Source organism: Escherichia sp. TC-EC600-tetX4 (assembly GCF_019356055.1).
Taxonomy (GTDB): Bacteria; Pseudomonadota; Gammaproteobacteria; order Enterobacterales; family Enterobacteriaceae.
Genome location: NZ_CP079924.1, coordinates 2,586,825 through 2,817,510 on the forward strand (window position 1 = coordinate 2,586,825; position 230,686 = coordinate 2,817,510).

Sequence of the window (230,686 nt, forward strand, 5' to 3'; positions counted from 1 at the left end):
ACCTGGTGTTCGCCGGTATTTAACGTCGCATTCAGACCCGCAGAAACCAGAATGAGATTTTTCAGTTCGCGATGATAATAGCCAACTAATAGCGGAAACTGCCCCGGCAGATTGGCCTGACGAAGTAAATGGTTTACCTGCTTCAATAACGCGCCCAACTCTGGCAACCGTTGATTTTGGTGTGCAAGCTGTTCCTGTAATAATCCGTTAAACAATGCGCGGTGATGCTGCCAACTTACTGATTTAGTGTATGATGGTGTTTTTGAGGTGCTCCAGTGGCTTCTGTTTCTATCAGCTGTCCCTCCTGTTCAGCTACTGACGGGGTGGTGCGTAACGGCAAAAGCACCGCCGGACATCAGCGCTATCTCTGCTCTCACTGCCGTAAAACATGGCAACTGCAGTTCACTTACACCGCTTCTCAACCCGGTACGCACCAGAAAATCATTGATATGGCCATGAATGGCGTTGGATGCCGGGCAACAGCCCGCATTATGGGCGTTGGCCTCAACACGATTTTACGTCACTTAAAAAACTCAGGCCGCAGTCGGTAACCTCGCGCATACAGCCGGGCAGTGACGTCATCGTCTGCGCGGAAATGGACGAACAGTGGGGCTATGTCGGGGCTAAATCGCGCCAGCGCTGGCTGTTTTACGCGTATGACAGTCTCCGGAAGACGGTTGTTGCGCACGTATTCGGTGAACGCACTATGGCGACGCTGGGGCGTCTTATGAGCCTGCTGTCACCCTTTGACGTGGTGATATGGATGACGGATGGCTGGCCGCTGTATGAATCCCGCCTGAAGGGAAAGCTGCACGTAATCAGCAAGCGATATACGCAGCGAATTGAGCGGCATAACCTGAATCTGAGGCAGCACCTGGCACGGCTGGGACGGAAGTCGCTGTCGTTCTCAAAATCGGTGGAGCTGCATGACAAAGTCATCGGGCATTATCTGAACATAAAACACTATCAATAAGTTGGAGTCATTACCACAATGCGCGTAATAACAAGGCAGCAAGTACGCCATTATGTCCAGCTCGGGTGACATCAAGGCAATAAAATGCCAGATCGTTTTCCGAAAGTGCGGCAATATCAAGCACCAGGCCGGGTTTGTCCGCGGCAACCAATTGACGATAATTAACCCGGCAATGGGAAATCACCTGCTGAACCGGCGGTTGTAGTTCCTGTAATAATTTCGCCGCTGCGGCAGGGTTATCAACCATTGCATCCCAGTCGCGAAAAAGCCTTTCCTCTTCCTCAACGCGCGAATTAAACATGCTGGGATAGAGACAGGCAAAAACCATCTCGCGCAAGCGATTCAGATCTTTAACTGGTTTCAGCAAAACATCTTCAACGCCCAGACGTAACGCTTTGGCAATATCTGCCATATTTTCAGTGGCAGATATCACCAGAACTGGGGTCTGGTCGCCTCTGTTACGTATATGCTCCAGCAGTTTAAGCCCGTTCATTCGTGGCATCGCGATATCACATATCATCAGGTCTGGAGTGAAACCTCCCAGCAACTCAAGGGCATCCACCCCATCAGCCGCCAGTACCGTTGTCGCTCCCAATGAGGAAAACCATGAATCCAGAAGCGAGCGAAATACCTGCTCATCTTCAACAATGAGAATCTGTTTTCCGACCAATGGCTGCGTCATGTTCTCTCCCCTGACTGGCTTTACTCAATAGTGGCATGCTATTGCCACCTGCGCCTGTCAGAATTAACTTAAGTGTAGATAAAAATTCTGGTCAAATGTTGGTGCGTACCAACGGCAAAAGTTCGTCCATTTTCCTTTCCACTGCCAGCTGTCCGGCCGCAATGGCAGCGTGCGCGCGATGGAAATCAAGCGTAGATATTTGCGGGCAAACAGGTTGAATCAGAATATCGGGCGGATCACCTGCCATGCGGTTCCTTTTAAGGCGGTTCTCCAGCACCTGGATAGAAGTGGTCATAATCTCTGTTGCCGTTGGCGCTGTCACCGCCCGACGTGTCGTTATGCTGCCTAACCTTTCTTTCAGACGCGCATGCCACGGCAGAGAATCACCATTCTCGCTATTTTCTTCACTGACATTAAAGGAGAGCAAATCTTGTTGCATCAAATGAGCATCGTGCTGCAGGTCAACCGCTATCACAATATCAGCCCCCAATGCACGCGTGAGGGAAATAGGAATTGGGTTAACGACTGCTCCATCAACCAGCCAGTAGCCGTTATGTGCAACAGGTGCCATGAGTCCTGGAATACTGCATGATGCGCGAATAGCAAGATGGAGATCGCCTTCAGTAAACCATAATTCACGTCCCGTACTTAAATTGGTGGCAACAGCCGCAAAGCGACGGGAACAATTTTCGATCTCTGTTTCCGGCATTATTTCGCGGTATTGATTGAAGACACGCTCGCCGCGCAGTAACCCACCGCGCTGCCAGGAGAGATCCATCAGGCGTAAAACATCCCAATAACTGAAAGAGGTCACCCAATCTTCCAGCGCAGATAATCGATCGCATGCATAGGCAGCGCCCACCAGCGAACCAATTGAACATCCTGCAACGATATCAATTTCAATACCCACTTTTTTTAGCGCATTAATAACGCCAATATGCGACCAACCTCTCGCCGCGCCAGATCCCAGCGCCAGCCCTATTTTTATCTTTCTCATTATTCCCGCAAGATTCCCCTGGAATGCAATCGTAGCCACATCGCTACTGCTCGGTTAACATAGTGCTACTCAGGCGGTTAATACGCCGTTATTGTTTCCAGGGAGATTATTTGTGTCTCAGCTTTGTCCCTGTGGTAGTGCTGTCGAGTATAGCCTATGTTGCCACCCTTATGTGTCTGGTGAAAAGGTTGCACCTGATCCAGAACATCTCATGCGTTCGCGTTACTGCGCTTTTGTGATGCAAGACGCAGATTATTTAATAAAGACCTGGCATCCCTCTTGTGGAGCAGCGGCGTTACGTGCCGAATTGATGGCCGGATTTGCGCATACTGAATGGTTGGGATTGACCGTATTTGAACATTGTTGGCAGGACGCCGACAATATCGGATTTGTCAGTTTTGTTGCTCGATTTACCGAAGGTGGTAAAACAGGTGCAATAATTGAACGTTCGCGATTTTTGAAAGAAAACGGTCAATGGTACTATATTGACGGTACACGTCCGCAGTTTGGTCGCAACGATCCCTGCCCTTGTGGTTCAGGTAAAAAATTTAAAAAGTGCTGCGGCCAATAATGGTTGACGGTACGGTTTAGCAAACACTCTCAACAAGGTTTTTCCAGCAATGCATTCACTCCAACGTAAAGTTCTGCGTACTATTTGTCCGGACCAAAAAGGTCTGATCGCACGTATTACCAATATTTGCTACAAGCACGAGTTAAATATCGTACAGAACAATGAATTTGTTGATCACCGTACCGGGCGCTTTTTTATGCGCACGGAACTGGAAGGGATTTTTAATGATTCCACCCTGCTGGCGGATCTCGATAGCGCATTGCCAGAAGGCTCCGTGCGTGAGCTGAATCCTGCCGGTCGTCGCCGGATAGTGATTCTGGTCACTAAAGAAGCGCATTGCCTTGGCGATTTGTTGATGAAAGCCAATTACGGCGGCCTGGATGTCGAAATCGCGGCAGTTATTGGTAACCACGATACTTTACGTTCTCTGGTTGAGCGTTTTGATATTCCGTTTGAGCTGGTAAGCCATGAAGGGTTAACCCGCAACGAGCACGATCAAAAGATGGCGGATGCCATTGATGCTTATCAACCTGACTACGTGGTGCTGGCGAAGTATATGCGGGTATTAACGCCGGAATTTGTGGCACGCTTCCCGAATAAGATCATCAATATTCACCATTCATTCCTGCCAGCGTTTATTGGCGCACGTCCTTATCACCAGGCCTATGAACGTGGTGTGAAGATTATTGGCGCAACCGCTCACTATGTGAATGACAATCTGGACGAAGGCCCAATCATCATGCAGGACGTTATTCATGTCGATCATACCTACACAGCTGAAGATATGATGCGCGCAGGTCGTGACGTCGAGAAAAACGTCTTAAGTCGTGCACTATACAAAGTACTGGCACAGCGCGTCTTTGTTTACGGTAATCGAACGATTATTCTTTAATCGCCAGCAAAAATAACTGGTTACCTTTAATCCGTTACGGATGAAAATTACGCAACCAGTTCATTTTTCTCAACGTAACACTTTACAGCGGCGCGTCATTTGATATGATGCGCCCCGCTTCCCGATAAGGGAGCAGGCCAGTAAAAAGCATTACCCCGTGGTGGGGTTCCCGAGCGGCCAAAGGGAGCAGACTGTAAATCTGCCGTCATCGACTTCGAAGGTTCGAATCCTTCCCCCACCACCATAATTCACCACAGCGATGTGGTAACTTCGGTGAGATTGTGAAAGTTTGCACTCATCGGGGAAGGGTGAGAACCTTCGACTAAGGTTCGATTCGAGCGAAAGCGAGAGAACGTTGCCACAGGCAACGGCCCGAAGGGTGAGGAGCGAAGCGACGAATAATCCTTCCCCCACCACCATCTCAAGCATTACCTCAAAATTTGAATTACCCCTGGTGGGGTTCCCGAGCGGCCAAAGGGAGCAGACTGTAAATCTGCCGTCATCGACTTCGAAGGTTCGAATCCTTCCCCCACCACCATCACTTTCAAAAGTCCCTGAACTTCCCAACGAATCCGCAATTAAATATTCTGCCCATGCGGGGAAGGATGAGAAGCTTCGACCAAGGTTCGACTCGAGCGCCAGCGAGAGAGCGTTGCCGCAGGCAACGACCCGAAGGGCGAAGCGCGCAGCGCTGAGTAATCCTTCCCCCACCACCATCACTTTCAAAAGTCCCTGAACTCTTAAGCGAATCCGCAATCAAATATTCTGCCCATGCGGGGAAGGATGAGAAGCTTCGACTAAGGTTCGGCTCGAGCGTCAGCGAGAGAGCGTTGCCGCAGGCAACGACCCGAAGGGCGAAGCGCGCAGCGCTGAGTAATCCTTCCCCCACCACCATCACTTTCAAAAGCCCCGGAATTCTCAAACGAATCCGCAATCAAATATTCTGCCCAAGCGGGGAAGGATGAGAAGCTTCGACCAAGGTTCGACTTGAGCGCCAGCGAGAGAGCGTTGCCGCAGGCAACGACCCGAAGGGCGAAGCGCGCAGCGCTGAGTAATCCTTCCCCCACCACCATCGCTTCCTTAAATAATCAAAACCTGTTACTCCGAGCTAATTTTGCCCGATGGCACCACGTTTACCGGGCCTACAATATCCTCCCCTGTAGGTCGGATAAGCGAAGCGCATCCGACAACTCACCCCGCACCGTGCCCATAAAAAAACCCCGCCGAAGCAGGGTCTATGTGAACTAAAATTCGCTTAGTGACGAGCGCGCACCAGCTGGTACTTACGTGTCAGATACTCCACCGGTACGCTCCAGATGTGTATCAGACGCGAGAACGGGAACAGCAGGAATAACGTCATCCCCAGCACCAGGTGCAGACGGAAGATAAACGCCACACCATCGAGGTGTTGAGAAGCGCCACCGTGGAAGGTCACCACCGACTGCGCCCAGCCAACCAGTTTCATCATCTCGCTACCGTCCATATGCTGAGCGGAGAACGGAATGGTCAACAGGCCCAGCGCGCACTGGATAACGAGCAGCGACAGGATCAGGATATCCGCTCCGGTAGTGGTTGCACGCACGCGTGGGCTGAACAGACGACGTTTCAGCAACAGCACGCCGCCAATCAGACACAGCACGCCGCTGGCACCACCAGCAAACATTGCCATTTTCTGTTTCACTTCAATCGGCAGCCAGGCTTCATACATCCAGTGCGGCGTCAGCATACCGAAGAAGTGACCGACAAAAATCCCCAGAATCCCGATATGGAACAGGTTCGACGCCAGGTTCATCCCTTTGCGATCCAGCATCTGGCTGGACGCCGCGCGCCAGGTGTACTGCCCGTAGTCATAACGCAGCCAGCTACCAATCAGGAAGACCGCCCCGGCTATGTACGGGTAGATATCAAAGAAGAACATATTCAGGAATTGCATTAGTGCTGTCCTCCGGTGGTGATATTCAGATATTGCGGCGCGACGGCACCGGCAAAGCGACGCTGATGCGCAGTGATTGCTGAATCACCGCAGCCTTTGTCAGCAAAGAATTTAACCTGCTCTTCTTCCCAGACAGCATCCAGCGCCTGCGGCGTATCATCGCGCGCTTCGTCGGCAATTTTTTCCGCCACTTTGTCGCTGTCGATAGCGGTATTCGCCAGTTTCAGCAGCAGATCAAACAGCACGGCATAACGGCTTTCACGCTGTTGCAGACGCGCGCTCAGCAATGCCAGAATCGGCGCGATATCTTTCAAACCTTCCACGGCTTCGCTTTGCGGCAGCTGCGCCAGGTACTCCAGATACAGCGGCAGATGGTCCGGCAATTCGCGGCTGTTTAACTGCAAGCCGTGCTGCTCGTACTGCGCCAGCAGGTCCACCATCGCCTGGCCGCGGTCGCGGGATTCGCCGTGCACATGTTCAAACAGCAACAGTGACGTGGCGCGGCCACGGTCGAACAGTTCGCTGTACTGCGCCTGGGCATCGAGCGGATCCATCGTCGTTAAATCGCGCAGGAAAATGCCCAGCGCATGGGCATCCTCTTTTGGCAGATTTTTCGACGCGGCAATCGCCTCAAACATCTCTTGTTGATGCTGCCATAAGGCAGCATCCGGATATTCAAGGAGACGCGATACAATCACGAGTTCGATCATGGATGCGGCTCCGTTTTGCTGGTCACATCGATGGCATCGATACGACGGCTGTTGAACAGATTGAATTTGGTATCTGAACCGTGGCAGCCATCACCAAAGGTAAAGCCGCAGCCATTTTTCTCCGGGAAGGCTTCCCGTGCCAGTTCACGATGACTACTCGGCACCACAAAGCGATCTTCGTAGTTAGCAATCGCCAGATAACGGTACATCTCCTGTGCCTGGGCTTCGGTCAGACCGACCTCTTCCAGCGCACGGGTATCAACTTTACCGTCAACGGTTTCAGCACGTTTGTAATGACGCATCGCCAGCATACGTTTCAGTGCGCGCAGTACCGGTTTGGTATCACCGGCGGTCAGCAGATTCGCCAGATACTGTACCGGAATACGCAGGCTTTCGACGTCTGGCAGAATGCCGTTGCTACCCAGCTCACCCGCGTCTGCTGCAGACTGAATCGGAGACAGAGGCGGCACGTACCAGACCATCGGCAGTGTGCGATATTCCGGATGCAGCGGCAGCGCCAGTTTCCATTCCATTGCCATTTTATAAACCGGCGACTGCTGTGCGGCTTCAATAACGCTCAGCGGAATACCGTCTTTAATCGCCTGCTCGATGACTTTCGGATCGTTCGGATCGAGGAACACGTCCAGCTGACGCTGGTAAAGATCTTTCTCGTTCTCGGTGCTGGCTGCACGTTCAATAGCGTCGGCATCGTACAACAGCACGCCAAGATAACGGATACGACCGACACAGGTTTCTGAGCACACGGTCGGCTGACCCGCTTCAATACGCGGATAGCAGAAGATGCACTTCTCAGACTTACCGCTCTTCCAGTTGAAGTAGATTTTTTTGTACGGGCATCCAGTGATGCACATACGCCAGCCACGGCATTTATCCTGGTCGATCAGGACGATGCCATCTTCTTCACGCTTGTAAATCGCACCGCTCGGGCAGGTCGCCACACATGCCGGGTTCAGGCAGTGTTCGCACAGGCGCGGCAAATACATCATGAAGGTGTTTTCGAACTGGCTATACATCGCCTTCTGGATGTTGTCGAAGTTCTTGTCTTTCGCCAGTTTGTCAAACTCACCGCCCAGGTCATCTTCCCAGTTCGGCCCTTTTTCGATTTTCGCCATCCGTTCCCCGGTAATCAGCGAACGCGGACGGGCAATCGGCTGCGATTTGCTGCCTTCCGGCGCGGTATGCAGGTTCTGATAGTCAAAATCGAACGGCTCGTAATAATCGTCGATCCCCGGCAGATGCGGGTTAGCGAAGATTTTACCCAGCAGCATGGCACGGTTACCCATGCGCGGCTGCAGTTTGCCGTTGATTTTACGGATCCAGCCGCCTTTGTATTTTTCCTGGTTTTCCCAGTCAGTCGGGAAGCCCTGGCCCGGCTTGGTTTCCACGTTGTTGAACCACGCATATTCCACGCCTTCACGGCTGGTCCAGACGTTTTTACAGGTAACTGAACAGGTGTGGCAGCCGATGCACTTATCGAGATTCAGCACCATGCCGACTTGTGAACGAATTTTCATTTTACGCTCTCCTGTACCTGGTCATTGCCTTCGCCATCTAACCAGTCAATGTTCTTCATCTTACGCACTACAACAAACTCATCGCGGTTAGAACCTACGGTGCCATAGTAGTTAAAGCCGTATGCCAGATGGGCATAGCCGCCGATCATATGCGTCGGTTTCGGCGTGATACGGGTGACCGAGTTATGGATACCACCACGCTGTTGGGTAATTTCCGAACCAGGCAGGTTAACGATACGTTCCTGCGCGTGGTACATCATGGTCATCCCTGCCGGAACACGCTGGCTGACAACCGCACGGGCAGTCAGAGCACCGTTGCTGTTGAAGACTTCAATCCAGTCGTTATCGGCGATACCCAGATCTTTGGCATCGGCTTCACTCAACCAGACCACCGGACCACCGCGACCTAAAGTCAGCATCAGCAGGTTGTCGCTGTAGGTGGAGTGGATACCCCACTTCTGGTGCGGCGTCAGGAAGTTGAGCGCTTTTTCCTGGTTGCCGTTGGATTTCTGGCCTATCACTTCTTTCACCGAACGGGTGTCGATCGGCGGACGATAAACCAGCAGGCTTTCACCGAAATCACGCATCCACTGGTGATCCTGATACAGTTGCTGACGACCAGAGAGCGTACGCCATGGGATCAGCTCGTGAACGTTGGTGTAACCGGCGTTGTAAGAAACGTGTTCATCTTCCAGACCAGACCAGGTCGGGCTGGAGATAATTTTGCGCGGCTGTGCCTGAATATCGCGGAAGCGGATCTTCTCGTCTTCTTTATTCAGCGCCAGATGCGTATGGTCACGACCGGTAAATTCGCTCAGGGCAGCCCAGGCTTTCACGGCTACCTGACCGTTGGTTTCCGGTGCCAGTGTCAGGATCATCTCTGCCGCATCAATTGCGGTGTTCAGCATCGGCTGGCCTTTCGCCGGACCTTCCGCTTTGGTGTAGTTGAGCTTACGCAGCAGATCCATCTCGCTCTGGGTGTTCCAGGCAATCCCTTTACCGCCATTACCGATTTTCTCCATCAGCGGGCCGATAGAGGTAAAGCGTTCGTAAGTCGCCGGATAATCGCGCTCTACGACCATAATGTGTGGCGCGGTTTTACCTGGGATCAGGTCGCACTCGCCTTTTTTCCAGTCTTTCACATCCAGCGGCTGCGCCAGTTCAGCGGCAGAGTCATGCTGGATAGGCAGCGTGACGATGTCGGTTTCTTTACCCAGATGGCCGACGCACACTTCGGAGAATTTCTTCGCGATGGCTTTGTAGATTTCCCAGTCGCTTTTCGCTTCCCAGGCCGGATCGACCGCCGCAGACAGCGGGTGAATAAACGGATGCATATCCGAAGTATTCATGTCGTCTTTTTCGTACCAGGTCGCCGTCGGCAAAATGATGTCGGAATAGAGACAGGTGCTCGACAGACGGAAGTCCAGCGTAACCACCAGATCCAGCTTGCCTTCCAGACCATTGTCCTGCCAGTCCACTTCTTCCGGCTTCACGCCGCCCTGTTGCCCCAGATCTTTACCCTGGATACCGTGCTCCGTCCCCAGCAGGTACTTGAGCATAAACTCATGACCTTTACCGGAAGAACCGAGCAGGTTAGAACGCCAGATGAACAGGTTGCGCGGGTGGTTTTTACCGTTTTCTGGTTGTTCTGCCGCAAAACGGATGGAACCCTCTTTCAGGGATTTCACCGTATAGTCCACCGGATTCATCCCGGCTTTTTCCGCTTCGCCAGCGATAGTCAGCGGGTTAGTGCCTAACTGCGGTGCAGACGGCAGCCAGCCCATGCGTTCCGCACGGACGTTAAAGTCGATCAAGTGTCCGGTATAGCGGGATTTGTCCGCCATCGGTGACAGCAACTCTTCCGCCGTGACGGTTTCATAACGCCACTGGCTGGAGTGGTTATAGAAATAAGAAGTGCTGTTCATGTGACGCGCCGGACGCTGCCAGTCAAGGGCAAACGCCAGCGGCTGCCAGCCGGTTTGCGGACGCAGTTTTTCCTGACCTACATAGTGCGCCCAGCCGCCCCCGCTCTGACCGACACAGCCGCAGAAAATCAGCATGTTGATCAGACCACGATAGTTCATATCGAGGTGATACCAGTGGTTCAGCCCCGCACCGACGATAATCATCGAACGACCGTGCGTTTTATCAGCGTTATCGGCAAATTCACGGGCGATGCGAATAATCTGGCTGCGAGAAACGCCGGTAATCTGCTCGGCCCAGGCCGGGGTATAAGCTTTCACATCGTCATAGCTGGTTGCACAGTTAACGTCGTTCAGGCCACGTTCCAGACCGTAGTTTGCCAGCGTCAGATCATAAACGGTGGTCACCAGGGCGGTGCTGCCATCAGCCAGTTGCAGGCGTTTCACCGGCAGTTTGTGCAGCAGCACGTTTTCCAGTTCCACTTTGTTGAAGTGTTCCGTGCCGTCGCCACCAAAGTACGGGAAGCCTACCTCAGCGATCTCATCCTGGCTACCCAGCAGGCTCAGTTGCAGCTCGGTTTCTTCGCCAGTTTTGCCGTCGCGCTGCTCAAGATTCCATTTGCCCTTCTCGCCCCAGCGGAAGCCAATAGAACCGTTCGGCGCAACCATTTCGCCATTGGTATTAAAGGCGACAGTTTTCCATTCCGGATTGTTTTCCTGGCCCAGCGCATCAACCAGATCAGCAGCGCGCAGCATACGACCTGCAGCGTAGTAACCGTCGCGTTCTTCCAGCATCACCAGCATCGGCATGTCGGTGTAGCGACGCACATAGTCGGTGAAATACTGGCTTGGGTTGTCGAGGTGGAATTCACGCAGCATTACGTGGCCCATCGCCAGCGCCATTGCCGCATCGGTGCCCTGTTTCGGTGCCAGCCACAGATCGCACAGTTTGGCGATTTCAGCGTAGTCTGGTGTGACGGCAACAGTTTTGGTCCCTTTGTAACGCACTTCAGTAAAGAAGTGAGCATCCGGGGTACGCGTCTGCGGCACGTTTGACCCCCAGGCGATGATGTAGCTGGAGTTGTACCAGTCAGCAGATTCCGGTACGTCAGTTTGCTCGCCCCAGGTTTGCGGAGACGCAGGAGGCAAGTCGCAGTACCAGTCGTAGAAGCTTAAGCAAGTACCGCCAATCAGCGAGAGATAGCGTGCACCCGATGCGTAAGAAACCATCGACATTGCCGGAATTGGCGAGAAACCAGCAACACGGTCCGGGCCGTAGTTTTTGATGGTGTAAACGTTAGATGCGGCGATCAGTTCGTTCACCTCCTGCCAGGAAGAACGAACAAATCCACCGCGTCCACGCGCCTGCTTAAAGCTTTTCGCTTTATCGGCGTCTTCAATGATAGAAGCCCATGCCTCAACCGGATCGCTATGCAGCGCCTTCGCTTCACGCCACATTTTCATCAGGCGTTTGCGCATCATCGGGTATTTCAGGCGGTTGGCACTGTAAAGATACCAGGAGTAGCTGGCACCGCGCGGGCAGCCGCGAGGTTCATGGTTTGGCAGATCCGGACGGGTACGCGGATAGTCAGTCTGCTGGGTTTCCCAGGTGACCAGACCGTTTTTGACGTAGATTTTCCAGCTGCAGGAGCCGGTGCAGTTTACCCCGTGGGTAGAGCGGACGATTTTGTCATGCTGCCAACGCTGGCGATATCCATCCTCCCAGTCACGGTTGGTATTGAGAAGCTGGCCATGCCCATCGGCAAAGGTTTCACCCTTCTGTTTGAAGTAGCGAAACCGGTCCAGGAATTTACTCATCGGTTTTCTCCTGTGGGAGCCTGTCGGCCCTCTGATAAATCGACATTGCTAATGTTTAAGGGCAAGGTAACGCTCTGAAACAGCGTGGGAATTGATAACGATCAAGAGTGATGGGGATGAAAAATAAAGTAAATTCCTAAGATACCCCTTTAGGATAATTAACAGCCACCACATAACAGACTGTAAATTAAGACGTTTTATACCTGTAGTTATTTAAACTATTAAGATTTTTATGCAGATGGGTATTAAGGAGTATTCCCCATGGGTAACATATTAATGGCTCTTAATGAAATCCGGCGAAATAAACCATATAACATTAGTATGTTGTAACTAAATGACGCATAAAAAAAGCGCGACATCATGCCGCGCAAAGGATAATCAAATATTTTACTCTATATAATTCGGTTTACAGGAAGGCGGCAAGTGAATGAATCCCAGGAGCTTACTAAAGTAAGTGACTGGGGTGAATGAACGCAGCCGCAGCACATGTAACCCGAAGTATGACGAGTAACGGTTTATTTTTTAGAATGCCGACCATATACCGCCCAGGTAATCACTACGCAGGCGATATAGAAAATCAAAAATACCTTCATTGCGCCGACTGGCGAACCCGTTAATGCCAGCGAGCTACCAAACGCTTTCGGGATAAAGAAGCCACCAATCGCGCCAATCGCAGAGATGAAACCCAGCGCCGCCGCCGTGTCGGTTGCCGCTTCACGCATCGCACGTTCGTCAGAACCCCCTTCTGCTTTCACGCGATCCATTGTCAGTTTACGGAAGATCACTGAAATCATCTGGAAAGTGGAACCACTACCCAGCCCAGCTGTCAGGAACAGCGCCAGGAAGACCGCGAAGAACGCCATGAAGCTTCCGCCCTGCCCGTCAGTCGGTAAGGTCAGGAACAGCAGGCCGCTGAAAATCGCCATCAGAATAAAGTTCACCAGCGTGACACGAGTTCCGCCCAGACGGTCAGATAATGCACCACCTGCAGAACGCGCCAGCGCACCAATAAACGGCCCGAAGAAAGCGTATTGCAGAATCTGAACATCCGGGAACTGCGTTTTTGACAGCATTGCAAAGCCCGCGGAGAAGCCGATGAAGGAGCCGAAGGTTGCCAGATACAGCAGGCTCATAATCCACAGATGACCCCGTTTGAGTACCGGCAACTGCTCCTTGATGGAGGCTTTCGAGGTAGCAAGATCGTTCATGCCAAACCACGCCGCAATGGTGAAGATGGCAAGGAACGGCACCCATATCCAGGACGCATTCGCCAGATACAGCTCAGTCCCATCCGGCTGTTTGACGCCCTGGCTACCAAATACTGCGAAAATCGACAGTGATACCACCAGCGGAGCAACCAACTGCATGACGCTGACGCCCATGTTTCCCAGACCACCATTCAGACCCAGCGCGCCACCCTGCTTCTGTTTCGGAAAGAAGAAGCTGATGTTTGCCATACTGGATGCGAAGTTCGCGCCAGCAAAGCCGCATAGCAGAGAGATGATGATGAAGACGCTATAAGGCGTGGAGGTATCCTGCACGGCAAAACCCAGCCAGACGCAAGGAATAATCAGAATACCGGTGCTGAACGCCGTCCAGCGACGACCACCGAAGATAGGAACCATAAAGGAGTATGGAACACGTAATAACGCGCCAGAAACCGAAGGCAGCGCAGTCAACATAAATAGCTGATCGGTCGTAAAATTAAAGCCGACTTTCGGTAGGTTCACCGCAACAGCGCTGAACAACATCCATACGCAAAACGCCAGCAGCAGACAGGGAACGGAAATCCACAGGTTGCGGCTGGCAATACGTTGACCGCGTTGTTGCCAGAACGCAGGATCTTCCGGTCGCCAATCTGTAATGACAGCTCCAGTAGCCCTTTCGGGGGCGGATGAGTGACTCATAGACACCTCTGATACTCGTTTCGATGTCTGCCACCTTAGTGTCTGTAGCTAAAGGCAATTTGATGTAAATCAAACGATAAGATAACTTTATCTATCATTGATATTTATCATTACCCATAGTGAGTACAGTGACTTCATAAAAATTATGAGATTTTTCACGGTGCTGTAAAATCCCTACCCTTACCGATGTAAAGCGACTAACCACACGGCAAATAAGGAGTAACTCTTTCCGGGTATGGGTATACTTCAGCCAATAGCCGAGAATACTGCCATTCCAGAATGTATCGTCACATTCATTAAGGTTATTGCTCATTTAAAGCCTGAAGGAAGAGGTTTACATGCTTAAACGTTGTCTCTCTCCGCTCACCCTGGTTAATCAGGTTGCGCTTATTGTGTTGCTTTCTACTGCTATTGGACTGGCAGGGATGGCGGTTTCTGGCTGGCTGGTGCAAGGCGTTCAGGGCAGCGCCCATGCGATCAACAAAGCGGGATCGCTGCGCATGCAAAGTTACCGTCTGTTGGCGGCAGTGCCATTAAGCGAGAAAGACAAGCCCTTAATTAAAGAGATGGAACAAACGGCATTTAGCGCCGAGTTGACTCGAGCAGCAGAACGAGACGGACAACTGGCGCAATTACAGGGTTTACAAGATTACTGGCGTAATGAACTGATCCCTGCGCTGATGCGTGCACAAAACCGAGAAACGGTGTCAGCGGATGTCAGCCAGTTTGTTGCCGGGCTTGATCAACTGGTATCTGGTTTTGACCGCACCACGGAAATGCGCATCGAGACAGTGGTACTGGTCCATCGGGTAATGGCGGTATTTATGGCACTTTTACTGGTGTTCACTATTATCTGGTTGCGGGCGCGACTGCTACAACCGTGGCGGCAACTGCTGGCAATGGCGAGTGCCGTCAGTCATCGCGATTTTACCCAACGCGCAAACATCAGCGGGCGCAACGAAATGGCGATGCTTGGAACTGCGTTGAACAATATGTCTGCAGAACTGGCCGAAAGTTATGCCGTACTTGAGCAGCGGGTTCAGGAGAAAACCGCCGGGCTGGAGCATAAAAATCAGATCCTCTCTTTTTTATGGCAGGCTAACCGCCGTTTGCATTCCCGCGCCCCGCTGTGTGAACGCCTGTCACCTGTACTCAACGGCTTACAGAATTTAACCCTGCTACGTGATATCGAATTGCGGGTGTATGACACTGATGATGAAGAGAATCATCAGGAGTTTACCTGCCAGCCAGATATGACTTGTGATGATAAAGGCTGCCAGCTCTGCCCGCGCGGCGTATTACCCGTTGGTGATCGCGGCACGACCCTGAAGTGGCGGCTGGCTGACTCTCATACGCAGTACGGTATTTTGCTGGCGACCCTGCCGCAGGGGCGTCATCTTAGCCATGATCAACAACAACTGGTGGATACCCTGGTTGAACAACTCACCGCCACGCTGGCGCTGGATCGCCATCAGGAACGTCAGCAACAGTTGATCGTGATGGAAGAGCGTGCCACCATTGCGCGCGAACTGCATGATTCTATTGCCCAATCTCTCTCTTGCATGAAGATGCAGGTGAGTTGTTTACAGATGCAGGGCGATGCGCTGCCAGAAAGCAGCCGCGAACTGTTAAGTCAGATCCGTAACGAACTGAATGCATCCTGGGCGCAGTTGCGTGAATTGCTCACCACATTCCGCTTGCAGCTCACCGAGCCTGGATTACGTCCGGCGCTGGAGGCGAGTTGCGAAGAGTACAGCGCCAAATTTGGCTTCCCGGTGAAGCTGGATTATCAATTGCCGCCTCGCCTGGTGCCTTCGCATCAGGCAATCCACTTGTTGCAAATTGCCCGTGAGGCATTAAGTAACGCCCTCAAACATTCGCAAGCGAGTGAAGTCGTGGTGACGGTGGCGCAAAACGATAATCAGGTCAAACTGACCGTCCAGGATAACGGCTGCGGCGTGCCTGAAAATGCCATCCGCAGCAATCACTACGGCATGATAATAATGCGCGATCGTGCGCAAAGTTTACGAGGCGATTGCCGCGTCCGCCGTCGTGAATCAGGTGGCACCGAAGTGGTGGTCACCTTTATTCCCGAAAAAACTTTCACAGACGTCCAAGGAGATACCCATGAGTAATCAGGAACCGGCTACTATCCTGCTGATTGACGATCACCCGATGCTGCGAACTGGCGTAAAACAGCTTATCAGTATGGCACCAGATATCACCGTGGTTGGCGAAGCGAGTAATGGCGAACAGGGTATTGAACTGGCGGAGTCTCTTGATCCCGATCTGATCCTGTTAGATCTCAATATGCCCGGCATGAACGGTCTGGAAACGCTGGATAAACTGCGCGAAAAGTCCCTCTCAGGGCGCATTGTGGTATTCAGCGTCTCTAACCATGAAGAAGATGTGGTCACCGCACTGAAACGCGGCGCGGATGGCTATCTGTTAAAAGATATGGAACCGGAAGATCTGCTGAAAGCATTGCATCAGGCAGCTGCTGGCGAAATGGTATTAAGCGAAGCATTAACGCCTGTTCTGGCCGCCAGCTTGCGCGCTAACCGTGCCACTACTGAGCGCGATGTTAACCAGTTAACCCCACGCGAGCGCGATATTCTCAAGCTGATTGCCCAGGGTTTGCCGAACAAGATGATTGCCCGCCGCCTGGATATCACCGAAAGCACAGTAAAAGTGCACGTCAAGCACATGCTGAAGAAAATGAAGCTCAAGTCTCGCGTGGAAGCAGCGGTATGGGTGCATCAGGAGCGCATTTTCTGATTACGGTTCCCAGCGCAGTTCGTCGTTTGACAATGCATCGAACGGTTCGACAAGCGTTAGCGTGATCTCATTGGAGGAGACACGCTGCCCCTGGTTATCTTCCACCACCACAGACAATCGCCAGTGATTGCTTGCCCCTTCCCCGTTCTGCCAGTCAGGCATGATCAGCGTCCAGCCCTCCGCGCTGTTGGCTTGTGCGCCCGGCGTCAAACTTAATATCTGCGTATCGCCCTGCCAAATCAGTTGCCGAATACCGTAACGACTGCGGATTTGTAATTTCAGCGGCACTGTTTCGCCAGGTTTTAGATCCCACGGCGGTGTCGCCAGAAACACCGTTAACGTTTTTCGCTGTCGGTACTCAAGAGTCGGTAGATTATTTCGCTGCGGATTGTCATAGCGACTACCACGTAACGACTGACTTTCGGCAACCTCGCCCGCAGAAAGTTGTTTTTTGAGCGGTACACCAAAGCGGTAATTAAGATTCAGCCCGAGGTTATTTTGATTTTCGCCACTTTCACCCTGTTTATGCTGGGCCGTCACAGTGACTAATGGCACAGGGGTGTAATTTAATCCCAGACTCAACGCGACGGGATTGTGATAACCCGTACCAGAGTTAAACAAATCAACACGATCACCAAAATACTGTTCTAGGCTGACACTGGTATTGAGGTGTTGATAGAACGGCATGCGCATCCGAGCTGTCAGGTCGTACCCGCGCGCCATCCGTTGTTCCTGCGTGGCTGTCTGTTCATGCCATGCAGCAAACGGCTGATAAAAGTTTGCCGATAATCGCAAATATTCGCCCCACGCTTCGGCACCAAAGCCCGCTCGCTGAAGATTTTCGTCCAGCAAGTTGTCATAAAAAGTGTTATAACCCACCAGCCAGTTGCCGCGCGCCCAGCGTTGCCCAACGCCCACATTGCTCACCAACCCATTATCCTGCTGAGTAAGACCAAGCTGGCTCCAGGTGAGATAACGATCATTATCTTGTAACGGCACAAACCAGCTTCCACGACTGCCGGTGAAATGTCCTTCGTTATCCACTTTGACGTCAACACTGGCATTTCCCCACGGTGATAGCCAGGACTCTACGTGCTGATTAACCTGTTGACTAAGCGCGTCGCGGACTTTTCCCAATGCGAAAGCTTTTGCCTGCTCGCCAGTATCCAGCCCGTTATCATTCATACTGGTTTCGCCGAAATCTTTCACAATTTCAGCAAAGTGTTTTTCCCCATCATGATTTTCGGGAGCCATGCCTAAATCCGGCAGACCATCATTGTTATTATCAAAGGGATTTGCCGCTTTTTGCTCGAAGGTAGATTGTGCGTTAGCTGTACCGCCTGCTACAAGCAAGAGTAAATAAAACGGGATAATGCGAGGAACGAAACGGCTCAAAACGTCGGTAACTTCCGGTAATAATGAAAAACCATAGCCTTAAAGAATAACGATTACTGGCAACTTTTGTCGTATTTTCTCGCGCTTTCAGGAAAATCCTTAAAAATGTGACCGATTGGTCAGACGCTGCAGAAGCAGTAAGATAGAAGATGAGTGTCTAATTCCCTGAATACAGGAGTAAATAATGCAAAAAATCGTGATCGTTGCCAATGGCGCACCTTACGGGAGCGAATCCTTGTTTAACAGCTTGCGGCTGGCCATTGCGTTACGAGAGCAGGAGAGCAATCTGGATCTGCGTCTGTTCCTCATGTCTGATGCGGTCACAGCCGGGTTGCGCGGGCAAAAACCAGGGGAAGGCTACAACATTCAGCAAATGCTGGAGATCCTTACCGCTCAGAATGTACCGGTGAAATTGTGCAAAACCTGTACCGACGGGCGCGGGATTAGTACACTTCCTCTGATTGATGGGGTGGAAATCGGTACTCTTGTGGAACTGGCGCAATGGACGCTGTCAGCCGATAAAGTGCTCACATTTTAATGTTTGAGGGGGCGTCTGACGCCCCACTATGCGGGAAGTTTACTCAGGCGAATCCCGGACGTAACACACCATCCGGAAAATTCTCCGCCAGCAGTTTTTTTACCGATACCAGCAAATCATTCAGCCCATCGTCCTGCATTCCCAGTTTGATAAGCTCCTGTTCCAGTGAAAACAGGTATTGTGCGTTGGTTCCCAGCGGACCGCTCGCCGCCGCAATCAACGGCGCGATGACCTGAGCGCGAGTATCAGATTCATATTCTGGATGTCGCGGGTCCATAATAAACACAATGGCGTTTACTGTGCGTCCATCATCAAGATCAAGCTGACACCAGGTTGGCAGATAACAGCCGGTAATCATCTCTCGCTTCCACAACAGGGTTAGTTCCTGCTCCAGCGTCTCTTCTGGCAGTCGATAGGCGACGCCTGTGGTGCGTCCGCCCTCTTTCAGTGCAAGCATCCGTCCCGGCTGGTGCGCAGTCCCGCGCCCGGCGGTCAGGCGCAGGCAAAATGCGCGATGCCATCCAACCAGTGTACCGGTGCACGATTCGGTAAACTCCAGTGCCGGATTCCACATCAACGATCCATAGCCGAAGATCCACACCGGTCCCTCATCAGGTCGACAAGCCAGCGTCGCCGCCAGCGAAGCCGCCCGTTGTTCTGCTGACCATAAGAGTGATTCTTCAATGGCACCAAATGCCGTTTTACAATCGGCATTCATCAAGAAATCACGCGTTATCACCTTACACTTCCGCCACTGCATACTTCCCTGCGACAACTTTTTGGTGTCTTCCGGACATTTTTACTGCTCATTTTGAAACCACTAACGGGACAATATGCAATCCACGGACCACTTGCAAGGCAACACCGCACGAATAGCTTTAACTAAGCGACCGGTTTTACGATTTTTTATGCCATTTATCATCATCCCCTTTGGCATATTCATGCTTCACAGCAGCCCAGGCCACTTTATGCGCGGTTTCTTCGCGACTGGCGTCATCACGCCGATCTTCTTTATCTTTATATTGATCCCATGCGCTGTTGAACGCTTCTTTATAGATATCCTGGGCATGAGACGGTAGAACGTGCTTTACGCTTTCCGGCAGATCGCTTTTCGTTTTATACGGCATCGTTGACTCCTTTTACAAAGTTGAACATTAAGTGTGGTCAACAATATCTACTCTTGCCAAAACATAAGAATTTTCAGGTCAGACTCTTCTTAAGAGACGCTAAAACAAACATTGTCTAAACGTAATACTTATTTTTATGCCCCAATGAGTAAAAAATCGACAGCGGGGTAAAAATTCGTAAAATGTTACCGATATCCAGACACTTTCTGTTATTTTTCCTACCTATTTTTTACATTTTCGATAAATTCATCTGCAAAGGGATAACCATAATGTCAAATGCTCAAGAGGCGGTAAAAACCCGCCACAAGGAGACTTCGCTTATTTTCCCGGTTCTGGCGCTGGTAGTGCTGTTCCTGTGGGGAAGCAGCCAGACACTACCAGTGGTCATTGCCATCAATCTTCTTGCGCTTATTGGTATTTTAAGTAGCGCCTTTAGTGTTGTCCGTCATGCGGACGTATTAGCCCATCGCCTGGGAGAACCTTACGGTTCGCTTATTCTTAGCCTTTCAGTGGTTATTCTTGAAGTCAGTTTGATTTCAGCTTTAATGGCAACCGGCGACGCCGCGCCAACGCTAATGCGTGATACGCTCTATTCAATCATTATGATTGTTACCGGTGGGCTGGTTGGCTTTTCATTATTGTTGGGCGGTCGTAAGTTTGCCACCCAATATATGAATCTGTTTGGTATCAAGCAGTATTTAATTGCGCTGTTCCCCCTGGCGATAATCGTACTGGTATTTCCAATGGCTCTGCCTGCGGCGAATTTTTCAACCGGTCAGGCGTTACTGGTAGCATTAATTTCTGCGGCAATGTATGGCGTATTTTTGCTGATCCAGACCAAAACGCATCAAAGTTTGTTTGTCTACGAGCACGAAGATGACAGTGATGATGACGACCCGCATCACGGTAAACCGTCTGCCCATAGCAGCCTGTGGCATGCTATCTGGTTGATTATCCATCTGATTGCCGTTATTGCGGTGACCAAAATGAACGCCAGCTCGCTGGAGACATTGCTCGACAGCATGAATGCCCCTGTCGCCTTTACTGGCTTCCTGGTGGCACTGTTGATTCTGTCGCCGGAAGGTTTAGGTGCATTAAAAGCAGTGTTGAACAACCAGGTTCAGCGCGCGATGAATCTGTTCTTTGGTTCAGTGTTAGCAACCATTTCGCTTACCGTACCTGTCGTCACGCTAATTGCCTTTATGACGGGTAACGAATTGCAGTTTGCACTTGGTGCGCCAGAAATGGTGGTGATGGTGGCCTCTTTAGTGCTGTGCCATATCTCCTTCTCCACCGGACGTACTAACGTGCTCAATGGCGCAGCGCATCTGGCACTGTTTGCCGCCTATTTGATGACGATATTTGCCTGACAGTTATATCTCCTCCGATGACGGTAATCGGGGGAGATAATATAAATTCCTGCTTATTGTATTTCTTCATACTACCTGGACAGGTCGTTAATCAGAATTGCGAGCCTGTACCACACCCTGCACGAAACCACTGCAACAGCTGTTGAAAAGCCGGAATGTACTCTTCATTGCAAACATTTCAGGGATGAAGTGAAGATGAATTGCGACGTAGTATCCACACCAAGCCGGCGTTATCCGGTGAGGCGCAATGTTGCGGGGCTTTATCCCTGGTGGCATTGGTTGCTGGAAAGAGAAAACCCCCGCACGTTGAGAGGTAAAACCTGACAACAAAACGGGGGCTAATCTTGAAACCAGACACTTCAAGAATAGCCGCAAAATGTTGTCATTACAACAAGGCGGCTATATGACGCTCGCGCAGTTTGCCATGATTTTCTGGCACGACCTGGCAGCACCGATCCTGGCGGGAATTATTACCGCAGCGATTGTCAGCTGGTGGCGTAACCGGAAGTAAGGTGAAAACGGGCGTCAGGCTGCCGTGATGGCAATATGCGCCCGAAACCGGCCGCAGGGGTAACAGCCTGCGGCCATTTTTGTCTTTATCTCTTCCACAAGTAAATATTGGCAACCCGAGCTGGAAGCATCATCCAGAGCACTCATGAAACGACTGCAACAGCTGTTGAAAAGCCGGAATGTACTCTTTATTGCAAACATTTCAGGGATGAAGTGAAGATGAATTGAGACGTAGTATCCACACCAAGCCGGAATTATCCGGTGAGGCGCAATGTTGCGGGGGCTTTATCCCTGGTGGCATTGGTTGCTGGAAAGAGAAAACCCCCGCACGTTGAGAGGTAAAACCTGACAACAGAACGGGGGCTAATCTTGAAACCAGACACTTCAAGAATAGCCGCAAAATGTTGTCATTACAACAAGGCGGCTATATGACGCTCGCGCAGTTTGCCATGACTTTCTGGCACGACCTGGCGGCACCGATCCTGGCGGGAATTATTACCGCAGCGATTGTCGGCTGGTGGCGTAACCGGAAGTAAGGTGAAAACGGGCGTCAGGCTGCCGTGATGGCAATATGCGCCCGAAACCGGCCGCAGGGGTAACAGCCTGCGGCCATTTTTGTCTTTATCACTTCCACAAGTAAATATTGGCAACCCGAGCTGGAAGCCTCATCCAGAGCACTCATGAAATGACTGTAACAGCTGTTGAAAAACCGGAATGCACTCTTCATTGCAAACATTTCAGGGATGAAGTGAAGATGAATTGAGTCGTAGTATCCACACCAAGCCGGCGTTATCCGGTGAGGCGCAATGTTGCGGGGGCTTTATCCCTGGTGGCATTGGTTGCTGGAAAGAGAAAACCCCCGCACGTTGAGAGGTACAACCTGACAACAGAACGGGGGCTAATCTTGAACCAGAACAATTCAAGAATAGCCGCAAAATGTTGTCATTACAACAAGGCGGCTATATGACGCTCGCGCAGTTTGCCATGATTTTCTGGCACGACCTGGCAGCACCGATCCTGGCGGGAATTATTACCGCAGCGATTGTCAGCTGGTGGCGTAACCGGAAGTAAGGTGAAAACGGGCGTCAGGCTGCCGTGATGGCAATATGCGCCCGAAACCGGCCGCAGGGGTAACAGCCTGCGGCCTTTTTTGTATCCGGCACCCATGAAAAAAGTCTTAACGCAGAACGCTAATACTTTATTTTTCAAGCAAAAAAGATTACTTGCTGGTATCCAGTTCTTCGAAACCTTTCACCAGATCATCAATCGCTTTCATCTGCTTGAGGAACGGTTCCAGTTTAGCCAGCGGCAGCGCGGATGGACCATCACATTTCGCATGTTCCGGATCCGGATGCGCTTCAATAAACAGCCCCGCCAGACCTACCGCCATACCGGCTCGTGCCAGCTCAGCCACCTGAGCACGACGACCACCGGAAGCTGCGCCAAACGGATCGCGGCATTGCAGTGCGTGGGTCACGTCGAAAATCACCGGCGAGTTACCAGACACTTTCTTCATAATGCTGAAGCCCAGCATATCGACAACCAGGTTGTCATAGCCGAAGTTAGCACCGCGATCGCAAAGAATCACTTTTTCGTTGCCGCCTTCTTTGAATTTATCAACGATATTACCCATCTGTCCCGGGCTGACAAACTGTGGTTTCTTGACGTTAATTACCGCACCGGTTTTCGCCATGGCTTCAACCAGGTCAGTCTGGCGAGCAAGAAACGCCGGCAACTGAATCACATCCACGACATCAGCAACGGGCTGTGCCTGACTTGGTTCGTGAACGTCGGTGATAATTTTCACGCCAAAAGTCTGCTTCAACTCCTGGAAGATTTTCATCCCTTCTTCCAGGCCCGGTCCACGATAAGAGTGGATGGAGGAGCGGTTGGCTTTGTCAAAAGAGGCTTTGAACACGTAAGGGATACCCAGTTTCTGGGTCACAGTTACGTAGTGCTCGCAAATGCGCATCGCCAGATCGCGAGATTCCAACACGTTCATACCGCCAAACAGTACGAACGGCAGGTCATTTGCTACGTTGATGTCGCCAATGCTAACCACTTTTTGTTTCATAGGATCGCCTTAATCTTGAGTAAAATGTCGATTAATTAATGCAGCACAATATGTTTATGCGCGATGTTATTTATTTGCGCACGGATCATTTCGCTGATCGGGTCTTCCGGACACTGTTCAACGAAATAACTTAAATCGTTCAACGCAACGTGTTCGCAATCCAGTTGCGCATAAATCAACCCGCGATCGCGAATTTCATAGGGATCTTCAGGGTTGAATTGTAATAAAGCTTCGCTGGTGCGTAACGCCAGCTCCATCTGATTTTCTTCCATCAACGAGGCTTTGAGTGTATCCAGCAATTTGCGGATTACCTCAATGTTATCAGCTTCATCAAGGTCTTCATAAAACAGTTCCGCCGACGGGCTGATATTTCCCTTTAACCATACGTCCAGCATATGTTCGCTTAACGATTCACCGTTAAAAGGATTAATCAGCCAAATTTCGCCATCCGGACATTCAATGCGCAATATCAGCTGCGTAGGGAAAATCACCGGCAGCAGCGGCAAATCGAGACGATTCGCGACCCATAATAAAACCGCACCTAATGATACCGCACTGCCCTGTCGATTCTTTAACACCTGGTCCAGCCATAATGCATCGGAAAGACGATAAACACCGCGTGAGGCTTTAAATCCCCAGTCGCCGTAAAACAGCGCGATCAGTTTTTCCAACTGCTCTTCTAAAGGCAGAAGCTGGCTGATTTCTTCCTTCGCCAGACTAACGAGACGCTCCAGTTCGTCGTAAACATCTTGCGAGGGAAAATCGCGGCGGATTGCTTCGCAAGCCAGGATCATGCCTTCGCACAATGGCGCTTTATTAAATTCGAAATCAGCTAACGATCTCATGACTTACCCCAGTAACGGTACTTTTGTGGTGGCGAGTTTAATGATGATGTACAGCACCACCAACGCCAGCGGGAAGGCAATAATGCGCGCCTGCTGACTGTGCATACGACGATAATCGAGTGCAATAAAACCCAAAACGATATAAATGATAACTCCAAACAGCTTTTCAGTCAGCCACTGTGCCTGCCCGGAAAATGGCAGGATGTGCGCTTTAGCCATCAACGCAATGCCGCTTAACAGTAACAGCGTATCGACAACCGGCGGCACAATGCGCGTCCAGCGAGCAAATGCCTGTGGATGCTTCTGATAACGTAGCCAGAAACGTAAGGTTAATAGCCCAACAGAAAGCGCGATACTAATAAGATGAACACTAAGCAGTGTAGAAAAACTTGTCATTGATAATAGCGGCCGAGCGTTACGCGCTCGTTATCACCATAGTCACGGCAGGTTTCGACGTCATGATACCCCGCGAGGATAAATGCTTGTCGCACCGCTTCGCCCTGCTGCCAGCCATGTTCCAGAAGCAGAAAGCCGCCGGATACCAGCGCGTTACGCGACTGTTCGATGATATGCACGATGTCTGCCATTCCACTGTCTGCCGCAACCAGCGCAGTGAGCGGCTCAAAGCGGACATCGCCTTGTTGAAGATGAGGGTCCTGCTCGTCAATATACGGCGGATTGCTGACAATCATCGCAAACTGCTGCCCGGCTAGCGCGCTAAACCAGTCGCTTTGCAGAATGTGGATATTTTTGATCGCCAGATGCTGGGCATTACGTTGTGCCAGGGAGACAGCATCAGGCATACGATCTACAGCGATAATTTCGCAGTCCGGGCGCTCGCTAGCCAGCGCAAGCGCAATCGCCCCGGTACCCGTCCCGAGATCGAGAATACGGCAAGGTTGTTCAGGCAACCGCGCCAGTGCCTGCTCCACCAGACACTCCGTATCCGGGCGCGGAATTAAGGTCGCTGGCGAAACAAATAACGGCAACGACCAGAATTCTCGCACCCCGGTTAAATGAGCAATGGGTTCACCATCGCGACGACGTGTCAGTAGCGCATCAAGTTGCTGACATTGTTCGTCAGTCAGCTGCGTTTCACCAAAGGCGAGAATAAAAGTACGCCCTCTGCCGGTAACATGCTCCAGCAGGATTTCAGCATCACGCCGCGGGCTTTCGCTCGCCTGAAGTTGGCTTATTGCTTCACGTAACCAGTGTTGATATTCCATTATTCCTGCTCGGACAACGCCGCCAGTTGGTCGGCCTGATGTTCCTGGATAATCGGTTCAATCAGCATATCCAGCTTACCTTCCATCACTTCATCCAGGCGGTAGAGCGTCAGGTTGATGCGGTGATCGGTAACGCGCCCCTGCGGGAAGTTGTAAGTACGGTTACGGTCGCTGCGATCGCCACTCCCCAGCAGGTTACGACGGGTAGACGCTTCGGCCTGTTGGCGTTTTGCCATTTCAGCAGCGTGGATGCGAGCACCGAGAACAGAAAGTGCTTTAGCTTTGTTTTTATGTTGTGAACGTTCGTCCTGACATTCAACAACAATCCCGGTCGGCAAGTGAGTAATACGAATTGCCGAATCGGTGGTGTTAACGTGCTGACCACCCGCCCCTGACGAGCGGAAAGTATCAATGCGTAAATCTGCTGGGTTGATGTCCGGCAGTTCTGCGTCAGGCAGTTCTGGCATTACCGCAACGGTACAAGCAGAAGTATGAATACGACCCTGCGATTCCGTAGCAGGAACACGTTGCACGCGATGACCGCCGGATTCAAATTTCAGACGACCATACACACCATCACCGCTAATTTTGGCGATGATCTCTTTATAACCACCATGTTCACCCTCGCTGGCGCTCATGATTTCTACCCGCCAGCGGCGGGCTTCGGCATAACGGCTGTACATACGGAACAGATCGCCCGCGAACAGCGCCGCTTCGTCGCCGCCGGTTCCGGCTCGGACTTCGAGGAAGGCGTTACGTTCGTCATCAGGATCTTTTGGCAGTAACAGAACCTGTAATTGCTGTTCCAGTTGCTCGCTTTTTTCTTTAGCTTCGCGCAGTTCATCCTGCGCCATCTCACGCATTTCAGGATCATCGAGCATCATCTGTGCGGTTTCGATATCTTCCTGAACCTGTTGCCAGTCGGTAAAACAGCGCGAAACATCACTTAACTGCGCATATTCGCGTGATAATGCGCGAAAACGTTCCTGGTCGGCGATAGTTTGCGCGTCACCCAGCAACGCCTGAACTTCTTCATGGCGTTCATGCAGGGCTTCCAGTTTGGCAACGATAGAAGGCTTCATAGGCGTAAATGCACCCTGTAAAAAAAGAAAATGATGTACTGCTACTCCAGCCCGAGGCTGTCGCGCAGAATATTCAGGCGTTCGTTATCCCCGTCACGGGCGGCCTGTTGAAGTGATTTCGTTGGCGCATGGATCAAGCGGTTAGTCAGTTTCCATGCCAGATCCTGCATAATGGCTTGCGCGTCGCCGCCCTGCTCAAGGGCCGCTAACGCTTTGGCGGTTAACTCATCGCGAACTTGCTCTGCCTGGCTGCGATACTCGCGAATGGTTTCGCTGGCGCTTTGTGCTCGCAGCCACGCCATAAATTCGCTGGTTTCCTGAGCGACAATAGTTTCCGCCTCAACCGCTGCGGCTTTACGCTGCGCCAGGTTGTGCGAAATGATGCTTTGCAGATCATCAACGCTATAAAGATAAGCATTCGCCAGTTTGCCAACTTCCGGCTCAACATCGCGCGGAACGGCAATATCCACCAACAGCATTGGTTGGTTGCGACGGCTTTTTAATGCGCGCTCCACCATGCCTTTCCCGATAATCGGTAACGGGCTGGCGGTGGAACTGATGATGATATCGGCTTCGCGCAGACGTTCGTCGATATCACTCAGGGCAATCACTTCCGCGCCGACTTCATCTGCCAGAATTTGGGCACGTTCGCGAGTGCGGTTGGCGATAATCATCTTCTGTACTTTGTGTTCGCGCAGATGACGCGCCACCAGCTCGATAGTTTCGCCCGCGCCTACCAGCAACACTGTGACCGTAGAGAGCGATTCAAAGATCTGCCGCGCCAGCGTACAAGCCGCAAAAGCGACAGACACAGCGCTGGCACCGATATCTGTTTCAGTGCGAACGCGTTTCGCGACAGAGAAAGATTTCTGGAACATGCGTTCCAGTTCGCTGGCCTTCATATGACCTTTTTGCGAATCGGCAAACGCTTTTTTAACCTGACCGAGGATCTGCGGCTCCCCCAGAACCAGTGAATCCAGGCCGCTGGCAACACGCATTAAATGGCTAACCGCGTCGTTATCCTGATGCCAGTAGAGGCTTTTACGCAGATCTTCTTCATTAAGATTGTGATAATCGCAAAGCCAGCGGATTAACGCCTCTTGCAGGTTGTCCTGCTCTTCAACGCTAAGATAAAGTTCCGTGCGGTTGCACGTCGACAGCACCACGCCGCCCTGCACCATCGGCTGCGCAAGCAGGCTGTCAAGCGCCTGATCGAGCTTATCCGGCGAAAACGATACACGTTCTCGCAGCGATACAGGTGCCGTTTTATGGTTGATACCGAGTGCTAAAAGGGTCATGTCTGCGGGAAATAATACCAACGTTGATAGGGTTAGTCTGCTTGCATCATACAGGATGCGTAAGATCAATAAAAGAGAGCGCCCCCTTTTGGAGTAATTGCCGAAAGCCGTTAGATTCTGGCAATTAAGACAACTTGAACATAGACGATAGCGGACGGTAACGCTAGCATTAAGGGTTATAACTGCAACGTATCTCAAGGACTTGTCATCACTATGCCCCTGCCCGATTTTCGTCTTATCCGCCTGCTACCGCTGGCTGCTCTTGTGCTCACTGCCTGTTCCGTTACCACGCCCAAAGGTCCTGGCAAAAGCCCGGATTCGCCACAATGGCGTCAGCATCAGCAAGACGTGCGCAATCTTAATCAGTATCAGACTCGCGGCGCGTTCGCTTATATTTCTGACCAACAAAAAGTGTACGCCCGCTTTTTCTGGCAGCAAACCGGCCAGGATCGCTACCGTCTGCTGCTCACTAACCCATTGGGCAGCACGGAACTGGAGCTGAATGCTCAACCGGGTAACGTGCAGTTAGTCGACAATAAAGGTCAGCGTTATACCGCCGATGACGCCGAAGAGATGATTGGCAAATTGACCGGAATGCCAATTCCGCTCAACAGCTTGCGCCAGTGGATTTTAGGTTTACCGGGTGATGCAACCGACTACAAACTGGACGACCAGTACCGCCTGAGCGAAATTACCTACAGCCAGAATGGCAAAAACTGGAAGGTTGTTTATGGTGGTTATGACACCAAAACGCAACCTGCGATGCCAGCCAATATGGAACTCACCGACGGTGGTCAACGCATCAAGTTAAAAATGGATAACTGGATAGTGAAATAATGCGGACACAGTGGCCCTCTCCGGCAAAACTTAATCTGTTTTTATACATTACCGGTCAGCGTGCGGATGGTTACCACACGCTGCAAACGCTGTTTCAGTTTCTTGATTACGGCGACACCATCAGCATTGAGCTTCGTGACGATGGGGATATTCGTCTGTTAACGCCCGTTGAAGGCGTGGAACATGAAGATAACCTGATCGTTCGCGCAGCGCGATTGTTGATGAAAACTGCGGCAGACAGCGGGCGTCTTCCGACGGGAAGCGGTGCGAATATCAGCATTGACAAGCGTTTGCCGATGGGCGGCGGTCTCGGCGGTGGTTCATCCAATGCCGCGACGGTCCTGGTGGCATTAAATCATCTCTGGCAATGCGGGCTAAGCATGGATGAGCTGGCGGAAATGGGGCTGACGCTGGGCGCAGATGTTCCTGTCTTTGTTCGGGGGCATGCCGCGTTTGCCGAAGGCGTTGGTGAAATACTAACGCCGGTGGATCCGCCAGAGAAGTGGTATCTGGTGGCGCACCCTGGTGTAAGTATTCCGACTCCGGTGATTTTTAAAGATCCTGAACTCCCGCGCAATACGCCAAAAAGGTCAATAGAAACGTTGCTAAAATGTGAATTCAGCAATGATTGCGAGGTTATCGCAAGAAAACGTTTTCGCGAGGTTGATGCGGTGCTTTCCTGGCTGTTAGAATACGCCCCGTCGCGCCTGACTGGGACAGGGGCCTGTGTCTTTGCTGAATTTGATACAGAGTCTGAAGCCCGCCAGGTGCTAGAGCAAGCCCCGGAATGGCTCAATGGCTTTGTGGCGAAAGGCGCTAATCTTTCCCCATTGCACAGAGCCATGCTTTAAGCCGGGCAAGCTGAGTTTCGGTGACAACGTCACCTTGTTCCAGACGTTGCATCGCGCTCTTTAATACACCGCCTGGAAAGGATCATGCCTGGCCCGCACAGTTTTCGGCAGATTCTTTCCACCAATGGACGCATGCCTGAGGTTCTTCTCGTGCCTGATATGAAGCTTTTTGCTGGTAACGCCACCCCGGAACTAGCACAACGTATTGCCAACCGCCTGTACACTTCACTCGGCGACGCCGCTGTAGGTCGCTTTAGCGATGGCGAAGTCAGCGTACAAATTAATGAAAATGTACGCGGTGGTGATATTTTCATCATCCAGTCCACTTGTGCCCCTACTAACGACAACCTGATGGAATTAGTCGTTATGGTTGATGCCCTGCGTCGTGCTTCCGCAGGTCGTATCACCGCTGTTATCCCCTACTTTGGCTATGCGCGCCAGGACCGTCGCGTCCGTTCCGCTCGTGTACCAATCACTGCGAAAGTGGTTGCAGACTTCCTCTCCAGCGTCGGTGTTGACCGTGTGCTGACAGTGGATCTGCACGCTGAACAGATTCAGGGTTTCTTCGACGTTCCGGTTGATAACGTATTTGGTAGCCCGATCCTGCTGGAAGACATGCTGCAGCTGAATCTGGATAACCCAATTGTGGTTTCTCCGGACATCGGCGGCGTTGTGCGTGCCCGCGCTATCGCTAAGCTGCTGAACGATACCGATATGGCAATCATCGACAAACGTCGTCCGCGTGCGAACGTTTCACAGGTGATGCATATCATCGGTGACGTTGCAGGTCGTGACTGCGTACTGGTCGATGATATGATCGACACTGGCGGTACGCTGTGTAAAGCTGCTGAAGCTCTGAAAGAACGTGGTGCTAAACGTGTATTTGCGTACGCGACTCACCCGATCTTCTCTGGCAACGCGGCGAACAACCTGCGTAACTCTGTAATTGATGAAGTCGTTGTCTGCGATACCATTCCGCTGAGCGATGAAATCAAATCACTGCCGAACGTGCGTACTCTGACCCTGTCAGGTATGCTGGCCGAAGCGATTCGTCGTATCAGCAACGAAGAATCGATCTCTGCCATGTTCGAACACTAATCGAACCCGGCTCAAAGACCCGCTGCGGCGGGTTTTTTTGTCTGTAATATCCATTTGTATGACCTATGCCTCCTTCACCTGCCATTTAGTTGACAGATGATGCGCTCACGGATGAAACATTATTGTGAACAAAATATTTTCCTCACATGTGATGCCTTTCCGCGCTCTGATCGACGCTTGCTGGAAAGAAAAATATACTGCCGCACGGTTTACCCGTGACCTGATTGCCGGGATAACCGTCGGGATTATTGCTATCCCGCTGGCGATGGCGTTGGCTATTGGTAGTGGTGTGGCACCCCAGTACGGTTTATATACCGCAGCTGTTGCGGGGATTGTCATTGCTCTGACGGGTGGGTCACGCTTTAGCGTTTCCGGTCCGACTGCGGCATTTGTGGTAATTCTCTATCCCGTGTCGCAACAGTTTGGACTGGCAGGACTGCTGGTTGCGACCTTGCTGTCGGGGATCTTTTTGATTCTGATGGGTCTGGCACGCTTTGGTCGCCTGATTGAGTATATTCCGGTTTCCGTCACCTTAGGTTTCACCTCGGGTATCGGGATCACCATCGGTACCATGCAGATTAAAGATTTTCTCGGTCTGCAAATGGCCCATGTCCCGGAACATTATCTACAAAAAGTCGGCGCATTATTTATGGCGCTGCCGACCATTAATGTGGGTGATGCTGCCATTGGCATTGTGACGCTAGGTATTCTTGTTTTTTGGCCGCGTCTGGGCATTCGTTTACCCGGTCACCTTCCGGCCTTGCTGGCTGGTTGCGCGGTGATGGGGATTGTTAACCTGCTCGGCGGACATGTTGCTACCATCGGTTCGCAATTCCACTACGTCCTGGCCGATGGTTCTCAGGGTAACGGTATTCCGCAACTGCTGCCGCAACTGGTGCTGCCGTGGGATCTGCCTAATTCAGAATTCACGCTAACCTGGGATTCTATTCGCACACTGCTGCCTGCGGCATTCTCAATGGCAATGCTCGGCGCAATCGAATCTCTGCTCTGCGCCGTGGTGCTGGATGGTATGACCGGGACGAAACACAAGGCGAACAGCGAACTGGTTGGACAGGGACTGGGGAATATTATCGCTCCGTTCTTTGGTGGTATTACCGCTACAGCTGCCATCGCGCGTTCTGCCGCTAACGTCCGTGCCGGGGCAACGTCCCCTATCTCGGCGGTGATCCACTCTATTCTGGTTATTCTTGCCCTGCTGGTACTGGCACCGCTGCTCTCCTGGCTGCCGCTTTCCGCCATGGCAGCCCTGCTGTTGATGGTGGCGTGGAACATGAGTGAAGCGCACAAAGTGGTCGACTTGCTGCGTCATGCGCCGAAAGATGACATCATCGTCATGCTGCTGTGCATGTCGCTGACCGTGTTGTTTGATATGGTTATTGCCATCAGCGTGGGGATCGTGCTGGCATCGCTGCTGTTTATGCGTCGTATCGCACGTATGACTCGCCTGGCACCGGTAGTCGTAGATGTTCCAGACGATGTCCTGGTTCTGCGCGTTATTGGCCCGCTGTTTTTTGCTGCTGCTGAAGGCTTATTCACGGACCTGGAGTCACGTCTTGAAGGCAAACGGATTGTGATTCTGAAGTGGGATGCCGTTCCGGTACTTGATGCTGGTGGTCTTGATGCGTTCCAGCGTTTTGTGAAGCGTCTGCCCGAGGGATGTGAACTGCGCGTGTGCAACGTGGAATTCCAGCCACTGCGCACTATGGCTCGCGCTGGCATTCAACCGATCCCGGGACGCCTGGCGTTCTTCCCGAATCGTCGCGCGGCGATGGCGGATTTATAAGTACGAGATTGACCAGTCAGCGCAAACTGACTGGTCAGCAAACTGCATTATTTGTTAGCTATGACGGCGATTATCGCTACGGCGGCAACGTTTGTCATAGTGGCGAACCCACCAGTAACGGTCGCACACCTGTTCATGCCCGCCAACACGGGCACCCGCCAGCCAGAGAATGGCACCGACGAAAATACTTAGCACTGCACCATGTGCGAAATACTGGGGCATATTAAACTGTGGTAACTGGTTGAGGATTGAATACCCCACGCCGACCACCATTACCACCAGACCCAACCCCATGAGCACGTTACCGAGTAACGAAGCGTTTTTGCGTTTCATATGTCACCTCCGGAACTTTCTGGGTTGTAACAGGGAATACCCCTCTTCCTTATGTGTAAAGTATAGACAACACCCAGTGGGTTATGTGCGGGCGTGATCACAATTACAACCCTTATTTCAACAAAACTTTACAAATAAACGCCTGAACACCTTGACTTTCTAATAGTCCACTCAGGCAATTATTACGTTATCTGCATTTGATACGCAGTTTTTTGTCAAGCGGGGCCGCAACCAGTAAACTACGCGCCAGTTATGTACACACTCAGGACAAAAAAACGTGACGATTAAATTGATTGTCGGCCTGGCGAACCCCGGTGCTGAATACGCCGCAACGCGACATAATGCTGGTGCCTGGTTCGTTGACTTACTGGCAGAGCGTTTGCGCGCTCCGCTGCGCGAAGAGGCTAAATTCTTTGGTTATACTTCGCGAGTCACTCTTGGAGGCGAAGATGTCCGCCTGTTAGTCCCGACTACATTTATGAATCTCAGCGGCAAAGCCGTTGCGGCGATGGCCAGTTTTTTCCGCATTAATCCGGACGAAATTCTGGTGGCCCACGACGAACTGGATCTGCCTCCTGGCGTCGCCAAATTTAAATTGGGCGGTGGCCATGGTGGTCACAATGGACTGAAAGACATCATCAGTAAATTGGGTAATAACCCTAACTTTCACCGTTTACGCATCGGAATCGGTCATCCGGGCGATAAAAATAAAGTTGTCGGTTTTGTGTTAGGCAAACCGCCTGTTAGTGAACAGAAGTTAATTGATGAAGCCATTGACGAAGCGGCGCGTTGTACTGAAATGTGGTTTACAGATGGCTTGACCAAAGCAACGAACCGATTGCACGCCTTTAAAGCGCAATAAGTCGTTGTCTGCGGCATTTTTGCCGAGTGCCGTGTATAATAGGCAAAGTTATTTCCATTTCTGCAATCTGTTAGCAATAACAGGTTGATTATTAAGATATTAAGGTGATTTAAATCATGGGATTCAAATGCGGTATCGTCGGTTTGCCCAACGTCGGGAAATCTACCCTGTTCAACGCGCTGACCAAAGCCGGTATTGAAGCGGCCAACTTTCCATTCTGCACCATTGAGCCGAACACAGGCGTCGTACCAATGCCTGATCCTCGCCTGGATCAACTGGCTGAAATCGTAAAACCGCAGCGTACGCTTCCCACGACCATGGAATTTGTCGATATCGCCGGTCTGGTAAAAGGCGCATCGAAAGGCGAAGGTCTGGGTAACCAGTTCCTGACCAACATCCGTGAAACCGAAGCGATCGGTCACGTTGTTCGCTGCTTTGAAAATGACAACATCATTCACGTTTCCGGCAAAGTTAACCCGGCTGACGATATTGAAGTTATCAACACCGAACTGGCGCTGGCAGACCTCGACACCTGCGAACGTGCGATTCATCGCGTACAGAAGAAAGCCAAAGGTGGCGATAAAGACGCGAAAGCTGAGCTGGCGGTCCTGGAAAAATGCCTGCCCCAGTTGGAAAATGCAGGTATGCTGCGCGCGCTGGATTTAAGCGCTGAAGAGAAAGCGGCTATTCGTTACCTGAGCTTCCTGACGCTGAAACCAACAATGTACATCGCCAACGTCAACGAAGACGGTTTTGAAAACAACCCATATCTTGACCAGGTGCGTGAAATCGCGGCGAAAGAAGGTTCTGTTGTGGTTCCGGTTTGTGCTGCTGTTGAAGCAGACATTGCCGAACTGGACGACGAAGAACGTGACGAGTTTATGCAGGAGCTTGGGCTGGAAGAGCCGGGCCTGAACCGTGTGATCCGTGCCGGTTATAAACTGCTGAACCTGCAAACTTACTTCACCGCTGGGGTGAAAGAAGTGCGTGCATGGACCATTCCGGTTGGAGCAACCGCGCCGCAGGCAGCGGGCAAAATCCATACTGATTTTGAAAAAGGCTTTATCCGTGCACAAACCATCTCGTTTGAAGATTTCATCACTTACAAAGGTGAACAAGGCGCGAAAGAAGCAGGCAAAATGCGTGCAGAAGGTAAAGATTACATCGTGAAAGATGGCGATGTGATGAACTTCCTTTTCAACGTCTAATTAATTTATTGTCTCATGAGGTTTCGCTAAATCTCATGAAGAGCGCAAAAGTATATAAAATCCACGCAATTGCGTGGATTTTTCATTTCACCGAGTCCTAATCATTCTTGTAACATCCTACACTTTTGTGCTTATTGCCTATAGTGAACCACGAGAATAATTAAAGACATAAGTGTTCAGATGCCGGATATCTCATTAGCAGTGATATAACGTAAGTTTTTGTATCACTACACATCAGCCCCCTTCACAGCTGATCAAAATTGATCACGCTCCAATATGCTGGCAAGATGAAAATGATAACCAGTAGCACAATAACAACGATAGGCCAGAAAACCCATTGACCAAAAATGAATATCGATGTTTTTTGCTTTTTCTTATTAGTAATGCAAAAATGGCGCATATTGTTTTTGTTATGCAGATACATCAAGCGAAATTCCCATAACTAATTAGGATTATTACAAAAAATCTTCACCAAATTTTTTAACCGCTGTTTGTTGTAATATTTTTGCCATATTTATAGTAACGAATTGGAATAAGTAACGACAACTTAGGGAATAACTCGATATAAACTCACCTTTGTAAGGGGGATGTTAAATATATATTAATTCCTGTGTTCCTGATTTTGCCCGGTAATAGAGAATTATTCTCTGAGAAGCTCATCATGATTGCACCATACAAATATCATGATGATAAGAGGATATTATTCATTGATTTAAACAAAATGACAAAATCCATAGACCCATAGTCTGGGTACTATATAGGAGTGGTATGGGCATCAAACAACACAATGGGAATACCAAAGCAGATCGTCTCGCTGAATTAAAAATCCGTTCGCCCTCAATTCAACTGATAAAATTTGGCGCTATTGGTTTGAATGCAATTATCTTTTCCCCCCTGCTGATAGCTGCTGATACAGGAAGTCAATATGGCACCAATATTACTATTAATGATGGTGACAGAATTACAGGAGATACCGCCGATCCATCAGGAAACCTCTATGGTGTAATGACCCCAGCAGGAAACACGCCTGGCAATATCAACCTGGGTAATGATGTCACCGTCAATGTCAACGACGCCTCTGGATATGCAAAAGGAATCATTATTCAGGGCAAAAACAGCTCCCTGACAGCTAACCGACTCACAGTAGATGTTGTTGGTCAAACCTCTGCCATCGGCATTAACTTAATTGGTGACTATACCCATGCTGACTTAGGCACAGGCAGCACCATTAAGAGTAACGATGACGGCATCATTATTGGGCATAGCTCAACACTAACAGCCACTCAATTCACCATTGAAAACTCGAACGGTATAGGCCTAACCATCAATGACTATGGCACCAGTGTCGATCTTGGAAGCGGAAGTAAAATCACGACCGATGGAAGTACAGGTGTTTATATCGGTGGTCTCAACGGCAATAACGCCAATGGTGCTGCGCGTTTTACGGCTACAGACCTGACAATCGATGTTCAGGGCTACAGCGCCATGGGGATAAACGTACAGAAAAACTCTGTTGTCGATCTCGGAACAAACAGTACCATTAAAACCAATGGCGATAATGCTCACGGCCTCTGGAGCTTTGGCCAGGTTAGCGCGAATGCACTCACTGTTGATGTAACTGGAGCCGCGGCCAATGGCGTCGAAGTTCGTGGTGGTACAACCACTATCGGTGCAGATAGCCATATTTCTTCCGCGCAGGGCGGTGGCCTCGTCACCAGTGGTTCAGACGCGATAATCAATTTTACTGGCACGGCAGCGCAACGAAACAGCATCTTTTCCGGCGGTTCTTATGGTGCCTCGGCCCAGACGGCAACGGCTGTTGTCAACATGCAAAATACCGATATTACAGTTGATCGTAATGGCAGTCTGGCGCTGGGTTTGTGGGCTCTCAGCGGCGGTAGAATAACCGGAGACAGTTTGGCTATCACCGGCGCGGCAGGAGCCAGGGGAATTTATGCCATGACCAACAGCCAGATCGACCTCACGAGCGATCTGGTCATTGATATGAGTACACCCGACCAGATGGCCATCGCAACGCAACATGACGATGGTTATGCCGCCAGCCGCATCAACGCCTCGGGTCGTATGCTTATCAACGGTAGCGTTCTTTCCAAAGGTGGGCTAATCAATCTGGATATGCACCCTGGGTCGGTTTGGACAGGTTCCTCCCTCAGCGATAATGTCAATGGCGGAAAACTGGACGTTGCAATGAATAACAGCGTCTGGAACGTAACAAGTAATTCTAATCTCGACACGCTGGCGCTGAGCCATTCAACTGTCGATTTTGCCAGCCACGGGTCAACTGCCGGCACATTTGCCACATTAAACGTAGAGAACCTGAGCGGTAACAGTACCTTTATTATGCGTGCTGATGTTGTTGGCGAGGGTAATGGCGTTAATAATAAAGGGGATTTATTGAATATCAGCGGGAGTAGTGCTGGTAATCACGTATTGGCTATCCGCAACCAGGGCAGCGAGGCCACAACGGGAAATGAAGTTCTGACAGTGGTAAAAACCACTGACGGCGCGGCCTCGTTCAGCGCGTCTTCTCAGGTTGAGTTGGGGGGATATCTGTACGATGTGCGTAAAAATGGCACTAACTGGGAGCTTTACGCTTCCGGGACAGTTCCGGAACCGACTCCTAATCCTGAACCCACACCAGCTCCCGCTCAGCCTCCCATAGTCAACCCCGATCCTACGCCTGAACCCGCTCCCACGCCTAAACCCACCACGACCGCAGATGCTGGCGGCAATTATCTCAATGTCGGTTACTTATTGAACTATGTTGAAAACCGTACGCTGATGCAACGGATGGGTGACCTGCGAAATCAGAGTAAAGACGGTAATATCTGGTTGCGCAGTTATGGGGGAAGCCTGGACTCCTTTGCCAGTGGCAAACTGAGCGGCTTTGACATGGGTTACAGCGGTATCCAGTTTGGTGGGGATAAACGTCTCTCTGATGTAATGCCGTTGTATGTCGGTCTGTATATTGGCTCAACACATGCATCGCCGGACTATAGCGGAGGCGACGGTACCGCACGTTCAGACTACATGGGAATGTACGCCAGTTACATGGCACAAAACGGTTTTTACAGCGATCTCGTTATAAAAGCATCGCGCCAGAAAAATAGTTTCCACGTACTGGACAGTCAGAACAACGGCGTTAACGCCAACGGCACTGCGAATGGAATGAGCATCTCCCTGGAAGCCGGGCAGAGGTTCAACCTGTCCCCTACTGGTTATGGGTTCTATATAGAGCCGCAAACCCAGCTTACATACAGCCACCAGAATGAGATGACTATGAAGGCGAGTAATGGCCTCAATATACATCTGAATCACTACGAATCGCTGCTGGGGCGTGCCAGCATGATACTGGGGTATGACATCACCGCAGGCAACAGCCAGCTGAATGTCTATGTGAAGACTGGCGCTATCCGCGAGTTTTCAGGGGATACCGAATATCTGTTGAACAACTCCCGGGAGAAGTACAGTTTCAAAGGTAATGGCTGGAATAACGGCGTGGGAGTCAGTGCACAGTATAACAAACAGCACACATTCTATCTCGAAGCGGATTACACGCAGGGTAACCTCTTTGATCAGAAGCAAGTCAACGGAGGATATCGCTTCAGCTTTTAAGTGCGGGATAGACAAGCCCTTAAACGATGCTGAAAATTGTTAGCGTGCGCCGGAATGAAATACAGATCACTCTGATGTATCAGAAATCGTTTCTGTCTTTCATACCCGGCGCTTAAACTGCCCTGCATCAATGCCATGTTGCTTCATTTTCCGCCACAGCGTAGTGCGGCCGATCCCAAGTAAAGCCGACATTTCCTGAATGCGACCGCCTGTGACCTGGGCTGCGTTAATAATTGCCTCTTTTTCAACTTCCGCAAATGACAGACTGGTGGAAAGGCGGGTGGCGCTGACATCATCTGTCGCCTGCTCGGTAAACAGATGTTCCGGCAAATCACTGACGCGAATGCGCCCGTTATCACTACTCAGAGCAAGATTCTCGATGACGCTGTAAAGTTCAAAATCGTTGCCTGGCCATGCACAAGAAACCAGGCGAGCGAGGGCATCGTCATCAATTTTCAGCCGCGTAGAGAAGCGTTTTTCAAGACTGCGTAATTTGTTATTCACCAGCGCCGGAATGCTGCCACGCCGCATACGCAGAGGCGGGATGGTAATTTCAAATGCATGCAGCGCGTAATACAGCTGGCGACTAAAACGATTTTGTTCCACCAGCATTGCGAGGTCCGCGGTCGTTGTTGCAATCACTTTGACATCAATTGGTATTAAACGCCGCGCATCCAGTCGCGTGATAACCCCCTGCTTGATAACCTGAAGCAAAGCAGACTGTAACTCCACCGCCAGATATTCAATCTTTTCAAGAAACAGCGTGCCGCCGTGTGCCAGTTCCAGCCGACTCAGACGGCCATTTTCATTGTCCGTGCGATCGCCACCAATAAATTCTTCCGCCAGCGCAGCATCACCATATAACTCACAATTGACGGCGATATAAGGACCTGCAGCACGCTCGCTTTCATTATGAATTGCCTGACTTAGCAGTGCCTTGCCCACGCCCTCTTCTCCACAAAGCAGGACAGGAAAGCTACTGCGCGCCGCCTGGCGACCAAAATGAATCAAGCGGCGGGTTTGCGGATCGTCCTGTGGCATATGAGCGAAGGTATGGCTGACTTTTCCTAATTGACTGGTCATCAACTGCCGCATCTGTTCCACAGGATGGAGCAACAAAATAAAGCTGGTTCCCTGCGTTTCTATTATCGGTTTAAGGGTTATCACCGCATCAATAAACTGGTGCTGGCTTTCAAAGGTTGCTTCTACGTGTTTGAGCGGATGTGCCTGTTTTATTGCTTGTTGCAATACGGCGGGTAACGTTAAGAGTTCAGTGATTGCCCGTCCCTGACTTGCCGTCGCGTCAAGGCGCAAGACCCGCGCCGCCTGGGCATTAATAAATTGCAAATTACCCTGCTCGTCCCAGCTAATCACGCCATCATCCATACTTTCTAACAGGGCATTAAGTTGATTTAAATGACGGTTAGTTTCAGCGAGCAAACTGTCCGTCAGCAGTAAATTTCCGACCTCGCGGGCGATTGCCAACGTCAACGGCAAATCAGCTGCGGTAGTTTGCTCAACCGGACACGCCAGCGCTATTGTTCCCGTCAATCGGCCCTTGCTGTCAAACAACGGCGTTGCACAAAAGGCCCAGTTCCAGAGTACCTGTTTGAAATGTTGATCGGCCATCGTTTTCACGGCCTGACCAGAGATAGCCGCTAACGATAGCGCACAAGTACCAATAATTCCCTCGGCGCAATACGTGCCGTCATTGAATCCCAGTGCACTTAGCTGCTGCAAGGTTTGCGGATCGCCATTACGGCTGAGAATGCAGGCGGTTTCATCGAGGATAAACAGCGCACACTCTCGCGGTGCCATATATTCCCAGGCATCTTCCAGCGCAGCCTGCCCGAGCGTCAGCATCGCTTTCTTACGCCGATAAATAGAAGCAAATGTCACGCCCTGGGCCTGATGTGGTACGTTCCATGTCTCCCGTTTCATCAGCTTATTGCATCGCTCCCAGGAGGTTGCAATTAAGGGAGATATGCCCCGACCATCGTTGTTAAAAGCGCCACTCATATCCCGCATCCCTTATGACAAAAGGTGTTCCGGCTCGCAATTTTAAGTATTAATACACGTAAAAGTTTCAATATGGAACATTCATTAAAGCATATGTTTCACTATGAAACATAATTTGGGCTAATTTTCTTTTCCCTTGCCTGATGCACAATGGATTCATCGGCAGTCAGTGGTCGCCGTGTCGTTGAACATCATCCATGCCCTACCGTAATTGCTGGAGCAAAATAATGAAAAAATTGATCAATGATGTGCAAGACGTACTGGACGAACAACTGGCAGGACTGGCGAAAGCGCATCCATCGCTGACACTGCATCAGGATCCGGTGTATGTCACCCGAGCTGATGCCCCTGTTGCAGGAAAAGTCGCCCTGCTGTCGGGTGGCGGCAGCGGACACGAGCCGATGCACTGTGGTTATATCGGTCAGGGGATGCTTTCGGGGGCCTGTCCGGGCGAAATTTTCACCTCACCGACGCCCGATAAAATCTTTGAATGCGCCATGCAAGTTGATGGCGGCGAAGGTGTACTGTTGATTATCAAAAATTACACCGGCGATATTCTTAACTTTGAAACAGCGACCGAGTTACTGCACGATAGCGGCGTAAAAGTGACCACTGTGGTCATTGATGACGACGTTGCGGTAAAAGACAGTCTTTATACTGCCGGGCGACGCGGCGTTGCCAACACCGTATTAATTGAAAAACTCGTAGGCGCAGCGGCGGAGCGTGGCGACTCACTGGACGCCTGTGCGGAACTGGGGCGTAAGCTGAATAATCAAGGCCACTCAATAGGTATCGCTCTCGGTGCCTGTACCGTTCCTGCCGCGGGCAAACCTTCTTTTACCCTGGCGGATAATGAGATGGAGTTTGGCGTCGGCATTCATGGTGAGCCGGGTATTGACCGCCGCCCCTTCTCTTCCCTTGATCAAACCGTCGATGAAATGTTCGACACCCTGCTGGTAAATGGCTCATACCATCGCACTTTGCGTTTCTGGGATTATCAACAAGGCAGTTGGCAGGAAGAACAACAAACCAAACAACCGCTCCAGTCTGGCGATCGGGTGATTGCGCTGGTTAACAATCTTGGCGCAACTCCGCTTTCTGAGCTGTACGGCGTCTATAACCGCCTGACCACACGTTGCCAGCAAGCGGGATTGACTATCGAACGTAATTTAATTGGCGCGTACTGCACCTCACTGGATATGACCGGTTTCTCAATCACCTTACTGAAAGTTGATGACGAAACGCTGGCACTCTGGGACGCCCCGGTCCACACCCCGGCCCTTAACTGGGGTAAATAAGGAGAAAGCAATGTCACTGAGCAGAACTCAAATTGTTAACTGGCTCACTCGTTGTGGCGATATTTTCAGCACCGAGAGCGAGTATCTTACCGGACTGGATCGCGAAATTGGCGATGCTGACCACGGGCTAAATATGAACCGAGGCTTTAGCAAAGTGGTGGAAAAACTCCCTGCTATCGCAGATAAAGATATCGGTTTCATTCTCAAGAATACCGGTATGACGCTGCTTTCCAGCGTCGGTGGTGCCAGTGGTCCGCTGTTCGGTACCTTCTTTATCCGCGCCGCACAGGCGACCCAGGCACGGCAAAGCCTGACACTGGAAGAGCTTTATCAGATGTTCCGCGATGGCGCGGACGGCGTAATCAGTCGCGGGAAAGCCGAACCTGGCGATAAAACCATGTGTGATGTGTGGGTGCCGGTGGTGGAATCGTTACGTCAGTCCAGCGAGCAAAATCTCTCTGTTCCGGTGGCGCTCGAAGCTGCCAGTAGCATCGCCGAATCCGCTGCACAAAGTACGATTACGATGCAAGCCCGCAAAGGCCGCGCCAGTTATCTCGGTGAACGCAGTATTGGTCACCAGGATCCCGGCGCGACCTCGGTGATGTTTATGATGCAAATGTTGGCGTTAGCCGCAAAAGAGTAAGGAATTGGTGATGGTAAACCTGGTCATAGTTTCACATAGCAGCCGACTGGGAGAAGGTGTCGGTGAATTAGCCCGTCAGATGTTAATGAGTGATAGTTGTAAAATCGCCATTGCCGCGGGAATTGACGATCCACAAAATCCCATTGGTACCGATGCCGTCAAAGTGATGGAGGCCATCGAATCTGTTGCTGATGCCGACCATGTGCTGGTCATGATGGATATGGGTAGCGCATTATTGAGTGCTGAAACTGCGCTGGAATTGCTGGCTCCCGAGATCGCCGCAAAAGTACGTTTGTGTGCTGCGCCGTTGGTCGAAGGTACACTGGCAGCAACGGTCAGCGCGGCCTCGGGGGCGGATATCGACAAAGTTATCTTTGACGCCATGCATGCGCTGGAAGCCAAACGTGAACAACTGGGTTTACCGTCCTCCGACACTGAAATCTCTGACACATGTCCTGCGTACGATGAAGAAGCCCGTTCTCTGGCGGTGGTCATAAAAAACCGTAACGGCCTGCATGTACGTCCGGCCTCCCGGCTGGTTTATACCTTATCGACATTTAATGCCGATATGTTGCTGGAAAAAAACGGCAAATGCGTCACACCAGAGAGTATTAACCAGATTGCGTTACTACAAGTTCGCTATAACGATACGCTGCGCCTGATTGCGAAAGGGCCAGAAGCTGAAGAGGCACTGATCGCTTTCCGTCAGCTGGCTGAAGATAACTTTGGTGAAACGGAGGAAGTCGCTCCACCTACTCTGCGTCCCGTTCCGCCTGTTTCGGGTAAAGCCTTTTATTATCAACCAGTTTTATGTACGGTACAGGCAAAATCAACCCTGACCGTGGAAGAAGAACAAGATCGATTACGCCAGGCTATTGACTTCACGTTATTAGATCTGATGACGTTAACAGCGAAAGCAGAAGCCAGCGGGCTTGACGATATTGCCGCAATCTTTTCTGGTCACCATACACTGTTAGATGATCCGGAACTGCTGGCGGCGGCAAGCGAACTCCTTCAGCATGAACATTGCACGGCAGAATATGCCTGGCAGCAAGTTCTTAAAGAACTTAGCCAGCAATACCAGCAACTGGATGATGAATATCTACAAGCTCGCTATATTGATGTGGACGATCTTCTGCATCGCACCCTGGTCCACCTGACCCAAACGAAAGAAGAACTCCCGCAGTTTAACTCGCCAACTATTCTACTGGCGGAGAACATTTATCCTTCCACAGTACTGCAACTGGATCCGGCGGTTGTAAAAGGTATCTGCCTTAGCGCCGGAAGTCCGGTATCCCACAGCGCCCTAATCGCCCGTGAACTGGGGATTGGCTGGATTTGCCAGCAGGGTGAGAAACTGTATGCGATACAACCAGAAGAAACGCTAACGCTGGACGTTAAAACGCAACGTTTCAACCGTCAGGGTTAAGCCACTGTTCGGATGGCATCGTTCTGATGTCATCCGGCAATTTACTCAGCACTAATGGTTTTTAACTACCTGTTATATTTTTCACCAATTTATGATGATTTTTCTTCGCTAATCACGAACCCAACGCCGCTGGCTGGCTAATAAACAGACGTTATTTGATCACTCTATTTCGCCGTTATTTATCCCTTTAATTCCCTTTTCTAAAATGCCTGACAGTTCGCAGAATGAGATTTCGATCATGCAGCTAGTGCGATCCTGAACTAAGGTTTTCTGATACTTGAATACCGTTTTATTCGGTTTCGCCAAAGGAGAATGATTGATGAAATCCCCCGCACCTTCTCGCCCGCAAAAAATGGCGTTAATTCCAGCCTGTATCTTTTTGTGTTTCGCTGCGCTATCGGTGCAGGCAGAAGAAACACCGGTAACACCACAGCCGCCTGATATTTTATTAGGGCCGCTGTTTAATGATGTGCAAAACGCCAAACTTTTTCCGGACCAAAAAACCTTTGCCGATGCCGTGCCGAACAGCGATCCGCTGATGATCCTTGCTGATTATCGGATGCAGCAAAACCAGAGCGGATTTGATCTGCGCCATTTCGTTAACGTCAATTTCACCCTGCCGAAAGAAGGCGAGAAATATGTTCCGCCAGAGGGGCAGTCACTGCGCGAACATATTGACGGACTTTGGCCGGTATTAACGCGTTCTACCGAAAACACCGAAAAATGGGATTCTCTGTTACCGCTGCCGGAACCTTATGTCGTGCCGGGCGGACGCTTTCGCGAGGTATATTACTGGGACAGTTACTTCACCATGTTAGGACTTGCCGAAAGCGGTCACTGGGATAAAGTCGCGGATATGGTGGCCAATTTTGCTCATGAAATAGACACTTACGGTCATATTCCCAACGGCAACCGCAGTTACTATTTAAGCCGCTCGCAACCGCCCTTCTTTGCCCTGATGGTAGAGTTACTGGCGCAGCATGAAGGCGATGCCGCGTTGAAGCAATACCTGCCGCAAATGCAAAAAGAATATGCTTACTGGATGGACGGTGTTGAAAACCTGCAAGCCGGACAACAGGAAAAACGCGTTGTCAAACTTCAGGATGGTACCCTTCTCAACCGCTACTGGGACGATCGCGATACGCCACGACCAGAGTCATGGGTGGAAGATATTGCCACCGCCAAAAGCAATCCGAATCGACCTGCCACTGAAATTTACCGCGACCTGCGCTCTGCCGCTGCGTCTGGCTGGGATTTCAGCTCGCGCTGGATGGACAACCCGCAGCAGTTAAATACCTTACGCACCACCAGCATCGTACCGGTCGATCTGAACAGCCTGATGTTTAAAATGGAAAAAATCCTCGCCCGCGCCAGCAAAGCTGCCGGAGATAACGCGATGGCAAACCAGTACGAAACGCTGGCAAATGCCCGTCAAAAAGGGATCGAAAAATACCTGTGGAACGATCAACAAGGCTGGTATGCCGATTACGACCTGAAAAGTCATAAAGTGCGCAATCAGTTAACCGCGGCCGCCCTGTTCCCGCTGTACGTCAATGCGGCAGCGAAAGATCGCGCCAACAAAATGGCGACGGCGACGAAAACACATCTGCTGCAACCCGGCGGCCTGAACACCACGTCGGTGAAAAGTGGGCAACAATGGGATGCGCCAAATGGCTGGGCACCGTTACAGTGGGTCGCGACAGAAGGATTACAAAACTACGGGCAAAAAGAGGTGGCGATGGACATTAGCTGGCACTTCCTGACCAATGTTCAGCACACCTATGACCGGGAGAAAAAGCTGGTGGAAAAATATGATGTCAGCACCACCGGAACGGGGGGCGGCGGTGGCGAATATCCATTACAGGATGGCTTTGGCTGGACCAATGGCGTGACGCTGAAAATGCTGGATTTGATCTGCCCGAAAGAGCAACCGTGTGACAATGTTCCGGCGACGCGTCCGACCGTTAAGTCAGCAACGACGCAACCCTCAACCAAAGAGGCACAACCCACACCTTAACCAGCGCTTACTCCGACAACGTCATTCGGCTTCTCCGGATGGCGTTGTCGGCAGATAACACCATAGCTATGGTTTTTTCTACACAGACGGTTTTTCAAGTCCTGGCGGGAAGTATTGCGCAAATGTTTGCCATACGTGGTTGCCGAAGATAGCGTCATTTCTACGGGTAAGTGTTTCACTTTCATCACCCGGCGATTTACGCCGACGTTGGCTATATAAAGCATCAATTGCTACCTGAATATTGTTACGGTGTTCACTCATCAACGTTTTTTTGCTTTCTGGAGTTAAATTAATAATCACATAATCCAGACACTCCAGAGAATTTAGCAACCAAAAAAAGAATTCAGACCATTCCTCTTCGCGTAACTGAAGCATTGCCGAACGGGTATTTTGGCTTAATCTGCCAGAAGGATTGATCAATTCTAAATGTTCAATAAGCGCAGCCAAAACCGCCTCACTATCCGCCCCATTTTTAACGCCTGACTGGCTACTGTCTAAAATATTTATTTTCTGAATCACACCAAAAACAACGAAACAATAATTAAAAAAGGATTCTGTTGTTGTTACCGGGAACCGACTTTATCGGATATCGAAGTGCTATATTGATTTTTTTCACCCGTAAAGCAGGTGTCGAGTATACGTTCTGATGTGAAAGCGGATAGCGGCATCTGTATCGCTATCCGCCTTATGAAAATCTTATTCTCTTCGCAGGAGGCGGAATATGCCCAGAACGAGAATAGCTCCCACCACCGCCACCAGGAAGCTGTGCAGATTAAAACCACTGATGGAGCCGCCAATGCCAAACATGGTCGCCAGCCAGCCGCCGACCACCGCACCGACTATCCCGAGAATACAGGTCAGGAAAAATCCACCACCATCACGCCCCGGCATGATTAGCTTGGCGATAATGCCGGCTATCAGGTCAAAAATAATCCAGGCAATAATTCCCATGTTCAGGCCCTCGTTTCGATGAATCGGACGCAAGAAATGCTTACATCAACGCTCTAAGTATAGGCAAGGGCGGGATCGATGCTGGGCGTATGTCGGCTGATTTAAGAACAACATGTAAAAAATATTCACGCATTTGTATTAAGTTTTGTTAACTGTGACCGATAAACCAAAGACAGTTTGTCAGTCAGGAGTTTTTCCGCGTGAGTCATTACCATGAGCAGTTCCTGAAACAAAATCCGTTAGCCGTCCTGGGCGTGTTACGCGATTTGCACAAAGCCGCAATTCCTTTGCGTCTCAGTTGGAATGGCGGGCAGCTGATCAGCAAATTACTGGCAATAACCCCGGATAAACTGGTGCTGGATTTCGGCAGTCAAGCCGAAGACAACATCGCCGTGCTAAAGGCACAGCACATTACCATTACCGCCGAAACTCAGGGTGCGAAAGTCGAGTTTACTGTTGAACAACTACAGCAGAGTGAATACTTGCAGCTTCCGGCATTTATTACCGTACCGCCTCCCACCTTATGGTTTGTACAACGACGCCGATATTTCCGCATCTCCGCCCCACTCCATCCGCCTTATTTTTGCCAGACCAAACTGGCGGATAACAGTACGTTACGTTTCCGCCTGTATGATTTGTCGTTAGGCGGCATGGGCGCATTACTGGAAACAGCAAAGCCTGCCGAATTACAAGAAGGCATGCGCTTCGCTCAGATTGAAGTCAACATGGGGCAATGGGGTGTTTTTCACTTTGACGCCCAGTTAATCTCCATCAGCGAGCGCAAAGTGATTGATGGCAAGAATGAAACCATCACCACTCCCCGTCTGAGCTTCCGTTTTCTTAACGTCAGCCCGACGGTGGAGCGGCAATTACAGCGGATTATTTTCTCTCTCGAGCGAGAAGCCCGGGAAAAAGCGGACAAAGTGCGCGACTGATTTACATCGCGTCCAGTGCCTGCTCAAGTTTGTAGATATAGCGCGGAGCCTGCGGCGCAGGGTGATTTCGCGCTACGTGTTCGAGGAACTCGTCAGCATCCAAATCGTTGATTTTGCTGATCGCCTTTTTCCGATCTGACGAGAAAGTCCGTAGCAGCGCACCTGCCCCGTTAGCGTATGACACCACCAGCGCATATTGCAGTACCTTCGGATCTTCAATGCCTGCCAGCGGGCCGGTTTCCAGAATATTCAGGTAAGCCGCCCCCATTGAAATATTACGCTCTGGATTTTTCAGCTCGCTGGTCGTCGGCTCACCACTCCAGCCCATACGGCGATAAACATCACGTCCGGAGGTTGAAGCTTTTAACTGCATCAAACCAATGGCATTCGATTTACTCACCGCGTTCGGATTACCACCCGATTCGATAGCGATAATCGCCGTGATCAATTGTGGATCGACGCCCCAGGCTGCACCGGCTTTCTGGCTTATTGGCATCCACTGCATCGCACGTTGCACCGGAACTTTCGCGTTCCACGGCGGGTTCGTATAGTCATGCTTTGATGAACAACCCGCTAATAACACAATCAAAAAGGCAAACCATCTCAATTTCACTTCTTCTATCCTTATAGCCTGGAATCGCCGTTGAGGTGACAACGGCACACCTAAGCGGCATGATATACATTTCGTTTCTGTTGTCAGCAAGGAATTGCCATGTCTCTGTTTCACTTAATTGCCCCATCGGGTTACTGCATTAAACAGCACGCCGCGCTGCGTGGTATCCAGCGCCTTACCGACGCGGGGCATCAAGTCAATAACGTCGAGGTTATTGCCCGTCGTTGTGAGCGTTTTGCGGGTACGGAAACAGAGCGTCTGGAAGATCTCAATTCCCTTGCCAGACTGACTACCCCCAACACCATCGTGCTGGCTGTACGCGGCGGTTACGGTGCCAGTCGTTTACTGGCAGATATTGACTGGCAGGCACTGGTGGCTCGCCAACAACATGACCCGTTGCTCATTTGCGGACATAGCGATTTTACCGCCATTCAGTGCGGTCTTCTGGCGCATGGCAATGTCATCACCTTTAGCGGCCCCATGCTGGTAGCAAACTTTGGCGCGGATGAACTGAACGCCTTTACCGAGCACCATTTCTGGCTGGCGTTACGCAATGAAACCTTCACCATTGAATGGCAAGGGGAAGGCCCGACATGTCGGGCCGAAGGCACGTTGTGGGGAGGCAATCTTGCGATGCTGATTTCACTGATCGGTACACCGTGGATGCCAAAAATTGAGAACGGTATTCTGGTGCTGGAAGATATTAACGAGCACCCTTTCCGGGTCGAACGTATGCTGTTGCAGCTCTATCATGCGGGAATTTTGCCACGTCAGAAGGCGATTATTCTCGGTAGCTTTAGCGGCAGCACGCCCAATGATTATGACGCAGGTTACAACCTGGAGTCAGTGTACGCGTTTTTGCGTTCCCGCCTGTCGATTCCACTCATTACCGGCCTCGATTTTGGTCATGAACAACGCACGGTTACGCTGCCGTTGGGCGCACATGCCATTCTGAATAACACCCGGGAAGGCACTCAGTTGACGATTAGCGGTCATCCTGTTCTTAAAATGTAAAAAAATCACGCTTCAGGGCTAAGTAAAACGCTGTCTCTGCCGCTAATATGGTAGGGTTTATATAAGAGACAGCGTAATCAGGAGTAACCGACCGTTGGATGCCACAACAATAATTAGCCTTTTCATCTTAGGATCCATCCTTGTCACCAGCAGTATATTACTTAGTTCATTTTCTTCCCGTCTTGGCATTCCTATTCTGGTTATTTTTCTGGCGATCGGCATGCTGGCAGGAGTCGATGGCGTCGGCGGTATCCCGTTTGATAATTACCCCTTCGCCTACATGGTAAGTAACCTGGCACTGGCGATTATTTTGCTCGACGGCGGGATGCGCACTCAGGCCAGTTCCTTTCGTGTGGCGTTAGGACCGGCACTGTCGCTGGCGACGCTGGGCGTGCTTATCACCTCTGGTTTAACCGGCATGATGGCGGCGTGGCTGTTTAATCTTGATTTGATTGAAGGCTTATTAATCGGCGCTATCGTCGGCTCTACCGATGCTGCAGCGGTCTTTTCTCTGCTGGGTGGTAAGGGGCTTAACGAACGTGTTGGCTCGACGCTGGAAATTGAATCCGGCAGTAATGATCCAATGGCGGTCTTTCTGACGATTACCCTAATTGCGATGATCCAGCATCATGAGAGCAATATTAGCTGGATGTTCATTGTCGATATTCTGCAACAATTTGGTCTGGGCATTGTAATAGGTCTTGGCGGCGGTTATTTACTACTGCAAATGATCAACCGCATCGCCCTGCCCGCCGGATTATATCCATTGCTGGCATTAAGTGGCGGTATTCTGATTTTCTCATTAACTACTGCGCTGGAAGGTAGCGGTATTCTGGCGGTGTATCTGTGCGGTTTTCTGCTGGGTAATCGCCCTATTCGCAACCGCTACGGCATCCTGCAAAATTTCGACGGCCTCGCCTGGCTGGCGCAAATCGCCATGTTCCTGGTGCTGGGGCTGTTGGTTAACCCAAGCGATCTGCTGCCTATTGCCATTCCGGCGCTCATTTTGTCCGCATGGATGATATTCTTCGCCCGTCCCCTTTCGGTATTTGCTGGATTGCTCCCCTTCCGCGGTTTCAATCTGCGTGAGCGCGTGTTTATCAGCTGGGTAGGATTACGCGGCGCGGTGCCAATCATCCTGGCCGTGTTCCCGATGATGGCGGGGCTGGAGAATGCACGTCTGTTCTTTAATGTCGCCTTCTTTGTGGTTCTGGTTTCACTGCTCTTGCAGGGAACATCACTCTCGTGGGCGGCTAAAAAAGCCAAAGTGGTGGTTCCGCCAGTGGGACGTCCGGTGTCACGCGTTGGCCTGGATATTCATCCGGAAAATCCGTGGGAGCAGTTTGTTTATCAATTGAGTGCCGATAAATGGTGCGTGGGCGCGGCACTGCGCGATTTGCATATGCCAAAAGAGACGCGTATTGCGGCACTGTTTCGTGATAACCAGTTGCTTCATCCTACCGGCAGCACCCGACTGCGCGAAGGCGATGTGTTGTGTGTAATTGGTCGGGAACGCGATCTTCCGGCGCTCGGTAAACTGTTCAGCCAGTCGCCGCCGGTCGCGCTGGATCAACGCTTCTTTGGTGACTTCATTCTCGAAGCCAGCGCCAAATATGCTGATGTTGCGCTGATATATGGCCTGGAAGACGGGCGAGAATATCGTGATAAGCAGCAAACGCTGGGTGAAATTGTCCAGCAGTTGTTAGGCGCGGCACCGGTTGTCGGTGACCAGGTAGAGTTTGCCGGGATGATCTGGACGGTGGCCGAGAAAGAAGATAATGAAGTGTTGAAGATTGGCGTACGGGTGGCTGAAGAGGAAGCTGAATCTTAAATTTAATGAAGCATCTATCGCCGGTTGCGATGCTTTGCTGAACGCAGCCTGAGCCTGCAATTGTTTGTCGTCCATAATTTAACCTTCATTTGATGTTGAATTGAACATATCAAAATCAGGCAATTACACAAATCTATGTACAGGCTCCATCAAGGGTAAAGCGTGATTTATCTGAAGTCGAGTTCGAGTCAACAATGAAGCGTAAGCGTTTTATGTAGAACGCCTGTGCGGTGAGTTCAGGTTCCGGGGAAATAGTGTCCATCCTTTTAATGGACACTATCATGGGCAATGGCTCTGTCACATTAACAACTACAGTTGCTGACCAGCCGGATGGATGATTTTTTTGCACCCAGAAGACGTTGCCTCCGATCCGGCTTACAACAAGTTACACCGTCACAACCGGGACGCGTAGCGCCAGCGCGCACATCAACTCATAGCCCACCGTTCCGGCAGCGGCGGCGACATCATCAATTTTGATCTCCTTGCCCCACAGCTCAACCGGCGTACCAATACCCGCCTGCGGGCAAGGCGTTAAATCGACCGCTAGCATATCCATCGAGACGGTCCCCACCGTCATGGTGCGCACGCCGTCCACTAAAACAGGGGTACCGGTAGGCGCGTGGCGCGGATAACCGTCGGCGTACCCTGCGGCGACAATGCCGATTCGCTGTTCATCGCGCGCAGTATAGCGACCGCCGTAGCCCACACGCTCGCCCGCTTTTAGCGTCTGGACACCAATAATCTCACTGCTTAGCGTCATCACCGGACGTAATCCGGTATTGGCGATATCACGCCACTGACCGGACGGCGAAGCGCCATACAAAATAATGCCAGGCCGAACCCAGTCAAAATGCGCTTCCGGGTGCCACAGAGTCGCCGCCGAATTGGACAACGAACGCCGACACTCCAGCCCCTCCGCCGCCTGCTCAATACGCGCCATCGCGCCGGAAATTCCATCAGGATGTTCCGCTTCGGCAAAATGCGACATCAGGGTCATTTCGCCAACATTCGCCATTGCCCGCAACTGCTGCCAGACGGTAAGCACGCGATCGGGCTGGAAGCCCAACCGATTCATCCCACTGTTCACTTTAAGATAAATATCCAACGGTGCTTTTAGCCGCGCATTTTGCAGTGCTTTGAGCTGCCAGTTGCTGTGTACGCAGGTGGTCAGGCGGTGCTGGTCATAAATCTCCAGATCCTGAGCATGGAAAAATCCTTCCAGCATCAGGATCGGTCCTTTCCAGCCGCGCTCACGTAACGTTATTGCCTCTTCCAGGTTAAGCAATGCAAAGCCATCGGTGGCCCCGATCGCGCTCCAGATACGCTCAATACCATGCCCGTAAGCGTTCGCTTTTACCACCGACCAGACGCGCGCGTGCGTCGCGGCCTGGCGGACAATGGACAGATTCTGTTTTAATGCCTGCAGATCGAGGCTGGCCTGTATCGGACGGGTCATCTCGTTTCCTTAGCTGTGTGCGCCATGTAAATGGCCCGGACGTGATGGCGTAAATCCACGGCTGTAGCGCGCTACGCTTAGATCCTCATATGGGATCGCTGGCGTGCGACCAGAGAGCAGATCGCTTAACAACTGACCGGAACCGCAAGCCATCGTCCAGCCGAGCGTGCCGTGACCGGTATTCAGCCACAGATTTTTAAAGCGTGTACGCCCGACAACCGGCGTGCCGTCTGGCGTCATCGGGCGCAGACCAGTCCAGAAAGTCGCCTGCTCGACATGACCGCCGCGTGGATAGAGATCGCGAACCACCATCTCCAGCGTTTCACGACGCGGTTGCAACAGCTCGGTATTAAAACCAACAATCTCCGCCATTCCGCCAACACGAATGCGGTTATCGAAACGGGTAATGGCGATTTTGTAGGTTTCATCAAGAATGGTGGATACCGGCGCACCATCTTCCTGCGCAATTGGAATGGTCAGCGAGTAGCCTTTCAGCGGATACACCGGAATATCAACAATGCCTTTGAGCATCGCCGTCGAGTAAGAACCAAACGCCATCACATACGCATCGGCCTTAATCACTTCATCGCCACACTTCACGCCGTAGATTTGCTCGCCGTCGCAAAGCAGTTGGTCAACGGGCGTATTAAAGCGGAATTTAACCCCCGCCTGCTCCGCCATCCGCGCCAGATTCTGGGTAAATAGCTGACAGTCTCCGGTTTCATCATTGGGTAACTGCAGGCCGCCCGTCAGTTTGTGCGCCACTTCTGCCAGCGCGGGCTCCACTTCCGCCAGGCGGCTGGATTCCAGCAGCTGATACGGTACGCCGGCATCTTCCAGCACGGCGATATCGCGGGTCGCATTTTCATACTGTTGTTCGGTACGGAACAGTTGCAGCGTCCCACCCTGACGCCCTTCATACTGAATATTGGTTTCGGCGCGCAATGCTTTCAGGCAATCACGGCTGTATTCCGCCAGACGCACCATCCGCCCTTTGTTTTCCATGTAGTGGCTGGTGTCGCAGTTACGTAACATTTGCCACATCCATTTCAACTGGAACTGCGTACCGTCGAGACGAACCGCCAGCGGCGCATGGCGCTGGAACATCCATTTAATCGCTTTTAAAGGCACACCTGGTGCCGCCCACGGTGCAGCATATCCGGGGGAGATTTGCCCGGCATTCGCGGCACTGGTTTCCAGGGCGGCCCCCGGCTCCCGATCAATGACGGTGACCTCATGTCCTGCCTGATTTAAGTACCAGGCGCTGGCAACGCCTACCACACCACTTCCCAGTATGACAACTCGCATAGCCACTCCGATAACGGTAGATACAGTAAAAGAATAATAATCTAATCACATCTTGATAACTCAGTTGAAAATATTATTCAACATGCGGCTTTTTTATGGTGAGCTGGCTCACATCTCCCTGACTCTGCGGCAATATGGCGTCTTTAGTATCTCCTGCTGAACGCCCTTTTTATCCAGCATAAAATTCCGTTCAGAAGCGGATTAGTGGCACTCTGATAATAAGAAATCGCAAAGAAAAAAATTCTCCGGCGACGCGGTTTTTAACAGGTGTTCTATGCTTGAAATGAGGTGCTCCACACAGAGAGCGCCGACAACAATGAGGTGCGCGTATGGCGACGATCGATTCTATGAATAAGGACACCACACGTTTGAGCGATGGACCCGACTGGACGTTCGACCTGCTGGATGTTTATCTGGCAGAGATAGACCGGGTGGCGAAACTCTACCGGCTGGATACCTACCCGCACCAGATTGAAGTGATAACCTCAGAACAGATGATGGATGCCTACTCCAGCGTCGGCATGCCAATTAACTATCCGCACTGGTCATTCGGTAAAAAGTTTATCGAGACTGAACGGCTGTATAAGCACGGTCAGCAAGGACTGGCCTATGAAATCGTCATTAACTCTAACCCGTGTATCGCTTACCTGATGGAAGAGAACACCATTACCATGCAAGCGCTGGTGATGGCTCATGCCTGCTATGGGCATAACTCTTTCTTCAAAAACAATTACTTATTCCGTAGCTGGACCGACGCCAGTTCGATTGTCGATTATCTGATTTTTGCCCGTAAATATATTACCGAGTGCGAAGAGCGTTATGGCGTTGATGAAGTAGAACGGCTTCTGGACTCGTGCCACGCGCTGATGAACTACGGCGTGGACCGGTACAAACGCCCGCAAAAAATCTCGCTGCAAGAAGAGAAAGCCCGGCAGAAAAGTCGCGAAGAGTATCTGCAAAGTCAGGTCAATATGCTCTGGCGTACCCTGCCGAAGCGCGAGGAAGAGAAAACGGTTGCTGAAGCGCGCCGCTATCCGTCCGAACCACAAGAAAACCTGCTCTATTTTATGGAGAAAAATGCGCCACTGCTGGAATCATGGCAGCGTGAAATCCTGCGTATTGTGCGTAAGGTGAGCCAGTATTTTTATCCGCAAAAACAGACTCAGGTGATGAACGAAGGCTGGGCGACCTTCTGGCACTACACCATCCTTAACCATCTGTATGATGAAGGGAAAGTAACGGAACGTTTTATGCTGGAGTTTTTGCACAGCCACACCAATGTGGTCTTCCAGCCCCCCTATAACAGCCCGTGGTACAGCGGCATCAACCCGTATGCCCTCGGGTTCGCCATGTTCCAGGATATTAAACGGATTTGTCAGTCGCCAACGGAAGAAGACAAATACTGGTTCCCGGATATCGCCGGTTCCGACTGGCTGGAAACGCTGCATTTCGCGATGCGTGATTTCAAAGATGAGAGTTTTATCAGCCAGTTCCTGTCACCGAAAGTGATGCGTGATTTCCGCTTCTTCACCGTGCTGGATGACGATCGGCATAATTATCTGGAGATTTCCGCTATTCATAATGAAGAAGGTTATCGGGAGATCCGTAACCGGTTATCGTCGCAATATAACTTAAGTAATCTGGAGCCGAATATTCAGATCTGGAACGTGGATTTGCGCGGCGACCGTTCGCTGACGCTGCGTTATATTCCACATAATCGCGCACCGCTGGATCGGGGGCGCAAAGAAGTCCTGAAGCATGTGCATCGCCTGTGGGGATTTGATGTGATGCTCGAACAGCAAAACGAAGACGGCAGCATCGAGTTGCTGGAACGTTGCCCGCCAAGAATGGGAAATCTGTAAAAACAACAAAAAACCCCTCGTTTGAGGGGTTTGCTCTTTAAACGGAAGGGATTATCGCCCCTGAATGGCTAAATCACCCGGCAGATTTTTCTGCATCCGGTGCCAAATCTCGCCACTCTCATGCCCATAGCGACGCACTGTTTCGTACACCTGATCGTGCGCGCCTTCACTGCACAACGCCGACAGTTTGTGGTAGAAGCCCAGCGCCAGACTGCGCGCTTCCGGATTGGCGAAATAGTGACGACCAATACGCGTATACAGCCCTTTCATCCCGTTAAGAATCAGACCGTAAATCGGGTTGCCGGAAGCAAACGCCAGGCCGCGGAATATGTTGTAATCCAGCTCGGCAAAGGCATCGGCGTGATCGGCCACTTCATTAGCGGTAGCCAGCACTTCCTGCGCTTTATCGGGATGCTGACGAAACGCGGTGCGAATAAAAATAGTGGAAATATTGGTACGCACCGACAGCAAATTATCAATAAGCTGCGGCACACTTTCGTGATCCAGTCGCGCCAGTGTTTCAAGGATATTTAAACCGGAAGTTTCCCAGAAATTATTCACCTTCGTCGGCTTGCCATGTTGAATGGTCAACCAGCCATCTCGTGCCAGACGCTGTAACACTTCACGTAACGTAGTACGCGTTACGCCAATTAATTCTGAAAGTTCACGTTCTGCGGGCAAAATAGTCCCGGGAGGGAAGCGGTTATTCCAGATACTTTCAATAATGTACTCTTCCGCGAAACCCGCCGGGCTTTGCGCCTTAATGACCATAGTGAGATTTCCATAACACAGCAAAACAAAGTTGGACTCATCATACCAGAGGGCTAACTACGCTGATAGCAGACAAAAAGAAGAAAAAGGGATCAAGGCTTCATTTTCCGCATCTCTTTCCCCTTGACTATCAAGACTTGCCTCACTCCTGCCTGACCGTTAAGCTTTGCGTTTAAACATAAAAACATCATTGATTATTTGTAAGGTAAGGGAAACCATCATGGAGATCTCCTGGGGCCGCGCGCTATGGCGCAATTTTTTGGGCCAGTCCCCCGACTGGTACAAACTCGCCCTCATCATTTTCTTAATCGTAAACCCGTTAATTTTCCTCATCAGCCCTTTCGTCGCGGGCTGGTTGCTGGTAGCGGAATTTATTTTCACTCTGGCGATGGCCCTGAAATGCTACCCGCTGCTCCCCGGTGGTCTGTTGGCTATCGAAGCGGTATTCATCGGCATGACCAGCGCGGAACACGTCCGTGAAGAGGTGGCGGCAAATCTTGAAGTCTTGCTGTTACTGATGTTTATGGTGGCGGGTATCTATTTTATGAAACAGCTGTTGCTGTTCATATTTACCCGTTTGCTGTTAAGCATTCGCTCCAAAATGCTGCTGTCGCTCTCTTTTTGCGTGGCGGCTGCGTTCCTCTCCGCGTTCCTCGATGCCTTAACCGTCGTGGCGGTGGTGATCAGCGTTGCAGTCGGTTTTTATGGTATTTATCACCGCGTAGCCTCTTCCCGTACCGAAGACACCGACCTGCAAGACGATAGTCATATCGACAAGCATTACAAAGTGGTTCTGGAACAGTTCCGTGGCTTTCTGCGTAGCCTGATGATGCATGCCGGTGTCGGCACCGCATTAGGCGGCGTAATGACCATGGTGGGCGAACCACAGAACCTGATCATCGCTAAAGCGGCTGGCTGGCATTTTGGCGATTTCTTCCTGCGCATGTCGCCGGTGACCGTTCCGGTTCTGATTTGTGGCCTGTTAACCTGCCTGCTGGTAGAGAAGCTGCGTTGGTTTGGCTACGGTGAAACGCTGCCGGAGAAAGTCCGCGAAGTGTTGCAACAGTTTGACGATCAAAGCCGCCACCAGCGTACCCGTCAGGATAAAATCCGTCTGATTGTCCAGGCGATTATTGGCGTCTGGCTGGTGACTGCGCTGGCGTTGCATCTGGCGGAAGTTGGCTTGATTGGTTTGTCAGTCATTATTCTGGCAACATCATTGACCGGTGTCACCGATGAGCATGCTATCGGTAAAGCCTTCACCGAATCTCTGCCATTCACCGCACTGTTGACGGTGTTTTTCTCGGTAGTCGCGGTGATTATCGACCAACAACTGTTTTCGCCAATTATTCAGTTTGTGTTGCAGGCATCGGAACATGCTCAGCTGTCGCTGTTCTATATTTTCAACGGTCTGCTGTCATCCATTTCGGATAACGTCTTCGTGGGGACGATTTATATCAACGAAGCGAAAGCGGCAATGGAAAGTGGCGCTATCACGTTGAAGCAATACGAGCTGCTGGCGGTCGCCATTAATACCGGTACCAATCTGCCCTCCGTCGCTACGCCGAACGGTCAGGCTGCGTTCCTGTTCCTGCTGACCTCTGCACTCGCGCCATTGATTCGCCTCTCTTATGGCCGCATGGTGTGGATGGCCCTGCCTTACACCCTCGTCCTGACACTCGTCGGCTTGCTCTGCGTCGAGTTTACGCTTGCCCCTGTAACCGAATGGTTTATGCAAATGGGCTGGATAGCAACGCTTTGATAACAACTTACCGGGCATATAAATGCCCGGTTTGCCTTTTCGCCCGATAATTGTCCAATTGCGTCCTATTTTTGCTGCCTCCTGGTGGCGCAGCGAATGAATTGGTTTAAACTGCGCACTCTATGCATATTGCAGGGAAATGATTATGTTGCGATTTTTGAACCAATGTTCACAAGGCCGGGGCGCGTGGCTGTTGATGGCGTTTACTGCTCTGGCACTGGAACTGACGGCGCTGTGGTTCCAGCATGTGATGTTACTGAAACCTTGCGTGCTCTGTATTTATGAACGCTGCGCGTTATTCGGCGTTCTGGGTGCTGCGCTGATTGGCGCGATCGCCCCGAAAACTCCGCTGCGTTATGTAGCGATGGTTATCTGGTTGTATAGTGCGTTCCGCGGTGTGCAGTTAACTTACGAGCACACCATGCTTCAGCTCTATCCTTCGCCGTTTGCCACCTGTGATTTTATGGTTCGTTTCCCGGAATGGCTGCCGCTGGATAAGTGGGTGCCGCAAGTGTTTGTCGCCTCTGGCGATTGCGCCGAGCGTCAGTGGGATTTTTTAGGTCTGGAAATGCCGCAGTGGCTGCTCGGTATTTTTATCGCTTACCTGATTGTCGCAGTGCTGGTGGTGATTTCCCAGCCGTTTAAAGCGAAAAAACGTGATCTGTTCGGTCGCTAATCCATTCGGCGCTCCTGCGGGAGCGCTTTTTTCCTGCCGCTATATTTATTTGACCCTCAGTAAATCAGAACTTCGCGTTGTATAACGTGGTGAAAGCATGGCTCGCTTCATCTGCCATTGTTGCTGGATCCCCTGCCCGGCAAAATAGAGTGTTCCTCTGCCCTCTTTAGCATTCAGTGTATCCATTACCGTCATCAATTGCTCACTCCCGGGGCGCGGTGCGTTGTCATCGAATAAATTGAGCTGCGCGACTCCCTGACTGAAGAAATCCCCCAGCATCACGCCCGCTTTTTGGTAACGATGGCCCGCTTGCCAGATGGCATCCAGAGATCGCGTAGCAGCGTTAATGATATCCCTGCTGTCCTGAGTGGGCGTCAGCAGTTTTACCGACGCGCTATTGCCGTAATAAGGTTCATTGAGCGCAAATGGTGACGTCTTAATAAACGTGGAGATAAACCGACAATATTGATGCTCGCTGCGAAGTTTTTCCGCCGCCCGGGCAGCGTAACTACAAATGGCCTGCCGCATCGACGGATAATCCGTGATGCGTTCACCAAACGAGCGGGAACAGATAATTTCCTGCTTCGTCGGTGCAAACTCTTCCAGTTGCAAACAGGGTTCGCCGCGCAGTTCACGCACCGTTCTTTCGAGCACGACATTAAAATGTTTACGGATAAACCGGATATCTGTATCCGCCAAATCGAGAACGGTTTTGATCCCCATCGCGTCCAGTTTTTTGCTGATCCGCCGTCCAATCCCCCAGACGTCATCCACGGGGAGAGCAGACATTAATTTACGCTGGCGTTCCAGATTTGATAAATCCACCACCCCACCCGTCTGCCGCTGCCATTTTTTTGCCGCATGATTGGCAAGCTTAGCCAGCGTTTTGGTCTGGGCGATCCCCACACCAACAGTAAGATGGGTACGTTGTAGCACCGTTGCGCGAATTTCTCTGCCAAAATCAGTCAGATCGCGACAATTACGCACACCTGTCAGATCGCAGAATGCCTCATCAATACTGTAAATCTCGACGCGGGGCGATAGCTCTTCCAGCGTCGACATCACCCGATTGCTCATGTCTGCGTAAAGCTCATAATTGCTGCTAAAGCAAACCACGCCACAGCGACGAAACAGATCTTTTTGTTTGAACCAGGGATCGCCCATTTTAACGCCAAGCGCCTTTGCCTCAGCGTTTCGGGCGATAACGCAACCGTCATTATTCGATAGCACAACCACCGGTTTACCCCATAAATCAGGGCGAAACACCGTCTCACAGCTGGCATAAAACGCGTTTACATCACAGAGGGCAAACATCAGCGCATCGCCTTAACGACGTGGATCACCACACCAAAGACATCCAGCGTATCTTCACTACTGATGGTAATGGGCGAGTACGCGCTGTTCATGGGAATAAGCTGTACCGTCGGGCGTAGTTGCAATTTTTTCACCGTAAACTCGCCGTCAACAGCAGCGATGACAATATCACCATGGCTGGCGGTAATAGCGCTATCGACAATCAGTAAATCACCGTCACTAATTCCACCATCAATCATAGAATCACCACTTGCTTTGACGAAGTAAGTCGCGCTGGGATGCTGGATCAACAGTTGATTCAGATCGATGCGCTGTTCAACGTAATCTGCTGCCGGTGAAGGAAAGCCACACTGAACAAGATCGCTAAATAGCGGAAAAGTCACAATTTCGCGGAGATCCGCAGGCTTGATAAACAACATAATAATCTGCCTGAAGTTATACTGTTTTTATATACAGTAGTCTGTTCTTGCCAGCAGATCAATACTGATTCAGGCTATCAATATTTGTCGCTGCATAGGCTGCTGATTTTTCGTTCTCTTATCTTGTGCTCACGTGGCCTTCTGGCGACGACGCTCATCCAGCAGAAATGAAAAATATCACCCGGCTAAAAAATAGAATAGAAGCATTCGCCATAATGACATTAAACATTGTTTGATATTTATCATATTAATATAAATAAAGACATTGACGCATCCCGCCCGGCTAACTATGAATTAGATGAAGTAAAATTTATTAATAGTTGTAAAACAGGAGTTTCATTACAATTTATATATTTAAAGAGGCGAATGATTATGACTGAAATCGTTGCAGATAAAACGGTAGAAGTAGTTAAAAACGCAATCGAAACCGCAGATGGAGCATTAGATCTTTATAATAAATATCTCGATCAGGTCATCCCCTGGCAGACCTTTGATGAAACCATAAAAGAGTTAAGTCGCTTTAAACAGGAGTATTCACAGGCAGCCTCCGTTTTAGTCGGCGATATTAAAACCTTACTTATGGATAGCCAGGATAAGTATTTTGAAGCAACCCAAACAGTGTATGAATGGTGTGGTGTTGCGACGCAATTGCTCGCAGCGTATATTTTGCTATTTGATGAGTACAATGAGAAGAAAGCATCCGCCCAGAAAGACATTCTCATTAAGGTACTGGATGACGGCATCACGAAGCTGAATGAAGCGCAAAAATCCCTGCTGGTAAGCTCACAAAGTTTCAACAACGCTTCCGGGAAACTGCTGGCGTTAGATAGCCAGTTAACCAATGATTTTTCAGAAAAAAGCAGCTATTTCCAGTCACAGGTAGATAAAATCAGGAAGGAAGCATATGCCGGTGCCGCAGCCGGTGTCGTCGCCGGTCCATTTGGATTAATCATTTCCTATTCTATTGCTGCGGGCGTAGTTGAAGGAAAACTGATTCCAGAATTGAAGAACAAGTTAAAATCTGTGCAGAATTTCTTTACCACCCTGTCTAACACGGTTAAACAAGCGAATAAAGATATCGATGCCGCCAAATTGAAATTAACCACCGAAATAGCCGCCATCGGTGAGATAAAAACGGAAACTGAAACAACCAGATTCTACGTTGATTATGATGATTTAATGCTTTCTTTGCTAAAAGAAGCGGCCAAAAAAATGATTAACACCTGTAATGAGTATCAGAAAAGACACGGTAAAAAGACACTCTTTGAGGTACCTGAAGTCTGATAAGCGATTATTCTCTCCATGTACTCAAGGTATAAGGTTTATCACATTTAAAAACACAGACGTTTTTTAAAGATTGAGAGTTACCTGTTGATAATAAGGTATCGGGTAACTCTCATTATGACAGAGCGCTTTCAAAAACAGGGCTACGAAATGGCGAGCATCCAGACGTATATTAAGAAAGCCCCCATCAGCATCTATTAAATTTATCACTGCGCCCAGTCAGGTTTATTTAAGATATGATCCTGCCAGTCAATCACTTCTGATTCTTTCACTGCGATATGACGCACAGAGATACGTTCACCATGCATTGCCGCTTTCGAACCAGTAAGTAGCGGATGCCACGCAGGTAAATCTTTACCTTCCGCCAGCAAACGATAAGCGCAGGTCATTGGCAGCCATTCGAATGTTGGCAGATTTTCACGGGTTAATTTAATGCAGTCGGGTTCAAACTCGAAACGACGTTCGTAGTTCCGACATTGACAGGTTTTAATATTGAGCTGGCGACAGGCGACGTTAGTGAAGTAGATTTCGTCGGTGTCTTCATCCATCAGTTTATGCAGGCAACACTGACCGCAACCATCACACAACGACTCCCATTCCGCATCGCTCATTTCGTCCAGGGTTTTACTTTGCCAGAAAGGTACATCGCTCATCAGGTGTTCCGCCATTACGTTAAAACGCACCTTATAACCAGTCTGGCACAGCGATGCAAGTTTTGCCGCCGCTTTCAGGCGGCAAAAAGTATTACAAAACGCGAGTTGTCAAAGAATGCCCATCGAAAGTGACTGTCAGCTCATCACCGCTTTGCAACGGGCCGACGCCATCAGGCGTGCCTGTCAACACAACGTCACCGGCCTTGAGGGTAAAAAACTTGCTCATATAAGCGATCAGCGGAACGATTTTATGGATCATGTCCGCAGTCGTACCTTGCTGGCGTTGTTCGCCGTTTACGCTCAGGCTCAGCGTTGTATTTTGCGGGTCGCCGGTAAATTCCGCCGCGGGAATAAACCCGGAAAGCGGACAAGAGTTATCAAACGCTTTAGCCTTTTCCCACGGCTGCCCGGCTTTCTTCATTTTTCCCTGAACATCACGCAATGTCAGATCGAGCGCCACGCCATAACCGGCAATGGCTTTGCGGACATGCTCTTCCGTAGCCTGACGCAGTGTCGCGCCAATCAACACCGCCAGTTCGACTTCATGATGAACTGAACCGAAATCGGATGGGATCGCCAATGGCTGCCGCAGATCGCACAGTGCCGTTTCTGGTTTAATAAACAGCACTGGCTCTTCGGGCACTGCGCTGCCCATCTCTTTAATATGTTTGGCATAGTTACTGCCAACACAGACTACTTTACTCACCGGATAATCCAGCAGCGCACCTTGCCAGTTGTGATGTTGATACATAACGTTCCCCTCACCTTATCGTGGATATGAAAACCCGCGCCGACAAAGATAATGCCACCGCCGGATATCGGTTATTTGTTAGTGTCGTCTGTTTTCTGCCCCATGACGGAAAGATGTTGCTTCAGCAAATCTTCGGGTGGTGGCGGTAACTGCAAATAGTAACCTTGCTCGGTTAATGCCTGTTTAACCTTTTCAATATCGGCATTGACCAGTTTCTTCCGCCCATCCAGCGGCAGAATCATCGCTAACTGAGGCTGACCAAAACCTTTCATCAGTTCCTCAGGAACACGCGAAAAATCGTCTTTTTTTTCGACATATAAATAGGTCTGGTCACGCTTGCTGCTTCGATAAATCACACAAAACATACTTTTACTCTTTAAGATGCCAGGTTTTGGCATAAGCTAACATCAATGAAACCCGCGCCACAAGCCAGCCAGCTGTAGATTTCTACGGTTTGTTGAGTCCATGCCCCCTTTATAAGTAATCCCCCCGGCAAAAATGCCGCAACGTGATTTTACCGAACGCAGGAAAGCCACTGGAATTCTCCCGTTAGGGATTGTTATATTATAACAGTTCATCGTACTCATTCTGAACAGGAGACTACCAATGAAAATCAAGAGCATCAGGAAGGCTGTATTGCTGCTTGCACTGCTAACCTCCACGAGCTTTGCTGCGGGTAAGAATGTCAATGTTGAGTTCAGAAAAGGCCATAGCAGCGCTCAGTACTCCGGCGAAATAAAGGGATACGATTACGATACATATACCTTCTATGCCAAAAAAGGTCAGAAAGTGCATGTGAGTATCTCTAATGAAGGCGCTGATACTTACCTCTTCGGGCCAGGAATCGATGATTCAGTTGATTTATCCAGATATTCCCCAGAACTCGATAGTCACGGACAATACTCACTCCCTGCTTCTGGCAAATATGAGCTGCGAGTGTTGCAAACCCGAAACGACGCCCGTAAAAACAAAACTAAAAAATATAACGTCGATATTCAAATTAAGTAAATGTCAACCGACGGGGACTCTCCCCGTCATAAACGTTAATGCCCCACTCCTCTCTGTCGCTCAAGAGGTTAATGACGAATAGAACATAATGTAAACAAGACATCACTCACGACACATAAATAACATCTTTGTGGTGGTTTGATTGATTTTTCCACTCCGCTTACCATCCACACCAAAATAACGATCATCACGACATAATTTTTCTTTAACATCGCAAAATACACCGTTAGCGAATGTAAATTCGCTGGGATCGTAGCCTTGTAATGATTGTAAGTTTTCAGCGGCTTTTTCGCCGAGATATTTCCTTGTTAACTCTGGGGAAATGCCATCTGAGTTCACACAAATATACGGGTCGCAAACAACGCCGCACGCCGGAGATTGAAGTCCGCCAGCGTCATTTCCAGACGCCATTGATGAGAACATCATCCCCACACCTGACAATCCGATATAAAAAATACGCATCATATTCATAGCACATCCTGATAATCCAACCGTACAACACTTATGCTCATTTCATCATCAATCCGTAATCAAAACCGCTGACCTGGACGAGTTACGATGACCTGACAGAAGTATCAGACGTCTTCTGCGGTTTCTATGATAGAGCAATTCTGTGGCGGATATTAAGATAACGGGTATCTGTTCTTTAATGATGCCGCAAAAAATGGAAAGTTAAGAAAGCCTGGCGTGGTGAAAAAATACACTTGCCTCAATACTGGATATTTAAACAGGTCTGGAGATGCTGTCACGATTAGGGTGCGGAAAAAGGAAGCGTAAATAAGAACAATCAAAAGTACGACGGCAATGGGTTGATTGACAAGGGTATTTTTTAAGCTATGAATCAGCGCCATTTATCACAGAATAGACTTTTACTCTGAATAAATGGGAGGGTGACTTGCCTCAATATAATCCAGACTATAACATGCCTTATAGTCTTCGGAACATCATCGCGCGCTGGCGATGATTAATAGCTAATTGAGTAAGGCCAGGATGTCAAACACGCCAATCGAGCTTAAAGGCAGTAGCTTCACTTTATCTGTGGTTCATCTGCATGAGGCAGAACCTAAGGTTATCCATCAGGCGCTGGAAGACAAAATCGCTCAGGCCCCCGCATTTTTAAAACATGCCCCCGTTGTACTCAACGTCAGTGCACTGGAAGACCCGGTAAACTGGTCAGCGATGCATAAGGCGGTTTCGGCAACCGGTTTGCGGGTTATTGGCGTAAGTGGCTGCAAAGATGCGCAACTTAAAGCCGAAATTGAAAAGATGGGGCTGCCTATCCTGACGGAAGGAAAGGAAAAAGCGCCACGTCCAGCTCCCACACCGCAGGCTCCAGCGCAAAATACAACGCCGGTCACAAAAACGCGTTTAATAGATACCCCGGTGCGTTCCGGTCAGCGTATTTATGCTCCACAATGTGATCTGATTGTTACAAGCCACGTTAGCGCTGGGGCCGAATTGATTGCCGATGGGAACATTCATGTCTATGGCATGATGCGCGGTCGTGCGCTGGCAGGGGCAAGTGGTGACCGGGAAACGCAAATATTTTGTACGAACCTGATGGCGGAACTGGTGTCCATCGCAGGTGAATACTGGCTGAGTGATCAAATCCCAGCAGAATTTTATGGCAAAGCGGCGCGACTGCAGTTAGTCGAAAACGCTTTGACCGTTCAACCGTTAAATTGATCCCTTTTTAACAAGGAATTTCTATGGCACGCATTATTGTTGTTACTTCGGGCAAAGGGGGTGTTGGTAAGACAACCTCCAGCGCGGCCATCGCCACTGGTTTGGCCCAGAAGGGAAAGAAAACTGTCGTGATAGATTTTGATATCGGCCTGCGTAATCTCGACCTGATTATGGGTTGTGAACGCCGGGTCGTTTACGATTTCGTCAACGTCATTCAGGGCGATGCAACGCTAAATCAGGCGTTAATTAAAGATAAGCGTACTGAAAATCTCTATATTCTGCCGGCATCGCAAACACGCGATAAAGATGCCCTCACCCGTGAAGGGGTCGCCAAAGTTCTTGATGATCTGAAAGCGATGGATTTTGAATTTATCGTTTGTGACTCCCCGGCAGGGATTGAAACCGGTGCGTTAATGGCACTCTATTTTGCAGACGAAGCCATTATTACCACCAACCCGGAAGTCTCCTCAGTACGCGACTCTGACCGTATTTTAGGCATTCTGGCGTCGAAATCACGCCGCGCAGAAAATGGCGAAGAGCCTATTAAAGAGCACCTGCTGTTAACGCGCTATAACCCAGGCCGCGTAAGCAGAGGTGACATGCTGAGCATGGAAGATGTGCTGGAGATCCTGCGCATCAAACTCGTCGGCGTGATCCCAGAGGATCAATCAGTATTGCGCGCCTCTAACCAGGGTGAACCGGTCATTCTCGACATTAACGCCGATGCGGGTAAAGCCTACGCAGATACCGTAGAACGTCTGTTGGGAGAAGAACGTCCTTTCCGCTTCATTGAAGAAGAGAAGAAAGGCTTCCTCAAACGCTTGTTCGGAGGATAAGTTATGGCATTACTCGATTTCTTTCTCTCGCGGAAGAAAAACACAGCCAACATTGCAAAAGAACGGCTGCAGATTATTGTTGCTGAACGCCGTCGCAGCGATGCAGAACCGCATTATCTGCCGCAGTTGCGTAAAGATATTCTTGAGGTCATTTGTAAATACGTACAAATTGATCCTGAGATGGTAACCGTACAGCTTGAGCAAAAAGATGGCGATATTTCTATTCTTGAGCTGAACGTGACCTTACCGGAAGCAGAAGAGCTGAAATAAGCCCGCTGTAAAAGCGCATTTATCTTCAAGGCAGAGTTATCTCTGCCTTGAGTTTTTCATCCCTCTCATCCACGTTGTGGTAAAGCGGCGAGTATTCTTGCTGATACTCCTCATTGCTATTTCCACCTCCCCCTTTACACCTTAAGGCTGTTCCCACGCACAAAACAAAATGTTTATGCCTGGTTGAGTAAATAACCTTATTGTTAGTATGGATATACTGGGAGATGATAACCCCGCAATTTCATTATTCATTGTTCTCCCATAGGATGAGGTTTCCCGCCGTAACTGGCGGGCTTTTTTTGCCCCAGAATTTTCCCTTTCAACATCCTGTAAACGAAAACTGCGCCGAAGCGCAGTTTAATCGTTGATGGTCAGAACGACCAGTTCACACCAGCCACCGCGTTCCACGGGGATTCCACACCGGCACCATGGCTATACCCCACCCCGAGATGTCCGCTAAACGTACTGCTGAATGAGGCTTTAATAGCTGCCTGGTATATTCCACGTCTGCCCGACAAATCATTGACGAAATTACCGTCATTATTCACCTTCACCCGGTTATCATCGACAAATTCTTTGCGCACAGCCGCCTTCAGCCAGGGTTCATTTCCATACCGTTCCCCAGGCGCATGTTGTAACTCAGCGTTGCACCCAGTTCACGATATATACTGCGGGTATCGACTGATTTCGATTCCATGCCATTGGATAAATGATAGTAGCGTCTAAGTGACCTAAGCTCTGCTGCAACATCAGCCCGCAGGCACCAGACCAGGGGATTCATCCTGAAGAGACAGCGCAGGTGTATTGTGTTCACCGCTCACCAAAGACATCATGATGAAATGATGATATCCCGCATAAGAAAGAGGCATTTTTTACACGCAGTGCGCTGAAGTGTAGTTGGATAAAAAATCACTCTTTTCTGATAATACTGTCGTACGCTTATCTTTCGACAATGAGGCCGTCGGCAAAATAAAATGACTAATGTAATCGTTGCTGATGAATATCTTCTGCTCACATAAAAATCACACAATAATATTGATAAATCAGATTATCTTACCTTTACAACATTGCGTTAACAGTCAATGACACTTCTTGAATAAAAATATTGTCAATCAATGAGTTATTCCTCATTTAAGATTATTCTCATTCACGTAAAAAACATAATTCCTATCATCACAGCCACGCTCATTTTGAATTATCTGAATAATAGCGAGCGTTCTTTAGTTAAGCAGATCTTAATTGAAGACGAAATTATTGTGTGTGCAACTTACTTAATACCGGACATCTAAGTTGAAGAAAAAAATACTTGCCTTCGGGCTTATCTCAGCATTGTTCTGCTCCACGCCAGCGATGGCGGATATGAACCGCACCACGAAAGGTGCATTGCTAGGCGCAGGCGTTGGTTTACTTACTGGCAATGGTGTTAATGGCGTACTGAAAGGTGCAGCTGTTGGCGCTGGTGTTGGTGCAGTAACAGAAAAAGGCCGCGACGGTAAAAATGCGCGTAAAGGTGCAAAAGTGGGTGCCGCCGTTGGTGCTGTCACTGGCGTTCTGACCGGCAATGGCCTCGAAGGGGCGATTAAAGGTGCCGTGATTGGCGGTACGGGTGGTGCAATTCTGGGTAAAATGAAATAAGGAATGATGATGAAAAAATTTGCTTTACTGGCGGGCCTGTTTGTTTTCGCACCAATGACCTGGGCGCAGGACTACAATATTAAAAACGGTTTGCCGTCAGAAACCTATATTACTTGCGCAGAAGCCAACGAAATGGCAAAAACTGACAGCGCACAGGTTGCAGAAATTGTTGCGGTAATGGGTAATGCCAGCGTTGCCAGCCGTGATTTAAAAATTGAGCAATCTCCGGAACTGAGCGCCAAAGTGGTAGAAAAACTGAATCAGGTTTGCGCTAAAGACCCGCAAATGCTGTTGATCACGGCAATTGATGACACCATGCGTGCTATCGGCAAAAAATAATATTTCATATGTACCGCGTCGATGAATACGACGCGGTTTTTTAGCTAACGGCGGGATCAGAACTTATATTTCAGGCCCACCATCACTGCGGTGTCATTGTAGCCATTATCACCCAGCTGCACGCCCACATTCCCCAGACGCTGGCCGCTGGATTCAGGTTGCCATTTACGCCAAGTTTAATTTCCCCCAAATTACTCGCCCCATCTTGTTCGACTTTCACACCGTTCATTGAGACAGCAAAATCTTTACTGTTATGGATCCAGTTCATTTCAACAAAAGGTTCAAAGTCGTCACCGTGCGGACCGCTGTTTTTCTCCTGAGTACGAATAAAGGTGCGGAAGCCGAGTCGGGTCTGGATGTTGTTATTTGCGTCATTCTCAATACGTGAGCCATTGGCTTCCGTGTGCGCATTATGATCGACGCCCATCCAGATAGCCTGTGCCTGTGGCTGGAAGATCCACGTATATTTCGCCGCTTCCAGACCAAAGGATTTATTCAGGGCAAAACCGTAACCCGCTTCCAGCGAGACGGTTGCACCTTTCGCGCTATAGGATTCATAGGCTAATTCATCCCCTTTCACCGAGTTTTTAAACCAGCTATATTGCGCCCAGGAGTCAATGTATGCGCCTTTTTTACTGATGTCATCGGCAAACCAGGTGGCATACAGCCCTGCGCTATAGCCTCTGACACTCCCTTTCGAACGATAATCCGACACGCTGGAATGAGTTAAGTTGTAGTCGCGGGCATAACCAGCCATCACTCCCAAACGCCAACTGTCACTATCGGTAAAACCACCGGTTAACAGATCGCCCCCTAACTGCGAGACGTAGCGATGCGAGGTCGTTCTCAACTGTCCGTTGCTGTCACGCCAGGCATTATGCCCGCCAATTTGACGTAGCCAAAGTCGGCTTGAACGCTCCTGTTCAGTTACAGGATCGATGTAGCGCGTTTCACCCGCACGGTCGTTCAGACGCATAACAAAAAGAGTGTTAGCAGCTGCCAGGTTAGCGACGTAACTTCCAGCTTCGGGGCGCAGGACGGGGGTAGGCGTTTCTGTTGATTCTGAATTTCCCTCTGAGCTGTTATCCTCCTCATTCACTGACTGATAACTTGTCAAATACCAGTTTTTGCCTTGTTGTTTTAGTTGATATTCGAAAGCTCCAGCTGCAATCCTTGCATCACCTTATCTGAAGGCATCTGCTGGAGATTCATCGCCATTCACAGTTATGAGTTCGATCCCGTTTAGCGTGGCCGCGCCGCTTCCTCCAGCATTTTTCACATAGACGGTAGTTGAACCCGAAGTATTACCCTCAACAATAAGTCTGTCCGTAGCCGATTTATCATCACCTAATACGGTGCGGATATTAAGCTGACCATTATTACCGACATAATTACCTTTTACGGTTAATGTTTTTCCTTGGGTAAATGTTTGACCATCATCATACGAAAGATTGATAATACTGTCTGAATTAGTCAGATGGGTAACAACGGAGTCATCTTTCATATTCCAGATTGTATTTTCTGAAAGCTTCAGCGTGGTTGTGCCGCTGACGAGTTTAGTCGCTCCATTTAGAATAGAGTCGGACGAAATTATGTTTAAGTCACCTCCAGTATTATTAACCAGAACATTATTACCAGGTGTGATAATACTTCGATTAAGGATACTTACATCCGTTGTAGTTTTGTTAACATCAATACTATCCAAAGCACTTGAAAGTTCAACACTTAATAGTGCTATTTTGGCTTGAGAATCGATATTTGATGCATCAATTGATATTCCTTTATCTTGTTTTGATACCGCGGTGACATTGGAAAAAAATAACTCTCCACCATTGTATATTTTTGCAATGGGGGCTTTAGTGCCTGTTGTTGTAATAGAACTATTTTTTATATCAATGTTACCTTGTCGAATAGCAACTGCATAACTTCCATCAGCCACAGTTTCAAGTGCCACATAATCTAAATTAATATATGCTTTTTTCCCATTAGCATAAGCACCATAGCTATTAATGCCATTAGTTGTTATGGAACCACCATTCATTTTTAAATCAGCACGGCTAATAACTTCGTAACTGTTAGAATCACTAACTTCATCATCTACAGCATCGACACATGTTCGAGACTCTCCAGGACTTGAACATGCAAGAACACCTACTGCATTTTCCCCAGAGGTAACAATGTTCGTTTTATCTGTGGTTTCAAGACGGGTGTTATTTACCATCTTTTCAGAATCATTAACCTGGCTTAAAAGTCCCGCTGAATATGCCCCACCCGACTCGACTGAATTATCACCATTCATAAAGATGGTGCCACCAAATTCACTGACTACTGCGCTGGCTGTTATCCCTCCATTTTCTTTGTCAGATACGCTTCCAGAGGTCTTAATATCGCTATCGCTTATATATAATACTTTGTTTTGACTATCAACAGAAATACCATAAGATCCATCACCACTAGTCATCACACTGGCATTATTTATATATCCAGTTACACCGTCATCCACTTTCACAGCATGGCTTTCGTCTTCAGTGGTTAGATACTCTCCATTACTTATCGGATTATTATCTTTGATTTCAATCGGCGATTCTTCATCAGTCATATAGGAAATTATACTATAATCATCCAACAATTGTGTTGCATATGCATTACCCACCGCCAGAGCAATAAGTCCCAAACTAAACCCGGGGAGTTTTTTCAGTTTCATAGATTAACCATCCATTCATTGGATTAACAAACATTCCTGGTCAAATAACCTATGAGCTCAGATTACCAAAACGGAGGGTAAAGACAAAAACAAAAGCACAAAAAATTTAAATAGATAAACAGCGACAATATATAAATGATAAATAAGTCGGCATTATCATTTTTCACCTTATTTTCATGACATTGATCACTTTGAGGTGACGATTTTGTTTAACAAATAACTCTTCGACATCAAAATTGTTAATAGTTGCGATGAGGATTATTTCGGTGATATATAAAAACAACCGTGATAACACCAGGGTTGACAACTATTTGCGCAATAATGCCTTTCCTTCAATGATCCAGGCGTTCACTGCCAGCAACCCATTCAGCCGCATACTGACAGTGAGAAACTGAAAGATTATTGCTGATCCCTGTGGTTGACGAGTCTTTCTCTTAATCGATTAACCAGATTGATCGCCAGCCAAACAAGGGCATTAAGCAAATTTATCGTCACAAGCACTTCTCCCAGCCCGGTACTGGGTTTTGCAATAAGGATGACCAGGAGGGTGATCAGCATAAATGCAATGGAAAATATGATATAGAGAGTGAAATAATCCAGATTATTACTATTGTTCATGCTACTAATGGCAATCCTGTCAAAACTTTCAAACAATTATAGCAAACAAAATAATGAACAATAGTAACAAGAGGCAACGAGCTAATTAGCTGTCTATAATTACACCGCACTATGGCCTTACTGATCAATTTTCACTCAACCACAACCTTCACCTTCGGTTTAGAAAGGATAATTTTGACCAGGTCGATGTATGTAACAGGTTTATAGAAATAATAACCCTGCTGAAATGTGATATAATTTTGGTTCAGATAGTCAAGTTGTTCTTTCGTTTCGACACCTTCAGCGACGATACTGATCGAAAGTTTACGCGCCAGATCCAATACACAATCCAGAATTCGGGTTGATTCTGGGTCTGCGTTTACGCGGCCAACGAAACTGTGATCAATTTTGATATAATCAATATGCAGGTCATGAAGATAAGAAAGCCCTGAGTAGCCAGTACCGAAATCATCCAGTGCGATGACAAAACCATTTTCATGCAGTATGTTCAACCGCTGAACCAGACTTTCATCAACATTCAATGGCTCACGCTCGGTGACTTCCAGAACAAGGTTTAAATCGCGGCGGGTAAAACTGTCACGGAAATTTAAACACTCGTCGACAAACGTCGGCGAAATAATATGCGAAGCGCTAAAATTAATTCCAATATGAAAACCTTCCGGCAATTTACTCGCGATAGCGTTCATCTGTCTGGCAACCTGATTCATCAGGCTTTGCGTAAGCGGAACGATTAATCCGGATTTTTCAGCAAGTGGAATAAATGCCGCGGGTGATATATATCCACCGTGAGGTTGTTTCCAGCGGGCTAACACCTCAACTCCCCGCAATGTCCCTTCCCGACCATTTACCACAGGTTGGTAAAAAGGGACGATCTCCCCATTATTTATTGCCCGTCGCAGGATCTCTTCAGGCGTTGCGCTTTTATTGAAATATCTATCAAGCAGGAAGGCAGCGGCGCAGGCGATTAACAGAATAAATATTAAAATCCCAAAGCCTTTATCGATAAGTCTGTAGAAGCTAAAGAGTGGCGGCGGGTTAAAGATAATAGTGAAATGATATTTTGTGGAGTGAACCTTCTCGGTATAGGGATAATGTCCATTAAGCGTCATCACATCACCCGTTGGTCCAATAATGTCATCCGCCACGCGTAATACATACCTTACCCCTTTCAAGGGTACATTAAGTGCCCCACGAATATGCTGATCGCTTATCGTAACCAAAATGCGCGTATCTGCAAATTGGTTCTGATAGAGCAGGATAGGTAATCTATTAACGGTGTCGATTGCTGGAGCCAACAGTAAATTACTGTCCGGGAAAACAGGAATACGAGACAACAGGACCCGATTCCCAGGCAGGGATGTACACCAGACTATTCCCTGTTTGAGAATGATGATTGTGCGCAGGTGAGGTTTCAGAGCTGCTTCAGTGCCAAGCTGATATTGCTCCTCGAGGTTGCATTCCTTCCCGGCAATGTTAACCGCTGTTTGAGTCGCTTGTGACGCTTCTTCAAGTATATGATTGATATTGTTGGCGGCATATCTCGCTCCCGCCAGGTACTCTGCTTTTGCGGAATACCAGAGCTGGATGTTCAAAATAGCGACACCGGTAATAAACAAGCATATCGCAACGAGGATGGGTATGAGTGTATTGCGCATTTGCTTGTCCCGGCCAAAGGGTTTAATACATGAAAATGCCATTCATTCGCTCGCGCTGGCATCTACAGAGAGCATGGTAGAGAGCATAAGAAATATCCACGCCGAAGATAAAATTTTCTCCATCTTGATCTAACCCATTAATTATTGAGCATAATGTAGGCAGTACAAAATAAGTTAGGCGGGATATCAGGCGTCAAGAATGGAGAGCGAGAACTCTCCATTCTTGACACCTGATATTGCGGACATAATAAGAAAGCATAACGCCTGAAATGCTCACTTTGCATCAGCATGGTGATACAGCTGATGTTTATTCTAAAACCTTACTCAAGTTCTAAGAGAGCACGGATTCCCTGTCATTAATAATGATATCCGTTAGTGTAGTCTTATGCATTTCAATGTACTGCAATATTTGCAGATAGAGATCAGAAAGAATCACACTGGTTTCATCTTTTAAACGCAAGCGTAAAGCCTGATCAATAATATGACTATCAACATACCCATGCGTCATGAACACCTCCCTCTCGAGATTTTTAAACAAAGCACATTGAAAAATAAATCTCTCTGGGATTGAATTATTCATGTCAGCCTCGTAGAAATATTAACCCAATAAAATTATGCTGTGTATAGTCTAAAGCGACAGACAAAAATAAGATGAATGAGTTTTCTATAAACTTATACTTAATAATTAGAAGTTACATATCATCAGCTGTGTATCGCAACACGATTTCCAGTGTTTTTCTAATCACATCAGCTTTGAGAATATCACTTGTTGTTTCCAAGGAGTGTATCAGACTTAAGATAATATTTTTATTATTAACATTATCGCCTGAAAGCATTAAATTGGTGACAGCCTGCCCTAACACTGCTGATTCTTCTTCTAACAAATTACCCGAACTGCGAAAGTAACTTGCTAACGCTTTATCAGTTATTGCATTATGAATTGTAGTATCTTCAAGCATGGTAACCTCTCATCTTACTTATGAAATTTTAATGTATTCTGTTTATTTTCTTACCATTGAACATACTTTTATTGTCAGCTGTCGCTGTTCTTCGGTTTGGCCCTCCTGAATCACTATTGCTAAAATCACGAATTATGCTGTCAATTAAATCGCGTCGGAAAGCATCTTCCTCAGCCGATTTCATTACGAGTAATTGCTTAATAAGAGTCTGCAATGAAAAATTTATCTTCATGCGCAGTATCTGGAGCACCGCCTGGCCAGTAATTTCATATTTTATACGTTCATTATCAGATGTCTTCATAACGACTTCATAGCTAACCTGTTAAATAATCAGGCTGTTGCATTATTCAAAAAGCAACCCAATTAGTGCATTATAATGTTTCTGTTCCTCTTCCCCAGTCGCGTGTTCCAGTCGGCAAAGAAGTTTGGCACAAAGCGACTTTCGACTCAGATTACGTCCATCTTTCAAAATCTCAGTCACAATTTCCCCGAGAGTTTCCTGCTGAGTATGCAAGTTAGCTTTTGCAAAGTAACGAGTGATTGCTCCCGCAGAATCTAAAGTCACTGAATTTTGATGCATGCTACGCCTCTGTTAAAAATGTTAATCAATGTTAAGTGAAGTAACAATAGCAAACTTGTACGAAATATGTGTACAGAATGATAAATTAATTTTTTGCAATTAGTGCTAATGCATATAAAACAATGTGTTATGATAAAACATATTGCATCATTTAACTGACAATCTATACAAGATTTTTCGCCAACTAGTGTTCAACTTTTTCCATTTTTTATCAATGTAAAGAAACGGTTATGTTTTGGTATTAAAAGAAAGACACAAGAAGATATGTCTGTTACCGTCTTACTCTCGCCTCACCCATTACCCTGGATTGTTAATGCTTACCACCCTTATTTATCGTAGCCATATACGTGACGACGAACCTGTCAAAAAAATCGAAGAAATGGTTTCGATAGCAAATCGCAGGAACATGCAGTCTGACGTAACAGGGATCTTACTGTTTAATGGTTCTCATTTTTTCCAGCTTCTGGAAGGTCCGGAAGAACAGGTTAAAATGATATATCGGGCTATATGCCAGGATCCACGGCACTATAATATTGTTGAGCTGCTGTGCGATTACGCGCCTGCTCGCCGTTTTGGCAAAGCGGGAATGGAATTATTTGATTTGCGCCTGCACGAGCGAGATGACGTTTTACAGGCCGTATTCGACAAAGGCACATCAAAATTTCAGCTAACTTATGATGACAGAGCGCTACAATTTTTTCGTACTTTTGTCCTTGCAACCGAACAATCAACCTATTTCGAGATCCCTGCCGAAGACTCCTGGCTTTTTATCGCTGACGGATCTGATAAAGAACTTGATTCCTGTGCCCTTTCACCAACTATAAACGACCACTTTGCCTTTCATCCTATTGTCGATCCCTTATCGCGGCGGATAATCGCTTTTGAAGCCATTGTGCAAAAAAATGAAGATAGCCCATCAGCCATAGCGGTTGGGCAGCGTAAAGACGGGGAAATCTACACAGCGGATCTCAAAAGTAAGGCGCTTGCATTCACGATGGCACACGCACTTGAGCTCGGTGATAAAATGATTTCAATCAATCTATTACCTATGACCCTGGTTAACGAACCTGACGCAGTCTCTTTTTTACTTAATGAAATAAAGGCCAATGCTCTGGTGCCTGAACAAATCATCGTTGAATTTACTGAAAGTGAAGTCATATCTCGGTTTGATGAGTTTGCCGAAGCGATTAAATCGCTAAAGGCTGCTGGTATCAGTGTAGCAATTGATCATTTTGGCGCAGGTTTTGCTGGTTTGTTACTCCTGTCACGCTTCCAGCCTGACAGAATTAAAATCAGTCAGGAATTGATTACCAATGTTCATAAAAGTGGGCCACGGCAGGCAATTATTCAGGCGATCATAAAATGCTGTACATCACTTGAAATTCAAGTCAGTGCTATGGGCGTGGCAACACCAGAAGAGTGGATGTGGCTTGAATCCGCAGGAATTGAGATGTTTCAGGGAGATCTGTTTGCTAAAGCTAAATTGAATGGTATCCCTTCCATAGCGTGGCCAGAGAAAAAATAATTTTCAGCACATTCTTTCACATGATTTCAGTAAATCATCGTGAAAATGAATACGTTACGTTTAAATTTAATCCACATTAAAAATAATGTTTCATCCAATTTAGCTGAAATCTTATTTATACTTTGTACAATTTTAGCGTATATTGTACAAAGTATTATTGGGTCGTGTACAGGCGACGGAGATTTGTGACCGCAAGGAGGAATTGTGGCTTATTACAGCATTGGTGATGTTGCTGAACGTTGCGGGATTAATCCTGTCACTCTCCGGGCCTGGCAACGCCGCTACGGTTTGTTAAAACCACAGCGCAGTGAAGGCGGACACCGACTCTTTGATGAAGAAGACATACAACGCATCGAAGAGATCAAGCGTTGGATAAGTAATGGCGTCCCTGTAGGCAAAGTTAAAGCATTACTGGAAACCACCAGCCAGGATACGGAAGATGACTGGAGCCGCCTGCAAGAAGAGATGATGTCAATTCTTCGCATGGCTAATCCTGCCAAACTACGCGCGAGAATTATTTCACTGGGTCGAGAGTACCCAGTAGATCAATTGATTAATCATGTTTACCTTCCTGTTCGCCAGCGTCTCGTGCTTGATCACAACACCTCCCGCATTATGAGCAGTATGTTTGACGGCGCATTAATTGAATACGCAGCAACCTCGCTTTTCGAAATGCGCCGTAAGCCCGGTAAAGAAGCCATTCTGATGGCGTGGAATGTTGAAGAGAGAGCACGATTGTGGCTGGAAGCATGGCGTTTATCATTGTCAGGATGGCACATTTCTGTTCTTGCTGATCCCATTGAATCGCCGCGCCCGGAACTGTTCCCGACGCAAACATTGATTGTCTGGACAGGCATGGCACCAACGAGAAGGCAAAACGAACTTTTACAACACTGGGGTGAGCAAGGTTATAAAGTCATCTTTCATGCCCCCTAATTTCACCTTTATCCCGCCCCTTAGACAGAATGTTATAATCTGAACCCACAACAGCGTTTGTACCGGAGCTGGTCCGTTGCAAAATGCTCACCGGGAGAATTCAGATATTCCCTCTATCACACTCTGTACATATCACAGCCAAAGGACAGACCAGATTGAAGTGGTAAAACCGATCGTGCACACTACGCAGTCTCACAACTAACAAGAGGTTATTATCCTGATGGATCAGGTCGTTGTTTTTCAAAAGATGTTTGAGCAAGTGAGAAAAGAGCAAAACTTCTCCTGGTTTTATTCAGAATTAAAACATCACCGTATTGCACATTACATTTATTATCTGGCTACGGATAACATCAGAATTATTACTCACGATGATACGGTTTTGTTATTAAGAGGAACCAGGAACCTGTTAAAAGTTAGTACGACCAAGAACCCTGCTAAAATAAAAGAGGCCGCATTGCTTCATATTTGCGGAAAATCTACATTTCGGGAATACTGTTCAACACTGGCAGGCGCGGGCGTTTTCCGGTGGGTTACTGATGTTAATCATAACAAACGCAGTTACTACGCCATTGATAATACGCTTTTATATATTGAAGATGTAGAAAATAATAAACCATTAATCTAGCTAAAGTTGGATACTTAAGAAATGCTTCATAATTCAGTAAGGCATTAGCATAATGGAAATAAAAGTGCAGAGACTATCTCTATGGATGATTAATACTGTCTTTTTATTGTCACCCATAAATAATCACCAGACTAATACTATCAACTTGATATTTGAAATGTGATCACTTGACTTTTGATACGTTATTTTATAACGGTTAACATATTTATAAAAACAACGGCCGTGCCACACGTCCGTTTCAATACTTAACGCACATGTATTTTGGTTTAGTCATCATCCGGTTATATGTATTTTAGCCAGGAACAGGTTAAATCATTCCTATATAACTCAAAAATTGAAACCTTATTCTCATGTCATGCTTATATTCATTATTATCGTTATATAAAAAGGCAACCATAATGTTTAGCAAATTGGCACAAAGTAGCATAAAGGCTATGTTTTAATTACAGGATGTTCAGTCATTTGAATGTATAACATTATAGCTAAACAAATCTAAAACGAAGTCAATAATTTATTGCTTTCACAAAATCTCATTTTGTTTAACATCCATTGAGATTCCTTGCTTTAAATTTTATTTTATATAAGCCATCATTTTAATTAATTTATTTTTTTGAGGGGGGGGTAATATACTCATATGCAAAATCAAGAAATAAACATCCTAATGAACCATATTAAATACCGTGGGATAAGACATAACAAATGAAGTGGATAGTAATTGACACGGTAATTCAACCTACATGTGGTATATCTTTTTCAGCCATATGGGGTAATATGAAAATGATCATCTGGTATCAATCTACTATATTTCTCCCTCCTGGCAGTATATTTACACCGGTTAAGTCTGGTATTATCCTTAAGGATAAAGAATATCCTATTACTATTTATCACATCGCACCATTCAACAAGGATTTATGGAGTTTACTCAAAAGCAGTCAAGAGTGTCCTCCAGGAGAAAGCAAAATAACAAATAAATGTTTACATAATAGTTGCATTATAAAAATATGCCCATATGGGCTCAAGTAATGGGCTTCATATAAATATGCTCGATATGCTATTAATAATATCCACATAAATAAAACAACGGGCGTGTTATACGCCCGTTTCAATATTTAACACATGGAGAGATTACATGTTTTCGATGATCGCTTCACAAAACTCTGAACATTTCAGCAGCTTAGCGCCTTCCATCAGACGTTCGAAGTCATAAGTTACGGTCTTGGCATTGATTGCGCCTTCCATACCTTTAACAATCAGGTCAGCCGCTTCAGTCCAACCCATATGGCGCAGCATTAGTTAGATGACTAAATCGTAACTATCTGACATAGCAACATAATTTTACTAATTTGCATATAACTCATTAGCCCTTAGCATTTCTATAACTCATTGATTATAAACATGTGTTTTTGAGTTTTGATAACCATTTTTAGCATAAAAATAGCAGTTAACATTTGCAGAAGTTAAGATCAGAGAAAATTTTTACCCTGTAGGGTATTACGTCTTAAATGTGACTTTAATAAATAATTTTATTTCTGTAATCGGTTTATATTAACGTAAAGCATCTCGATTAGTTCTTTTGCATTTTTACTATAGTGCAATTCTCTATGGCAATTCGGACAAAGGGCAACACAGTTATCTGTTGTATCAGCACCACCTGAAGACAGGGGAATTACATGATGTACTTCCAAATATGGGTTTCCATCATTTAAATAAAACGGAGCATTTTTACCACAGTTTTCACATATACCTTTACTTTGCTGTAAAATCCAAGCTTTTACCATCGGGTCTCGGACATAAACTTTTTGTAGTCTTTCTACCTCAACTGGTTTCCTGGAGCCCTCGGGTTGACTCAACGTTTTCTTAATTAATTTACTAACCCTCATATTCAGAAGCGATTCATCATCTGTAGGCTGTGAAAGCTCTGATAGTTCTCCACGTATTATAGACGCCCAAAAACTGTCACTATAAATACCTGGAACATTTATCAATATTCGTTTCGTTCTATTGCCGGAAGGAATTTCCTTTCTCCCCGTACGACTAAAATAAGCCTGATAACCACACATCTTCAAGCGTATATCGCGGGGGCTATTACCAATCAAAGTAAAATATTCACCAGGATGGATTTTTCTTTCATCCAAAGAATGCATATGTTTTCTGACTGATGATGACGCCAGATATACTACGACTTGGGATACACCAGAATCAACCAACCGTTCAATGATATAATCAAGAGCGATATTGTAATCTTTGTTTCTGTCACCCGGCCCCCACGACTCAAGGATTAGACCATAAACACCATCCTCTTCACCTATCGAACACTCAGCTTTCAGTTCAATTCCATTATTATCAAAAACATGCATAATATTAATCTTTAATCAATTTTTCACGACAATACTACTTTTATTGATAAAATTGCAACAAGTTGCTGTTGTTTTACTTTCTTTTGTACACAAAGTGTCTTTAACTTTATTTATCCCCTGCAGGAAACCTCTTATACAAAGTTGACACACCAACATCATAGATAATCGCCACCTTCTGGCGAGGAGTTCCTGCTGCAATTAATCGTCCAGCTTGTGCCCATTGTTCTGGTGTAAGTTTGGGACGACGTCCACCAATTCGTCCCTGTGCACGAGCAGTTTCCAGTCCAGCTTTTGTTCGTTCAACAATCAGTTCACGCTCCATTTCAGCCAGGGCACCCATCACATGAAAGAAAAAGCGTCCCATTGGTGTGCTGGTATCAATTGAATCCGTCAGACTACGAAAGTTGATGCCTCGTTCGCGCAACTCCTCCACCAGCACGACAAGATGCCGCATACTACGCCCCAGCCGATCCAGCTTCCAGACAACCAGAGTGTCACCTGCCGATAATGTCCTGAGCAGTTTTTTCAGTCCCGGCCTTTCGGACTTTGTGCCGCTTATCTTGTCTTCAAAAATCAGCTCGCATCCTGCACAGTTCAGCGCATTACGTTGTAGATCTGTGTTCTGGTCATTTGTTGATACGCGTACATAGCCAATAAGCATGTTAAATCCCCCTGGTAAAAGCAGGAATGATGCCATTTGCTTGTTATTTCTTCATTTTCATAAACGTTGGTTTGGGAGAAGGCTCTGCATTACCTGTTGGTGTCCCGGTTCCGTGGCCTTCAGCCACTCCGCCAACAGGCTGGCTGAAATGCAATGGTGCCGCTTTTTCTGCTGAAGAATACCCGGAACTGGCAAAGGCTTATCCGACAAATAAATTGCCTGATTTACGTGGTGAGTTTATTCGTGGCTGGGATGACGGGCGGGGGATTGATACAGGTCGCTCTATTTTAAGTATTCAGGGGTATGCAACGGAGGATCATGCTCATGGATTACCGTCAAGATCCACGATTGTGACTGATGCAACGATTAATTTCTATTTTGATGAAATATGGGTAAATAGTGGCACTGACATTATCAAAAGAGGAAACACAAACGATGCCGGATTACCAGCCCCGGATTATGGAACCTTTAAAACATATAAACAATCAGTGGATGGTTTAGGTGCCGCAGCCTCAGAAACGCGTCCGCGTAATATTGCATTTAACTATATCGTGAGGGCAGCCTGATGCATAAAGCAATATTAAATAGTGACCTTATTGCAACAAAGGCAGGGGATGTTACCGTTTATAACTACGATGGTGAAACACGGGAATATATTTCCACTTCAAATGAATATCTTGCCGTTGGTGTCGGCATTCCGGCATGTTCCTGTTTAGATGCCCCTGGTACACATAAGGCTGGTTATGCAATCTGCCGTTCTGCAGATTTTAACTCATGGGAATATGTGCCAGACCATCGCGGTGAAACGGTCTATAGCACCAAAACTGGAGAATCAAAAGAAATCAAAGCTCCGGGTGATTACCCTGAAAATACAACCACTATCGCCCCTTTATCTCCATACGATAAATGGGATGGTGAGAAATGGGTGACCGATACTGAAGCACAGCATAGCGCCGCAGTAGACGCGGCAGAAGCACAGCGCCAGTCACTGATTGATGCTGCAATGGCTTCCATTAGTCTGATTCAACTGAAATTGCAGGCCGGACGTAAACTGACGCAGGCAGAAACAACCAGACTTAACGCTGTGCTGGATTACATTGACGCGGTGACGGCAACAGATACCAGCACCGCGCCGGATGTCATCTGGCCTGAACTGCCGGAGGCGTAGGCCATTCAATATCTGGCGCACTGGATGTATCAACCAGTTCCAGTGCTTCCAGATAATCCAGCCACAAATTATATTGTTTCAGCTCATCTTCTTTAAGTCTTCCCAATGCAGCCTTACCCTGCCACTGTCTGCTATTGATAAAATCAGTTGCATCAGAGATAAGCATCTGCTTTTGAAAGTTCGCATCTGCGACTTCATCATCATGAGTACGGATAACCTCTTTAATAGAAGGAGGAAAAACAGAAAAATCGATCACGCCTCCTTCAGCTTGAGATTTTAATAATGACTGCCAGTGTTCTGCCGTTATTTCTTTAGAATCTGGCGGAATGACGCCACAGCCATCCATAAAAAAACCAACGGTATTTAAGCAACAGTATATTTTCATCTTAATACCCAATAGCAATCCAGTTATAGTAATAACTACCCGTTTGAGCTGCGCACCGTAATAAAAACGAAGTGGTTGTATATCCCCCCGTTGCCACTGCATTGATAGGTGCGCTGACATTGTCATAATTTGCAACAACGGCAACACAGGCATTATTAAACGCAACCGGGAATACAACTGTATTTCCATCCCCCCCAGAGGCAGATGCTTTTGCGGCATTCCACCCCCACTGAATGATTACTGATTGCTCAATACCACCAATCATAACCGGTATAGCTATGAAACCGGTGCGTCCTAATGTAGCCGTTGCTGCATTGAGTTTTGCTCCTTCTCCCAAACCAAGGTTTTCGAGAGCCGTTTGCACAGTGCCATCCGATTTGATATCGCCAAACGGATTCTTGCGGCTTAACAGCAGCGCGCGAAGTGCGGTAAGTAACTGGTCGTGCCGCCCCTTCTCCAGGCTGGCACCGGATGCCTCCACCACGCTGCAAAGTTCCTCCTGCAACATGTCAAAGTAGTCATCATCCAGATCGGTGGCAGGCGTGCCGGTCTGGGGGTTACCACGGGTAAAACCGTTCTTACCCGCGCCGAACTTATCCTTCTGCGCGGTTTTCGTGTCTATACGATGCATGGATTACTCCGGATATTTAAAAATTACGTAGGTATGCGACGGGCAGAGTTTGTTAAGCACACACTCGACAACGGTGTCACCCCAGATACGCAGTGCGGAATCACAGGGATCGCCACATGTCATCCAGGTGGAGTTGGTGGTGGCTGGCATGTTGACCTGCCAGTAATACCGCCATTCCGGCGCATTCACCGCGTCAGTACAGGCCGATGAGCAGGTGAAAGTGCTTTTGTCGTATCGCGTGATGGTGGCATCTGGTCTGCCCAGGGCAGCAAGCTGTGCAAGATAAAAATCCTCGTTGATGCCGCCCGCCAGGTTAACCTTCGCATCCAGCCGTTGCTGACGCTGGCGAAGGGTCTGCGTTCCCGCCGGAATACATTCATCCGGCAGACCGCACAGACGCTCCCAGCGGTTTATCAGTTCAGTGGTGGTGCGCGGATCCAGCTCCCGCATCAGGGCATCCGCACGCTGATGAACACGGGTTAATGACGGTGCCGCACCGGCAATCGCCGGATCGCTGGCTGACCACACCGGACCGGGCGGCAACAGTGCCGATAACAGGCGGATGTAATCATCGTTTGTCACGTCCATGAAATCGTCCCCAGTACCGCCAGTTCGTTTTTCGCAATGGAGATATTGTCCACCGGTGCAAGCAACTGATGGCTGTATTCCCCGTTCGCACCGGAAATCGCCTCACTGATACGCGATACCTTGAGTTCTCCCTGCGGATAACCATCACGCAGCAGGAACGAACGCAACTCCGCGGTAATGGCAGCCCGTATTTCTGGTGTGTCCGGCGTCACGCGGATATGAAAATCCACCGTATGTGCCACCGGCCTGAACACATACAAATCAGAGCCTGCCACCGGGGCCAGTGGCCCGATATGTTGTCTTGCCGCCGTTTCCGTTGATTCTTCCGGAATGGGATTAATCAGGTCACTGCTGGCAATCATCACACCGACAGTTCCCGTTCCCATCAAGTGACGGTATGTCCATGCGCGGGTAATGCCGGGCACTTCTTTAGCCCAGACGACATAGTCCCCGTCAGCCCCGCCCTGCGGCGTCCAGTAATACCGCTCAATGACGCGGGCGCGCCACGTTTCCAGCTCTTCAGTATCAAATCCGCCTGTCAGGGTGTCAGCCACACCGGAAGACGGCAGACCATTCACCGGCGTGACCAGGATTAATGCCGTACCGTCGTCAGCGTTACCGACCGCACCTGCACTTGAGCAGGCGATCGGCACGCGCAGGACACCACCGGAGCTGGTTGCATCGTCAGTTGTCGTGTACTGCACCAGGTCATCGCGCTGAATAACACTCCCGGCGGTCACCTTCAGGCCATCGCTGACACCTTCCCAGCGCATATACCACACAGCCGGGATCGACGGGCAGCAGTTCAGCCACTTCGCCAAATGCTTTCACTTTGTAGGCGTAAAAGTTTCCCCTCAGGCACAGACAGGTGACCACCAGCTCCCAGAACTCCTGCGGCGTCATATAGCCATTGGGATGCGTGGAGATCAGTTTATGCAGACGTTCGCCGGTGGCTCTCTGCTTCAGGCTGCCGTTCAGGTGATACAGATTGCAGGGCAACATCCCGACCGACTCTGCCAGCACTCTGACGCAGGAAAAAACCGCCGTCAGTCGCATAGCCCGCTGACTGCTGATCTGCTTTCCGGTATAGGTGTCATACGACAGCCCGATGGCATCCGCCAGCTCTGCTGGCGTGGTCACCGGTGCGTCACTTTTTCGTTGAAATAATCCCGAAAAGAACACTATTTACCTCCGCCGACAGACGACTGTGTACGGTCGAGATATCGCGCCACCAGCCACGACCAGAACAGGCACAGCGCCCCGGCAACAACAAAACCCGCCGGGGGATAAATCAGCCAGGCACCATACGCCAGCAAAAGCGCACCCAGCACGCCCACCAGAGGCGCGAGAATCAGCATGATCATAATTACCTCAGTTAAAGCGAGCGGATCCCGTAGGACTCAATGTGATCAGACAGCGTGTCTTCTTTCTCGTACAGCATGGCTCTGCCAACCGCCATAATCAGCGCAACTGCACCATCGATTTTGTTTTCCGCCTGCTCCTTGACGGGCTTCACCACATCATCGTTACCCGGAATGGTTTTGCCGACCACGTTGCCGATACACCAGGTCATGATGGGATTGCCGTCATGATGAAAGCGCCCCGATTCAATCGCCGCTTCCAGCTCTTTCATCGGATCGGACATGTTGGTGTAGTTCTGAATGATGGTGACGGGGTTCAGGTCTTCATCAGCAAGGTCATGTGACAGCCCGGTCGCCCCGAAGGGGTCGATGGGTGACTCACTGACCGGGCTGATTTTGTTCGCCGCTTTGGCCTCTTCGAGGATGTAGCGATAATCCACCTCCGCACCATCGGTAACGGTCAGAACGCCCATTTCCACCCATTTCTGAAAGCGTTCGGCTGTCCGGCGATCTTCATTTTTCTCGACGCTGTACACCGTGTCATACGGTACCCAGAAACGCGGGGCCACACTGTAGTAATGCGTTTTACCGTCAATCTCGCGGGTATAAAGTCGCGCCATGCTGTTCATATCCAGCTTACGCGCCAGGTCAAAGGCCAGAATGCACGGCTGCCCCTCGAACTGCTCAAGGGTCAGTGATTTATCCTCGCAGCTCTGCCAGCTCACCAGGTTGAAATACGCCGAACGCGCCGACGCCCAGATATTGAGGTGTTTTGTTTTAAAGACGTTTGCCAGACGGGCGTTATTTTTCGCACGCTGCTGCTGACTTAACAAAAATTCGCGATAAACCGACACGCCAATATTTGGATTGGCTTTTTCCAGCACCTGCGGGTCGGTCCAGTCGTCACCTTCATCAACGGTATAGATGATCCCGAACAGTTCATCGTTTGGCACCGAGCCGTTGAGCATCTCGATGACTTCCCGCCGTTTGTCGTAGCACGGCCCCTCAATGTTGTACCCGGCGGTGGTAATGGCCCACATCAGTGGCTGGCGTCGCGCCCCCATCCCGGTAAGCATCGTGGTGTAAAGCGCATCTGTGGCGTGCTCGTGATATTCATCCACCACGGCACAGTGGGGTGATGAACCATCACCCTGGCGACGCGCCTTACGCGTTAACCAGCCTTCTGCTTCCAGCCGTGCGATAGCCGTTCTGACGGTACTCATCCCCGCGCCAATCTGACGGGCAATGGTTTCAATTGATGGCCAGCACACACCTTCGTCATTACTGAAATCAGCCAGGCGGGCCATAATTGCCACGCTGGATAACTTCATGCCTGATGCAGCGCAACCATCCCATACATAGCCGGTTAATTTAGTGCTCATGACCGACCTCTATTTCCCTGAATTTACGACGAAACTGTTCGAGCGGGCTGAAGCATTCATGCTCATAACCTTCGCGGAGGTAGATAACCCGTTGTGTTTCCGGCTCCCAACGAATGACTCTGACGGGCACTCCGTAGTGATCTTTGAACCAGCGGTTAACTTGTCGCAAAGGACTGTCTCCTTCTGCCGGTTGAAATCACCCACAGCCCACTCTGCAAAGCTGTGGGTTACAATTTCCCTGTCACCTGGTACATTCACTGCATAGCAATATTCCACCTTCGCTTTTCCACCCGGTACAGGAAGCGCAATCAGTTGCGAGCGACGGTAGTGTGTTGTTAAACTGTTCATGCGTTAGTTTCTCCACAACCAGAAGCAATCGACGCCACGACGCCCGGAGCTGCACACTCGCGGGCGTCATTACTTTCTGAAATGCAAAAAATTTTGTAGACAAGTGCTGCATGCTCCTGCAGCTTCGAAATTGAGAGATACAGCTCGTCGTTAATTGCTGTCTTCTCATGCGGTTCCACTACACCGTCTTCGATTGCTGAACGAATCTGTTTTGAATAACTGCCGATCTGTTCAATGACTTCCAGCAGACGCTGGTTAATATCGGCGTTGTCCACATCCTCGACGTCAGGAAGAGACACAAAGACGCCATTTGCAGACTGCGCCACAGCATCAGCAATGAAGTGAGTGCCACCAGCACGCTGTAAAACCATTGCCCATCCCAGCGGGAAAATCTGATCGCCATCTGCACGAAGGCGGTTGAATAAAGCGTTTTCTGTTACATCGAGCCAGTCAGCCGCTTCAGCGTAACCACTCGGCAACGCCGCGATAGTTTTTCTGACAGCTTTCACGTACCACTCAGGCTGTTTTTCTATTTTCCAGTGATGCTTACCCACGATTAGCCTCATCGTTCTGTGGTTAAAAATTGAAAGTGTTCTGCTAATCTTTCGGATAGATATCCGGTCTTAAGTCAGATTTCGTAATTGCACCTGATGTGTATTGCTCAAGTTTTTTAGCCAGCACAAAACTGGCTTTTTTATAGCCATTGAAAACCAGCCGTAAGTAGCCAGGTGTTGAGCCAACTTTTCCGGCCAACTCGCCCTGCTGTTCTTTGGTTAAAGAGTCCCAATACGCTTTCATACAATATGTACCTCCGGTGTACATATTACATGATTGAAATGAACCTTCAAGATACTTGTACCTTAACGGTACAAGGGTTTTAATTTCGTTATGAAAACAATCCATGACATCCGGCGGTCTAACGCCAGAAAACTGAGAGATGGTGTTGGCGGGAATTCTTCCTTTGCCACTATGATTGATCGCGAGCCAACCCAGACCAGCAGGTTTATGGGAGATGGTGCTACTAAAAATATCGGTGACAGCATGGCACGACACATCGAAAAATGTTTCGACCTGCCTGTAGGATGGCTCGATCAAGAACACCAGACAACGAACATCACAAAAAAACCTGATGTTTCAATCACTAATAAACAAATCACATTAGTCCCTGTCATATCATGGGTACAGGCCGGAGCATGGAAAGAAGTTGGATATTCTGAGGTTGATTTGAGCACAGCAGAAACGTATCCCTGCCCTGTACCCTGTGGGGAAATGACTTATATCTTGCGGGTAATAGGTGATTCAATGATTGATGAGTACCGCCCGGGAGACATGATTTTTGTCGATCCTGAAGTACCTGCCTGCCACGGTGACGACGTTATTGCATTGATGCACGATACAGGTGAAACCACCTTCAAAAGGTTGATAGAAGATGGGACACAGCGTTATCTCAAAGCGTTAAACCCAAACTGGCCTGAGCCTTACATTAAGATCAACGGTAATTGCTCTATAATTGGTACTGTGATTTTCTCAGGAAAACCAAGAAGATACAAAATCAAAGCCTAATCAATGTTTATGAACCTGCTTCGGCAGGTTTTTTTATACTTGACAATGTACCTTTGAGATACATAATGTACCCAAGAGAAACAACAAACAGGCAGGACGCCCACGAAGTAGCCCGCCCGGTACGTACGAAGACCGGGATGATTCGTTAGCGGATGATTTCAGTGGAGAGAATAGATGAATGAGCAGAATTTGAAGCATGTGATCGCATTGTTGCTGGAAGACGCTAAACGTTTGCAGCAGATAGAGCCAAATGCAGGCACTGAGGCCCGCATTTTGTTAGCAAAACAGGCATTAAAGACTTGCGGGGCGCAAGCCCCTGGTCGAACCGAGTTCATGAATTTCATGGCTAACACACTCACCCCTCTGCCATGCAATGGAGAGAAGGTGAGCCGTGTTTATCACGACACAATGGTTAAGGCTTTAAGAATCGAGCTTGATGGGCTTAGGCGTAAGATCGTAATGAACGAAATCGTTACCAACTAAGGAAGCAGACGGAAGTAAGCATGCGCTTTGTTCAAATTTACAGACAAATATATTTGCGTCAACACCGGCACTGTTAGCAATTGAAAATGTTTGATCAAGGATTTGTTGGCAGTTCATTGTACTTTTGAGGATATATCCCTCTGGAATCAGTCTGCAGCAGCTATCGTCAGACTCTTTAACTGTTTTCTGGTACAGAAAGTTAAGCATTAATTCTTCAAATTTTTTGGTCTGTTCGGCTGTGTCTTCAAATAGACGAACGTGAACATAAAACTGGTTCATTAAGTTTCCTTGCTTGCTGGCTGTGTGAGAACTCCAGCATACCACCGAGCCTGAAGTGGTGAAAAGACAGGCACATAACAGCTAAGTATTTTCAACCAGAGAGAATCCTTAGCGTTGTGGTGAATGCGGCTCAGCGCACGCGGGTTAAGGTTGAGGCTGACAATCGACCTTCTGTGGATACCCACCCGCCTGGTGTGCAACCTTCGCCAGGCACCGGGGGCACCCGACACCACAACTTTATGCTGTGTGTAGTCTTGGCGGTACCAGTTTTTTCCTTAGTCCTTTCTGGTACCGCCCTTTTTACAAAACAGAGAAGAGTATCCCCGGATGACGGGTTAATAACCCGACCCATCCTGATAGCTGTGGCCACAGGTGCTCTTCTCTGTTTTGTGGAGAAACTAACCGACCGTGCAGGGTCGATATGCTGAGACTAAGCAGTTAGTGTAGTAATAAGGTGATCGCATATGCTTCAAATGTTAACTCTTGAAGAATGGGCTGCTGAAAAATACAGAAGTAATCCTCCAAGTGTGTCCACATTGCGTCGTTATGCTAAGCAGAATTTATTTTGTCCACCGGCCATGAAACAAGGCCGGTTATGGCGAGTGCGTGAGGACGCCGAGTTAGTTGGGGAGTTGGTAACACCTGTAATCAAGAAAAATGACTCATTACTTTTGCAACGGATTTTGAGTAATGGCAGCCAGACCGCGTAAGAATAATGTTTCAGTCCCTAACTTATATCCGCTTTATAGTAGGAAGGTAAATAAAGTCTATTGGCGGTATAAGCATCCAGTGACAGGAAAATTCCATGCTTTGGGAACAAACGAAGCTGAAGCTATCGCTATTGCCACTGAGGCCAACACTCGCCTGGCTGAACAAAGAACCCGGCAGATTCTGGCTATCAGTGACAGGATCGCAACCAGCAAAGGAAAGGCTATCACAACGTCAACCTGGTTAGATCGCTATCAAGCGATCCAGGATGACAGGCTTAAAAGTGGTGATATAAGACTCAACACCTATAAACAAAAAGCTAAACCAGTATCCTTGCTCAGAGAACGAGCAGGAATGAAGTTGATCTCAGCCGTTGATGTCAGAGATATAGCACAATTGCTTGATGAGTATATCGCCGCTGGGCGGCCAAGAATGGCACAAGTAGTTCGCTCCGTCCTGATTGATGTTTTCAAAGAGGCGCAGCACTACGGAGAAGTACCTCCTGGCTATAACCCAGCATTAGCCACTAAACAACCAAGAAGAAAAATTACCCGACAACGGCTGAGCCTTGAAGAATGGAAAAAAATCTTCGATATCGCAGACGCTACTCATCGTTACATGGGAAATGCCATGCTGTTAGCGCTGGTTACTGGTCAGCGGTTAGGTGATATTTCGCGTATGAAATTTAGCGATATTTGGGATGATCATCTTCATGTCATTCAGGAAAAGACCGGGAGCAAAATCGCAATTCCTCTTTCTCTTCGCCTCAATGCGATTAACTGGAGTTTACGCGATGTAGTAGCCCGCTGCCGTGACTATGCAGTCAGTGCATACTTAGTGCATTTTTTTCGTTCAACTTCACAAGCAGAGCGCGGAGCGCAGGTTAAAGCCAATACATTGACGATGAATTTTAGTAAAGCGAGAGATTTAGCAAGAATTGACTGGGGAGAGGGTTCACCTGCGACATTCCATGAGCAAAGGTCTTTATCTGAACGTCTGTATAAAGAACAGGGGTTAGACACACAAAAACTACTTGGTCATAAAACACAACAACAAACCGATCGTTATCATGATGATCGAGGTAAAGGATGGAGCAAAGTAGCGTTGTGAACCTTTAAGCATCTCAACGCCACATTGAATTTCTCACCGCACATGATAAAAACTAAAAAGTCCACTTTAAGCGAGCGGCGGACAGCCATATCAGTTACTGGTAAGACGTGAAATATCACAGAGAAGATCACCTAAAATCGATGAAAAGGACTCCCCATCTAGATTCACATTGATATTTTTGCCATGGAAAAGATATTGAAGCATCACTGTACATAGAGCTTCAATCAACTCTTCATTTCCGACAGGGTAGCATGAAATATTCGAATATATACGCTCATATGCAGCTGGGTGTGTATTTTGTAAACAGAAGTAATTTTCAACTTCTAAGCTTTGTATACAAAGCACTGCCGTAGCAATGCCAAGTGCACGTTTCTTTAATTCAGGAGCGGATTCATACAGGTTGCCTAATATCCATTTTGTAGCATGTGAATCTGCTTCACGCTCCTCTTGAGTGGAGAATGCTGTAGTGACCAATGGATGCTGTAAAACAACATGACTTATTTCATGATGAAGAATCCAAGCAATAGCACAAAGAAATATCTCGCTAGCAACTTGTGAGTCTTCGCTTCCTTGTAAATATGCTTCTGGCTTGGGACATTTTTTAGGCCATGATTCGCAACCTGTTGTTTGCAAGTTTTTCCTTGCCCATTTAAGAAGTTCATCAGACTTTTTAAGCCTATTTTTTCCTGTTAAATCAAAGTGCTCATCATTATTTTTCTGAGATTTGGAGTACTCTTGCGTAAAAACCCAAAAGAAATTGGAAAATGCCCAAATATATTCAAGTGAAGCTACTGTTAGAACTATTTCATGTGAATTATTACTCTCATTCTTCCTGACTCGGATATTAAAACCAGGTTCACTCACAACTGAAATTATAATTTTTTTGTCGTCAACTATCGTTTTAAGATCTTGCTCCTTCTCTGGTGCAATCTTAAATGGTGATGAATTAATTGCTGAGAAAAGATGACAAATTGGTGAGCGCATTTTTCGTTAACCTCTACATTGTTGGGCTAGGTAGTATATACAAAATAAGATGAATCTTCAGTTTTTTCTATGTTCGATACTATATGCGTAATGAATTATCGACATGTTTAGAATATCTGCTATAGGCACACTGGGAACGATTAAGGTAAGCATGTCGTAAGACACCATCCGTGCCCACTGGACACTCTGTCATCATTTCATCATTTCATCATTTCATCATTTCATCATTTCATCATTTCATTATTTCATTATTTCATTTCTATCAATTTCAGATTCTCACCCAGCGTCAAATTTGTAGCGCTACTCCTCCTCGATACGTGCTACTGATCACAATATTGTCTGTCAGCGAAGCTAGGTCAGCCTGAACAGATACAAAAAATTGTAACTAACCTACTGAAAAGTATATAATGACACTTAATTAAATATTACCATTACACTATCCTAAAGCGTGACTCAGGTGAATAATATGTTCGAACCCCCCAAAAATTATAATGAAATGTTGCCTAAACTTCATAAAGCAACTTTCTTAAATACGCTAATATATTGCATACTTCTAGTTATTTACGAATACATCCCTTTAATAACATTACCAACCAAGTATGTCCCACCTATTAAAGATCATGAGAGCTTTATTAATTGGGCACTATCTTTTGGTATATTACCTTGTGCTTTTGCGATTTTTGCATATTTAATTAGCGGTGCGTTAGACCTACATAACAATGCAGCCAAACTACTTCGGGTGCGATATCTTTGGGATAAGCATCTAATTATAAAACCGTTATCACGGAGAGCTGGAGTCAACAGAAAATTAAATAAAGATGAAGCTCACAATGTAATGAGCAATCTATATTACCCTGAAGTAAGAAAAATTGAAGACAAACATTATATTGAACTCTTCTGGAATAAAGTATACTATTTTTGGATATTTTTTGAATTTTCGATAATTGCATTAATTTCCTTCCTAATAATCTTTTTTTGCAAACAAATGGATATTTTTCATGTTGAAGGTTCTTTGCTGTCTTTATTCTTTTTTGTAATTTTATCATTCTCAGTGAGTGGTATTATCTTTGCTTTGACAGTTAAGCCCAGAACTGAAAGTCAAGTCGGAAAAATCCCGGACGATAAAATAAAAGAATTTTTCACTAAAAATAACATTAATTGAATGGTACTTGCTTTGAACTATAATATGCACGGAGTTAATATTCGCTCAGAGAATGCAGCAAAACCTCATACGATGCCCTCTAGATATCTTTGCGAGTATATTAGAAGCATTGAGAAAAATGGCCACGCCCTTGATTTTGGCTGCGGAAAACTTAGATATTCTGATGAATTAATCAGTAAATTTGATGAAGTTACTTTTCTAGACTCGAAAAGGCAACTTGAAAGAGAGCAAATTATTAGAGGAATTAAAACTAAAATTATTGACTATGTCCCACGATATTATAAAAATGCAAATACAGTTGCTTTCGAGGATGTCGACAAAATAATTGGGGGTTACGATTTCATCCTTTGCTCTAATGTTCTCTCTGCCGTTCCTTGTCGGGATACAATCGACAAAATAGTTCTTAGCATCAAGAGATTACTAAAATCAGGAGGTGAGACTCTTATTGTAAATCAATATAAAAGCTCATACTTCAAAAAATACGAAACAGGAAGAAAACATCTTTACGGATACATTTACAAAAATTCAAAAAGTGTTTCTTACTATGGATTACTCGATGAACTCGCAGTGCAAGAAATATGTTCTTCACATGGCCTTGAAATATTAAAGTCGTGGAGTAAAGCAGGAAGTTCATATGTCACTGTTGGGAGTTGTAATGCAATATAATACGATAATAATTCCCTAGGTTAAACAGTCTCAGTACTAAAGATGTATGTGAAGGGGCCGCGCTCGCGGCCTTTTTTACATTCCGCATGTACCTGAACGCTAAGGTGATTGCACCCAATGCCTGTTGGCTGTCCCCTGGCGAGTCCCGGGTGAGTAGTTGATACAAAACCGGCAATTTAACAATATTTGAGCGGGTGTAAGGAGTGGTAATTCATAATTGTCCTAATAACAGTGAATACATAACTAACTTTGGGGATGTCTTAATCAATGAAGACCTTAAATATTAACGAGCGTCCGCCAGCAATAATAAAAAGCTAAGGAATATCTATGTGGGAGACTAGTAGTAGAACTACCACCTGACCGGCCAGCCTACCCCAAAACTACCGAGGGGTTTTGATAACTTTTTTTGATAAAATTTTGATAACCGTTAGCAGCCTAACAAAAAACAACGGGAGCGTTACGCTCCCGTTAATAAATTTAACAAACTACGGCATTACATGTTTTCGATGATCGCGTCACCAAACTCTGAACATTTCAGCAGTTTAGCGCCATCCATCAGACGCTCGAAGTCATAGGTTACGGTTTTCGCGTTGATTGCGCCTTCCATACCTTTAACAATTAAGTCAGCCGCTTCGGTCCAACCCATGTGGCGCAGCATCATCTCAGCGGAGAGAATAATAGAGCCAGGATTTACTTTGTCCTGACCGGCATATTTCGGCGCAGTACCGTGGGTGGCTTCAAACAGGGCGCATTCGTCACCGATGTTTGCACCAGGGGCGATACCGATACCGCCAACCTGCGCTGCCAGGGCGTCAGAAATGTAGTCACCGTTCAGGTTCATACAGGCGATAACATCATATTCAGCCGGACGCAGCAGGATCTGTTGCAGGAATGCATCAGCAATCACGTCTTTAATGACGATCTCTTTGCCAGTGTTCGGGTTTTTAACTTTCAGCCACGGGCCACCGTCGATCAGTTCACCGCCAAACTCTTCACGCGCCAGCTGGTAGCCCCAGTCTTTAAACGCTCCTTCGGTGAACTTCATGATGTTGCCTTTGTGCACCAGAGTCACAGAGTCACGATCGTTAGCAATTGCGTATTCGATCGCTGCACGAACCAGACGTTTGGTGCCTTCTTCCGAACACGGCTTAATACCGATACCACAATGTTCCGGGAAGCGAATTTTCTTCACCCCCATCTCTTCACGCAGGAATTTAATCACTTTCTCGGCGTCGGCAGAGTCTGCTTTCCATTCGATACCCGCATAAATGTCTTCCGAGTTTTCACGGAAGATAACCATATCGGTCAGTTCAGGGTGTTTAACCGGGCTTGGAGTGCCCTGATAGTAACGTACCGGACGCAGGCAGATGTAGAGATCCAGTTCCTGGCGCAGGGCAACGTTCAGAGAGCGAATACCGCCACCAACCGGAGTGGTCAGCGGACCTTTAATGGCAACGCGATATTCACGAATCAGATCAAGAGTTTCAGCAGGCAGCCAGACGTCCTGACCATAAACCTGTGTGGATTTTTCACCGGTGTAAATTTCCATCCAGGAGATTTTACGCTCGCCTTTATAGGCTTTCTCGACTGCAGCGTCGACCACTTTCAGCATGGCTGGGGTTACATCTACACCGATTCCATCACCTTCAATGTAAGGGATAATCGGATTTTCAGGAACGTTGAGTTTGCCGTTTTGCAGGGTGATCTTCTTGCCTTGTGCCGGAACAACTACTTTACTTTCCATTCACCTCTCCTTCGAGCGCTACTGGTTTGCTCGTCTGCCACCACGTTGCATATGCGTTTGCGTCCTGCGATACGGATGCTTTAGAGCAATTTTTTGTTAATGATTTGTAATTGGCTTGTCAATACTACCCTATTGTTTGCCGTCATGAAAGATGCGCGTTATTAGGCTATAATGCGGCAATTCATAATCTCTGAAAATACCATGCAAAAAACTTCTTTTAGAAATCACCAGGTTAAGCGATTCAGCTCGCAACGTTCTACCAGGCGTAAACCTGAAAACCAGCCCACGCGTGTGATCCTGTTCAATAAACCCTACGATGTTCTTCCGCAGTTCACCGATGAAGCCGGACGCAAAACATTAAAAGAATTCATCCCGGTTCAGGGTGTTTATGCAGCAGGTCGCCTTGACCGCGATAGCGAAGGGTTGCTGGTGCTGACCAATAACGGCGCGTTGCAGGCGCGTTTAACCCAGCCGGGTAAACGCACCGGAAAAATCTATTATGTGCAGGTGGAAGGTATTCCCACACAAGACGCACTTGAAGCCTTGCGCAATGGCGTAACCTTAAATGATGGCCCTACCCTGCCCGCCGGCGCGGAGCTGGTTGACGAACCCGCGTGGTTATGGCCGCGGAATCCACCAATTCGTGAACGCAAAAGTATTCCCACCAGCTGGCTGAAGATCACCTTATATGAAGGACGTAATCGCCAGGTGCGCCGCATGACCGCCCATGTTGGCTTCCCCACGCTGCGACTGATTCGCTATGCGATGGGTGATTACTCTTTGGATAATCTTGCCAATGGTGAATGGCGAGAAGTGACAGATTAAGGATGCAAAATGTTTAAACCGCACGTTACCGTTGCTTGCGTGGTGCACGCAGAAGGCAAATTTTTAGTCGTTGAAGAGACGATTAATGGTAAAGCGTTATGGAACCAACCTGCCGGGCATCTGGAAGCCGATGAAACCTTAGTGGAAGCCGCCGCCCGTGAACTGTGGGAAGAAACCGGCATCAGCGCGCAGCCGCAACACTTTATTCGTATGCATCAGTGGATTGCGCCAGATAAAACGCCGTTTTTGCGTTTCCTCTTTGCCATTGAGCTTGAGCAAATATGCCCGACCCAGCCTCATGACAGCGATATCGACTGCTGCCGTTGGGTCAGCGCCGAAGAAATTTTACAGGCGTCAAATCTTCGTTCGCCGCTGGTGGCGGAAAGTATTCGTTGTTATCAAAGCGGGCAACGTTATCCGCTGGAGATGATTGGCGATTTTAACTGGCCTTTTACAAAGGGTGTCATCTAAAAGGCTGCGTGATAGAATACGCCGCCTTGAAGTTCAATGTCGTGAGTGATCCAATGTCTGAAACCGCAAAAAAAGTAATCGTCGGCATGTCCGGCGGTGTCGATTCCTCCGTTTCTGCCTGGCTGTTGCAACAACAGGGATATCAGGTCGAAGGCCTGTTTATGAAGAACTGGGAAGAAGACGACGGTGAGGAATATTGCACAGCGGCAGCGGATCTGGCTGATGCCCAGGCTGTCTGCGACAAGCTCGGCATTGAACTGCACACCGTTAACTTTGCTGCCGAGTACTGGGACAACGTCTTCGAACTGTTCCTTGCCGAATATAAAGCCGGTCGCACGCCGAATCCGGATATTCTGTGCAACAAAGAGATCAAATTTAAAGCCTTCCTCGAATTTGCCGCCGAAGATTTAGGTGCCGATTATATCGCTACCGGTCATTACGTACGTCGGGCCGATGTCGATGGCAAGAGCCGCCTGCTGCGTGGTCTGGACAGCAATAAAGACCAGAGCTACTTCCTTTATACGCTCAGCCATGAGCAGATTGCGCAAAGCCTGTTCCCGGTCGGCGAACTGGAAAAACCGCAGGTGCGTAAGATTGCTGAAGATCTTGGTCTGGTCACCGCGAAGAAAAAAGACTCTACCGGCATTTGCTTCATTGGCGAACGTAAATTCCGCGAGTTCCTGGGCCGTTATCTCCCGGCGCAACCGGGCAAAATCATTACCGTCGATGGCGATGAAATTGGTGAGCACCAGGGGCTGATGTATCACACTCTCGGTCAGCGTAAAGGTCTGGGTATCGGTGGCACCAAAGAAGGTACCGAAGAACCGTGGTATGTGGTGGACAAAGACGTCGAAAACAACATTCTGGTTGTCGCTCAGGGCCATGAACACCCGCGGCTGATGTCTGTCGGGTTGATTGCCCAGCAGTTGCACTGGGTCGATCGCGAACCATTCACCGGCACTATGCGTTGCACGGTAAAAACCCGCTATCGCCAGACCGATATCCCTTGCACCGTCAAGGCGCTGGACGATGATCGCATTGAAGTGATTTTCGATGAACCGGTTGCCGCCGTGACGCCGGGCCAGTCTGCCGTCTTCTATAACGGTGAAGTGTGCCTCGGTGGCGGTATTATTGAGCAGCGTCTGCCGCTGCCGGTCTGATTATTATCTTTACTTAAAACAAGGAAGCAGTGAACGTGGCAAAGAATTACTATGACATCACCCTCGCCCTGGCCGGTATTTGTCAGTCGGCACGCCTGGTGCAACAACTCGCTCACCAGGGGCATTGTGATGCCGATGCGCTACACGTCTCACTCAACAGTATTATTGATATGAACCCCAGCTCGACGCTGGCGGTTTTTGGCGGTAGCGAAGCCAACCTGCGCGTCGGGCTGGAAACCCTGCTCGGCGTGCTCAATGCCAGCAGTCGCCAGGGCTTAAACGCCGAATTAACCCGCTACACACTCAGCTTGATGGTGCTTGAGCGCAAACTCTCCTCAGCGAAAGGCGCGCTCGACACTCTGGGCAACCGGATCAACGGCCTGCAACGCCAGCTCGAACACTTCGATTTACAGTCCGAAACGCTGATGAGCGCGATGGCTGCTATCTATGTTGATGTGATTAGCCCGCTTGGCCCGCGCATTCAGGTCACCGGTTCCCCTGCTGTACTGCAAAGCCCACAAGTGCAGGCGAAAGTTCGCGCAACCCTGCTGGCAGGCATTCGCGCCGCCGTGCTCTGGCACCAGGTCGGCGGCGGACGTCTGCAACTGATGTTTTCTCGTAATCGCCTGACCACTCAGGCAAAACAAATTCTTGCTCATTTAACCCCGGAGTTGTGATCTATGGAATTATCCTCACTGACCGCCGTTTCCCCTGTCGATGGACGCTACGGCGATAAAGTCAGCGCGCTGCGCGGGATTTTCAGCGAATATGGTTTGCTGAAATTCCGTGTACAAGTTGAAGTACGTTGGCTGCAAAAACTGGCCGCGCACGCAGCGATCAAGGAAGTTCCTGCTTTTGCTGCCGACGCAATCGGTTACCTTGATGCAATCGTCGCCAGTTTCAGCGAAGAAGATGCGGCGCGCATCAAAACTATCGAGCGTACCACTAACCACGACGTTAAAGCGGTTGAGTATTTCCTGAAAGAAAAAGTGGCGGAGATCCCGGAACTGCACGCGGTTTCTGAATTCATCCACTTTGCCTGTACTTCGGAAGATATCAATAACCTCTCCCACGCATTAATGCTGAAAACCGCGCGTGATGAAGTGATCCTGCCATACTGGCGTCAACTGATTGATGGCATTAAAGATCTCGCCGTTCAGTATCGCGATATCCCGCTGCTGTCTCGTACCCACGGTCAGCCAGCCACGCCGTCAACCATCGGTAAAGAGATGGCAAACGTCGCCTACCGTATGGAGCGCCAGTACCGCCAGCTTAACCAGGTGGAGATCCTCGGCAAAATCAACGGCGCGGTCGGTAACTATAACGCCCACATCGCCGCTTACCCGGAAGTTGACTGGCATCAGTTCAGCGAAGAGTTCGTCACCTCGCTGGGTATTCAGTGGAACCCGTACACCACCCAGATCGAACCGCACGACTACATTGCCGAACTGTTTGATTGCGTTGCGCGCTTCAACACTATTCTGATCGACTTTGACCGTGACGTCTGGGGTTATATCGCCCTTAACCACTTCAAACAGAAAACCATTGCTGGTGAGATTGGTTCTTCCACCATGCCGCATAAAGTTAACCCGATCGACTTCGAAAACTCCGAAGGGAATCTGGGCCTTTCCAACGCGGTATTGCAGCATCTGGCAAGCAAACTGCCGGTTTCCCGCTGGCAGCGTGACCTGACCGACTCTACCGTGCTGCGTAACCTCGGCGTGGGTATCGGTTATGCCTTGATTGCATATCAATCCACCCTGAAAGGCGTGAGCAAACTGGAAGTGAACCGTGACCATCTGCTGGATGAACTGGATCACAACTGGGAAGTGCTGGCTGAACCAATCCAGACAGTTATGCGTCGCTATGGCATCGAAAAACCGTACGAGAAGCTGAAAGAGCTGACTCGCGGTAAGCGCGTTGACGCCGAAGGCATGAAGCAGTTTATCGATGGTCTGGCGTTGCCAGAAGAAGAGAAAGCCCGCCTGAAAGCGATGACGCCGGCTAACTATATTGGTCGAGCTATCACGATGGTTGATGAGCTGAAATAAACCTCGTATCAGTGCCGGATGGCGATGCTGTCCGGCCTGCTTATTAAGATTATCCGCTTTTTATTTTTTCACTTTACCTCCCCTCCCCGCTGGTTTATTTAATGTTTACCCCCATAACCACATAATCGCGTTACACTATTTTAATAATTAAGACAGGGAGAAATAAAAATGCGCGTACTGGTTGTTGAAGACAATGCGTTGTTACGTCACCACCTTAAAGTTCAGATTCAGGATGCTGGTCATCAGGTCGATGACGCAGAAGATGCCAAAGAAGCCGATTATTATCTCAATGAACATATACCGGATATTGCGATTGTCGATCTCGGATTGCCAGACGAGGACGGTCTGTCACTGATTCGCCGCTGGCGTAGCAACGATGTTTCACTGCCGATTCTGGTATTAACCGCCCGTGAAAGCTGGCAGGACAAAGTCGAAGTATTAAGTGCCGGTGCTGATGATTATGTGACTAAACCGTTTCATATTGAAGAGGTGATGGCGCGAATGCAGGCATTAATGCGGCGTAATAGCGGTCTGGCTTCACAGGTCATTTCGCTCCCCCCGTTTCAGGTTGATCTCTCTCGCCGTGAATTATCTATTAATGACGAAGTGATCAAACTGACCGCGTTCGAATACACCATTATGGAAACGTTGATACGCAATAATGGCAAAGTGGTCAGCAAAGATTCGTTAATGCTCCAACTCTATCCGGATGCGGAGCTGCGGGAAAGCCATACCATTGATGTACTGATGGGACGTCTGCGCAAAAAAATTCAGGCACAATATCCCCAAGAAGTGATTACCACCGTTCGCGGCCAGGGCTATCTGTTCGAATTGCGCTGATGAAAAAATTACTGCGTCTTTTTTTCCCGCTCTCGCTGCGGGTACGTTTTCTGTTGGCAACGGCAGCGGTAGTACTGGTGCTTTCGCTTGCCTACGGAATGGTCGCGCTGATCGGTTATAGCGTCAGTTTCGATAAAACTACGTTTCGGCTGTTACGTGGCGAGAGCAATCTGTTCTATACCCTTGCGAAGTGGGAAAACAATAAGTTGCATGTCGAGTTACCCGAAAATATCGACAAGCAAAGCCCCACCATGACGCTAATTTATGATGAGAACGGGCAGCTTTTATGGGCGCAACGTGACGTGCCCTGGCTGATGAAGATGATCCAGCCTGACTGGCTGAAATCGAATGGTTTTCATGAAATTGAAGCGGATGTTAACGATACCAGCCTCTTGCTGAGTGGAGATCATTCGATACAGCAACAGTTGCAGGAAGTGCGGGAAGATGATGACGACGCGGAGATGACCCACTCGGTGGCAGTAAACGTCTACCCGGCAACATCGCGGATGCCAAAATTAACCATTGTGGTGGTGGATACCATTCCGGTGGAGCTAAAAAGTTCCTATATGGTCTGGAGCTGGTTTATCTATGTGCTCTCAGCCAATCTGCTGTTAGTGATCCCGCTGCTGTGGGTCGCCGCCTGGTGGAGTTTACGCCCCATCGAAGCCCTGGCAAAAGAAGTCCGCGAACTGGAAGAACATAACCGCGAATTGCTCAATCCAGCCACAACGCGAGAACTGACCAGTCTGGTACGAAACCTGAACCGATTGTTAAAAAGTGAACGCGAACGTTACGACAAATACCGTACGACGCTCACCGACCTGACCCATAGTCTGAAAACGCCACTGGCGGTGCTGCAAAGTACGCTGCGTTCTCTGCGTAGTGAAAAGATGAGCGTCAGTGATGCTGAGCCGGTAATGCTGGAGCAAATCAGCCGCATTTCACAGCAAATTGGCTACTACCTGCATCGTGCCAGTATGCGCGGCGGGACATTGCTCAGCCGCGAGCTGCATCCGGTCGCCCCACTGCTGGACAATCTCACCTCAGCGCTGAACAAAGTGTATCAACGCAAAGGGGTCAATATCTCTCTCGATATTTCGCCAGAGATCAGCTTTGTCGGTGAGCAGAACGATTTTGTCGAGGTGATGGGCAACGTGCTGGATAATGCCTGTAAATATTGCCTCGAGTTTGTCGAAATTTCTGCAAGGCAAACCGACGAGCATCTCTATATTGTGGTCGAGGATGATGGCCCCGGTATTCCATTAAGCAAGCGAGAGGTCATTTTCGACCGTGGTCAACGGGTTGATACTTTACGCCCTGGGCAAGGTGTAGGGCTGGCGGTAGCCCGCGAAATCACCGAGCAATATGAGGGTAAAATCGTCGCCGGAGAGAGCATGCTGGGCGGTGCGCGGATGGAGGTGATTTTTGGTCGCCAGCATTCTGCGCCGAAAGATGAATAAATATGCCCATACTTCACGCATTACGTTAAGCATCCGTTATAATCGGTTGCAGATACCAGCCTGTGGATGCTTAACATGGAATACCAACTCACTCTTAACTGGCCCGATTTTCTTGAACGTCACTGGCAGAAACGCCCGGTGGTGTTAAAACGCGGCTTTAATAATTTTATTGACCCGATCTCTCCAGACGAGTTGGCGGGTCTGGCGATGGAAAGCGAAGTTGACAGTCGACTGGTCAGTCACCAGGATGGCAAATGGCAGGTCAGCCACGGCCCGTTCGAAAGCTACGATCATCTCGGTGAAACCAACTGGTCATTACTGGTACAGGCAGTGAACCACTGGCATGAGCCGACCGCCGCGCTGATGCGACCGTTCCGTGAACTACCGGACTGGCGTATTGATGATCTGATGATTTCTTTTTCTGTACCCGGCGGCGGCGTCGGCCCGCATCTCGATCAGTACGACGTGTTTATCATTCAGGGTACCGGACGTCGTCGCTGGCGAGTGGGCGAAAAGCTGCAAATGAAACAGCACTGCCCACATCCGGATCTGTTACAGGTCGATCCGTTCGAAGCCATCATCGATGAAGAGCTGGAGCCTGGTGATATTCTTTATATTCCGCCAGGATTCCCGCATGAAGGCTACGCGCTGGAAAATGCGATGAACTATTCCGTGGGCTTTCGCGCGCCAAATACGCGGGAACTGATTAGTGGATTTGCCGATTATGTGCTGCAACGTGAACTGGGCGGCAACTACTACAGCGATCCGGATGTTCCACCTCGCGCTCATCCTGCGGATGTTCTGCCGCAAGAGATGGATAAACTGCGTGAGATGATGCTCGAATTGATCAACCAGCCGGAACACTTTAAGCAATGGTTTGGCGAGTTTATATCCCAGTCACGTCATGAACTGGATATCGCGCCGCCAGAGCCGCCTTATCAGCCGGATGAAATCTACGATGCGCTGAAACAAGGTGAAGTGCTGGTGCGCCTGGGTGGTCTGCGCGTATTGCGCATTGGCGACGACGTGTATGCCAATGGTGAGAAGATCGATTCCCCGCACCGTCCGGCACTGGATGCACTCGCCAGCAACATTGCGCTGACTGCGGAGAATTTTGGCGATGCGCTGGAAGATCCGTCATTCCTCGCGATGCTCGCGGCGCTGGTCAATAGCGGGTATTGGTTCTTCGAAGGGTAAGTTTGGATTTAAGCCGGATGCGGCATCACATGCCGCATCCCTTTTCGCTTACTTCCGTTGCGCCGTTAACTCGGCAATACGGACGATCACCTGCACCGCTTTTTCCATACCTTCCAGAGTCACAAACTCATGCTTACCATGATAGTTGTAACCGCCAGTGAACAGGTTCGGGCACGGTAATCCCATAAACGACAACTGCGCGCCGTCGGTACCACCGCGGATCGGTTTCAGTTCCGGTTCAATATCGCAATCGCGCATCGCCTGCTGGGCGATATCGAGAATATGCGGATGCTCAACCACTTTCTCGCGCATATTGTAGTAACTGTCTTCAATCACCAGTTCAATGTAGCAATCAGGATGTAACCCTTTGCCCACTTTTTTGGCGATCTCCATCATTTTACGTTTACGCGCTTCAAACTGTTTACGGTCGAAATCACGGATGATGTAGTGCATATCGGCCCGTTCAACGGTGCCTTTCATGCTCGCCAGATGATAGAAACCTTCATAGCCTTCTGTCATTTCCGGGCTTTCATCCGCCGGAACTTCCGCATGAATACGTGCCGCCAGCGACAGCGCATTTACCATCACTCCTTTCGCCGTGCCCGGATGAACATTGTTACCGACAATTTTGATATTGACCGACGCGGCGTTGAAGTTTTCAAACTCCAGTTCGCCTACGCCACCACCATCAACAGTGTAAGCCCAGCGGGCATCGAAGGCGTCAACATCAAAATGTTTCGCCCCTTTGCCCACTTCTTCATCCGGGGTAAAGGCGACGCGAATATCACCATGCGGAATTTTTTTCTGTTGCAATACCGCCAGCGCGGTCATGATTTCTGCAATACCTGCTTTGTCATCGGCACCTAACAAGGTTTTACCATCGGTGGTAATCAGCGTCTGACCCAGTAGCTGATGCAGCACCGGGAACATAACCGGTGATAAAACTTCATCGCCGATACCCAGCGCAATATCGCCACCGCGATAGTTTTCAACAATTTGCGGATTCACATTTTTGCCGCTGCAATCCGGTGAGGTATCCACATGAGAAATAAAGCCAATCGCCGGGATATCGCCAGGGACGTTAGCCGGTAACGTCGCCATCAAAGTGCCCTTCTCACTTAAGGTCACATTGATAAGCCCCATCTCTTCGAGCTGCTCTTTCAGCAGATGCAATAACTTCCATTGGCCTTCCGTGCTGGGAACCTGTCTCACCCCTGCTTTTGATTGGGTATCCAGAGACACGTAGTTCAAAAATCGCTCAAGTAGTTTATCCATGTAGTCACCCTCACTTTTTGTGACAACATTATTAAGAAGCAAGAAAAGACAAATATTGCGTCAGGTCACTTTTACCCCTGCAAGCGGGAATATTTATCAGCATTACCTTAATGAATATAAAGCTAAGCCAGTAATTCACAACAAAGATTGGCGATTCAAGCGGTTTGCCGTAGAATTACCGCCCTCATTAAGAGTCACCAAGGTGGTTAACCACAAACCCCGCATCGGTAAGCCATCCGTTGCGTTTACATGGGACAGAGTAAAAAATTGAATAAACAACCGAGTTCGCTTTCACCGCTGGTGCAATTGGCGGGAATTCGCAAATGCTTTGATGGTAAAGAGGTCATTCCCCAGCTGGATCTGACTATCAACAATGGCGAGTTCCTCACGCTGCTTGGCCCTTCTGGCTGCGGTAAAACAACCGTTCTTCGCCTGATTGCAGGTCTGGAAACTGTTGATTCCGGACGCATCATGCTGGATAACGAGGACATCACCCACGTTCCGGCGGAAAACCGCTATGTGAACACTGTTTTCCAAAGCTACGCACTTTTCCCCCACATGACCGTGTTCGAAAATGTGGCCTTTGGGTTGCGCATGCAAAAAACCCCCGCTGCTGAAATTACGCCCCGCGTGATGGAAGCCCTGCGGATGGTGCAGTTGGAAACCTTCGCTCAACGCAAACCGCATCAGCTCTCTGGTGGTCAACAGCAACGCGTCGCCATTGCTCGCGCGGTGGTTAACAAGCCTCGTCTGTTGTTGCTGGATGAGTCGCTCTCAGCGCTGGATTACAAACTGCGTAAGCAAATGCAGAACGAGCTGAAAGCGTTACAGCGTAAGCTTGGCATTACATTCGTCTTTGTGACTCACGACCAGGAAGAAGCACTCACCATGTCAGACAGGATTGTGGTGATGCGCGATGGTCGCATTGAGCAAGACGGCACGCCGCGTGAAATCTACGAAGAGCCGAAAAACCTGTTTGTTGCCGGCTTCATTGGCGAAATCAATATGTTTAACGCCACTGTCATCGAACGTCTAGACGAGCAGCGCGTACGCGCCAACGTTGAAGGCCGCGAATGTAATATCTACGTTAACTTCGCCGTTGAACCGGGGCAAAAACTGCATGTTCTGCTGCGCCCGGAAGACTTACGTGTTGAAGAGATTAACGACGACAACCACGCTGAAGGGCTGATTGGTTACGTTCGCGAGCGTAACTACAAAGGCATGACGCTGGAGTCGGTTGTTGAACTGGAAAATGGCAAGATGGTGATGGTCAGCGAATTCTTCAATGAAGACGATCCTGACTTTGACCACTCTCTCGACCAAAAAATGGCCATTAATTGGGTAGAAAGCTGGGAGGTCGTACTGGCTGATGAAGAACACAAGTAAGTTCCAGAATGTAGTGATTGTCACTATTGTCGGTTGGCTTGTGTTGTTTGTCTTTCTGCCCAACCTGATGATCATTGGCACCAGCTTTTTGACCCGCGACGACGCCAGTTTTGTCAAAATGGTCTTTACGCTGGATAACTACACGCGTCTGCTCGATCCGCTCTATTTTGAAGTGCTATTGCACTCGCTGAATATGGCGCTGATCGCCACCCTCGCCTGCCTGGTGCTGGGCTACCCGTTTGCCTGGTTTCTGGCGAAGTTGCCACACAAGGTGCGTCCGCTGCTGCTGTTTCTGCTGATTGTTCCGTTCTGGACCAACTCATTAATTCGTATCTACGGGCTGAAAATTTTCCTCAGCACCAAAGGCTATCTCAACGAGTTTTTGCTCTGGCTGGGCGTTATCGACACACCAATCCGTATCATGTTCACGCCCAGTGCGGTGATTATCGGTCTGGTTTACATTCTGCTGCCGTTTATGGTGATGCCGCTGTACTCCAGTATCGAAAAACTGGATAAGCCGTTGCTTGAGGCGGCGCGCGATCTCGGTGCCAGCAAGTTACAGACTTTTATCCGTATCATTATTCCACTGACGATGCCGGGAATTATTGCCGGATGTCTGCTGGTGATGCTGCCAGCGATGGGCCTGTTCTATGTATCCGACCTGATGGGCGGTGCGAAAAACCTGCTGATCGGTAACGTCATCAAGGTCCAGTTCCTTAATATTCGTGACTGGCCGTTTGGTGCAGCTACCAGCATTACGCTGACTATCGTAATGGGCCTGATGTTGCTGGTTTACTGGCGCGCTTCTCGTTTGCTGAATAAGAAGGTGGAACTCGAATGATCGGTCGACTGCTTCGCGGCGGTTTTATGACCGCTATCTACGCGTACCTGTATATCCCAATCATTATTTTGATTGTGAACTCCTTTAACAGCTCGCGCTTTGGCATCAACTGGCAGGGCTTTACCACCAAATGGTATAGCCTGCTGATGAACAACGACAGCCTGTTACAGGCAGCGCAGCATTCACTAACAATGGCGGTGTTTTCGGCGACGTTTGCTACGCTTATCGGTTCACTGACGGCAGTTGCGCTGTACCGTTATCGCTTTCGTGGTAAGCCGTTCGTTAGCGGAATGCTGTTTGTGGTGATGATGTCACCAGATATCGTGATGGCGATTTCGCTGCTGGTGCTGTTTATGCTGCTGGGTATTCAGCTTGGCTTCTGGTCGCTGCTGTTCTCGCATATCACCTTCTGCCTGCCATTTGTGGTGGTGACGGTGTATTCGCGCCTGAAAGGTTTTGACGTGCGAATGCTGGAAGCGGCGAAAGATCTCGGTGCCAGCGAATTTACCATTCTGCGAAAAATCATTCTGCCACTGGCAATGCCAGCGGTGGCGGCGGGCTGGGTGTTAAGCTTTACCCTGTCGATGGACGATGTGGTAGTTTCTTCGTTCGTCACCGGACCAAGTTATGAAATTCTGCCGTTAAAAATTTATTCGATGGTCAAAGTCGGCGTATCGCCGGAAGTTAACGCGCTGGCAACCATATTACTGGTGCTGTCGCTGGTGATGGTTATTGCCAGCCAGCTTATTGCTCGTGATAAAACGAAAGGTAACACAGGGGACGTTAAATGAAAAAATGGTCACGCCACCTGCTCGCGGCGGGTGCTCTGGCACTGGGCATGAGCGCCGCTCACGCCGATGACAACAACACGCTGTATTTCTACAACTGGACCGAGTACGTGCCGCCAGGACTGCTTGAACAGTTCACCAAAGAAACCGGTATTAAGGTTATCTATTCGACTTACGAGTCGAACGAAACCATGTACGCCAAGCTGAAAACATACAAAGACGGTGCCTATGATCTGGTGGTTCCTTCAACCTATTACGTTGATAAAATGCGTAAAGAAGGGATGATCCAGAAGATCGACAAGTCGAAGTTAACAAACTTCAGCAATCTCGATCCAGACATGCTCAACAAGCCTTTTGACCCGAATAACGACTACTCCATTCCGTATATCTGGGGTGCGACGGCGATTGGTGTTAACGGTGATGCGGTGGATCCGAAATCTGTCACCAGCTGGGCCGATCTGTGGAAGCCAGAGTACAAAGGCAGCCTGCTGTTGACCGACGATGCCCGTGAAGTGTTCCAGATGGCGCTGCGTAAGCTGGGCTACTCCGGTAACACCACCGATCCGAAAGAGATTGAAGCTGCATATAACGAGCTGAAAAAACTGATGCCAAACGTGGCAGCCTTTAACTCCGATAACCCGGCGAACCCGTACATGGAAGGCGAAGTTAACCTCGGCATGATCTGGAACGGTTCTGCTTTCGTTGCACGCCAGGCGGGTACGCCAATTGACGTGGTGTGGCCGAAAGAAGGCGGCATTTTCTGGATGGACAGCCTGGCGATCCCGGCAAATGCCAAAAACAAAGAAGGCGCGCTGAAATTGATCAACTTCCTGCTGCGCCCGGATGTGGCAAAACAGGTTGCTGAAACTATCGGTTATCCAACGCCAAACCTTGCGGCGCGTAAGCTGTTAAGTCCAGAAGTGGCGAACGATAAAACACTCTACCCGGATGCTGAAACCATTAAAAATGGCGAATGGCAGAATGACGTTGGCGCAGCCAGCAGCATTTATGAAGAGTATTATCAGAAGCTGAAAGCAGGACGTTAATTCAGCAAGCGGGCGGTGGTATTACCGCCCGTTTTTTAGTTAGCAAGGATGTGGCTAATGAGTCAGGACAGTAAAGTTTTCTTTCGTATATTCCTCGGTATCGGTCTGGTACTGATCCTCATTTCTGTTGTTGTCTTTTATAACCAGTTCACCTATAGCAAAGACGCGATTCATACCGAAGGCGTCATTGTTGATACCGTCTGGCACTCCAGTCATTCTCATCGCACGGGTAAAGATGGTTCGTGGTATCCCGTCGTTGCCTTTCGACCGACGCCAGATTACACGCTAATTTTCAATTCGAGTATCGGCAGCGATTTTTATGAAGACAGCGAAGGCGATAAAGTTAATGTTTATTATTCTCCCGGGCATCCTGAAAAGGCTGAGATAAATAACCCGTGGGTTAATTTTTTTAAATGGGGGTTTATCGGCATTATGGGCGTTATTTTTATCGCCGTCGGTTTATTAATAAGTATGCCCTCCTCTAAAAAATCACGCAGGAAACGGAAGTCCCGCCCATGAAAAAATTCATTATACTGCTCAGTTTACTGATACTCCTGCCTCTGACAGCAGCCAGCAAGCCATTAATTCCAATAATGAAGACACTTTTTACGGACGTTACCGGTACTGTACCAGATGCTGAAGAGATCGCGCATAAAGCCGAGCTTTTTCGCCAACAAACGGGAATTGCACCGTTTATTGTGGTTTTACCCGACATTAATAATGAAGCCAGTCTCAGACAAAATGGTAAAGCGATGCTGGCGCATGCGTCATCTTCATTGAGTGATGTAAAAGGAAGTGTTCTGTTACTATTTACTACCCGCGAACCACGGTTAATTATGATCACCAACGGCCAGGTTGAAAGTGGTCTGGACGATAAACATCTCGGCCTTCTGATAGAAAATCACACGCTGGCTTATTTAAATGCAGATCTCTGGTATCAGGGAATCAATAATGCATTGGCTGTTCTACAAGCACAGATATTAAAACAATCGACGCCGCCACTAACGTATTATCCGCATCCAGGACAACAGCATGAAAATGCTCCCCCCGGCAGCACCAACACATTAGGTTTTATCGCCTGGGCTGCGACGTTTATCTTATTTTCCAGGATCTTTTACTACACGACTCGTTTTATTTATGCGTTAAAATTTGCAGTGGCGATGACTATTGCCAATATGGGTTATCAGGCTTTATGTTTGTATATCGATAATAGCTTTGCGATTACCAGAATATCGCCACTCTGGGCAGGGCTAATTGGTGTCTGTACGTTTATTGCCGCATTGTTATTGACGAGTAAACGATAAAAGAGGCCGGAAAAGTGCGCGTGTATTATTCCGGATGGGGCGCGAACGCCTTATCCGGCCCACAAAACCCGCAAATTCAATTAATTGCGTCCCCTTGCAGGCCTGATAAGCGTAGTGCATCAGGCAATGCTTCCCGCTTTTAATCCCTTCAGCAACTTTTCAACAAACTCAGGCACCACCTGGCTTGCCGGGCCGTAATATTTCTCGGCAAATTCATTACCAACCTGACTCGGTTCAAGATTCAGTTCCACGGTGTGCGCGCCATGCAGTTTCGCTTCGTGAACAAACCCAGCCGCCGGATAAACATGCCCGGATGTGCCAATGGCAATGAAAATATCGGCCATCGACAACGCCATATAAATTTCATCCATGCCGAGTGGCATTTCGCCAAACCACACTACGTGCGGGCGCAAGGGTGCCGGAAACTGGCAACAATGGCATTTATCTTCTGGGGTAACGTCTCCTGTCCAGTCGAGAACCTGACCACTTTGTGAACAACGCACTTTCAGCAGTTCCCCATGCATATGAATCACATTGGTATTACCTGCGCGTTCATGCAGGTTGTCGATATTCTGCGTCACCAGCAAAAAGCGATCGCCGAGGGCGTCTTGCAGTTTAGCCAGCGCAAGATGCGCGGCGTTAGGCTGAATTTCTGGCTGCTGCAGCTGTCGACGACGGGCGTTATAAAACGCTTGCACCAGTTCAGGATCGCGATCGAAACCTTCCGGCGTTGCCACATCTTCAACCCGATGTTCTTCCCACAGGCCATCTGCGGCGCGAAAGGTACGAATACCTGATTCCGCAGAAATTCCTGCCCCTGTCAGTACGAGTACTCTTGGTTTTTCCATTGCTTCCGGCACCACTTTATCTCTGAAAAAAATACGCTGACGCAAACGCTCGCGCAGGCGGCGTTTATTTTTACGAAAACGACTTAACCGATGACCCCGACGCGACAGCATAGCAACCTCTGTTGTTTAATCGGTTAGATGTAGGAAGGCCGCACCACGCATTCCTCCCGCATCACCGTGGCGCGCGCGTTCAATGCGCGGAACACGAGCTACAGGTAAGAGATGACGAGGCAGCCTGTCCGCCAGTTGCGTTGTGATTGCCGGGAAATTCGATAAGCCACCACCAATGACGACCAGGTCAGGGTCAACGATGGTCAGGATATTTCCCAGACAAACCGCTAATAAATCCAGATAACGCTCAACGTGCGCCCTTGCCTGCTCATCGCCTTGATCATAAAGCGCAATAATTTCGGGAGCCTGCAACGGTTGATGATAATAGTGTTGATACAGCCACGCAAAACCGCGACCAGACAGATAATTTTCAATGCAGCCATGCTGACCACAGCCGCAGCGGCGTAACGGGAAATCCAACCCCATCATGGTTAACGCATCAACCGGCAGACGCATATGGCCAAACTCGCCGGTAATGTAGCTTTTACCGGTAATCGGTTTGCCGTTGAAAATCAGCCCGCCGCCAACACCGGTGCCGAGAATCAACCCCATCACCAGTGGATATTGAGTAAATTCATCATCCCAGGCTTCTGAAAGGGCAAAACAGTTGGCATCGTTATCAAGGCGTACATCGCGATCAAGACGTGCGCTCAGGTCGGCACGCAGCGGTTTACCGCTGGCAGCGGGGACATTGGCGGCATACAGCGTACCATCTTCTGTTTCCGGCATTCCCGGAATACCGATGCCGACAGAACCTTTACAGCCAAAACGTTGGTCAGCTTCAGCTACCAGCTCACACACTGCATCTAAAAATGCGTCATAGCTGTCACGCGGTGTCGGCACCCGCTTTTCCCACTGCAACTGCCGACCGCTATCAAACACGCCAAGCGCAATTTTTGTTCCACCAATATCAAACCCGTAATACATTGCCGCTCCTTGTTTTAATGTACTGCCTTTACTGGCCGCTAAGGACTCGCGCAGGGTCAATATTACTGGCGCGCCGCGCCGGATACCAACTTGCCAAAAGACTCAGCAACAATGCTGTGACCAGTACGTAGAAGACGTCCAGCCAGTGCAATTCCGATGGCAGGAAATCAATAAAATAGATATCGCTGGAGAGGAACTGATGACCGATCAACTTTTCAATCCACTCAATAATCGGGGTAAGTTGCAGTGAAACCACTACGCCGATAATCACACCACACAGGCTGCCGAACAGCCCTGCCAGCAATCCATACCAGACAAAGATGGCGCGAATTAAACCATCTTTCGCCCCCAGCGTTCTTAATACTGCGATATCGCCACTCTTGTCTTTCACCGCCATCACTAAGGTGGAGACGATGTTGAAACAGGCCACGCCAATCACCAGTACCATCGCCAGATACATAATGGCGCGGATCATTTGGATATCGCGATACATATAGCCGTAAGTACCAATCCAGCTTTTAATATAAACATAGCTGTTGGTCACTTCACCCGCATCGCGTACCAGCTTATTGGCGTTGAAAACATCCGTCATTTTAAGGGCAATACCTGACACGCTGGAACCCATATCAAGATATTGTTGGGCATCCGCCAGCGGGATCATGGCAAAACTGTGATCGAGTTGACCACTCAACTGCAAAATACCGGCAACGTGCAAACGCACACGTTTTGGCTGCATCAGTTTATGCTCGGGATTCGAGTTGGGGATCATAATCGACACCCAATCCCCCTGCTTCACTTTCAGCGCATCCGCCACGCCTTTGCCGATGATAATTTGCTGTTCGCCCGCTTTAAAATTGCGCCACGCATCGCCCTGGACAAACGAGGGTAATGCGCTCAGACGCTGTTCCTGTTGCGGGTTAACGCCCTTCACCTGGATTGCGCGAAGATTCGCGCCACTTTCCACCAGCCCGGTGAAATTGATATACGGCGCGGCAGCGGCAATACCCGGCACTTTTTGCACGTGATCCAGTGCTTCCTGCCAGTTAGTCCACGGCTGATCCACCGCCTCGATTTCACCATGCGGCACCACCGCCAGAATACGGTTGTTCAGTTCGCGTTCAAAGCCGTTCATCGCGCTTAAGCCGACGATCAATACCGCCACGCCGAGGGCAATGCCAATGGTAGAAATAACGGAGATCAGCGACACCATGCCGCCGCGCCGCCGTCCGCGACTAAAACGCAGGCCAATTAATAACGATAAAGGCATCGCCATTACTCCGCCCCCATCAGGCTCAGTTCCGCCGTCAGACGACCATCACGCATTTCTAACTGGCGGCTCATACGTTTCGCCAGTTGCAGGTCGTGAGTAACCACCAGGAAGGCGGTGCCCTGCAAGCGATTCAATTCCCCAAGCAACTGGAAGATGCTGTCGGCGTTACGCGCATCGAGGTTACCGGTAGGTTCATCCGCCAGTACCAGGCGCGGGTTATTCACCAGCGCACGGGCAATCGCCACACGCTGGCGTTCGCCGCCAGAAAGTTCAGATGGGCGGTGATTCGCACGATGATCCAGCCCCACCGCTTTTAACATCTCAAGTGCACGGCTGTTGATTTCAGCGGGCTTTTTCTTGCCAATCAGCAGCGGCATAGCCACGTTTTCCAGGGCGGTAAAATCCGGCAGCAGGTGGTGAAACTGATAAATAAAGCCCAGCTTCTGGTTGCGCAGTTCAGCTTTCGCTGCCGACGACAGTTTGCTCATTGGCTGACCATTAAAAATCACATCGCCGGAGGTTGGCGTATCCAGCCCGCCCAGCAGGTGCAGCAAGGTACTTTTACCGGAACCAGAGCTACCGACGATCGCCATCATTTCACCTTCGCCGACGCTGAAACTGACATTGTGCAGCACATCGGTTTGCACACTGCCTTCCTGATAGCGTTTGCACAGGTTGTCGCATTGCAACAGGATCTTATTCATAACGTAAAGCCTCAGCGGGTTGAGTGGCGGCAGCGCGCCATGAAGGGTAAAGCGTAGACAGCAGCGCGATAGCCATCGCCACCAGCGCAATAACAATGACCTGTAAAGGTTCGATAGCCACCGGCAGCGCCGCGCCATCAAGCAGGACGCCGATTATCGGCATCAGATTATTTAACTGGCTGGCAAGCAGGGCGCCAAGCGCCGCTCCGAGGATCGCACCGATAATCCCGGCGCTGGCCCCTTGCACCATAAAGACCATCATGATTTGTCGCGGAGTTAAGCCTTGCGTTTGCAGGATCGCTACTTCGCCCTGCTTCTCCATTACCATCAGCCCTAGTGAGGTAATAATGTTAAACGCCGCAACGGCGACAATCAGGCTCAGCAGTAAACCCATCATATTTTTTTCCATGCGTACGGCCTGGAACAACTCGCCTTTACGATCACGCCAGTCCTGCCATTTGCTGCCTTCAGGCAGTTTTTGCTGACTTAATGAGTCGACTTTCAGCGGCTCATCCAGCCACAAACGCCAGCCGGTAATATTGCCTGCCGGATAACGCATCAGACGCGAGGCATCCTCAATATTCACCAGCATTTCATAGCCATCGACTTCACTGTTGGCGGCGAAAGTGCCAATCACATTGAACAGGCGCTGGCTTGGAATACGCCCCATCGGCGTGAACTGGCTGGCAGATGGTACCATCACGCGGATTTGATCACCGCGATTAACGCCTAGCTGTGAGGCAAGTTGTTCGCCGAGGATGACATTATATTTCCCCGGCTCGAGGTCAGTTTGTTTCACATTGACCAGATACGGTGTAAGTGGATCTTTTTGCGCCGGGTCGATACCGAGCATCACCCCGACCGCCACGCTGCGCGCGCTTTGCAGTACCACATCACCGGTAGTAATAGGTGCGACGCGATTAACGCCGTCCAGTTTGACTGCCGTTTCTGGGAGTTGCTGCGGGTTAAGAGAGCCATGCTCAGAAGAGAGAATTGCCTGTGGCATCAGGCCAAGGATGTTGTTTTGCAGCTCGCGCTCAAAGCCGTTCATCACTGACAATACTGTGACCAGCGCCATCACCCCGAGGGTAATGCCGATGGTAGAAAGCCAGGAGACGAAACGACCGAAGCGATCCGCTGCACGCCCACGCATGTAACGCAGGCCAATAAATAGAGCGACAGGTTGGTACATGAAATCCGTCTGGTTGCTGTAGCAAAGACACGAGTATATAAGCGAAAGCAAGATGGGTAAACGTCTGAACTGTAAGTGATCGTCAGGGCTAATCTGAAAAGCCCCCGTAAATCAATCGGCTAAATTGCCATGTTTTATCATCAATCTTGCCGCCTGATCTTAATCTGAAAAATCATCCAATACAGACAGATACCCATTACACCTCGGGTCATAACCCGCAGGATCAACCGCATGTAAATTAAAAAAGAGCGTGTTGTCCTGATGAAACAAAAAGAGCTATGGATTAACCAGATCAAAGGGTTATGTATTTGTCTGGTGGTGATTTATCACTCGGTCATTACCTTTTATCCGCATCTGACCACTTTTCAGCATCCGTTATCGGAAGTCCTGAGCAAATGCTGGATCTATTTCAATCTTTACCTTGCCCCCTTTCGTATGCCGGTTTTTTTCTTTATATCCGGCTATTTGATTCGCCGCTATATCGACAGCGTACCGTGGGGAAATTGTCTCGATAAACGGATCTGGAACATCTTCTGGGTGCTGGCGCTTTGGGGCGTGGTGCAGTGGCTGGCGTTAAGTGCGCTGAACCAGTGGCTGGCACCTGAGCGCGATTTAAGCAATGCCTCCAATGCCGCTTATGCCGATTCCACCGGTGAGTTCCTGCACGGGATGATCACCGCCAGCACCAGCTTGTGGTATCTGTATGCGTTAATTGTCTATTTCGTGGTATGTAAAATTTTTAGCCGTCTGGCGCTGCCACTATTCGCCTTGTTTGTACTGCTGAGTGTGGCGGTTAATTTCGTTCCCACGCCGTGGTGGGGAATGAACAGTGTGATCCGCAATTTGCCTTATTACAGCCTTGGCGCATGGTTTGGCGCAACAATAATGACCTGTGTTAAAGAGGTGCCGTTGCGCCGCCATCTGCTGATGGCTTCTTTGCTTACCGTTCTGGCGGTCGGTGCCTGGTTGTTTACTATCTCGCTGCTGTTGTCGCTGGTATCGATTGTGGTGATCATGAAGCTGTTTTATCAATACGAGCAACGATTCGGTATGCGCTCCACCAGCCTGCTGAATGTGATTGGCTCCAACACCATTGCTATCTACACCACCCATCGCATTCTGGTTGAAATATTCAGCTTAACTCTGCTTGCGCAAATGAACGCAGCACGCTGGTCGCCGCAAGTCGAACTGACACTCCTGCTGGTTTATCCCTTTGTCAGTTTGTTCATCTGTACTGTTGCGGGCTTGCTGGTAAGAAAACTTTCACAGCGTGCATTCAGCGATCTGTTGTTCTCCCCGCCTTCACTGCCCGCTGCCGTCAGTTACTCCCGCTAAGCCATCGCCCCAGCCGGGGCGATTCAATTTGCTAAACCATGTCGATTACGGATAATGAACAGCATTGCTTATCAGAGATATGCCCCCATATGTTGAGGCATATCCTAACGAGAATCTGACAACCGTTATGCCTGAACAATATCGTTATACGCTGCCCGTCAAAGCGGGTGAGCAGCGTCTGCTGGGCGAGTTAACCGGCGCAGCCTGTGCAACGCTGGTAGCGGAAATTGCCGAACGTCACGCCGGTCCGGTGGTACTCATTGCACCAGATATGCAAAATGCTCTGCGTTTGCATGATGAAATCAGCCAGTTTACCGATCAAATGGTGATGAATCTGGCGGACTGGGAAACTCTTCCCTACGACAGTTTTTCGCCTCATCAGGACATTATCTCCTCGCGCCTTTCCACCCTTTACCAGCTACCGACGATGCAGCGTGGCGTACTGATTGTTCCGGTGAATACGCTTATGCAGCGCGTTTGCCCACACAGTTTTCTCCACGGTCATGCGCTGGTGATGAAAAAAGGTCAGCGCCTGTCACGAGATGCATTACGAACCCAACTGGACAGCGCCGGTTATCGCCATGTTGACCAGGTGATGGAGCACGGCGAATACGCCACGCGCGGCGCGTTGCTGGATCTCTTCCCGATGGGGAGTGAGCTGCCTTATCGTCTTGATTTCTTTGATGATGAAATCGACAGCCTGCGGGTGTTTGACGTCGACAGCCAGCGCACGCTGGAGGAAGTAGAAGCGATCAATCTGCTGCCCGCGCACGAATTTCCGACCGATAAAGCGGCAATTGAACTGTTCCGCAGCCAGTGGCGCGATACCTTCGAAGTGAAGCGCGATCCAGAACATATTTACCAGCAAGTGAGTAAAGGCACATTACCTGCCGGGATCGAGTACTGGCAGCCATTGTTCTTCAGCGAACCACTGCCGCCGCTGTTCAGTTATTTCCCTGCCAATACCTTGCTCGTGAATACTGGCGATCTGGAAACCAGTGCCGAACGTTTCCAGGCTGACACGCTGGCGCGTTTTGAGAATCGCGGCGTCGATCCGATGCGCCCGCTGTTGCCACCACAATCGCTCTGGCTGCGGGTGGACGAGCTCTTCTCAGAGCTGAAAAACTGGCCCCGGGTGCAGCTAAAAACTGAACATTTACCGACAAAAGCCGCGAATGCCAATTTAGGTTTCCAGAAACTGCCAGACCTGGCCGTTCAGGCACAACAAAAAGCGCCGCTGGATGCGCTGCGTAAGTTCCTCGAGACTTTCGACGGTCCGGTGGTGTTCTCGGTAGAAAGTGAAGGTCGCCGTGAAGCGCTGGGTGAACTGCTCGCACGAATTAAAATTGCTCCGCAACGCATTATGCGTCTTGATGAAGCCAGCGACCGTGGGCGTTATCTGATGATTGGCGCTGCCGAACATGGTTTTGTCGATACGGTGCGTAATCTGGCGCTGATTTGCGAAAGCGATCTGCTCGGTGAACGCGTTGCCCGTCGTCGTCAGGATTCTCGCCGCACCATCAACCCCGATACACTGATCCGTAACCTTGCGGAACTGCATATTGGTCAGCCGGTGGTCCATCTGGAGCACGGCGTCGGTCGTTATGCCGGAATGACCACGCTGGAAGCGGGTGGCATTACTGGCGAGTATCTGATGCTCACCTATGCCAACGACGCCAAACTGTATGTTCCGGTGTCGTCACTGCATCTGATTAGCCGTTACGCAGGTGGCGCGGAAGAAAACGCCCCGCTGCATAAACTTGGCGGCGATGCGTGGTCACGCGCGCGGCAGAAAGCGGCGGAAAAAGTGCGTGATGTGGCGGCGGAATTGCTGGATATCTACGCGCAACGCGCCGCCAAAGAGGGCTTCGCGTTTAAACACGATCGTGAGCAGTATCAGTTGTTCTGCGACAGCTTCCCGTTTGAAACCACGCCGGATCAGGCGCAGGCCATTAATGCGGTACTTAGCGACATGTGTCAGCCGCTGGCAATGGATCGTCTGGTGTGCGGCGATGTTGGCTTTGGTAAAACAGAAGTGGCGATGCGCGCAGCTTTCCTGGCAGTAGATAACCACAAGCAGGTGGCGGTGCTGGTGCCTACCACCCTTCTCGCGCAGCAGCATTACGACAACTTCCGCGACCGTTTCGCCAACTGGCCGGTACGTATCGAAATGATCTCCCGTTTCCGCAGCGCCAAAGAGCAGACGCAAATCCTTGCGGAAGTGGCGGAAGGGAAAATCGATATTCTGATCGGTACGCACAAACTGCTGCAAAGTGACGTCAAGTTTAAAGATTTAGGCCTGCTGATTGTCGATGAAGAACACCGCTTCGGGGTGCGTCATAAAGAGCGCATTAAAGCGATGCGCGCGAACGTGGATATTCTGACGCTTACTGCAACGCCGATCCCACGTACGCTGAATATGGCAATGAGCGGAATGCGTGACCTGTCGATTATCGCCACGCCGCCCGCCCGTCGTCTGGCAGTTAAAACCTTTGTCCGTGAGTATGACAGCATGGTGGTCCGGGAGGCGATCCTGCGTGAAATTTTGCGCGGAGGACAGGTTTATTATCTCTACAATGATGTGGAAAACATTCAGAAAGCCGCCGAACGGCTGGCAGAACTGGTGCCAGAAGCGCGGATCGCCATCGGTCACGGGCAGATGCGCGAGCGCGAACTGGAACGGGTGATGAATGATTTCCATCATCAACGTTTCAACGTGCTGGTTTGTACAACCATTATCGAAACCGGGATCGACATCCCGACAGCCAACACTATTATCATTGAACGCGCGGATCACTTCGGTCTGGCGCAGCTGCACCAGTTACGCGGTCGCGTCGGACGTTCGCATCATCAGGCATATGCATGGTTGCTGACACCGCATCCAAAAGCGATGACTACCGATGCACAAAAACGTCTTGAAGCAATTGCCTCGCTGGAAGATCTCGGGGCAGGTTTTGCGCTGGCAACGCACGATCTGGAGATTCGCGGCGCGGGTGAACTGCTTGGCGAAGAACAAAGCGGCTCAATGGAAACCATCGGTTTCTCGCTGTATATGGAGTTGCTGGAAAACGCCGTCGATGCACTGAAAGCCGGACGCGAGCCGTCGCTGGAAGATCTCACCAGCCAGCAAACAGAAGTCGAGCTGCGGATGCCGTCGCTATTGCCAGATGATTTCATCCCTGACGTGAACACGCGTCTGTCGTTCTACAAACGTATTGCCAGCGCCAAAACGGAAAACGAACTGGAAGAGATCAAAGTCGAGCTTATCGATCGCTTCGGCCTGCTGCCAGATCCGGCGCGTACCCTGCTGGATATTGCCCGTCTGCGCCAGCAAGCGCAGAAACTGGGGATCAGGAAGCTGGAAGGTAATGAGAAAGGCGGGGTGATCGAATTTGCCGAGAAGAATCACGTTAATCCGGCCTGGTTGATTGGTTTGCTGCAAAAACAGCCGCAGCATTACCGCCTTGATGGTCCGACGCGCCTGAAATTTATTCAGGATTTGAGTGAGCGGAAAACGCGTATCGAATGGGTACGCCAGTTTATGCGTGAACTGGAAGAGAACGCGATCGCTTAATGGTAAATCGGGGGCGTTTCTGCGCCCCCATCTGCAACATTTACAAATTCTTTGCACTTCCCTGCACTATCCGACACTGTCACCATCCATAATTCAGGCTTATCTGTTTATTACAATAACCTTATATTTATTATGGATTTTTGGTGATGATCAAAACGCGTTTTTCTCGCTGGCTAACGTTTTTTACGTTCGCCGCTGCCGTGGCGCTGGCGCTACCGGCAAAAGCCAACACCTGGCCGCTGCCGCCAGCGGGCAGTCGTCTGGTTGGCGAAAACAAATTTCATGTGGTGGAAAATGACGGTGGTTCTCTGGAAGCCATCGCCAAAAAATACAACGTCGGCTTTCTCGCTCTGTTACAGGCTAACCCCGGCGTTGATCCTTACGTACCGCGCGCGGGCAGCGTGTTAACGATCCCGTTGCAAACCCTACTTCCAGATGCGCCGCGCGAAGGCATTGTGATCAACATTGCGGAGCTGCGTCTCTATTACTACCCGCCGGGTAAAAATTCGGTAACCGTGTATCCAATAGGTATTGGTCAGTTAGGTGGTGACACGCTGACACCGACAATGGTGACCACCGTTTCAGACAAACGTGCAAACCCAACCTGGACGCCAACGGCAAACATCCGCGCCCGTTATAAAGCACAGGGAATTGAGTTGCCTGCGGTAGTGCCGGCTGGACCGGATAACCCAATGGGCCATCATGCGATTCGTCTGGCGGCCTATGGCGGCGTTTATTTGCTTCATGGTACGAACGCCGATTTCGGCATTGGCATGCGGGTAAGTTCTGGCTGTATTCGTCTGCGGGATGACGATATCAAAACACTCTTTAGCCAGGTCACCCCAGGCACCAAAGTGAATATCATCAACACTCCGATAAAAGTCTCTGCCGAACCAAACGGTGCGCGTCTGGTTGAAGTACATCAGCCGCTGTCAGAGAAGATTGATGACGATCCGCAGCTGCTGCCAATTACGCTGAATAGCGCAATGCAATCATTTAAAGATGCAGCACAAACTGACGCTGAAGTGATGCAACATGTGATGGATGTCCGTTCCGGGATGCCGGTGGATGTCCGCCGTCATCAAGTGAGCCCACAAACGCTGTAAAGCCCGGATAAAAAAATCCCCGCGACACGGCATGTCGCGGGGAAAAAATCAGCAGTAGCAGGCATTAATGAGGGTTAATGCTTATTTATAAATTACTGCTGTTCCATGGAGGGTATTCGGACCGGTTACAGAAGTAATACGGAAAGATTTTGCGCCCATCTCATCCGCTTTTTGCGCCAGCTGCTCTTCCAGCGATCCCAGATTTGTCCCCGCGTTAGCACTGATTGTACCGACTTTTTGTTGGCCTTCTGGCGTTGACTGAACTTCGACAGCCGCAAAGCTGGCAAATGACATGGAGCTTAAAATCGCCGCAGCGATGAGGGTTTTTACGTTTTTCATAATAGTGGCCTTATGCAGATGAATGACGTCGCAAGCAATTACTTAACGATCGATAACTAAATGATAGATGTGATCTGGATCACATACAAGATATTTTTTATAACAATCATTAATTAATTTAAAAATCTTTAAATTTCAGTTAAATAGAAAGCAATTATTTTTATGGGATCTGGACTGGTGAACGGAGGTGATTATTTTTATAATAACCTTTCATTCACAGTCACCAGGTACAACGGCATCATGGCAACTGACTCAACACAATGTGTAAAAAAAAGCCGTGGCCGCCCAAAAGTGTTCGACAGGGATGCCGCGCTTGATAAGGCCATGAAATTGTTCTGGCAACACGGTTATGAAGCGACTTCTCTTGCGGACCTCGTCGAAGCGACCGGAGCCAAAGCGCCCACGCTATACGCGGAATTTACCAACAAAGAGGGGTTATTTCGTGCCGTTCTCGACCGCTATATCGATCGTTTTGCCGCTAAGCATGAAGCACAGCTGTTTTGTGAAGAGAAAAGCGTGGAGTCTGCGCTGGCTGACTATTTTGCTGCCATCGCCAACTGCTTTACCAGCAAAGACACCCCGGCAGGCTGCTTCATGATCAACAACTGCACCACCCTCTCCCCAGATTCAGGAGATATCGCCAATACGTTGAAATCACGCCATGCGATGCAAGAGCGCACTTTGCAGCAGTTTTTATGTCAACGACAAGCGCGCGGGGAAATCCCGCCCCACTGTGACGTGACACATCTGGCAGAATTCCTTAATTGTATTATTCAGGGGATGTCGATCAGCGCACGCGAAGGTGCATCGCTGGAAAAACTGATGCAGATTGCCGGAACGACTTTGCGTTTATGGCCCGAACTGGTGAAATAAGTCGCAAAAAAAGCCCCTCAGCCTGAGCGAATGAGGGGCCAAATTGCAGAGTACAGCCTTGTTATACTTTGTTATTCAAAATCAGTTGCCCGTTGCTATCTAGCGGGATCTGCGTACCCGGATCGCGGTCCATGCGGATTTTGCCCTGCTGATCGCCAATCTTATAGGTCACATCATAACCGAGCATTTTTTCTGACTTGTCATACACCGTTTTACAACGCTGTTGCGTAGTCGTGTAAGTATCGCTTTCCTGGAGAGAGCCCTGGATCTGGTTACCGGCATATCCACCACCCAGCGCCCCCACAACAGTGGCGACATCTTTACCGCGACCACCACCAAACTGATGCCCTATCACGCCGCCAGCAACAGCGCCGAGCACCGACCCGGTAATGCGATTTTCATCCTGCACCGGTCGACGATGGGTCACTGTGACGTTGCGACACTCCTGACGCGGTGTTTTAACCGTTTCCTTGATTGGGGTTGCAGAAACAACCTGAGCGTATTGCGGGCCCCGTTCAAACACGTTCAGACTGGCCACTGCCGCTACGCCCAGCGCAGCTGCGACACCAATCCCGATACCCGCCAACATTGATTTATTCACGGGAACACCTCCTTCTTTGCAGTTATGCCAATCATGCAAGCGAAGGAGAAAAGCAGCTATCAGACAGAAGATGAAAAGCGCGGGAATGGCTGGAAATACTTAAGGATTCGGAGGAGTCTGAAAGGATGCCTGATACAACGCGGCTGCCGATCGCGCTGTTTCTCAAGGGCGGATGAGGCGTTTATGCCACATCCGCCAGTGTACGTCGATTAATGCAACTTCAAACGCGGACGGATAACGCGGTTAATACTCCCCACCAGCATCATTAATCCGGTTTTAAAGTAACCATGCAGCGCAATCTGATGCATTCGGTATAGCGAGATATATACAAAGCGCGCAATTCGTCCTTCAATCATCATTGAGCCGCGCGTCAGGTTACCCATCAGGCTACCGACGGTGGAGAAGTTCGACAGCGATACCAGCGAACCATGATCTTTATACTGATAATTTTTCAGCGGCTTACCGTTCATCTGCGCCAGAATGTTGTTCATTGCGCAAGTCGCCATCTGGTGTGCAGCCTGAGCACGCGGCGGAACAAAGCCCCCTTCCGGACGCGGGCATGACGCGCAGTCGCCAATAGCGTAAATGTCTGGATCGCGGGTGGTTTGCAGCGTCGGTTCCACCACCAGCTGGTTGATACGGTTAGTTTCAAGACCACCGATATCTTTCAGGAAGTCTGGCGCTTTGATCCCGGCTGCCCATACCATCAGATCAGCCTCAATATATTCGCCATCTTTAGTGTGCAGGCCGCCTTCATCAGCACTGGTGACCATGGTTTGCGTCAGCACGCGAACGCCAAGTTTCGTTAGCTCGTTGTGGGCCGCAGCAGAGATACGTGGCGGTAACGCAGGCAAAATACGTTCTCCCGCTTCTACCAGCGTTACGTTCAGGGCTTCGTTGGTCAGGCCTTTGTAACCGTAGCTGTGCAGTTGCTTGACCGCGTTGTGCAATTCAGCGGAGAGTTCTACACCCGTCGCGCCGCCGCCGACAATCGCAATGTTCACTTTGCCATTCGCGCCCAGGTTGGCGGAGTATTTCAGGAACAAATTCAGCATCTCCTGGTGGAAGCGACGCGCCTGGTGCGGGTTATCGAGGAAAATGCAGTTCTCTTTGACACCTGGCGTATTGAAATCGTTAGAGGTGCTACCCAGCGCCATTACCAGGGTGTCATAGGCGATTTTACGTTCCGGAACCAGCAGTTCACCTTTCTCGTCGCGCAGTTCTGCAATAGTGATTGTTTTCGCTTCACGATCAATATCAATGACGGAACCCAGCTGGAACTGGAAACCATGATTGCGCGCATGGGCCAGATAGCTCAACGCATCGACGCCTTCATCAAGCGAGCCAGTCGCCACTTCGTGCAGCAGCGGTTTCCACAGGTGGCTGTGGTTACGATCGACCAGCGTAATTTTGGCTTTTTTCTTGCGTCCCAGCTTATGCCCCAGCTGTGTTGCCATTTCCAGCCCACCAGCACCGCCGCCGACAATCACAATCTTTTTCAATGGCGTAGTCAACGTGACCCCCTTAAATTTATTAACCAATTGTTAATTAATGGTTATTAACATAGCTCTTAATTAACAACAGGTTACAGCAATGAAAATGTTCTTCGCTATTGAGAATAACATGAATGGTGCATTGGTCATACCAAAATTGATGTTAATCAAGTTTTGTTGCTGAAAAGATAGGCGACTTTACCGGGTGAGATCAAAAAACAGAGTTTATTGTTTATTATTTGAGCGAATTTGTGAGAGTGATATAGAGTGAGGGGTGTATGCAGGGCGTTCGGTAGGCCTGATAAGAAGCGCATCAGGCATTGATGCTCGACTGTCGGATGCGGCGTGGACGCCTTATCCGACCCACAGAATTCGGAGCGCATCAGGTACCGGCAAGGTTACCTGATGCGACGAGGGCATTTACCCGAGGGTTTTGAACGCTTTAATGCGCTGTAAATGCGGGGAGATATTCTTGAATTTGTGCGTCTGCTCTTCGTCCCAGACAATCTCGTAATAATGATGCAACTCTTCAGATGTCCGCTGGCTGTTAAGCGCTTCATCATTACGCGACAAAATCACCAGGCAACGATCGCGATTCTTCTCACGGAAGTTGGTCACACACTTAGTGGCAATATCGGCATACTCTTCCGGGCGATCAATCTTGCCTTCCATGTTCTCATAAGGGAACAAATTAGGGTTGAAGATCACCTGGCGGATGTCGCAAAGAAAACCAATCCGTTCCGCCCAGTATCCGCCCAAGCCAACGCCGCAAATTAGCGGACGCTCGTCAACGTTCAGTTGCAACATTTTGTCCACTTCTTTAAGCAGATGCTGCATATCATGTTTCGGATGCCGCGTACTGTAGCTTATCAAGCGTACATCCGGGTCAATAAACTGCAATTGTAAGACTTTCTCGTGGTTACCCGGACTGTTAGAGTCAAAACCGTGTAAATAGATAATCATCGCTTCCTCACATAAGCCAGGGTTAGTGACCTGCTTTCTCTTCCTGCCAGCGTTCATGTAACTGATTCAGACGGGTGCTGATCGCTTTCCAGCGAGCCGAGTCCATCAGTTCCTGTCGCGAAAATGAACCTTTATGATACAAACGTGTAACACGTTCTGCCTTGATCGGTGACAGATTATCTAACACGCTGACGGCCCCTTTACGATTATTGCAGACCAGGATCATATCGCAACCCGCATCCAGTGAAGCCTGCCCGCGTTCGGCATAACTGCCCATAATCGCGGCACCTTCCATCGATAAATCGTCAGAGAAAATCACGCCGTCAAAACCCAGTTCCTGACGCAAAACGGTTTTCAGCCAGTAGGGAGAACCGCTCGCCGGACGCGGATCAACATCACTGTAGATCACATGCGCAGGCATAATGGCGTCGAGTTTATTTTCGCGGATTAAGGAACTGAAGACCGACATATCTTTAGCGCGAATCTCCGCTTGTGGACGTGGATCGCACGGTGTTTCTTTGTGTGAGTCTGCCGTTACTGCACCGTGTCCTGGGAAGTGTTTCCCGGTCGTTTTCATTCCGGCTTCATGCATACCATCAATAAACCGGCTGGCAATTGCCAGGGCTTTTTGTGGATCGGCATGATAAGAACGCTCGCCAATCGCCGCGCTGATATGCCCGACATCCAGCACAGGCGCAAAGCTGATATCAATATCCATAGCGATCATTTCGCTGGCCATCAACCAACCTGCCTCCTGCGCCAGTTTGCCACCCTCTTCCATTCCTGACAGCGCAGCGAATGATTGCGCCGCTGGCAAGCGGGTAAAACCTTCACGAAAACGCTGCACGCGTCCACCTTCCTGATCAACCGCCACCACCAGACGATTGCGCGAAGCTGCGCGGATCTGGCGCACCAGTTCACGTAACTGGGCAGGATCATGATAGTTACGCGTAAAGAGAATCAGCCCTCCCACCAGCGGATGCGCCAGTATTTCACGCTCTTCCGCGTCCAGTTCGTAACCTTCGACATCCAACATTACTGGACCCACACTGCTCTCCTTATTGTTTTATTAATAGCTGCCGCCAGGTGTCATCGGCCAGCCTGATAAATTGTTGATCGCCGGTTTGTCGCCAGCGGTACTCAAACCACCCTGCTTTGAGCATCAGCAGCCAGGGAAACCATCGCCTGACCTGACGCCATAATTGCGCCGGATAAATCTTCGCGCGAGTGGCATAGTCATTGACCAATTGCCGGTGCTGTTCAGTATTTTCCACCCACACCGCCGCCAGTTCCAGCGCGATATCACCATCTCCGGCATACTCCCAGTCGATGAGTTTTAACCCTGACGCGCTATGCACTAAATTTCCGGCGTGGACATCCATATGCAATGGACTTAAGCGTAAAGGCCGTGGTTCCCGCGCTTTGCGCAGACGTTTTAACATTCGCAGCCAACCCACTGTCCGCCGCGCCGGATCGCTTTGCTGCCAGTACAGTTCCAGTAACGGCAACAGCGTTATTCGCCAGCCAAAACGTGGTTGTTGATGTAGATAATACAGCAAGCCTGCCAGTTCGTTGGTATCCGGCAAATACGTTTTTACCGCGCCGGGCAGATAGTCGACTACCATCCAGTCACGGAGATATAAATGCGGCTTCGGTGCAATGCATGCGGGTAGTTGTGATAAAGCCCGATACTGGCGCAAGAACGCGGACTGCGGCGCATCAGGATCGTGCGGCTGACGCACAACAAAACGCTGGCCCTGATGTTCAATGAGAAAACTCCCGCCACTAAGCCCACTATTAAACGTCGTGACGGGATGATACTGCGGGAAAAAGCGCGACAGCAATTCGTCGCGCGTGATGGGATTATTGCTGCGAAACGGCACCTTTACCTGACCAGATAATTTCGCCCGTCTGCACCAGCATCAGCTGCATTTGTAGGGTCGGAGCGTTAACGTTGCCAGAGGCGCTGGAGTACAGCACGTAATGAGCGCCGACATTGCGGGCAATGCCTATGGCTTTACTACGGGTGCCTAAACTGTCCTGCGGCGACAAACCTAACTGTTGCTTCGCCATCGACAGTTGCTGGGCGGAAACCAGGGTAAATTTCCCGTTATTAGCCAGCGCATTTCGCAGCGTTTCGGTCGCTTCTGCGGCATTCAGCGAACCGTTAGTACGGTTGTTAACGCTATCAACCAGCAGGACGCTACCCGCAGTCACCCCGTCAGCCCCAAGCATCTTACTGACCATCGGCTGCATTGCGCCATTCCAGTCATAATGGCGAATATGCGGCGCAGGCGGTGCAGTTTGATCTTCGTGCTCAATTGGGCCTGGCTGCTGCGGGATCGTCGGCACCGAGGGCACTGTGGGGACAGGCTGTTGTGGCTCGGCTGGTTGTTCCGGCGCTGGTTTCACTTCTTCTACCGGTGCAGGTTCACGTTGCCCCACACACCCGGCGAGAAACATCGCCAGCGCGGTAATCAAGGCGTAGCGACTCATTTTTGTCATCAAGATTCACCCCTTACAAATATAGATAAAGTCTGACTTTGTGCGCCCCCAGAAAATTGGCGCTGCCGTACAGCGTTACCGCCGAATGTGCGGGAATGGTAACGCTGCGTGGCCTTTCCAGAGGATGCATCTCCAGCCCTCTGGCGTCATACCAGTAAAAACGATAATGAACGGTAACGGGTTCTTGCCTTTCGTTATAAAGCGTTGAGGATGCTGAAGGTTGAATATCAGACGTCGAAAGGAAGGGCTTTTCTGCACTGATGCCCGCAGCCAATAAAGATGACTCCATCACCAGCGATTGCTCATCATTCACCGGAATTTCCGGATGTGAACGACAGCCCACCAGCAGTAACAACACCAGAGACACCAGCCCAAAGCATCCTTTTCTCATCGTTACAGACCTTTATGCGCCAGCATTGGTCCCAGCGGACGGCCACCCAACAAGTGCATATGGATGTGGTAAACCTCTTGTCCGCCATGGCGGTTGGTATTCATGATCAGACGATAGCCATCTTCGGCAATACCTTCTTGCTCAGCAATTTTTGCCGCTACGGTGATCATGCGTCCCAGCGCCTGCTCATGCTCAGCTGAGACGTCGTTCACAGTCGGAATGAGGATATTCGGAATGATCAGAATATGCGTTGGCGCTTGCGGCGAAATATCGCGAAACGCCGTTACCAGATCATCCTGGTAGACGATATCGGAGGGGATCTCACGACGAATAATTTTGCTGAATATAGTTTCTTCTGCCACGACATTTTCCTTTTTCAAATAGCCATGCGTTGCGCCATGCTACGCCGCGCCACACTGCGAGTATAGAGTATGGTCGAGTTAAACCTGCTCTTTCAACCTTAACTCACGATTTCTTAAGCAAAAAATCGTTTTGCTGCCGTATATATCGCCATTATTCCCATTTCTGCCTGCGAATGCGCTGAAAAGACATTCTCTGTTTGGTTTACATGACAAATATGAATGCGTATATTTCTCATTTGCATTTACAAACAAAATTATTCGCACACTAAATATAATCGCTCATCACCCTCCTCCGGCATGAGCCTGACGACAACATAAACCAAGAGATTTCAAATGCTTTCAACACAATTTAACAGGGATAATCAATATCAAGCCATCACCAAACCGTCACTACTTGCCGGTTGCATAGCACTGGCACTATTACCTTCTGCCGCTTTTGCTGCACCAGCCACTGAAGAAACGGTGATTGTTGAGGGTTCAGCCACAGCTCCAGATGATGGCGAAAATGATTACAGCGTAACGTCTACCTCTGCGGGTACCAAAATGCAGATGACTCAACGTGATATTCCTCAGTCGGTCACTATTGTTAGCCAGCAGCGGATGGAAGATCAGCAGTTACAAACGCTGGGCGAAGTGATGGAAAACACGCTGGGGATCAGCAAAAGTCAGGCGGATTCCGATCGTGCTCTTTATTATTCCCGCGGATTCCAGATCGATAACTATATGGTTGATGGTATCCCCACCTATTTTGAATCGCGCTGGAATCTGGGCGACGCACTTTCTGATATGGCACTCTTTGAACGCGTAGAAGTAGTGCGTGGCGCGACAGGACTCATGACCGGGACGGGTAATCCATCTGCGGCAATTAATATGGTTCGAAAACACGCGACCAGTCGTGAATTTAAAGGCGATGTCTCGGCGGAATACGGTAGCTGGAACAAAGAACGGTATGTGGCGGATTTACAAAGCCCACTCACCGAAGACGGTAAAATCCGCGCGCGAATTGTCGGCGGCTACCAGAATAACGACTCATGGCTGGACCGCTACAACAGTGAAAAGACCTTCTTCTCGGGCATTGTCGATGCTGATTTAGGCGATCTTACGACGCTTTCAGCCGGTTACGAATATCAGCGCATTGATGTTAATAGCCCTACCTGGGGCGGTTTACCGCGCTGGAATACTGATGGCAGCAGCAACAGTTACGATCGCGCACGCAGTACCGCACCTGACTGGGCGTACAACGATAAAGAGATCAACAAGGTCTTTATGACCCTGAAGCAGCAGTTTGCTGATACCTGGCAAGCGACACTGAATGCCACCCACTCTGAAGTCGAATTTGACAGCAAAATGATGTATGTCGATGCCTATGTAAACAAAGCGGATGGTATGCTGGTTGGGCCATACAGTAATTATGGACCTGGCTTTGATTATGTCGGCGGCACCGGTTGGAACAGTGGCAAACGTAAAGTTGATGCGCTGGATTTGTTCGCTGACGGTAGTTATGAATTGTTTGGTCGTCAGCACAATCTAATGTTTGGTGGCAGTTACAGCAAACAAAACAATCGTTACTTCAGTTCATGGGCCAACATCTTCCCGGATGAAATTGGCAGTTTCTACAACTTTAATGGCAATTTCCCACAAACCGACTGGTCACCACAGAGCCTGGCGCAGGACGATACCACACATATGAAATCGTTATATGCTGCCACTCGTGTCACCCTTGCCGATCCGCTGCATCTGATCCTCGGCGCACGTTATACCAACTGGCGGGTTGATACGCTGACTTACAGCATGGAGAAAAACCACACCACGCCTTACGCTGGTCTGGTGTTTGACATCAATGACAACTGGTCGACCTACGCCAGCTATACCTCTATTTTCCAGCCGCAAAATGATCGTGACAGTTCAGGCAAATATCTGGCTCCAATCACCGGTAACAACTACGAGCTGGGTCTGAAATCGGACTGGATGAATAGCCGTCTGACCACCACGTTAGCCATCTTCCGTATTGAGCAGGATAATGTCGCTCAGTCCACCGGTACACCTATCCCCGGCAGCAACGGCGAAACCGCCTATAAAGCGGTGGATGGGACAGTCAGTAAAGGGGTGGAATTTGAACTCAACGGCGCAATTACCGACAACTGGCAGCTGACATTTGGCGCAACGCGCTATATTGCAGAGGATAACGAAGGAAACGCCGTTAATCCTAATCTGCCACGCACCACGGTTAAAATGTTCACCAGCTATCGGTTGCCTGTCATGCCAGAGTTGACGGTCGGCGGTGGTGTTAACTGGCAAAATCGCGTGTATACCGACACCGTGACGCCGTATGGCACCTTCCGCGCCGAGCAAGGTAGCTACGCGCTGGTGGATCTCTTCACCCGCTACCAGGTGACGAAAAACTTCTCGTTACAGGGGAACGTCAATAACCTGTTCGACAAAACCTACGATACCAACGTGGAAGGTTCTATCGTCTACGGCACACCGCGTAATTTCAGCATTACCGGCACGTATCAATTCTGAATAACACCTGTAAAAAAGGCAGCCATCTGGCTGCCTTAGTCTCCCCAACGTCTTACGGATTAGTGGTTACGGATGTACTCATCCATCTCGGTTTTCAGGTTATCGGATTTAGTACCGAAAATCGCCTGAACACCAGAACCAGCAACCACTACGCCCGCTGCGCCCAGTTTCTTCAGGCCGGCCTGATCCACTTTAGACACATCAGCAACGCTGACGCGCAGACGGGTAATACATGCGTCGAGGTTAGTAATGTTTTCTTTACCACCAAATGCAGCAACCAGAGCCGGTGCCATTTCGCTGGTACCTGTCGCTTTTGCATCTTCAGTCGCGTCTTCACGACCCGGCGTTTTCAGATCCAGTGCTTTAATCAGCACGCGGAAGATGGTGTAGTAAACAATCGCATAACCGATACCGACGATCGGGAACAGCCACAGTTTGCTGCTGTTACCAGACAGAACGATGAAGTCGATCAGACCGTGCGAGAACGACGTACCGTCACGCATCCCCAGAAGAATACAGATTGGGAATGCCAGGCCTGCCAGAATCGCGTGGATGATGTACAGGATCGGCGCAACGAACATGAAGGAGAACTCGATCGGCTCGGTGATACCGGTCAGGAACGAGGTCAGCGCCGCGGAGATCATAATACCGCCCACTTTCGCGCGGTTTTCTGGTTTAGCAGAGTGCCAGATAGCAATTGCGGCAGCTGGCAGACCGTACATTTTGAACAGGAAGCCACCAGACAGTTTACCCGCAGTCGGGTCACCCGCCATATAACGCGGAATGTCGCCGTGGAAAACCTGACCTGCTGCGTTGGTGTATTCACCAATCTGCATCTGGAAAGGTACGTTCCAGATGTGGTGCAGACCAAACGGTACCAGGCAACGTTCGATGAAACCGTAAATGCCAAACGCAACTACCGGGTTCTGGTAAGCAGCCCACTGAGAGAAGGTCTGGATTGCAGAACCAATCGGCGGCCAAATGAAGGACAGCACAACGCCAGTAAAGATGGCAGCCAGGCCAGAAATGATCGGCACAAAGCGTTTACCGGCAAAGAAGCCAAGATACTCAGGCAGCTTAATACGGTAGAAACGGTTAAACATGTACGCTGCGATCGCACCGGAGATAATCCCTCCGAGTACGCCAGTATCCGCCAGGTGTTTAGAGGCGATTTCTTCAGCAGGTAAATGCAGTACCAGTGGCGCAACCACGGCCATGGTTTTAACCATGATGCCATAGGCAACAACTGCGGCCAGCGCGGATACGCCATCGTTATTGGTAAAGCCGAGGGCGACACCGATCGCAAAAATCAGTGGCATGTTTGCAAAGACGGAACCGCCTGCTTCTGCCATAACATGCGATACAACGGCGGGCAGCCAGCTGAAATTCGCGGAACCGACGCCCAGCAGAATACCTGCGATAGGCAGTACGGATACCGGCAGCATCAGCGATTTACCGACCTTTTGCAGGTTAGCAAATGCATTCTTAAACATAATTGAGAGTGCTCCTGAGTATGGGTGCTTTTTTTACGTTCTCACGCGTGGCAAGGGGGGAGAGCCTCGCCGTGTACAGGGCATCTAAGCGCCCTTTATTTATTACACAGAGTAAAATAATTCAGTGCCAATTTGTTTGACGGCTATCACGTTTCAACTTCAGATCATTGGAGAAGTTGCACATTTTGACAAAACATATGTCACAATATTTCAAACGTGGTTATTCACCGCCCAATTTTCGGCGGTGAACTTTACTCGTTTTAGCCATTAATTACGAGCTTTAAAAAAACTCATTCAACGGATGGATTGAAGGCGGGAAGCGTCGATGTGAAACAGACGGGCGAAGTTATCGGTGGTTACCTGCGCCAGTTCTTCAACGGCAACACCTTTCAACACAGCCATGTATTCTGCAACGTCACGAACCATCGCAGGTTGATTCTCTTTTCCTCGATGCGGTACCGGCGCAAGGTAAGGTGAGTCAGTTTCCACCAGTAACCGATCCAGGGGGACATAACGCGCAGCATCGCGCAGTTGCTCCGCATTACGGAAGGTCACAATGCCGGAAAAGGAGATGTAAAATCCGAGATCCAGTAATTTACCCGCCGTTTCTCTGTCCTCTGTAAAACAGTGTAGTACGCCACCGCAATCCGTCACTTTTTCTTCGCGCAGAATTGCCAGCGTATCGGCACGGGCGTCACGGGTATGGACGATAACCGGCTTGTTCAGTTCACGACCAATCTGGATATGATGGATGAAGGACTCTTGCTGACGTACTTTAGTTTCCGGCGTGTAATAATAATCCAGCCCGGTTTCACCCAGCGCTACAACACCCTCTTCTGCCGCCAGACGGCGTAAATCTTCTACATCGTAGGGATCATTCTGGTTGAGTGGATGCACGCCACAAGAAAATACGACGTTGTCACGTTCGCCTACCAGATCCCGCATATGTAAATAACCCGGTAATGTTGTGGCGACTGCCAGACAAAATTTCACATCGCGTGCGGCGGCTTTCGCCAGAACGTCATCCACGTCCTTATGCAAAGATTCATAATCCAGACCATCGAGATGGCAGTGTGAGTCGACTAAAAACATGATGTCTCTCTTAAAGATGAGGAACCGGTAGCACAACGCCCGGTTGCAGGTAATGCTCAATACGCAGTAAAAGATCGGTGATGAGAAGCTCGCGGTTGATGCCTGTAACAGACATTAACTGTTCACGAATGTGGCAAACATCCCCCAGTATAGCCTGCAGGCGCGAGGGAGAAAGATGGTTTGCCAGTTCGGCGACCAGGCCCGGCACATCAACATTGGTCACCTGCGCAGCACCATGATGGCGTTTTAGCGCATCCATCAGCAACGTTGCCAGCCAGTGTAAACGCGCCGGAGCTTGTTCATGATTAAGGGCCGCTAGCAGCGAATACCAGTCGCCCGATGGCACGCTATATGCCAACGCCTGACACAATGTTTCACGAGCCTGCCAGTTATCTCCCTGAAACAACGCCAGTGCCGCGCCAGGCGAACCGGCGCTTAAGCGCAATGCGGCAAGTAATGCATCCTGTGACATTGTCACTTCGCGTGAAAGCCAGGTCACGGCGTACTGTTCCGGCGGCGGCGCAAGGTAATGTAACCGACAACGACTACGTAATGTTGCCAGTAAACGTTCAGGCTCGCGGGTAGCCAGGAAAAACCAAGTTTCTGCTGGTGGCTCTTCAAGCGTTTTCAGCAATGCGTTAGCCGCGGCGTCGGTTAGTAAGGCAGCATCGGTTACCCAAACGACTTTCGCACCACCTAAGCGTGCGTGCTCATTCAGCTTTTCGGTGACCTCACGTACCGCATCAACGCCCAGCGTATTTTTTCCTTTTTCGGGAGCCAGGGTGTAGTAATCGGGATGCGTGCCAGCCTGCATCAACTGACATCCACGACAGTGACCGCAACTTTTGTGGCCCTGCGGTTGTTGGCAGAGTAAATAACGGCTCAGGGCGTAGATTAAAGCATCATCGCCCATGCCCGGTAACGCCTGAATGAGTAGCGCATGGTGACCTCTTCCGGCCTGATAGCTGGCTACCAGTTTTTCGAAATCAGGTCGTAACCATGGATACCATCTCATGCGTCCAACTCCTTCACCCAGTGGGTCACGGTAGTGCGGATTGCATCCATCACGGCCTCCAGCGGCTGGGTGGCATCAATGGTATGAATGCTTTTATCTTGTGCTGCCAGTTCCAGATAGCGGGCGCGGGTGCGATTAAAGAAATCGAAAGATTCTTGCTCAATACGATCCAGCTCGCCGCGCGCACGCGCGCGTTTTAAGCCAACTTCCGGGGTAACATCGAGATAGAGCGTTAAGTCGGGGCGAAAATCCCCGAGAACAGCATCACGCAGTGTTGCCAGCATATGTTGGTCAATACCACGTCCGCCGCCCTGATACGCCTGAGTGGAGAGATCGTGGCGATCGCCAATCACCCAGGTGCCGTTAGCCAGAGCTGGTTTGATGACCGTTTCTACCAGTTGAACGCGCGCGGCATAAAACATCAGAACTTCGGCTTTATCGGTAATGACTTCATCGCCTACCGATTTGATATCCAGCACCAGGCTTCTTAACTTTTCGGCAAGTTGCGTACCGCCAGGTTCCCGAGTGAAAACCATGTCGCGGATACCCAGTTGCTCGAGCGTCTCAACCACCACATTACGCGCGGTAGTTTTGCCTGCGCCTTCCAGCCCCTCAATGACGATATACTTACTGCGCATTTTTTTCCTTAAGCACTTTCAGATAATCCTGCACAGACTTGTTATGACTGGCAAGATTGGTATTAAACGTGTGACCACCTTTACCATCGGCCACAAAATAGAGATACGGCGTTTTTGCCGGATGCGCAGCAGCCTTCAGCGAATCCGCCCCCGGCGTCGCTATCGCACCTGGCGGCAGACCGGTAATGGTATAGGTGTTATACGCTGTCGGCGTTTCCAGGTCTGCACGAGAAAGTTTGCCATTATAACGCTCTCCCATCCCGTAAATCACGGTCGGGTCGGTCTGCAGGCGCATACCAATGCGTAAACGGTTGATAAATACTGAGGCAACCTTATCGCGTTCACTGGCAACGGCGGTTTCTTTTTCGATAATTGATGCCATCGTCACCAACTGGTTTTTATCTTTATAAGGCAGACCGTCCGCACGCCCTTCCCAGGCGCTATCGACCGCTTTCACCATTTTCTTGTGCGCTCGCTTGAGTAACGCGACATCGGTGGTATTGGCGGTATACATCCAGGTGTCTGGCCAGAACCAACCTTCAATCCACTCCGGGTTTTCCAGTTCAAGTGCCTGCGCTACGGTGGCGTACTTATCATCGCTCAGCGTATGCTTGATATACGGGGCCTCACGCAATTGCTTGAGGTAATCGCTCAGACGCATCCCTTCTACCAGTCGCAGAGGGAACTGTGCTTCTTTACCGCTTTCCAGCAATTTCAGCATCTCGCGCACGGTCATCTGCGGTGTAAAGCGGTAAGTCCCGGCTTTAAAGTGAGAAAGATCCGGTTCGATACGCAGCAGCCATTGAAAAACCCGTGGACGATTGATGATCTTATCGGCATAAAGCTGTTCACCGAGCGCCAGACGTCCGGTCCCTGGCTTCAGGGTAAATATCGTCTCTTCTTTGATAAGCAATTTGCTGTCGGCAAGATGGCGAACCTTCCAGACGCCCACACCAGCGGCGATACCCAGTACCACCAGCAATAACAAGATTATCAATAACACTTTTTTCATGACTAATTCGGGCGCTCACAAAGTGGGGCTAAATATTCATATAACGTTGCTGACGAAAAGGAGACATCGCCACAGGCACATACGGGCATCACTGGCATTAACGCATTACAAATAACCATCTCATCTGCCTGCAACGACTCTTCCAGAGAGGCTTGCACTTCGACAAGCTGATAAGAGGATTGTGCCAGCAAACGGATACAGAATTGTCGCATAATGCCGTTAACACCTGCCTGATCCAGTCGCGGCGTATAAACTACGTTGCCCTTCCGCCAGAACAAATTAGCCGCACAGCATTCCGTAACCCACCCTTCGCTGTCAAGGACCAGCGCCTCATCAGCGTTTGTCTGCTCAAGATGAGAGCGAATCAATACTTGCTCAAGACGATTGAGATGTTTAATACCTGCAAGATGAGGATTGCGCCCCAGCCGCACCGGGCTTAGCGCCAACGTAATCCCCTCGTTACGCAAACGGTCGTAATGTGCAGGATAAGCCGTAACGGAGAGAATCCGCGTTGCCGGTCCGCTGTTCAATGTGCTGTACCCTCGCCCGCCACTACCGCGACTGATCACGACTTTCAGCACACCATTTTGCTGTTCTGCTGCCAGCGTTTTCATCTCTTGTTCAAGCTGAGGCCAGAAGTCACAGGAAATCATCAACCGCTGACAAGCATCCTGTAGTCGCTGGATATGCGCCGATAACAAACTGACTTTACCGTCGATAACTCTGGCGGTGGTAAAACAACCATCACCAAACTGCGTTGCCCGATCGCTTACTGCCAGCGATTCCTGCTTATGACCGTTAATTAAGAACATACCGGCTCCTTATCAGAGAATTGTTAGTGTGGCAGCATGTTCACTACGGAACAAGTCGGAATAAAAGCTAAGAAAAAAGGCCCGCAAGCGGACCTTTTATAAGGGTGGAAAATGACAACTTAGATCTTTTTAAAGATCAAAGAACCATTAGTGCCACCGAAGCCGAAGGAGTTACACAGAGTGTATTCCATTCCGCTAACCTGACGCGCTTCGTGCGGTACGAAATCCAGATCGCAACCTTCATCCGGGTTATCCAGGTTGATGGTTGGCGGAACAGCCTGATCGCGCAGCGCCAGGATGGAGTAGATAGATTCTACTGCACCCGCCGCACCTAACAGGTGACCGGTCATAGATTTCGTGGAGCTTACCAACACACGGCTTGCAGCTTCACCGAAGATGGTTTTCACCGCCTGCGCTTCAGCTTTATCGCCAGCCGGCGTAGAAGTACCGTGCGCGTTAACGTAGCCAATCTGACTCGCTTCAATGCCTGCATCACGCAGAGCATTTGCCATCGCCAGAGCTGCGCCTGCGCCATTTTCTGGCGGTGACGTCATATGATAAGCATCGCTGCTCATACCAAAGCCGACGAGTTCAGCGTAAATTTTCGCACCGCGTTTTTTCGCGTGTTCGTACTCTTCAAGTACCAGCATACCGGCACCATCGCCCAGTACGAAACCATCACGCTCTTTATCCCACGGGCGGCTCGCCGCTTGCGGGTTATCATTGCGGGTAGATAATGCACGTGCCGCGCCAAAACCACCAACGCCCAGCGGCGTACTGGCTTTCTCTGCGCCACCTGCAACCATCACGTCAGCATCGCCATACGCGATAATACGCGCAGCATGGCCAATGTTGTGCACGCCGGAAGTACAGGCAGTCGCGATAGAGATGCTCGGGCCACGCAGGCCATACATGATAGTCAGATGACCTGCCACCATGTTCACAATCGTTGACGGAACGAAGAATGGGCTGATCTTACGTGGACCACCGTTCATCAGAGATGTGTGGTTTTCTTCGATCAGTCCGAGGCCGCCAATCCCGGAGCCAATTGCGGCACCAATGCGGGTTGCGTTCTCTTCCGTTATTTCAAGGCCAGAATCCTGCATGGCCTGAACGCCAGCGACAATTCCATATTGAATGAAGGCATCCATCTTGCGCTGTTCTTTGCGCGAGATAATGTCCTCACAGTTAAAATCCTTTACTAAGCCAGCAAATTTCGTTGCATAGGCGCTAGTATCGAAATGGTCGATTAGGCTGATGCCACTCTGACCGGCAAGCAGAGCTTTCCAGGTAGACTCTACGGTATTGCCGACAGGAGACAACATGCCCAGTCCGGTCACAACTACACGACGCTTAGACACGTTTGTCCTCCAGGGAGGGAAAAAATGATTCTAGTGGGACAAAAAGATAAAACTCAGGCGGTCGAACGACCGCCTGGAGATGTTCACTTACGCCTGGTGGCCGTTGATGTAATCAATGGCAGCCTGAACGGTGGTGATTTTCTCAGCTTCTTCGTCCGGAATCTCAGTATCAAACTCTTCTTCCAGAGCCATTACCAGCTCAACGGTGTCAAGAGAATCCGCGCCCAGGTCTTCAACGAAAGAAGCATTGTTGGTAACTTCTTCCTGCTTAACGCCCAGCTGTTCGCCGATAATTTTCTTAACGCGTTCTTCGATAGTGCTCATACTCTTAAATTTCCTATCAAAACTCGCTTTCGCGATGGTTTTCGTAGTGTATAAAATGTTGAAAAATTTGCAACTAAATCCCGGCAGGTCTTACCACGATTTTACGTTATTTTGAGGCCTTACCCCCCAATAACGCAAATCATTTTGCACTAATTATTACTCATAACCACGCAGACTGCGCGCAACATGAGCATTTTGTGCAAATCGCGGTCAGACCATGTACATCCCGCCGTTCACATGCAAAGTTTCACCCGTGATGTAAGCTGCTTCGTCGGATGCCAGGAATGCAACCGCGTTGGCGATTTCCTGTGCGCCGCCGAGGCGACCCGCAGGAACCTGCGCCAGGATACCCGCACGCTGGTCATCGCTCAGCGCACGTGTCATGTCCGTTTCAATAAAGCCCGGAGCAACAACGTTTACAGTAATACCGCGTGACGCAACTTCGCGCGCCAGTGATTTACTGAAGCCGATCAAGCCCGCTTTCGCCGCAGCGTAGTTGGCCTGACCGCCATTTCCCATGGTACCAACCACAGAACCGATAGTGATAATACGACCATGACGCTTTTTCATCATAGCGCGCATTACCGCTTTTGACAGACGGAAAACAGATGAAAGGTTGGTTTCGATAATATCGTTCCACTCTTCATCTTTCATTCGCATTAACAGGTTATCACGAGTGATACCGGCATTATTGACCAGGATATCCACTTCACCAAATTCTGCGCGAATTTTTTCCAGAACAGATTCGATAGATGCCGGGTCGGTCACATTCAACATCAGACCTTTGCCGTTGGCACCTAAATAATCACTGATCGCCTGAGCGCCATTTTCACTGGTCGCAGTGCCAATAACTTTCGCGCCACGGGCTGCGAGCGTTTCAGCAATTGCGCGGCCAATTCCGCGGCTTGCACCGGTTACCAGTGCGATTTTTCCTTCAAAATTCATGATTTTCCTCTTTTAAAGCTCGAGCGCCGCTGCCATCGCTGAAGGTTCGTTCAGCGCCGAGGCGGTCAGGGTGTCGACAATGCGTTTCGTCAGGCCAGTAAGCACTTTGCCCGGGCCGACTTCATAGAGATGTTCTACGCCTTGCGCTGCCATGTACTCAACAGACTTCGTCCACTGAACCGGGTTATACAACTGACGTACCAGTGCGTCACGGATGGCATCACCATTGGTTTCGCATTTCACATCAACGTTATTCACAACAGGAACTGTTGGTGCGTTAAAGGTGATTTTCGCTAATTCTACTGCCAGTTTGTCGGCTGCTGGTTTCATCAGCGCACAGTGAGACGGTACGCTCACTGGTAACGGCAGCGCGCGTTTTGCGCCCGCCGCTTTACAGGCAGCGCCAGCACGCTCAACCGCTTCTTTATGACCGGCAATAACCACCTGTCCCGGAGAGTTAAAGTTTACCGGAGAAACGACCTGACCTTCTGCAGCTTCTTCACACGCTTTCGCAATAGACGCATCATCCAGACCGATGATTGCCGCCATAGCGCCCGTGCCTTCCGGTACGGCTTCTTGCATGAACTTGCCGCGCATCTCAACCAGACGCACCGCATCAGCGAAATCAATCACACCAGCGCAAACCAGCGCGGAGTATTCCCCCAGGCTGTGACCGGCCATCATTGCCGGTGCTTTACCGCCCTGCTGCTGCCATACGCGATACAGCGCAACAGATGCAGTCAACAGCGCAGGCTGAGTTTGCCAGGTTTTATTCAGTTCTTCAGCTGGCCCCTGCTGGGTCAGCGCCCACAGGTCGTAGCCCAGCGCCGCAGAAGCTTCAGCAAACGTTTCTTCGACAATTGGATAGCTCGCCGCCATATCAGCCAGCATTCCAACGGTTTGAGAACCCTGTCCAGGGAACACAAATGCAAATTGCGTCATGTTTTAATCCTTATCCTAGAAACGAACCAGCGCGGAGCCCCAGGTGAATCCACCGCCAAAGGCTTCAAGCAGAACCAACTGCCCCGGCTTAATGCGCCCGTCGCGTACAGCTTCATCCAGCGCGCACGGGACAGAGGCCGCAGAGGTATTACCGTGGCGATCCAGCGTCACCACGACATTATCCATAGACATACCGAGTTTTTTCGCCGTTGCACTGATAATACGCAGGTTAGCCTGATGCGGAACCAGCCAGTCCAGTTGAGAACGGTCAAGATTATTCGCCGCCAGCGTCTCATCAACGATGTGCGCCAGTTCCGTTACCGCAACCTTGAAGACTTCGTTGCCCGCCATCGTCAGATGAATTGAATTCTCTGGATTCACGCGGTCGGCGTTTGGCAGCGTCAGCAATTCACCATAACTACCGTCGGCATGCAGATGGGTGGAAATGATTCCCGGCTCTTCAGAGGCAGCCAGCACCGCAGCGCCCGCGCCATCGCCAAAAATAATAATAGTCCCACGATCGGTTGGATCGCAGGTGCGCGCCAGTACATCGGAACCGACGACCAGAGCATACTTCACCGCCCCAGATTTCACGTATTGATCGGCTACGCTTAATGCATAGGTGAAACCTGCGCAGGCTGCTGCAACGTCAAATGCCGGGCAACCTTTAATGCCCAACATGCTTTGAATCTGACAAGCTGCGCTCGGGAAAGCGTGCGTAGCAGAAGTCGTTGCCACAACGATCAGGCCAATCTAGTCTTTCTCAATGCCCGCCATCTCAATTGCGCGTGTCGCCGCTTCAAAGCCCATGGTTGAAACGGTTTCGTTTGGCGCGGCAATGTGGCGTTCGCGGATACCGGTACGAGTGACAATCCACTCGTCAGAGGTGTCCACCATTTTTTCCAAATCGGCGTTTGTCCGCACTTGTTCGGGCAGATAGCTGCCAGTACCAATAATCTTCGTATACATGTACGCTCAGTCACTTTTCGGTTATATACCGTCACTTGCAAACTGCGAGTTCGCTGGCAGCGTCCTGCTACCGCAGAGTTCCGCTTTTGCCACCGTCCAGCAGCTCAAAACCAGCTGGGTATACAGATTCCAGGCGAGCGGCAATTCGCTGAGGAACTTGTCGCTGCACCGCCTGCACTGCCTGTTCAATCGCGACCGCAAAAGCTCGCTGATTGGCTGCACCATGACTTTTTATCACCGTGCCGCGCAATCCTAACAGACAGGCGCCGTTATACTGGTCGGGGTTGAGGTGACTGAATCGCCTCGTCAGGCTCTTTTGTAGCCAACGCTTTAATAACAGTAGCCACCACGACCGTTTTTTCCCTTCACCCTGAGATTTCAGCAGAGAAAGGAACATCCTGACAACACCTTCCATCGTCTTTAATGTGACATTTCCTGTAAAGCCGTCACAAACCAGCACATCTGTCTTGCCAGTTAACAACTCATTGGCTTCAAGATAGCCGATATAATTGATAGAAGGGATTGTTTTAAGCACCGCTGAGGCATCCCGAATACTGTCGAGACCCTTTACTTCTTCTTCACCAATATTGAGCAACGCCACGCGAGGATTGGGAATTTCCACCACCTCTTCAGCCAGAACTGAGCCCATAATGGCAAATTGCACCAGCATTGTGCTGTCACAATCGACGTTGGCCCCTAAGTCAAGGACCACCGTTTTGCCCTTTTGCTGATGTGGTAATACCGTCACCAGCGCCGGACGCTCAATCCCCTCCAGGGGCTTGAGTAATAATTTTGCCAGCCCCATCAGCGCCCCGGTATTACCGGCACTGACACAGGCTTGCGCTCGACCTTCTTTCACCAGCTCCAGGGCCACGCGCATTGAACTCCCACGACTGGCGCGGATAGCTTGCGAAGGCCGGGCATCACTGGCGATAACTGACTGCGCAGGAATAATCTGCAGACGCGAACGTTGTTCAAAGTCAGCTTTAGCAAGTAATGGCGTGATGGCGTCGGAATTGCCGACTAAAAGAAGAGTGAGTTGCGAATTAGAATTCAGTGCCTGCAATGCTGCAGGCACTGTCACGGAAGGGCCAAAATCCCCTCCCATGACATCTAACGCCAGGGTTAGACGTGTCAAGGTATCGTCGCCGCCCGGTTTGGTCTTTCCCCAGTTGCCTGGGGAAAATCCTCACTAAGCTTCATCACGCAGATGCGTGATTACTTAGCGATGACCTTGCGGCCGCGGTAGTAACCGTCGGCAGTGATGTGGTGACGCAGGTGTTTTTCACCAGAAGTTTTGTCTACAGACAGGCTGGTGACTGCGGTCAGCGCGTCATGGGAACGACGCATGCCACGTTTGGAACGGGTTGGTTTATTCTGTTGTACGGCCATGGACCTTACTCCTCAATTACGGTTTATCCCCGATCCAACGGGGAGCACCAATTACTTACGCTTTAAGCTGGCTAATACGGCAAATGGGTTTGGCTTTTGCGCTTCTTCAGGCAGTTCACCAAAGACCATGTCCGCTTCGGACACTTCACAGTGTTCAGAATCATGCACCGGAACTACCGGCAAGGCGAGGATGATTTCATCTTCAACCATTGCAAGCAGATCGATTTCACCGAATTCGTTAACCTCAATCGGTTCATACGCTTCCGGCAGTGCTTCAGCCTGTTCGTCTGAACGCACAGGACTAAAACAATACGTTGTGTAGACCTGATGAGTAAACGGCTTCCCGCAACGCTGACACTCGAGCGTTACCGTCACCTTCGCATCGCCGTTTAACACTGCGAGACGTTGGTTATCGATAGCGAACGACATGGAGCATTCCACATCACTGTCCACACTGACTACGGATTCGGCGACGCGCTCAACCTGATCAGGGGTATAGATACCCTGGTAATCAAGGCGTTTTTGAGCCGTACGAACCGGATCGAGAGTCAGGGGTAATTTTACCTTTTGCATAGGGCGCGCATATTAACTTTGTAACGTCATAGAGTCAAAGAAAAAGGCAGCCTGTGGTTGCCTTTTGCCAATAATTCGCACACATTGCGGGTTACTGCTTTATTTTCGTTCAGTGCTGATAACAAACATCAACCTGCAAAACGAAGCGCATAGTTTAAAATGGCTATCATCAATACGCTATATCTGATGGAAAAAAATATGCCTAAACTTATTTTAGCCTCCACCTCGCCATGGCGTCGCGCTCTTCTGGAAAAACTGCAAATCTCTTTTGAATGTGCAGCACCAGAGGTCGACGAAACCCCACGCAGCGACGAATCACCGCGACAGTTGGTGCTTCGACTGGCACAAGAAAAAGCGCAATCTCTGGCGTCACGTTATCCGGATCATTTAATTATTGGTTCAGACCAGGTATGTGTTCTTGATGGCGAAATCACCGGTAAACCGTTAACGGAAGAAAATGCCCGTCTGCAATTACGCAAAGCCAGCGGCAATATCGTCACCTTCTATACTGGACTGGCGTTGTTTAATTCGGCGAATGGGCATCTGCAAACAGAAGTGGAGCCTTTTGACGTCCATTTCCGTCACCTGAGCGAGGCGGAGATTGATAATTACGTGCGTAAAGAGCATCCCCTGCACTGCGCGGGTAGCTTTAAGAGTGAAGGATTTGGCATTACGCTGTTTGAGCGTTTAGAGGGGCGTGATCCTAACACGCTGGTTGGTTTACCGCTAATCGCGCTGTGTCAGATGTTACGTCGGGAAGGGAAAAACCCGCTGATGGGATAGTTTTTTGCGCCGGATGTGGTTACGTCGCATCCGGCAATCGGTGCTGGCGGCCTGATGCGGCGTAAACGCCTTATCAGGCCAACCGCCCATTATCAGGTTTATATGCTTGTATTAGCGCGCGTTACGCAGCTTTTGCAAACAACGCTTCAAACCTTCATCCATCGGAGCTTCGATACGCATCACCTCACCGGTCCCCGGATGAGTAAACTTCAACGCTGCAGCGTGCAGGAACAGGCGATTTAATCCCGTGCCTGCTTCAGTGAGCTGCCTGTCAAATTCACGGTCACCGTAGCGATCGTCAAAGGCAATCGGATGACCCGCATATTGTGTATGCACACGGATCTGGTGAGTACGCCCTGTTACCGGGCTACAACGCACCAGGGTGGCAAATGCATAGCGTTCTTCCACTTTAAAGCGTGTTTCCGACGGTTTGCCTTCCTGACTCACACGCACGATACGTTCGCCGCTTTGCAGAATATTTTTCAGTAACGGTGCTTGAACGCTCTTCACATGCGACTGCCACTGACCGCGCACCAGCGCCAGGTAATCTTTTTGCATCCCTTTTTCACGTAATTGCTCATGCAGAGAACGCAACGCCGAGCGTTTTTTCGCTACCAGCAAAACACCTGAGGTGTCCCGGTCAAGACGATGAACCAGTTCAAGGAACCGCGCTTCCGGGCGCAACGCCCGCAAACCTTCAATAACGCCGAAGCTTAAACCACTGCCGCCATGTACCGCCGTACCGGAAGGTTTATTCAGCACCAGGATGTGATCATCTTCATATAAGATGACGTCCGCCAGCGCCGCCACCTTTTGCAGATGTGGCGAAACCGCCTCTTCTTCCCGCTCAGCAACGCGAACCGGTGGAATACGCACCTCATCACCCGCTTCGAGTTTATATTCAGGCTTAATACGTTTTTTGTTCACCCGCACTTCGCCTTTACGCAAAATACGGTAAATCATACTTTTTGGTACGCCTTTCAATTGGGTACGCAAAAAGTTATCGATACGTTGCCCCGCTTCGTCAGCGGTGATAGCAACAATTTTTACGGATGGAGTCTCTGTTTTCATGGTTGGCGATTCTAATTAGCCAACAGGATTCGCGCCACTCATTTTTCTATGCTTATATTTACTTTTGCACCTTATTACTTCACTGCGTGATCACTTTATTGATGGTTATTAAACCAATCACCAGCAAGAAGTGAAAAAACTGTGAGTAAGCGGGTGATAAATGGTAAAAGTCATCTTGCTATAACAAGGCTTGCAGTGGAATAATGAGGCCGTTTCCGTGTCCATCCTTGTTAAAACAAGAAATTTTACGGAATAACCCATTTTGCCCGACCGATCATCCACGCAGCAATGGCGTAAGACGTATTGATCTTTCAGGCAGTTAGCGGGCTGCGGGTTGCAGTCCTTACCGGTAGATGGAAATATTTCTGGAGAGTAATACCCAGTCTGTTTCTTTGATAATTGCGCTGTTTTTCCGCATGAAAAACGGGCAACCGACACTCTGCGCCTCTTTGAGCTGACGATAACCGTGAGGTTGGCGACGCGACTAGACACGAGGCCATCGGTTCACACCCGGAAAGGCGTTACTTTGCCCGCAGCTTAGTCGTCAATGTAAGAATAATGAGTAAGTTACGATGAAAAGAATGTTAATCAACGCAACTCAGCAGGAAGAGTTGCGCGTTGCCCTTGTAGATGGGCAGCGTCTGTATGACCTGGATATCGAAAGTCCAGGGCACGAGCAGAAAAAGGCAAACATCTACAAAGGTAAAATCACCCGCATTGAACCGAGTCTGGAAGCTGCTTTTGTTGATTACGGCGCTGAACGTCACGGTTTCCTCCCACTAAAAGAAATTGCCCGCGAATATTTCCCTGCTAACTACAGTGCTCATGGTCGTCCCAACATTAAAGATGTGTTGCGTGAAGGTCAGGAAGTCATTGTTCAGATCGATAAAGAAGAGCGCGGCAACAAAGGCGCGGCATTAACCACCTTTATCAGTCTGGCGGGTAGCTATCTGGTTCTGATGCCGAACAACCCGCGCGCGGGTGGCATTTCTCGCCGTATCGAAGGCGACGACCGTACCGAATTAAAAGAAGCACTGGCAAGCCTTGAACTGCCGGAAGGCATGGGGCTTATCGTGCGCACCGCTGGCGTCGGCAAATCTGCTGAGGCGCTGCAATGGGATTTAAGCTTCCGTCTGAAACACTGGGAAGCCATCAAAAAAGCCGCTGAAAGCCGCCCGGCCCCGTTCCTGATTCATCAGGAGAGCAACGTAATCGTTCGCGCATTCCGCGATTACTTACGTCAGGACATCGGCGAAATCCTTATCGATAACCCGAAAGTGCTCGAACTGGCACGTCAGCATATCGCTGCATTAGGTCGCCCGGATTTCAGCAGCAAAATCAAACTGTACACCGGCGAGATCCCGCTGTTCAGCCACTACCAGATCGAGTCACAGATCGAGTCCGCCTTCCAGCGTGAAGTTCGTCTGCCGTCTGGTGGTTCCATTGTTATCGACAGCACCGAAGCGTTAACGGCCATCGACATCAACTCCGCACGCGCGACCCGCGGCGGCGATATCGAAGAAACCGCGTTTAACACTAACCTCGAAGCTGCCGATGAGATTGCTCGTCAGCTGCGCCTGCGTGACCTCGGCGGCCTGATTGTTATCGACTTCATCGACATGACGCCAGTACGCCACCAGCGTGCGGTAGAAAACCGTCTGCGTGAAGCGGTGCGTCAGGACCGTGCGCGTATTCAAATCAGCCATATTTCTCGCTTTGGCCTGCTGGAAATGTCCCGTCAGCGCCTGAGCCCATCACTGGGTGAATCCAGTCATCACGTTTGTCCGCGTTGTTCTGGTACTGGCACCGTGCGTGACAACGAATCGCTGTCGCTCTCTATTCTGCGTCTGATCGAAGAAGAAGCGCTGAAAGAGAACACCCAGGAAGTTCACGCCATTGTTCCTGTGCCAATCGCTTCTTACCTGCTGAATGAAAAACGTTCTGCGGTAAATGCCATTGAAACTCGTCAGGACGGTGTGCGCTGTGTAATTGTGCCAAACGATCAGATGGAAACCCCGCACTACCACGTGCTGCGCGTGCGTAAAGGGGAAGAAACCCCAACCTTAAGCTACATGCTGCCGAAGCTGCATGAAGAAGCGATGGCGCTGCCGTCTGAAGAAGAGTTCGCTGAACGTAAGCGTCCGGAACAACCTGCGCTGGCAACCTTTGCCATGCCGGATGTGCCGCCTGCGCCAACGCCAGCTGAACCTGCCGCGCCTGTTGTAGCTCCAGCACCGAAAGCTGCACCGGCAACACCAGCAGCTCCTGCACAACCTGGGCTGTTGAGCCGCTTCTTCGGCGCACTGAAAGCGCTGTTCAGCGGTGGTGAAGAAACCAAACCGACCGAGCAACCAGCACCGAAAGCAGAAGCGAAACCGGAACGTCAACAGGATCGTCGCAAGCCTCGTCAGAACAACCGCCGTGACCGTAATGAGCGCCGCGACACCCGTAGTGAACGTACTGAAGGCAGCGATAATCGCGAAGAAAACCGTCGTAATCGTCGCCAGGCACAGCAGCAGACTGCCGAGACGCGTGAGAGCCGTCAGCAGGCTGAGGTAACGGAAAAAGCGCGTACCGCCGACGAGCAGCAAGCGCCGCGTCGTGAACGTAGCCGCCGCCGTAATGATGATAAACGTCAGGCGCAACAAGAAGCGAAGGCGCTGAATGTTGAAGAGCAATCTGTTCAGGAAACCGAACAGGAAGAACGTGTACGTCCGGTTCAGCCGCGTCGTAAACAGCGTCAGCTCAATCAGAAAGTGCGTTACGAGCAAAGCGTAGCCGAAGAAGCGGTAGTCGCACCGGTGGTTGAAGAAACTGTCGCTGCCGAACCAATTGTTCAGGAAGCGCCAGCTCCACGCACAGAACTGGTGAAAGTCCCGCTGCCAGTCGTAGCGCAAACTGCACCAGAACAGCAAGAAGAGAACAATGCTGATAACCGTGACAACGGTGGCATGCCGCGTCGTTCTCGCCGCTCGCCTCGTCACCTGCGCGTAAGTGGTCAGCGTCGTCGTCGCTATCGTGACGAGCGTTATCCAACCCAGTCGCCAATGCCGTTGACCGTAGCGTGCGCGTCTCCGGAACTGGCCTCTGGCAAAGTCTGGATCCGCTATCCAATTGTACGTCCGCAAGATGTACAGGTTGAAGAGCAGCGCGAACAGGAAGAAGTACATGTGCAGCCGATGGTGACTGAGGTCCCTGTCGCCGCCGCTATCGAACCGGTTGTTAGCGCGCCAGTTGTTGAAGAAGTGGCCGGTGTCGTAGAAGCCCCCGTTCAGGTTGCCGAACCGCAACCGGAAGTGGTTGAAACGACGCATCCTGAAGTGATCGCTGCCGCGGTAACTGAACAGCCGCAGGTGATTACCGAGTCTGATGTTGCCGTAGCCCAGGAAGTTGCAGAACAAGCAGAACCGGTGGTTGAACCGCAGGAAGAGACGGCAGATATTGAAGAAGTTGTCGAAACTGCTGAGGTTGTAGTTGCTGAACCTGAAGTTGTTGCTCAACCTGCCGCGCCAGTAGTCGCTGAAGTCGCAGCAGAAGTTGAAACGGTAGCTGCGGTCGAACCTGAGGTCACCGTTGAGCATAACCACGCTACCGCGCCAATGACGCGCGCTCCAGCACCGGAATATGTTCCGGAGGCACCGCGTCACAGTGACTGGCAGCGCCCTACTTTTGCCTTCGAAGGTAAAGGTGCCGCAGGTGGTCATACGGCAACACATCATGCCTCTGCCGCTCCTGCGCGTCCGCAACCTGTTGAGTAATAATTAGCTCAAAGTAATCAAGCCCTGGTAACTGCCAGGGCTTTTTTATTTCATCTTTGAATCAACATATTAAAATTCATCGAATGGCATCCTTGCTAACCAACAATGCAAAATAGGCAAAAAAATGCCCGCCCCAGCGATCCCAGAGCAGGCAGACAAAACATACCCAGTTTCATGATATGTTTTAAAGCGAAATTATTTGCTGAGCTGGAAGAGCGACAATCCCTGCATATCGGTAAATGCTTTATACGATGCCTGCAATGCCGTTTGCTGCATGATGTAAGATGAAATAGTTGCATTCCAGTCCACATCAACCAGATCGCTCATCTGCTGCGTTTGCCCTAAAGCGCGATCGCTACCTAATGAATCCAGCGACTCCAGTTCGTTCAGCTGCGTGCCTAATTCCGCGCGAACAGTCAGCACATTGTTCAGCGAGTTTTTCAGTCCGCGGTTGGTTTTATCTAACGCCGCAGCGGCGGTTTCTTTATCCGCTTCGCTATCCGCGACCGGCGTTTTCAGGGCTGCGATGGCACTATCCAGCATGGCAAAAAGATTGGTTTCAGAAGCGCTACCGTCTGGTTCCGCTACCGCGTTGCTGGTAATACTGTCGAAAATTTTGTCACCCGTGTGCCCTATCACCATCGAACGCGAAGCATCGACCTGTTGTTTAATACTTTCTGCTCCACCGACGTATTTCCCTTTCTCTTCGCTAAACGGCGCAGTCTCTGTTTTATAACCGGCAAAAATGTAGCGCCCGTTACCGTCAGTGGTGTTTGCCAGATTCAGCAACTGGTCACGAAGCCCCTGAATATCCGTAGCCAGCGAGGCCCGGTCATCGTCACTCAAGGTGCCATTGCTGGCGTAGACAATTTTTTCCTGAGCATTCTGGATAGCAGTGGTGACCTGGCTAAGTACACTCTCTTCCAGTGACACTTTTTGAGTGGCGAAAGTACGCGCCAGCGTGTACTGGCTGTTTTGCGCCTGTGCCTGGGAGAGAACTACGGCTTGTGATGCAGCAATGGGATCGTCAGAAGGGTTAACGACTCGCTTACCCGTCGACATCTGTTCGCCGTACTTCATCCATTCTGCCTGAGAATTGGTGATACCACGCATGTTTTGCTGGTACATCATCTGTGTACTGAAACGCATCTTATCTCCCCTTAGCGAATGTTAATCAGCGCATCAAAAATCGCGTTTGCCGTCTGCAGAACCTGCGCATTCGCCAGGTAATACTGCTGAAAACGTTGCAGATTTCCGTACTCCTCATCGAGATTGACACCGGAAATCGACTGCTGCTGATTGGAAAGCTGCGTCACCACATTACCTTGCGTGGCGCTACTGGTTTTCAACGTCGCGGTTTTATTACCGATATCACTCACTAACGAGGCATAAGCGTCGTTAAAGGATTTCGCACCGCCCACCGTTTTACTGTTGCTTTGCAGATCCAGCAGGGCCTGACCGTTGCGGTTATCGCTATCACCCGCATCTTCTTCGCTCGCCATCGCTATTTTCGCTTCGTCGGTGATTAATACATCCATGTTGACGATGGCGTCACTTACTGGTTTCAGCGTGAAGCTGTCGTTAACGGCAGGCGTTCCTGTAAACGTCAACTCCAGACCATCAAATGCCACTTTACCGTTGGCATCCGGCGTCACCGTAAAAGTGGTATTGCTGGCAAGGCGGGTGACCTGCCACTGATTATTATCGAACGAGATTTTGTAATCTGTCGCCAGTACCGCGGAGGCATCAGTTACCGTGGCACCGATCGCAACGTCACCTTTGTTTTTCGTGTTTTGCAGAACCGCGGGCTTACCGATAGCAAAGAAATCTTCACCGGCATCGCCGTTAGCATCAAATCCGGCTTTGTGTTGGGTGTTGAAAGCCTCGGCAAATGCCAGCGCCAGTTGTCCAAGCGTATTACGCGTCTGGTCCAGATCCTGAGAACGGAATGTCAGAATGCCGCCCAGCGACCCGGTATTCAGTAATTTCTCCGGGATCTCAATATTGCCTGCCGTCCCATCAACATAAGCGACAGTCGTACGAGAAGGGTCAGCGCTGGAAGGAACTGCCGCCAGTTGCCGCGCCGTACTTCCCTGAACCAGTGAGTAACCATTGGCCATCGTGATGTTATAAGTGCCGCCATCCTGAACGCTGACTTCTACACCAACAATCTGGTTTAATTCGCTCACCAGTTGATCGCGTTGATCCAGCAGATTGTTAGGTGACGCCCCTGCCCCCACGCCTGTCAGGCGCGAGATTTGATCGTTCAGGCTGGCAATTTGTTTAGCGTAGTTGTTGATCTGATCAACGCTGGCACCTATCGCGATATTGACCTGTTTGTCCTGGTCGCGCAGATATTGATCGGTGGTTTTAAACTGATTCACCAATCCTTCTGATTTCCCAATCAGCGCCTGGCGCGCTGCCGGGTCTTCCGCGTTACTCACCAGCGTTTGCAGGCTGGTGAAGAAATCCTGCATCTGTGTTGCCAGCGAAGAGGTACTGGTGGAGAGCATATTGTCGATTTTCGACATCTGCTCATAGCGGGCAGTCAGACCGCTACTTTGCGTCTGCGCCGCACGTAACTGGTTGGTAATAAACGCATCATACTCACGCTGCACACCAGAAACGTAGACACCATTGCCAACCCAGCCGCCAGCGCCCAACGTGCTATTGGCCTGCGCCATAATAGTGGTTTGGCGGGTATATCCGGCAACGTTATAGCTGGAGATATTATTACTTGCCGTATTTAACGCCGCCTGGGCCGCGTTCAGTCCGCTCATGGCGTTATTAATCAAGCTGGACATGGAGGTTCCTTATAAGCCTTCAATTACAGAGTATTATCGGCAGCGACCCGCCGGACTTGAGTTATTCAGAACAGATTATCAATGTTCATACTGTAGGTTTTGCTCACCTTGTCGCTTATCGATTTCATCTGCTGAATCATGTTGGTGAGTTTGCGGGCATAGTGAGGATCGGTGGCATAGCCCGCGTCCTGTAGGGCCTGCGCCCCCTGTTCCGCACTCGCGGCGGTCGTCACGGCGGCGTAGCGCGGGTTACGCGTTAACAGCCCAACGTAATCCGACAAGGCTTCCAGATACGAGCTGTAGACGCGAAACTTCGCTTTTACTTTCTTCGCTTCGCCGTTTTCATATTCAGTCGTGGTGATTTCAGTAACTGGCCCTTTCCAGTTGCCAGAGGCTTTGACACCAAACAGGTTATAGCTCGGCTCGCCGTTTTCGCGGCGGATTTGCCGTTGCCCCCAACCAGATTCCAGTGCCGCCTGAGCGAGGATCAAATGATGTGGCACACCGCTTTGCTGGCTTGCCAGTTGGGCGGGCAGCGAGAGTTGCGCGAGGAATGCTTTACTGTCACCCGGCAGCGAATCATCGTAGTTACGTGGCACGGCCTTTTGCACCAGCTGCGAAAGCGCCTGATTTTGATAACGCACCACAGTTTCGAGCGGGAATTTCATCGGTGCTGCTGGCGTGGACTCCTCTGGCAATGGTTGTTCTGGCGTCATCTGTTTAACCATCATCTCTGCAAGCCCCAGACCTTTGCCCGCCGTCATCTGTTGGGCAATCTGCTGGTCATACATACTGGTATACAGGCGAGTGTGCTCGCTGCTGAACAGGCCATCTTTTGGTAAAGCGTCGCGCATGCTTTTCAACATCATCTGCACGAACATCCCTTCCACCTGACGGGCCACCGGACGGATATTTGCCGCCGGATCTTCGCCCGCTTTCGCCTTTAGTTCGTTGAGTGATTGCGCATCCCAGGCCGCACTTGCCAGTAGTTTGCTGTCGCTGATCATCAGATGATTTCCAGTTTTGCCCGCAGACATCCCGCACTTTGCATTGATTGCAGTATGGACATCAGATCCATCGGCGTAGCGCCCAGCGCATTGAGCGCGCGCACCACGTTATTGAGGCTGGCGCTGGAACGTACGCTTTGCAGCGAACCGCCGCTCTGGCGTAAATCGATCTGCGTTTGTGGAGTAACCACAGTCTGTCCACCACCAAACGGTGTATCTGGCTGGCTGACATTGGCCTGACGATTAACTGTTACTGAGAGATTCCCCTGCGCTACCGCGCAGCTGTCGAGGGTCACTTCGCGATTCATCACCACCGAACCGGTGCGCGAGTTAATCACTACTTTAGCGTCCTGCGGGGTGACATTAACCTGCATATTCTGAATATCGGCAAGGAAGCGGACCTGGGAACTGTTGCCACTCGGTACGCGCACCTGAATAGTCCGCGCATCTAACGCGGTGGCGCTGCCATATCCACGCACGCGGTTGATGGTGTCAGCGATTTGCTGCGCCATGCTGAAATCTTCGTCGTTAAGTTGCAAATTAAGGGTATTCCCGACGCCAAACTGGCTGGGCAATTCACGTTCAATAACCGCACCATTGGTGATCCGTCCACCGTTCAGTTGGTTAACCTGAACACTGCTACCGCCAGCGGAGGCTCCTGCGCCGCCAACCAGAATATTGCCCTGCGCCAGCGCATACACCTGACTGTCAACGCCCTTAAGCGGTGTCATCAACAACGTACCTCCACGCAAGCTTTTGGCATTTCCCATGGAAGAAACCACCACATCGATGGTTTGCCCCTGACGTCCAAACGGAGGAAGTGACGCTGTCACCATTACCGCAGCGACGTTTTTTAGCTGCATATTGGTGCCCGTCGGAACGGTAATTCCCAGCTGTGAGAGCATGTTATTAAGCGTTTGTGTGGTAAACGGCGTCTGGGTTGTCTGGTCACCGGTGCCATCCAGCCCCACCACCAGACCATAGCCAATCAGTGAGTTTTGCCTTACCCCCTGAACACTGGTGAGATCGCGAATACGCTCAGCCTGAGCCGCCGTCGTGACCAGTAGAAGAATTAATGCAGAGAGAAATTTAATCACCACAGCCTCACTTACATTGGCGACAGGTTAAGGAAGAAACGCTGCAACCAGCCCATATTTTGCGCTTCGTTAATGTAGCCATTGCCTACGTATTCAATGCGCGCATCCGCCACCTGAGTAGACGGTACGGTATTGCTGCCGCTGATAGTGCGTGGATTAACCACGCCAGAGAAGCGAATAAATTCGGTACCCTGATTAATGGCAATCTGTTTTTCACCCACCACATGCAGGTTGCCGTTGACCAGTACCTGGTCAACCGTCACCGTCAACGTGCCGCTAAAGGTATTGCTGGCATTGGCCCCGCCCTTTCCGTTGAACGTGTTACCACCGGAGGCTTCGACATCGGCACGAGCGTTACCAAACAGCCCCTGCAAATAGCGCGGCACAGTATCAAAGCCAAAATTAGTTTTACCGTCACGGCTGGCATTCGCAGAGGAGCTTTTGCTGGCGCTGACGTTCTCCTGCAACACGATGGTCAGCGTATCGCCAATATTGCGTGGTCGACGATCTTCAAACAGCGGTTGATAGCCATAGTTAATCGGCTGAGCAGACTGGAAAATAGAACCGTTGGCGACGGGCGTCGGACCGGGAACCGGTTGTGCACTGGTCGCCCCCTGCACCAGCGGCGTGGAGGGTATCCAGGCGCAGCCGGTTAGTGAAAGCACCAACAAGCTGGAAATGGCATAAGTATGCGCAGCGTTTTTTTGCATGGCTATCATCTTCAAAAATCAGTAAACCGGTGAACCTGCCACCGGTTAAGCCTTAGAGTTGCGTCAGTTTTTGCAGCATCTGATCGGTGGTGGACACCGCTTTACTGTTGATTTCGTAAGCGCGTTGCACCTGAATCATATTGACCAGTTCTTCCGCCACGTTGACGTTAGACGTTTCAACATACCCTTGATACAGCAGTCCCGCGCCGTTCAGGCCCGGCGTGCTTTCGTTCGGTGCACCAGAGGATTGCGTTTCGGTGTAGAGGTTTTCGCCAATGCTCTCCAGCCCGGTGTCATTCATAAAGGTGGTGAGATTGAGCTGCCCAACCTGAACCGGAGCTGCCTGGCCTTGTTGGGTTACGCTGACCACGCCATCACGACCGATGGTGATACTTAACGCATTCGCCGGAATGGTGATCGCTGGCTGCACCTGAAAACCACCAGCCGTCACCAGCTGCCCGTTCTGATCCACCTGGAAAGAGCCGTCACGGGTATAGGCTGATGAACCATCTGGCAACATCACCTGGAAAAAGCCCTGCCCTTTAATCGCGACATCTTTGCTGTTGTTGGTCTGCGACAGGTTTCCCTGGCTGTGTAAGCGTTCAGTGGCGACCGGGCGTACCCCCGTGCCGATTTGTAATCCGGAGGGTAAGGTGGTTTGTTCGGAAGACTGTGCCCCCGGCTGGCGAATGGTTTGATAAAGCAGATCTTCAAACACCGCGCGCTGACGCTTAAAACCGTTAGTACTGACGTTTGCCAGGTTGTTGGCAATGACGTCCATATTGGTTTGCTGGGCGTCAAGGCCCGTTTTGGCGATCCATAATGAACTGATCATAAAATGTCCTGTAGTGGATTAGTGACAAAGTGCATATGTCTTCTTGCCGGATGCGGCGTAAACGCCTTATCCGGCCTACAAGTGCTCGCAAAATCGATAAATTGCGATTGCCCCCATAGACCCGATAAACTTGCGCATCGGGCAACTTATACTTGTCATGTATCCTTTCAATTAACTCATCGACAGCAGTTGGTTGGCACGGCCTGCGTTATCATCGACGCTGCTGATCACCTTCATCTGCATTTCAAAACGCCGCGCGCTGGCAATCATGTCGCTCATTGCCGCAACGGCATTGACGTTACTGCCTTCCAGAACCCCCGACATCACACGCAAGGTTGGATCTGCCTGCAGTACCGGCCCACGCGTGGCCTGGGTTTCTGCGCTTAAACGAAAAATGCCGTCGTCACCGCGCTGCACTTCGCTGCCCGTGGCTTTCACCAGTTTAAGACGCCCTACTGGCGCAACCGTATTTGCCGGATCGCCCGGATTGAGCGCCGAGATTGTGCCATCGGCAGCAATAGTGATTTCCGCCCCTTCCGGCACAGCAATTGGCCCAGCCTCGCCTATCACCGGATGCCCCTGAATTGTCAGTTGCCCGGTGGGATCAACCTGAATGCTGCCATTACGCGTATACCCTTCGCTGCCGTCAGCGGTCTGCACGGCCAGCCAGCCATCCTGCTGCAACGCGACGTCCAGCGGGCGCGAGGTGTAATCCATTTTGCCGGGCGTCATATCTGCGCCCGGCGTTGACGCCGTGACCAACGTGCGCGTGGGCAGAGAAAGCCCTTCCACTGGCACCGCGCGTAAAGCATTCAACTGCGCGCGAAAACCGGGCGTTGAGGCATTGGCCAGATTACTGGCGGTTACCGCCTGTTGATTCAGTGTCTGGCTGGCTGCTCCCATCGCGGTATAAATTGCGTGATCCATTGAGCTATCCCGTCAGCGATTAGCGTAAGTTAACCAGCGTGTTGAGGATCTGGTCCTGGGTTTTGATGGTCTGGGCGTTAGACTGATAGTTACGCTGGGCAACGATCATATTGACCAGTTCTTTACTGAGATCGACGTTGGACGCTTCCAGCGCACCGTTGGTCAGGGTGCCAAAGTTTCCCGTCCCGGCTGTCCCCAACAGCGCCACGCCAGAAGATTGCGTCGCAGACCAGACGTTGTCGCCTTCGGATGCCAGACCTTCGTTGTTGGCAAAGTTCGCCAGTACAATCTGCCCCAGCAGTTGGGTTTGTTCGTTGGAATAGTTGCCGACAACCGTACCGTCATCATTGATTTGATAACTCACCAGATCGCCCGGTTTGTAGCCGTTCTGGGTGGTTGCCACAATATTGTTAGCGCCGGTATTTTGCTGCATGGAGTTGAGGAAGCTCAGACTAAACGTGGCGGGTTCTGCACCGTTAATTGCGCCGGTTGCGATATTATTCGCCATCGCACCATCCACTAATGTGCCATTAGCATTAAATTCCAGTGTTGTCGCTGTCTTCGCAATGCTGTTTGGATCACTGCTATCCTGGGTGTAGACCTGCCAGTTATTATCCCCGGTCTTCACAAAGTAGACGCTCATGTCATGAGCATTACCCTGACTGTCGAAAACAGTCACCGAACCTTTTTTGTTATAGCTATCCGCATTGCTGGCGCTGAATGGCGTAACAGTAGGAAGCGGATCACTGGAATTCAGGTTGATCTGCATCGATGCCGTGGTGGTAGTTTTCGCTGCCATCAGGGTATTCGGGATCGAAATATTGGTCGGATTCGCCCCTTGCTGAATAGTCGGCGGCGTACCGGTTGCCGGGTAACCCGTCAGCTGTAAACCTTGCATATTCACCAGGTTACGGTTTTCATCCAGCTTAAATTGTCCGTTACGGCTGTAGAACACCGAACCGTTGCTGTCTACCAGACGGAAAAAACCGTTCTGGCTGATAGCAACGTCCAGACCTCGCCCGGTGTTGGTGGTCGTGCCATCGGTAAAGTCCTGAGTGATACCGGCAACTTTTACCCCCAGTCCCACTTTCGAACCGGCAAACATATCGGCAAAAGAGGCCGTGCCTGATTTAAAGCCGTAGGTGGCGGAGTTGGCGATATTGTTGCCAATAACATCGAGGTTGGTGGCGGCAGCGTTTAATCCGCTAACCGCTTGAGAAAAGGCCATGACTGACTCCTGAAATGTGAAGGCTTAAATTATCTGCCGTACTTCGTCGAGGGTGGTGGTGCCGTAAGTGCCGAGATCCAGCGTATTACCGCTGTTGCCGCGGATCACACCCTGCACCAGAGCAAACTGCAGCGGCTGGGCAACCAGTTGTGTACCACCGTTACTGGCGCTAATCGCTACATTGTAAGAACCGTTCGGCGCAGTGCTGCCATCAGTCAACGTACCGTCCCAGGTGAAACTGTGAACTCCGGCGGTCAGTTCACCAATATCAATGGTGCGCACAACCGCGCCATTTTTATCGGTGATGGTGGCCGTAACTTTGTCTGCCGCCTGTTGCAGCTCAACACCAAACGGCGTGGTCGTGGTCACAGCCCCTTCTTCACTGCCGGTTCCCGCAAGAACAGTGGTGCCGGGGATCATCACGCCGTGACCGATCAGGTTACTGGCCTGTAACGACTGGCTGTTATCAATCTGTCCGGAAATAGATCCGAGCGTGGTATTGAGTTTTTCAATCCCGCTGACCGTGCTGATTTGTGCCAATTGCGACGTCAGCTCGTTGTTTTCCATTGGATTGGTCGGGTCCTGGTTTTTCAGCTGCGCCACCAGCAAAGTCAGAAAACTGCTTTGTAAATCTGCGGCGTTGCTGCCCGTGAGCGAACTACTGCTGGTGGTACTGACGCCGGTATTTGTCGGATCGGTGGTGGTTACCGCAATGGACATAGCTTTCTCCTTTATTGACCGAGCGTAAGGGTTTTCAGCATCATGCTTTTCACCGTGTTGAGCACTTCAACATTGGCCTGATAGCTGCGTGACGCCGACATGGTGTTAACCATCTCTCCGACAACATCAACGTTCGGCATTTTTACGTAGCCCTTTGCATCTGCCAGCGGATTACCCGGTTCATAAACCAGTTTGTCCGGGGCCTGACTTTCTATAACATCGGCAACCTTTACGCCGCCTGTCGCAGCACCTGGTGCAGCGTTAACCTGGAATACCACCTGTTTTGCCCGATATGGCTGTCCATCGGGACCGGTCACGCTATCAGCATTCGCCAGATTACTGGCCGCCACGTTCAGGCGCTGGGACTGGGCAGTTAACGCCGACCCGGCGATATCAAAAATATTCAGCAGTGCCATCCGTTAATTTCCGCTCTGTAAAACGTTCATCATGCCTTTGATTTGCCCGCTCAACGCGCTAAGGCTCATCTGGTATTGCAGGCTGTTATCGGCAAACTGGGTGCGTTCGCGATCCATATCGACGGTATTACCGTCAAGCGAAGGCTGGTCCGGAATACGGTATTGCAGTTCTGCGGTAGGAGGCGTCAGCGCCTGCGCCGGAATGTGTTGCGTTGAGGTCATCGTCAGTGCAACCACACTGGTTGCATCCCGTCCACGTTGCATGACTTTTTTAAGTTCACTGGCAAAATCGATATCGCGCGCCTGATAACCAGGGGTATCGGCATTGGCGATGTTTGCTGCCAGCACTTCCTGACGCTGGGCGCGCAGATTGAGCGCCTCTTGTTGAAAACGTAAGGCGGCGTCGAGCTTATCGAGCATATCTCCTCCGCAGGTATCAAAATTCTGCCATCAGCTTAAATGCCTTTACGCGCGCGTTATCGGCGGAATAAACGCAAAATGGGTCGCTATTTATGCCGTTGATGGTCATTGCGGACAGGTACAATTCACGTTGTAGAAATGGCTGGGGGCGAAAATGCTGATAATAAAACGTAGCGTGGCGATCATCGCGATACTGTTCAGTCCGTTAAGTACGGCGAGCAATCTCACATCGCAATTGCACAACTTTTTTAGCGCCCAACTCGCGGGGGTAAGTGATGAGGTTCGTGTTTCTATTCGTACAGCGCCCAATCTACTACCGCCATGCGAGCAGCCATTGCTTTCGATGAGCAATAATTCCCGCCTGTGGGGCAATGTGAATGTGTTGGCACGCTGCGGTAACGACAAACGATATTTACAGGTTAATGTACAGGCCACAGGAAATTATGTGGTTGCCGCGATGCCCATTGCGCGGGGAGGAAAGCTGGAAGCTGGCAATGTCAAACTGAAACGCGGACGGCTGGATACCCTGCCACCGCGTACGGTGCTGGATATCAATCAACTTGTTGATGCCATTAGCCTGCGCGATCTATCACCCGATCAACCTATCCAGTTAACCCAGTTTCGCCAGGCATGGCGGGTAAAAGCGGGACAACGCGTCAATGTGATCGCCAGCGGTGATGGGTTTAGCGCCAACGCAGAAGGTCAGGCGCTGAACAATGCAGCCGTCGCACAGAATGCGCGGGTGCGCATGGTATCGGGACAGGTAGTCAGCGGCGTTGTTGATGCAGATGGGAATATTCTTATAAACCTGTAAGCTGTTAAAGATTACCCGTCCCTTGCCGATAAATAAGCAACACATGATAAAAGCGCCCTCAATGAGGAATAAACCATGAGTATTGATCGCACTTCGCCTCTGAAGCCTGTAAGCACCGTTCAACCGCGCGAAACCACTGACGCGCCGGTAACGAACAGCCGGGCGGCAAAAACAACCGCCTCCACCAGCACCAGTGTGACGTTAAGCGACGCGCAAGCAAAACTGATGCAACCCGGCAGCAGTGATATCAATCTTGAACGTGTCGAAGCGTTAAAACTGGCGATTCGTAACGGTGAACTAAAAATGGACACCGGCAAAATTGCCGATGCGCTGATCAACGAAGCGCAGCAAGACTTGCAGAGTAACTGATCGTATGACACGTCTTGCAGAGATCCTCGACCAGATGTCCGCTGTGCTTAACGATCTCAAAACGGTAATGGATCAAGAGCAGCAACATCTCTCTATGGGGCAGATCAACGGCAGCCAGTTGCAATGGATTACAGAACAAAAAAGCTCACTGCTGGCGACGCTGGATTACCTCGAACAGTTACGCAGGAAAGAACCCAATACAGCAAATAGCGTTGATATTAGTCAACGCTGGCAGGAAATTACTGTGAAAACGCAGCAACTACGCCAAATGAATCAACATAACGGCTGGTTACTGGAAGGACAGATTGAGCGCAATCAACAGGCGCTGGAAATGTTGAAACCGCATCAGGAACCGACGCTATATGGGGCGAACGGTCAGACCTCAACAACCCATCGCGGCGGTAAAAAGATTTCGATCTGAAGATTATCTCCGGCCTGCACTGCAGGCCGGAATGCATTGTTACACCGTCCGGCGGGCAAATTCTTTAACTTTGAAGCCCAGTACCGCCAGTGCAGCGAAGTACGCGGCAATCCCCGCCAGCACGACCGCCATTAAACGCAGTAAACGCCAGGGCATGGTACCCAATGACCACTCCGGCATGATATGTAACATACCTAAAAGCACGCCAGACATCACCAGTACCGCCACCACCAGACGCAACAGAAACGCCATCCAGCCGGGTTGCGGGGTAAAGATTTTCTGCTTACGCAACTGCCAGTAAAGCAGCGAAGCATTCAGACACGCCGCCAGACCAATAGAAAGTGACAGCCCGGCATGTTTCAACGGACCAATAAACGCCAGGTTCATCAATTGCGTTAAAATCAGCGTAACGATGGCAATTTTCACTGGCGTTTTAATGTCCTGGCGGGAATAAAAGCCAGGAGCCAACACTTTCACTACAATCAGGCCAATCAAACCCACCGAGTAGGCAATTAACGCCCGCTGGGTCATCAGCGCATCAAACGCGGTAAATTTACCGTACTGGAACAGCGAAACGGTCAACGGACCGGAAAGAATGCCCAACGCAACCGCACTCGGCAGCGCCAACAGGAAACAAAGACGCAACCCCCAGTCCATCAAACGGTTGTATTCATCATGATTGCCACTGGCAAAACTTTTCGACAGCGACGGCAGCAAAATGGTGCCAAGCGCCACGCCCAGCACACCGGACGGAAACTCCATTAAGCGGTCGGCGTAATACATCCAAGACACCGAACCGGAAGCAAGAAACGAGGCAAAAATGGTGTTGATGATTAAGGAGATCTGGCTCACAGAGACGCCAAGGATCGCCGGTCCCATCTGTTTCACCACGCGCATTGCTCCGGCATCGTGGAAGTTAATGCGCGGCAGGACCAGCATGCCGATCTTCTTCAGGTGCGGTAGCTGATACACCAGCTGCAGGACGCCGCCGACCGTAACAGCCCACGCCAGCGCCAGCACCGGTGGGTTAAAGTACGGTGCGGCAAACAGCGCGAAACCAATCATGCTGATGTTAAGCAGTGTTGGAGCAAACGCCGGAATCGAGAAGCGGTTCCACGTATTCAGAATCGCTCCCACCAGCGACGCCAGGGAGATCAGCAAGATATAGGGAAAGGTAATCTTTAGTAGCTGGCTGGTCAGGGCAAATTTGTCAGCTGTGTCAGCGAAGCCTGGCGCGGTCACCATGATCACCCACGGTGCGGCGAGCATGCCAGCGACCGTCACAACCGCCAGCGCAAGTGTCAGCAGGCCAGAAACATAAGAGACAAAGACCCGCGTGGCGTCTTCACCCTGCTTACTTTTATATTCCGCCAGAATCGGTACAAATGCCTGGGAAAATGCCCCTTCGGCAAAGATACGGCGTAACAAGTTAGGAAGTTTAAAAGCGACGAAAAAGGCGTCGGTTGCCATCCCTGCGCCAAAGATTCTGGCGACAATTGCGTCTCGTGCGAAGCCAAGCACACGCGAAAACATGGTCATCGAGCTGACGGCGGCCAGCGATTTTAATAAATTCATCGGTGTTCTAATCCAGACCCACGGGCAAAACGCCTGCAAGGCAGGCGCTGAAAGAGGCGAATAGTCTACCTGGATTATGGTGAATTGCTACCGCCAGATGTTACAGGGTTTATTCACTCATCGCATCGCGCCAGATCTTGTCAACGATACGTTGCGCCAGCACGGCCTGTTCGCCGGCGGTTTGCGGAACTGTCTGGTTTTGCACACATTCAATGAAGTGCCGCGCACAGCCGACAAACCCACGTTGCTCAAGCGTACTCTGCCAACCAGGAATCGGTTTATGCACTACGCCCTGCCCGCGCTCCTCACGCCATTCGCGCATATCCGTAATGTCGATGAGCGCACCGTCAGTCACGGCCTGCACGGTTTCACGCTGACTTCCGGCACGGCGATGCATACAGGTGGTGATCTGCAAAGGACCAGCCGAAAAATGGTGCTCGGCAAACAGCATTTCGCCAGCGTCGTTAGTCAGTAGCGTACCGCCATCCAGAGAGGCTTTGCCGCCCGACAACCACAGCGCGGTATCCACCACATGCAGATAATCATCCAGCAACGTGAAATAAAGATCGTGTGGCCCGACGCTATTGCTACGATGTTTATCCATTCTTAGCGAGGCTGCGGTGGCGAGTTGCGTTTTTAACTCACCGTAGAGTGGTGCGAAACGACGGTTAAAACCGACCATCAACGTCAGTTTTTTCCGCGCCGCCAGTTCCACCAGCCGTTCAGCATCGCGCAGATTTTCTGCCAGCGGTTTATCGACACAGACATGTACCCCCGCATTGAGTAACGTACTGACCACGTCAAAGTGGCTGGCGGTGCTGGAATGCACAAAAACCGCATCGCAACTGGCGGCAAGGCTGGATAACGAATCGGCATAAGGAATGCGCCAGCTTTCACAAATTGGCAGGGCTTTCGCGCGCGTAGGCGACCAGGCTCCTTGTAACGTCCAGTCAGACGCTGCCGCCAGCACCGGTAACCACGCTTTTTGCGCAATGCCACCTAATCCCACTACGCCGATACGTAATTTTTTCACTTTAATCTCCCAGATGGGCCAGCAACGAATCAAGACGCTGTTTCAGTTCTGCCACTTCGATTTCCAGGGCTTCGACGCGGGCCTGTAAATCACCGTCAACCGCGTTCGACATATCCGTCACCGCCGGCTGATCTTCAACCTCACCACTGAAAAGATGCATGTAGCGGTTTTCGCGTTTACCCGGTTCGCGGGCCAGACGCACCACAAAAGGACCATCTTCGCGATTTGCCAGTTGTTCCAGCGTCGACTCCACTTCCGCCATATCGCTGAATTCATACATTCGCGCGGCGCGGCTGCGCAGTTCACCTGGCGTCTGGGCACCACGCAATAACAACGTGGTGATTAACGCCACTTCCGCTGCGCTCAGTTTCAGATCGCCAAATTCTGAATTACAAAAACGTTGCTCATATTTGGTGACCCGATTACCAAAACCGCTCACTGTGCGTAGATAATGACGTTTGACCAGATTATCCAGCTGTTCCTGCACTTCGGATTCACTCAGATTCATGACCGGTTCACGGTTCGTTTTCTGATTACAGGCCGTGACTACACCATTGACTGAGAGCGGGTATTGCTCCGGCGTGGTCACCTGCTTTTCCAGCAAGCAACCAATCACGCGAGCTTCAAGGGCAGTAAGTTGATATTTCATGAGATTCTCCTTAGCGGCCGGGCGTCCAGTCTGGGGTAGTTAATGCCGTCAGTACGTGATCGCGCCATTGTCCATCAATCAACAGATAGTCTTTCGCATAGCCTTCTTTTTCAAAACCCAGTCGCGCCAGTAAATCACCGCTGCGTTTATTGTGCGGCATATAATTAGCCATAATGCGATGAATATGTTGGGTGCGCTGCATATAACGAATGGCTGCGGTCAGGGCTTCAAACATGAGTCCTTTGCCCTGCCATTTTTGCCCAATCGAATAACCGAGATAGCAGGCATGAAAAGAGCCACGAACAACATTGGAAAAATTGGCAACGCCAATAATCTCTTTTTCGTCCGGGTCGAATAAGCCAAAGTAGAAAGCTGAACCTTGTTTATGAAATTCGTTAATCATCCCCAGCCTGGCCTGCCAGCCTGATGGATAACAGTGGCTTTCGTCGCGCACTGGCTCCCAGGGCTTGAGGAAATGGCGATTCTCTGCGTAATAATCCGCAAGACGCCAGGCATCACGATCATGCACCAGACGCACGACCAGTCGGTCTGTGGTTAAGCGCACTTTTGGCACGTTACTGCGATAGCCAAACATTCTATACCTACTCCTTCCCGTAACGTCTTTAATACGCTGTAAGTATTACTATACCTGCGCAACCAGACCCTGTGAAAAGTCCAAAATGCCATTTTCTGCATTATTCACATATTTGATAAAAACTCTCTATCAAAGCGACGTTTTGATAAAAAAATATTGTCCCCGAAGTGATGGGAAAAGTCTTAGCGGCAATGCAGAATAGAAAGTGCTCATCTTTTATTTCCCGGGAGGGGAAATGTCCCGCGTGTCGCAGGCGAGGAACCTGGGTAAATATTTCCTGCTCATCGATAATATGCTGGTCGTGCTGGGGTTCTTTGTTGTCTTCCCGCTGATCTCTATCCGCTTCGTTGATCAAATGGGCTGGGCCGCCGTCATGGTCGGTATTGCTCTCGGTCTACGCCAATTTATTCAGCAAGGTCTGGGTATTTTCGGCGGTGCAATTGCCGACCGCTTTGGTGCCAAACCGATGATTGTTACCGGTATGCTGATGCGCGCCGCCGGATTCGCCACAATGGGTATCGCCCACGAACCGTGGCTATTGTGGTTTTCATGCCTGCTCTCGGGACTCGGTGGCACGTTGTTTGATCCGCCGCGTTCGGCGCTGGTGGTGAAATTAATCCGTCCACAGCAGCGTGGTCGTTTTTTCTCGCTGTTGATGATGCAGGACAGTGCCGGTGCGGTCATTGGCGCATTGTTGGGGAGCTGGCTGTTGCAATACGACTTTCGCCTGGTCTGCGCCACAGGGGCAGTTCTATTTGTGCTATGTGCGGCGTTCAATGCGTGGTTGTTACCAGCATGGAAACTCTCCACCGTACGCACGCCCGTTCGCGAAGGCATGACCCGCGTGATGCGTGACAAGCGTTTTGTCACCTATGTTCTGACGCTGGCGGGTTACTACATGCTGGCTGTACAAGTGATGCTGATGCTGCCAATTATGGTCAACGACGTGGCTGGCGCGCCCTCTGCCGTTAAATGGATGTATGCCATTGAAGCGTGTCTGTCGTTAACGTTGCTCTACCCTATCGCCCGCTGGAGTGAAAAGCATTTTCGTCTGGAACACCGGTTGATGGCTGGGCTGTTGATAATGTCATTAAGCATGATGCCGGTGGGCATGGTCAGCGGCCTGCAACAACTTTTCACCCTGATTTGTCTGTTTTATATCGGGTCGATCATTGCCGAGCCTGCGCGTGAAACCTTAAGTGCTTCGCTGGCGGACGCAAGAGCTCGCGGCAGCTATATGGGGTTTAGCCGTCTGGGTCTGGCGATTGGCGGCGCTATTGGTTATATCGGTGGCGGCTGGCTGTTTGACCTGGGCAAATCGGCGCACCAGCCAGAGCTTCCGTGGATGATGCTGGGCATTATTGGCATCTTCACTTTCCTTGCGCTGGGTTGGCAGTTTAGCCAGAAACGCGCCGCGCGTCGTTTGCTTGAACGCGACGCCTGATTTGATACTCCCCCCTGACTCCTTCATACTGAAAGTGAACTGACAGCCAAATGGAGGAGTCACGTGAAGCTATACATTTACGATCACTGCCCTTACTGCCTCAAAGCCCGCATGATTTTCGGCCTGAAAAATATCCCCGTCGAATTACATGTTCTGCTCAACGACGACGCAGAAACACCCACCCGGATGGTCGGTCAAAAACAGGTTCCCATTCTGCAAAAAGATGACAGCCGCTATATGCCAGAAAGCATGGACATCGTTCACTATGTCGATAAACTCGACGGCAAACCGTTACTGACCGGCAAACGTTCCCCTGCCATTGAAGAGTGGCTGCGCAAGGTCAATGGCTACGCCAACAAACTGCTGTTGCCGCGTTTTGCCAAATCGGCATTTGATGAGTTTTCTACTCCCGCCGCGCGCAAATATTTCGTCGACAAGAAAGAGGCCAGCGCGGGTAATTTTGCCGACCTGCTGGCCCACTCTGACGGTCTGATTAAGAATATCAGCGATGATTTACGTGCGCTGGACAAACTGATCGTCAAACCGAACGCCGTGAATGGCGAACTTTCGGAAGATGATATTCAGCTATTCCCGCTACTGCGTAATCTGACGCTGGTAGCCGGAATTAACTGGCCAAGCCGCGTTGCTGATTACCGCGATAATATGGCGAAACAGACACAAATCAATTTGTTATCATCAATGGCGATTTAATCCTGACCCGCCGCGGCAGCCTGTATTCGCGGGTTGCCGCCGTTTTCAGTTTTTTCTGCTGGCGAGTTTATCGCTGGTGACACATGCTGCGTTGTGTCAGGATATTGACGCAGATTTCATGTCGAGGACTACCATGAACAAGTTTTTATTTGCCGCTGCATTGATCGTCAGTGGCCTGCTCGTTGGCTGTAATCAACTCACCCAATACACCATCACCGAACAAGAAATTAACCAGTCGCTTGCGAAACATAATAATTTCTCAAAAGATATCGGTTTACCCGGCGTGGCTGACGCCCATATTGTTCTGACAAACCTGACCAGCCAAATTGGTCGCGAAGAGCCGAATAAGGTTACCCTAACCGGAGACGCCAATCTGGACATGAACTCCCTGTTCGGTAGTCAGAAAGCGACCATGAAACTGAAGCTGAAAGCGCTGCCCGTGTTTGATAAAGAAAAAGGTGCGATCTTCCTGAAAGAGATGGAAGTGGTCGATGCGACGGTACAACCGGAAAAAATGCAAACGGTGATGCAAACGTTGCTTCCCTATTTGAACCAGGCATTACGCAATTACTTTAACCAGCAACCTGCTTACGTCCTGCGCGAAGATGGCAGCCAGGGCGAAGCAATGGCGAAAAAACTGGCGAAAGGCATTGAAGTGAAGCCAGGCGAAATTGTCATTCCATTTACTGATTAATCACGAGGGCGCATTCGCGCCCTTTATTTTTCGTGCAAAGGAAAACGTTTCCGCTTATCCTTTGTGTCCGGCAAAAACATCCCTTCAGCCGGAGCATAGAGATTAATGACTGCACCATCCCAGGTATTAAAGATCCGCCGCCCAGACGACTGGCACCTTCACCTCCGCGATGGCGACATGTTAAAAACTGTCGTGCCATATACCAGCGAAATTTATGGACGGGCTATCGTAATGCCCAATCTGGCTCCGCCCGTGACCACCGTTGAGGCTGCCGTGGCGTATCGCCAGCGTATTCTTGACGCCGTACCTGCCGGGCACGATTTCACCCCATTGATGACCTGTTATTTAACAGATTCGCTGGATCCTAATGAGCTGGAGCGCGGATTTAACGAAGGCGTGTTCACCGCTGCAAAACTTTACCCGGCAAACGCAACCACTAACTCCAGCCACGGCGTGACGTCAATTGACGCAATCATGCCGGTACTTGAGCGCATGGAAAAAATCGGTATGCCGCTACTGGTGCATGGTGAAGTGACACATGCAGATATCGACATTTTTGATCGTGAAGCGCGCTTTATAGAAAGCGTGATGGAACCTCTGCGCCAGCGCCTGACTGCGCTGAAAGTCGTTTTTGAGCACATCACCACCAAAGATGCTGCCGACTATGTCCGTGACGGAAATGAACGGCTGGCTGCCACCATCACTCCGCAGCATCTGATGTTTAACCGCAACCATATGCTGGTTGGAGGCGTGCGTCCGCACCTGTATTGTCTACCCATCCTCAAACGTAATATTCACCAACAGGCATTGCGTGAACTGGTCGCCAGCGGTTTTAATCGAGTATTCCTCGGTACGGATTCTGCGCCACATGCACGTCATCGCAAAGAGAGCAGTTGCGGCTGCGCGGGCTGCTTCAACGCCCCAACCGCGCTGGGCAGTTACGCTACCGTCTTTGAAGAAATGAATGCTTTGCAGCACTTTGAAGCATTCTGTTCTGTAAACGGCCCGCAGTTCTATGGGTTGCCGGTCAACGACACATTCATCGAACTGGTACGTGAAGAGCAACAGGTTGCTGAAAGCATCGCACTGACTGATGACACGCTGGTGCCATTCCTCGCCGGGGAAACGGTACGCTGGTCCGTTAAACAATAAAAATCGTAGCTTCCTGTTGTCATTAGGTTATTTTACCTGTATAAATAACCAGTATATTCAACAGGGGGCTATTATGCGAATTGAAGTCACCATAGCGAAAACTTCTCCATTGCCAGCTGGGGCTATTGACGCCCTGGCTGGCGAACTTTCCCGCCGTATTCAGTATGCGTTTCCTGATAATGAAGGCCACGTATCGGTACGTTATGCCGCAGCGAATAATTTATCGGTTATTGGCGCGACAAAAGAAGATAAACAGCGCATTAGTGAAATTCTCCAGGAAACGTGGGAAAGCGCCGATGACTGGTTTGTCAGCGAATAATATGCAGTGATTTTTTTTGCCGGGTCGCCCCGGCTTTTTTATTTTACTTACGAATTTTGAGTACAAAATTTCTACACTTCCTCAAAATAATTGCACAATATGCTAAAAAAATATGAATGACATGCTGTTTTATTGTTCATATAAATCTTAAAAGCAGAAATTTATCTGTTTCCCCCTTTAAAAATTCGGTGAATACCCTTACTTATTGGTATACTGAAGTTGCTTCAGATAAAAACGCATTGAACCTCGAATAACGTTGTCTAGTAACACGAATTAGGGGGCCATGATGGAAAAAAATAATGAAGTCATTCAGACTCATCCGCTCGTAGGGTGGGACATCAGCACCGTTGATAGCTATGATGCGCTGATGTTGCGTTTGCACTACCAGACCCCAAATAAGTCCGAGCAGGAAGGGACTGAAGTTGGTCAGACGCTCTGGTTAACCACTGATGTTGCCAGACAATTTATTTCGATATTAGAAGCAGGAATCGCCAAAATTGAATCCGGTGATTTCCAGGTAAACGAGTATCGGCGTCATTAACATGACATGACCATCCACCCAAAAGGCACCTCACCGGTGCCTTTACCATTTCTGGGTTGTATATCTGCATTCAGTTAATTACTCTGCTTAAACCATGAGAGCAGAGAGAAAAAAATGAAATACGATCTCATCATTATTGGCAGCGGTTCCGTAGGCGCTGCCGCCGGGTATTATGCAACCCGCGCCGGTTTAAACGTGCTAATGACCGACGCCCATATGCCACCGCATCAACACGGCAGCCACCACGGCGATACGCGATTAATTCGCCATGCTTATGGTGAAGGCGAAAAGTATGTCCCGCTGGTCCTCCGCGCGCAAACGCTGTGGGATGAACTCTCCCGCCACAACGAAGAAGATCCCATTTTTGTACGCTCTGGCGTCATTAACCTTGGCCCGGCTGATTCCACATTTCTCGCCAACGTCGCCCACAGCGCCGAACAATGGCAACTCAACGTTGAAAAGCTCGATGCGCAAGGGATTATGGCCCGCTGGCCGGAAATACGCGTCCCGGACAACTACATCGGCTTATTTGAAACTGATTCCGGTTTTTTGCGCAGCGAACTGGCGATTAAAACCTGGATCCAACTGGCGAAGGAAGCGGGCTGTGCGCAACTGTTCAACTGCCCGGTCACCGCAATTCGTCATGACGATGATGGCGTAACTATTGAAACGGCTGACGGTGAGTATCAGGCGAAAAAAGCGATTGTCTGCGCGGGAACATGGGTAAAAGACCTGCTCCCGGAGCTGCCTGTCCAGCCCGTACGCAAAGTATTTGCCTGGTATCAGGCCGATGGCCGCTATAGCGTGAAGAATAAATTCCCGGCGTTTACCGGTGAACTGCCCAATGGCGATCAATATTATGGTTTTCCGGCAGAAAACGACGCGTTGAAGATTGGCAAACATAACGGAGGCCAGGTTATCCATTCAGCGGATGAACGTGTTCCGTTTGCGGAAGTGGCCAGTGATGGGTCAGAAGCCTTCCCGTTCTTGCGCAATGTATTGCCGGGTATCGGTTGCTGCCTGTACGGCGCTGCCTGCACCTATGATAATTCGCCTGACGAAGATTTTATTATCGATACCCTACCCGGCCACGATAATACACTGCTCATTACCGGCCTGAGTGGGCACGGTTTTAAATTTGCGTCAGTTTTAGGGGAAATAGCTGCCGATTTTGCGCAAGACAAAAAAAGCGATTTTGATTTGACGCCATTCAGGCTTTCCCGCTTCCAATAATCATCATTACGGCCTCCAGAATGAGGCCGTTTTTACAGGAGTATTTAATGCGTCGGCTGTTGCACTATCTCATCAATAATATTCGCGAGCATCTGATGCTTTATCTTTTTCTCTGGGGATTGTTGGCAATTATGGATCTGATCTATGTGTTTTATTTTTAGTTTTCCGCACTGACATAAACTGACAAATATTTAATCTCCCTTTCATTTAGCGTGAAAAATTGAATGAGATTATTCCTGCTTCTACAGCACTCACCAGACATCTCTGATGCTGAACCCACTAAACTTATGAAGATTCTTTCATTATTAATTCAAAATTATTGAAATAAAAATAAATATCATTCAATTTGTTATTTTTGTGTTGCAATTCATTCTCCGACACGCCATTTTCTTTCTCTCGCAAATTCGTTTTGGATGCACTTATGTCATTCACAAATACCCCTGAACGCTATGGTGTTATATCTGCGGCCTTCCATTGGCTAAGCGCAATTATTGTCTACGGCATGTTTGCTTTAGGTCTGTGGATGGTCACGCTCAGTTATTACGATGGCTGGTATCACAAAGCACCCGAACTGCATAAAAGCATCGGTATTTTGTTAATGATGGGGCTGGTTATTCGCGTTCTGTGGCGTGTCATATCTCCACCGCCGGGTCCGCTGCCGAGTTATTCGCCCATGACTCGTCTTGCCGCAAGAGCTGGACATCTCGCATTGTACCTATTGCTTTTCGCCATCGGCATCAGCGGCTATCTGATCTCAACTGCCGATGGTAAACCGATCAGCGTTTTTGGCTGGTTTGACGTCCCCGCGACCCTTGCCGACGCTGGCGCACAGGCAGACTTTGCCGGTGCCCTGCATTTTTGGCTCGCGTGGAGCGTCGTAGTACTGTCCGTTATGCACGGATTTATGGCCCTGAAGCATCATTTCATCGATAAAGACGACACTCTGAAGCGCATGCTGGGAAAGTCGTCATCTGACTATGGAGTATAAAAAATGAAAAAAAGCCTGCTTGGTTTAACCTTCGCGTCCCTGATGTTCTCTGCCGGTTCAGCGGTTGCCGCCGATTACAAAATTGACAAAGAAGGTCAGCACGCCTTTGTTAATTTCCGCATCCAGCACCTTGGCTATAGCTGGTTATACGGCACCTTTAAAGATTTCGACGGTACTTTTACCTTTGACGAAAAAAATCCGGCTGCCGATAAAGTGAATGTGACAATTAACACCACCAGCGTCGATACTAATCACGCCGAACGCGATAAACATCTTCGCAGTGCAGATTTCCTCAATACCGCAAAATATCCACAGGCAACATTCACCTCCACCAGCGTGAAGAAAGACGGTGACGAACTGGATATTACCGGCGATCTGACGCTGAATGGCGTAACCAAACCCGTCACGCTGGAAGCGAAATTAATTGGTCAGGGCGACGACCCATGGGGTGGTAAACGTGCAGGCTTCGAGGCCGAAGGCAAAATTAAGCTCAAGGACTTCAATATCAAGACAGATTTAGGTCCAGCTTCTCAGGAAGTGGATCTGATTATTTCAGTGGAAGGCGTACAGCAGAAGTAAGCGTGAAATGTTGCCGGATGGCACGCATCCGGCAATGATATTTATTCTGTTGGATCAGGAATGCACAGTGTTGTATTCAGACGTCCACGAGACTTATTAAAGATCTTATTGCCATTTTCACGTCCTGCCCGACGGCGTCGCTGTTCTTCTGGCGGTAACGCGCTTTCTTCGCAGCAAATCTCACTACAACAACCTTTGTATTTTTCCGCGCATACTGGACACTGAATAAACAGCAGGTGGCAGCCATCATTTTTACAGTTGGTATGGCTGTCGCACGGCGCGCCGCACTGGTGGCAATGCGCGATAATCTCATCCGATATACGTTCGCCCATCCGCTCGTCAAAAACAAAATTTTTGCCAATAAAACGCACCGGCAAGCCCTGCTCGCGCGCCTTACGGGCGTATTCAATAATTCCGCCCTCGATATGCCAGACTTTGTTGAATCCGTTATGTTTCATCCAGGCACTGGCCTTTTCACAACGAATGCCGCCGGTGCAGTACATGACGATTTTTTTATCTTTATGTGCCTGCATCATCTCGACTGCTTTTGGCAGCTGCTCACGGAAGGTATCTGCCGGAATTTCGAGCGCGTTTTCAAAGTGCCCCACTTCATACTCATAGTGGTTACGCATGTCGATAAATAGTGCATCGGGATCGTCAAGCATGGCGTTCACTTCCGCCGCTTGCAGATACTCACCAACATTGCTGGCATCAAAGTGAGGATCGTCAATACCGTCGGCAACAATGCGATCGCGTACCTTCATGCGCAGTACCCAGAAGGATTTCCCGTCATCATCCAACGCGATATTCAGGCGTAAACCCTCTAAAGCCGGGTCGAAGGCATAGAGCTGCGCGCGAAATGTTTCAACATTGCTCGCAGGTACGCTGATTTGCGCGTTAATGCCCTCATGCGCCAGATACACTCGCCCAAAAACATTCAGCGCGGTAAACAGCTGATATAAAGCGTCACGGGTCGCCTTAGGATCGGCGATGTGGAAATACTTGTAAAACGAAATGGTGGTTCGCGGTTCGCTCTCAGCCAACATTTTGGCTTTTAGCGCGTCGTTGGAAATGCGGTTGTGTAACACTGGCATGGTGTACGGTTCCTGCGAGATGGGAAAGTAAAAATCCGCGGCATGATATAGCAATTATCGATAATTAACATCCACACATTTTACGCTACATTTGCGCATTAAAAATTATTTGTTATTTACAAGCGCGGCAATTTCGCCCAGTCTTCAGCCACAAATTTTGGTTGCGGGCGAAAAAATGCGACAATACATACAATTGCCCGAATAGGTTGAAAAACAGGATTGATATGACGAATCTACCCAAGTTCTCCACCGCACTGCTTCATCCGCGTTATTGGTTAACCTGGTTGGGTATTGGCGTACTTTGGTTAGTCGTGCAATTGCCCTACCCGGTTATCTACCGCCTCGGTTGTGGATTAGGAAAACTGGCGTTACGTTTTATGAAACGACGCGCAAAAATTGTGCATCGCAACCTGGAACTGTGCTTCCCGGAAATGAGCGAACAAGAACGCCGTAAAATGGTGGTGAAGAATTTCGAATCCGTTGGCATGGGCCTGATGGAAACCGGCATGGCGTGGTTCTGGCCGGACCGCCGAATCGCCCGCTGGACGGAAGTGATCGGCATGGAACACATTCGTGACGTGCAGGCGCAAAAACGCGGCATCCTGTTAGTTGGCATCCATTTTCTGACACTGGAGCTGGGTGCGCGGCAGTTTGGTATGCAGGAACCGGGTATTGGCGTTTATCGCCCGAACGATAATCCACTGATTGACTGGCTACAAACCTGGGGCCGTTTGCGCTCAAATAAATCGATGCTCGACCGCAAAGATTTAAAAGGCATGATTAAAGCCCTGAAAAAAGGCGAAGTGGTCTGGTACGCACCGGATCATGATTACGGCCCGCGCTCAAGCGTTTTCGTCCCGTTGTTTGCCGTTGAGCAGGCTGCGACCACGACCGGAACCTGGATGCTGGCACGGATGTCCGGCGCATGTCTGGTGCCCTTCGTTCCACGCCGTAAGCCAGATGGCAAAGGGTATCAATTGATTATGCTGCCGCCAGAGTGTTCTCCGCCACTGGATGATGCCGAAACTACCGCCGCGTGGATGAACAAAGTGGTCGAAAAATGCATCATGATGGCACCAGAGCAGTATATGTGGTTACACCGTCGCTTTAAAACACGCCCGGAAGGCGTTCCTTCACGCTATTAAATCTCCCATGCCGGATGCTTCAGAATGGCATCCGGCATTACCACAGCAAATCCCCCTGATTTAGCGATAAAAGCTCTCTGGATTGCGCCCCCTGGAAGTCGGGCGCATAATTAGTGTGCTTATCTTTTCTTCTTATGTTCACCGCGCCTGGCGCACCAACAGCGGATTGCTATGTCACCCTGTGAAAATGACACCCCTATAAACTGGAAACGAAACCTGATCGTCGCCTGGCTAGGCTGTTTTCTTACCGGTGCCGCCTTCAGTCTGGTAATGCCCTTCTTACCCCTCTACGTTGAGCAGCTTGGCGTTACCGGTCACTCCGCCCTGAATATGTGGTCCGGTATTGTCTTCAGCATTACATTTTTATTTTCGGCCATCGCCTCACCGTTTTGGGGTGGACTCGCCGACCGTAAAGGCCGAAAACTCATGCTATTACGCTCTGCCCTCGGCATGGGCATCGTGATGGTGTTGATGGGGCTGGCACAAAATATCTGGCAGTTTTTGATCCTGCGGGCGCTTCTTGGGTTACTTGGCGGATTTGTCCCCAACGCTAATGCTCTTATCGCCACACAAGTACCGCGTAATAAAAGCGGCTGGGCGCTGGGTACGCTCTCCACAGGCGGCGTTAGTGGTGCGTTGCTCGGCCCAATGGCTGGCGGCCTGCTCGCCGATAGCTACGGCTTACGTCCGGTATTCTTTATTACCGCCAGTGTGCTCATACTCTGCTTTTTCGTCACCCTGTTTTGCATCAGAGAAAAATTCCAGCCGGTCAGCAAAAAAGAGATGCTGCACATGCGGGAAGTGGTGACATCACTTAAAAACCCGAAACTGGTACTCAGCCTGTTTGTCACTACGTTAATCATCCAGGTGGCGACGGGCTCAATTGCCCCCATTCTGACGCTGTATGTCCGCGAACTGGCGGGTAACGTCAGTAACGTCGCCTTTATCAGTGGCATGATCGCCTCGGTGCCAGGCGTGGCGGCTCTGCTAAGTGCACCACGACTCGGCAAACTTGGCGATCGAATCGGACCCGAAAAGATCCTGATTACAGCGCTGATCTTTTCTGTACTGCTGTTGATCCCAATGTCTTACGTTCAGACGCCATTGCAACTTGGGATTTTACGTTTTTTGCTCGGTGCCGCCGATGGTGCACTACTCCCCGCCGTACAGACACTGTTGGTTTACAACTCGAGCAACCAGATCGCCGGGCGTATCTTCAGCTATAACCAATCGTTTCGTGATATTGGCAACGTTACCGGACCATTGATGGGAGCAGCGATTTCAGCGAACTACGGTTTCAGAGCGGTATTTCTCGTCACCGCTGGCGTAGTGTTATTCAACGCAGTCTATTCATGGAACAGTCTACGTCGTCGTCGAATACCCCAGGTATCGAACTGATTTTTCGCCTTTCATACTTGCAAAAGCGGAGAATCAGCTATCCTTTTCCCTGAAACCTCATCAACTCAAAGGGAGAATCGTGATGACCATGTACGCAACGCTTGAAGAAGCCATTGACGCTGCACGCGAAGAATTTCTTGCAGACAACCCCGGCATCGACGCCGAAGATGCGAATGTGCAACAGTTCAATGCCCAAAAATACGTTTTGCAGGACGGCGACATCATGTGGCAAGTTGAGTTTTTTGCCGACGAAGGGGAAGAAGGTGAATGTTTACCTATGCTTAGCGGTGAAGCCGCGCAAAGTGTTTTTGATGGCGACTATGATGAGATAGAGATACGCCAGGAGTGGCAGGAAGAGAATACATTACATGAATGGGACGAGGGGGAATTTCAGCTTGAGCCACCGCTGGATACCGAGGAAGGACGCGCAGCAGCTGATGAGTGGGATGAACGTTAATCACTCATACGGGCCATGATGAATGTCGATCGGCAGCAGTAAAGTATCAAAAACCAGAGAGAATGGCAGATCAAGGATCGTGACATAACGCCAGGCGGAGTCACGCACATCCCATTGCACACCGGGATAATATTGGTTGCCATGCCCCTGCCCCGGTATAGTGCGACTAATAATGCTGCCACAGCCACTCAGCAAGGTCACCATGATGCTCACCACAATTAAACGCATTTGATACCTCTTTCGTAAAAAAATACCGGCATAACGCCGGTATTTTTATTGGCTCGTTGTTTTTGCCGGATGCGGCGTGAACGCCTTATCCGACCCACAAAGTCTTGCAAAATCAATAAATTGCAGGAACGATGTAGGCCTGATAAGCGTAGCGCATCAGGCAACTACGTTTTTATTGCGAAGCCGCATCCGGTTTACGCAATGCCAGTGGATTGAGCTTTATCCCTTCGTAATAACTCACCCATGAAGAATATCTCTCCGGGGAATTCCAGACACGGAAATGCAGACGGGCCATCGTCACCGGATCGCTTAGCAGCACCAGGCGACGATCGCGATTCAGCTTCTCTGGCGTCTCGTTCAGCGCCTGTTCAACGTGGCGGTCACGGGCGATTTCCAGCACCTTACTGGCGCGGTGACGCGCGGTCGCCATTGCGGTTGCCAGAGCGTTAAATGACGGGTTAAACACTGCGTGCATAAAGCCATCATCAAGGGAGCGTTGACGATTCATCTCAAGGAACCGATCGGTATCAACCAGCACCTGCGGCGGCGAATACTCTTCCGGGATCAGGAACAGTTTCCAGCGTTTGGTGCGCAGACCAACGGTGGCACGGCTGGAAATCACCGAAACAAACGGTGACAGGATCAACGAGAAGACAATCGGTGCCAGCCAGAACAGGAAACGCAGATCCAGCCACGCCATCCCAACAGCCCACACTAACCCTAACAGCAGCTGTGAGCCGTGGCGTTTGAACGCTTCACCCCAGGAAGTGGAGTCATCATCACGCTGCGGTGAATTCCACACCACTTCCCAGCCAAGGAACGCGCTGACAACGAAGACCGTATGGAACAGCATGCGTACCGGAGCCAGCAGCACGGAAAAAAGCACTTCCAGCAGCAACGATAATGTAACGCGCCAGAAGCCGCCGTATTCTTTCGTTCCTTTGCACCAGATAAGCAAAATGCTCAATAACTTCGGCAGGAACAACAGCACCATGGTCGAAGCAAAAAGTGCAATCGCCAGCTCAGGACGCCACTGCGGCCACACTGGGAACAACTGCCGTGGTTGCAGGAAGTATTGCGGTTCGGTCAACGCATGCACTACCTGCAATGCAGTAGAGAGCGCGAGGAACATAAACCACAGCGGAGCGGAGAGATAAGACATCACGCCCGTCAGGAACACCGCACGGTGAACCGGGTGCATACCCTTCACCAGGAACAGACGGAAGTTCATCAGGTTACCGTGGCACCATCGGCGGTCACGTTTTAGCTCATCAAGCAAGTTAGGCGGCAATTCTTCATAAGAACCCGGGAGATCGTAAGCAATCCAGACCCCCCAACCTGCACGGCGCATCAACGCCGCTTCCACGAAGTCATGTGACAGGATTGAACCGGCAAAGGAACCTTCGCCCGGCAGCGGAGCCAGTGCGCAGTGCTCGATAAACGGTTTCACGCGGATAATCGCGTTATGTCCCCAGTAGTGCGACTCGCCAAGTTGCCAGAAGTGCAAACCGGCTGTAAACAGTGGCCCATACACGCGGGTCGCGAACTGCTGACAGCGCGCATACAGCGTATCCATACCGGACGCTTTCGGCGACGACTGAATGATCCCGGCGTTCGGGTTGGCTTCCATCAGGCGCACCAGCCCGCACAAACAATCACCGGTCATTACCGAGTCAGCATCCAGCACCACCATGTAGCTGTACTGGCTGCCCCAGCGACGGCAGAAGTCATCGATATTACCGCTTTTACGCTTCACGCGGCGACGGCGGCGGCGATAGAAAATCTGACCTTCGCCACCGACTTCAGCGATAAGCTCCATCCAGGCTTTTTGCTCTGCGACGCAGATATCCGGGTTATAACTGTCACTAAGAATGTAGACATCAAAGTGTTTGGCATTCCCGGTGGCTTTTACTGATTCCCACGTTGCACGCAGGCCAGCAAAAACACGGTTCACGTCTTCGTTACAGATAGGCATGATCAACGCCGTGCGATGCTCCGGGTTTAATGGTTCATCGCCAACTGTTGACGCAGATATACTGTATTTATCGCGACCAATAAGCAGTTGCAGGAAGCCCATTAACGCCGTCCAGAATCCGGCGGACACCCAACAGAACAGTACCGCAAAGAGGATCAGGATACCGGTTTGCAGCATATAAGGCAGAAGCTGCATAAAGGAAACCCACAAATCCTGACCAACCATATCCATAGGATTAATCAGCGCCCAACCCTGATAAGGAAGAATGGTCTTCATATACCAGGTCGCGACGACAGTTTGCGCGAGCGTCAGGATCAACAGAATGTAACGGCGGATGGTACCGACGGTACGCCACTTTTGCTCGCTCTCCTGCTCTTCTTTGGTCAAACGAGCCAGATAGCGCGGCGTGACATCGCGTCCACGCAGGCGATCCCAGAAACGGCCTACCGGGTTGGTACGCCACGGGTCGGGAAACATCGAGGAGCGTTTTGCTTCTGGCATCGCCTTCAGCTGATCGCGCCCTTCGTCGTCTTTAATTAACTGTCCATCAGCAAGTGAATCTGGCCAGGCTTGTTCCAGACGCGCCTTTACCGAGCCTTGCGGGGAATCATCCTCCCGCGCCCAGGTGCGGTGTTCGGCATCCAGCGCCTGATGAACGGCGCGGATATCAGTCTTCGGCAATGCCGCTTTCTCGCTTGCGGCGATGGGCATTGCGTCAATGTACTCAGTTGTCTTATTCATTGGCAGGTAACTGGTAGCTCCAGGTTTCACTCAACGTCTGATCGGCATTCACCAGCGCAGCACGCATTTCAGTGGTTTTCTTGGCATCTTTCACTTTCACACGCATCACCAGACGCCAGCCTTTGGTAACCGGGTTATAGCGCACCGTGCTTTCAACTATCTCACCATTATCACCAATGCTGGTTTGCGCTGTGACCGGGGTATCCTCTGGCAGTTTTTTCATCTCTGCGCCGGTAAAATCGACCACAAAGGCGATAGTACCGTCAGGCTGGCGAATCAGGTTCGACTGCTTCACATCCCCCGTTGAACGACGCGTTTGTTGCACCCATGCGTTATCTGGCGCATGCAGTTTGTCTTCATCACGGCTGAAGGTGATGGTGTATTTAAAGTTCATCTCTTTACCCGGCTCCGGCAGCTGATCCGGCGTCCAGTAAGCGACGATGTTATCGTTGGTTTCATCGTTGGTTGGAATTTCCACCAGCTCAACGCTGCCTTTACCCCACTCCCCTTTCGGAGTCACCCATGCGCTTGGACGGAGATCGTAACGATCATCGAGATCTTCAAAGCGGGAGAAATCACGACCGCGCTGCAACAGACCAAAGCCTTGCGGGTTTTCCATGGAGAAGCTGCTGACCGCTAAATGTTTCGGGTTATTCAACGGACGCCAGATCCATTCGCCATTACCGGCATGGATAGAGAGACCGTTAGAGTCGTGCAACTCCGGACGATAGTTATTTGCAGGCGACGGTTGGTTCGGCCCAAACAGGAACATACTGGTTAACGGTGCAACCCCCAGTTTGCCGACTTTATCGCGCAGATAGATTTTCGACTGCACATCCACAACCGTGTCACGCCCTGGCATAACCACGAATTTGTAAGCACCTGTCGCACGCGGCGAGTCAAGCAATGCATAGATGGTTAAACGTTTATCAGTCGGTTTTGGACGCTCGATCCAGAACTCTTTGAAGCGCGGAAATTCTTCACCCGATGGCAAGGCGGTATCAATTGCCAGGCCGCGGGCAGAAAGGCCATAAACCTGACCTGCACCAATCACGCGGAAATAGCTGGCCCCGAGCATGCTGACGATTTCATCGTTTTTATCTTTGCTGTTGATCGGGTAAAGCACTTTAAAACCGGCAAAGCCAAGGTCTTTTACCGTATCTTTGTCATGCTGAACATCGCCGAAAGTGAAATAATCCGGGCTGTATTTGATTCGTTTGACTGCGGTGGCAGTCACTTCATTTATTTTGACCGGGGTATCGAAGTACATACCCTGATGGTAGAACTCGAGTTTGAATGGGGTCTTCAGATTGTTCCAGTACGCTTTGTCATGATTAAACTGGATCTGCTGATAGTCCGCGTATTTCATATCGCGGAAAACGGAGGGCAAGTTGCTTTTGGGCGTCTCGTAGCCTTTCCCGGCTAAAGATTGAGCTTGCTTTGCGACATCATCAATACTGAAAGCCCAGCTTGAAGATGTATACAGGGTTAACATTACTGCAGCACTCAACCAACGCATTTTCATCATTTGTAGTTTATGTTTCATAATTAGTAAGCACTTCCCCCTTTGTGTGCTTATATCGATCCGATCTATTTTAATGGATAACCAGCCATTCCGACAACAGAATCCCGGTATCGTTCAGCACGCTGGCTCATGGATTAAGCACCTGATTGCAACCGTTTTCACTTTCCGTGCTTCTCCTAAAGACAGAAGCATCGACTTCGTGTAGGGTTTGCCAGCAAATTTATTTATCAACCGTCTTACAGACGCTTCCATTCTGGTTAGTGGTAGCGATGATGCTATGCATAAAAACCTTGAAGCCTGCGCCTGGCGCGGTCAGGTCGGTGTCACTATGGCAACAAGCCTAAAGGCATAACCCGACAGGGATAAGACGAAAAATCCGAGATTAGTTAACCATATATGAACCCAGTACCCGCGCAACGTGAATATTTCCTCGACTCCATCCGCGCCTGGCTGATGTTGTTAGGGATACCTTTTCATATTTCTTTAATCTATTCGAGCCATACATGGCATGTGAATAGCGCCGAATCATCATTGTGGCTGACCCTTTTTAATGACTTCATCCACTCGTTCCGCATGCAGGTATTTTTCGTTATATCCGGCTACTTTTCCTACATGCTTTTTTTACGCTATCCCTTGAAAAAATGGTGGAAAGTACGTGTCGAACGTGTAGGTATCCCGATGTTAACAGCCATCCCCCTACTGACATTACCGCAATTTATTATGCTGCAATATGTCAAAGGAAAAGCGGAAAGTTGGCCTGGGCTGTCATTGTATGACAAATATAATACGTTGGCCTGGGAATTAATATCACACCTGTGGTTTTTACTGGTGTTAGTGGTCATGACGACGCTGTGCGTATGGATATTTAAGCGCATCAGAAATAATTTAGAAAATTCTGATAAAACGAATAAAAAATTCTCGATGGTAAAACTATCGGTGATTTTTTTATGCCTCGGCATCGGTTATGCGGTAATAAGAAGAACGATTTTTATTGTGTATCCGCCCATTCTGAGTAATGGCATGTTCAATTTTATTGTCATGCAAACGCTGTTTTATTTGCCGTTCTTTATCCTCGGCGCACTGGCTTTCATTTTCCCTCATCTTAAAGCCTTGTTTACCACGCCGTCTCGTGGCTGTACCCTTGCAGCAGCATTGGCGTTTGTCGCTTATTTACTCAACCAGCGCTATGGCAGTGGCGATGCCTGGATGTACGAAACCGAGTCGGTGATCACCATGGTCCTCGGTCTGTGGATGGTGAATGTGGTCTTCTCCTTTGGCCACCGTTTGCTTAACTTCCAGTCAGCGCGGGTGACTTATTTTGTTAACGCATCGCTGTTTATCTATCTGGTTCACCACCCGTTAACGCTGTTTTTCGGCGCATACATTACACCGCACATCACCTCCAACTGGCTTGGTTTTCTCTGTGGCCTGATATTTGTAGTAGGGATTGCGATAATTCTGTATGAAATTCATTTGCGCATCCCGTTACTGAAGTTTTTGTTCTCTGGTAAACCGGTTGTTAAGCGTGAGAACGATAAAGCACCAGCCCGTTAAGCCACATTTACAATAACCATTCCACGGGCAATATCGACGCCAGTCTGACCATAACCCGCTTCCAGAAACTGGTGGCGGGTTCTTTTTTGAGAATAATCTCTTTCTTTGCATGACGATCAACCCAGTTGATCCGTCCCCACCTGTCCAGACGGAGCTGCCAGGCCGCATCATACTGGCTCTGAATAAAGCGTTTATCAATTAACTGTGCCAGCGTTTCGCTCTCTATCACGAAGCCCATTTCAGTATTGAGCAATGTTGAACGCGGATCGAAATTGAAAGAGCCGATAAACACCGTTTTACCATCGATGCTAAAGGTTTTAGCATGCAGGCTGGCTCCGGAATTACCGGTTATGCCGCGATCGTGTAACGTACTACTTTGTTCACGCGTCGGCTTGAGTTCATATAATTCCACGCCATAGCGGAGCAATTTTTTGCGCCAGCGCGCGTATCCGGCATGGACGACAGCAACATCGTTAGCGGCAAGAGAATTGGTTAGGATCGCAATCTTTACCCCTTTTCTCACCATCCGTAAGAGTTGCGCCACACCTGCGCGTGTCGGTACAAAATAGGAAGAGATAATATCGATGCGTTCACTGGGTGAGCCCATGATATCGAACAGGCGCTGCGGTAACAGTGAATGCCGTTTTGCCTTGCCCTCCCCTTTCGCCGGATCATCACTTAATAAACGTGTCTTCGCCCAGATAAGCGGCAATGTTCCATCAACCAGATGATTTATAAATGGACTGGATTCCATTTTGCGTAAATAACGATGCGTCATGGCATCGTTATGCCAGGAGGCGGGTAACTCGATGCGATCCGCCATTTCACCCTCCGGGACATCCAGCACCTGCTGTAAGGGTGAAACCGATTTGCAATACCAGTAGCGGGCGAAATCATCGGCAACGTCCTCTACCACGGGTCCTATTGCCATGACATCTAAATCCGAAAAAAGTGGCTCCTCCCCTGCTCCAAAATAGGCATCACCAATATTTCGTCCTCCCACCAGGGTCACCACGCCATCGACAGTGAAACTTTTATTGTGCATACGGCGATTAAGACGGGAAAAGTCGGTGATATAACCAAGCGGACGCAGCAAGCGAAACGAGAAAGGATTAAAAAGCCGGACTTCAATGCGTGGATGACTGTCAAGCAAGCGTAAAATGTCGTCAAGTCCGGGCGTATTGTTGTCGTCCAGCAACAAACGGACGCGAACGCCACGCTTTGCTGCGGCTAACAGGGCGGAAAACAGTAACCGACCCGACATATCGTCCTGCCAGATGTAATACTGAACATCGAGCGTATGCTCTGCCATTTCGGCCAGACGATACCGGGCGGCAAACGCATCCAGACTTTTCTCCAGAGGAAAAAGGCCACACTGACCGGGATGTTGCGAACACAGTGGCAGCACCGCGCTCGCCAGCCGGGGCAAATCATTCATCTCCTTGTTGGGTAAGGAGTCTTTCGTAGAGGTGGGCGTTTTCTTCATCATAACAGACAAAGTATACCTGTTCGGGTAAAGCGTGACGGGTAATAAATTCTGAAACGGTTTTTACTGCGATTTCAGCCGCTGCCGCACGAGGGTAACCATAAACCCCAGTACTGATTGCAGGAAAAGCCACTGACGTATAGCTGTTTGCCGCCACCAGTCGTAGGCTATTGAGATAGGCATCCTGCAAAAGCTGGTCTTCGTTTTGTTCACCACCACGCCAGACTGGCCCGACGGTGTGCACTACGGCTTTAGCGGGAAGATCGCCTGCAAGCGTAATAACGGCATGCCCCGTAGGGCAATCGCCCTGCTGTTGCCTGACTTTTAAACAAGCATCCAGCAGGGCCGGACCCGCTGCGCGATGAATGGCCCCATCGACGCCGCCGCCTCCCATTAATGACGGATTAGCCGCATTCACAATCACATCAACGGCCAGTTTGGTAATATCACCCTGCACAACATGAATACGCGTTTTCATAACGCCTCCTTACACCTTCTTGTTTCTTAAGTGTACAGCAGGCTTTTTGGTTAAATCGCATTTTTCTGCTCAGCAACGTGAGTTGTTCAGAAACTTAGTTATATTCGATGTTCATTACAGCCAGCTTTTTCTGTTTATCAAGATACTGCACTTTTACTGAGGCTATTTGCGCGTTTTTGACATTGCCGCTCATTAACGCTTTGCTGGAGTAGGTTTTGCCCGGAATAGAACCATTCTGTGGGCAGTTCATTTCTACGGGTGATGACTGGGTGCTGACGTCACATGCCGGTTCCACAATTTGGCCATAAAAATGGATCACGCCCCCTTGCACGGTGCTTCCAGCAATGGCAATAAAAGGAAAAAACAAACTGCCGAGCATAAGAGAGTTTAAAAAAGGTCTGAACATTTATTCTATTTCCTCAATGATTAGTCATCCTTGAGGGTTGTGTTATCCATACTTTCAGGTTGGCTGATTCGCAGCAGACCATTCTCTCCAGATTCATCTTATGCTCGATATTTCAACAAATTAAGACTTTTCTGAAGAGGGCGGCCATTGTTGTGATAAATGAAGTGACTGTCCATCAGAAACAGTAACAACTATTTTCACCCGATCGTCCGGGGAAATATTTAAACTCAACTTCGTCAAAGCAATGGGTTGATTAGCAGGCAATGAAAGGGTCTTTTCTTGCTTCGTCTGACTTTGCCCTGAACTGCCTTCGCGCAGGGACAATATTTGTACTCTGCACAGACAAGATTGAGTAAGAGTGACTTCAGGAATAATGGTATACACATCCCCTTGCTGGGTCGTATTAAAGGTTATCTGACTGGAAAGTGCCGCAAGGAGTAATAACGTATTCATATTCTTCTCCCGAAAAAAAACAGGGCTTGCGCCCTGTTTCTGTAATACAAATGATGTATTAGTACTGATGAGCGGTCGCGTTGTTACCAAAGCCAACCTGAGTCACGTTGACGGAGGAGTTAGATGCAGTCTGGTCAACTGCAGCACCGTTGCCACCACCGAACTGTTTAACCGTCATTTCAGAATTTTTGCCGTTCCACTGATCAAGAGTAGCGCTGTTACCGAAGCCACGTTGGGTCAGATCGATTGAGCTGTCATCTGAGCCCTGACCAACATCTGCACCATTACCGCCGCCATGCTGGGTAATAGTCAAGTCAGAGTTACGGGCATCAGTTTGCAGAGCAAGTGCAGAGTTACCGCCACCGTACTGGTAAATGTTCAGCTCAGAATTTGGGCCGCTATTATTACCGCCACCACCGTGGTTACCGCCGCCGCCGTACTGAGGAACAACACCTGCCAGAGCGCTACCGGAGAATACGATTGCTGCAATTGCTGCTACTTTTAAAAGTTTCATGTAAAACCCCCATCGGATTGATTTAAAAGTCGAATGGAAATTAACGTTGTGTCACGCGAATAGCCATTTGCGACTGTCTCTGCACTACAATTGCCGTTTTTTGAGTACCATACTGTGTAATATTTGCTTTATTACCAGAACCTTTCTGGATAATCATCGCAGTATTACCATAAGCACCTTGCGAAATACTGGCATCGTTGGCACTGCCCGCCTGATCAATATATGCAAGGTTATAATCTCCTGTCTGGTCAATCTTTGCCCGGTTGCTACTACCTTCTTGCGCAACAACCGCCAAAAGTTTTGAGCCTCCCTGCCGTAACTGAGCACTATTATTAGTCCCAGCTTGACCAATTATGGCTGCCTGATTAAATGAAGACTTACTCAATTCATTTACCGCGAAGTTATATTCTGAATTAGCTAAATCATAACCTGCTGCGGCTGCAATCCCAGGCGCACCCAGTATTGTTAACATCATAAATAACAATTTGTTTTTCATGTTGTCACCCTGGACCTGGTCGTACATTTAAGAAATTAAATCATTTCAACTTGGTTGTTAACGCAACCTGTATTTTGTTAACGCTGCGTTACGATGGAAAGTATGTCTGCGGAAATATTTTTAATAACTCACCCGCGCGTTGTATTTTTCTTTTTTAGTTCATACCAAAGTATTAAAACCCACGTAAATACGCTGTTATCTACGCAAAAAAATATTTTGTTTTCTTTTAAATCTCCGTTTTCCGCTATCAAAAAGCACCAGACAGTCATTCTTCTTGCCCGTCGCTGATTGCTGCGATATGTCTTGCGCACAAGCCGTGACAAACCTCGTCTTTTTGCAGTAAAAAATTGTCCACGGAGGTGTGGAGAAAAAACAAGAACGTTTTACATGACGAAAGGACTACACCGAAATATTTTTTATATGCATTATTAGTAAGTTATCACCATTTGTATGATTTTTTAAAATTGTGCAATAAAAACCAAATGTACAACTTTTCTATCATTTCTAAACTTAATAAAACCTTAAGGTTAACATTTTAATATAACGAGTTACATTTAGTTACATGTTTAACACTTGATTTAAGATTTGTAATGGCTAGATTGAAATCAGATGTAATCCATTAGTTTTATATTTTACCCATTTAGGGCTGATTTATTACTACACACAGCAGTGCAACATCTGTCAGTACTTCTGGTGCTTCTATTTTAGAGGCAGCTGTCAGGTGTGCGATCAATAAAAAAAGCGGGGTTTCATCATGTTTAATGAAGTCCATAGTATTCATGGTCATACATTATTGTTGATCACTAAATCTTCTTTGCAGGCGACAGCTCTCTTGCAGCACCTTAAACAATCGCTGGCAATTACAGGAAAATTACATAATATTCAACGTTCTCTGGACGATATCTCTTCAGGCTCTATTATTCTTCTGGATATGATGGAAGCGGATAAAAAGCTTATCCATTATTGGCAGGATACTTTGAGCAGGAAAAACAACAATATCAAAATATTGTTGCTAAATACGCCTGAAGATTACCCGTACCGCGACATTGAAAACTGGCCTCATATCAACGGCGTTTTTTATTCCATGGAGGATCAAGAACGTGTTGTCAATGGGTTGCAAGGCGTCCTGCGCGGCGAATGCTACTTTACGCAAAAGCTTGCCAGCTACCTGATTACGCATTCAGGTAACTATCGTTATAACAGCACGGAATCAGCCCTCCTTACTCATCGGGAAAAAGAGATCCTGAATAAGCTGCGTATCGGCGCGTCTAATAACGAGATCGCTCGTTCGTTGTTCATCAGCGAAAATACGGTTAAAACGCATCTTTATAATCTTTTCAAGAAGATAGCCGTAAAAAACCGGACACAAGCGGTTTCCTGGGCAAACGATAACCTCAGGCGATAAAGCCATGAAACGTTATTTACGCTGGATTGTGGCGGCAGAATTTCTGTTCGCCGCAGGGAATCTTCACGCCGTTGAGGTAGAAGTCCCGGGATTGCTAACTGACCATACTGTTTCATCTATTGGCCATGATTTTTACCGAGCCTTTAGTGATAAATGGGAAAGTGACTATACGGGTAACTTAACGATTAATGAAAGGCCCAGTGCACGATGGGGAAGCTGGATCACTATAACGGTCAATCAGGACGTTATTTTCCAGACTTTTTTATTTCCGTTGAAAAGAGACTTCGAGAAAACTGTCGTCTTTGCACTGATTCAAACTGAAGAAGCACTAAATCGTCGCCAGATAAATCAGGCGTTATTAAGTACGGGCGATTTGGCGCATGATGAATTCTAAATAAAAAATTGTTCGGAGGCTGCAATGCGTGTCAAACATGCAGTAGTTCTACTCATGCTTATTTCGCCATTAAGTTGGGCTGGAACCATGACTTTCCAGTTCCGTAATCCAAACTTTGGTGGTAACCCAAATAATGGCGCTTTTTTATTAAATAGCGCTCAGGCCCAAAACTCTTATAAAGATCCGAGCTATAACGATGACTTTGGTATTGAAACACCCTCAGCGTTAGATAACTTTACTCAGGCCATCCAGTCACAAATTTTAGGTGGGCTACTGTCGAATATTAATACCGGTAAACCGGGCCGCATGGTGACCAACGATTATATTGTCGATATTGCCAACCGCGATGGTCAATTGCAGTTGAACGTGACAGATCGTAAAACCGGACAAACCTCGACCATCCAGGTTTCGGGTTTACAAAATAACTCAACCGATTTTTAAGCCCCAGCTTCATAAGGAAAATAATCATGCAGCGCTTATTTCTTTTGGTTGCCGTCATGTTACTGAGCGGATGCTTAACCGCCCCGCCTAAAGAAGCCGCCAGACCGACATTAATGCCTCGTGCTCAGAGCTACAAAGATTTGACCCATCTGCCAGCGCCGACGGGTAAAATCTTTGTTTCGGTATACAACATTCAGGACGAAACCGGGCAATTTAAACCCTACCCGGCAAGTAACTTCTCCACTGCTGTTCCGCAAAGCGCCACGGCAATGCTGGTCACGGCACTGAAAGATTCTCGCTGGTTTATACCGCTGGAGCGCCAGGGCTTACAAAACCTGCTTAACGAGCGCAAGATTATTCGTGCGGCACAAGAAAACGGCACGGTTGCCATTAATAACCGAATCCCGCTGCAATCTTTAACGGCGGCAAATATCATGGTTGAAGGTTCGATTATCGGTTATGAAAGCAACGTCAAATCTGGCGGGGTTGGGGCAAGATATTTTGGCATCGGTGCCGACACGCAATACCAGCTCGATCAGATTGCCGTGAACCTGCGCGTCGTCAATGTGAGTACCGGCGAGATCCTTTCTTCGGTGAACACCAGTAAGACGATACTTTCCTATGAAGTTCAGGCCGGGGTTTTCCGCTTTATTGACTACCAGCGCTTGCTTGAAGGGGAAGTGGGTTACACCTCGAACGAACCTGTTATGCTGTGCCTGATGTCGGCTATCGAAACAGGGGTCATTTTCCTGATTAATGATGGTATCGACCGTGGTCTGTGGGATTTGCAAAATAAAGCAGAACGGCAGAATGACATTCTGGTGAAATACCGCCATATGTCGGTTCCACCGGAATCCTGACAGATAAAAAAGCCGGAATTATCATCCGGCATTTTACTGTTTAAGCGAAAGCGTGAGTGCCCCTCACGCTTTATTTTTGATTTCCTGCTCACGGTGCGCCGTCTTTGCACTACGCGCCGCCAGCCACAGGCCACTGTTTTTCATTGCGTAACCAAATATCAGCCCAAGCGCCAGCGAAGGTAACACCAGTTTCCAGTCACCCTGCCCGGCAAACGTCGCGCATGCGCCTATAAACGTCCCCGGAACAAATGAAAGCAGCAGCTGTTTGGCCTGAATACACATCAGAAACGCGACAATACCGGTTATGACATAACCGAGAATTTCCAGATGTGGTGCCAGTGCACTACCGTAAATAATGACCATCGCCCACACCACGCCACTAAGCAGGGTTGCAGCGGAGATCGCCAGCCCTTTCAGCCCACCTTGCGGGCAGGCAAAGTAGGCCGTACAGCCCAGGAAGCCCGCCCAGCTTAGTAAGCCCAGGGAAACAGCCACCCATCCCCAGATACCGGAGAGAATGCCTGTTGTGATTGCAATAGAGAGAAGTATGTTCATGCCGCGCATGATAGCAGAAAACGCGGCCATGAATGAGATCGAGCACACATTTTATGCAACAACAAATTATCCGTTGCAGTTATGAGTGACGTAGATCACACTTATTCTTCAGAATCTTCTTCCAGCTCGTCCCACATTGCACTAATGGCATCGCGGGTTAGCGGTGCCATGGTGCGCCAGAAAGGCGTGGTTGCATGGGCCTCCACTTTGCCAAGGAACGCACCACACCAGGGTAACAGATACTCACTGAACAGTGTTTCCAGTGCTTCGCTCTCATCTTCCGTTGACTGATCTTCCAGCCAGGAAGCTGCGAGCAGCAATGTGCCGATGTGATCGGCTGGCGTATCCGCTAATGGCATCCCTCGCTCAGAAAGAAAAGCGCGCACTTCCGCTTCCGTCGCGCCCTCAACCCATGCGCTACGATATGGCGGCACAGCACATTCATCGCCGATAAACAACGCATTGTAATCGGCAGAGACTTGCGTCATATCACAGCTTTTCTGCAAACGTGTCAGCAACTCATCCTGCTCCAGTGGCCAGTTCGCAGCCAGTTTCCCCTCACGAATCAGGGTAAACAGCGGCACCAGTAAAGGATCTTGTGGTTGGCGGTAATAGAGCGAACCCAGCACACGACAGAGGATAGAAAACTCGTTCATTAATATATTTCCATTACTAGTAATTAAAGGTCTGCAAATTCCGCAATCGGTGCCATACCGCGAGATTCAAGGAAGTTCAGTAAGCGGCGCGGAGAAACATTCAAAATGCGCTCTGGCGGAAAATCTACCGCGTCGAGGATTTTAAGACACTCTTCAAATTCCCCCATGGTAAACGCGGTGTGAGAATCCGAGCCTAATGCCACCCAACCTCCAGCATCACGTACCGCTGCGGCTACCTCACGACAGTTGTCTTCACTGCCCTTACGTGAGTGTAAAAATGAGGAATTATTGATTTCCAGCGCCACCTGATGTTTCGCGGCTGCTTCAGCAACGGCTTTCACATCTATTTCATATTTGGGATTTCCGGGATGGCTTATTATATGCACATTGCCGCTGGCGATAGTGGCGATCATCGCTTGTGTATTGGTCGCTTTGTCATGTGGCGCAAAAACCGGCTCATGAAAACCGGCAATAATTAGATCCAGCGAGTCAAACATTTTACCGCTGCAGTCAATTTCACCATCAACATTTTTAATGTTAGCTTCGATGCCGCGCAGGATCCCTACCCCATCAACCACTCGCGGCCAGATACGCATGTTAATGAAGTGCCAGTGATGCGGCGCATCTTCCATATCCGGGCCATGATCGGTGATCGCAAAAAGTTTAATGCCCTTTTGTTTGGCCTGGGCAATGTAATCACTTAATGTGCTATATGCATGTGTGCTGGCAACGGTATGCATATGAAGGTCGACGGGATACATAACTCTCTCCTGTATTCAATTCCCGCCAAGGATAGCAGGAATCCTGATGCTTTATTAGTAGCCGCGTGCGCGGTCGACTTGCCCGCAGACCCTCTCCCCTTTTTCGAGCTGGGCAATGGTGCGAGAAATGTACTCCACAGCTTCAGCGGGACGGGTAATCGCGGCGACATGTGGTGTTATCGTCACGCGTGGATGTTGCCAGAGCGGACTTTCAGGCGGTAAGGGTTCACGATTAAAAACATCCAACATTGCGCCTTTAACTTTGCCGCTATCCAGCGCCGCGAGCAGGTCATCTTCCACAACATGAACACCACGCGCCAGGTTGAGGAGATACGCGCCATCCGGTAATTTTTCGAGTAATTGTTGATTAATAATGCCGACGGTTTCAGGGGTATTCGGTAACAAATTAATCAATACCCGACATTGGCTCAGAAATGCAGACAGTTCTTCCCGTCCGGCAAAGCTTTGCACGCCAGGCCACGATTTACGGGTTCGACTCCAGCAACGCAGCGGAAAGCGCCAGGTTTGCAGACTCTGAGCAACTTTACTGCCCAGTACGCCTGCGCCCAAAATGCCGATGGTAAAATCTTCCCGATGATATTCAGGCAGCGGTTGCCAATGCGAACTATTTTGCTGGATGCGATAATCGTCAAAACGTCGAAACCAATGCAGCACCTGACTGACAGCATATTCCTGCATTTGCTCGCCCATACCGGTATCTTCCAGGCGAAAAAGTGGAACAGAAGGGTTCAGCATTTCAGGGTGTGCCTGTAGCTTGCTCAAAATAGAATCAACACCGGCCCCGAGTGCGAACACCGCTTTAAGATCGCGCCCTGCCAGCATTTCAACAGGAGGATGCCAGACTAAAGCATAATCAGCAGAGTCATTATCTCCGCTTTTCCATGCTCTGACTCTTGCCTGAGGAATAGCTTTGCGCAGTGCCTCAATCCACCATTGGGTATCGAACGTTGGGTGATAAAAGATGATATCCATACTGACTCCCGAAAAGCGTTGTGCGAAATTTATTCGCACTTATCGTTATGATCTACAAAGGCCACCAGCATAACAAATCCGTGGTCGGTGGCAAAAAAAGCAGATTTCGCTTATTAAAACCACACATTGATTGAAGTTTGAATAAACGCGCGATTTTTTCAAAAAGTTTGTTGACCTCAGGTCATGATTTCCCTAAATTAGCGCCCGTTCCAGCAAGACAGGAACGACAATTTGGTGAGGTGTCCGAGTGGCTGAAGGAGCACGCCTGGAAAGTGTGTATACGGCAACGTATCGGGGGTTCGAATCCCCCCCTCACCGCCATATTTAAAGAAGAGCTCGTACGAAAGTACGGGCTTTTTTTTCGTATATTGCACACACCGGGGGGATGAGAAGCCCCGACCGGGGTTCGACAACTGGCGACAGCCAGTTGGACAGACCGTGAACGCAGTGAGCGGGCTGCCCGCAGGGCGAGCGAAGCGAGTCAATCCCCCCCTCACCGCCATATTTAAAGAAGAGCTCGTACGAAAGTACGGGCTTTTTTTTCGTATATTGCACACACCGGGGGGATGAGAAGCCCCGACCGGGGTTCGACAACTGGCGACAGCCAGTTGGACAGACCGTGAACGCAGTGAGCGGGCTGCCCGCAGGGCGAGCGAAGCGAGTCAATCCCCCCCTCACCGCCATATTTAAAGAAGAGCTCGTACGAAAGTACGGGCTTTTTTTTCGTATATTGCACACACCGGGGGGATGAGAAGCCCCGACCGGGGTTCGACAACTGGCGACAGCCAGTTGGACAGACCGTGAACGCAGTGAGCGGGCTGCCCGCAGGGCGAGCGAAGCGAGTCAATCCCCCCCTCACCGCCATATTTAAAGAAGAGCTCGTACGAAAGTACGGGCTTTTTTTTCGTATATTGCACACACCGGGGGGATGAGAAGCCCCGACCGGGGTTCGACAACTGGCGACAGCCAGTTGGACAGACCGTGAACGCAGTGAGCGGGCTGCCCGCAGGGCGAGCGAAGCGAGTCAATCCCCCCCTCACCGCCATATTTAAAGAAGAGCTCGTACGAAAGTACGGGCTTTTTTTTCGTATATTGCACACACCGGGGGGATGAGAAGCCCCGACCGGGGTTCGACAACTGGCGACAGCCAGTTGGACAGACCGTGAACGCAGTGAGCGGGCTGCCCGCAGGGCGAGCGAAGCGAGTCAATCCCCCCCTCACCGCCATATTTAAAGAAGAGCTCGTACGAAAGTACGGGCTTTTTTTTCGTATATTGCACACACCGGGTGCCCCCGCCCACGTCTGTTAGGGCGAGGGGAAATCGTGCACATCAACTGTCTGGTTACTCAGTCAACAATCAAAATGCGCAAGAGAGTACAGAACATATATGTATTATCTGGTCACTTCCTATCACTTCCTCACTTATTAAAATGCCCCCAACGGAAATACATGTCACATGCCATCATAAAATCGTTATGCCAGAGGAATCGACAATAGAAAAAATAGTAAATTAAGCACGGTACATAGCAGAGTAAAAAATAGGCTTCAAACCAAATCCGCCATTCTACAAGCGTTGCCAATACCGACACCAGCGTAATCCACATCACTTCAATAACCAGCAATATGAATAACCGAAGCCAAAGCGGCTTGGCAAAAAAGGTCGACAACGCATTTTCACTGGAGAAAAACAGATCGATTTCCTGCAAAAAAAGCCTGCCCAGAAAAGCGTACCGCTTGGAGAAGCGCAGAAAAAACAGATTAATCGCCAACACTACGCCACAAAGAATGAGCAATGCAATTATCGATTTAAACGTTAACCACTGCCCCTCTGTCACAAAAGAATCACTGTTACGCAACGGGCTGATAGTAAGCAGGTTAACAACCGTTGAGATGCACACCGAAAGCAGCACATAGCGAGTCAGACTTTTATATTTTACTTTTTTCGCTACTGAAATAGCGACCTGCTTGACATAACTGGTGCGGATCATCCGAAACAGCAGAAAGATGACCAACGGCCCAAGTAACGAAATCAGGAACAGCGCATATAACGAGGGTAGAAGCTGGTATAGCCCCCAACTCATTGCACTCAACATGATTAACGACAGAAATCCTGCCACCAGAGGTTGTGTAAGAAATAATTCTATTTTGTGGTTCTGCTTTTTCTTAAACCACGAAAAATCGATATTCTTCGTGACGCATTTATAAGCCCAGTACGCCTTGAGATCAAAAATAAAATTATACAGCACCAGAGCCAGAATCCCACTAACTACACCAATATCCTCTGATGGAAAAGTAAACCCTGCATTCTTCCAATAAAAGCCTATCAGAATAAGTCCAATAGCATAAATGTATATCAGATTTCGTTTATCCTGAAAGCGAATAAAAGTTAAATAATCAGGAATCATTTGAATACCTTTGCATCACTAAATGCTTTACGACAATGCATAACTCGTTGCTGATCCACGCCAGCAAAATCATTTAACATATTCCCCAAATAGGGCTTATTACTTATTTCAAGGAAAGCTACCGGGGTTGGCATATTCAGAAATGTATCGAGAGATTCAGTCCATTTCACCGTATGAGTTAAGTGTAATGAGAGATTTTCTTTGATAATTGACGGAGCGACCTCGCTTTTTGCTGTTACGTTCATCAGAACCTGATGCTCTGGCGAAGCGATATCCAGTCCGGCAAGATAATCGCGCATTGCCTGAACGCCGTCTTCCATCAAACGCGTGTGCCAGGCACTGATCTTACCCAGCAATAGTGGACACGCGGCTAAGTGAGTAAACTCTCAGTCAGAGGTGACTCACATGACAAAAACAGTATCAACCAGTAAAAAACCCCGTAAACAGCATTCGCCTGAATTTCGCAGTGAAGCCCTGAAGCTTGCTGAACGCATCGGTGTTACTGCCGCAGCCCGTGAACTCAGCCTGTATGAATCACAACTCTACAACTGGCGCAGTAAACAGCAAAATCAGCAGACGTCTTCTGAACGTGAACTGGAGATGTCTACCGAGATTGCACGTCTCAAACGCCAGCTGGCAGAACGGGATGAAGAGCTGGCTATCCTCCAAAAGGCCGCGACATACTTCGCGAAGCGCCTGAAATGAAGTATGTCTTTATTGAAAAACATCAGGCTGAGTTCAGCATCAAAGCAATGTGCCGCGTGCTCCGGGTGGCCCGCAGCGGCTGGTATACGTGGTGTCAGCGGCGGACAAGGATAAGCACGCGTCAGCAGTTCCGCCAACACTGCGACAGCGTTGTCCTCGCGGCTTTTACCCGGTCAAAACAGCGTTACGGTGCCCCACGCCTGACGGATGAACTGCGTGCTCAGGGTTACCCCTTTAACGTAAAAACCGTGGCGGCAAGCCTGCGCCGTCAGGGACTGAGGGCAAAGGCCTCCCGGAAGTTCAGCCCGGTCAGCTACCGCGCACACGGCCTGCCTGTGTCAGAAAATCTGTTGGAGCAGGATTTTTACGCCAGTGGCCCGAACCAGAAGTGGGCAGGAGACATCACGTACTTACGTACAGATGAAGGCTGGCTGTATCTGGCAGTGGTCATTGACCTGTGGTCACGTGCCGTTATTGGCTGGTCAATGTCGCCACGCATGACGGCGCAACTGGCCTGCGATGCCCTGCAGATGGCGCTGTGGCGGCGTAAGAGGCCCCGGAACGTTATCGTTCACACGGACCGTGGAGGCCAGTACTGTTCAGCAGATTATCAGGCGCAACTGAAGCGGCATAATCTGCGTGGAAGTATGAGCGCAAAAGGTTGCTGCTACGATAATGCCTGCGTGGAAAGCTTCTTTCATTCGCTGAAAGTGGAATGTATCCATGGAGAACACTTTATCAGCCGGGAAATAATGCGGGCAACGGTGTTTAATTATATCGAATGTGATTACAATCGGTGGCGGCGGCACAGTTGGTGTGGCGGCCTCAGTCCGGAACAATTTGAAAACAAGAACCTCGCTTAGGCCTGTGTCCATATTACGTGGGTAGGATCAAAATGCCGCTTTATGGTGACTCACAAAAATTCACCACATCCCTCACAACCACCTTATTACGCCCGGTCTCTTTCGCCTCGTAAAGTGCGTTATCAGCCAGTCGATAGATCTCATTTGGGTTTAACGCATTTTCCTGAGTCACAACAGCGCCAATACTAATCGTCACTTTTTGTGGTATAGCGTATTCAGGATTATCGCCAGTTAAACGCTCAACATTTTCCCGAATCCTTTCCGCTAAAGCTTTCGCACGTTCAGTATCGATGTCCGTCAGCAAGACGCCAAACTCTTCGCCGCCGACGCGCGCTAAAAGGTCATCTGGTCGTATGCTTTTCCCAATGATATTCACCACTGTTTTTATCACCTGATCGCCAACCGGATGCCCCCAGGTGTCGTTGACTTTTTTGAAGTGGTCGATATCCATAATCATGACGCAATAAGGCGTTTTTTGGGCTGATGCTGATTGAACTGTCAGTTCATTAAAAAAATAATTTCTGTTAAATATATTGGTTAAGGGATCGCGATGTGCAATGTTCTTTGTTACTCGTAGCGCACTGAATATATGGCACATAAATATTACCATAACGGTTAACTTACTGACTACTTCAATAGTGCGACTAATATACCAAGTGGACACGCTATACCTGCTCATAAATAACAGAGAGATATTGTACAGTACGGCACAAAAAGCAATCACCGTCACTCCATTCCAGATATCATAGCGTAAACCATTAAAGTATAGATTAACCGAAAGCAAGGTTAACCACATGAAAATCATTATGGTAACATATGAGGCTTTCCAAACCACCTGACCATTTTCATTGGTTAACTCGGCAATGTGTAAATTGTAGCTCTCATAATGACTAGAAAGTATGTGAGCAACTATCGGCCCCCCAAAAACAAAAAACAAACTTATGCACAAAGTCATTTTTTTGGAAAATAAATTGCGCTGTTTTGTGTTTTCACTAACTTTATTCACCAATGCCAGAAATATTAATATGCACAAACTCATCTGACGAAACAAATAATAGATTGCAATGTCATTTTGGACAACACTGCTTGTCAAACGCTCCTCAATAATTTGCTGAATGATAATGACGGTTATAACAAAGTAAATCAAACAACTCAGAAAAGCCAAACTAAGTACACAGTTTGAAAATTGCCTACGGTCATAAATGAAATACAACTGCATAAAAATAAATGCAACAGTATCGATAAAAAATAAAGCAATCATTACCATCAGATAGGTTGATCGTGGAACAACTTCCTCAACGCCTGGCTGATTAAACCAACTATTCACCAAAACCAAAGCAAGCCCAAACAATAAGCTCACTAATACAGTACTACTAATTCTCAAATAGTCTTTTTCCATAAAGCTACACCAATCTGTAGGTTGTAGATCCCTTTCTATTATTAATAGATATAAGAACTGTACTGTTGTCAATATGAAATTCCGCCCACAAACAATACCGATGATGATAGTTGCTGAATGTAATTATTATTGCCTAAGTGCTTTATACATTGTTTGCAACAAGCCAGGCTTGAAAATACTTATAAATGGTTATAGAAAATCCTTATAAAACATTAATTCATAGATACATTAGGAATAACAATTAAATCCGTGAGTGCCGTAGCGCAGCCTTTCATCAGGACTTTCGAAAAATCCGAAATCATGCATCGGAATTTACTGATTTAATTATTTTAATCCTAATTTATTTTGAAAAAGGCATTGGGATTTATGCCGTATTCCTGAAGATCCTCATCATTGGAATGGATTTTCGGGCGAGAAAAGGATTTTATATGGACACTCTGCTCATCATTTCTTCTTCTCATCATCAACAATTCACGTCTCTCTTCCGCGTTTAATAACGGATTATGAGGTGCAAAAATATCTTTCTTTTCAGTTACCTGTAATTAGATACAGAGAGAGATTTTGGCAATACATGGAGTAATACAGGATGTATTCAAGTAGCAGAAAAAGGTGCCCGAAAACCAAATGGGCTTTGAAACTTCTTACTGCCGCATTTTTAGCAGCGAGTCCCGCGGCGAAGAGTGCTGTTAATAACGCCTATGATGCATTGATTATTGAAGCTCGCAAGGGTAATACTCAGCCAGCTTTGTCATGGTTTGCACTAAAATCAGCACTCAGCAATAACCAAATTGCTGACTGGTTACAGATTGCCTTATGGGCCGGGCAAGATAAACAGGTTATTACCGTTTACAACCGCTACCGTCATCAGCAATTACCAGCGCGTGGTTATGCAGCTGTCGCCGTCGCTTATCGTAACCTGCAACAATGGCAAAACTCGCTTACACTGTGGCAAAAGGCGCTCTCTCTGGAGCCGCAAAATAAGGATTATCAACGGGGACAAATTTTAACCCTGGCAGATGCTGGTCACTATGATACTGCGCTGGTTAAACTTAAGCAGCTTAACTCTGGAGCACCGGACAAAGCCAATTTACTCGCAGAAGCCTATATCTATAAACTGGCGGGGCGTCATCAGGATGAATTACGGGCGATGACAGAGTCATTACCTGAAAATGCATCTACGCAACAATATCCCACAGAATACGTGCAGGCATTACGTAATAATCAACTTGCTGCCGCGATTGACGATGCCAATTTAACGCCAGATATTCGCGCTGATATTCATGCCGAACTGGTCAGACTGTCGTTTATGCCTACGCGCAGTGAAAGTGAACGTTATGCCATTGCCGATCGCGCCCTCGCCCAATACGCTGCATTAGAAATTCTGTGGCACGATAACCCAGACCGCACTGCCCAGTACCAGCGTATTCAGGTTGATCATCTTGGCGCGTTATTAACTCGCGATCGTTATAAAGACGTTATTTCTCACTATCAGCGATTAAAAAAGACGGGGCAAATTATTCCGCCCTGGGGGCAATATTGGGTTGCATCGGCTTATCTCAAAGATCATCAGCCGAAAAAAGCACAGTCAATAATGACCGAGCTCTTTTATCACAAGGAGACCATTGCCCCGGATTTATCCGATGAAGAACTTGCGGATCTCTTTTACAGCCACCTGGAGAGTGAAAATTATCCGGGCGCGCTAACTGTCACCCAACATACCATTAATACTTCGCCGCCTTTCCTTCGGTTAATGGGCACGCCTACGAGCATCCCGAATGATACCTGGTTACAGGGGCATTCGTTTCTCTCAACCGTAGCAAAATATAGTAATGATCTTCCTCAGGCTGAAATGACAGCCAGAGAGCTTGCTTATAACGCACCAGGAAATCAGGGACTGCGCATTGATTACGCGAGTGTGTTACAAGCCCGCGGTTGGCCTCGTGCAGCAGAAAATGAATTAAAAAAAGCAGAAGTGATCGAGCCACGTAATATTAATCTGGAGGTTGAACAAGCCTGGACAGCATTAACGTTACAAGAATGGCAGCAGGCAGCTGTCTTAACGCACGATGTTGTCGAACGTGAACCGCAAGATCCCGGCGTTGTACGATTAAAACGTGCGGTTGATGTACATAATCTTGCAGAGCTTCGTATCGCTGGCTCAACAGGAATTGATGCCGAAGGCCCGGATAGTGGTAAACATGATGTCGACTTAACCACCATCGTTTATTCACCACCGCTGAAGGATAACTGGCGCGGTTTTGCTGGATTCGGTTATGCCGATGGACAATTTAGCGAAGGAAAAGGGATTGTTCGCGACTGGCTTGCGGGTGTTGAGTGGCGGTCACGTAATATCTGGCTCGAGGCAGAGTACGCTGAACGCGTTTTCAATCATGAGCATAAACCCGGCGCGCGCCTGTCTGGCTGGTATGATTTTAATGATAACTGGCGTATTGGTTCGCAACTGGAACGCCTCTCTCACCGCGTTCCATTACGGGCAATGAAAAATGGTGTTACAGGCAACAGTGCTCAGGCTTATGTTCGCTGGTATCAAAATGAGCGGCGTAAGTACGGTGTCTCCTGGGCTTTCACTGATTTTTCCGACAGTAACCAGCGTCATGAAGTCTCACTTGAGGGTCAGGAACGCATCTGGTCTTCACCATATTTGATTGTCGATTTCCTACCCAGTCTGTATTACGAACAAAATACAGAACACGATACCCCATACTACAACCCTATAAAAACGTTCGATATTGTTCCGGCATTTGAGGCAAGCCATTTGTTATGGCGAAGCTATGAAAATAGCTGGGAGCAAATATTCAGCGCAGGTGTTGGTGCCTCCTGGCAAAAACATTATGGCACGGATGTCGTCACCCAACTCGGCTACGGGCAACGCATTAGTTGGAATGACGTGATTGATGCTGGCGCAACGCTACGCTGGGAAAAACGACCTTATGACGGTGACAGAGAACACAACTTATACGTTGAATTCGATATGACATTCAGATTTTAAGGATAAATATGTTACGTAATGGAAATAAATATCTCCTGATGCTGGTGAGTATAATTATGCTCACCGCGTGCATTAGCCAGTCAAGAACATCATTTATACCGCCACAGGATCGCGAATCTTTACTCGCCGAGCAACCGTGGCCGCATAATGGTTTTGTAGCGATTTCATGGCATAACGTTGAAGACGAAGCTGCCGACCAGCGTTTTATGTCAGTGCGGACATCAGCACTGCGTGAACAATTTGCCTGGCTGCGCGAGAACGGTTATCAACCGGTCAGTATTGCTCAAATTCGTGAAGCACATCGAGGAGGAAAACCGCTACCGGAAAAAGCTGTAGTGCTGACTTTTGATGACGGCTACCAGAGTTTTTATACCCGCGTCTTCCCAATTCTTCAGGCCTTCCAGTGGCCTGCTGTATGGGCCCCCGTCGGCAGTTGGGTCGATACGCCAGCGGATAAACAAGTAAAATTTGGCGATGAGTTGGTCGATCGAGAATATTTTGCCACGTGGCAACAAGTGCGAGAAGTTGCGCGTTCCCGGCTCGTTGAGCTCGCTTCTCATACATGGAATTCTCACTACGGTATTCAGGCTAATGCCACCGGCAGCTTATTGCCTGTATATGTAAATCGTGCATATTTTACTGACCACGCACGGTATGAAACCGCAGCAGAATACCGGGAAAGAATTCGTCTGGATGCTGTAAAAATGACGGAATACCTGCGTACAAAGGTTGAGGTAAATCCACACGTTTTTGTTTGGCCTTATGGCGAAGCGAATGGCATAGCGATAGAGGAATTAAAAAAACTCGGTTATGACATGTTCTTCACCCTTGAATCAGGTTTGGCAAATGCGTCGCAATTGGATTCCATTCCGCGGGTATTAATCGCCAATAATCCCTCATTAAAAGAGTTTGCCCAGCAAATTATTACCGTACAGGAAAAATCACCACAACGGATAATGCATATCGATCTTGATTACGTTTATGACGAAAACCTCCAGCAAATGGATCGCAATATTGATGTGCTAATTCAGCGGGTGAAAGATATGCAAATATCAACCGTGTATTTGCAGGCATTTGCTGATCCCGATGGTGATGGGCTGGTCAAAGAGGTCTGGTTTCCAAATCGTTTGCTACCAATGAAAGCAGATATTTTTAGTCGGGTTGCCTGGCAATTACGTACCCGCTCAGGTGTAAACATCTATGCGTGGATGCCGGTATTAAGCTGGGATTTAGATCCCACATTAACGCGAGTAAAATACTTACCAACAGGGGAGAAAAAAGCACAAATTCATCCTGAACAATATCACCGTCTCTCTCCTTTCGATGACAGAGTCAGAGCACAAGTTGGCATGTTATATGAAGATCTTGCCGGACATGCTGCTTTTGATGGCATATTGTTCCACGATGATGCTTTGCTTTCAGATTATGAAGATGCCAGTGCACCGGCTATCACGGCTTATCAGCAAGCAGGCTTTAGCGGGAGTCTGAGCGAAATTCGACAAAACCCGGAGCAATTTAAACAGTGGGCCCGCTTTAAAAGTCGTGCGTTAACTGACTTCACTTTAGAACTTAGTGCGCGCGTAAAAGCCATTCGCGGTCCACATATTAAAACTGCACGAAATATTTTTGCACTTCCGGTAATACAACCTGAAAGTGAAGCCTGGTTTGCACAGAATTATGCTGATTTCCTAAAAAGCTATGACTGGACCGCTATTATGGCTATGCCTTATCTGGAAGGTGTCGCAGAAAAATCGGCTGACCAATGGTTAATACAATTGACCAATCAAATTAAAAACATCCCTCAGGCTAAAGACAAATCTATTTTAGAATTACAGGCACAAAACTGGCAGAAAAATGGTCAGCATCAGGCTATTTCTTCGCAACAACTCGCTCACTGGATGAGCCTATTACAACTGAATGGAGTGAAAAACTATGGTTATTATCCCGACAATTTTCTGCATAACCAACCTGAAATAGACCTTATTCGTCCTGAGTTTTCAACAGCCTGGTATCCGAAAAATGATTAATCGCATCGTATCGTTTTTTATATTATGTCTGGTGTTATGCATACCCCTATGCGTAGCGTACTTTCACTCTGGTGAACTGATGATGAGGTTCGTTTTCTTCTGGCCGTTTTTTATGTCCATTATGTGGATTGTTGGCGGCGTCTATTTCTGGGTCTATCGTGAACGCCACTGGCCGTGGGGAGAAAACGCACCAGCTCCCCAGTTGAAAGATAATCCGTCTATCTCCATTATCATTCCCTGTTTTAATGAGGAGAAAAACGTTGAGGAAACCATACACACCGCTTTAGCACAGCGTTATGAGAACATTGAAGTTATTGCCGTAAATGACGGTTCAACAGATAAAACCCGTGCCATCCTGGATCGCATGGCTGCACAAATTCCCCATTTGCGGGTCATTCATCTGGCGCAAAACCAGGGGAAAGCCATTGCGCTTAAAACCGGAGCTGCCGCGGCGAAAAGTGAATATCTGGTGTGCATTGATGGCGATGCGTTATTAGACCGCGATGCGGCGGCATATATTGTGGAACCGATGTTGTACAACCCGCGTGTGGGTGCCGTAACCGGTAATCCTCGTATTCGAACACGTTCTACCCTGGTGGGTAAAATTCAGGTTGGCGAGTATTCCTCAATTATTGGTTTGATCAAGCGAACCCAGCGTATCTATGGAAACGTATTTACCGTTTCCGGTGTTATTGCCGCATTTCGTCGCAGCGCCCTGGCAGAAGTGGGTTACTGGAGTGACGATATGATCACCGAAGATATTGATATTAGCTGGAAGCTGCAGTTGAATCAGTGGACGATTTTTTACGAGCCACGGGCACTGTGCTGGATATTAATGCCTGAAACGTTAAAAGGGCTGTGGAAACAGCGCCTGCGCTGGGCTCAGGGCGGTGCAGAAGTATTCCTCAAAAATATGACAAGGTTGTGGCGCAAAGAAAACTTTCGAATGTGGCCGCTGTTTTTTGAATACTGCCTGACGACAATATGGGCCTTCACCTGCCTGGTCGGTTTCATTATTTACGCAGTCCAACTTGCCGGTGTACCGTTAAATATTGAATTGACACATATCGCTGCGACACATACTGCCGGAATATTATTGTGTACGTTATGTTTACTGCAATTTATTGTCAGCCTGATGATCGAGAATCGCTATGAGCATAATCTGACTTCATCGCTTTTCTGGATTATTTGGTTCCCGGTTATTTTCTGGATGCTGAGCCTGGCAACGACATTGGTATCATTTACACGAGTCATGTTGATGCCTAAAAAGCAACGCGCCCGTTGGGTAAGTCCCGATCGCGGGATTCTGAGAGGTTAATATGAACAATTTAATTATTACGACCCGACAATCACCAGTACGTTTACTGGTTGATTATGTTGCCACAACCATCTTGTGGACATTATTTGCGTTGTTCATATTCTTATTCGCCATGGATCTGCTGACGGGTTATTACTGGCAAAGCGAGGCCAGAAGCCGACTTCAGTTCTATTTTTTGCTGGCAGTGGCGAATGCCGTCGTGTTAATTGTCTGGGCGCTGTACAATAAGCTGCGTTTTCAAAAACAGCAGCATCATGCAGCCTACCAATATACGCCGCAAGAATATGCAGAGAGCTTAGCAATACCTGATGAGCTCTATCAGCAACTACAAAAAAGCCACAGGATGAGCGTACACTTCACCAGCCAGGGGCAAATAAAAATGGTTGTTTCAGAAAAAGCGCTAGTCCGGGCATAAACACCCAAAACAAAGCCCGGTTCGCCCGGGCTCTGCACCGATAACACACTTAACTGTAGGCATGCAGCGTACGTTGGCAAAGTGCCGAACGTACGCAGTCCTCTTTACCGAACCGGACGATCCCAACCATTTCATCTTCTTCGAAACGTTCCAGCGCGTCACTTAATCCGGAGCACACGCCGCGAGGCAAATCGCATTGCGTGATATCACCGTTGACGATAACCGTCACGTTCTCCCCGAGGCGGGTTAAAAACATTTTCATTTGCGCGGCAGTCACATTCTGCGCCTCGTCAAGAATGACGACTGCATTTTCAAAGGTACGTCCACGCATATAGGCGAACGGCGCAATTTCCACCTTCCCTATTTCCGGTCGCAGGCAGTACTGCATAAAGGAAGCCCCTAAGCGCCGGACCAGCACGTCGTAGACCGGGCGAAAATAGGGAGCAAACTTTTCTGCGATATCTCCAGGTAAGAAGCCAAGATCTTCATCGGCTTGCAGAACTGGACGGGTGACGATAATCCTGTCGACATCCTTATGTATCAGGGCCTCTGCCGCTTTTGCTGCGCTGATCCAGGTTTTTCCGCACCCGGCTTCGCCCGTGGCGAATATCAGCTGCTTACTCTCAATAGCCTTCAGATAGTGCAATTGCGCTTCATTTCGCGCGAGGATGGGCGAAGTATCGCGACTGTCGCGGGCCATACCAATGGCTTCTACGCCGCCCATCTGCACAAGCGAGGTGACCGATTCTTCTTCACGCTGCTTATGGCTGCGCGAATCCCGTCTCAGCACACGTTTTGCCTCGCGACGAGCTTTGATCACTGCTTTTTGTCTTCCCATGGAGAGCACCTTGAGTTGTTTGTATTCATCACACGCGCCGTTGGCAGCGCGATTATGCGCACGAACATCAGAGGGTTGGCTTCCTTGTAAGCCATAGTTTGCTTTTGGATAAAATGCCGAAAAACGGCTACGCGCACCGTTTACGGCGTCGGTAACACATGAAAAGAAAGGATGAGGTTGAAAATGCAAAGTGACGAGATGACTACCGGAGGAGAAAACTCCGCGAGTGGTGGCGCGTTGATTATCTAAAACATGTCCAGTACAGGACGTTACCATCCGCGATCTCCATAGTGACTGACTATCACTGCCGGGAACTTCCGCTGCTACTTAATAAGTACAACAGATCTCGCATTTATTGCAACAATATATTTACTTATATTTAACTATAAAACACCATTTCAGTGACATTAGTTTCTACTGGAAAGATGACAGAGTGATGACAGTGATGAAAAAAGCTGTGTGCTTTCAGCAGGATTTGCATCAGGCATCAGTGCACGATCGCCGGATGCGGCGTGAACGCCTTATCCAGCCTACCAAACCCGCACTGATTGTAGGCATGATAAGACGCGCAAGCGTCGCATCAGGCATCTGCGCACAAATGCCTTATCCGCCTAAAAACATTAAACCCGCAATAACGCGCTTCCGAAATAATCGTTCGCGTCCTTCACCCCCGGCAGCGCAAAAAAATAACCGCCGCCGATAGGTTTAACGTATTCCTCCAGCGCTTCGCCATTGAGCCTTTTTTGTACTGTCAGGAAGCCTTTTTCCAGATCGTGTTGGTAGCAGACAAACAGCAACCCCATATCCAGTTGCCCGGAGTTGGTGACGCCCAGTGAATAACTGTAGCCACGACGCAGCATCAGGCTGGACTCACTCTCCGCCGTGCGGGGATTCGCCAGCCGGATATGGCTGTCCAGCGCGATCACCTTCCCTTCCGGGTCGCTGGCGTAATCAGGCACATCATGCTCATGCTGCATTCCCAGCGGCGCACCGGTTTGCTTATCACGGCCAAAAATCGTCTGCTGTTCTTTCAGCGGCGTTCTGTCCCAAAATTCCACTCGAAACTGAATCAAGCGTACTGCCTGATAGCTGCCACCGATTGTCCACGCAGGCTCCTGCTGATCTGCCGTTACCCACACCACTTTTTGCATCAACTTATCATTCTGGCTATCGGGATTGGCAGTGCCGTCTTTGAAACCCAGCAAATTAATCGGCGTCTCTTTGCCTTTACTACGCGCCGCGTGATCGGAAATAAACCCTTCCCGCTTCCAGCGCACACTGAGCAAATCCGGCGTGTGTTTGATGATATCGCGCAGCGCATGGATAACCGTGTCCTGGGTGTTGGCGCAAATCTGTAGCAACACATCACCATGACATAACGCCGCATCCAGCGAGTCGTTGGGGAAACGCGTCATCTTCTGCAGCTTTTTTGGCATCTGTGGCGCAAGGCCAAAGCGCTCATCAAACAATGAGTGACCCACCGATAACGTGATGGTGAGATTATCGGGCGCAATGTAGCCGCCAAGAATGCCGGAATCGAGTGGTGGCAGGCGCGGATTTGGCGTTTCTGGTGCTGCTCCGCCCTGAGTCAGAAAAGCAAAACGCTGAGTCAACAAGCGAAACAACCGCTCAAGATCGGCTTTATCGCTGGCAAGCACATCAAACGCCACCAGCATCATTGCGGCCTGTTGTGGCGTCAGGATCCCTGCCTGATGCTCACCATAAAACGGCTGTTTCTCATTGCGAGCATCCGGTGAAAGCGTACCCGGCGCACTTTGCGTTTTTTGTGCATGAGCGACCGGACAACTTCCCGCCAGCGCCAGTGCACCTATCACTTTCAGTAAACGTCGGCGTGACGGTTCATTCACGCCGTTTTCATCTTTATACTGCATAACGCTTAATCCAGTCCCAGCACACCGCGAAGTTGCGCCAGATCTTCCGCCAGCGCAGTAATCGGTCCTTTCAGTGCATTCCGGTCGGCATCGGTCAATTTGTCGTAGGTTTCAAAACCGTCTTTAGTACGGTATTTCGCCAGAATGGTATCGACCTTTTTAAAGTTGGCATCGACTTTTGCCAGCAGTTCCGGGTTGGCTTTTTGCAGTTGTGGACGCAGCAAATCGACAATTTTCTGCGAGCCTTCAACGTTAGCCTGGAAATCCCACAGATCGGTGTGGCTGTAGCGATCTTCTTCACCGCTAATTTTGCTGGCTGCCACTTCCTCAATCAGTCCGGCTGCGCCGCCGACCACTTTTGAAGGTGGGAAAGCCAGTTCACTGATGCGTTTTTGCAAATCGACCACATCGGTATAAAGCTGCTCAGCGTACTGATCCATCCCTTTGGTGGTGTTGTCGCCAAACAATGCTTTTTCCAGACGGTGGAAACCAGTGAATTTTGGGTCGGCGGCTTTTTGCTCGTAATCATCTTCACGGGCGTCAATGCTGCCATCCAGATCGGAGAACAGTTCAGCAATCGGTTCAATACGCTCATAGTGCTGGCGCGTCGGTGCATACAGTGCTTTCGCTTTTTCGATATCGCCTGCTTTAATCGCGTCGGTAAAGGCTTTGGTGTCGGTCACCAGCTGCGTGGTTTCCGCCATGACATACGCTTTATATGCAGTAATTGCACCACCAAGACTTAACAGCGCATCACTTTGCGCCGCATCCGCCGTTGCCTCACCTTTGACGATCAACTTCCCTTTCGGGTTAGTCAGCAGACCGCAGGTCATATCGTATTCGCCAGGCTGTAAATTCGCCGTCATTTTCTGGCTAAAGCCAGGGGCGATATTTTCCCGCTCTTCCACCACCATCACGCCTTTGAGGATCTCCCACTCCAGCGCCTTCTGGCTGTGGTTCTGAATAATGAACTGTGTTTTCCCGGCGTTAACCGTAATGGTCATCGGTTCGCACTGCTTATCCGTCACGGTCACTTTGACCTGCGGCACATCAGCGGCGTTAGCCATAAAAGCAGAAGAAAACAGCGCAGCCACGCTCAACTGCAATGCGTTACGGCGGAAGTTAATGGTCATGACGAGACTATCCCTTTAAAGTATGTTGTAACTAAGCAAGAGTTTGCGTCGTATTTGTTACGCGGAGCGAGACGCTGTCGCCCCTGCGCGTGGTGGCAGAGCAAATGCCACCAGCGCCGGGATGAGATAAATAAACCAGACGGCGACTTCGCTGACGCTCGGCGCTTCCTGATAGCCAAAAATCCCTTCCATCAGCGTGCCAAACAGCGAGTGAGTTGAGAGCACCGCACTCATATCGAAGGCGATTTCCTGAAAGTGGTTCCACAATCCGGCTTCATGAAATGCGCGAATGGCACCAGCTGCCAGCCCTGCGGCGACGAAGAGAATAAACAGGCTGGTCCATTTAAAAAATGCACCAAGATTGAGGCGAATACCGCCCCAGTAGAGCAGGAAGCCTAGCACCACGGCAGTAGCAAGACCGAGCATTGCACCCAGCGGCGGCCAGATCCCGACATCTTGTTGAAATGCCGCCAGCAGGAAAAAGACCGACTCCAGCCCTTCCCTTGCAACGGCAAAAAAGACCATCATCACCAGCGCCCAGCCATGATGATTTCCACGCTGCAATGCGCTATCGACTGCCTGTTCCAGTTGCACTTTGACGTTGCGCGACACTTTGCGCATCCAGAAAACCATCCAGGTAAGGATCACCACGGCGATCACCGCCACGATACCTTCAAACAGTTCCTGTTCTTTTTGCGGAAATTCGCCGGTGGTTTCGTTAATGAAGATACCCAAGCCCAGGCACAACGCAGCGGCAAGCAACACGCCAATCCACATCACACAATCCATCGGCCTCGCTGGGTACGCTTAAGATAGCTGGCAATCAAACTGACAATCAGCGCGGCTTCAAGTCCTTCGCGCAACATAATGAGAAACGGAACAAACATGCCACCCACCCTTAAACGTTTTTCTGAGTCAATCTATGCAAAGAAAAGTAAATCGCAGTGATAGCGATTATCATTACGGCAAAGAAAAACACAAGCGGAATGTTTATAAAATGATGTTGGAATGTAAACAAAGAGAGGTAATGCCAAGGGATATAAACGATTATTCCAGGGTAGAAAGATGGGATTGTTTGCAAAGAACCATGTGTTCTTGCCGGATGCCGCGTAAACGCCGTATCCAGCCGACAAAACTGTCCAGACTCAATGCATCAGAGCTTCCATGTAAAACTGATAAGCGGGTGTATCAAGCAATTTCGTCCATCCGCGATTATCAAATCTAACTTTTTGCCCGGAACATAATAACAGCTCGGGTGTTGGTGGCGTCAAAATCGCTGAAGCGTTCCCCGAAGGCCGGGACAGCAGGGGGCGGCGGCGATTGGCCGCCCCCTGCGCGCTCCCTGCACCATTCAATTTATATGGCGAGGCACATTAAGGGAGCGCAACCCGCTGCTGAAGCCAAACAAAACCGCCGCAGGCTAAGTCCCTTAGCTTTCCTGCAACCGTGACGGCGGAGCCGAATGATAGTGCGCATCGGCCTCGGCAAAGCGTTTTTGCATCGCCGCTGACGGCGCTTTACCCAGCAAACTAAACACTACAATCCCAATACTGCCGAAGATAAAGCCCGGAATAATTTCGTACAGTCCCAGCCAGCCGAACTGTTTCCAGACGATAACCGTCAGCGCACCGATGATCATCCCCGCCAGCGCACCGTTACGCGTCATGCGTGACCACATCACCGAGAACAGCACCACTGGACCAAACGCCGCGCCAAAGCCTGCCCACGCGTAGCTCACTAAGCCCAGCACGCGGTTTTCCGGGTTTGCCGCCAGCGCAATCGCCACCAGCGCCACCACCAGCACCATCACACGCCCTACCCACACCAGCTCTTTCTGGCTGGCATGTTTACGCAGAAACGCTTTGTACAAATCTTCGGTAATCGCACTGGAGCACACCAGCAGCTGGCAACTTAAGGTTGACATTACCGCCGCCAGAATTGCCGACAGCAGAATCCCGGCAATCCACGGGTTAAACAGAATTTGCGCCAGTTCGATAAACACACGCTCGGCGTTCTGATTTACCGCACCAGCCAACGCCGGATGATCGTTAAAGTAAGCAATCCCAAAGAAGCCGACAGCCACCGCCCCTGCCAGGCAGAGGATCATCCAGGTCATACTAATACGACGCGCATGGACAATGCTGTGGTGAGAATCCGCCGCCATAAAACGCGCCAGAATGTGCGGCTGCCCGAAGTAACCCAGCCCCCAACCCATCAGTGAGATAATGGCAACAAAGTTCAGACCTTTGAGCATATCAACGTTTTCGATGCTCTTTTGTTTGATCACTTCCAGCGAGTCACCAAAGCCACCGACACTGATAATGACGATAACCGGCGTCAGGATCAGGGCAAAAATCATCAGGCTGGCCTGTACAGTGTCAGTCCAGCTCACCGCGAGGAAACCGCCAATAAAGGTGTAAAGGATCGTCGCCGCAGCGCCCGCCCACAGAGCCGTTTCGTAGCTCATGCCAAAGGTACTTTCAAACAGACGCGCGCCTGCCACAATGCCCGAAGCGCAATAAATGGTGAAGAACAGCAAAATAACCAGCGCAGAGATAATGCGCAAAATGCGGCTTTTATCTTCAAAGCGCCCGGTGAAATAATCCGGCAGTGTTAAGGCGTTATTGTTGTATTCGGTATGCACACGCAACCGCCCGGCCACCAGCTTCCAGTTAATCCACGCGCCTAATGTCAGGCCAATGGCGATCCAGCTTTCGGAAATCCCGGAAAGAAAAACAGCGCCCGGCAACCCCATTAACAGCCAGCCGCTCATATCCGACGCACCCGCCGATAATGCCGTCACGAATGGCCCAAGACTACGACCGCCCAGAATATAGTCGTCAAAGTTTTTCGTTGATCGCCAGGCGATAAACCCAATCAATATCATGCCAAAGATATAGACACAAAATGTCACCAACATCGGTGTGCTAATAGCCATCTAAAGTCTCCAAAAAATTATTATCGGCAATGTCGAAACTTGCCGTTATATCTGCCACCGGAACGGGGTAACAGAGTTTATGTTTTACCAGGGCGACCGTATCCTGCCGGAAGCGCTGGTTATTCACAATCGATTTAACACACCATTTACATTAAATTTTAGTGCTCAGCGACACTATTTTTCATCAGGTTGCACTCTCTCACATTTTTTGCGGTTGCACCTTTCAAAAATGTTAACTGCCGCAGAGAAAAAGTCTGAGTTATTTTTTTAATCCCTGTCATATCGATTTCTTTTATTAACATTTCATTCATTTTTAAGCTTGCTACGCATGTCACATTTAACATGGTTGCACAAAGTTGCAACATCATGGATATTTCACGATAACGTTAAGTTGCACCTTTCTGAACAACAGGAGTAATGGCATGGGAACCACCACCATGGGGGTTAAGCTGGACGACGCGACGCGTGAGCGTATTAAGTCTGCCGCGACACGTATCGATCGCACACCACACTGGTTAATTAAGCAGGCGATTTTTTCTTATCTCGAACAACTGGAAAACAGCGATACTCTGCCGGAGCTACCTGCGCTGCTTTCTGGCGCGGCCAATGAGAGCGATGAAGCACCGACTCCGGCAGAGGAACCACACCAGCCATTCCTCGACTTTGCCGAGCAAATATTGCCCCAGTCGGTTTCCCGCGCCGCGATCACCGCGGCCTATCGCCGCCCGGAAACCGAAGCGGTTTCTATGCTGCTGGAACAAGCCCGCCTGCCGCAGCCAGTTGCTGAACAGGCGCACAAACTGGCGTATCAGCTGGCCGATAAACTGCGTAATCAAAAAAATGCCAGTGGTCGCGCAGGTATGGTCCAGGGGTTATTGCAGGAGTTTTCGCTGTCATCGCAGGAAGGCGTGGCGCTGATGTGTCTGGCGGAAGCGTTGTTGCGTATTCCCGACAAAGCCACCCGCGACGCGTTAATTCGCGACAAAATCAGCAACGGTAACTGGCAGTCACACATTGGTCGTAGCCCGTCACTGTTTGTTAATGCCGCCACCTGGGGGCTGCTGTTTACTGGCAAACTGGTTTCCACCCATAACGAAGCCAGCCTCTCCCGCTCGCTGAACCGCATTATCGGTAAAAGCGGTGAACCGCTGATCCGCAAAGGTGTGGATATGGCGATGCGCCTGATGGGTGAGCAGTTCGTCACTGGCGAAACCATCGCGGAAGCGTTAGCCAATGCCCGCAAGCTGGAAGAGAAAGGTTTCCGTTACTCTTACGATATGCTGGGCGAAGCCGCGCTGACCGCCGCAGATGCACAGGCGTATATGGTTTCCTATCAGCAGGCGATTCACGCCATCGGTAAAGCGTCTAACGGTCGTGGCATCTATGAAGGGCCGGGCATTTCAATCAAACTGTCGGCGCTGCATCCGCGTTATAGCCGCGCCCAGTATGACCGGGTAATGGAAGAGCTTTACCCGCGTCTGAAATCACTCACCCTGCTGGCGCGTCAGTACGATATTGGTATCAACATTGACGCCGAAGAGTCCGATCGCCTGGAGATCTCCCTCGATCTGCTGGAAAAACTCTGTTTCGAGCCGGAACTGGCAGGCTGGAACGGCATCGGTTTTGTTATTCAGGCTTATCAAAAACGCTGCCCGTTGGTGATCGATTACCTGATTGATCTCGCCACCCGCAGCCGTCGCCGTCTGATGATTCGCCTGGTGAAAGGCGCGTACTGGGATAGTGAAATTAAGCGTGCGCAGATGGACGGCCTTGAAGGTTATCCGGTTTATACCCGCAAGGTGTATACCGACGTTTCTTATCTCGCCTGTGCGAAAAAGCTGCTGGCGGTGCCGAATCTAATCTACCCGCAGTTCGCGACGCACAACGCCCATACGCTGGCGGCGATTTATCAACTGGCGGGGCAGAACTACTACCCGGGTCAGTACGAGTTCCAGTGCCTGCATGGTATGGGCGAGCCACTGTATGAGCAGGTCACCGGGAAAGTTGCCGACGGCAAACTTAACCGTCCGTGTCGTATTTATGCTCCGGTTGGCACACATGAAACGCTGTTGGCGTATCTGGTGCGTCGCCTGCTGGAAAACGGTGCTAACACCTCGTTTGTTAACCGTATTGCCGACACCTCTTTGCCACTGGATGAACTGGTCGCCGATCCGGTCACTGCTGTAGAAAAACTGGCGCAACAGGAAGGGCAAACTGGATTACCGCATCCGAAAATTCCCCTGCCGCGCGATCTTTACGGTCACGGGCGCGACAACTCGGCAGGGCTGGATCTCGCTAACGAACACCGCCTGGCCTCGCTCTCCTCTGCCCTGCTCAATAGTGCACTGCAAAAATGGCAGGCCTTGCCAATGCTGGAACAACCGGTAGCGGCAGGTGAGATGTCGCCCGTTATTAACCCTGCGGAACCGAAAGATATTGTGGGCTATGTGCGTGAAGCCACGCCGCGTGAAGTAGAACAGGCGCTGGAAAGTGCGGTTAATAACGCGCCAATCTGGTTTGCCACGCCTCCGGCTGAACGCGCAGCGATTTTGCACCGCGCTGCCGTGCTGATGGAAAGCCAGATGCAGCAACTGATTGGTATTCTGGTGCGTGAGGCCGGAAAAACCTTCAGTAACGCCATTGCCGAAGTGCGCGAAGCGGTCGATTTTCTCCACTACTACGCCGGACAGGTGCGGGATGATTTCGCTAACGAAACCCACCGTCCATTAGGGCCTGTGGTGTGTATCAGTCCGTGGAACTTCCCGCTGGCTATTTTCACCGGGCAGATCGCCGCCGCACTGGCGGCAGGTAACAGCGTGCTGGCAAAACCGGCAGAACAAACGCCGCTGATTGCCGCGCAAGGGATCGCCATTTTGCTGGAAGCGGGTGTACCGCCAGGCGTGGTGCAATTGCTGCCAGGTCGGGGTGAAACCGTGGGCGCGCAACTGACGGGTGATGATCGCGTGCGCGGGGTGATGTTTACCGGTTCAACCGAAGTCGCTACGTTACTGCAGCGCAATATCGCCAGCCGCCTGGACGCTCAGGGTCGCCCTATTCCGCTCATCGCTGAAACCGGCGGCATGAACGCGATGATTGTCGATTCTTCAGCACTGACCGAACAGGTCGTCGTGGATGTACTGGCCTCGGCGTTCGACAGTGCGGGTCAGCGTTGTTCGGCGCTGCGCGTGCTGTGCCTGCAAGATGAGATTGCCGACCACACGTTGAAAATGCTGCGCGGCGCAATGGCCGAATGCCGGATGGGTAATCCGGGTCGCCTGACCACCGATATCGGTCCAGTGATTGATAGCGAAGCGAAAGCCAATATTGAGCGCCATATTCAGACCATGCGTAGCAAAGGCCGTCCGGTGTTCCAGGCGGTGCGGGAAAACAGCGAAGATGCCCGTGAATGGCAAAGCGGCACCTTTGTCGCCCCGACGCTGATCGAACTGGATGACTTTGCCGAATTGCAAAAAGAGGTCTTTGGTCCGGTGCTGCATGTGGTGCGTTACAACCGTAACCAGCTACCAGAGCTGATCGAGCAGATTAACGCTTCCGGTTATGGTCTGACGCTTGGCGTCCATACGCGCATTGATGAAACCATCGCCCAGGTCACTGGCTCGGCCCATGTTGGTAACCTGTATGTTAACCGTAATATGGTGGGCGCAGTGGTTGGTGTGCAGCCGTTCGGCGGCGAAGGGTTGTCCGGTACCGGGCCGAAAGCAGGCGGTCCGCTCTATCTCTACCGTCTGCTGGCGAATCGCCCGGAAAGTGCGCTGGCAGTGACGCTCGCGCGTCAGGATGCAAAGTATCCGGTCGATGCGCAGTTGAAAGCCGCATTGACTCAGCCGCTAAATGCACTGCGGGAATGGGCAGCAAATCGTCCAGAATTGCAGGCGTTATGTACGCAATATGGCGAGCTGGCGCAGGCAGGAACACAACGATTGCTGCCGGGGCCGACGGGTGAACGCAACACCTGGACGCTGCTGCCGCGTGAGCGCGTGTTGTGTATTGCCGATGATGAGCAGGATGCGCTGACTCAGCTCGCCGCCGTGCTGGCGGTGGGCAGCCAGGTACTGTGGCCGGATGACGCGCTGCATCGTCAGTTAGTGAAGGCATTGCCATCGGCAGTCAGCGAACGTATTCAACTGGCGAAAGCGGAAAATATAACCGCTCAACCGTTTGATGCGGTGATCTTCCACGGTGATTCGGATCAGCTTCGCGCATTGTGTGAAGCAGTTGCCGCGCGGGATGGCACAATTGTTTCGGTGCAGGGTTTTGCCCGTGGCGAAAGCAATATCCTTCTGGAACGGCTGTATATCGAGCGTTCGCTGAGTGTGAATACCGCTGCCGCTGGCGGTAACGCCAGCTTAATGACTATAGGTTAAACAGGTAGCCGGAGGATGTTACAACCTCCTCCGGCATCTTTAACGTGGTCGAATCCCCTCAATAATAATCCGCTGCACGTTTTCAACCGTTTGATTGAAAAATACCTCATCGCGCAACGTCGCGCCTGTCACCGCCTCCACCTGAGGGGCGAAATCGGCGTAATGTTGAGTGGAAGCCCAAATCATAAAAATCAAATGCTGCGGATCAATCGGCGCGAGTTTGCCGCTTTTGACCCAACCGGCAATCAGCGCCGATTTCTCATCAATTAATGCCTTCAAATCGCCCGTCAGTTCATCCATTAACAGCGGCGCGCCTGCCAGCATCTCCATACAGAACAGGCGCGAAGCCTGCGGATAATCGCGTGAGACTTCCAGCTTCAGACGGATGTACTCTTTGATCGCCGCCAGCGGGGCGAAATCTTCACGAAACGCTTTTAACGGTGCCAGCCAGATATCGAGAATCTGCCGCAGCACGGCAATATACAGCGCCTCTTTTGACGGAAAGTAATACAGCAGATTGGTTTTTGAAACACCCGCCAACTCTGCGATCTGCTCCAGCCTTGTGCCGTGAAAACCGAATTGTGAAAAAGTGTCCAGTGCTGCGCTAAGAATCGCTTTTTTCTTCGCGCTTACTGCGCGCGAACGTTTACCCGTTGTTTTCACTGCGCCTTGCGTCATGCGCTCTCCCCTCTTGTAGATTGGCAACAGGATAGCAAAACCCCCGCCCGGCCTCGACCTTCTGCACTCTCATCGCGCACAGATGCATGTTTTATGTGCAACTGTTTTGACCGTTTAGTCCACTTTTTACCAGATATTTTAGATAACGTAATGTTAACAGATTAATAACATTAACTTTTTAAAAACTGGCATCCGCTTTGCAAACAAGCCAATACGCGGCTGAAAAGGATATGCAGGATGCAGCGCCCCGTCTGACTTTCACTTTACGAGACGAAGAGAGGTTGATGATGAAAATTGGCGTATTCGTACCTATTGGCAACAACGGCTGGCTCATTTCGACCCACGCGCCGCAGTACATGCCGACCTTTGAACTGAATAAAGCCATTGTGCAAAAAGCGGAGCACTACCATTTCGATTTCGCCCTGTCGATGATCAAACTGCGTGGCTTTGGCGGCAAAACTGAGTTCTGGGATCACAACCTTGAGTCGTTCACCTTGATGGCGGGGCTGGCGGCCGTGACCTCGCGCATTCAGATTTACGCCACTGCTGCCACCTTAACGTTACCTCCGGCAATCGTCGCCCGTATGGCCGCAACCATCGACTCCATCTCTGGCGGGCGTTTTGGCGTCAACCTCGTGACTGGCTGGCAAAAGCCCGAGTATGAGCAGATGGGTATCTGGCCTGGCGATGACTATTTCTCCCGTCGTTACGACTATCTCACCGAATATGTTCAGGTGCTGCGCGACCTGTGGGGCACGGGGAAAAGCGATTTTAAAGGCGATTTTTTCACCATGAATGATTGTCGCGTGAGTCCGCAACCGAGTGTCCCCATGAAAGTGATCTGCGCCGGGCAAAGCGACGCTGGCATGGCGTTCTCCGCCCGGTATGCCGATTTCAACTTCTGTTTCGGCAAAGGCGTAAATACACCCACGGCTTTCGCCCCGACCGCTGCGCGGATGAAACAGGCCGCAGAGCAAACCGGACGCGACGTTGGCTCTTATGTGTTGTTTATGGTGATTGCCGATGAAACCGACGATGCCGCTCGCGCCAAATGGGAACACTACAAAGCGGGCGCGGATGAAGAGGCGTTAAGCTGGCTAACCGAACAAAGTCAGAAAGATACCCGCTCCGGTACTGACACCAACGTTCGTCAGATGGCCGATCCCACTTCGGCGGTAAACATCAATATGGGGACGTTAGTCGGTTCTTACGCCAGTGTCGCGCGCATGTTAGATGAAGTCGCAAGCGTGCCTGGTGCCGAAGGCGTGCTGTTAACCTTCGACGATTTTCTGTCGGGAATCGAAACCTTCGGCGAGCGCATTCAACCACTGATGCAATGCCGCGCCCATCTACCTGCGCTGACTCAGGAGGTGGCATGATGACGACCTTAACCGCTCGACCGGAAGCCATTACCTTCGATCCGCAGCAAAGTGCGCTGATCGTGGTGGATATGCAAAACGCTTATGCCACGCCAGGCGGCTACTTAGATCTCGCCGGGTTTGATGTCTCAACCACTCGCCCGGTCATTGCCAACATTCAAACCGCCGTGACCGCAGCGCGAGCGGCAGGGATGCTGATCATCTGGTTTCAAAATGGCTGGGATGAACAGTATGTCGAGGCTGGCGGACCCGGCTCACCGAATTTTCATAAATCGAACGCCCTGAAAACCATGCGTAAGCAGCCGCAGCTGCAGGGGAAATTGCTGGCGAAAGGCTCCTGGGATTATCAACTGGTGGATGAACTGGTGCCGCAGCCTGGCGATATTGTGCTGCCGAAGCCGCGCTACAGCGGTTTCTTCAATACGCCGCTGGACAGCATTTTGCGCAGCCGCGGAATACGCCATCTGGTTTTCACCGGCATCGCTACCAACGTCTGCGTCGAATCGACGCTACGCGACGGCTTTTTTCTGGAGTATTTCGGCGTGGTGCTTGAAGACGCAACTCACCAGGCGGGGCCGAAATTTGCGCAGAAAGCCGCGTTGTTCAATATCGAAACCTTTTTTGGCTGGGTCAGCGACGTCGAAACATTCTGCGACGCGCTTTCTCCCACGTCCTTTGCTCATATCGCTTAAGGAGTTTAACGATGCCAAAATCCGTAATTATTCCCGCTGGCAGCAGCGCACCGCTGGCCCCCTTCGTTCCCGGCACGCTGGCTGATGGCGTGGTGTATGTCTCCGGTACGCTGGCTTTTGATCAACATAATAACGTGCTGTTTGCCGATGACCCAAAGGCGCAAACCCGCCACGTTCTGGAAACTATCCGCAAGGTGATCGAGACGGCGGGTGGCACGATGGCGGATGTGACCTTCAACAGCATCTTTATTACCGACTGGAAAAATTACGCCGCGATTAACGAAATCTACGCCGAGTTTTTTCCGGGTGATAAACCGGCGCGATTCTGCATTCAGTGCGGACTGGTAAAACCTGACGCGCTGGTGGAAATCGCCACAATTGCGCATATCGCCAAGTGAGGCCGCGATGAAACTTTCACTCTCACCTCCCCCTTATGCTGATGCGCCCGTAGTGGTGTTGATTTCGGGTCTTGGGGGTAGCGGCAGTTACTGGTTACCGCAACTGGCGGTGCTGGAGCAGGAGTATCAGGTAGTCTGTTACGACCAGCGCGGCACCGGCAATAATCCCGACACGCTGGCAGAAGATTACAGTATCGCCCAGATGGCAGCGGAACTGCATCAGGCGCTGGTAGCCGCAGGGATTGAGCATTACGCAGTGGTCGGCCATGCGCTCGGTGCGCTGGTGGGAATGCAGCTGGCGCTGGATTATCCCGCGTCGGTAACTGTGCTGATCAGCGTTAACGGCTGGCTACGAATAAACGCCCATACGCGCCGCTGTTTTCAGGTTCGCGAACGATTACTGTATAGCGGCGGCGCGCAGGCATGGGTGGAAGCGCAGCCGTTGTTCCTCTATCCCGCCGACTGGATGGCGGCCCGCGCACCTCGCCTGGAGGCAGAAGACGCGCTGGCACTGGCGCATTTTCAGGGCAAAAATAATTTACTGCGTCGACTTAACGCCCTCAAACGCGCTGACTTTAGTCACCATGCGGATCGCATCCGCTGCCCGGTGCAAATCATCTGCGCCAGTGATGATCTGCTGGTGCCAACAGCATGTTCCAGTGAACTTCATGCCGCCCTGCCCGATAGCCAGAAAATGGTGATGCCCTATGGCGGACACGCCTGCAACGTGACCGATCCCGAAACGTTTAATGCTCTGTTACTCAACGGGCTTGCCAGCCTGTTACATCACCGTGAAGCCGCCCTGTAAGGAATTGCTATGAACGAAGCCGTTAGCCCAGGTGCGCTTAGCACCCTGTTCACCGATGCCCGCACTCACAACGGCTGGCGGGAGACACCCGTCAGCGATGAGACGTTACGGGAGATTTATGCCCTGATGAAATGGGGGCCGACATCAGCTAACTGTTCTCCGGCACGGATCGTGTTTACCCGCACGGCAGAAGGAAAAGAACGTCTGCGCCCGGCACTTTCCAGCGGCAATCTGCAAAAAACCCTGACCGCGCCCGTCACCGCTATCGTCGCCTGGGACAGTGAATTTTATGAACGGTTACCACTACTGTTTCCCCACGGTGATGCCCGCAGTTGGTTTACCTCCAGCCCACAACTTGCCGAAGAAACAGCGTTTCGCAACAGTTCCATGCAGGCGGCCTATCTGATCGTCGCCTGCCGGGCGCTGGGACTGGATACCGGCCCGATGTCGGGCTTTGACCGTCAACACGTGGACGACGCCTTTTTTACGGGCAGCACGCTGAAGAGCAATCTGCTGATTAATATCGGCTATGGCGATAGCAGCAAGCTTTATGCGCGCCTGCCACGTCTGTCCTTTGAAGAAGCCTGCGGGCTGTTGTAAGGAGCAAACTATGAACATTGTCGATCAACAAACTTTTCGCGATGCGATGTCCTGCATGGGCGCGGCGGTCAATATTATCACCACGGACGGTCCAGCCGGGCGCGCCGGGTTCACCGCCAGCGCCGTCTGCAGTGTGACCGATACGCCGCCCACATTACTGGTGTGCCTGAATCGTGGGGCGTCCGTCTGGCCGGCATTCAATGAAAATCGAACGCTGTGTGTAAATACACTTAGCGCCGGGCAGGAGCCGCTTTCAAACCTTTTTGGCGGCAAAACGCCCATGGAACACCGCTTTGCCGCCGCCCGCTGGCAGACGGGGGTGACCGGATGCCCGCAACTGGAAGAGGCTCTGGTTTCGTTTGACTGCCGTATCAGCCAGGTGGTGAGCGTCGGCACCCACGACATTCTGTTTTGCGCCATCGAAGCGATTCATCGTCACACCACACCCTACGGGCTGGTGTGGTTCGATCGCAGTTATCACGCGCTGATGCGCCCTGCTTGTTAACCTCCTTAAGGAGACAGCTGATGGCAATGTTCGGTTTTCCTCACTGGCAGTTAAAATCGACCTCTACAGAGAGCGGCGTGGTCGCGCCGGATGAACGATTGCCGTTTGCTCAGACGGCAGTAATGGGCGTTCAACACGCGGTGGCGATGTTTGGCGCGACGGTGTTAATGCCGATTCTGATGGGGCTGGATCCCAATCTTTCCATTTTAATGTCGGGGATCGGCACGTTACTGTTTTTCTTTATTACCGGCGGGCGCGTCCCCAGTTATCTCGGCTCCAGCGCGGCTTTTGTCGGCGTGGTGATCGCCGCGACGGGCTTTAACGGTCAGGGCATTAACCCGAATATCAGCATTGCGCTGGGCGGGATTATCGCCTGTGGGCTGGTTTATACCGTCATTGGCCTGGTGGTGATGAAAATCGGTACGCGCTGGATTGAACGACTGATGCCGCCGGTGGTGACGGGTGCGGTGGTGATGGCGATTGGCCTGAACTTAGCGCCTATCGCAGTGAAAAGTGTATCGGCTTCGGCCTTTGATAGCTGGATGGCGGTAATGACGGTGCTGTGTATTGGGCTGGTGGCGGTGTTTACCCGTGGCATGATCCAGCGGTTATTGATTCTCGTAGGATTAATTGTCGCCTGTCTGCTGTATGGCGTGATGACCAACGTTTTAGGGCTGGGAAAAGCCGTCGATTTTACTCTCGTCAGCCATGCTGCCTGGTTCGGTCTGCCACATTTTTCCACTCCTGCTTTTAATGGTCAGGCAATGATGCTGATTGCGCCCGTGGCGGTGATTCTGGTGGCGGAAAACTTAGGTCATCTCAAGGCAGTCGCCGGGATGACCGGACGCAATATGGACCCGTATATGGGGCGGGCATTCGTAGGCGATGGTCTGGCAACGATGCTTTCCGGCTCTGTCGGCGGTAGCGGCGTGACCACCTATGCTGAAAATATCGGTGTGATGGCCGTGACCAAAGTCTACTCGACGCTGGTGTTTGTTGCTGCTGCCGTCATCGCCATGCTGTTGGGCTTTTCACCGAAATTTGGTGCGCTGATTCATACCATTCCGGCCGCGGTTATTGGTGGTGCATCAATTGTTGTGTTCGGGCTGATTGCCGTCGCAGGCGCAAGGATATGGGTACAAAACCGTGTCGATTTAAGCCAGAACGGTAATTTGATTATGGTCGCAGTAACCTTAGTGCTGGGCGCGGGTGATTTTGCTCTCACGCTGGGCGGTTTTACGTTGGGAGGGATTGGTACAGCAACCTTTGGCGCGATTTTACTCAATGCGTTGTTAAGCAGAAAGTTGGTTGACGTTCCACCGCCAGAAGTTGTTCATCAGGAGCCATAAACAGAAAACCGCCGGGGTTACCGGCGGTGCAGATTGTTGACAACGTACGCATTGTTCATGCCGGATGCGGCGTAAACGCCTTATCCGGCCTACAAAACAGTGCAAATTCAATATATTGCAATCTTCTGGTAGGCCTGATAAGCATCGCGCATCAGGCAAGCTTACATTTGTCATCAGTATCAACCACCGGGTAACCGGCGGTGATGGCTTTTTGACGAGCTACAGACAAAAATGCATTCGTCATTGATTAGCCCGGCTAGTTGTCGCTTTTGCCGTGACTGCTCTTACCACCTTTTTTACCTGCTTCAGATGCGCGCTGCGGGTCATTCTTGAAATTACCCCCGCTGTGCTGTCCACCTTTTTTACCTGCTTCTGATGCTCTTTCGCGGTCTTCTGCAAAATTGCCGGAACCGCCTCGATGGTTTGCCATTACTGACCTCCGTCTGGGTATAGACATCATATTGCATAGAATTAACGCGGCGTATGGCGGCTGCCATATTTTCGCTACGTGGGACTAAGCTTAGTGAACTGACGCGGGCAGACCCGCGTTTGGTAATATCCTGCAACAGCTTCTTAGCGAGAATAGATATCATCTCCAATAATTATCCATAAGCCGCTCTTATGATTAAAAAAACGCGATGAGATAAAAATGTGTCATTTTGCGACAAAATTACGTGCTTGTGAAAGTTGTTATAAATCAAATAAGTGGTTGTGAAATTTGCACTCTGAAAAGGACGTCTTATCTTTAAATAAGTGGTAGCGAATCGCTACGGAATAGAGATAACACGAGGAGTGGTTAGAAATGGCTAAAGTTCTGGTGCTTTATTATTCCATGTACGGACATATTGAAACGATGGCACGCGCAGTCGCTGAGGGTGCAAGCAAAGTGGATGGCGCTGAAGTTGTCGTTAAGCGTGTACCGGAAACCATGCCGCCGCAATTATTTGAAAAAGCAGGCGGTAAAACGCAAACTGCACCGGTTGCAACCCCGCAAGAACTGGCCGATTACGACGCCATTATTTTTGGTACACCTACCCGCTTTGGCAACATGTCCGGTCAAATGCGTACCTTCCTCGACCAGACGGGCGGCCTGTGGGCTTCCGGCGCACTATACGGAAAACTGGCGAGCGTCTTTAGTTCCACCGGTACTGGCGGCGGTCAGGAACAAACCATCACATCCACCTGGACGACCCTTGCGCATCACGGCATGGTAATTGTCCCTATTGGCTACGCAGCGCAGGAATTATTTGACGTTTCACAGGTTCGCGGCGGTACGCCGTACGGCGCAACCACCATCGCAGGCGGTGACGGTTCACGCCAGCCCAGCCAGGAAGAACTGTCTATTGCTCGTTATCAAGGGGAATATGTCGCAGGTCTGGCAGTTAAACTTAACGGCTAATCTTCAACAGGAGGATACGCATGCCAACTCAAGAAGCGAAAGCTCATCACGTCGGTGAATGGGCATCTCTGCGCAATACGTCGCCGGAAATAGCCGAGGCCATTTTCGAAGTCGCCGGGTACGACGAAAAAATGGCGGAAAAGATTTGGGAAGAAGGTAGTGATGAAGTGTTAGTCAAAGCCTTTGCTAAGACCGATAAAGATTCGCTTTTTTGGGGCGAACAGACCATCGAACGTAAAAACGTTTAACCAGCGACTCCCCCGCTTCTCGCGGGGGAGTTTTCTGTTATTTCACCGCTTCATTCAACACGCTATCAAACTTATCCATCGGGCAGAAACCATCAGCGTCTATCGGGCAACCGCTTAATTCCAGCGTCACACGCTGCGCAGGTGCCTGCAGGGTTAACGCATCGGCATTACGTAACTGTTCCGCACTCTGATACACATATTCAATTTTCATCAAATCGCGATTGGCTTTGCTGTCATGCCAACGCTGGAAAACGATTTTGCCGCCAATCGGCGTGCGTTCGTTCTGGTCATGCAACTGATACGGTTTGAAATCCAGCGCCGTTAACAGAGAGGCAATGTTGGAGTCGTGCCCAACCAACACTGTAATTTTCGGTGCGCTGGTGCGATCGGTGACCAGAGCTTTGTCGATATAACTGACCAGCGGTTTCGCAACATTGCGCGCCACTTCCGGTGAGGTAAACAGGCTGTCCTGGTAGCCGTTTTTAAGCTTCGACAACACCTTCCACTGCTGGTCAGATTTGATTTCTCCCCAGGCCACCTGATCCATCGGAAAACCTTCGTAATATTGCAAAGTAAACGCATCTACCAGCGAGTTGCCGACTTTCAGCGGCCCGGAAACACCTGGTTCTTGTTGATACTTGGCGCTAAAGGTATTTTTGCCATCCACCAGCGAACACTGTTGTTTCTCTTTACAGGCAGGGGAATCTTTATAGTTAACGATTTTTTCCAGTAGCTGGTAGCTGTCGGTAAGCTGGAGTTTGCTGAGCTCTTTCTCCATTGCCGCCACCGCCTGTTCACTGAATGCGGCGGAATCATCGGTGATCACCGGGTTAAAGGTTGGGTCCATAGTGCCCATTTTTTCCTGGTGATGCACAGGAATATCACACCCCGGGAATGCGCCGGTAATAAAGAACTGTGCGGTCGCAACGGTACGTTGCAGACTATTGGCATAGGCATAAACGGTGTACGGCGGCGGGCATTCCCCCGATTTCACCATCCCCTGCTCTGCCAGCCATTCACGCATGTAATGGCCCATATACACTTCGAGCACGCCACCTTTGGTGGTGAGTTGCCCACCGGGGACGTCCCATTCTGGCCATTTATTCGGCGTCGACTGCTCCAGCACACTGCCATTGTTCGCCAGCGGCGCACGTAAGTTATGGCGGCTCATCATGAGCACTTGCTGTAGCTGATAGCCTTCCGGTACGGTTTGTGCCTGAGCGTTTGAAGCGAGTAAAACTATCCCTGCCACAGCTGCGGCGATTAGCGTTTTGTTCATTCCTGGCACCTCTTTTGTTATCAATCACTAAAGAGTGTGACAGAAATATGACTTTTTTCCGGGAACAGGTTCGCAAAATGGCTTGTTGAACGCCTGTTTTTCTATATACATCTTCAAAAACAGGCAAGGTTTGACGCAAACTATGCCTGATTAGCCCCTGCCTCGCGTACGCCGCTGATAATTGCACCTGTGGCTAAACAGAATATCTGCGGCGTTACCAATACAGAGACAATATTTACCAATAAAAAAGTGTGAGACTAATAACAATGGTTTTTAGCATATGCCTTTGCCATTAAATTGCATAACGATTTAAATAGTCGAGTTGCGCATTCATTTCCTTATTGTTTAACTTGTAAGCCTGAGCAAAAAGTTCAGGAGGGAGGTAAACGTCATAATGATTGCCAGTGTTCATTAAATAACCATACTCAAGATCTTCATCTGTTGAAAAGGATTCATTCCCCAAGGAGATTGATGCCACATTACTATTAACAATAAATAATGAGCAAATGCTATCTGAAAGAACAACAAGAAAATTCTTCACCGCTTTAATCCTATCCGACGTGTCGGTATCTAAAGCAAGCAAGTTCTTGTTATCATTAAATATAAACTCGGGTAAATGCAGGATACATTTTTCGTTATTCAAGCAACTATCAATGAATTGTTTTTTAAAAAACAGAAAGCTCCATGACATAAGACTACTCTGCCCCTGAATTTGGTTGTCAGATTGTAGATCAACGCCAAATAACGTCTTTACATCTTCCCTGAGATTATAGAATGCCGTATCAACAAGAGCCTCGATCGTTTTTTTATCAACCATTTTAATGAATTCGTTGTAAACTTCCTTTTGCATCTTATAACTGACCAGCGCCCATGAATAATCATGTTGTTTTAAAACCAGTATAGCTCTTAACAGACAATATCCATCGCCATCTACAGGAGCATATTTTAATCCTAATGCCTGGTTAGTTTCACGCTGAATAAAAGATATACCAGACAAATCAATGTCAGAATCCAAATCAGATATTCCCGGCGTATTTATCCGCTCTGGCTGGACACTTATATTTTCATCATCAAAACAATACTCAGAAAAAACATCATCACACGCATTAATGTTTTCAATATACTCCATAAAGTTATACCAATAATAACCTTTAAAATCTGTGATAGACTCTGAAGCTCTGCCCGGCAAGGACACTCTAACAATATCAATATCTCGAACATATTGTATAGTATATGTAATACCTCCTGAAACCCCTGAATAAATTTGTGTATCATTAGTACGCAATATTCTCATAAATAATGATAGACCATTATCATTCTGCATTTCCTCAAATTCTTTTTCTAGTGATTCACATTCCAGACATGGAGTATCCTCTTCATTTACTTTACGTCTGAGTTCATTGTATAACCGCATAAAACACACCAGTGTGTTTTCAAAAAGCGTGATTGAATATGTTTGATTTTTTTCGTACTCATTTTTTATATCGTTCCAGGCCTGTTTCAAATAATTATTTGCAGTGCAACTAATTCCATGTATATTACTACCCATATATAGCGTCTATAAAATTTAATAAATAATGACGCCCTAGTTAAACTTAAAGTGCCTGGTTCAACTATCAAAAATCGCTCACCCTTTTTCACCTGTTTAAAATATGTTCAGCAACCCATCTTGATGGCGACCTCCTCTCCGCGATGATTTCAATAACATATTCTGTGTTGGCATATGAAATTTTGAGGATTACCCTACACTTATAGGAGTTACCTTACAGGGGTTCCTTCAATTTGTGTTGATTTACGCGAGATAACGCTATGGAATTAAAGGATTATTACGCCATCATGGGCGTGAAACCGACGGACGATCTCAAGACAATCAAGACCGCCTATCGTCGACTTGCCCGCAAATACCATCCTGATGTCAGCAAAGAACCGGATGCCGAAGCCCGCTTCAAAGAGGTCGCTGAAGCCTGGGAAGTGTTAAGTGATGAACAACGTCGCGCTGAGTATGATCAGATGTGGCAACATCGCAACGATCCGCAATTTAACCGTCAGTTCCACCATGGCGACGGTCAGAGTTTTAACGCCGAAGATTTTGACGATATCTTCTCGTCAATTTTCGGTCAGCATGCCCGCCAGAGCCGTCAACGCCCCGCCACACGCGGCCACGATATTGAAATCGAAGTGGCGGTATTCCTCGAAGAAACGCTTACTGAGCATAAGCGTACCATCAGCTATAACCTGCCGGTTTATAACGCCTTTGGCATGATCGAACAGGAAATTCCGAAAACGCTGAATGTGAAGATCCCGGCGGGCGTCGGCAATGGTCAACGCATCCGTCTGAAAGGCCAGGGGACGCCGGGCGAAAACGGCGGTCCAAATGGCGATTTGTGGCTGGTGATTCATATTGCGCCACATCCGCTGTTTGATATTGTCGGCCAGGATCTGGAAATTGTGGTGCCGGTTAGCCCGTGGGAAGCGGCGCTGGGTGCTAAAGTCACCGTTCCAACACTGAAAGAAAGCATTTTGCTGACTATCCCGCCAGGCAGCCAGGCCGGGCAACGATTGCGCGTTAAAGGCAAAGGTCTGGTGAGCAAAAAACAGACCGGCGATCTGTATGCGGTACTGAAAATCGTGATGCCGCCGAAACCGGATGAAAACACTGCCGCGCTGTGGCAGCAACTGGCAGACGCCCAGTCGTCTTTTGATCCACGTAAAGATTGGGGGAAAGCATAATGGCTAATGTTACGGTGACTTTTACTATTACCGAATTTTGCCTGCATACCGGCATCTCTGAAGAGGAGTTGAATGAAATTGTCGGTTTGGGGGTGGTTGAACCGCGTGAGATCCAGGAAACAACCTGGGTATTTGACGACCATGCCGCCATTGTGGTGCAACGCGCGGTACGCCTGCGTCATGAACTGGCTCTGGACTGGCCGGGGATCGCGGTGGCGCTGACGTTAATGGATGATATTGCGCACCTGAAGCAGGAAAACCGCCTGCTGCGCCAGCGGCTTTCCCGGTTTGTAGCTCATCCGTGATGTGTGTTTGCCGGATGCGATGACGCATCTTAACCGGTCTACAAAGATTACAGTTCCTGTGGGCCGGATAAGACGTTCACGCCGCATCCGGCAACTGCGCCATAATGCCTGATGCGACGCTAAACGCGTCTTTTCAGGCGCACAAACGACGTTATCTGTTTTGGTGGTCGCACTCCACTAACACCAGCAATAACTGGCTTAGTGCCGCGTAAAAACCAAAGCTGTCATACTGACGACAACGCGCAACAAACTCTGGTAACCATTGCCACAGCGCCGTCAGTGTTTTTTGCCGCAAACTGTCGATTCTTCGCGCAGGAACGGTCCCCTCTCCCAGCGAAAAATGCAGATGGCTGAGCAATTCGAGATAGATCGCCAGATGATCTGCCGGTTCGTTGAAATTGCCGCTGGTTTCCATCCCTGCCTCAACTAACAAGCGTTTAATCTCTTGCTCGTCCTGTTTGTAGGCCGATGCATACGGCAGCGCCGCTTGTTTGTCGGTCATCAGAAACAGGCCGCAAAAGTCCGCGGCCAGTTCCAGACGGGCATCGTCACGTACTGTCAGCGTGGCAATACGGTTTTCCAGCTCGTTCACCGCCGCAGTGAGCGGCGGTTCGCTTTTCAGCAACGAAAACCATTCAGCCATCTGCGCACTGGCGATTTGCGTCAGTTGTTCATCGTCCAGCTCACGGGAGAACAACTGCGCTAGCCAGGCGTAAACACAGGCAATCTGTTGTGCTGTCAGCGTGGTCATGATTTCACCTGCGACGCGGGAACATATTCGCACTGCGCCACCATCTCCACGGGGCCGTTAAACGCCGTCACCTGCTCCACTGTTCCGTTGTACTTCTCAATTTCCACCAGCGTAGTGTGCGCACTGGTCGCCTGCGCCAGCTGCGATGTACCGATGTCGATGGTCAACACGTTGGGGTTACCGTATTTGCACAGCGCACCAGGCTCGCCGCCTTTATCTGGATCGT

229 protein-coding genes, 3 tRNA genes, 9 other RNA genes and 12 pseudogenes (2 of these 253 only partly in view) are annotated in these 230,686 nt (G+C 49.8%); 121 read left to right on the forward strand and 132 right to left on the reverse strand.

Features of this window, described 5'->3' with window-relative positions:
• Positions 1-221 (reverse strand): annotated as a pseudogene (locus KXD89_RS12530) (two-component system response regulator RssB) (its annotated part extends 136 nt beyond the left edge of the window); the annotation flags it as partial.
• Between the two features lie 54 nt (positions 222-275).
• Between KXD89_RS12530 and KXD89_RS12535 the strand changes: the two are divergent.
• Positions 276-973 (forward strand): IS1-like element IS1A family transposase gene (locus KXD89_RS12535; protein WP_094096600.1). Its coding sequence is split into 2 segments (ribosomal slippage): positions 276-525 and positions 525-973, totalling 699 coding nucleotides; the frame shifts between segments, so codons are not numbered across the junction.
• A 13-nt stretch (positions 974-986) separates the two neighbouring features.
• Here the strand turns inward: KXD89_RS12535 and rssB are convergent.
• Positions 987-1,655: pseudogene (gene rssB / locus KXD89_RS12540) on the reverse strand (two-component system response regulator RssB); the annotation flags it as partial.
• Positions 1,656-1,746: 91 nt separating this feature from the next.
• On the reverse strand, positions 1,747-2,652 hold the full coding sequence (gene rssA / locus KXD89_RS12545) for a patatin-like phospholipase RssA (protein WP_001295622.1): 906 nt from the start codon (positions 2,650-2,652) through the stop codon (positions 1,747-1,749).
• Positions 2,653-2,764: 112 nt separating this feature from the next.
• On the opposite strand from rssA, the gene KXD89_RS12550 reads away from it, so the two are divergent.
• The 8 genes from KXD89_RS12550 (at position 2,765) to KXD89_RS12585 (ending at position 5,187) form a co-directional block, all read left to right on the forward strand.
• Positions 2,765-3,223, forward strand: a complete 459-nt coding sequence (locus KXD89_RS12550; RefSeq protein WP_001307143.1) for a YchJ family protein — start codon at positions 2,765-2,767, stop codon at positions 3,221-3,223.
• 49 nt (positions 3,224-3,272) lie between these two features.
• Complete coding sequence (purU, locus tag KXD89_RS12555) at positions 3,273-4,115, forward strand: formyltetrahydrofolate deformylase (protein ID WP_000555857.1); 843 nt, start codon at positions 3,273-3,275, stop codon at positions 4,113-4,115.
• A gap of 159 nt (positions 4,116-4,274) precedes the next feature.
• Positions 4,275-4,359, forward strand: a tRNA-Tyr gene (locus tag KXD89_RS12560).
• A gap of 43 nt (positions 4,360-4,402) precedes the next feature.
• Positions 4,403-4,534: non-coding RNA, RtT sRNA (locus tag KXD89_RS12565), on the forward strand.
• A 34-nt stretch (positions 4,535-4,568) separates the two neighbouring features.
• A tRNA-Tyr gene (locus tag KXD89_RS12570) sits at positions 4,569-4,653 on the forward strand.
• Positions 4,654-4,699: 46 nt separating this feature from the next.
• Positions 4,700-4,831: non-coding RNA, RtT sRNA (locus KXD89_RS12575), on the forward strand.
• A 46-nt stretch (positions 4,832-4,877) separates the two neighbouring features.
• Positions 4,878-5,009: non-coding RNA, RtT sRNA (locus KXD89_RS12580), on the forward strand.
• A 46-nt stretch (positions 5,010-5,055) separates the two neighbouring features.
• Positions 5,056-5,187, forward strand: a non-coding RNA gene (locus KXD89_RS12585) — RtT sRNA.
• A 183-nt stretch (positions 5,188-5,370) separates the two neighbouring features.
• Here KXD89_RS12585 and narI read toward each other — a convergent pair.
• The 5 genes from narI to narK form a co-directional block, all read right to left on the reverse strand.
• Positions 5,371-6,048 carry a respiratory nitrate reductase subunit gamma gene (gene narI / locus KXD89_RS12590; RefSeq protein WP_001160108.1) on the reverse strand — a complete coding sequence of 226 codons (678 nt, stop codon included), beginning with the start codon at positions 6,046-6,048 and terminating at the stop codon, positions 5,371-5,373.
• Entirely contained in the window at positions 6,048-6,758 is a 711-nt protein-coding gene (gene narJ, locus KXD89_RS12595) for a nitrate reductase molybdenum cofactor assembly chaperone (RefSeq protein WP_000571681.1), read from the reverse strand. The genes narI and narJ overlap by 1 nt, the downstream gene beginning before the upstream one ends.
• Complete coding sequence (gene narH / locus KXD89_RS12600; protein WP_000702650.1) at positions 6,755-8,293, reverse strand: nitrate reductase subunit beta; 1,539 nt, start codon at positions 8,291-8,293, stop codon at positions 6,755-6,757. Before narH ends, narJ begins: the two co-directional genes overlap by 4 nt.
• On the reverse strand, positions 8,290-12,033 hold the full coding sequence (locus KXD89_RS12605; RefSeq protein ID WP_000032939.1) for a nitrate reductase subunit alpha: 3,744 nt from the start codon (positions 12,031-12,033) through the stop codon (positions 8,290-8,292). Before KXD89_RS12605 ends, narH begins: the two co-directional genes overlap by 4 nt.
• 515 nt (positions 12,034-12,548) lie before the next feature.
• A complete protein-coding gene (narK, locus tag KXD89_RS12610) occupies positions 12,549-13,940 on the reverse strand; it encodes a nitrate transporter NarK (protein ID WP_000019827.1) in 1,392 nt (463 codons plus the stop codon).
• 338 nt (positions 13,941-14,278) lie between these two features.
• Here narK and narX point away from each other — a divergent pair, with 338 nt between their 5' ends.
• A complete protein-coding gene (narX, locus tag KXD89_RS12615; protein WP_000918073.1) occupies positions 14,279-16,075 on the forward strand; it encodes a nitrate/nitrite two-component system sensor histidine kinase NarX in 1,797 nt (598 codons plus the stop codon).
• Entirely contained in the window at positions 16,068-16,718 is a 651-nt protein-coding gene (gene narL, locus KXD89_RS12620) for a two-component system response regulator NarL (protein ID WP_000070491.1), read from the forward strand. Before narX ends, narL begins: the two co-directional genes overlap by 8 nt.
• Here the strand turns inward: narL and ychO are convergent, their stop codons facing one another.
• Complete coding sequence (ychO, locus tag KXD89_RS12625) at positions 16,719-18,113, reverse strand: inverse autotransporter invasin YchO (RefSeq protein WP_000086217.1); 1,395 nt, start codon at positions 18,111-18,113, stop codon at positions 16,719-16,721. It abuts the gene before it with no gap.
• 184 nt (positions 18,114-18,297) lie between these two features.
• Between ychO and ychN the strand changes: the two genes are divergently transcribed.
• Positions 18,298-18,651 (forward strand): DsrE/F sulfur relay family protein YchN, encoded by a 354-nt coding sequence (ychN, locus tag KXD89_RS12630; protein ID WP_001169669.1) that lies wholly within the window; start codon positions 18,298-18,300, stop codon positions 18,649-18,651.
• Between the two features lie 43 nt (positions 18,652-18,694).
• On the opposite strand, the gene chaC is transcribed toward ychN, so the two are convergent.
• Together chaC and chaB are read right to left on the reverse strand one after the other, a co-directional pair.
• Complete coding sequence (gene chaC, locus KXD89_RS12635) at positions 18,695-19,390, reverse strand: glutathione-specific gamma-glutamylcyclotransferase (RefSeq protein WP_001336325.1); 696 nt, start codon at positions 19,388-19,390, stop codon at positions 18,695-18,697.
• Between the two features lie 157 nt (positions 19,391-19,547).
• The gene (chaB, locus tag KXD89_RS12640; protein WP_001146444.1) at positions 19,548-19,778 is read right to left on the reverse strand and encodes a putative cation transport regulator ChaB; all 231 of its coding nucleotides are present in this window, start codon (positions 19,776-19,778) and stop codon (positions 19,548-19,550) included.
• A 269-nt stretch (positions 19,779-20,047) separates the two neighbouring features.
• Between chaB and chaA the strand changes: the two genes are divergently transcribed.
• From chaA to KXD89_RS12660, 4 genes are all read left to right on the forward strand, one after another.
• The gene (gene chaA, locus KXD89_RS12645; RefSeq protein WP_000063607.1) at positions 20,048-21,148 is read left to right on the forward strand and encodes a sodium-potassium/proton antiporter ChaA; all 1,101 of its coding nucleotides are present in this window, start codon (positions 20,048-20,050) and stop codon (positions 21,146-21,148) included.
• A 403-nt stretch (positions 21,149-21,551) separates the two neighbouring features.
• Positions 21,552-21,659, forward strand: coding sequence for a type I toxin-antitoxin system toxin Ldr family protein (locus KXD89_RS12650; protein WP_000170955.1), 108 nt, complete (start codon positions 21,552-21,554; stop codon positions 21,657-21,659).
• Positions 21,660-22,086: 427 nt separating this feature from the next.
• Positions 22,087-22,194, forward strand: coding sequence for a type I toxin-antitoxin system toxin Ldr family protein (locus KXD89_RS12655; RefSeq protein ID WP_000170963.1), 108 nt, complete (start codon positions 22,087-22,089; stop codon positions 22,192-22,194).
• 427 nt (positions 22,195-22,621) lie between these two features.
• The gene (locus KXD89_RS12660) at positions 22,622-22,729 is read left to right on the forward strand and encodes a type I toxin-antitoxin system toxin Ldr family protein (protein WP_000170955.1); all 108 of its coding nucleotides are present in this window, start codon (positions 22,622-22,624) and stop codon (positions 22,727-22,729) included.
• A gap of 148 nt (positions 22,730-22,877) precedes the next feature.
• Here the strand turns inward: KXD89_RS12660 and kdsA are convergent, their stop codons facing one another.
• The 6 genes from kdsA to hemA are packed head-to-tail and all read right to left on the reverse strand — an operon-like array spanning position 22,878 to position 28,183.
• On the reverse strand, positions 22,878-23,732 hold the full coding sequence (gene kdsA / locus KXD89_RS12665) for a 3-deoxy-8-phosphooctulonate synthase (RefSeq protein WP_000811065.1): 855 nt from the start codon (positions 23,730-23,732) through the stop codon (positions 22,878-22,880).
• Positions 23,733-23,767: 35 nt separating this feature from the next.
• Positions 23,768-24,577 (reverse strand): invasion regulator SirB1, encoded by an 810-nt coding sequence (gene sirB1, locus KXD89_RS12670; protein WP_001257044.1) that lies wholly within the window; start codon positions 24,575-24,577, stop codon positions 23,768-23,770.
• A 3-nt stretch (positions 24,578-24,580) separates the two neighbouring features.
• Entirely contained in the window at positions 24,581-24,973 is a 393-nt protein-coding gene (sirB2, locus tag KXD89_RS12675) for an invasion regulator SirB2 (RefSeq protein WP_000200374.1), read from the reverse strand.
• Positions 24,970-25,803 (reverse strand): peptide chain release factor N(5)-glutamine methyltransferase, encoded by an 834-nt coding sequence (prmC, locus tag KXD89_RS12680; RefSeq protein ID WP_000456467.1) that lies wholly within the window; start codon positions 25,801-25,803, stop codon positions 24,970-24,972. The genes sirB2 and prmC overlap by 4 nt, the downstream gene beginning before the upstream one ends.
• Positions 25,803-26,885, reverse strand: coding sequence for a peptide chain release factor 1 (gene prfA / locus KXD89_RS12685; protein ID WP_000804726.1), 1,083 nt, complete (start codon positions 26,883-26,885; stop codon positions 25,803-25,805). Before prfA ends, prmC begins: the two co-directional genes overlap by 1 nt.
• A 41-nt stretch (positions 26,886-26,926) precedes the next feature.
• Complete coding sequence (hemA, locus tag KXD89_RS12690) at positions 26,927-28,183, reverse strand: glutamyl-tRNA reductase (RefSeq protein WP_001299679.1); 1,257 nt, start codon at positions 28,181-28,183, stop codon at positions 26,927-26,929.
• Between the two features lie 213 nt (positions 28,184-28,396).
• Between hemA and lolB the strand changes: the two genes are divergently transcribed.
• From lolB to dauA, 4 genes are all read left to right on the forward strand, one after another.
• Entirely contained in the window at positions 28,397-29,020 is a 624-nt protein-coding gene (lolB, locus tag KXD89_RS12695; protein ID WP_001130692.1) for a lipoprotein insertase outer membrane protein LolB, read from the forward strand.
• Positions 29,020-29,871: a 4-(cytidine 5'-diphospho)-2-C-methyl-D-erythritol kinase gene (ispE, locus tag KXD89_RS12700; protein ID WP_001260332.1), complete on the forward strand. Its 852-nt coding sequence runs from the start codon at positions 29,020-29,022 to the stop codon at positions 29,869-29,871. Before lolB ends, ispE begins: the two co-directional genes overlap by 1 nt.
• 150 nt (positions 29,872-30,021) lie before the next feature.
• Positions 30,022-30,969 carry a ribose-phosphate diphosphokinase gene (gene prs, locus KXD89_RS12705; RefSeq protein WP_001298109.1) on the forward strand — a complete coding sequence of 316 codons (948 nt, stop codon included), beginning with the start codon at positions 30,022-30,024 and terminating at the stop codon, positions 30,967-30,969.
• 151 nt (positions 30,970-31,120) lie between these two features.
• Positions 31,121-32,773 carry a C4-dicarboxylic acid transporter DauA gene (gene dauA / locus KXD89_RS12710; RefSeq protein WP_001300632.1) on the forward strand — a complete coding sequence of 551 codons (1,653 nt, stop codon included), beginning with the start codon at positions 31,121-31,123 and terminating at the stop codon, positions 32,771-32,773.
• A gap of 54 nt (positions 32,774-32,827) precedes the next feature.
• Here dauA and ychH read toward each other — a convergent pair whose 3' ends face one another.
• Positions 32,828-33,106 (reverse strand): stress-induced protein YchH, encoded by a 279-nt coding sequence (gene ychH, locus KXD89_RS12715; protein WP_000823885.1) that lies wholly within the window; start codon positions 33,104-33,106, stop codon positions 32,828-32,830.
• Positions 33,107-33,383: 277 nt separating this feature from the next.
• On the opposite strand from ychH, the gene pth reads away from it, so the two are divergent.
• The 3 genes from pth to KXD89_RS12730 all read left to right on the forward strand — a co-directional run bounded on the left by pth (position 33,384) and on the right by KXD89_RS12730 (position 38,812).
• Complete coding sequence (gene pth, locus KXD89_RS12720) at positions 33,384-33,968, forward strand: aminoacyl-tRNA hydrolase (RefSeq protein ID WP_000152933.1); 585 nt, start codon at positions 33,384-33,386, stop codon at positions 33,966-33,968.
• A 116-nt stretch (positions 33,969-34,084) separates the two neighbouring features.
• The gene (gene ychF / locus KXD89_RS12725; protein ID WP_000505866.1) at positions 34,085-35,176 is read left to right on the forward strand and encodes a redox-regulated ATPase YchF; all 1,092 of its coding nucleotides are present in this window, start codon (positions 34,085-34,087) and stop codon (positions 35,174-35,176) included.
• Between the two features lie 768 nt (positions 35,177-35,944).
• Entirely contained in the window at positions 35,945-38,812 is a 2,868-nt protein-coding gene (locus KXD89_RS12730; protein WP_001334788.1) for an autotransporter outer membrane beta-barrel domain-containing protein, read from the forward strand.
• Positions 38,813-38,911: 99 nt separating this feature from the next.
• On the opposite strand, the gene dhaR is transcribed toward KXD89_RS12730, so the two are convergent.
• Positions 38,912-40,831, reverse strand: coding sequence for a dihydroxyacetone kinase operon transcriptional regulator DhaR (dhaR, locus tag KXD89_RS12735; RefSeq protein WP_001350505.1), 1,920 nt, complete (start codon positions 40,829-40,831; stop codon positions 38,912-38,914).
• 227 nt (positions 40,832-41,058) lie between these two features.
• Here dhaR and dhaK point away from each other — a divergent pair, with 227 nt between their 5' ends.
• From dhaK to treA, 4 genes are all read left to right on the forward strand, one after another.
• Positions 41,059-42,129, forward strand: a complete 1,071-nt coding sequence (dhaK, locus tag KXD89_RS12740; RefSeq protein ID WP_000733715.1) for a dihydroxyacetone kinase subunit DhaK — start codon at positions 41,059-41,061, stop codon at positions 42,127-42,129.
• Positions 42,130-42,139: 10 nt separating this feature from the next.
• Positions 42,140-42,772: a dihydroxyacetone kinase subunit DhaL gene (gene dhaL, locus KXD89_RS12745; RefSeq protein WP_000059411.1), complete on the forward strand. Its 633-nt coding sequence runs from the start codon at positions 42,140-42,142 to the stop codon at positions 42,770-42,772.
• 10 nt (positions 42,773-42,782) lie between these two features.
• Positions 42,783-44,201, forward strand: a complete 1,419-nt coding sequence (dhaM, locus tag KXD89_RS12750) for a dihydroxyacetone kinase phosphoryl donor subunit DhaM (protein WP_001301101.1) — start codon at positions 42,783-42,785, stop codon at positions 44,199-44,201.
• Positions 44,202-44,520: 319 nt separating this feature from the next.
• Positions 44,521-46,218, forward strand: coding sequence for an alpha,alpha-trehalase (gene treA / locus KXD89_RS12755; protein WP_000841714.1), 1,698 nt, complete (start codon positions 44,521-44,523; stop codon positions 46,216-46,218).
• 78 nt (positions 46,219-46,296) lie between these two features.
• On the opposite strand, the gene ycgY is transcribed toward treA, so the two are convergent.
• Together ycgY and KXD89_RS12765 are read right to left on the reverse strand one after the other, a co-directional pair.
• Positions 46,297-46,737, reverse strand: coding sequence for a protein YcgY (gene ycgY / locus KXD89_RS12760; protein WP_000615067.1), 441 nt, complete (start codon positions 46,735-46,737; stop codon positions 46,297-46,299).
• Positions 46,738-46,914: 177 nt separating this feature from the next.
• On the reverse strand, positions 46,915-47,169 hold the full coding sequence (locus KXD89_RS12765) for a GlsB/YeaQ/YmgE family stress response membrane protein (RefSeq protein WP_001310727.1): 255 nt from the start codon (positions 47,167-47,169) through the stop codon (positions 46,915-46,917).
• Positions 47,170-47,369: 200 nt separating this feature from the next.
• Between KXD89_RS12765 and KXD89_RS12770 the strand changes: the two genes are divergently transcribed.
• A complete protein-coding gene (locus KXD89_RS12770; RefSeq protein WP_000020169.1) occupies positions 47,370-48,104 on the forward strand; it encodes a flagellar brake protein in 735 nt (244 codons plus the stop codon).
• A gap of 1 nt (position 48,105) precedes the next feature.
• Here the strand turns inward: KXD89_RS12770 and emtA are convergent, their stop codons facing one another.
• Entirely contained in the window at positions 48,106-48,717 is a 612-nt protein-coding gene (gene emtA, locus KXD89_RS12775; protein WP_001301104.1) for a membrane-bound lytic murein transglycosylase EmtA, read from the reverse strand.
• 99 nt (positions 48,718-48,816) lie between these two features.
• Here emtA and ldcA point away from each other — a divergent pair, with 99 nt between their 5' ends.
• Both ldcA and KXD89_RS12785 read left to right on the forward strand, forming a co-directional pair.
• Complete coding sequence (ldcA, locus tag KXD89_RS12780) at positions 48,817-49,731, forward strand: muramoyltetrapeptide carboxypeptidase (protein ID WP_000051560.1); 915 nt, start codon at positions 48,817-48,819, stop codon at positions 49,729-49,731.
• Positions 49,732-49,825: 94 nt separating this feature from the next.
• Positions 49,826-51,562, forward strand: coding sequence for a potassium/proton antiporter (locus KXD89_RS12785; RefSeq protein WP_000340194.1), 1,737 nt, complete (start codon positions 49,826-49,828; stop codon positions 51,560-51,562).
• A 385-nt stretch (positions 51,563-51,947) separates the two neighbouring features.
• Here the strand turns inward: KXD89_RS12785 and dadX are convergent, their stop codons facing one another.
• Together dadX and dadA are read right to left on the reverse strand one after the other, a co-directional pair.
• Positions 51,948-53,018 (reverse strand): catabolic alanine racemase DadX, encoded by a 1,071-nt coding sequence (gene dadX, locus KXD89_RS12790; RefSeq protein WP_000197881.1) that lies wholly within the window; start codon positions 53,016-53,018, stop codon positions 51,948-51,950.
• A 9-nt stretch (positions 53,019-53,027) separates the two neighbouring features.
• Positions 53,028-54,326 carry a D-amino acid dehydrogenase gene (dadA, locus tag KXD89_RS12795; protein ID WP_001266908.1) on the reverse strand — a complete coding sequence of 433 codons (1,299 nt, stop codon included), beginning with the start codon at positions 54,324-54,326 and terminating at the stop codon, positions 53,028-53,030.
• Positions 54,327-54,655: 329 nt separating this feature from the next.
• Here dadA and KXD89_RS12800 point away from each other — a divergent pair, with 329 nt between their 5' ends.
• On the forward strand, positions 54,656-56,188 hold the full coding sequence (locus KXD89_RS12800; protein WP_000190854.1) for a SpoVR family protein: 1,533 nt from the start codon (positions 54,656-54,658) through the stop codon (positions 56,186-56,188).
• 51 nt (positions 56,189-56,239) lie between these two features.
• Here KXD89_RS12800 and fadR read toward each other — a convergent pair whose 3' ends face one another.
• Positions 56,240-56,959 carry a fatty acid metabolism transcriptional regulator FadR gene (gene fadR, locus KXD89_RS12805; RefSeq protein WP_000234823.1) on the reverse strand — a complete coding sequence of 240 codons (720 nt, stop codon included), beginning with the start codon at positions 56,957-56,959 and terminating at the stop codon, positions 56,240-56,242.
• A gap of 220 nt (positions 56,960-57,179) precedes the next feature.
• Between fadR and nhaB the strand changes: the two genes are divergently transcribed.
• Both nhaB and dsbB read left to right on the forward strand, forming a co-directional pair.
• Positions 57,180-58,721, forward strand: coding sequence for a Na(+)/H(+) antiporter NhaB (gene nhaB, locus KXD89_RS12810; RefSeq protein ID WP_000406391.1), 1,542 nt, complete (start codon positions 57,180-57,182; stop codon positions 58,719-58,721).
• A 145-nt stretch (positions 58,722-58,866) separates the two neighbouring features.
• Positions 58,867-59,397 (forward strand): disulfide bond formation protein DsbB, encoded by a 531-nt coding sequence (gene dsbB, locus KXD89_RS12815; protein WP_000943459.1) that lies wholly within the window; start codon positions 58,867-58,869, stop codon positions 59,395-59,397.
• A 45-nt stretch (positions 59,398-59,442) separates the two neighbouring features.
• Here dsbB and umuC read toward each other — a convergent pair whose 3' ends face one another.
• On the reverse strand, positions 59,443-60,711 hold the full coding sequence (gene umuC, locus KXD89_RS12820) for a DNA polymerase V catalytic protein (RefSeq protein WP_000457616.1): 1,269 nt from the start codon (positions 60,709-60,711) through the stop codon (positions 59,443-59,445).
• Positions 60,711-61,130 (reverse strand): translesion error-prone DNA polymerase V autoproteolytic subunit, encoded by a 420-nt coding sequence (locus KXD89_RS12825; protein ID WP_000897378.1) that lies wholly within the window; start codon positions 61,128-61,130, stop codon positions 60,711-60,713. The genes umuC and KXD89_RS12825 overlap by 1 nt, the downstream gene beginning before the upstream one ends.
• 372 nt (positions 61,131-61,502) lie before the next feature.
• Here KXD89_RS12825 and hlyE point away from each other — a divergent pair, with 372 nt between their 5' ends.
• A complete protein-coding gene (gene hlyE, locus KXD89_RS12830; protein WP_001336523.1) occupies positions 61,503-62,414 on the forward strand; it encodes a hemolysin HlyE in 912 nt (303 codons plus the stop codon).
• 206 nt (positions 62,415-62,620) lie between these two features.
• On the opposite strand, the gene KXD89_RS12835 is transcribed toward hlyE, so the two are convergent.
• From KXD89_RS12835 to KXD89_RS12845, 3 genes are all read right to left on the reverse strand, one after another.
• Positions 62,621-63,067: a YcgN family cysteine cluster protein gene (locus tag KXD89_RS12835; protein ID WP_001306825.1), complete on the reverse strand. Its 447-nt coding sequence runs from the start codon at positions 63,065-63,067 to the stop codon at positions 62,621-62,623.
• A 91-nt stretch (positions 63,068-63,158) separates the two neighbouring features.
• Positions 63,159-63,818 carry a fumarylacetoacetate hydrolase family protein gene (locus tag KXD89_RS12840; protein ID WP_000284280.1) on the reverse strand — a complete coding sequence of 220 codons (660 nt, stop codon included), beginning with the start codon at positions 63,816-63,818 and terminating at the stop codon, positions 63,159-63,161.
• Positions 63,819-63,889: 71 nt separating this feature from the next.
• Entirely contained in the window at positions 63,890-64,183 is a 294-nt protein-coding gene (locus tag KXD89_RS12845; protein ID WP_001295992.1) for a YcgL domain-containing protein, read from the reverse strand.
• 241 nt (positions 64,184-64,424) lie between these two features.
• Here KXD89_RS12845 and pliG point away from each other — a divergent pair, with 241 nt between their 5' ends.
• Positions 64,425-64,826 carry a g-type lysoyme inhibitor PliG gene (gene pliG / locus KXD89_RS12850; protein ID WP_000695215.1) on the forward strand — a complete coding sequence of 134 codons (402 nt, stop codon included), beginning with the start codon at positions 64,425-64,427 and terminating at the stop codon, positions 64,824-64,826.
• Positions 64,827-64,928: 102 nt separating this feature from the next.
• On the opposite strand, the gene KXD89_RS12855 is transcribed toward pliG, so the two are convergent.
• A complete protein-coding gene (locus KXD89_RS12855; RefSeq protein WP_001056840.1) occupies positions 64,929-65,297 on the reverse strand; it encodes a YcgJ family protein in 369 nt (122 codons plus the stop codon).
• Positions 65,298-65,816: 519 nt separating this feature from the next.
• Here KXD89_RS12855 and minC point away from each other — a divergent pair.
• From minC to minE, 3 genes are read left to right on the forward strand one after another with little or no spacing between them, the layout of a single operon-like run.
• The gene (gene minC, locus KXD89_RS12860; protein WP_001301105.1) at positions 65,817-66,512 is read left to right on the forward strand and encodes a septum site-determining protein MinC; all 696 of its coding nucleotides are present in this window, start codon (positions 65,817-65,819) and stop codon (positions 66,510-66,512) included.
• A gap of 23 nt (positions 66,513-66,535) precedes the next feature.
• Positions 66,536-67,348, forward strand: coding sequence for a septum site-determining protein MinD (minD, locus tag KXD89_RS12865; RefSeq protein ID WP_000101055.1), 813 nt, complete (start codon positions 66,536-66,538; stop codon positions 67,346-67,348).
• Between the two features lie 3 nt (positions 67,349-67,351).
• Complete coding sequence (gene minE / locus KXD89_RS12870; protein ID WP_001185665.1) at positions 67,352-67,618, forward strand: cell division topological specificity factor MinE; 267 nt, start codon at positions 67,352-67,354, stop codon at positions 67,616-67,618.
• Between the two features lie 371 nt (positions 67,619-67,989).
• Here minE and KXD89_RS12875 read toward each other — a convergent pair.
• From KXD89_RS12875 to ymgJ, 3 genes and pseudogenes are all read right to left on the reverse strand, one after another.
• A pseudogene (locus tag KXD89_RS12875) lies at positions 67,990-68,333 on the reverse strand (autotransporter outer membrane beta-barrel domain-containing protein); the annotation flags it as partial.
• A 34-nt stretch (positions 68,334-68,367) separates the two neighbouring features.
• Positions 68,368-68,487, reverse strand: coding sequence for a hypothetical protein (locus KXD89_RS12880; protein ID WP_001131446.1), 120 nt, complete (start codon positions 68,485-68,487; stop codon positions 68,368-68,370).
• Positions 68,448-68,633 carry a protein YmgJ gene (ymgJ, locus tag KXD89_RS12885; RefSeq protein WP_001325005.1) on the reverse strand — a complete coding sequence of 62 codons (186 nt, stop codon included), beginning with the start codon at positions 68,631-68,633 and terminating at the stop codon, positions 68,448-68,450. Before ymgJ ends, KXD89_RS12880 begins: the two co-directional genes overlap by 40 nt.
• Before the next feature lie 100 nt (positions 68,634-68,733).
• Between ymgJ and ymgI the strand changes: the two genes are divergently transcribed.
• The 3 genes from ymgI to KXD89_RS12900 are packed head-to-tail and all read left to right on the forward strand — an operon-like array spanning position 68,734 to position 69,592.
• Positions 68,734-68,907 carry a protein YmgI gene (gene ymgI / locus KXD89_RS12890; protein WP_000122462.1) on the forward strand — a complete coding sequence of 58 codons (174 nt, stop codon included), beginning with the start codon at positions 68,734-68,736 and terminating at the stop codon, positions 68,905-68,907.
• Between the two features lies 1 nt (position 68,908).
• Positions 68,909-69,253, forward strand: a complete 345-nt coding sequence (locus tag KXD89_RS12895) for a YMGG-like glycine zipper-containing protein (protein ID WP_000726974.1) — start codon at positions 68,909-68,911, stop codon at positions 69,251-69,253.
• A 3-nt stretch (positions 69,254-69,256) separates the two neighbouring features.
• Positions 69,257-69,592 (forward strand): YmgD family protein, encoded by a 336-nt coding sequence (locus tag KXD89_RS12900; RefSeq protein ID WP_000979977.1) that lies wholly within the window; start codon positions 69,257-69,259, stop codon positions 69,590-69,592.
• A gap of 56 nt (positions 69,593-69,648) precedes the next feature.
• On the opposite strand, the pseudogene ycgH reads toward KXD89_RS12900, so the two are convergent.
• The 7 genes and pseudogenes from ycgH to ycgZ form a co-directional block, all read right to left on the reverse strand.
• Positions 69,649-72,296: pseudogene (ycgH, locus tag KXD89_RS12905) on the reverse strand (autotransporter YcgH).
• A gap of 399 nt (positions 72,297-72,695) precedes the next feature.
• On the reverse strand, positions 72,696-72,914 hold the full coding sequence (gene ymgF / locus KXD89_RS12910) for a cell division-associated protein YmgF (RefSeq protein WP_001065861.1): 219 nt from the start codon (positions 72,912-72,914) through the stop codon (positions 72,696-72,698).
• 131 nt (positions 72,915-73,045) lie between these two features.
• A complete protein-coding gene (locus tag KXD89_RS12915) occupies positions 73,046-74,569 on the reverse strand; it encodes a cyclic diguanylate phosphodiesterase (RefSeq protein ID WP_001246499.1) in 1,524 nt (507 codons plus the stop codon).
• Positions 74,570-74,900: 331 nt separating this feature from the next.
• Complete coding sequence (gene ymgC, locus KXD89_RS12920) at positions 74,901-75,149, reverse strand: protein YmgC (protein WP_001065752.1); 249 nt, start codon at positions 75,147-75,149, stop codon at positions 74,901-74,903.
• 112 nt (positions 75,150-75,261) lie between these two features.
• Entirely contained in the window at positions 75,262-75,528 is a 267-nt protein-coding gene (gene ariR / locus KXD89_RS12925; RefSeq protein WP_000888772.1) for a biofilm/acid-resistance regulator AriR, read from the reverse strand.
• 28 nt (positions 75,529-75,556) lie between these two features.
• Positions 75,557-75,829, reverse strand: a complete 273-nt coding sequence (locus KXD89_RS12930) for a two-component-system connector protein YmgA (protein WP_000858002.1) — start codon at positions 75,827-75,829, stop codon at positions 75,557-75,559.
• 42 nt (positions 75,830-75,871) lie between these two features.
• Complete coding sequence (ycgZ, locus tag KXD89_RS12935) at positions 75,872-76,108, reverse strand: regulatory protein YcgZ (RefSeq protein ID WP_000554140.1); 237 nt, start codon at positions 76,106-76,108, stop codon at positions 75,872-75,874.
• A 313-nt stretch (positions 76,109-76,421) separates the two neighbouring features.
• Here ycgZ and bluF point away from each other — a divergent pair, with 313 nt between their 5' ends.
• From bluF to KXD89_RS12965, 6 genes are all read left to right on the forward strand, one after another.
• Complete coding sequence (gene bluF, locus KXD89_RS12940; protein WP_001299269.1) at positions 76,422-77,633, forward strand: blue light-responsive regulator BluF; 1,212 nt, start codon at positions 76,422-76,424, stop codon at positions 77,631-77,633.
• Positions 77,634-77,837: 204 nt separating this feature from the next.
• Positions 77,838-78,569, forward strand: coding sequence for a DNA-binding transcriptional repressor BluR (gene bluR / locus KXD89_RS12945; RefSeq protein ID WP_000332303.1), 732 nt, complete (start codon positions 77,838-77,840; stop codon positions 78,567-78,569).
• 220 nt (positions 78,570-78,789) lie between these two features.
• Positions 78,790-79,194: a DUF1398 domain-containing protein gene (locus tag KXD89_RS12950; RefSeq protein ID WP_000373101.1), complete on the forward strand. Its 405-nt coding sequence runs from the start codon at positions 78,790-78,792 to the stop codon at positions 79,192-79,194.
• Between the two features lie 52 nt (positions 79,195-79,246).
• Positions 79,247-79,357, forward strand: a complete 111-nt coding sequence (locus KXD89_RS12955; RefSeq protein ID WP_032082692.1) for a hypothetical protein — start codon at positions 79,247-79,249, stop codon at positions 79,355-79,357.
• Positions 79,358-79,592: 235 nt separating this feature from the next.
• The gene (locus KXD89_RS12960) at positions 79,593-79,637 is read left to right on the forward strand and encodes a protein YmgK (RefSeq protein ID WP_120795380.1); all 45 of its coding nucleotides are present in this window, start codon (positions 79,593-79,595) and stop codon (positions 79,635-79,637) included.
• Positions 79,638-79,893: 256 nt separating this feature from the next.
• Positions 79,894-80,217, forward strand: coding sequence for an anti-adapter protein IraM (locus KXD89_RS12965; RefSeq protein ID WP_001295666.1), 324 nt, complete (start codon positions 79,894-79,896; stop codon positions 80,215-80,217).
• Between the two features lie 102 nt (positions 80,218-80,319).
• Here KXD89_RS12965 and KXD89_RS12970 read toward each other — a convergent pair.
• The 3 genes and pseudogenes from KXD89_RS12970 to pinE form a co-directional block, all read right to left on the reverse strand.
• Positions 80,320-80,487: pseudogene (locus KXD89_RS12970) on the reverse strand (isocitrate/isopropylmalate family dehydrogenase); the annotation flags it as partial.
• 230 nt (positions 80,488-80,717) lie between these two features.
• A complete protein-coding gene (gene mcrA, locus KXD89_RS12975) occupies positions 80,718-81,551 on the reverse strand; it encodes a 5-methylcytosine-specific endonuclease McrA (RefSeq protein ID WP_000557907.1) in 834 nt (277 codons plus the stop codon).
• Between the two features lie 106 nt (positions 81,552-81,657).
• A complete protein-coding gene (gene pinE / locus KXD89_RS12980) occupies positions 81,658-82,212 on the reverse strand; it encodes a site-specific DNA recombinase (protein ID WP_000905001.1) in 555 nt (184 codons plus the stop codon).
• A 29-nt stretch (positions 82,213-82,241) separates the two neighbouring features.
• Here pinE and KXD89_RS12985 point away from each other — a divergent pair, with 29 nt between their 5' ends.
• Positions 82,242-82,778, forward strand: a complete 537-nt coding sequence (locus tag KXD89_RS12985) for a phage tail protein (protein WP_001115524.1) — start codon at positions 82,242-82,244, stop codon at positions 82,776-82,778.
• Positions 82,778-83,380, forward strand: a complete 603-nt coding sequence (locus KXD89_RS12990) for a tail fiber assembly protein (RefSeq protein WP_000548498.1) — start codon at positions 82,778-82,780, stop codon at positions 83,378-83,380. Before KXD89_RS12985 ends, KXD89_RS12990 begins: the two co-directional genes overlap by 1 nt.
• On the opposite strand, the gene KXD89_RS12995 is transcribed toward KXD89_RS12990, so the two are convergent.
• From KXD89_RS12995 to KXD89_RS13040, 11 genes and pseudogenes are all read right to left on the reverse strand, one after another.
• Positions 83,352-83,765, reverse strand: coding sequence for a tail fiber assembly protein (locus tag KXD89_RS12995; protein WP_010723096.1), 414 nt, complete (start codon positions 83,763-83,765; stop codon positions 83,352-83,354). The two genes, KXD89_RS12990 and KXD89_RS12995, sit on opposite strands and share 29 nt — an antisense overlap.
• Before the next feature lies 1 nt (position 83,766).
• Positions 83,767-84,396 carry a protein StfP gene (gene stfP, locus KXD89_RS13000; RefSeq protein ID WP_000554703.1) on the reverse strand — a complete coding sequence of 210 codons (630 nt, stop codon included), beginning with the start codon at positions 84,394-84,396 and terminating at the stop codon, positions 83,767-83,769.
• Between the two features lie 3 nt (positions 84,397-84,399).
• Positions 84,400-84,984 (reverse strand): YmfQ family protein, encoded by a 585-nt coding sequence (locus tag KXD89_RS13005; protein ID WP_000383574.1) that lies wholly within the window; start codon positions 84,982-84,984, stop codon positions 84,400-84,402.
• Positions 84,975-85,769, reverse strand: a pseudogene (locus KXD89_RS13010) (baseplate J/gp47 family protein); the annotation flags it as partial. The pseudogene KXD89_RS13010 and the gene KXD89_RS13005, both read right to left, overlap by 10 nt.
• Positions 85,759-86,166: pseudogene (locus KXD89_RS13015) on the reverse strand (phage portal protein); the annotation flags it as partial. The pseudogenes KXD89_RS13010 and KXD89_RS13015, both read right to left, overlap by 11 nt.
• A complete protein-coding gene (gene ymfR / locus KXD89_RS13020; protein WP_000605606.1) occupies positions 86,166-86,348 on the reverse strand; it encodes a protein YmfR in 183 nt (60 codons plus the stop codon). The gene ymfR and the pseudogene KXD89_RS13015, both read right to left, overlap by 1 nt.
• An 11-nt stretch (positions 86,349-86,359) precedes the next feature.
• Positions 86,360-87,496: pseudogene (locus tag KXD89_RS13025) on the reverse strand (terminase large subunit); the annotation flags it as partial.
• Between the two features lie 54 nt (positions 87,497-87,550).
• A pseudogene (locus KXD89_RS22460) lies at positions 87,551-87,727 on the reverse strand (helix-turn-helix domain-containing protein); the annotation flags it as partial.
• On the reverse strand, positions 87,717-87,896 hold the full coding sequence (locus KXD89_RS13030) for a DUF4222 domain-containing protein (protein ID WP_001250269.1): 180 nt from the start codon (positions 87,894-87,896) through the stop codon (positions 87,717-87,719). The gene KXD89_RS13030 and the pseudogene KXD89_RS22460, both read right to left, overlap by 11 nt.
• Positions 87,897-88,071: 175 nt before the next feature.
• Positions 88,072-88,629: a protein YmfL gene (ymfL, locus tag KXD89_RS13035; RefSeq protein WP_000515837.1), complete on the reverse strand. Its 558-nt coding sequence runs from the start codon at positions 88,627-88,629 to the stop codon at positions 88,072-88,074.
• A gap of 43 nt (positions 88,630-88,672) precedes the next feature.
• Positions 88,673-88,873, reverse strand: a complete 201-nt coding sequence (locus KXD89_RS13040) for a YdaS family helix-turn-helix protein (RefSeq protein WP_000649480.1) — start codon at positions 88,871-88,873, stop codon at positions 88,673-88,675.
• 90 nt (positions 88,874-88,963) lie between these two features.
• Here KXD89_RS13040 and KXD89_RS13045 point away from each other — a divergent pair, with 90 nt between their 5' ends.
• Both KXD89_RS13045 and ymfJ read left to right on the forward strand, forming a co-directional pair.
• Complete coding sequence (locus tag KXD89_RS13045) at positions 88,964-89,638, forward strand: LexA family transcriptional regulator (RefSeq protein WP_000848748.1); 675 nt, start codon at positions 88,964-88,966, stop codon at positions 89,636-89,638.
• Positions 89,639-89,812: 174 nt separating this feature from the next.
• Complete coding sequence (gene ymfJ, locus KXD89_RS13050; protein WP_001005353.1) at positions 89,813-90,121, forward strand: protein YmfJ; 309 nt, start codon at positions 89,813-89,815, stop codon at positions 90,119-90,121.
• On the opposite strand, the gene ymfI is transcribed toward ymfJ, so the two are convergent.
• Complete coding sequence (gene ymfI / locus KXD89_RS13055) at positions 90,059-90,400, reverse strand: protein YmfI (protein WP_010723095.1); 342 nt, start codon at positions 90,398-90,400, stop codon at positions 90,059-90,061. The genes ymfJ and ymfI overlap by 63 nt on opposite strands.
• 116 nt (positions 90,401-90,516) lie before the next feature.
• Between ymfI and ymfH the strand changes: the two genes are divergently transcribed.
• Genes ymfH through KXD89_RS13070 form a run of 3 tightly spaced genes read left to right on the forward strand, consistent with a single transcriptional unit; the run spans position 90,517 to position 92,218 of the window.
• Entirely contained in the window at positions 90,517-90,828 is a 312-nt protein-coding gene (ymfH, locus tag KXD89_RS13060) for a protein YmfH (protein ID WP_011443584.1), read from the forward strand.
• Positions 90,829-90,864: 36 nt separating this feature from the next.
• Positions 90,865-91,110 (forward strand): excisionase-like protein from lambdoid prophage 14, encoded by a 246-nt coding sequence (locus KXD89_RS13065; RefSeq protein ID WP_000939945.1) that lies wholly within the window; start codon positions 90,865-90,867, stop codon positions 91,108-91,110.
• Positions 91,091-92,218 carry a site-specific integrase gene (locus KXD89_RS13070; RefSeq protein WP_000741310.1) on the forward strand — a complete coding sequence of 376 codons (1,128 nt, stop codon included), beginning with the start codon at positions 91,091-91,093 and terminating at the stop codon, positions 92,216-92,218. The genes KXD89_RS13065 and KXD89_RS13070 overlap by 20 nt, the downstream gene beginning before the upstream one ends.
• A 90-nt stretch (positions 92,219-92,308) precedes the next feature.
• Here the strand turns inward: KXD89_RS13070 and lit are convergent, their stop codons facing one another.
• Positions 92,309-93,202 carry a cell death peptidase Lit gene (lit, locus tag KXD89_RS13075; RefSeq protein WP_001257372.1) on the reverse strand — a complete coding sequence of 298 codons (894 nt, stop codon included), beginning with the start codon at positions 93,200-93,202 and terminating at the stop codon, positions 92,309-92,311.
• Between the two features lie 457 nt (positions 93,203-93,659).
• Here lit and ymfE point away from each other — a divergent pair, with 457 nt between their 5' ends.
• Entirely contained in the window at positions 93,660-94,364 is a 705-nt protein-coding gene (ymfE, locus tag KXD89_RS13080; RefSeq protein WP_010723094.1) for a protein YmfE, read from the forward strand.
• On the forward strand, positions 94,365-95,030 hold the full coding sequence (locus KXD89_RS13085) for a bifunctional 2-polyprenyl-6-hydroxyphenol methylase/3-demethylubiquinol 3-O-methyltransferase UbiG (RefSeq protein ID WP_000241967.1): 666 nt from the start codon (positions 94,365-94,367) through the stop codon (positions 95,028-95,030).
• A 493-nt stretch (positions 95,031-95,523) separates the two neighbouring features.
• On the opposite strand, the gene icd is transcribed toward KXD89_RS13085, so the two are convergent.
• Entirely contained in the window at positions 95,524-96,774 is a 1,251-nt protein-coding gene (gene icd, locus KXD89_RS13090) for an NADP-dependent isocitrate dehydrogenase (protein ID WP_000444484.1), read from the reverse strand.
• Positions 96,775-96,945: 171 nt separating this feature from the next.
• Between icd and rluE the strand changes: the two genes are divergently transcribed.
• The 8 genes from rluE to roxA all read left to right on the forward strand — a co-directional run bounded on the left by rluE (position 96,946) and on the right by roxA (position 104,778).
• Positions 96,946-97,599: a 23S rRNA pseudouridine(2457) synthase RluE gene (rluE, locus tag KXD89_RS13095; protein WP_001248691.1), complete on the forward strand. Its 654-nt coding sequence runs from the start codon at positions 96,946-96,948 to the stop codon at positions 97,597-97,599.
• A gap of 9 nt (positions 97,600-97,608) precedes the next feature.
• Positions 97,609-98,070, forward strand: coding sequence for a phosphatase NudJ (gene nudJ, locus KXD89_RS13100; RefSeq protein ID WP_000476093.1), 462 nt, complete (start codon positions 97,609-97,611; stop codon positions 98,068-98,070).
• A gap of 53 nt (positions 98,071-98,123) precedes the next feature.
• Entirely contained in the window at positions 98,124-99,230 is a 1,107-nt protein-coding gene (gene mnmA, locus KXD89_RS13105; protein WP_001297484.1) for a tRNA 2-thiouridine(34) synthase MnmA, read from the forward strand.
• A gap of 35 nt (positions 99,231-99,265) precedes the next feature.
• Positions 99,266-99,907, forward strand: coding sequence for a high frequency lysogenization protein HflD (gene hflD, locus KXD89_RS13110; protein ID WP_001297479.1), 642 nt, complete (start codon positions 99,266-99,268; stop codon positions 99,905-99,907).
• Between the two features lie 3 nt (positions 99,908-99,910).
• Positions 99,911-101,281 carry an adenylosuccinate lyase gene (gene purB / locus KXD89_RS13115; protein WP_000423742.1) on the forward strand — a complete coding sequence of 457 codons (1,371 nt, stop codon included), beginning with the start codon at positions 99,911-99,913 and terminating at the stop codon, positions 101,279-101,281.
• A gap of 168 nt (positions 101,282-101,449) precedes the next feature.
• Entirely contained in the window at positions 101,450-102,121 is a 672-nt protein-coding gene (phoP, locus tag KXD89_RS13120; protein ID WP_001265471.1) for a two-component system response regulator PhoP, read from the forward strand.
• A complete protein-coding gene (gene phoQ / locus KXD89_RS13125) occupies positions 102,121-103,581 on the forward strand; it encodes a two-component system sensor histidine kinase PhoQ (RefSeq protein ID WP_000735412.1) in 1,461 nt (486 codons plus the stop codon). The genes phoP and phoQ overlap by 1 nt, the downstream gene beginning before the upstream one ends.
• A 75-nt stretch (positions 103,582-103,656) precedes the next feature.
• Positions 103,657-104,778 carry a [50S ribosomal protein L16]-arginine 3-hydroxylase gene (roxA, locus tag KXD89_RS13130; protein WP_000456506.1) on the forward strand — a complete coding sequence of 374 codons (1,122 nt, stop codon included), beginning with the start codon at positions 103,657-103,659 and terminating at the stop codon, positions 104,776-104,778.
• Between the two features lie 48 nt (positions 104,779-104,826).
• On the opposite strand, the gene pepT is transcribed toward roxA, so the two are convergent.
• The gene (pepT, locus tag KXD89_RS13135; RefSeq protein ID WP_000359434.1) at positions 104,827-106,053 is read right to left on the reverse strand and encodes a peptidase T; all 1,227 of its coding nucleotides are present in this window, start codon (positions 106,051-106,053) and stop codon (positions 104,827-104,829) included.
• A 249-nt stretch (positions 106,054-106,302) separates the two neighbouring features.
• On the opposite strand from pepT, the gene potA reads away from it, so the two are divergent.
• Genes potA through KXD89_RS13165 form a run of 6 tightly spaced genes read left to right on the forward strand, consistent with a single transcriptional unit; the run spans position 106,303 to position 111,418 of the window.
• Positions 106,303-107,439, forward strand: a complete 1,137-nt coding sequence (gene potA, locus KXD89_RS13140; protein ID WP_000531594.1) for a spermidine/putrescine ABC transporter ATP-binding protein PotA — start codon at positions 106,303-106,305, stop codon at positions 107,437-107,439.
• Entirely contained in the window at positions 107,423-108,280 is an 858-nt protein-coding gene (gene potB / locus KXD89_RS13145) for a spermidine/putrescine ABC transporter permease PotB (RefSeq protein WP_000799401.1), read from the forward strand. Before potA ends, potB begins: the two co-directional genes overlap by 17 nt.
• Positions 108,277-109,071 (forward strand): spermidine/putrescine ABC transporter permease PotC, encoded by a 795-nt coding sequence (gene potC, locus KXD89_RS13150; protein WP_000580316.1) that lies wholly within the window; start codon positions 108,277-108,279, stop codon positions 109,069-109,071. The genes potB and potC overlap by 4 nt, the downstream gene beginning before the upstream one ends.
• Positions 109,068-110,114, forward strand: coding sequence for a spermidine/putrescine ABC transporter substrate-binding protein PotD (gene potD, locus KXD89_RS13155; protein ID WP_000759317.1), 1,047 nt, complete (start codon positions 109,068-109,070; stop codon positions 110,112-110,114). The genes potC and potD overlap by 4 nt, the downstream gene beginning before the upstream one ends.
• Positions 110,115-110,171: 57 nt before the next feature.
• Positions 110,172-110,633 (forward strand): DUF3592 domain-containing protein, encoded by a 462-nt coding sequence (locus KXD89_RS13160; protein WP_000076376.1) that lies wholly within the window; start codon positions 110,172-110,174, stop codon positions 110,631-110,633.
• Positions 110,630-111,418, forward strand: a complete 789-nt coding sequence (locus KXD89_RS13165; RefSeq protein ID WP_000713462.1) for a YgcG family protein — start codon at positions 110,630-110,632, stop codon at positions 111,416-111,418. Before KXD89_RS13160 ends, KXD89_RS13165 begins: the two co-directional genes overlap by 4 nt.
• A gap of 119 nt (positions 111,419-111,537) precedes the next feature.
• Here the strand turns inward: KXD89_RS13165 and cobB are convergent, their stop codons facing one another.
• The 5 genes from cobB to lolC are packed head-to-tail and all read right to left on the reverse strand — an operon-like array spanning position 111,538 to position 116,470.
• Positions 111,538-112,377 (reverse strand): Sir2 family NAD+-dependent deacetylase, encoded by an 840-nt coding sequence (cobB, locus tag KXD89_RS13170; RefSeq protein ID WP_000952737.1) that lies wholly within the window; start codon positions 112,375-112,377, stop codon positions 111,538-111,540.
• 15 nt (positions 112,378-112,392) lie between these two features.
• Positions 112,393-113,304 (reverse strand): N-acetylglucosamine kinase, encoded by a 912-nt coding sequence (gene nagK / locus KXD89_RS13175; RefSeq protein ID WP_000291270.1) that lies wholly within the window; start codon positions 113,302-113,304, stop codon positions 112,393-112,395.
• A gap of 28 nt (positions 113,305-113,332) precedes the next feature.
• On the reverse strand, positions 113,333-114,577 hold the full coding sequence (gene lolE / locus KXD89_RS13180; protein ID WP_001251348.1) for a lipoprotein-releasing ABC transporter permease subunit LolE: 1,245 nt from the start codon (positions 114,575-114,577) through the stop codon (positions 113,333-113,335).
• The gene (gene lolD / locus KXD89_RS13185; protein ID WP_001033694.1) at positions 114,577-115,278 is read right to left on the reverse strand and encodes a lipoprotein-releasing ABC transporter ATP-binding protein LolD; all 702 of its coding nucleotides are present in this window, start codon (positions 115,276-115,278) and stop codon (positions 114,577-114,579) included. Before lolD ends, lolE begins: the two co-directional genes overlap by 1 nt.
• Positions 115,271-116,470 carry a lipoprotein-releasing ABC transporter permease subunit LolC gene (lolC, locus tag KXD89_RS13190; protein WP_000284714.1) on the reverse strand — a complete coding sequence of 400 codons (1,200 nt, stop codon included), beginning with the start codon at positions 116,468-116,470 and terminating at the stop codon, positions 115,271-115,273. Before lolC ends, lolD begins: the two co-directional genes overlap by 8 nt.
• A 261-nt stretch (positions 116,471-116,731) precedes the next feature.
• Between lolC and KXD89_RS13195 the strand changes: the two genes are divergently transcribed.
• The 3 genes from KXD89_RS13195 (at position 116,732) to ldtC (ending at position 122,485) form a co-directional block, all read left to right on the forward strand.
• The gene (locus KXD89_RS13195; protein WP_000810253.1) at positions 116,732-117,805 is read left to right on the forward strand and encodes an acyltransferase family protein; all 1,074 of its coding nucleotides are present in this window, start codon (positions 116,732-116,734) and stop codon (positions 117,803-117,805) included.
• A gap of 127 nt (positions 117,806-117,932) precedes the next feature.
• Positions 117,933-121,379 carry a transcription-repair coupling factor gene (mfd, locus tag KXD89_RS13200; protein ID WP_001115094.1) on the forward strand — a complete coding sequence of 1,149 codons (3,447 nt, stop codon included), beginning with the start codon at positions 117,933-117,935 and terminating at the stop codon, positions 121,377-121,379.
• A 143-nt stretch (positions 121,380-121,522) separates the two neighbouring features.
• Positions 121,523-122,485, forward strand: coding sequence for a L,D-transpeptidase LdtC (ldtC, locus tag KXD89_RS13205; protein ID WP_001300895.1), 963 nt, complete (start codon positions 121,523-121,525; stop codon positions 122,483-122,485).
• A gap of 81 nt (positions 122,486-122,566) precedes the next feature.
• Here the strand turns inward: ldtC and bhsA are convergent, their stop codons facing one another.
• On the reverse strand, positions 122,567-122,824 hold the full coding sequence (gene bhsA, locus KXD89_RS13210; protein ID WP_000800153.1) for a multiple stress resistance protein BhsA: 258 nt from the start codon (positions 122,822-122,824) through the stop codon (positions 122,567-122,569).
• Between the two features lie 240 nt (positions 122,825-123,064).
• Here bhsA and comR point away from each other — a divergent pair, with 240 nt between their 5' ends.
• Positions 123,065-123,697 (forward strand): TetR family copper-responsive transcriptional repressor ComR, encoded by a 633-nt coding sequence (gene comR / locus KXD89_RS13215; protein WP_001336528.1) that lies wholly within the window; start codon positions 123,065-123,067, stop codon positions 123,695-123,697.
• A gap of 61 nt (positions 123,698-123,758) precedes the next feature.
• On the opposite strand, the gene KXD89_RS13220 is transcribed toward comR, so the two are convergent.
• The 8 genes from KXD89_RS13220 to hinT all read right to left on the reverse strand — a co-directional run bounded on the left by KXD89_RS13220 (position 123,759) and on the right by hinT (position 130,012).
• The gene (locus KXD89_RS13220) at positions 123,759-124,298 is read right to left on the reverse strand and encodes a glycine zipper 2TM domain-containing protein (RefSeq protein ID WP_001043459.1); all 540 of its coding nucleotides are present in this window, start codon (positions 124,296-124,298) and stop codon (positions 123,759-123,761) included.
• A gap of 209 nt (positions 124,299-124,507) precedes the next feature.
• Positions 124,508-125,812, reverse strand: coding sequence for an NADH-quinone dehydrogenase (gene ndh / locus KXD89_RS13225; RefSeq protein WP_000211045.1), 1,305 nt, complete (start codon positions 125,810-125,812; stop codon positions 124,508-124,510).
• A 399-nt stretch (positions 125,813-126,211) separates the two neighbouring features.
• Positions 126,212-126,754 (reverse strand): alpha/beta hydrolase YcfP, encoded by a 543-nt coding sequence (gene ycfP, locus KXD89_RS13230; protein WP_000587933.1) that lies wholly within the window; start codon positions 126,752-126,754, stop codon positions 126,212-126,214.
• Between the two features lie 22 nt (positions 126,755-126,776).
• Positions 126,777-127,802: a beta-N-acetylhexosaminidase gene (gene nagZ, locus KXD89_RS13235; RefSeq protein ID WP_000529320.1), complete on the reverse strand. Its 1,026-nt coding sequence runs from the start codon at positions 127,800-127,802 to the stop codon at positions 126,777-126,779.
• A 10-nt stretch (positions 127,803-127,812) separates the two neighbouring features.
• Positions 127,813-128,637, reverse strand: coding sequence for a thiamine kinase (thiK, locus tag KXD89_RS13240; protein WP_001116592.1), 825 nt, complete (start codon positions 128,635-128,637; stop codon positions 127,813-127,815).
• On the reverse strand, positions 128,618-129,259 hold the full coding sequence (lpoB, locus tag KXD89_RS13245; RefSeq protein WP_000164439.1) for a penicillin-binding protein activator LpoB: 642 nt from the start codon (positions 129,257-129,259) through the stop codon (positions 128,618-128,620). Before lpoB ends, thiK begins: the two co-directional genes overlap by 20 nt.
• A 13-nt stretch (positions 129,260-129,272) precedes the next feature.
• A complete protein-coding gene (locus KXD89_RS13250; RefSeq protein ID WP_001225295.1) occupies positions 129,273-129,650 on the reverse strand; it encodes a YcfL family protein in 378 nt (125 codons plus the stop codon).
• A gap of 2 nt (positions 129,651-129,652) precedes the next feature.
• Entirely contained in the window at positions 129,653-130,012 is a 360-nt protein-coding gene (gene hinT, locus KXD89_RS13255; RefSeq protein ID WP_000807125.1) for a purine nucleoside phosphoramidase, read from the reverse strand.
• Between the two features lie 333 nt (positions 130,013-130,345).
• On the opposite strand from hinT, the gene fhuE reads away from it, so the two are divergent.
• Entirely contained in the window at positions 130,346-132,535 is a 2,190-nt protein-coding gene (gene fhuE, locus KXD89_RS13260; protein WP_000953441.1) for a ferric-rhodotorulic acid/ferric-coprogen receptor FhuE, read from the forward strand.
• Positions 132,536-132,594: 59 nt separating this feature from the next.
• Here the strand turns inward: fhuE and ptsG are convergent, their stop codons facing one another.
• From ptsG to yceD, 14 genes and pseudogenes are all read right to left on the reverse strand, one after another.
• On the reverse strand, positions 132,595-134,028 hold the full coding sequence (ptsG, locus tag KXD89_RS13265) for a PTS glucose transporter subunit IIBC (RefSeq protein ID WP_000475719.1): 1,434 nt from the start codon (positions 134,026-134,028) through the stop codon (positions 132,595-132,597).
• Positions 134,029-134,322: 294 nt separating this feature from the next.
• Positions 134,323-135,120 (reverse strand): metal-dependent hydrolase, encoded by a 798-nt coding sequence (locus KXD89_RS13270; protein ID WP_000480245.1) that lies wholly within the window; start codon positions 135,118-135,120, stop codon positions 134,323-134,325.
• A 10-nt stretch (positions 135,121-135,130) separates the two neighbouring features.
• On the reverse strand, positions 135,131-136,135 hold the full coding sequence (gene holB, locus KXD89_RS13275; RefSeq protein WP_001267956.1) for a DNA polymerase III subunit delta': 1,005 nt from the start codon (positions 136,133-136,135) through the stop codon (positions 135,131-135,133).
• Positions 136,132-136,773: a dTMP kinase gene (gene tmk, locus KXD89_RS13280; protein WP_001257000.1), complete on the reverse strand. Its 642-nt coding sequence runs from the start codon at positions 136,771-136,773 to the stop codon at positions 136,132-136,134. Before tmk ends, holB begins: the two co-directional genes overlap by 4 nt.
• Positions 136,763-137,785 (reverse strand): cell division protein YceG, encoded by a 1,023-nt coding sequence (yceG, locus tag KXD89_RS13285; protein ID WP_000756827.1) that lies wholly within the window; start codon positions 137,783-137,785, stop codon positions 136,763-136,765. Before yceG ends, tmk begins: the two co-directional genes overlap by 11 nt.
• 2 nt (positions 137,786-137,787) lie before the next feature.
• Positions 137,788-138,597: an aminodeoxychorismate lyase gene (gene pabC, locus KXD89_RS13290; protein ID WP_000478681.1), complete on the reverse strand. Its 810-nt coding sequence runs from the start codon at positions 138,595-138,597 to the stop codon at positions 137,788-137,790.
• Positions 138,598-138,716: 119 nt separating this feature from the next.
• A complete protein-coding gene (gene fabF, locus KXD89_RS13295; protein ID WP_000044679.1) occupies positions 138,717-139,958 on the reverse strand; it encodes a beta-ketoacyl-ACP synthase II in 1,242 nt (413 codons plus the stop codon).
• An 87-nt stretch (positions 139,959-140,045) separates the two neighbouring features.
• A complete protein-coding gene (acpP, locus tag KXD89_RS13300; RefSeq protein ID WP_000103754.1) occupies positions 140,046-140,282 on the reverse strand; it encodes an acyl carrier protein in 237 nt (78 codons plus the stop codon).
• Between the two features lie 210 nt (positions 140,283-140,492).
• Positions 140,493-141,227, reverse strand: coding sequence for a 3-oxoacyl-ACP reductase FabG (fabG, locus tag KXD89_RS13305; RefSeq protein ID WP_001008535.1), 735 nt, complete (start codon positions 141,225-141,227; stop codon positions 140,493-140,495).
• A 12-nt stretch (positions 141,228-141,239) separates the two neighbouring features.
• Complete coding sequence (fabD, locus tag KXD89_RS13310; protein ID WP_000191372.1) at positions 141,240-142,169, reverse strand: ACP S-malonyltransferase; 930 nt, start codon at positions 142,167-142,169, stop codon at positions 141,240-141,242.
• A 15-nt stretch (positions 142,170-142,184) separates the two neighbouring features.
• Positions 142,185-143,138 (reverse strand): annotated as a pseudogene (gene fabH / locus KXD89_RS13315) (beta-ketoacyl-ACP synthase III).
• Between the two features lie 67 nt (positions 143,139-143,205).
• A complete protein-coding gene (gene plsX, locus KXD89_RS13320; protein ID WP_000197597.1) occupies positions 143,206-144,276 on the reverse strand; it encodes a phosphate acyltransferase PlsX in 1,071 nt (356 codons plus the stop codon).
• Positions 144,277-144,356: 80 nt separating this feature from the next.
• The gene (gene rpmF, locus KXD89_RS13325; RefSeq protein ID WP_000290727.1) at positions 144,357-144,530 is read right to left on the reverse strand and encodes a 50S ribosomal protein L32; all 174 of its coding nucleotides are present in this window, start codon (positions 144,528-144,530) and stop codon (positions 144,357-144,359) included.
• A gap of 51 nt (positions 144,531-144,581) precedes the next feature.
• Entirely contained in the window at positions 144,582-145,103 is a 522-nt protein-coding gene (gene yceD, locus KXD89_RS13330) for a 23S rRNA accumulation protein YceD (protein ID WP_001174481.1), read from the reverse strand.
• A 198-nt stretch (positions 145,104-145,301) separates the two neighbouring features.
• Between yceD and yceF the strand changes: the two genes are divergently transcribed.
• Positions 145,302-145,886 carry a 7-methyl-GTP pyrophosphatase gene (yceF, locus tag KXD89_RS13335; RefSeq protein WP_001125202.1) on the forward strand — a complete coding sequence of 195 codons (585 nt, stop codon included), beginning with the start codon at positions 145,302-145,304 and terminating at the stop codon, positions 145,884-145,886.
• Between the two features lie 111 nt (positions 145,887-145,997).
• Here the strand turns inward: yceF and rluC are convergent, their stop codons facing one another.
• Positions 145,998-146,957 (reverse strand): 23S rRNA pseudouridine(955/2504/2580) synthase RluC, encoded by a 960-nt coding sequence (rluC, locus tag KXD89_RS13340; RefSeq protein ID WP_000846343.1) that lies wholly within the window; start codon positions 146,955-146,957, stop codon positions 145,998-146,000.
• Positions 146,958-147,529: 572 nt separating this feature from the next.
• On the opposite strand from rluC, the gene rne reads away from it, so the two are divergent.
• A complete protein-coding gene (gene rne / locus KXD89_RS13345) occupies positions 147,530-150,715 on the forward strand; it encodes a ribonuclease E (RefSeq protein WP_000827360.1) in 3,186 nt (1,061 codons plus the stop codon).
• A gap of 195 nt (positions 150,716-150,910) precedes the next feature.
• Here rne and flgL read toward each other — a convergent pair whose 3' ends face one another.
• The 11 genes from flgL to flgB all read right to left on the reverse strand — a co-directional run bounded on the left by flgL (position 150,911) and on the right by flgB (position 160,879).
• Entirely contained in the window at positions 150,911-151,864 is a 954-nt protein-coding gene (flgL, locus tag KXD89_RS13350) for a flagellar hook-associated protein FlgL (protein ID WP_001212782.1), read from the reverse strand.
• An 11-nt stretch (positions 151,865-151,875) separates the two neighbouring features.
• Positions 151,876-153,519 (reverse strand): flagellar hook-associated protein FlgK, encoded by a 1,644-nt coding sequence (gene flgK / locus KXD89_RS13355; protein ID WP_000096479.1) that lies wholly within the window; start codon positions 153,517-153,519, stop codon positions 151,876-151,878.
• 65 nt (positions 153,520-153,584) lie between these two features.
• Positions 153,585-154,526, reverse strand: coding sequence for a flagellar assembly peptidoglycan hydrolase FlgJ (gene flgJ / locus KXD89_RS13360; RefSeq protein WP_001295441.1), 942 nt, complete (start codon positions 154,524-154,526; stop codon positions 153,585-153,587).
• Positions 154,526-155,623: a flagellar basal body P-ring protein FlgI gene (gene flgI, locus KXD89_RS13365; RefSeq protein ID WP_000589326.1), complete on the reverse strand. Its 1,098-nt coding sequence runs from the start codon at positions 155,621-155,623 to the stop codon at positions 154,526-154,528. The genes flgJ and flgI overlap by 1 nt, the downstream gene beginning before the upstream one ends.
• A gap of 11 nt (positions 155,624-155,634) precedes the next feature.
• Positions 155,635-156,333, reverse strand: a complete 699-nt coding sequence (gene flgH / locus KXD89_RS13370; protein ID WP_001295442.1) for a flagellar basal body L-ring protein FlgH — start codon at positions 156,331-156,333, stop codon at positions 155,635-155,637.
• Between the two features lie 52 nt (positions 156,334-156,385).
• Positions 156,386-157,168: a flagellar basal-body rod protein FlgG gene (flgG, locus tag KXD89_RS13375; protein WP_000625837.1), complete on the reverse strand. Its 783-nt coding sequence runs from the start codon at positions 157,166-157,168 to the stop codon at positions 156,386-156,388.
• Between the two features lie 171 nt (positions 157,169-157,339).
• Entirely contained in the window at positions 157,340-158,095 is a 756-nt protein-coding gene (gene flgF, locus KXD89_RS13380; protein ID WP_000349316.1) for a flagellar basal-body rod protein FlgF, read from the reverse strand.
• 19 nt (positions 158,096-158,114) lie between these two features.
• Positions 158,115-159,323 carry a flagellar hook protein FlgE gene (gene flgE, locus KXD89_RS13385; protein WP_000885873.1) on the reverse strand — a complete coding sequence of 403 codons (1,209 nt, stop codon included), beginning with the start codon at positions 159,321-159,323 and terminating at the stop codon, positions 158,115-158,117.
• 24 nt (positions 159,324-159,347) lie between these two features.
• Positions 159,348-160,043 (reverse strand): flagellar hook assembly protein FlgD, encoded by a 696-nt coding sequence (gene flgD / locus KXD89_RS13390; protein WP_000020486.1) that lies wholly within the window; start codon positions 160,041-160,043, stop codon positions 159,348-159,350.
• An 11-nt stretch (positions 160,044-160,054) separates the two neighbouring features.
• Positions 160,055-160,459 carry a flagellar basal body rod protein FlgC gene (flgC, locus tag KXD89_RS13395; RefSeq protein ID WP_001196460.1) on the reverse strand — a complete coding sequence of 135 codons (405 nt, stop codon included), beginning with the start codon at positions 160,457-160,459 and terminating at the stop codon, positions 160,055-160,057.
• Between the two features lie 3 nt (positions 160,460-160,462).
• Positions 160,463-160,879, reverse strand: a complete 417-nt coding sequence (gene flgB, locus KXD89_RS13400) for a flagellar basal body rod protein FlgB (protein ID WP_000884702.1) — start codon at positions 160,877-160,879, stop codon at positions 160,463-160,465.
• Between the two features lie 154 nt (positions 160,880-161,033).
• Between flgB and flgA the strand changes: the two genes are divergently transcribed.
• The 3 genes from flgA (at position 161,034) to flgN (ending at position 162,483) form a co-directional block, all read left to right on the forward strand.
• Positions 161,034-161,693 carry a flagellar basal body P-ring formation chaperone FlgA gene (gene flgA, locus KXD89_RS13405; protein WP_000905458.1) on the forward strand — a complete coding sequence of 220 codons (660 nt, stop codon included), beginning with the start codon at positions 161,034-161,036 and terminating at the stop codon, positions 161,691-161,693.
• A gap of 75 nt (positions 161,694-161,768) precedes the next feature.
• The gene (gene flgM / locus KXD89_RS13410; protein WP_000020880.1) at positions 161,769-162,062 is read left to right on the forward strand and encodes a flagellar biosynthesis anti-sigma factor FlgM; all 294 of its coding nucleotides are present in this window, start codon (positions 161,769-161,771) and stop codon (positions 162,060-162,062) included.
• Between the two features lie 4 nt (positions 162,063-162,066).
• A complete protein-coding gene (flgN, locus tag KXD89_RS13415; protein WP_000197363.1) occupies positions 162,067-162,483 on the forward strand; it encodes a flagella biosynthesis chaperone FlgN in 417 nt (138 codons plus the stop codon).
• Positions 162,484-162,522: 39 nt separating this feature from the next.
• Here flgN and murJ read toward each other — a convergent pair whose 3' ends face one another.
• The 4 genes from murJ to rimJ all read right to left on the reverse strand — a co-directional run bounded on the left by murJ (position 162,523) and on the right by rimJ (position 166,335).
• Positions 162,523-164,058: a murein biosynthesis integral membrane protein MurJ gene (gene murJ / locus KXD89_RS13420; protein ID WP_001050683.1), complete on the reverse strand. Its 1,536-nt coding sequence runs from the start codon at positions 164,056-164,058 to the stop codon at positions 162,523-162,525.
• Positions 164,059-164,167: 109 nt separating this feature from the next.
• Positions 164,168-165,091, reverse strand: coding sequence for a Gfo/Idh/MocA family protein (locus KXD89_RS13425; protein WP_000736158.1), 924 nt, complete (start codon positions 165,089-165,091; stop codon positions 164,168-164,170).
• Between the two features lies 1 nt (position 165,092).
• On the reverse strand, positions 165,093-165,740 hold the full coding sequence (locus KXD89_RS13430; RefSeq protein WP_000877107.1) for a YceH family protein: 648 nt from the start codon (positions 165,738-165,740) through the stop codon (positions 165,093-165,095).
• A gap of 10 nt (positions 165,741-165,750) precedes the next feature.
• Positions 165,751-166,335, reverse strand: coding sequence for a ribosomal protein S5-alanine N-acetyltransferase (rimJ, locus tag KXD89_RS13435; protein WP_000468186.1), 585 nt, complete (start codon positions 166,333-166,335; stop codon positions 165,751-165,753).
• Between the two features lie 235 nt (positions 166,336-166,570).
• Here rimJ and mdtH point away from each other — a divergent pair, with 235 nt between their 5' ends.
• The 10 genes from mdtH to KXD89_RS13485 all read left to right on the forward strand — a co-directional run bounded on the left by mdtH (position 166,571) and on the right by KXD89_RS13485 (position 173,996).
• The gene (gene mdtH, locus KXD89_RS13440) at positions 166,571-167,779 is read left to right on the forward strand and encodes a multidrug efflux MFS transporter MdtH (RefSeq protein ID WP_000092206.1); all 1,209 of its coding nucleotides are present in this window, start codon (positions 166,571-166,573) and stop codon (positions 167,777-167,779) included.
• Between the two features lie 63 nt (positions 167,780-167,842).
• Positions 167,843-168,490 (forward strand): glutaredoxin 2, encoded by a 648-nt coding sequence (gene grxB, locus KXD89_RS13445; RefSeq protein WP_000780912.1) that lies wholly within the window; start codon positions 167,843-167,845, stop codon positions 168,488-168,490.
• A 133-nt stretch (positions 168,491-168,623) separates the two neighbouring features.
• The gene (locus KXD89_RS13450; RefSeq protein ID WP_001295443.1) at positions 168,624-169,184 is read left to right on the forward strand and encodes a lipoprotein; all 561 of its coding nucleotides are present in this window, start codon (positions 168,624-168,626) and stop codon (positions 169,182-169,184) included.
• Between the two features lie 105 nt (positions 169,185-169,289).
• Entirely contained in the window at positions 169,290-170,336 is a 1,047-nt protein-coding gene (pyrC, locus tag KXD89_RS13455) for a dihydroorotase (RefSeq protein ID WP_000126534.1), read from the forward strand.
• A 73-nt stretch (positions 170,337-170,409) separates the two neighbouring features.
• A complete protein-coding gene (gene dinI / locus KXD89_RS13460) occupies positions 170,410-170,655 on the forward strand; it encodes a DNA damage-inducible protein I (RefSeq protein WP_001217754.1) in 246 nt (81 codons plus the stop codon).
• A gap of 286 nt (positions 170,656-170,941) precedes the next feature.
• Entirely contained in the window at positions 170,942-171,196 is a 255-nt protein-coding gene (gene bssS / locus KXD89_RS13465; RefSeq protein WP_000414438.1) for a biofilm formation regulator BssS, read from the forward strand.
• A gap of 114 nt (positions 171,197-171,310) precedes the next feature.
• Positions 171,311-172,429, forward strand: coding sequence for an N-methyl-L-tryptophan oxidase (solA, locus tag KXD89_RS13470; RefSeq protein ID WP_000872833.1), 1,119 nt, complete (start codon positions 171,311-171,313; stop codon positions 172,427-172,429).
• 47 nt (positions 172,430-172,476) lie between these two features.
• Positions 172,477-172,590, forward strand: a complete 114-nt coding sequence (locus KXD89_RS13475) for a YceO family protein (RefSeq protein WP_001253418.1) — start codon at positions 172,477-172,479, stop codon at positions 172,588-172,590.
• A 260-nt stretch (positions 172,591-172,850) separates the two neighbouring features.
• Positions 172,851-173,417 (forward strand): cytochrome b, encoded by a 567-nt coding sequence (locus tag KXD89_RS13480; RefSeq protein WP_000011114.1) that lies wholly within the window; start codon positions 172,851-172,853, stop codon positions 173,415-173,417.
• Positions 173,418-173,420: 3 nt separating this feature from the next.
• Positions 173,421-173,996 (forward strand): YceI family protein, encoded by a 576-nt coding sequence (locus tag KXD89_RS13485; RefSeq protein ID WP_000749261.1) that lies wholly within the window; start codon positions 173,421-173,423, stop codon positions 173,994-173,996.
• Between the two features lie 41 nt (positions 173,997-174,037).
• On the opposite strand, the gene KXD89_RS13490 is transcribed toward KXD89_RS13485, so the two are convergent.
• Complete coding sequence (locus KXD89_RS13490) at positions 174,038-175,090, reverse strand: rhodanese-related sulfurtransferase (protein WP_001144615.1); 1,053 nt, start codon at positions 175,088-175,090, stop codon at positions 174,038-174,040.
• Between the two features lie 224 nt (positions 175,091-175,314).
• Here KXD89_RS13490 and lpxL point away from each other — a divergent pair, with 224 nt between their 5' ends.
• The 3 genes from lpxL (at position 175,315) to KXD89_RS13505 (ending at position 178,090) form a co-directional block, all read left to right on the forward strand.
• A complete protein-coding gene (lpxL, locus tag KXD89_RS13495) occupies positions 175,315-176,235 on the forward strand; it encodes a kdo(2)-lipid IV(A) lauroyltransferase (protein ID WP_000183364.1) in 921 nt (306 codons plus the stop codon).
• A gap of 171 nt (positions 176,236-176,406) precedes the next feature.
• The gene (mdtG, locus tag KXD89_RS13500) at positions 176,407-177,633 is read left to right on the forward strand and encodes a multidrug efflux MFS transporter MdtG (protein WP_000074172.1); all 1,227 of its coding nucleotides are present in this window, start codon (positions 176,407-176,409) and stop codon (positions 177,631-177,633) included.
• A gap of 82 nt (positions 177,634-177,715) precedes the next feature.
• Positions 177,716-178,090 carry an acidic protein MsyB gene (locus tag KXD89_RS13505; RefSeq protein WP_000180056.1) on the forward strand — a complete coding sequence of 125 codons (375 nt, stop codon included), beginning with the start codon at positions 177,716-177,718 and terminating at the stop codon, positions 178,088-178,090.
• Here KXD89_RS13505 and KXD89_RS13510 read toward each other — a convergent pair whose 3' ends face one another.
• From KXD89_RS13510 to mdoG, 3 genes are all read right to left on the reverse strand, one after another.
• Complete coding sequence (locus KXD89_RS13510; protein WP_001237205.1) at positions 178,091-178,318, reverse strand: YceK/YidQ family lipoprotein; 228 nt, start codon at positions 178,316-178,318, stop codon at positions 178,091-178,093.
• 172 nt (positions 178,319-178,490) lie between these two features.
• The gene (mdoH, locus tag KXD89_RS13515; RefSeq protein ID WP_001295445.1) at positions 178,491-181,034 is read right to left on the reverse strand and encodes a glucans biosynthesis glucosyltransferase MdoH; all 2,544 of its coding nucleotides are present in this window, start codon (positions 181,032-181,034) and stop codon (positions 178,491-178,493) included.
• A complete protein-coding gene (mdoG, locus tag KXD89_RS13520) occupies positions 181,027-182,562 on the reverse strand; it encodes a glucans biosynthesis protein MdoG (protein ID WP_001343212.1) in 1,536 nt (511 codons plus the stop codon). The genes mdoH and mdoG overlap by 8 nt, the downstream gene beginning before the upstream one ends.
• Before the next feature lie 393 nt (positions 182,563-182,955).
• Here mdoG and mdoC point away from each other — a divergent pair, with 393 nt between their 5' ends.
• Entirely contained in the window at positions 182,956-184,113 is a 1,158-nt protein-coding gene (gene mdoC / locus KXD89_RS13525) for a glucans biosynthesis protein MdoC (RefSeq protein WP_001070375.1), read from the forward strand.
• Between the two features lie 7 nt (positions 184,114-184,120).
• Here mdoC and clsC read toward each other — a convergent pair whose 3' ends face one another.
• The 6 genes from clsC to csgB form a co-directional block, all read right to left on the reverse strand.
• Positions 184,121-185,602 carry a cardiolipin synthase ClsC gene (gene clsC, locus KXD89_RS13530; RefSeq protein ID WP_001307714.1) on the reverse strand — a complete coding sequence of 494 codons (1,482 nt, stop codon included), beginning with the start codon at positions 185,600-185,602 and terminating at the stop codon, positions 184,121-184,123.
• Positions 185,544-186,077, reverse strand: a complete 534-nt coding sequence (gene ymdB, locus KXD89_RS13535) for an O-acetyl-ADP-ribose deacetylase (RefSeq protein ID WP_000857405.1) — start codon at positions 186,075-186,077, stop codon at positions 185,544-185,546. Before ymdB ends, clsC begins: the two co-directional genes overlap by 59 nt.
• Before the next feature lie 94 nt (positions 186,078-186,171).
• Positions 186,172-186,483 carry a protein YmdA gene (ymdA, locus tag KXD89_RS13540; RefSeq protein ID WP_000489587.1) on the reverse strand — a complete coding sequence of 104 codons (312 nt, stop codon included), beginning with the start codon at positions 186,481-186,483 and terminating at the stop codon, positions 186,172-186,174.
• 120 nt (positions 186,484-186,603) lie between these two features.
• Positions 186,604-186,936 carry a curli assembly chaperone CsgC gene (gene csgC, locus KXD89_RS13545; RefSeq protein ID WP_001094300.1) on the reverse strand — a complete coding sequence of 111 codons (333 nt, stop codon included), beginning with the start codon at positions 186,934-186,936 and terminating at the stop codon, positions 186,604-186,606.
• 58 nt (positions 186,937-186,994) lie between these two features.
• Entirely contained in the window at positions 186,995-187,450 is a 456-nt protein-coding gene (gene csgA / locus KXD89_RS13550) for a curli major subunit CsgA (protein ID WP_000771437.1), read from the reverse strand.
• A 40-nt stretch (positions 187,451-187,490) separates the two neighbouring features.
• Positions 187,491-187,946 carry a curli minor subunit CsgB gene (gene csgB / locus KXD89_RS13555; protein WP_000791650.1) on the reverse strand — a complete coding sequence of 152 codons (456 nt, stop codon included), beginning with the start codon at positions 187,944-187,946 and terminating at the stop codon, positions 187,491-187,493.
• Between the two features lie 754 nt (positions 187,947-188,700).
• On the opposite strand from csgB, the gene csgD reads away from it, so the two are divergent.
• Genes csgD through csgG form a run of 4 tightly spaced genes read left to right on the forward strand, consistent with a single transcriptional unit; the run spans position 188,701 to position 191,046 of the window.
• The gene (gene csgD / locus KXD89_RS13560; RefSeq protein WP_000481509.1) at positions 188,701-189,351 is read left to right on the forward strand and encodes a biofilm master transcriptional regulator CsgD; all 651 of its coding nucleotides are present in this window, start codon (positions 188,701-188,703) and stop codon (positions 189,349-189,351) included.
• Between the two features lie 4 nt (positions 189,352-189,355).
• Positions 189,356-189,745 carry a curli production assembly/transport protein CsgE gene (csgE, locus tag KXD89_RS13565; protein WP_000833288.1) on the forward strand — a complete coding sequence of 130 codons (390 nt, stop codon included), beginning with the start codon at positions 189,356-189,358 and terminating at the stop codon, positions 189,743-189,745.
• Positions 189,746-189,769: 24 nt separating this feature from the next.
• The gene (csgF, locus tag KXD89_RS13570) at positions 189,770-190,186 is read left to right on the forward strand and encodes a curli production assembly/transport protein CsgF (protein ID WP_001264088.1); all 417 of its coding nucleotides are present in this window, start codon (positions 189,770-189,772) and stop codon (positions 190,184-190,186) included.
• 26 nt (positions 190,187-190,212) lie between these two features.
• Positions 190,213-191,046, forward strand: a complete 834-nt coding sequence (gene csgG / locus KXD89_RS13575; protein ID WP_001189321.1) for a curli production assembly/transport protein CsgG — start codon at positions 190,213-190,215, stop codon at positions 191,044-191,046.
• Positions 191,047-191,109: 63 nt separating this feature from the next.
• On the opposite strand, the gene KXD89_RS13580 is transcribed toward csgG, so the two are convergent.
• The 4 genes from KXD89_RS13580 to ghrA all read right to left on the reverse strand — a co-directional run bounded on the left by KXD89_RS13580 (position 191,110) and on the right by ghrA (position 194,011).
• Positions 191,110-191,601, reverse strand: a complete 492-nt coding sequence (locus tag KXD89_RS13580; protein WP_001300785.1) for a DUF1097 domain-containing protein — start codon at positions 191,599-191,601, stop codon at positions 191,110-191,112.
• Positions 191,602-191,702: 101 nt separating this feature from the next.
• Complete coding sequence (gene ycdY / locus KXD89_RS13585; protein WP_001001921.1) at positions 191,703-192,257, reverse strand: molecular chaperone YcdY; 555 nt, start codon at positions 192,255-192,257, stop codon at positions 191,703-191,705.
• Between the two features lie 23 nt (positions 192,258-192,280).
• Entirely contained in the window at positions 192,281-193,018 is a 738-nt protein-coding gene (gene ycdX / locus KXD89_RS13590; RefSeq protein ID WP_000283667.1) for a zinc-binding phosphatase, read from the reverse strand.
• A gap of 54 nt (positions 193,019-193,072) precedes the next feature.
• Positions 193,073-194,011: a glyoxylate/hydroxypyruvate reductase GhrA gene (ghrA, locus tag KXD89_RS13595; RefSeq protein WP_000351317.1), complete on the reverse strand. Its 939-nt coding sequence runs from the start codon at positions 194,009-194,011 to the stop codon at positions 193,073-193,075.
• Positions 194,012-194,244: 233 nt separating this feature from the next.
• On the opposite strand from ghrA, the gene KXD89_RS13600 reads away from it, so the two are divergent.
• The 6 genes from KXD89_RS13600 to KXD89_RS13625 all read left to right on the forward strand — a co-directional run bounded on the left by KXD89_RS13600 (position 194,245) and on the right by KXD89_RS13625 (position 195,237).
• Positions 194,245-194,332 (forward strand) — tRNA-Ser (locus tag KXD89_RS13600).
• A 44-nt stretch (positions 194,333-194,376) separates the two neighbouring features.
• A non-coding RNA gene (locus KXD89_RS13605) (RtT sRNA) lies at positions 194,377-194,513 on the forward strand.
• A gap of 44 nt (positions 194,514-194,557) precedes the next feature.
• Positions 194,558-194,694: non-coding RNA, RtT sRNA (locus KXD89_RS13610), on the forward strand.
• 44 nt (positions 194,695-194,738) lie between these two features.
• Positions 194,739-194,875: non-coding RNA, RtT sRNA (locus tag KXD89_RS13615), on the forward strand.
• Positions 194,876-194,919: 44 nt separating this feature from the next.
• Positions 194,920-195,056, forward strand: a non-coding RNA gene (locus tag KXD89_RS13620) — RtT sRNA.
• Positions 195,057-195,100: 44 nt separating this feature from the next.
• Positions 195,101-195,237, forward strand: a non-coding RNA gene (locus KXD89_RS13625) — RtT sRNA.
• A 192-nt stretch (positions 195,238-195,429) separates the two neighbouring features.
• On the opposite strand, the gene ycdU is transcribed toward KXD89_RS13625, so the two are convergent.
• Both ycdU and KXD89_RS13635 read right to left on the reverse strand, forming a co-directional pair.
• Positions 195,430-196,416, reverse strand: coding sequence for a protein YcdU (gene ycdU, locus KXD89_RS13630; RefSeq protein WP_000611859.1), 987 nt, complete (start codon positions 196,414-196,416; stop codon positions 195,430-195,432).
• Positions 196,413-196,769 (reverse strand): annotated as a pseudogene (locus tag KXD89_RS13635) (ACP S-malonyltransferase); the annotation flags it as partial. The gene ycdU and the pseudogene KXD89_RS13635, both read right to left, overlap by 4 nt.
• Before the next feature lie 52 nt (positions 196,770-196,821).
• Here KXD89_RS13635 and KXD89_RS13640 point away from each other — a divergent pair.
• Positions 196,822-197,984 (forward strand): IS3-like element IS3 family transposase gene (locus KXD89_RS13640; RefSeq protein ID WP_085947771.1). Its coding sequence is split into 2 segments (ribosomal slippage): positions 196,822-197,083 and positions 197,083-197,984, totalling 1,164 coding nucleotides; the frame shifts between segments, so codons are not numbered across the junction.
• A 40-nt stretch (positions 197,985-198,024) separates the two neighbouring features.
• Here KXD89_RS13640 and KXD89_RS13645 read toward each other — a convergent pair.
• Positions 198,025-199,383: a GGDEF domain-containing protein gene (locus tag KXD89_RS13645; protein ID WP_000409873.1), complete on the reverse strand. Its 1,359-nt coding sequence runs from the start codon at positions 199,381-199,383 to the stop codon at positions 198,025-198,027.
• Positions 199,384-199,969: 586 nt separating this feature from the next.
• On the opposite strand from KXD89_RS13645, the gene pgaA reads away from it, so the two are divergent.
• The 4 genes from pgaA to pgaD are packed head-to-tail and all read left to right on the forward strand — an operon-like array spanning position 199,970 to position 206,153.
• Positions 199,970-202,393, forward strand: a complete 2,424-nt coding sequence (gene pgaA, locus KXD89_RS13650; protein WP_000287458.1) for a poly-beta-1,6 N-acetyl-D-glucosamine export porin PgaA — start codon at positions 199,970-199,972, stop codon at positions 202,391-202,393.
• 8 nt (positions 202,394-202,401) lie between these two features.
• Entirely contained in the window at positions 202,402-204,420 is a 2,019-nt protein-coding gene (pgaB, locus tag KXD89_RS13655) for a poly-beta-1,6-N-acetyl-D-glucosamine N-deacetylase PgaB (protein ID WP_000945561.1), read from the forward strand.
• Entirely contained in the window at positions 204,413-205,738 is a 1,326-nt protein-coding gene (gene pgaC, locus KXD89_RS13660; protein ID WP_021577303.1) for a poly-beta-1,6-N-acetyl-D-glucosamine synthase, read from the forward strand. The genes pgaB and pgaC overlap by 8 nt, the downstream gene beginning before the upstream one ends.
• 1 nt (position 205,739) lies before the next feature.
• Complete coding sequence (pgaD, locus tag KXD89_RS13665; RefSeq protein WP_001061095.1) at positions 205,740-206,153, forward strand: poly-beta-1,6-N-acetyl-D-glucosamine biosynthesis protein PgaD; 414 nt, start codon at positions 205,740-205,742, stop codon at positions 206,151-206,153.
• Positions 206,154-206,202: 49 nt separating this feature from the next.
• Here pgaD and phoH read toward each other — a convergent pair whose 3' ends face one another.
• From phoH to KXD89_RS13695, 6 genes and pseudogenes are all read right to left on the reverse strand, one after another.
• A complete protein-coding gene (gene phoH / locus KXD89_RS13670) occupies positions 206,203-206,991 on the reverse strand; it encodes a phosphate starvation-inducible protein PhoH (RefSeq protein ID WP_000533522.1) in 789 nt (262 codons plus the stop codon).
• A gap of 620 nt (positions 206,992-207,611) precedes the next feature.
• Positions 207,612-208,883: an iron uptake transporter deferrochelatase/peroxidase subunit gene (gene efeB / locus KXD89_RS13675; RefSeq protein WP_001199471.1), complete on the reverse strand. Its 1,272-nt coding sequence runs from the start codon at positions 208,881-208,883 to the stop codon at positions 207,612-207,614.
• 5 nt (positions 208,884-208,888) lie between these two features.
• A complete protein-coding gene (efeO, locus tag KXD89_RS13680) occupies positions 208,889-210,016 on the reverse strand; it encodes an iron uptake system protein EfeO (RefSeq protein WP_000154398.1) in 1,128 nt (375 codons plus the stop codon).
• A 57-nt stretch (positions 210,017-210,073) separates the two neighbouring features.
• Positions 210,074-210,903 (reverse strand): annotated as a pseudogene (gene efeU, locus KXD89_RS13685) (iron uptake transporter permease EfeU).
• A 542-nt stretch (positions 210,904-211,445) separates the two neighbouring features.
• Positions 211,446-212,954 (reverse strand): sodium/proline symporter PutP, encoded by a 1,509-nt coding sequence (putP, locus tag KXD89_RS13690; protein WP_001018479.1) that lies wholly within the window; start codon positions 212,952-212,954, stop codon positions 211,446-211,448.
• 158 nt (positions 212,955-213,112) lie between these two features.
• Positions 213,113-213,322: a hypothetical protein gene (locus tag KXD89_RS13695; RefSeq protein ID WP_000979516.1), complete on the reverse strand. Its 210-nt coding sequence runs from the start codon at positions 213,320-213,322 to the stop codon at positions 213,113-213,115.
• A gap of 54 nt (positions 213,323-213,376) precedes the next feature.
• On the opposite strand from KXD89_RS13695, the gene putA reads away from it, so the two are divergent.
• A complete protein-coding gene (putA, locus tag KXD89_RS13700) occupies positions 213,377-217,339 on the forward strand; it encodes a trifunctional transcriptional regulator/proline dehydrogenase/L-glutamate gamma-semialdehyde dehydrogenase (protein ID WP_001326840.1) in 3,963 nt (1,320 codons plus the stop codon).
• A 39-nt stretch (positions 217,340-217,378) separates the two neighbouring features.
• Here putA and rutR read toward each other — a convergent pair whose 3' ends face one another.
• A complete protein-coding gene (gene rutR / locus KXD89_RS13705) occupies positions 217,379-218,017 on the reverse strand; it encodes an HTH-type transcriptional regulator RutR (protein WP_000191701.1) in 639 nt (212 codons plus the stop codon).
• A gap of 287 nt (positions 218,018-218,304) precedes the next feature.
• On the opposite strand from rutR, the gene rutA reads away from it, so the two are divergent.
• From rutA to rutG, 7 genes are read left to right on the forward strand one after another with little or no spacing between them, the layout of a single operon-like run.
• Positions 218,305-219,396, forward strand: a complete 1,092-nt coding sequence (rutA, locus tag KXD89_RS13710; protein WP_001340618.1) for a pyrimidine utilization protein A — start codon at positions 218,305-218,307, stop codon at positions 219,394-219,396.
• Entirely contained in the window at positions 219,396-220,088 is a 693-nt protein-coding gene (gene rutB, locus KXD89_RS13715; protein ID WP_001393558.1) for a peroxyureidoacrylate/ureidoacrylate amidohydrolase RutB, read from the forward strand. Before rutA ends, rutB begins: the two co-directional genes overlap by 1 nt.
• Positions 220,089-220,099: 11 nt before the next feature.
• Positions 220,100-220,486: a 3-aminoacrylate deaminase gene (gene rutC, locus KXD89_RS13720; protein WP_001126780.1), complete on the forward strand. Its 387-nt coding sequence runs from the start codon at positions 220,100-220,102 to the stop codon at positions 220,484-220,486.
• 7 nt (positions 220,487-220,493) lie between these two features.
• Positions 220,494-221,294: a pyrimidine utilization protein D gene (gene rutD, locus KXD89_RS13725; RefSeq protein WP_000777653.1), complete on the forward strand. Its 801-nt coding sequence runs from the start codon at positions 220,494-220,496 to the stop codon at positions 221,292-221,294.
• 9 nt (positions 221,295-221,303) lie between these two features.
• Complete coding sequence (locus tag KXD89_RS13730; RefSeq protein ID WP_001001176.1) at positions 221,304-221,894, forward strand: malonic semialdehyde reductase; 591 nt, start codon at positions 221,304-221,306, stop codon at positions 221,892-221,894.
• Positions 221,895-221,904: 10 nt separating this feature from the next.
• Positions 221,905-222,399, forward strand: a complete 495-nt coding sequence (gene rutF / locus KXD89_RS13735) for an NADH-dependent FMN reductase RutF (protein WP_001028083.1) — start codon at positions 221,905-221,907, stop codon at positions 222,397-222,399.
• Between the two features lie 20 nt (positions 222,400-222,419).
• Positions 222,420-223,748 (forward strand): pyrimidine utilization transport protein G, encoded by a 1,329-nt coding sequence (gene rutG / locus KXD89_RS13740; protein ID WP_001326838.1) that lies wholly within the window; start codon positions 222,420-222,422, stop codon positions 223,746-223,748.
• 256 nt (positions 223,749-224,004) lie between these two features.
• Here rutG and KXD89_RS13745 read toward each other — a convergent pair whose 3' ends face one another.
• Positions 224,005-224,178, reverse strand: coding sequence for a general stress protein (locus KXD89_RS13745; RefSeq protein WP_001273658.1), 174 nt, complete (start codon positions 224,176-224,178; stop codon positions 224,005-224,007).
• Between the two features lie 372 nt (positions 224,179-224,550).
• Between KXD89_RS13745 and wrbA the strand changes: the two genes are divergently transcribed.
• The gene (gene wrbA, locus KXD89_RS13750; RefSeq protein ID WP_001151437.1) at positions 224,551-225,147 is read left to right on the forward strand and encodes an NAD(P)H:quinone oxidoreductase; all 597 of its coding nucleotides are present in this window, start codon (positions 224,551-224,553) and stop codon (positions 225,145-225,147) included.
• A 20-nt stretch (positions 225,148-225,167) separates the two neighbouring features.
• A complete protein-coding gene (locus tag KXD89_RS13755; RefSeq protein ID WP_001143120.1) occupies positions 225,168-225,395 on the forward strand; it encodes a YccJ family protein in 228 nt (75 codons plus the stop codon).
• 37 nt (positions 225,396-225,432) lie between these two features.
• Here KXD89_RS13755 and agp read toward each other — a convergent pair whose 3' ends face one another.
• Together agp and KXD89_RS13765 are read right to left on the reverse strand one after the other, a co-directional pair.
• Complete coding sequence (gene agp, locus KXD89_RS13760) at positions 225,433-226,674, reverse strand: bifunctional glucose-1-phosphatase/inositol phosphatase (protein WP_001044279.1); 1,242 nt, start codon at positions 226,672-226,674, stop codon at positions 225,433-225,435.
• A 292-nt stretch (positions 226,675-226,966) separates the two neighbouring features.
• Positions 226,967-228,223: a YccE family protein gene (locus tag KXD89_RS13765; RefSeq protein WP_219319339.1), complete on the reverse strand. Its 1,257-nt coding sequence runs from the start codon at positions 228,221-228,223 to the stop codon at positions 226,967-226,969.
• Positions 228,224-228,483: 260 nt separating this feature from the next.
• Between KXD89_RS13765 and cbpA the strand changes: the two genes are divergently transcribed.
• Both cbpA and cbpM read left to right on the forward strand, forming a co-directional pair.
• Positions 228,484-229,404 (forward strand): curved DNA-binding protein, encoded by a 921-nt coding sequence (gene cbpA / locus KXD89_RS13770; RefSeq protein ID WP_000420621.1) that lies wholly within the window; start codon positions 228,484-228,486, stop codon positions 229,402-229,404.
• The gene (gene cbpM / locus KXD89_RS13775) at positions 229,404-229,709 is read left to right on the forward strand and encodes a chaperone modulator CbpM (RefSeq protein WP_000024560.1); all 306 of its coding nucleotides are present in this window, start codon (positions 229,404-229,406) and stop codon (positions 229,707-229,709) included. The genes cbpA and cbpM overlap by 1 nt, the downstream gene beginning before the upstream one ends.
• Positions 229,710-229,860: 151 nt before the next feature.
• On the opposite strand, the gene torD is transcribed toward cbpM, so the two are convergent.
• Positions 229,861-230,460 carry a molecular chaperone TorD gene (gene torD, locus KXD89_RS13780; protein WP_000209894.1) on the reverse strand — a complete coding sequence of 200 codons (600 nt, stop codon included), beginning with the start codon at positions 230,458-230,460 and terminating at the stop codon, positions 229,861-229,863.
• A protein-coding gene (gene torA / locus KXD89_RS13785; RefSeq protein WP_001062091.1) for a trimethylamine-N-oxide reductase TorA crosses the window boundary here: on the reverse strand, positions 230,457-230,686 show its end. The gene runs 2,317 nt beyond the window's last position; only the last 230 of its 2,547 coding nucleotides appear in the window; its start codon lies off the right edge, out of view; its stop codon occupies positions 230,457-230,459. The genes torD and torA overlap by 4 nt, the downstream gene beginning before the upstream one ends.

Coding starts and splice junctions, on each gene's coding strand:
- rssA (WP_001295622.1), bottom strand. CDS start 2,652: ATGAGAAAGATAAAAATAGGGCTGGCGCTGGGATCTGGCGCGGCGAGA.
- purU (WP_000555857.1), top strand. CDS start 3,273: ATGCATTCACTCCAACGTAAAGTTCTGCGTACTATTTGTCCGGACCAA.
- narI (WP_001160108.1), bottom strand. CDS start 6,048: ATGCAATTCCTGAATATGTTCTTCTTTGATATCTACCCGTACATAGCC.
- narJ (WP_000571681.1), bottom strand. CDS start 6,758: ATGATCGAACTCGTGATTGTATCGCGTCTCCTTGAATATCCGGATGCT.
- narH (WP_000702650.1), bottom strand. CDS start 8,293: ATGAAAATTCGTTCACAAGTCGGCATGGTGCTGAATCTCGATAAGTGC.
- KXD89_RS12605 (WP_000032939.1), bottom strand. CDS start 12,033: ATGAGTAAATTCCTGGACCGGTTTCGCTACTTCAAACAGAAGGGTGAA.
- narK (WP_000019827.1), bottom strand. CDS start 13,940: ATGAGTCACTCATCCGCCCCCGAAAGGGCTACTGGAGCTGTCATTACA.
- narX (WP_000918073.1), top strand. CDS start 14,279: ATGCTTAAACGTTGTCTCTCTCCGCTCACCCTGGTTAATCAGGTTGCG.
- narL (WP_000070491.1), top strand. CDS start 16,068: ATGAGTAATCAGGAACCGGCTACTATCCTGCTGATTGACGATCACCCG.
- ychN (WP_001169669.1), top strand. CDS start 18,298: ATGCAAAAAATCGTGATCGTTGCCAATGGCGCACCTTACGGGAGCGAA.
- chaB (WP_001146444.1), bottom strand. CDS start 19,778: ATGCCGTATAAAACGAAAAGCGATCTGCCGGAAAGCGTAAAGCACGTT.
- chaA (WP_000063607.1), top strand. CDS start 20,048: ATGTCAAATGCTCAAGAGGCGGTAAAAACCCGCCACAAGGAGACTTCG.
- KXD89_RS12650 (WP_000170955.1), top strand. CDS start 21,552: ATGACGCTCGCGCAGTTTGCCATGATTTTCTGGCACGACCTGGCAGCA.
- KXD89_RS12655 (WP_000170963.1), top strand. CDS start 22,087: ATGACGCTCGCGCAGTTTGCCATGACTTTCTGGCACGACCTGGCGGCA.
- KXD89_RS12660 (WP_000170955.1), top strand. CDS start 22,622: ATGACGCTCGCGCAGTTTGCCATGATTTTCTGGCACGACCTGGCAGCA.
- kdsA (WP_000811065.1), bottom strand. CDS start 23,732: ATGAAACAAAAAGTGGTTAGCATTGGCGACATCAACGTAGCAAATGAC.
- sirB1 (WP_001257044.1), bottom strand. CDS start 24,577: ATGAGATCGTTAGCTGATTTCGAATTTAATAAAGCGCCATTGTGCGAA.
- sirB2 (WP_000200374.1), bottom strand. CDS start 24,973: ATGACAAGTTTTTCTACACTGCTTAGTGTTCATCTTATTAGTATCGCG.
- prmC (WP_000456467.1), bottom strand. CDS start 25,803: ATGGAATATCAACACTGGTTACGTGAAGCAATAAGCCAACTTCAGGCG.
- prfA (WP_000804726.1), bottom strand. CDS start 26,885: ATGAAGCCTTCTATCGTTGCCAAACTGGAAGCCCTGCATGAACGCCAT.
- hemA (WP_001299679.1), bottom strand. CDS start 28,183: ATGACCCTTTTAGCACTCGGTATCAACCATAAAACGGCACCTGTATCG.
- lolB (WP_001130692.1), top strand. CDS start 28,397: ATGCCCCTGCCCGATTTTCGTCTTATCCGCCTGCTACCGCTGGCTGCT.
- ispE (WP_001260332.1), top strand. CDS start 29,020: ATGCGGACACAGTGGCCCTCTCCGGCAAAACTTAATCTGTTTTTATAC.
- dauA (WP_001300632.1), top strand. CDS start 31,121: ATGCCTTTCCGCGCTCTGATCGACGCTTGCTGGAAAGAAAAATATACT.
- ychH (WP_000823885.1), bottom strand. CDS start 33,106: ATGAAACGCAAAAACGCTTCGTTACTCGGTAACGTGCTCATGGGGTTG.
- ychF (WP_000505866.1), top strand. CDS start 34,085: ATGGGATTCAAATGCGGTATCGTCGGTTTGCCCAACGTCGGGAAATCT.
- KXD89_RS12730 (WP_001334788.1), top strand. CDS start 35,945: ATGGGCATCAAACAACACAATGGGAATACCAAAGCAGATCGTCTCGCT.
- dhaR (WP_001350505.1), bottom strand. CDS start 40,831: ATGAGTGGCGCTTTTAACAACGATGGTCGGGGCATATCTCCCTTAATT.
- dhaK (WP_000733715.1), top strand. CDS start 41,059: ATGAAAAAATTGATCAATGATGTGCAAGACGTACTGGACGAACAACTG.
- dhaL (WP_000059411.1), top strand. CDS start 42,140: ATGTCACTGAGCAGAACTCAAATTGTTAACTGGCTCACTCGTTGTGGC.
- dhaM (WP_001301101.1), top strand. CDS start 42,783: ATGGTAAACCTGGTCATAGTTTCACATAGCAGCCGACTGGGAGAAGGT.
- treA (WP_000841714.1), top strand. CDS start 44,521: ATGAAATCCCCCGCACCTTCTCGCCCGCAAAAAATGGCGTTAATTCCA.
- KXD89_RS12765 (WP_001310727.1), bottom strand. CDS start 47,169: ATGGGAATTATTGCCTGGATTATTTTTGACCTGATAGCCGGCATTATC.
- ldcA (WP_000051560.1), top strand. CDS start 48,817: ATGTCTCTGTTTCACTTAATTGCCCCATCGGGTTACTGCATTAAACAG.
- dadX (WP_000197881.1), bottom strand. CDS start 53,018: ATGACCCGTCCGATACAGGCCAGCCTCGATCTGCAGGCATTAAAACAG.
- dadA (WP_001266908.1), bottom strand. CDS start 54,326: ATGCGAGTTGTCATACTGGGAAGTGGTGTGGTAGGCGTTGCCAGCGCC.
- KXD89_RS12800 (WP_000190854.1), top strand. CDS start 54,656: ATGGCGACGATCGATTCTATGAATAAGGACACCACACGTTTGAGCGAT.
- fadR (WP_000234823.1), bottom strand. CDS start 56,959: ATGGTCATTAAGGCGCAAAGCCCGGCGGGTTTCGCGGAAGAGTACATT.
- nhaB (WP_000406391.1), top strand. CDS start 57,180: ATGGAGATCTCCTGGGGCCGCGCGCTATGGCGCAATTTTTTGGGCCAG.
- dsbB (WP_000943459.1), top strand. CDS start 58,867: ATGTTGCGATTTTTGAACCAATGTTCACAAGGCCGGGGCGCGTGGCTG.
- umuC (WP_000457616.1), bottom strand. CDS start 60,711: ATGTTTGCCCTCTGTGATGTAAACGCGTTTTATGCCAGCTGTGAGACG.
- KXD89_RS12825 (WP_000897378.1), bottom strand. CDS start 61,130: ATGTTGTTTATCAAGCCTGCGGATCTCCGCGAAATTGTGACTTTTCCG.
- hlyE (WP_001336523.1), top strand. CDS start 61,503: ATGACTGAAATCGTTGCAGATAAAACGGTAGAAGTAGTTAAAAACGCA.
- KXD89_RS12835 (WP_001306825.1), bottom strand. CDS start 63,067: ATGAGCGATGTACCTTTCTGGCAAAGTAAAACCCTGGACGAAATGAGC.
- KXD89_RS12840 (WP_000284280.1), bottom strand. CDS start 63,818: ATGTATCAACATCACAACTGGCAAGGTGCGCTGCTGGATTATCCGGTG.
- KXD89_RS12845 (WP_001295992.1), bottom strand. CDS start 64,183: ATGTTTTGTGTGATTTATCGAAGCAGCAAGCGTGACCAGACCTATTTA.
- pliG (WP_000695215.1), top strand. CDS start 64,425: ATGAAAATCAAGAGCATCAGGAAGGCTGTATTGCTGCTTGCACTGCTA.
- KXD89_RS12855 (WP_001056840.1), bottom strand. CDS start 65,297: ATGAATATGATGCGTATTTTTTATATCGGATTGTCAGGTGTGGGGATG.
- minC (WP_001301105.1), top strand. CDS start 65,817: ATGTCAAACACGCCAATCGAGCTTAAAGGCAGTAGCTTCACTTTATCT.
- minD (WP_000101055.1), top strand. CDS start 66,536: ATGGCACGCATTATTGTTGTTACTTCGGGCAAAGGGGGTGTTGGTAAG.
- minE (WP_001185665.1), top strand. CDS start 67,352: ATGGCATTACTCGATTTCTTTCTCTCGCGGAAGAAAAACACAGCCAAC.
- KXD89_RS12880 (WP_001131446.1), bottom strand. CDS start 68,487: ATGCCTCTTTCTTATGCGGGATATCATCATTTCATCATGATGTCTTTG.
- ymgI (WP_000122462.1), top strand. CDS start 68,734: ATGAGTTATTCCTCATTTAAGATTATTCTCATTCACGTAAAAAACATA.
- KXD89_RS12900 (WP_000979977.1), top strand. CDS start 69,257: ATGATGATGAAAAAATTTGCTTTACTGGCGGGCCTGTTTGTTTTCGCA.
- ymgF (WP_001065861.1), bottom strand. CDS start 72,914: ATGAACAATAGTAATAATCTGGATTATTTCACTCTCTATATCATATTT.
- KXD89_RS12915 (WP_001246499.1), bottom strand. CDS start 74,569: ATGCGCAATACACTCATACCCATCCTCGTTGCGATATGCTTGTTTATT.
- ymgC (WP_001065752.1), bottom strand. CDS start 75,149: ATGAATAATTCAATCCCAGAGAGATTTATTTTTCAATGTGCTTTGTTT.
- ariR (WP_000888772.1), bottom strand. CDS start 75,528: ATGCTTGAAGATACTACAATTCATAATGCAATAACTGATAAAGCGTTA.
- KXD89_RS12930 (WP_000858002.1), bottom strand. CDS start 75,829: ATGAAGACATCTGATAATGAACGTATAAAATATGAAATTACTGGCCAG.
- ycgZ (WP_000554140.1), bottom strand. CDS start 76,108: ATGCATCAAAATTCAGTGACTTTAGATTCTGCGGGAGCAATCACTCGT.
- bluF (WP_001299269.1), top strand. CDS start 76,422: ATGCTTACCACCCTTATTTATCGTAGCCATATACGTGACGACGAACCT.
- KXD89_RS12950 (WP_000373101.1), top strand. CDS start 78,790: ATGGATCAGGTCGTTGTTTTTCAAAAGATGTTTGAGCAAGTGAGAAAA.
- KXD89_RS12955 (WP_032082692.1), top strand. CDS start 79,247: ATGGAAATAAAAGTGCAGAGACTATCTCTATGGATGATTAATACTGTC.
- KXD89_RS12965 (WP_001295666.1), top strand. CDS start 79,894: ATGAAGTGGATAGTAATTGACACGGTAATTCAACCTACATGTGGTATA.
- mcrA (WP_000557907.1), bottom strand. CDS start 81,551: ATGCATGTTTTTGATAATAATGGAATTGAACTGAAAGCTGAGTGTTCG.
- pinE (WP_000905001.1), bottom strand. CDS start 82,212: ATGCTTATTGGCTATGTACGCGTATCAACAAATGACCAGAACACAGAT.
- KXD89_RS12985 (WP_001115524.1), top strand. CDS start 82,242: ATGCCATTTGCTTGTTATTTCTTCATTTTCATAAACGTTGGTTTGGGA.
- KXD89_RS12990 (WP_000548498.1), top strand. CDS start 82,778: ATGCATAAAGCAATATTAAATAGTGACCTTATTGCAACAAAGGCAGGG.
- KXD89_RS12995 (WP_010723096.1), bottom strand. CDS start 83,765: ATGAAAATATACTGTTGCTTAAATACCGTTGGTTTTTTTATGGATGGC.
- stfP (WP_000554703.1), bottom strand. CDS start 84,396: ATGCATCGTATAGACACGAAAACCGCGCAGAAGGATAAGTTCGGCGCG.
- KXD89_RS13005 (WP_000383574.1), bottom strand. CDS start 84,984: ATGGACGTGACAAACGATGATTACATCCGCCTGTTATCGGCACTGTTG.
- ymfR (WP_000605606.1), bottom strand. CDS start 86,348: ATGATCATGCTGATTCTCGCGCCTCTGGTGGGCGTGCTGGGTGCGCTT.
- KXD89_RS13040 (WP_000649480.1), bottom strand. CDS start 88,873: ATGAAAGCGTATTGGGACTCTTTAACCAAAGAACAGCAGGGCGAGTTG.
- KXD89_RS13045 (WP_000848748.1), top strand. CDS start 88,964: ATGAAAACAATCCATGACATCCGGCGGTCTAACGCCAGAAAACTGAGA.
- ymfJ (WP_001005353.1), top strand. CDS start 89,813: ATGAATGAGCAGAATTTGAAGCATGTGATCGCATTGTTGCTGGAAGAC.
- ymfI (WP_010723095.1), bottom strand. CDS start 90,400: ATGAACCAGTTTTATGTTCACGTTCGTCTATTTGAAGACACAGCCGAA.
- KXD89_RS13065 (WP_000939945.1), top strand. CDS start 90,865: ATGCTTCAAATGTTAACTCTTGAAGAATGGGCTGCTGAAAAATACAGA.
- KXD89_RS13070 (WP_000741310.1), top strand. CDS start 91,091: ATGGCAGCCAGACCGCGTAAGAATAATGTTTCAGTCCCTAACTTATAT.
- lit (WP_001257372.1), bottom strand. CDS start 93,202: ATGCGCTCACCAATTTGTCATCTTTTCTCAGCAATTAATTCATCACCA.
- KXD89_RS13085 (WP_000241967.1), top strand. CDS start 94,365: ATGGTACTTGCTTTGAACTATAATATGCACGGAGTTAATATTCGCTCA.
- icd (WP_000444484.1), bottom strand. CDS start 96,774: ATGGAAAGTAAAGTAGTTGTTCCGGCACAAGGCAAGAAGATCACCCTG.
- rluE (WP_001248691.1), top strand. CDS start 96,946: ATGCGGCAATTCATAATCTCTGAAAATACCATGCAAAAAACTTCTTTT.
- nudJ (WP_000476093.1), top strand. CDS start 97,609: ATGTTTAAACCGCACGTTACCGTTGCTTGCGTGGTGCACGCAGAAGGC.
- mnmA (WP_001297484.1), top strand. CDS start 98,124: ATGTCTGAAACCGCAAAAAAAGTAATCGTCGGCATGTCCGGCGGTGTC.
- purB (WP_000423742.1), top strand. CDS start 99,911: ATGGAATTATCCTCACTGACCGCCGTTTCCCCTGTCGATGGACGCTAC.
- phoP (WP_001265471.1), top strand. CDS start 101,450: ATGCGCGTACTGGTTGTTGAAGACAATGCGTTGTTACGTCACCACCTT.
- phoQ (WP_000735412.1), top strand. CDS start 102,121: ATGAAAAAATTACTGCGTCTTTTTTTCCCGCTCTCGCTGCGGGTACGT.
- roxA (WP_000456506.1), top strand. CDS start 103,657: ATGGAATACCAACTCACTCTTAACTGGCCCGATTTTCTTGAACGTCAC.
- pepT (WP_000359434.1), bottom strand. CDS start 106,053: ATGGATAAACTACTTGAGCGATTTTTGAACTACGTGTCTCTGGATACC.
- potA (WP_000531594.1), top strand. CDS start 106,303: ATGGGACAGAGTAAAAAATTGAATAAACAACCGAGTTCGCTTTCACCG.
- potB (WP_000799401.1), top strand. CDS start 107,423: ATGAAGAACACAAGTAAGTTCCAGAATGTAGTGATTGTCACTATTGTC.
- potC (WP_000580316.1), top strand. CDS start 108,277: ATGATCGGTCGACTGCTTCGCGGCGGTTTTATGACCGCTATCTACGCG.
- potD (WP_000759317.1), top strand. CDS start 109,068: ATGAAAAAATGGTCACGCCACCTGCTCGCGGCGGGTGCTCTGGCACTG.
- KXD89_RS13160 (WP_000076376.1), top strand. CDS start 110,172: ATGAGTCAGGACAGTAAAGTTTTCTTTCGTATATTCCTCGGTATCGGT.
- KXD89_RS13165 (WP_000713462.1), top strand. CDS start 110,630: ATGAAAAAATTCATTATACTGCTCAGTTTACTGATACTCCTGCCTCTG.
- cobB (WP_000952737.1), bottom strand. CDS start 112,377: ATGCTGTCGCGTCGGGGTCATCGGTTAAGTCGTTTTCGTAAAAATAAA.
- nagK (WP_000291270.1), bottom strand. CDS start 113,304: ATGTATTACGGGTTTGATATTGGTGGAACAAAAATTGCGCTTGGCGTG.
- lolE (WP_001251348.1), bottom strand. CDS start 114,577: ATGGCGATGCCTTTATCGTTATTAATTGGCCTGCGTTTTAGTCGCGGA.
- lolD (WP_001033694.1), bottom strand. CDS start 115,278: ATGAATAAGATCCTGTTGCAATGCGACAACCTGTGCAAACGCTATCAG.
- lolC (WP_000284714.1), bottom strand. CDS start 116,470: ATGTACCAACCTGTCGCTCTATTTATTGGCCTGCGTTACATGCGTGGG.
- KXD89_RS13195 (WP_000810253.1), top strand. CDS start 116,732: ATGAAACAAAAAGAGCTATGGATTAACCAGATCAAAGGGTTATGTATT.
- mfd (WP_001115094.1), top strand. CDS start 117,933: ATGCCTGAACAATATCGTTATACGCTGCCCGTCAAAGCGGGTGAGCAG.
- bhsA (WP_000800153.1), bottom strand. CDS start 122,824: ATGAAAAACGTAAAAACCCTCATCGCTGCGGCGATTTTAAGCTCCATG.
- comR (WP_001336528.1), top strand. CDS start 123,065: ATGGCAACTGACTCAACACAATGTGTAAAAAAAAGCCGTGGCCGCCCA.
- ycfP (WP_000587933.1), bottom strand. CDS start 126,754: ATGATTATCTATTTACACGGTTTTGACTCTAACAGTCCGGGTAACCAC.
- lpoB (WP_000164439.1), bottom strand. CDS start 129,259: ATGACAAAAATGAGTCGCTACGCCTTGATTACCGCGCTGGCGATGTTT.
- KXD89_RS13250 (WP_001225295.1), bottom strand. CDS start 129,650: ATGAGAAAAGGATGCTTTGGGCTGGTGTCTCTGGTGTTGTTACTGCTG.
- fhuE (WP_000953441.1), top strand. CDS start 130,346: ATGCTTTCAACACAATTTAACAGGGATAATCAATATCAAGCCATCACC.
- ptsG (WP_000475719.1), bottom strand. CDS start 134,028: ATGTTTAAGAATGCATTTGCTAACCTGCAAAAGGTCGGTAAATCGCTG.
- KXD89_RS13270 (WP_000480245.1), bottom strand. CDS start 135,120: ATGTTTTTAGTCGACTCACACTGCCATCTCGATGGTCTGGATTATGAA.
- holB (WP_001267956.1), bottom strand. CDS start 136,135: ATGAGATGGTATCCATGGTTACGACCTGATTTCGAAAAACTGGTAGCC.
- tmk (WP_001257000.1), bottom strand. CDS start 136,773: ATGCGCAGTAAGTATATCGTCATTGAGGGGCTGGAAGGCGCAGGCAAA.
- yceG (WP_000756827.1), bottom strand. CDS start 137,785: ATGAAAAAAGTGTTATTGATAATCTTGTTATTGCTGGTGGTACTGGGT.
- pabC (WP_000478681.1), bottom strand. CDS start 138,597: ATGTTCTTAATTAACGGTCATAAGCAGGAATCGCTGGCAGTAAGCGAT.
- acpP (WP_000103754.1), bottom strand. CDS start 140,282: ATGAGCACTATCGAAGAACGCGTTAAGAAAATTATCGGCGAACAGCTG.
- fabG (WP_001008535.1), bottom strand. CDS start 141,227: ATGAATTTTGAAGGAAAAATCGCACTGGTAACCGGTGCAAGCCGCGGA.
- fabD (WP_000191372.1), bottom strand. CDS start 142,169: ATGACGCAATTTGCATTTGTGTTCCCTGGACAGGGTTCTCAAACCGTT.
- rpmF (WP_000290727.1), bottom strand. CDS start 144,530: ATGGCCGTACAACAGAATAAACCAACCCGTTCCAAACGTGGCATGCGT.
- yceD (WP_001174481.1), bottom strand. CDS start 145,103: ATGCAAAAGGTAAAATTACCCCTGACTCTCGATCCGGTTCGTACGGCT.
- yceF (WP_001125202.1), top strand. CDS start 145,302: ATGCCTAAACTTATTTTAGCCTCCACCTCGCCATGGCGTCGCGCTCTT.
- rluC (WP_000846343.1), bottom strand. CDS start 146,957: ATGAAAACAGAGACTCCATCCGTAAAAATTGTTGCTATCACCGCTGAC.
- rne (WP_000827360.1), top strand. CDS start 147,530: ATGAAAAGAATGTTAATCAACGCAACTCAGCAGGAAGAGTTGCGCGTT.
- flgL (WP_001212782.1), bottom strand. CDS start 151,864: ATGCGTTTCAGTACACAGATGATGTACCAGCAAAACATGCGTGGTATC.
- flgK (WP_000096479.1), bottom strand. CDS start 153,519: ATGTCCAGCTTGATTAATAACGCCATGAGCGGACTGAACGCGGCCCAG.
- flgJ (WP_001295441.1), bottom strand. CDS start 154,526: ATGATCAGCGACAGCAAACTACTGGCAAGTGCGGCCTGGGATGCGCAA.
- flgH (WP_001295442.1), bottom strand. CDS start 156,333: ATGCAAAAAAACGCTGCGCATACTTATGCCATTTCCAGCTTGTTGGTG.
- flgG (WP_000625837.1), bottom strand. CDS start 157,168: ATGATCAGTTCATTATGGATCGCCAAAACGGGCCTTGACGCCCAGCAA.
- flgF (WP_000349316.1), bottom strand. CDS start 158,095: ATGGATCACGCAATTTATACCGCGATGGGAGCAGCCAGCCAGACACTG.
- flgE (WP_000885873.1), bottom strand. CDS start 159,323: ATGGCCTTTTCTCAAGCGGTTAGCGGATTAAACGCTGCCGCCACCAAC.
- flgD (WP_000020486.1), bottom strand. CDS start 160,043: ATGTCCATTGCGGTAACCACCACCGATCCGACAAATACCGGCGTCAGT.
- flgC (WP_001196460.1), bottom strand. CDS start 160,459: ATGGCACTGCTGAATATTTTTGATATCGCCGGGTCGGCGTTAACTGCC.
- flgB (WP_000884702.1), bottom strand. CDS start 160,879: ATGCTCGATAAGCTCGACGCCGCCTTACGTTTTCAACAAGAGGCGCTC.
- flgA (WP_000905458.1), top strand. CDS start 161,034: ATGCTGATAATAAAACGTAGCGTGGCGATCATCGCGATACTGTTCAGT.
- flgM (WP_000020880.1), top strand. CDS start 161,769: ATGAGTATTGATCGCACTTCGCCTCTGAAGCCTGTAAGCACCGTTCAA.
- flgN (WP_000197363.1), top strand. CDS start 162,067: ATGACACGTCTTGCAGAGATCCTCGACCAGATGTCCGCTGTGCTTAAC.
- murJ (WP_001050683.1), bottom strand. CDS start 164,058: ATGAATTTATTAAAATCGCTGGCCGCCGTCAGCTCGATGACCATGTTT.
- KXD89_RS13430 (WP_000877107.1), bottom strand. CDS start 165,740: ATGAAATATCAACTTACTGCCCTTGAAGCTCGCGTGATTGGTTGCTTG.
- rimJ (WP_000468186.1), bottom strand. CDS start 166,335: ATGTTTGGCTATCGCAGTAACGTGCCAAAAGTGCGCTTAACCACAGAC.
- mdtH (WP_000092206.1), top strand. CDS start 166,571: ATGTCCCGCGTGTCGCAGGCGAGGAACCTGGGTAAATATTTCCTGCTC.
- KXD89_RS13450 (WP_001295443.1), top strand. CDS start 168,624: ATGAACAAGTTTTTATTTGCCGCTGCATTGATCGTCAGTGGCCTGCTC.
- pyrC (WP_000126534.1), top strand. CDS start 169,290: ATGACTGCACCATCCCAGGTATTAAAGATCCGCCGCCCAGACGACTGG.
- dinI (WP_001217754.1), top strand. CDS start 170,410: ATGCGAATTGAAGTCACCATAGCGAAAACTTCTCCATTGCCAGCTGGG.
- bssS (WP_000414438.1), top strand. CDS start 170,942: ATGGAAAAAAATAATGAAGTCATTCAGACTCATCCGCTCGTAGGGTGG.
- solA (WP_000872833.1), top strand. CDS start 171,311: ATGAAATACGATCTCATCATTATTGGCAGCGGTTCCGTAGGCGCTGCC.
- KXD89_RS13475 (WP_001253418.1), top strand. CDS start 172,477: ATGCGTCGGCTGTTGCACTATCTCATCAATAATATTCGCGAGCATCTG.
- KXD89_RS13480 (WP_000011114.1), top strand. CDS start 172,851: ATGTCATTCACAAATACCCCTGAACGCTATGGTGTTATATCTGCGGCC.
- KXD89_RS13485 (WP_000749261.1), top strand. CDS start 173,421: ATGAAAAAAAGCCTGCTTGGTTTAACCTTCGCGTCCCTGATGTTCTCT.
- KXD89_RS13490 (WP_001144615.1), bottom strand. CDS start 175,090: ATGCCAGTGTTACACAACCGCATTTCCAACGACGCGCTAAAAGCCAAA.
- lpxL (WP_000183364.1), top strand. CDS start 175,315: ATGACGAATCTACCCAAGTTCTCCACCGCACTGCTTCATCCGCGTTAT.
- mdtG (WP_000074172.1), top strand. CDS start 176,407: ATGTCACCCTGTGAAAATGACACCCCTATAAACTGGAAACGAAACCTG.
- KXD89_RS13505 (WP_000180056.1), top strand. CDS start 177,716: ATGACCATGTACGCAACGCTTGAAGAAGCCATTGACGCTGCACGCGAA.
- KXD89_RS13510 (WP_001237205.1), bottom strand. CDS start 178,318: ATGCGTTTAATTGTGGTGAGCATCATGGTGACCTTGCTGAGTGGCTGT.
- mdoH (WP_001295445.1), bottom strand. CDS start 181,034: ATGAATAAGACAACTGAGTACATTGACGCAATGCCCATCGCCGCAAGC.
- mdoG (WP_001343212.1), bottom strand. CDS start 182,562: ATGATGAAAATGCGTTGGTTGAGTGCTGCAGTAATGTTAACCCTGTAT.
- mdoC (WP_001070375.1), top strand. CDS start 182,956: ATGAACCCAGTACCCGCGCAACGTGAATATTTCCTCGACTCCATCCGC.
- clsC (WP_001307714.1), bottom strand. CDS start 185,602: ATGATGAAGAAAACGCCCACCTCTACGAAAGACTCCTTACCCAACAAG.
- ymdB (WP_000857405.1), bottom strand. CDS start 186,077: ATGAAAACGCGTATTCATGTTGTGCAGGGTGATATTACCAAACTGGCC.
- ymdA (WP_000489587.1), bottom strand. CDS start 186,483: ATGTTCAGACCTTTTTTAAACTCTCTTATGCTCGGCAGTTTGTTTTTT.
- csgC (WP_001094300.1), bottom strand. CDS start 186,936: ATGAATACGTTATTACTCCTTGCGGCACTTTCCAGTCAGATAACCTTT.
- csgA (WP_000771437.1), bottom strand. CDS start 187,450: ATGAAACTTTTAAAAGTAGCAGCAATTGCAGCAATCGTATTCTCCGGT.
- csgB (WP_000791650.1), bottom strand. CDS start 187,946: ATGAAAAACAAATTGTTATTTATGATGTTAACAATACTGGGTGCGCCT.
- csgD (WP_000481509.1), top strand. CDS start 188,701: ATGTTTAATGAAGTCCATAGTATTCATGGTCATACATTATTGTTGATC.
- csgE (WP_000833288.1), top strand. CDS start 189,356: ATGAAACGTTATTTACGCTGGATTGTGGCGGCAGAATTTCTGTTCGCC.
- csgF (WP_001264088.1), top strand. CDS start 189,770: ATGCGTGTCAAACATGCAGTAGTTCTACTCATGCTTATTTCGCCATTA.
- csgG (WP_001189321.1), top strand. CDS start 190,213: ATGCAGCGCTTATTTCTTTTGGTTGCCGTCATGTTACTGAGCGGATGC.
- KXD89_RS13580 (WP_001300785.1), bottom strand. CDS start 191,601: ATGAACATACTTCTCTCTATTGCAATCACAACAGGCATTCTCTCCGGT.
- ycdY (WP_001001921.1), bottom strand. CDS start 192,257: ATGAACGAGTTTTCTATCCTCTGTCGTGTGCTGGGTTCGCTCTATTAC.
- ycdX (WP_000283667.1), bottom strand. CDS start 193,018: ATGTATCCCGTCGACCTTCATATGCATACCGTTGCCAGCACACATGCA.
- ghrA (WP_000351317.1), bottom strand. CDS start 194,011: ATGGATATCATCTTTTATCACCCAACGTTCGATACCCAATGGTGGATT.
- ycdU (WP_000611859.1), bottom strand. CDS start 196,416: ATGATTCCTGATTATTTAACTTTTATTCGCTTTCAGGATAAACGAAAT.
- KXD89_RS13645 (WP_000409873.1), bottom strand. CDS start 199,383: ATGGAAAAAGACTATTTGAGAATTAGTAGTACTGTATTAGTGAGCTTA.
- pgaA (WP_000287458.1), top strand. CDS start 199,970: ATGTATTCAAGTAGCAGAAAAAGGTGCCCGAAAACCAAATGGGCTTTG.
- pgaB (WP_000945561.1), top strand. CDS start 202,402: ATGTTACGTAATGGAAATAAATATCTCCTGATGCTGGTGAGTATAATT.
- pgaC (WP_021577303.1), top strand. CDS start 204,413: ATGATTAATCGCATCGTATCGTTTTTTATATTATGTCTGGTGTTATGC.
- pgaD (WP_001061095.1), top strand. CDS start 205,740: ATGAACAATTTAATTATTACGACCCGACAATCACCAGTACGTTTACTG.
- phoH (WP_000533522.1), bottom strand. CDS start 206,991: ATGGGAAGACAAAAAGCAGTGATCAAAGCTCGTCGCGAGGCAAAACGT.
- efeB (WP_001199471.1), bottom strand. CDS start 208,883: ATGCAGTATAAAGATGAAAACGGCGTGAATGAACCGTCACGCCGACGT.
- efeO (WP_000154398.1), bottom strand. CDS start 210,016: ATGACCATTAACTTCCGCCGTAACGCATTGCAGTTGAGCGTGGCTGCG.
- putP (WP_001018479.1), bottom strand. CDS start 212,954: ATGGCTATTAGCACACCGATGTTGGTGACATTTTGTGTCTATATCTTT.
- KXD89_RS13695 (WP_000979516.1), bottom strand. CDS start 213,322: ATGATGTTGCAACTTTGTGCAACCATGTTAAATGTGACATGCGTAGCA.
- putA (WP_001326840.1), top strand. CDS start 213,377: ATGGGAACCACCACCATGGGGGTTAAGCTGGACGACGCGACGCGTGAG.
- rutR (WP_000191701.1), bottom strand. CDS start 218,017: ATGACGCAAGGCGCAGTGAAAACAACGGGTAAACGTTCGCGCGCAGTA.
- rutA (WP_001340618.1), top strand. CDS start 218,305: ATGAAAATTGGCGTATTCGTACCTATTGGCAACAACGGCTGGCTCATT.
- rutB (WP_001393558.1), top strand. CDS start 219,396: ATGACGACCTTAACCGCTCGACCGGAAGCCATTACCTTCGATCCGCAG.
- rutC (WP_001126780.1), top strand. CDS start 220,100: ATGCCAAAATCCGTAATTATTCCCGCTGGCAGCAGCGCACCGCTGGCC.
- rutD (WP_000777653.1), top strand. CDS start 220,494: ATGAAACTTTCACTCTCACCTCCCCCTTATGCTGATGCGCCCGTAGTG.
- KXD89_RS13730 (WP_001001176.1), top strand. CDS start 221,304: ATGAACGAAGCCGTTAGCCCAGGTGCGCTTAGCACCCTGTTCACCGAT.
- rutF (WP_001028083.1), top strand. CDS start 221,905: ATGAACATTGTCGATCAACAAACTTTTCGCGATGCGATGTCCTGCATG.
- rutG (WP_001326838.1), top strand. CDS start 222,420: ATGGCAATGTTCGGTTTTCCTCACTGGCAGTTAAAATCGACCTCTACA.
- KXD89_RS13745 (WP_001273658.1), bottom strand. CDS start 224,178: ATGGCAAACCATCGAGGCGGTTCCGGCAATTTTGCAGAAGACCGCGAA.
- wrbA (WP_001151437.1), top strand. CDS start 224,551: ATGGCTAAAGTTCTGGTGCTTTATTATTCCATGTACGGACATATTGAA.
- KXD89_RS13755 (WP_001143120.1), top strand. CDS start 225,168: ATGCCAACTCAAGAAGCGAAAGCTCATCACGTCGGTGAATGGGCATCT.
- agp (WP_001044279.1), bottom strand. CDS start 226,674: ATGAACAAAACGCTAATCGCCGCAGCTGTGGCAGGGATAGTTTTACTC.
- KXD89_RS13765 (WP_219319339.1), bottom strand. CDS start 228,223: ATGGGTAGTAATATACATGGAATTAGTTGCACTGCAAATAATTATTTG.
- cbpA (WP_000420621.1), top strand. CDS start 228,484: ATGGAATTAAAGGATTATTACGCCATCATGGGCGTGAAACCGACGGAC.
- cbpM (WP_000024560.1), top strand. CDS start 229,404: ATGGCTAATGTTACGGTGACTTTTACTATTACCGAATTTTGCCTGCAT.
- torD (WP_000209894.1), bottom strand. CDS start 230,460: ATGACCACGCTGACAGCACAACAGATTGCCTGTGTTTACGCCTGGCTA.